At 74.8% G+C, this 170,016-nt stretch carries 132 protein-coding genes and 3 pseudogenes; 69 read left to right on the plus strand and 66 right to left on the minus strand.

Translation table 11 applies throughout. From position 1 onward, the window contains the following. The 8 genes and pseudogenes from ACIRS1_RS18455 to ACIRS1_RS18490 form a co-directional block, all read right to left on the minus strand. Nucleotides 1-1,783, minus strand: a pseudogene (locus ACIRS1_RS18455) (type I polyketide synthase); the annotation flags it as partial. A 147-nt stretch (nucleotides 1,784-1,930) separates the two neighbouring features. Beyond that, on the minus strand, nucleotides 1,931-3,016 hold the full coding sequence (locus tag ACIRS1_RS18460; RefSeq protein WP_360215632.1) for an alpha/beta hydrolase: 1,086 nt from the start codon (nucleotides 3,014-3,016) through the stop codon (nucleotides 1,931-1,933). Then, nucleotides 3,013-4,050: a 2-oxo acid dehydrogenase subunit E2 gene (locus tag ACIRS1_RS18465; RefSeq protein ID WP_402840801.1), complete on the minus strand. Its 1,038-nt coding sequence runs from the start codon at nucleotides 4,048-4,050 to the stop codon at nucleotides 3,013-3,015. Before ACIRS1_RS18465 ends, ACIRS1_RS18460 begins: the two co-directional genes overlap by 4 nt. Nucleotides 4,051-4,054: 4 nt before the next feature. Continuing rightward, on the minus strand, nucleotides 4,055-5,113 hold the full coding sequence (locus tag ACIRS1_RS18470; RefSeq protein ID WP_402840804.1) for a 3-oxoacyl-ACP synthase III family protein: 1,059 nt from the start codon (nucleotides 5,111-5,113) through the stop codon (nucleotides 4,055-4,057). Between the two features lie 378 nt (nucleotides 5,114-5,491). Beyond that, complete coding sequence (locus ACIRS1_RS18475; RefSeq protein ID WP_402840807.1) at nucleotides 5,492-7,261, minus strand: dipeptide ABC transporter ATP-binding protein; 1,770 nt, start codon at nucleotides 7,259-7,261, stop codon at nucleotides 5,492-5,494. Nucleotides 7,262-7,430: 169 nt separating this feature from the next. After that, nucleotides 7,431-8,333, minus strand: a complete 903-nt coding sequence (locus tag ACIRS1_RS18480) for an ABC transporter permease (RefSeq protein ID WP_402840809.1) — start codon at nucleotides 8,331-8,333, stop codon at nucleotides 7,431-7,433. Then, the gene (locus ACIRS1_RS18485; RefSeq protein WP_360215617.1) at nucleotides 8,330-9,295 is read right to left on the minus strand and encodes an ABC transporter permease; all 966 of its coding nucleotides are present in this window, start codon (nucleotides 9,293-9,295) and stop codon (nucleotides 8,330-8,332) included. Before ACIRS1_RS18485 ends, ACIRS1_RS18480 begins: the two co-directional genes overlap by 4 nt. After that, entirely contained in the window at nucleotides 9,292-11,013 is a 1,722-nt protein-coding gene (locus ACIRS1_RS18490; protein ID WP_402840814.1) for an ABC transporter substrate-binding protein, read from the minus strand. Before ACIRS1_RS18490 ends, ACIRS1_RS18485 begins: the two co-directional genes overlap by 4 nt. A gap of 301 nt (nucleotides 11,014-11,314) precedes the next feature. On the opposite strand from ACIRS1_RS18490, the gene ACIRS1_RS18495 reads away from it, so the two are divergent. After that, nucleotides 11,315-11,953 carry a nuclear transport factor 2 family protein gene (locus ACIRS1_RS18495; protein WP_402840817.1) on the plus strand — a complete coding sequence of 213 codons (639 nt, stop codon included), beginning with the start codon at nucleotides 11,315-11,317 and terminating at the stop codon, nucleotides 11,951-11,953. Nucleotides 11,954-11,992: 39 nt separating this feature from the next. On the opposite strand, the gene ACIRS1_RS18500 is transcribed toward ACIRS1_RS18495, so the two are convergent. Both ACIRS1_RS18500 and ACIRS1_RS18505 read right to left on the minus strand, forming a co-directional pair. Further along, nucleotides 11,993-13,069, minus strand: a complete 1,077-nt coding sequence (locus tag ACIRS1_RS18500; protein ID WP_402840820.1) for a response regulator transcription factor — start codon at nucleotides 13,067-13,069, stop codon at nucleotides 11,993-11,995. A 221-nt stretch (nucleotides 13,070-13,290) separates the two neighbouring features. Continuing rightward, nucleotides 13,291-16,242 (minus strand): hypothetical protein, encoded by a 2,952-nt coding sequence (locus tag ACIRS1_RS18505; RefSeq protein WP_402840823.1) that lies wholly within the window; start codon nucleotides 16,240-16,242, stop codon nucleotides 13,291-13,293. Between the two features lie 624 nt (nucleotides 16,243-16,866). On the opposite strand from ACIRS1_RS18505, the gene ACIRS1_RS18510 reads away from it, so the two are divergent. Both ACIRS1_RS18510 and ACIRS1_RS18515 read left to right on the plus strand, forming a co-directional pair. Beyond that, nucleotides 16,867-18,096: a family 2 encapsulin nanocompartment cargo protein terpene cyclase gene (locus ACIRS1_RS18510; RefSeq protein ID WP_402840826.1), complete on the plus strand. Its 1,230-nt coding sequence runs from the start codon at nucleotides 16,867-16,869 to the stop codon at nucleotides 18,094-18,096. Nucleotides 18,097-18,187: 91 nt separating this feature from the next. After that, nucleotides 18,188-19,066 carry a geranyl diphosphate 2-C-methyltransferase gene (locus tag ACIRS1_RS18515; protein ID WP_402840829.1) on the plus strand — a complete coding sequence of 293 codons (879 nt, stop codon included), beginning with the start codon at nucleotides 18,188-18,190 and terminating at the stop codon, nucleotides 19,064-19,066. 115 nt (nucleotides 19,067-19,181) lie between these two features. On the opposite strand, the gene ACIRS1_RS18520 is transcribed toward ACIRS1_RS18515, so the two are convergent. After that, nucleotides 19,182-19,826 (minus strand): dihydrofolate reductase family protein, encoded by a 645-nt coding sequence (locus ACIRS1_RS18520; RefSeq protein WP_387904754.1) that lies wholly within the window; start codon nucleotides 19,824-19,826, stop codon nucleotides 19,182-19,184. A gap of 299 nt (nucleotides 19,827-20,125) precedes the next feature. On the opposite strand from ACIRS1_RS18520, the gene ACIRS1_RS18525 reads away from it, so the two are divergent. Continuing rightward, entirely contained in the window at nucleotides 20,126-21,196 is a 1,071-nt protein-coding gene (locus ACIRS1_RS18525; RefSeq protein ID WP_402840833.1) for a phosphatidylinositol-specific phospholipase C domain-containing protein, read from the plus strand. Between the two features lie 62 nt (nucleotides 21,197-21,258). Here the strand turns inward: ACIRS1_RS18525 and ACIRS1_RS18530 are convergent, their stop codons facing one another. Continuing rightward, entirely contained in the window at nucleotides 21,259-22,521 is a 1,263-nt protein-coding gene (locus ACIRS1_RS18530; RefSeq protein ID WP_402840836.1) for a YncE family protein, read from the minus strand. A 150-nt stretch (nucleotides 22,522-22,671) separates the two neighbouring features. Between ACIRS1_RS18530 and ACIRS1_RS18535 the strand changes: the two genes are divergently transcribed. Both ACIRS1_RS18535 and ACIRS1_RS18540 read left to right on the plus strand, forming a co-directional pair. Then, nucleotides 22,672-23,349, plus strand: a complete 678-nt coding sequence (locus ACIRS1_RS18535; RefSeq protein ID WP_402840839.1) for a TetR/AcrR family transcriptional regulator — start codon at nucleotides 22,672-22,674, stop codon at nucleotides 23,347-23,349. 96 nt (nucleotides 23,350-23,445) lie between these two features. Then, a complete protein-coding gene (locus tag ACIRS1_RS18540) occupies nucleotides 23,446-23,838 on the plus strand; it encodes a ribonuclease domain-containing protein (RefSeq protein WP_402840842.1) in 393 nt (130 codons plus the stop codon). Nucleotides 23,839-23,924: 86 nt separating this feature from the next. Here the strand turns inward: ACIRS1_RS18540 and ACIRS1_RS18545 are convergent, their stop codons facing one another. Further along, nucleotides 23,925-24,842 carry a S41 family peptidase gene (locus tag ACIRS1_RS18545; RefSeq protein ID WP_402840843.1) on the minus strand — a complete coding sequence of 306 codons (918 nt, stop codon included), beginning with the start codon at nucleotides 24,840-24,842 and terminating at the stop codon, nucleotides 23,925-23,927. Between the two features lie 57 nt (nucleotides 24,843-24,899). Between ACIRS1_RS18545 and ACIRS1_RS18550 the strand changes: the two genes are divergently transcribed. The 5 genes from ACIRS1_RS18550 (at nucleotide 24,900) to ACIRS1_RS18570 (ending at nucleotide 30,263) form a co-directional block, all read left to right on the plus strand. Further along, the gene (locus ACIRS1_RS18550) at nucleotides 24,900-25,406 is read left to right on the plus strand and encodes an ArsR/SmtB family transcription factor (protein ID WP_402840845.1); all 507 of its coding nucleotides are present in this window, start codon (nucleotides 24,900-24,902) and stop codon (nucleotides 25,404-25,406) included. Between the two features lie 265 nt (nucleotides 25,407-25,671). Continuing rightward, nucleotides 25,672-28,176, plus strand: a complete 2,505-nt coding sequence (locus ACIRS1_RS18555) for an OmpL47-type beta-barrel domain-containing protein (RefSeq protein ID WP_402840848.1) — start codon at nucleotides 25,672-25,674, stop codon at nucleotides 28,174-28,176. A gap of 172 nt (nucleotides 28,177-28,348) precedes the next feature. Beyond that, complete coding sequence (locus tag ACIRS1_RS18560; RefSeq protein ID WP_402840850.1) at nucleotides 28,349-28,699, plus strand: PadR family transcriptional regulator; 351 nt, start codon at nucleotides 28,349-28,351, stop codon at nucleotides 28,697-28,699. A 62-nt stretch (nucleotides 28,700-28,761) separates the two neighbouring features. Continuing rightward, the gene (locus ACIRS1_RS18565) at nucleotides 28,762-29,682 is read left to right on the plus strand and encodes a hypothetical protein (protein ID WP_402840853.1); all 921 of its coding nucleotides are present in this window, start codon (nucleotides 28,762-28,764) and stop codon (nucleotides 29,680-29,682) included. A gap of 221 nt (nucleotides 29,683-29,903) precedes the next feature. After that, nucleotides 29,904-30,263 (plus strand): 5-carboxymethyl-2-hydroxymuconate Delta-isomerase, encoded by a 360-nt coding sequence (locus tag ACIRS1_RS18570; protein WP_402840856.1) that lies wholly within the window; start codon nucleotides 29,904-29,906, stop codon nucleotides 30,261-30,263. 170 nt (nucleotides 30,264-30,433) lie between these two features. On the opposite strand, the gene ACIRS1_RS18575 is transcribed toward ACIRS1_RS18570, so the two are convergent. Next, nucleotides 30,434-32,047 carry an alpha/beta hydrolase gene (locus ACIRS1_RS18575; protein WP_402840858.1) on the minus strand — a complete coding sequence of 538 codons (1,614 nt, stop codon included), beginning with the start codon at nucleotides 32,045-32,047 and terminating at the stop codon, nucleotides 30,434-30,436. A 149-nt stretch (nucleotides 32,048-32,196) separates the two neighbouring features. On the opposite strand from ACIRS1_RS18575, the gene ACIRS1_RS18580 reads away from it, so the two are divergent. Next, entirely contained in the window at nucleotides 32,197-33,585 is a 1,389-nt protein-coding gene (locus ACIRS1_RS18580; RefSeq protein ID WP_402840861.1) for an MFS transporter, read from the plus strand. A gap of 58 nt (nucleotides 33,586-33,643) precedes the next feature. Next, nucleotides 33,644-34,495 (plus strand): SAM-dependent methyltransferase, encoded by an 852-nt coding sequence (locus ACIRS1_RS18585; protein ID WP_360215553.1) that lies wholly within the window; start codon nucleotides 33,644-33,646, stop codon nucleotides 34,493-34,495. A 51-nt stretch (nucleotides 34,496-34,546) separates the two neighbouring features. Here ACIRS1_RS18585 and ACIRS1_RS18590 read toward each other — a convergent pair whose 3' ends face one another. Continuing rightward, the gene (locus ACIRS1_RS18590) at nucleotides 34,547-35,734 is read right to left on the minus strand and encodes a CapA family protein (RefSeq protein ID WP_402840863.1); all 1,188 of its coding nucleotides are present in this window, start codon (nucleotides 35,732-35,734) and stop codon (nucleotides 34,547-34,549) included. A 255-nt stretch (nucleotides 35,735-35,989) separates the two neighbouring features. Between ACIRS1_RS18590 and ACIRS1_RS18595 the strand changes: the two genes are divergently transcribed. After that, complete coding sequence (locus tag ACIRS1_RS18595) at nucleotides 35,990-36,628, plus strand: DUF4360 domain-containing protein (RefSeq protein ID WP_402840866.1); 639 nt, start codon at nucleotides 35,990-35,992, stop codon at nucleotides 36,626-36,628. Between the two features lie 134 nt (nucleotides 36,629-36,762). Here the strand turns inward: ACIRS1_RS18595 and ACIRS1_RS18600 are convergent, their stop codons facing one another. The 6 genes from ACIRS1_RS18600 to ACIRS1_RS18625 all read right to left on the minus strand — a co-directional run bounded on the left by ACIRS1_RS18600 (nucleotide 36,763) and on the right by ACIRS1_RS18625 (nucleotide 42,310). Beyond that, nucleotides 36,763-37,467 carry a TetR/AcrR family transcriptional regulator gene (locus tag ACIRS1_RS18600; RefSeq protein ID WP_402840868.1) on the minus strand — a complete coding sequence of 235 codons (705 nt, stop codon included), beginning with the start codon at nucleotides 37,465-37,467 and terminating at the stop codon, nucleotides 36,763-36,765. Between the two features lie 127 nt (nucleotides 37,468-37,594). Further along, on the minus strand, nucleotides 37,595-39,130 hold the full coding sequence (locus ACIRS1_RS18605) for a cytochrome P450 (protein ID WP_402840871.1): 1,536 nt from the start codon (nucleotides 39,128-39,130) through the stop codon (nucleotides 37,595-37,597). Nucleotides 39,131-39,173: 43 nt separating this feature from the next. Continuing rightward, the gene (locus tag ACIRS1_RS18610; RefSeq protein WP_402840874.1) at nucleotides 39,174-39,791 is read right to left on the minus strand and encodes a GTP-binding protein; all 618 of its coding nucleotides are present in this window, start codon (nucleotides 39,789-39,791) and stop codon (nucleotides 39,174-39,176) included. Further along, a complete protein-coding gene (locus ACIRS1_RS18615) occupies nucleotides 39,772-40,134 on the minus strand; it encodes a DUF742 domain-containing protein (RefSeq protein WP_360215532.1) in 363 nt (120 codons plus the stop codon). The genes ACIRS1_RS18610 and ACIRS1_RS18615 overlap by 20 nt, the downstream gene beginning before the upstream one ends. 122 nt (nucleotides 40,135-40,256) lie before the next feature. After that, a complete protein-coding gene (locus ACIRS1_RS18620) occupies nucleotides 40,257-40,643 on the minus strand; it encodes a roadblock/LC7 domain-containing protein (protein WP_360215529.1) in 387 nt (128 codons plus the stop codon). Nucleotides 40,644-40,660: 17 nt separating this feature from the next. Further along, complete coding sequence (locus ACIRS1_RS18625) at nucleotides 40,661-42,310, minus strand: sensor histidine kinase (RefSeq protein ID WP_402840879.1); 1,650 nt, start codon at nucleotides 42,308-42,310, stop codon at nucleotides 40,661-40,663. Between the two features lie 456 nt (nucleotides 42,311-42,766). Between ACIRS1_RS18625 and ACIRS1_RS18630 the strand changes: the two genes are divergently transcribed. Beyond that, nucleotides 42,767-43,702: a class I SAM-dependent methyltransferase gene (locus ACIRS1_RS18630; protein ID WP_402840882.1), complete on the plus strand. Its 936-nt coding sequence runs from the start codon at nucleotides 42,767-42,769 to the stop codon at nucleotides 43,700-43,702. A gap of 57 nt (nucleotides 43,703-43,759) precedes the next feature. Here ACIRS1_RS18630 and ACIRS1_RS18635 read toward each other — a convergent pair whose 3' ends face one another. Beyond that, nucleotides 43,760-44,434 (minus strand): signal protein, encoded by a 675-nt coding sequence (locus ACIRS1_RS18635; RefSeq protein ID WP_387904709.1) that lies wholly within the window; start codon nucleotides 44,432-44,434, stop codon nucleotides 43,760-43,762. Between the two features lie 259 nt (nucleotides 44,435-44,693). On the opposite strand from ACIRS1_RS18635, the gene ACIRS1_RS18640 reads away from it, so the two are divergent. Continuing rightward, nucleotides 44,694-46,664, plus strand: a complete 1,971-nt coding sequence (locus tag ACIRS1_RS18640) for a heavy metal translocating P-type ATPase (RefSeq protein ID WP_402840884.1) — start codon at nucleotides 44,694-44,696, stop codon at nucleotides 46,662-46,664. 300 nt (nucleotides 46,665-46,964) lie between these two features. Here the strand turns inward: ACIRS1_RS18640 and ACIRS1_RS18645 are convergent, their stop codons facing one another. Together ACIRS1_RS18645 and ACIRS1_RS18650 are read right to left on the minus strand one after the other, a co-directional pair. Next, nucleotides 46,965-47,774, minus strand: coding sequence for a hypothetical protein (locus ACIRS1_RS18645; RefSeq protein ID WP_402840887.1), 810 nt, complete (start codon nucleotides 47,772-47,774; stop codon nucleotides 46,965-46,967). A 210-nt stretch (nucleotides 47,775-47,984) separates the two neighbouring features. Further along, the gene (locus ACIRS1_RS18650; RefSeq protein ID WP_402840890.1) at nucleotides 47,985-50,354 is read right to left on the minus strand and encodes a lamin tail domain-containing protein; all 2,370 of its coding nucleotides are present in this window, start codon (nucleotides 50,352-50,354) and stop codon (nucleotides 47,985-47,987) included. 345 nt (nucleotides 50,355-50,699) lie between these two features. On the opposite strand from ACIRS1_RS18650, the gene ACIRS1_RS18655 reads away from it, so the two are divergent. Beyond that, nucleotides 50,700-52,151, plus strand: coding sequence for a WGR domain-containing protein (locus ACIRS1_RS18655; protein ID WP_402840893.1), 1,452 nt, complete (start codon nucleotides 50,700-50,702; stop codon nucleotides 52,149-52,151). Nucleotides 52,152-52,230: 79 nt separating this feature from the next. On the opposite strand, the gene ACIRS1_RS18660 is transcribed toward ACIRS1_RS18655, so the two are convergent. From ACIRS1_RS18660 to ACIRS1_RS18675, 4 genes are all read right to left on the minus strand, one after another. Next, nucleotides 52,231-53,238, minus strand: a complete 1,008-nt coding sequence (locus tag ACIRS1_RS18660) for an NADP-dependent oxidoreductase (RefSeq protein ID WP_402840896.1) — start codon at nucleotides 53,236-53,238, stop codon at nucleotides 52,231-52,233. A gap of 167 nt (nucleotides 53,239-53,405) precedes the next feature. Further along, nucleotides 53,406-54,464 (minus strand): LLM class flavin-dependent oxidoreductase, encoded by a 1,059-nt coding sequence (locus tag ACIRS1_RS18665; protein WP_402840899.1) that lies wholly within the window; start codon nucleotides 54,462-54,464, stop codon nucleotides 53,406-53,408. A 219-nt stretch (nucleotides 54,465-54,683) separates the two neighbouring features. Next, on the minus strand, nucleotides 54,684-55,073 hold the full coding sequence (locus tag ACIRS1_RS18670; RefSeq protein WP_387904692.1) for an SCO5389 family protein: 390 nt from the start codon (nucleotides 55,071-55,073) through the stop codon (nucleotides 54,684-54,686). 69 nt (nucleotides 55,074-55,142) lie between these two features. Further along, a complete protein-coding gene (locus tag ACIRS1_RS18675) occupies nucleotides 55,143-56,681 on the minus strand; it encodes an MFS transporter (protein ID WP_402840902.1) in 1,539 nt (512 codons plus the stop codon). A gap of 243 nt (nucleotides 56,682-56,924) precedes the next feature. Here ACIRS1_RS18675 and ACIRS1_RS18680 point away from each other — a divergent pair, with 243 nt between their 5' ends. Next, nucleotides 56,925-58,184: an APC family permease gene (locus ACIRS1_RS18680; protein ID WP_402840905.1), complete on the plus strand. Its 1,260-nt coding sequence runs from the start codon at nucleotides 56,925-56,927 to the stop codon at nucleotides 58,182-58,184. A gap of 24 nt (nucleotides 58,185-58,208) precedes the next feature. On the opposite strand, the gene ACIRS1_RS18685 is transcribed toward ACIRS1_RS18680, so the two are convergent. From ACIRS1_RS18685 to ACIRS1_RS18695, 3 genes are read right to left on the minus strand one after another with little or no spacing between them, the layout of a single operon-like run. Continuing rightward, nucleotides 58,209-58,454 carry a hypothetical protein gene (locus ACIRS1_RS18685; RefSeq protein WP_402840908.1) on the minus strand — a complete coding sequence of 82 codons (246 nt, stop codon included), beginning with the start codon at nucleotides 58,452-58,454 and terminating at the stop codon, nucleotides 58,209-58,211. Continuing rightward, nucleotides 58,451-59,605 carry an anion permease gene (locus ACIRS1_RS18690; protein WP_402840911.1) on the minus strand — a complete coding sequence of 385 codons (1,155 nt, stop codon included), beginning with the start codon at nucleotides 59,603-59,605 and terminating at the stop codon, nucleotides 58,451-58,453. Before ACIRS1_RS18690 ends, ACIRS1_RS18685 begins: the two co-directional genes overlap by 4 nt. Before the next feature lie 44 nt (nucleotides 59,606-59,649). Next, nucleotides 59,650-60,156 (minus strand): universal stress protein, encoded by a 507-nt coding sequence (locus ACIRS1_RS18695; RefSeq protein ID WP_402840914.1) that lies wholly within the window; start codon nucleotides 60,154-60,156, stop codon nucleotides 59,650-59,652. A gap of 209 nt (nucleotides 60,157-60,365) precedes the next feature. Here ACIRS1_RS18695 and ACIRS1_RS18700 point away from each other — a divergent pair, with 209 nt between their 5' ends. Continuing rightward, on the plus strand, nucleotides 60,366-60,998 hold the full coding sequence (locus tag ACIRS1_RS18700; protein WP_402840916.1) for an SRPBCC family protein: 633 nt from the start codon (nucleotides 60,366-60,368) through the stop codon (nucleotides 60,996-60,998). A 169-nt stretch (nucleotides 60,999-61,167) separates the two neighbouring features. After that, complete coding sequence (locus ACIRS1_RS18705; protein ID WP_402840919.1) at nucleotides 61,168-61,806, plus strand: TetR/AcrR family transcriptional regulator C-terminal ligand-binding domain-containing protein; 639 nt, start codon at nucleotides 61,168-61,170, stop codon at nucleotides 61,804-61,806. A 72-nt stretch (nucleotides 61,807-61,878) separates the two neighbouring features. Here the strand turns inward: ACIRS1_RS18705 and ACIRS1_RS18710 are convergent, their stop codons facing one another. The 3 genes from ACIRS1_RS18710 to ACIRS1_RS18720 all read right to left on the minus strand — a co-directional run bounded on the left by ACIRS1_RS18710 (nucleotide 61,879) and on the right by ACIRS1_RS18720 (nucleotide 65,850). Next, nucleotides 61,879-63,243, minus strand: a complete 1,365-nt coding sequence (locus ACIRS1_RS18710) for an FAD-dependent oxidoreductase (protein ID WP_402840922.1) — start codon at nucleotides 63,241-63,243, stop codon at nucleotides 61,879-61,881. 198 nt (nucleotides 63,244-63,441) lie between these two features. Beyond that, on the minus strand, nucleotides 63,442-64,239 hold the full coding sequence (locus ACIRS1_RS18715) for a slipin family protein (protein ID WP_402840925.1): 798 nt from the start codon (nucleotides 64,237-64,239) through the stop codon (nucleotides 63,442-63,444). 162 nt (nucleotides 64,240-64,401) lie between these two features. Then, a complete protein-coding gene (locus ACIRS1_RS18720) occupies nucleotides 64,402-65,850 on the minus strand; it encodes an MFS transporter (protein ID WP_402840928.1) in 1,449 nt (482 codons plus the stop codon). Nucleotides 65,851-66,041: 191 nt separating this feature from the next. On the opposite strand from ACIRS1_RS18720, the gene ACIRS1_RS18725 reads away from it, so the two are divergent. Further along, on the plus strand, nucleotides 66,042-66,965 hold the full coding sequence (locus tag ACIRS1_RS18725; RefSeq protein ID WP_402840931.1) for a LysR family transcriptional regulator: 924 nt from the start codon (nucleotides 66,042-66,044) through the stop codon (nucleotides 66,963-66,965). 72 nt (nucleotides 66,966-67,037) lie between these two features. On the opposite strand, the gene ACIRS1_RS18730 is transcribed toward ACIRS1_RS18725, so the two are convergent. After that, nucleotides 67,038-67,610: a TetR/AcrR family transcriptional regulator gene (locus tag ACIRS1_RS18730; protein ID WP_402840934.1), complete on the minus strand. Its 573-nt coding sequence runs from the start codon at nucleotides 67,608-67,610 to the stop codon at nucleotides 67,038-67,040. Nucleotides 67,611-67,799: 189 nt separating this feature from the next. On the opposite strand from ACIRS1_RS18730, the gene ACIRS1_RS18735 reads away from it, so the two are divergent. From ACIRS1_RS18735 to ACIRS1_RS18795, 13 genes are all read left to right on the plus strand, one after another. Next, nucleotides 67,800-68,537, plus strand: coding sequence for an SDR family oxidoreductase (locus tag ACIRS1_RS18735; RefSeq protein WP_402840937.1), 738 nt, complete (start codon nucleotides 67,800-67,802; stop codon nucleotides 68,535-68,537). 259 nt (nucleotides 68,538-68,796) lie between these two features. Beyond that, complete coding sequence (locus ACIRS1_RS18740) at nucleotides 68,797-69,495, plus strand: pyridoxamine 5'-phosphate oxidase family protein (protein WP_402840939.1); 699 nt, start codon at nucleotides 68,797-68,799, stop codon at nucleotides 69,493-69,495. A gap of 167 nt (nucleotides 69,496-69,662) precedes the next feature. Then, a complete protein-coding gene (locus ACIRS1_RS18745) occupies nucleotides 69,663-69,836 on the plus strand; it encodes a hypothetical protein (protein WP_402840942.1) in 174 nt (57 codons plus the stop codon). 39 nt (nucleotides 69,837-69,875) lie between these two features. Then, nucleotides 69,876-71,714: a lanthionine synthetase LanC family protein gene (locus ACIRS1_RS18750; protein WP_402840944.1), complete on the plus strand. Its 1,839-nt coding sequence runs from the start codon at nucleotides 69,876-69,878 to the stop codon at nucleotides 71,712-71,714. Nucleotides 71,715-71,965: 251 nt separating this feature from the next. Next, complete coding sequence (locus ACIRS1_RS18755; RefSeq protein WP_402840945.1) at nucleotides 71,966-73,204, plus strand: styrene monooxygenase/indole monooxygenase family protein; 1,239 nt, start codon at nucleotides 71,966-71,968, stop codon at nucleotides 73,202-73,204. A gap of 106 nt (nucleotides 73,205-73,310) precedes the next feature. Beyond that, on the plus strand, nucleotides 73,311-74,363 hold the full coding sequence (locus tag ACIRS1_RS18760; protein WP_402840948.1) for a polysaccharide deacetylase family protein: 1,053 nt from the start codon (nucleotides 73,311-73,313) through the stop codon (nucleotides 74,361-74,363). 420 nt (nucleotides 74,364-74,783) lie between these two features. After that, entirely contained in the window at nucleotides 74,784-74,969 is a 186-nt protein-coding gene (locus ACIRS1_RS18765; RefSeq protein ID WP_402840951.1) for a thiazolylpeptide-type bacteriocin, read from the plus strand. 104 nt (nucleotides 74,970-75,073) lie between these two features. Beyond that, complete coding sequence (locus tag ACIRS1_RS18770) at nucleotides 75,074-75,253, plus strand: thiazolylpeptide-type bacteriocin (RefSeq protein WP_402840953.1); 180 nt, start codon at nucleotides 75,074-75,076, stop codon at nucleotides 75,251-75,253. Nucleotides 75,254-75,416: 163 nt separating this feature from the next. Beyond that, nucleotides 75,417-78,164, plus strand: coding sequence for a lantibiotic dehydratase (locus ACIRS1_RS18775; protein ID WP_402840956.1), 2,748 nt, complete (start codon nucleotides 75,417-75,419; stop codon nucleotides 78,162-78,164). 94 nt (nucleotides 78,165-78,258) lie between these two features. Then, nucleotides 78,259-79,410, plus strand: coding sequence for a hypothetical protein (locus ACIRS1_RS18780; RefSeq protein ID WP_402840958.1), 1,152 nt, complete (start codon nucleotides 78,259-78,261; stop codon nucleotides 79,408-79,410). After that, nucleotides 79,407-81,089 (plus strand): hypothetical protein, encoded by a 1,683-nt coding sequence (locus tag ACIRS1_RS18785; protein ID WP_402840959.1) that lies wholly within the window; start codon nucleotides 79,407-79,409, stop codon nucleotides 81,087-81,089. Before ACIRS1_RS18780 ends, ACIRS1_RS18785 begins: the two co-directional genes overlap by 4 nt. Further along, complete coding sequence (locus ACIRS1_RS18790) at nucleotides 81,086-83,017, plus strand: TOMM precursor leader peptide-binding protein (RefSeq protein WP_402840962.1); 1,932 nt, start codon at nucleotides 81,086-81,088, stop codon at nucleotides 83,015-83,017. The genes ACIRS1_RS18785 and ACIRS1_RS18790 overlap by 4 nt, the downstream gene beginning before the upstream one ends. 64 nt (nucleotides 83,018-83,081) lie before the next feature. Beyond that, nucleotides 83,082-84,776: a thiopeptide-type bacteriocin biosynthesis protein gene (locus ACIRS1_RS18795; protein ID WP_402840964.1), complete on the plus strand. Its 1,695-nt coding sequence runs from the start codon at nucleotides 83,082-83,084 to the stop codon at nucleotides 84,774-84,776. Between the two features lie 70 nt (nucleotides 84,777-84,846). Here ACIRS1_RS18795 and ACIRS1_RS18800 read toward each other — a convergent pair whose 3' ends face one another. The 5 genes from ACIRS1_RS18800 to ACIRS1_RS18820 all read right to left on the minus strand — a co-directional run bounded on the left by ACIRS1_RS18800 (nucleotide 84,847) and on the right by ACIRS1_RS18820 (nucleotide 92,533). Further along, nucleotides 84,847-85,590: an SOS response-associated peptidase gene (locus ACIRS1_RS18800; RefSeq protein WP_402840967.1), complete on the minus strand. Its 744-nt coding sequence runs from the start codon at nucleotides 85,588-85,590 to the stop codon at nucleotides 84,847-84,849. Between the two features lie 316 nt (nucleotides 85,591-85,906). Next, nucleotides 85,907-87,973 carry an alpha-galactosidase gene (locus ACIRS1_RS18805; protein WP_402840970.1) on the minus strand — a complete coding sequence of 689 codons (2,067 nt, stop codon included), beginning with the start codon at nucleotides 87,971-87,973 and terminating at the stop codon, nucleotides 85,907-85,909. Nucleotides 87,974-88,145: 172 nt separating this feature from the next. Beyond that, complete coding sequence (locus ACIRS1_RS18810; protein ID WP_402840972.1) at nucleotides 88,146-90,551, minus strand: RICIN domain-containing protein; 2,406 nt, start codon at nucleotides 90,549-90,551, stop codon at nucleotides 88,146-88,148. A gap of 437 nt (nucleotides 90,552-90,988) precedes the next feature. Further along, nucleotides 90,989-91,555 carry a rhodanese-like domain-containing protein gene (locus ACIRS1_RS18815; RefSeq protein ID WP_402840975.1) on the minus strand — a complete coding sequence of 189 codons (567 nt, stop codon included), beginning with the start codon at nucleotides 91,553-91,555 and terminating at the stop codon, nucleotides 90,989-90,991. A 117-nt stretch (nucleotides 91,556-91,672) separates the two neighbouring features. Further along, nucleotides 91,673-92,533 (minus strand): sulfite exporter TauE/SafE family protein, encoded by an 861-nt coding sequence (locus ACIRS1_RS18820; RefSeq protein WP_402840978.1) that lies wholly within the window; start codon nucleotides 92,531-92,533, stop codon nucleotides 91,673-91,675. A gap of 445 nt (nucleotides 92,534-92,978) precedes the next feature. Between ACIRS1_RS18820 and ACIRS1_RS18825 the strand changes: the two genes are divergently transcribed. Both ACIRS1_RS18825 and ACIRS1_RS18830 read left to right on the plus strand, forming a co-directional pair. Next, nucleotides 92,979-94,364, plus strand: coding sequence for a rhodanese-like domain-containing protein (locus tag ACIRS1_RS18825; RefSeq protein ID WP_402840980.1), 1,386 nt, complete (start codon nucleotides 92,979-92,981; stop codon nucleotides 94,362-94,364). A 117-nt stretch (nucleotides 94,365-94,481) separates the two neighbouring features. Continuing rightward, complete coding sequence (locus ACIRS1_RS18830) at nucleotides 94,482-96,194, plus strand: GAF domain-containing sensor histidine kinase (RefSeq protein WP_360213363.1); 1,713 nt, start codon at nucleotides 94,482-94,484, stop codon at nucleotides 96,192-96,194. 106 nt (nucleotides 96,195-96,300) lie between these two features. Here the strand turns inward: ACIRS1_RS18830 and ACIRS1_RS18835 are convergent, their stop codons facing one another. Further along, nucleotides 96,301-97,002, minus strand: a complete 702-nt coding sequence (locus ACIRS1_RS18835; RefSeq protein ID WP_402840984.1) for a response regulator — start codon at nucleotides 97,000-97,002, stop codon at nucleotides 96,301-96,303. Between the two features lie 400 nt (nucleotides 97,003-97,402). Between ACIRS1_RS18835 and ACIRS1_RS18840 the strand changes: the two genes are divergently transcribed. The 5 genes from ACIRS1_RS18840 to pflA all read left to right on the plus strand — a co-directional run bounded on the left by ACIRS1_RS18840 (nucleotide 97,403) and on the right by pflA (nucleotide 105,560). Then, nucleotides 97,403-98,263: a universal stress protein gene (locus ACIRS1_RS18840; protein ID WP_402840986.1), complete on the plus strand. Its 861-nt coding sequence runs from the start codon at nucleotides 97,403-97,405 to the stop codon at nucleotides 98,261-98,263. Nucleotides 98,264-98,666: 403 nt separating this feature from the next. Then, nucleotides 98,667-99,341 (plus strand): CBS domain-containing protein, encoded by a 675-nt coding sequence (locus tag ACIRS1_RS18845; RefSeq protein ID WP_402840988.1) that lies wholly within the window; start codon nucleotides 98,667-98,669, stop codon nucleotides 99,339-99,341. Nucleotides 99,342-99,823: 482 nt separating this feature from the next. Next, nucleotides 99,824-102,469 (plus strand): bifunctional acetaldehyde-CoA/alcohol dehydrogenase, encoded by a 2,646-nt coding sequence (adhE, locus tag ACIRS1_RS18850; RefSeq protein ID WP_402840990.1) that lies wholly within the window; start codon nucleotides 99,824-99,826, stop codon nucleotides 102,467-102,469. A gap of 14 nt (nucleotides 102,470-102,483) precedes the next feature. Then, nucleotides 102,484-104,748: a formate C-acetyltransferase gene (gene pflB, locus ACIRS1_RS18855; RefSeq protein ID WP_402840992.1), complete on the plus strand. Its 2,265-nt coding sequence runs from the start codon at nucleotides 102,484-102,486 to the stop codon at nucleotides 104,746-104,748. A 77-nt stretch (nucleotides 104,749-104,825) separates the two neighbouring features. After that, entirely contained in the window at nucleotides 104,826-105,560 is a 735-nt protein-coding gene (gene pflA, locus ACIRS1_RS18860) for a pyruvate formate-lyase-activating protein (protein WP_402840994.1), read from the plus strand. Between the two features lie 108 nt (nucleotides 105,561-105,668). On the opposite strand, the gene ACIRS1_RS18865 is transcribed toward pflA, so the two are convergent. From ACIRS1_RS18865 to ACIRS1_RS18875, 3 genes are all read right to left on the minus strand, one after another. After that, entirely contained in the window at nucleotides 105,669-106,136 is a 468-nt protein-coding gene (locus ACIRS1_RS18865) for a universal stress protein (protein ID WP_402840997.1), read from the minus strand. Nucleotides 106,137-106,196: 60 nt separating this feature from the next. Beyond that, entirely contained in the window at nucleotides 106,197-107,213 is a 1,017-nt protein-coding gene (gene adhP, locus ACIRS1_RS18870) for an alcohol dehydrogenase AdhP (RefSeq protein WP_402840999.1), read from the minus strand. Between the two features lie 211 nt (nucleotides 107,214-107,424). Further along, complete coding sequence (locus ACIRS1_RS18875) at nucleotides 107,425-110,112, minus strand: glycosyl hydrolase (RefSeq protein ID WP_402841214.1); 2,688 nt, start codon at nucleotides 110,110-110,112, stop codon at nucleotides 107,425-107,427. A gap of 928 nt (nucleotides 110,113-111,040) precedes the next feature. Here ACIRS1_RS18875 and ACIRS1_RS18880 point away from each other — a divergent pair. Together ACIRS1_RS18880 and ACIRS1_RS18885 are read left to right on the plus strand one after the other, a co-directional pair. After that, on the plus strand, nucleotides 111,041-111,325 hold the full coding sequence (locus tag ACIRS1_RS18880) for a hypothetical protein (protein WP_402841002.1): 285 nt from the start codon (nucleotides 111,041-111,043) through the stop codon (nucleotides 111,323-111,325). 217 nt (nucleotides 111,326-111,542) lie between these two features. Continuing rightward, a pseudogene (locus tag ACIRS1_RS18885) lies at nucleotides 111,543-111,641 on the plus strand (transcriptional regulator); the annotation flags it as partial. Nucleotides 111,642-111,651: 10 nt separating this feature from the next. Here ACIRS1_RS18885 and ACIRS1_RS18890 read toward each other — a convergent pair. Both ACIRS1_RS18890 and ACIRS1_RS18895 read right to left on the minus strand, forming a co-directional pair. Beyond that, the gene (locus ACIRS1_RS18890; RefSeq protein ID WP_402841004.1) at nucleotides 111,652-112,047 is read right to left on the minus strand and encodes an MFS transporter; all 396 of its coding nucleotides are present in this window, start codon (nucleotides 112,045-112,047) and stop codon (nucleotides 111,652-111,654) included. Then, on the minus strand, nucleotides 112,044-112,607 hold the full coding sequence (locus ACIRS1_RS18895; protein WP_402841006.1) for a hypothetical protein: 564 nt from the start codon (nucleotides 112,605-112,607) through the stop codon (nucleotides 112,044-112,046). Before ACIRS1_RS18895 ends, ACIRS1_RS18890 begins: the two co-directional genes overlap by 4 nt. On the opposite strand from ACIRS1_RS18895, the gene ACIRS1_RS18900 reads away from it, so the two are divergent. Continuing rightward, the gene (locus tag ACIRS1_RS18900) at nucleotides 112,521-112,952 is read left to right on the plus strand and encodes an arsenate reductase ArsC (protein ID WP_402841009.1); all 432 of its coding nucleotides are present in this window, start codon (nucleotides 112,521-112,523) and stop codon (nucleotides 112,950-112,952) included. The genes ACIRS1_RS18895 and ACIRS1_RS18900 overlap by 87 nt on opposite strands. A 219-nt stretch (nucleotides 112,953-113,171) precedes the next feature. Here ACIRS1_RS18900 and ACIRS1_RS18905 read toward each other — a convergent pair whose 3' ends face one another. The 4 genes and pseudogenes from ACIRS1_RS18905 to ACIRS1_RS18920 all read right to left on the minus strand — a co-directional run bounded on the left by ACIRS1_RS18905 (nucleotide 113,172) and on the right by ACIRS1_RS18920 (nucleotide 115,158). Continuing rightward, the gene (locus ACIRS1_RS18905; protein WP_402841012.1) at nucleotides 113,172-113,825 is read right to left on the minus strand and encodes a DUF4389 domain-containing protein; all 654 of its coding nucleotides are present in this window, start codon (nucleotides 113,823-113,825) and stop codon (nucleotides 113,172-113,174) included. 118 nt (nucleotides 113,826-113,943) lie between these two features. Continuing rightward, entirely contained in the window at nucleotides 113,944-114,477 is a 534-nt protein-coding gene (locus ACIRS1_RS18910) for a flavodoxin family protein (protein ID WP_402841015.1), read from the minus strand. Between the two features lie 355 nt (nucleotides 114,478-114,832). Further along, nucleotides 114,833-114,904, minus strand: a pseudogene (locus ACIRS1_RS18915) (hypothetical protein); the annotation flags it as partial. Between the two features lie 14 nt (nucleotides 114,905-114,918). Then, nucleotides 114,919-115,158 (minus strand): DUF1918 domain-containing protein, encoded by a 240-nt coding sequence (locus ACIRS1_RS18920; protein ID WP_402841018.1) that lies wholly within the window; start codon nucleotides 115,156-115,158, stop codon nucleotides 114,919-114,921. Between the two features lie 400 nt (nucleotides 115,159-115,558). Here ACIRS1_RS18920 and ACIRS1_RS18925 point away from each other — a divergent pair, with 400 nt between their 5' ends. Continuing rightward, nucleotides 115,559-116,176, plus strand: a complete 618-nt coding sequence (locus tag ACIRS1_RS18925) for a hypothetical protein (RefSeq protein WP_402841021.1) — start codon at nucleotides 115,559-115,561, stop codon at nucleotides 116,174-116,176. A gap of 10 nt (nucleotides 116,177-116,186) precedes the next feature. On the opposite strand, the gene ACIRS1_RS18930 is transcribed toward ACIRS1_RS18925, so the two are convergent. Next, the gene (locus ACIRS1_RS18930; protein ID WP_402841023.1) at nucleotides 116,187-118,547 is read right to left on the minus strand and encodes a glycoside hydrolase family 65 protein; all 2,361 of its coding nucleotides are present in this window, start codon (nucleotides 118,545-118,547) and stop codon (nucleotides 116,187-116,189) included. Between the two features lie 257 nt (nucleotides 118,548-118,804). On the opposite strand from ACIRS1_RS18930, the gene ACIRS1_RS18935 reads away from it, so the two are divergent. Next, entirely contained in the window at nucleotides 118,805-121,528 is a 2,724-nt protein-coding gene (locus ACIRS1_RS18935; RefSeq protein ID WP_402841026.1) for a GNAT family N-acetyltransferase, read from the plus strand. A 96-nt stretch (nucleotides 121,529-121,624) separates the two neighbouring features. Here ACIRS1_RS18935 and ACIRS1_RS18940 read toward each other — a convergent pair whose 3' ends face one another. Then, complete coding sequence (locus tag ACIRS1_RS18940) at nucleotides 121,625-122,293, minus strand: MBL fold metallo-hydrolase RNA specificity domain-containing protein (protein ID WP_402841029.1); 669 nt, start codon at nucleotides 122,291-122,293, stop codon at nucleotides 121,625-121,627. Continuing rightward, on the minus strand, nucleotides 122,290-122,649 hold the full coding sequence (locus tag ACIRS1_RS18945; protein WP_402841031.1) for an MBL fold metallo-hydrolase: 360 nt from the start codon (nucleotides 122,647-122,649) through the stop codon (nucleotides 122,290-122,292). Before ACIRS1_RS18945 ends, ACIRS1_RS18940 begins: the two co-directional genes overlap by 4 nt. A gap of 157 nt (nucleotides 122,650-122,806) precedes the next feature. Here ACIRS1_RS18945 and ACIRS1_RS18950 point away from each other — a divergent pair, with 157 nt between their 5' ends. From ACIRS1_RS18950 to ACIRS1_RS18970, 5 genes are all read left to right on the plus strand, one after another. Then, on the plus strand, nucleotides 122,807-123,502 hold the full coding sequence (locus ACIRS1_RS18950) for a CBS domain-containing protein (protein WP_402841034.1): 696 nt from the start codon (nucleotides 122,807-122,809) through the stop codon (nucleotides 123,500-123,502). Nucleotides 123,503-123,511: 9 nt separating this feature from the next. Continuing rightward, nucleotides 123,512-124,114 carry a CBS domain-containing protein gene (locus tag ACIRS1_RS18955; RefSeq protein WP_402841037.1) on the plus strand — a complete coding sequence of 201 codons (603 nt, stop codon included), beginning with the start codon at nucleotides 123,512-123,514 and terminating at the stop codon, nucleotides 124,112-124,114. Nucleotides 124,115-124,220: 106 nt separating this feature from the next. After that, nucleotides 124,221-124,898 carry a response regulator gene (locus tag ACIRS1_RS18960; protein ID WP_402841040.1) on the plus strand — a complete coding sequence of 226 codons (678 nt, stop codon included), beginning with the start codon at nucleotides 124,221-124,223 and terminating at the stop codon, nucleotides 124,896-124,898. Nucleotides 124,899-125,020: 122 nt separating this feature from the next. Continuing rightward, nucleotides 125,021-125,317 carry an SHOCT domain-containing protein gene (locus tag ACIRS1_RS18965; protein WP_402841043.1) on the plus strand — a complete coding sequence of 99 codons (297 nt, stop codon included), beginning with the start codon at nucleotides 125,021-125,023 and terminating at the stop codon, nucleotides 125,315-125,317. A 25-nt stretch (nucleotides 125,318-125,342) separates the two neighbouring features. Continuing rightward, nucleotides 125,343-126,326 (plus strand): Acg family FMN-binding oxidoreductase, encoded by a 984-nt coding sequence (locus ACIRS1_RS18970; protein ID WP_402841046.1) that lies wholly within the window; start codon nucleotides 125,343-125,345, stop codon nucleotides 126,324-126,326. On the opposite strand, the gene ACIRS1_RS18975 is transcribed toward ACIRS1_RS18970, so the two are convergent. The 4 genes from ACIRS1_RS18975 to ACIRS1_RS18990 form a co-directional block, all read right to left on the minus strand. Then, nucleotides 126,323-128,038, minus strand: coding sequence for a GAF domain-containing protein (locus tag ACIRS1_RS18975; RefSeq protein ID WP_402841049.1), 1,716 nt, complete (start codon nucleotides 128,036-128,038; stop codon nucleotides 126,323-126,325). The two genes, ACIRS1_RS18970 and ACIRS1_RS18975, sit on opposite strands and share 4 nt — an antisense overlap. A gap of 188 nt (nucleotides 128,039-128,226) precedes the next feature. Beyond that, nucleotides 128,227-129,309 carry a methyltransferase gene (locus tag ACIRS1_RS18980; protein ID WP_402841052.1) on the minus strand — a complete coding sequence of 361 codons (1,083 nt, stop codon included), beginning with the start codon at nucleotides 129,307-129,309 and terminating at the stop codon, nucleotides 128,227-128,229. An 82-nt stretch (nucleotides 129,310-129,391) separates the two neighbouring features. Then, nucleotides 129,392-129,838, minus strand: a complete 447-nt coding sequence (locus tag ACIRS1_RS18985; RefSeq protein ID WP_360213289.1) for a nuclear transport factor 2 family protein — start codon at nucleotides 129,836-129,838, stop codon at nucleotides 129,392-129,394. A gap of 54 nt (nucleotides 129,839-129,892) precedes the next feature. Then, nucleotides 129,893-130,777, minus strand: a complete 885-nt coding sequence (locus ACIRS1_RS18990) for an SDR family NAD(P)-dependent oxidoreductase (RefSeq protein WP_402841055.1) — start codon at nucleotides 130,775-130,777, stop codon at nucleotides 129,893-129,895. Nucleotides 130,778-131,036: 259 nt separating this feature from the next. On the opposite strand from ACIRS1_RS18990, the gene ACIRS1_RS18995 reads away from it, so the two are divergent. From ACIRS1_RS18995 to ACIRS1_RS19015, 5 genes are all read left to right on the plus strand, one after another. Further along, on the plus strand, nucleotides 131,037-131,588 hold the full coding sequence (locus ACIRS1_RS18995; protein WP_402841057.1) for an EF-hand domain-containing protein: 552 nt from the start codon (nucleotides 131,037-131,039) through the stop codon (nucleotides 131,586-131,588). 336 nt (nucleotides 131,589-131,924) lie between these two features. Then, nucleotides 131,925-133,184 (plus strand): cytochrome P450, encoded by a 1,260-nt coding sequence (locus ACIRS1_RS19000; RefSeq protein WP_402841060.1) that lies wholly within the window; start codon nucleotides 131,925-131,927, stop codon nucleotides 133,182-133,184. Continuing rightward, entirely contained in the window at nucleotides 133,181-140,413 is a 7,233-nt protein-coding gene (locus ACIRS1_RS19005) for an amino acid adenylation domain-containing protein (RefSeq protein WP_402841216.1), read from the plus strand. Before ACIRS1_RS19000 ends, ACIRS1_RS19005 begins: the two co-directional genes overlap by 4 nt. Before the next feature lie 28 nt (nucleotides 140,414-140,441). Further along, entirely contained in the window at nucleotides 140,442-142,973 is a 2,532-nt protein-coding gene (locus ACIRS1_RS19010) for an FAD-dependent monooxygenase (protein WP_402841063.1), read from the plus strand. Nucleotides 142,974-143,103: 130 nt separating this feature from the next. Continuing rightward, nucleotides 143,104-143,937: a 50S ribosomal protein L11 methyltransferase gene (locus ACIRS1_RS19015; RefSeq protein WP_402841065.1), complete on the plus strand. Its 834-nt coding sequence runs from the start codon at nucleotides 143,104-143,106 to the stop codon at nucleotides 143,935-143,937. Nucleotides 143,938-143,970: 33 nt separating this feature from the next. Here the strand turns inward: ACIRS1_RS19015 and ACIRS1_RS19020 are convergent, their stop codons facing one another. Beyond that, nucleotides 143,971-144,894 carry an LLM class flavin-dependent oxidoreductase gene (locus ACIRS1_RS19020; RefSeq protein ID WP_402841075.1) on the minus strand — a complete coding sequence of 308 codons (924 nt, stop codon included), beginning with the start codon at nucleotides 144,892-144,894 and terminating at the stop codon, nucleotides 143,971-143,973. A 603-nt stretch (nucleotides 144,895-145,497) separates the two neighbouring features. Between ACIRS1_RS19020 and ACIRS1_RS19025 the strand changes: the two genes are divergently transcribed. The 4 genes from ACIRS1_RS19025 to ACIRS1_RS19040 are packed head-to-tail and all read left to right on the plus strand — an operon-like array spanning nucleotide 145,498 to nucleotide 150,288. Next, entirely contained in the window at nucleotides 145,498-146,964 is a 1,467-nt protein-coding gene (locus ACIRS1_RS19025) for an NAD(P)/FAD-dependent oxidoreductase (protein WP_402841078.1), read from the plus strand. Then, complete coding sequence (locus ACIRS1_RS19030) at nucleotides 146,961-148,379, plus strand: aspartate aminotransferase family protein (RefSeq protein ID WP_402841080.1); 1,419 nt, start codon at nucleotides 146,961-146,963, stop codon at nucleotides 148,377-148,379. Before ACIRS1_RS19025 ends, ACIRS1_RS19030 begins: the two co-directional genes overlap by 4 nt. Beyond that, nucleotides 148,376-148,813 (plus strand): hypothetical protein, encoded by a 438-nt coding sequence (locus tag ACIRS1_RS19035; protein WP_402841082.1) that lies wholly within the window; start codon nucleotides 148,376-148,378, stop codon nucleotides 148,811-148,813. The genes ACIRS1_RS19030 and ACIRS1_RS19035 overlap by 4 nt, the downstream gene beginning before the upstream one ends. Then, complete coding sequence (locus tag ACIRS1_RS19040; protein ID WP_402841085.1) at nucleotides 148,810-150,288, plus strand: GMC family oxidoreductase N-terminal domain-containing protein; 1,479 nt, start codon at nucleotides 148,810-148,812, stop codon at nucleotides 150,286-150,288. The genes ACIRS1_RS19035 and ACIRS1_RS19040 overlap by 4 nt, the downstream gene beginning before the upstream one ends. A gap of 204 nt (nucleotides 150,289-150,492) precedes the next feature. Here ACIRS1_RS19040 and ACIRS1_RS19045 read toward each other — a convergent pair whose 3' ends face one another. Next, on the minus strand, nucleotides 150,493-151,386 hold the full coding sequence (locus ACIRS1_RS19045; protein ID WP_402841088.1) for a LysR family transcriptional regulator: 894 nt from the start codon (nucleotides 151,384-151,386) through the stop codon (nucleotides 150,493-150,495). 102 nt (nucleotides 151,387-151,488) lie between these two features. Between ACIRS1_RS19045 and ACIRS1_RS19050 the strand changes: the two genes are divergently transcribed. Continuing rightward, a complete protein-coding gene (locus ACIRS1_RS19050) occupies nucleotides 151,489-152,577 on the plus strand; it encodes an alcohol dehydrogenase catalytic domain-containing protein (protein WP_402841091.1) in 1,089 nt (362 codons plus the stop codon). A gap of 182 nt (nucleotides 152,578-152,759) precedes the next feature. Continuing rightward, nucleotides 152,760-154,670: an APC family permease gene (locus ACIRS1_RS19055; protein WP_402841093.1), complete on the plus strand. Its 1,911-nt coding sequence runs from the start codon at nucleotides 152,760-152,762 to the stop codon at nucleotides 154,668-154,670. A 55-nt stretch (nucleotides 154,671-154,725) separates the two neighbouring features. Here ACIRS1_RS19055 and ACIRS1_RS19060 read toward each other — a convergent pair whose 3' ends face one another. Next, complete coding sequence (locus tag ACIRS1_RS19060; protein WP_402841096.1) at nucleotides 154,726-155,268, minus strand: CGNR zinc finger domain-containing protein; 543 nt, start codon at nucleotides 155,266-155,268, stop codon at nucleotides 154,726-154,728. Nucleotides 155,269-155,354: 86 nt separating this feature from the next. Here ACIRS1_RS19060 and ACIRS1_RS19065 point away from each other — a divergent pair, with 86 nt between their 5' ends. The 4 genes from ACIRS1_RS19065 to ACIRS1_RS19080 all read left to right on the plus strand — a co-directional run bounded on the left by ACIRS1_RS19065 (nucleotide 155,355) and on the right by ACIRS1_RS19080 (nucleotide 160,121). After that, nucleotides 155,355-156,947, plus strand: a complete 1,593-nt coding sequence (locus ACIRS1_RS19065; protein WP_402841098.1) for an FAD-dependent monooxygenase — start codon at nucleotides 155,355-155,357, stop codon at nucleotides 156,945-156,947. Nucleotides 156,948-157,044: 97 nt separating this feature from the next. Then, complete coding sequence (locus ACIRS1_RS19070) at nucleotides 157,045-157,986, plus strand: TIGR01777 family oxidoreductase (protein WP_402841100.1); 942 nt, start codon at nucleotides 157,045-157,047, stop codon at nucleotides 157,984-157,986. Nucleotides 157,987-158,174: 188 nt separating this feature from the next. Next, nucleotides 158,175-159,344, plus strand: a complete 1,170-nt coding sequence (locus tag ACIRS1_RS19075) for an ABC transporter substrate-binding protein (RefSeq protein WP_402841102.1) — start codon at nucleotides 158,175-158,177, stop codon at nucleotides 159,342-159,344. A 237-nt stretch (nucleotides 159,345-159,581) separates the two neighbouring features. After that, nucleotides 159,582-160,121 (plus strand): hypothetical protein, encoded by a 540-nt coding sequence (locus ACIRS1_RS19080; RefSeq protein WP_402841105.1) that lies wholly within the window; start codon nucleotides 159,582-159,584, stop codon nucleotides 160,119-160,121. A 40-nt stretch (nucleotides 160,122-160,161) separates the two neighbouring features. On the opposite strand, the gene ACIRS1_RS19085 is transcribed toward ACIRS1_RS19080, so the two are convergent. From ACIRS1_RS19085 to ACIRS1_RS19105, 5 genes are all read right to left on the minus strand, one after another. After that, on the minus strand, nucleotides 160,162-160,620 hold the full coding sequence (locus tag ACIRS1_RS19085) for an SRPBCC family protein (RefSeq protein WP_402841108.1): 459 nt from the start codon (nucleotides 160,618-160,620) through the stop codon (nucleotides 160,162-160,164). Between the two features lie 164 nt (nucleotides 160,621-160,784). Continuing rightward, nucleotides 160,785-163,124 carry a condensation domain-containing protein gene (locus ACIRS1_RS19090; protein ID WP_402841111.1) on the minus strand — a complete coding sequence of 780 codons (2,340 nt, stop codon included), beginning with the start codon at nucleotides 163,122-163,124 and terminating at the stop codon, nucleotides 160,785-160,787. A 62-nt stretch (nucleotides 163,125-163,186) separates the two neighbouring features. After that, complete coding sequence (locus ACIRS1_RS19095) at nucleotides 163,187-163,975, minus strand: SDR family NAD(P)-dependent oxidoreductase (protein ID WP_360213259.1); 789 nt, start codon at nucleotides 163,973-163,975, stop codon at nucleotides 163,187-163,189. Nucleotides 163,976-164,008: 33 nt separating this feature from the next. Then, the gene (locus ACIRS1_RS19100) at nucleotides 164,009-164,827 is read right to left on the minus strand and encodes an AfsR/SARP family transcriptional regulator (protein ID WP_360213257.1); all 819 of its coding nucleotides are present in this window, start codon (nucleotides 164,825-164,827) and stop codon (nucleotides 164,009-164,011) included. Between the two features lie 293 nt (nucleotides 164,828-165,120). Further along, nucleotides 165,121-166,836 (minus strand): protein kinase, encoded by a 1,716-nt coding sequence (locus ACIRS1_RS19105; RefSeq protein WP_402841116.1) that lies wholly within the window; start codon nucleotides 166,834-166,836, stop codon nucleotides 165,121-165,123. A 186-nt stretch (nucleotides 166,837-167,022) separates the two neighbouring features. Between ACIRS1_RS19105 and ACIRS1_RS19110 the strand changes: the two genes are divergently transcribed. After that, nucleotides 167,023-167,634, plus strand: a complete 612-nt coding sequence (locus tag ACIRS1_RS19110; RefSeq protein ID WP_402841118.1) for a SigE family RNA polymerase sigma factor — start codon at nucleotides 167,023-167,025, stop codon at nucleotides 167,632-167,634. Next, entirely contained in the window at nucleotides 167,624-168,853 is a 1,230-nt protein-coding gene (locus ACIRS1_RS19115; RefSeq protein WP_402841120.1) for a hypothetical protein, read from the plus strand. Before ACIRS1_RS19110 ends, ACIRS1_RS19115 begins: the two co-directional genes overlap by 11 nt. A 41-nt stretch (nucleotides 168,854-168,894) precedes the next feature. On the opposite strand, the gene ACIRS1_RS19120 is transcribed toward ACIRS1_RS19115, so the two are convergent. Beyond that, a complete protein-coding gene (locus ACIRS1_RS19120) occupies nucleotides 168,895-169,167 on the minus strand; it encodes a hypothetical protein (RefSeq protein WP_402841123.1) in 273 nt (90 codons plus the stop codon). Nucleotides 169,168-169,295: 128 nt separating this feature from the next. On the opposite strand from ACIRS1_RS19120, the gene ACIRS1_RS19125 reads away from it, so the two are divergent. Next, the gene (locus tag ACIRS1_RS19125) at nucleotides 169,296-169,823 is read left to right on the plus strand and encodes an NUDIX hydrolase family protein (RefSeq protein ID WP_360219997.1); all 528 of its coding nucleotides are present in this window, start codon (nucleotides 169,296-169,298) and stop codon (nucleotides 169,821-169,823) included. Nucleotides 169,824-170,016: the final 193 nt, after the last annotated feature.

Consider the following 170,016-nt stretch of genomic DNA (forward strand, 5'->3'; position numbering starts at 1 on the left):
TGGCTTGGGCGTAGGCGGGGAAGGTCTGGTAGAGGTGGCGTCCGGTGCCGGGGTGGTGGCTGCCTTGGCCGGGGTAGAGGTAGACGGGTCGGGTGGCGGTGGTGGTGGCGGTGCCGGTGACGAGGGCGGGGTGGGGGTGGCCTTCGGCGAGGGCGGTGAGTGCGGCGTGGGCTTCGGTGGGGGTGCGCAGGATGACGGCGGCGCGGTGGTCGAAGGTGGTGCGGGTGGTGGCCAGGGCGTGCGCGACCTCGGCGGGGTGAACGCCCCCGGCGTCCTTCGTGTCGTCGGTGTCGTGGAGGTGGTCGGCGAGGCGGCGGGCCTGTGCGCGTAGGGCGGTGTCGTCGCGGGCGGACAGCTGCCACACGTACGGCCCGGGCACCTCGACGGGCTCGACGGGCTCGTCGGCGGTGGGTTCCTCGAGGATCAGGTGGGCGTTGGTGCCGCTGATGCCGAAGGAGGAGACCGCTCCCCGGCGGGGCCGTCCGGTCGCCGGCCAGTCGCGGTGCTCGGTGAGGAGTTCGACCCGTCCGGCCGTCCAGTCCACGTGCGGGGACGGCGCGTCCAGGTGCAGGGTGCGCGCGAGTTCGCCGTGCCGGAAGGCCTCGATCAGCTTGATGATGCCGGCGACGCCGGCCGCGGCCTGGGTGTGCCCGATGTTCGACTTGACGGCGCCCAGGTAGAGCGGCGCCTCGCGGTCCTGCCCGTAGGTGGCGAGGATGGCCTGGGCCTCGATCGGGTCCCCGAGGGTGGTGCCCGTGCCGTGCGCCTCCACCACGTCGACGTCCGAGGTGGTCAGCCCGGCGCTGGCGAGCGCGGCCCGGATGACGCGCTGCTGGGAGGGCCCGTTGGGCGCGGTGAGCTGGCTGCTGGTGCCGTCCTGGTTGACGGCCGAGCCGCGCAGCACGGCGAGCACCGGGTGCCCGTTGCGCCGCGCGTCCGACAGGCGTTCCAGCACGACCAGCCCCGCGCCCTCCGCCCAGCCGGTGCCGTCGGCGGCGGCCGCGAAGGGCTTGCACCGCCCGTCCGCGGCCAGTCCGTGCTGACGGCTGAACTCGACGAAGGTGCCGGGGGTGGCCATCACGGTGACGCCGCCCGCCAGCGCCAGCGTGGACTCCCCCGAGCGCAGTGACTGGGCGGCGTAGTGGATCGCGACGAGCGAGGAGGAGCAGGCGGTGTCCACGGTGACGGCCGGGCCCTCCAGCCCGAGCGTGTAGGAGACCCGGCCGGTGGCGATGCTGCCCGCACTGCCGTTGCCGATCCAGCCTTCGAAGCCCTCGGGGGCCGGGTTGAGCCGGGCGCCGTAGTCCGAGTACATGACGCCCGCGAAGACGGCGGTCCGGCTGCCGCGCAGCGTGGTCGGGTCGATGCCGGCGCGCTCCAGCGCCTCCCAGGCGGTCTCCAGCAGCAGTCGCTGCTGCGGGTCGGTGGCCAGTGCCTCGCGCGGGCCGATACCGAAGAACTCCGGGTCGAAGTCGCCCGCGCCGTACAGGAATCCGCCCTCGCGCGCGTACGCGGTGCCGGGGTGGTCCGGGTCGGGGTGGTAGAGGTTCTCCAGGTCCCAGCCGCGGTCCGCCGGGAAGGGGCCGATCGCGTCCACGCCGTCGGCGACGAGGCGCCACAGCTCCTCCGGCGAGGTGACGCCGCCGGGGTAGCGGCAGCCGATGCCGACGACGGCGATCGGGTCGCGGCGGTCGGCCTCCAGGCTGGCCACCCGCTGGTTCGCCCGCTGCAGGTCGGCGGTGACCCGCTTGAGGTAGTCGCGGAGCTTCTCCTCGTTGGCCATGGGGTGGTTCCATCCTTCGGTCGGGGCGGTGGTCCGTCCGGTGGCGGTCCACCGGGCAGCGGAGGTGCGGTCGGGGCGGGCGGGGCGGAACGGCGGGAACAGCGGAGGGCAGGAGGAGCCCGGGCGGACCGGCAGGGGGCCGGGCGGTCAGTCCGACCGGCGGGCGCGCAGCCGGGCCAGGCGCCAGAGCGCGCCGAACAGCACCCGCCGCGGGTCGCGGACGCCGCGCATCCGCAGGATCGAGAGCACCGCCCAGAGCGGGGTCTCGGCGGCGTGCCGGGGGGAGCCGTGGACGTCGTCGTTGGTGAGCAGCGAGAGCCTCCGCACGCTCCGGCGCAGCAGGGCCACCTCCTCCGGCGGGATCACCTCGTCGCGGCCGCTGACCAGGTAGGCGAGCGGGATGTCGAGGGCGGCGAGGTCGTCGGCGCCGAGGGCCCAGTCGCGGATGTGCGGGCCGAGCCCGGCGGGTTCGACGCCGGACAGGTGGGCGAGGGTGTCGACGGTGATCCGGGGGAGGCGCAGCTGCCACGCGGTGTCGGTGAAGAAGTGCCGCAGCGGAGCGCCGGCGGTGACGACGCCGCGCAGCCGGCGGTCGTCCAGGGCGGCGCGCAGGGCGAGGTGGCCGCTGAAGCTGAACGCGATGGCGTGGGTGTCGGCGGTGCGGGCGCGCTCGCCGACGGCGTCCAGCAGGGCGGGGTAGATCCGGTGGCTGTCGGGGCCGTAGCGCAGGGTGTTGTCGCCGACGCCCGGGAGTTCGAGCACCAGGCCGGCCATGCCGAGGCGGGCGACCTGGAGCAGGACCGGCGCCCACTGCTCCTTGGTGCTGACGATGCCGCCGGAGAACAGCAGCAGCGGCTTGGGGTCGCGGGCGGAGAGTCCGGACGTCCAGGCGCGGACGGTGCCGGCGTCGGTCTCGACGGTCAGCGGCTCGATGACGGGGGCCTCGGCGGTGCGCCAGCGCTCGAACGCGGTGGCGGCGCGCTCGGCGGCCTCCCGGCGGGCGGGGCCGTCCACGTACGGGAAGCGGGCGGTGGTGAAGTGGCGTACGGCGTCCTGGTACCGGCCGGCCCGCTCCGCCTCCTCGCCGACCCGGGACCACTCGGCGGTCCACGAGCCGCCGCCGTCGCCGTCGTGGTGGATCCGGTCGAGGACGAGCCGGCGCTGGTCGTCCGGGATGCGCTGGGCCCGGGCGTGCACCTCGATGTACTGCTTGAGCTCGGTGACGTCGTTCATCGTGCGGTCACCGCCGGGCCGGTGGCGTCGGCTGCAGCGCTGTCGTCGGTCGCGGCGGGCCCGGTGGACCCGGCGGTCGCGGCAGTCGCACCGCCGCCCTCGGTGCCGCCGGTGCCGCCGTCCGCGGTGAGGCCCGCGGACGATGTGGCGCCCGGCGGCAGGTACACCGGGAACTCCTCCAGCGCCTGCTTGATGCCGCCGAGCACCTCGGCCGCCTCGGCGCCGTCGACGACCCGGTGGTCGAAGGTGAGGTTGAGCCGCAGGACGGGCGCCACCGCCGGGCGGCCGTCGCGGGCGACCACCCGGTCCACGACCCGCCCGACGCCGAGGGTGATCGTGGTGCCGCCGACGGAGTGGAAGCCGTCGACCGGCGCGTGCCCGAGCGAGCTCACGGCGAAGGTGCCGATCCGCCCGGCCCGGGCCCGCAGCGGGCGTACGGTGGCGCGGTAGGCGAGCAGGCCGAGTACGGGGTGCAGCCGGTGGAGCCTGCGCAACGGGGCCACCTCGGGCCGCGCGGAGGCGTCCTCGCCGCGGTGGTGGTCGATCTGCTGCTGCACGGTGTCGAGGTCGGCGCGATCGAGGTCGGGCACGACGGTGGCGAGGACGACGCGCCGGCCGTCCAGCCGGCGGTCCAGCACGAGCTTGCCGGCCACCGAGGGGTAACGCGCCACGCGCGGCCGCAGCCGGCCGCGGATCGCCGCGTTGGCCTCGGGGTGGCGGGCGAGCACCCGGCCGGCGGTGAGCAGCACGTACGAGACGAGCGAGTACCGGGTGCCGTCGGAGCGGGCGGCGGCCCGGTGGGCCAGGACGGCGGCCATGTCGACCTCGGTGTCGAGGTGGACGGGCGCGAAGGAGCGGATCTCGTCGAGGAAGTACAGGGTGTGCCGGCGCTGGCGGGCCGGCGGCACGACCTCGGCCGTTCCGGTCGCGGTGGCGGAGCCACCGGTGGCCGTATCGGCGGCGGTGGTGGTGGCTGTATCGGCGGCGGCGGTGGTGGTGGGTCGGGTGGGCCCGGCGGGCTGGGCGGAGGACATCGGGTCACGCTCCTTCGAGGGCGAAGCCGGCCTTGATCCACTTGCTGGACTCGACCGCGATGGCCAAGGCCCGCTCGCCGTGGGCGAGTCGGGGCAGCAACTGCTCCAACTGCAGGAAGGGAAGGCCGTTTCCGTTGTTGCCGGTGGTGGTCACGACGCTGATCTCGGCGGCGGACGGGTTGTCGAGCACCTCGCTGATCCGGGTGGTCATCCGGCCGGAGAGCTGGGGCGGGAGCAGGTAGCCGAGCTCGTCCGGCTTCCAGTCCAGACGGTGCAGCAGTTCGTGGTAGATCTCGGCGGACAGCGCGGGCACCCGGGCTTCGATCGCCTTGTAGTCCTCGCTGACGGCCGGGGTGCCGTCGGGCCGGTCGTTGGGGCCGAACCAGGCGAGGGTCTGTCCGGGGGCCTGCCCGAGGCCGACCAGCCGGGTGAACACCTCCCGGACCAGCGGGGCGCCGGGCACCGGGTCGACGGAGAGCACCACGGCGCCCGCGCCGTCGCCGAACAGCATCGCGTTGACCAGCTGCTCGGGCGGCAGCGCGGAGACGTCGGCGGAGAGGTCGAAGGCGCGCGAGCAGACGTCCCCGCCGATCACGAGGACGGTGCGGTGCTCCCCGGCCCGCAGCAACTGCCGGCCCAGGGCGATGGCCTGGAAGGCGCCGGTGCAGCCGGACTGCAGCTGGAAGGTGGGCACCTGGTCGAGGCCGAGCCGGTCGGCGACGATGTTGACGGTGCCGGGCATCAGCAGGTCGGGGGTGGCCGTGCCGAGCACCAGCGCGTCGAGGTCGCCGGCGGCGAGCCCGGCAGCGGCGAGGGCGCGCAGGCCGGCGCTGGTGGCCAGGTCGGCCAGGGTGTGGGTGCGGGTGCCCTGGTCGAGGTCCAGCGCGAGGTGGCGGGTCCGGGTACCGACGAAGAGGTCCACCCACTCGGCCCACTGCGGGCTCTGCCCGAACCTGCGGGCCAGCGCGAGGTTGTCCACGGGGGCGCCGGGCAGGGCGGTGCCGACGGAGAGCAGGCGGACGTCGCGGGTGTCGGCGGGTGCGGGGCGGTCGGGGTGTGCCACAACCGGGCCTCTCTGCTGCGGGGACGGGACGCGGCGTCCGGTCGGCGCTGCCGGCCCGCGGGCGGCGGTGGCCCGGGTGAACGGGGACGGAGCCGGGAGGCGGTGGCGCTGGCGACGGCCGGTCGGCCGGAGTGCCGGACACCCGTCCGGGGGCATGGTCGGGTGGTCCGGCGCTCCCAGCCTCGGGCGGCGGGCTAAACCTGCCCTAAGCCGCTGCGTAAGCCGCAATCAGCCGGAAACGAAGCGGGAAGGGAAGCGGGAATCGAACTCGGAAGCGAGGGCCGGGCAGGCCGGGCAGCACGACGGCGCCCGCCCACGGGGCGTGGGCGGGCGCTGCGGGAGGTGCGTGGGCGGGCGGGCCGCGGACGGAGCCCCGGCCTACCCCGGCAGGGCGGCCAGCAGCTGACGGGTGTACGGGTGCGCGGGCCGGGCGAACACCTCCTCGACCCCGCCCTCCTCCACCACCTCGCCGTCCTTCATCACCAGCACCCGGTCGCTGCTGTGCCGGATCACCCCGAGGTCGTGCGAGATGAACAACACCGAGACGCCGGTCCGCTCGCGCACCTCGGCGAGCAGGTCGAGCACCTGCGCCTGGACGGAGACGTCCAGGGCGGACACCGGTTCGTCGCAGACCAGCACCTCCGGTTCCGCCGCCAGCGCCCGGGCGATGGCGACCCGCTGGCGCTGGCCGCCGGACAGCTCGCGCGGGCGCCGTCCGAGCAGTTCCGGGCCGAGACCGACCAGCCGCAGCCGCCCGGCGATCTCCTCGCGCCGCCGCCGTGCGGCCCGTCGCCCGGCGGCGCCGAGCGCCTCGCCGACCAGCCGCTCGACGGTCCACCGCGGGTCGAAGGCGCTCAGCGTGTCCTGCTGGACGAGCTGCACCCGCCGCAGGTCCGCGCCCCTGGCCGGGCCCGGCCAGGGCTCTCCCAGCAGGGTGACGGTGCCCGCGTCGGGGCGCAGCCGCCCGATGGCCATCAGCGCGACGGTGCTCTTGCCCGAGCCCGACTCGCCGAGCACGCCGAGCACCTCGCCCGCCCGCAGCCGGAGCGAGACGCCGCGCACCGCCCGGTGCCTCGAACCGTCCGGCCGCCGGTAGGACTTGACCAGGCCCTCGGCGGCCAGCACCACGGTGCCCGTGCCCGTCGCGGACGGCCCCGTCGCGGGCGGCCCGGCGGCGGGCCGCGGTGCGGGCCAGGGCCGGTCGAGCCGGCGGCAGCGCGCCAACCGGCCCCCGGCGAGGCGGACGGGCTCCGGCGGCCGCGTCCGGCAGGCGTCCTCGGCGAGCGGGCAGTGCGGGGCGTAGCGGCAGCCCGCGTCGGCCGGTGCGGGGGTGCCGGGTGGCGGCAGCTCCGGGGAGCGGACGGACAGCCGGGTGCCCCGCGGGTGCCGCCCCGGGACGGCGGCCAGCAGCTCCCGGGTGTACGGGTGGGCCGGTGCGGCCAGCACCTGCGCGGCGGGGCCCTCCTCGACGAAGGCGCCGCCGAACATCACCGCGATCCGGTCGGCCAGCCGGGCCACCACCGAGAGGTCGTGACTGATCAGCAGGAGCGCGGTGCCGGCCGCCTTCCGCTCGGCGAGCAGGTCCAGGATCCGGGCCTGCACGGTGACGTCCAGCGCGGTGGTGGGCTCGTCGGCGACCAGGACGGCCGGATCGGCGGCCACCGCGGAGGCGATCAGCGCCCGCTGGCGCTGCCCGCCGGACAGCTCGTGCGGGTACTGCCGGGCCCGCACCTCCGGTTCGGGCACGCCCGCCTCGGCCAGCAGCTCGACGGCCCGGGCCGGGCGCCGGGCGGCGGGCACCAGGCGGTGGTTGGCGAGCACCTCGGTGACCTCGGTGCCGATCCGGCGCAGCGGGTCGAGGGAGACCAGCGCGTCCTGCAGCACCAGACCGACCCGGCGGCCGCGCAGGCCGCGCCAGCCGCGTTCGTCGAGCCCGGTGAGGTCGACGCCGTCCAGTTCCAGCCGGTCGGCGCGGACGGCCGCGCCAGGGCCGGTGAGGCCGAGCAGCGTCCGGGCGGTGACGGACTTGCCGCTGCCGGACTCGCCGACCACGGCCAGGCACTCGCCGGGGCGCAGCGTGAAGCCGACGCCGCGCACCACGTCCCCGCCGCGGGCGAAGCCGACCCGCAGGTTCTCGACGACCAGCACCGGCGGCGCCCCGGCCGGCCCGGGCTCCGACTCCGGCCCGGGCTCCGCGTCCGTGAACGATTCCGCGGGTGCACCCGCGAGCGGACCCCCGGTCGGACCCCCGGACGGATCTGCGGGCGACCCGGCGGTCGGATCCGCGGGCGACCCGGCGGCCGGCCGGGCGGCCTCCTCAGCGACGGCCATGTCCGTGCCTCCCCTCCAGACGGCGTTGCAGGTCCCGCCCCACCACGGTCAGTGCGGCGGCGGTGAGCAGCACGGCGACGCCGGGGCCCAGGGCGAGTGCCCAGGCGTCCTCGAACTGTCCGCGGCCCTCGGCGAGCATCGCGCCCCACTCCGGGTCCGGCGGCTGCGGCCCGAGCCCGAGGAAGCTCAGCGAGGCACCGGCGATGACCGCCCCGGCGATGCTCAGCGTGGCGAAGACGACCAGCGGCGGCAGCGCGTTGGGCACCACGTGCCGCAGTCGCGCGGTCCACCGCGGCTGGCCGAAGCCGACGGCGTGGTGCACGTAGTCGGCCCGGCCGACCAGGAGGGCCTGGGCCCGGGCGAGCCGGACGAAGCCGGGCAGCATGGACAGCCCGATGGCGAGGGTGGCGTGGCCGGTGCCGGGCCCGAGCAGGGCGATCACCAGCAGGGCGAGCAGCAGCCCGGGGAAGGCCAGCAGGATGTCGGTCAGCCGCATCAGGACCTCGTCGACGACGGCCCGCGCGGTCGCCGCCAGTACCCCGAGCAGAGCGCCGGCACCGAGGGCGAGGCTGGTGGCGCCGAGGCCGACGACCAGCGAGTCGCGCGTGCCGTGCACCAGCCGGCTGTACACGTCCCGCCCCAACTGGTCTGTTCCCAGGAGGTGTTCGGAGCCCGGCGGGGCGAGCGCGTTGACCGGGTCGACGGCGTTGGGCGGCTGCGGGGCGAGCAGGCCGGGCGTCAGCGCGGCGACGGCGAGCAGCACCAGCACGGCCCAGGCCAGCAGCGGCCCGAGCGGGATCCGCCGCAGGGCCGCGAGGGCCGCGACGGCCGGACGGGCTGTGCGGGACGTGCGGGGCGTGCGGGAGGGGACGAGGGTGGGGGCGCTCACCGCAGGGACTCCTTCAACCGGGGGTCGGCGATCGCGTACCCCACGTCGACCAGCAGGTTGACCACGGTGAACACCACCGCCGAGACCACCACCACGCCGGTCACCACCGGCAGGTCGCGGGCCGAGATCGCCGAGGCGGTGATCCGACCGATGCCCTGGCGGCTGAACACCGTCTCCACCACCACCGCGCCGCTCAGCAGCGAGCCGACGGTCCACCCGGACAGCGTGAGCAGCGGCACCAGGGTGTGCCGCAGCGAGTGCCGCAGTCGCAGGGCCGTCTCGCCGGAGCCGCGGGCCCGGGCGCTGAGCGCGTACGGCTCCTCCAGCGAGCGCTCCATCGACTCCCGCAGGACCTGGGCGAACACGCCGAGCATCGGCAGCGCCAGGGTGACGGCGGGCAGCACCAGGCCGTCCAGCCCGCCGCCGTCCACCGCGGGGAACAGCTGCCACCGGAACGAGAAGAGGGTCAGCAGCACGATCCCGGCCCAGAACGCCGGGGTCGAGCCGAGCACCAGTTCCACCGCGGAGGAGGCCCGCCGCAGCCACGGCCGGCGCCCGGCGGTGGCCACCGCCAGCAGCACCGCGCCCAGCAGCGCCAGCAGGAATCCGGCGAGGGCGAGTTCGACGGTCGCCGCGGCCTGGTCGCCGAGCACGTCCGCGACCGGGCGGGACGCCTGGTAGGAGTGCCCGAGGTCGCCGCTCAGCAGCCGCCCGAGGAAGCGCCCGTACTGGACGACCAGCGGCTCGTCCAGCCCGAGGTCGTCGCGGACCCGGGCCGCCACCTCCGGGGTGACCTCGTGGCTGCCGACGATCAGCTGCACCGGGTCGCCGGGGGCCAGCCACAGGCCCGCGAAGGCGGCGCTGGCGGCGCCCAGGACGACCACGACCGCCAGCGCCAGGCGGCGCACCACCCAGTGCCGCAGCAGCGCGAGCCCGCCCGCAGGGGGTGGGAGCCCCTTCATCGCGCGGCCAGCCAGGCGTCGTAGAACTGCGGGAAGGCCGCCGCGTCGAAGCCGACCCCGTGCACCCTGGCGCTCGCGCCGAGCGCGGTGACCGGGACGTACAGCGGGATCTCCAGGACGTGGTCCACGACGTACTTCTGCGCCTGCGCGTACGCCCGGCCGCGAACCGCCGGGTCGCTGCTGGAGGCGCCCTGGTCGAGCCAGCCGTCCAGCTGCGGGTCGGAGATCCGGAACAGGTTGGAGCCGCCCTTGTCCGCGGTGGAGGCGGAGCCGAAGTAGTGCCGCAGGATGTCGGCCTCGGGGCGGACGAAGCTGAAGCCGAGGACGTCCGCGGTGCCGCCGACGGCGGTCTTGGCGAAGGTGCCCGGGTCCTGGTTGAGGTACTGCAGCTCGATGCCGGCCTTCTTGGCGTCGGCCTGGACGCCCTGGGCGAGCAGGTCGCGGTTGTCCCGGGCGAGGTAGGCGGAGGTCGGCCAGACGACGGTCAGCCGCTTGCCGTCCTTGGTGCGGTAGCCGTCCGCGTCCCGGCCGGTCCAGCCGGCCTCGTCGAGCAGCTTGCCGGCGGCGGCCGGGTCGTACCCGATGACGCCCTCGACGGACTTGTCGTAGAAGACGGTGCCCGGGCCGAGCGGGCCCTGCGCGCGGTGCCGCGTGTCGTGGTAGACCGACTTGACGAGCGCGTCGAGCTGGAGCGAGCGGGCGAGCGCGGTGCGCACCCGCTCGTCGGCCAGCACCCCGGCGACGGGGTTGAGGAACAGCCCGTACACCTGACCGGGCGCCTCCTGCTGGAGCACCTGGAAGCCCTTGGTGCCCTTGAGGTCGGCGATCCTCGCCGGGGCGGCGTTCCCGGCGATCTCGATCTGCCCGCTGCGCAGCTGCCCCTGGCGGACCGACTCCTCGGGGACGATCTGGAACACCAGCTTCTCCAGGTGCGCCGCGCCGGTGTGCGCGGCGCCCTCCGGCGCCCAGGCGTAGCCCGGGTTGCGCTTGAGCGTGACGCTGGTGCTCTTCTCCCAGGAGACGAAGGAGAACGGGCCCGAGCCGACCGGCTTGCGGCACAGGTCGGCGGCGTTGTCGGCGAGCGACTTGGGGGACTGGATGCCCAGGTACGGGGTGCTGAGCGCCTGGAGCAGTGCGGCGCGCGGCTTGGTCAGCCGGATCACGGCGGTGGCCGGGTCGGGCGCGTCGGCCCCGGCGAAGCCCTCCAGCAGGCCGCCGGCGTAGAGGGACTTGGTGGCCGGGTCGACGGCGTGCTCCAGGGTGGCCTTCACCGCGGCCGCGTCGAGCTTGGTGCCGTCGTGGAACAGCACGTCGGTGCGCAGGTGGAAGGTGTAGGTCAGGCCGTCCGGCGAGACCTCCCAGGACGTGGCCAGCCAGGGGTGGAACGTCCCGGCGGAGTCGAGCCGCACCAGGGAGTCGAAGACGTTGCGGTCCACCACGCCGGTGACGTCGGCCGGGCTCACCGCCGGGTCCAGGCAGTCCGGTTCGACCTCGGCCGCGAAGCGCAGGGTGCCGCCGTCCACCGGTGCGCCGCCCCCCGCCGCGCCCGCGCCGTCGGCGGAGCCGGACCCGGACGAGCCGCACGCCGCGGTGGCGACCAGGACGGCGGTGGCCAGCGCCAGCGTGCCCAGGGCGCGCAGCCCGGGCCGGGTGCCGGTTCGGCGGGCTCTGGGCGGGCGGATGCCGTCGGAAGCCGGCTGCGGCGCGGTGATGGGCACGGGGAACTCCAGCGCGAGAGGAACGTGGTGGTGGCGACCGGCCCGCGGTGGCGGTGGGGAGCGCGCGGCCCCCGCGTCGGACGGTGGGGACGGCGGAGGGCCGGCAGGCCGGCGGGTCGAGGTCAACGGGAGTCTGGCCAGGCCGCCCAAACCGGCGCTAAATCGCGCACGTCCGGGGCGGTACGTAGTCCGGGTAGGTAATTCCCCGGATGTGGGGCGCCGGCCCGCCCTGGCACCATGACGCCGCGGCCCGTACGGATCTGACGGACCGTCATTCACCAGTTGCGAGGGAGACCGACCCATGCCACCCGAGACCGCCGCCGGCACCGCCCCGACCACGGCCGCCCCGACCACCGACGCCGCCGCGACCGTCGCCGCCGCACCGATCGCCGAGGACGTCACCGCGATCCGCCGGCTGCTCTCCCGCCAAGCCCATCTGCGGGACACCGACCAGCTCGACGAGTGGATCCAGGGCTACGTGGAGGACGCCGTCTTCACCGCGCACGGCACGGTGGCGCGCGGCCGGGCCGAGATCCGGGCGATCGCCGACGCCCAGCGCGAGGCCTTCTGGTCCGACTGGCGCGGCTCCCACTTCCTCAGTGAGCCGGGGATCGACGTCGACCCGGTCGCCGGCACCGCCACCGGCACCACCCACTACACCTTCCTCGGCCTCGGCCCGGACGGCGGTTACCAGGTCTACGTCGTGGGCCGCTACCACGACAGCTTCGTGCGGACCGCGGACGGCCGCTGGCTGCTCACCGCCCGTGAGGTGCGGACCGTCGGCGAGGAGGCCGAGCTGCTCCCGGCCGCGGGCCCGGCGTCCGACGCGACCCCCGGAGCGACCGGGACGACCGGTACGACCGGGACGGCGGAGCCCGGTGCGTCCGCCGCGTCCGACGCGGCCTCCGACGCGTCCGACGCGTCCGACGCCGGCGCCTGACGGGGCGGACTCCGGCGCGGTGCGGCCCCGCGGCTCCCGTCAGCAGCGGCCGCTGCCGAGCATGATCCGGGCCACCAGCTCCTGCCGGCTGCCCACCCCGGTCTTGGTGAACACGGACTTCAGGTGGTCCTGCACCGTGTACGGGGTCATCACGAGCAGCCGGGCCACGTCGCGGGTGTCGCTGCCGCGGACCAGCAGCAGCGCCACCTCCTGCTCGCGCGCGGTCAGCCCGTACGCGGCCAGGTGGAGCGGCATCACCTCGGCGGGGGAGGCCGGCGTCAGCACCACCGTCACCTCCTCCGCGGCGCCGCCGCGCAGCGCCGACCCGTGCAGCAGGTACCAGCGGTCGTCCCGGGTGCGCACCCGTACCGGCATCTGCCGGACGGGCAGTCCGTGGGCGGCCCGGCGGGCCTGTTCGGCGGCCATCGCCACCGAGGTCGGGACGGCCAGCGCGGTGGGCGTCGGGTCGGCCAGCCGGGCCAGCAGCTCCTCGGCCGGTCCGGAGACCGCGCGCAGCCGGTTGGCGCGGTCGAGCACCAGCACGGCCGGCGCCGGGTCCGCGGCGTCCGGTGCCGCCGCCGGGAGGTGGCAGGCCCGCAGGGCGTTGCCCAGGTGCCGGGCGGCGGCGTCGGCGAGTCGGCGCTGCCGCCCCAGGTAGGGTCCGCGGTCGGGCGCGCGCATGAACGCGGCGCACCCCCACATCCCGCCGGCCGAGTCGAACACCGCCCGCAGCTCGTCCCCGAACCCGGCCGGCGCGATCTGTTCCCGGTACCGCACGCTCTCCTGCGGGCGCCCCCCGGTCACCCGGCTGAGCGTCTCGGCCTGGACCCCGCTGTGCCGGATCTTCGGGAAGGTCGCCAGATCGTCCTCCCAGACCTCCAGCCGCACCGCGTGGTCGTAGGCGGCCAGACTCAGGTCCTCGCTCTGCACGGAGTTCACCAGACCGGTCGCCGGGTCCGCCGTGTGCCAGCAGACGGCGTCGAACTCCAGCACGGGGCGGAGCAGTTCGTCGGCGCGCCGGAACACCTGCGCCGCCGTCAGCTCCTCCCCGGCGAGCTCCCGCACCCCCTCGATCGCCGATCGCGCCGCCGCCCCACGAGCTCCAGGTGATCCCATGGCGGGGACGCTAGCACCGCGGTTCGTACTCCGACCACGGGCCGATCGGCGGGTTCGCCCTCCTCCTCGTGGCGCTCCTCCGCGGCCGCCACGCGGCGTGCTGATGCCTCGTCATGCCTCTCGCCGCCGGTCCGTCGCGTGACCGTGTGCCGCATGACCGTGTCACCCTCGCCGTCGCTGTCGCCCGCCCCGGCCGTGTGGCCGGACCGGCGCACCGTTCGTCAGTGCCGGTCCCCCGCCCGTAGCTCGGAGGTGATACCGCGCCGCCCGGAGACCAGTGCCTCGGCGAGCACACCGGCGGTGACCAGGGCCGTCAGACCGAGCACCTGGAGCAGGACCGGCACCAGCGCGGGCCGCAGCCCCGGCGGGACGTCGGTGCCGACCAGGGCGGAGAGGTCGAACGCCGGCCCGAGCAGGGCGGTCGCGGCCAGTGCCGCCACTCCGCCGCCGACGGCCGCGACGAGGGTCTGCGGCAGGGTCTCGACGAGGATCAGGGCCAGGCCCTGGCGCGGGCGCAGGCCCAGGGTGCGCAGCCGGGCGAGCAGCGCGGCGCGTTCGGGGGCGGTCCGGACCAGCGTCAGCAGGACGGCGAGCAGCGCGAATCCGGCGGTGCCGACCACTGCCGCCCAGAACAGCCGGGTGGCCGAGCGCTGCAGCGGGTCGGCGGCGAGCTCGGCGGCCAGGGCGGTGGCGGTGTGCACCCGGTAGCCGTTCGGCAGGCTGACGGCCCCGGCAGCCCCGGCGCTCCCGGACGGCCCGGAGGCGCCGTCGGCCGCGGCCCCGGTGCCCGCGCCCGCCCCGGGCGCGACGGCGGACGGTGCGACGGCGGACGGTGCGACGGCGGAGGGCGCGACGGCGGACGGCGACACGGCCCCGCTCGCCTCGGCGGAGAGGGCCTCACCGGGGTGCTCGCCGAGGGTGAGCCGCCAGGCCACCGGCGGCGCCGTCTCGCGCACCAGCCGGGTCAGCTCCTTCTCGTCGACGTCGCCCACGGCGAACCACAGGTTGGGCTGCCCGGGCTGGGGGAGCCGGGCGCTCGCGGGGCCGGCCGGCAGCACGACGAACCTGCGGTCGTCCCCGACCAGCGCGGGGGTGGTGGCGATCCGGCCGGCGTCGGCGGTGCCGAGCTCCCAGCCGTCGGGCCACCGCAACCGGTAGCCGCCACCGCTGAACCGGTCCCCCAGGGCGGTGCTGAAGAGGGCGGGTACCGGCGCGTCGGCTCCGCCGGCGCCGGTGAGGGCGGCCGGGTCGAACGCGCCGCGGCCGACGCTGCGGGAGAGTTCGGCGTAGGCCTGCGGGTCGACGACCAGGGCGCTGACCCTGGTCGGCCCGACGTCGCTGCCGAGCAGGTACACCTCGCTCTCCCACCAGACGCCGGTGGCGAGCCGGACTCCGGGCAGTGCGGCGGCCGCCTCGGTGAACCGGGACGGCAGTGAGGCGCCGGTCGGCGCACCGACGGCCGCGTCCCCGCCGACGACGGTCCGGGAGGCGCGCACCCGGGCACCTTCGACGGCGTCCAGCACGGTGGCCCCGAACCCGGCCGTGGTGACGGCGAGGGTCAGCGCGAGCATCGGCAGCAGGGAGGGGCGGCCCCGACCGCCGGGGCCGCGGGCCGCGCGGGCCAGGCCGAGGAAGCCGACCAGGCCGGGGAGCCGTCCGGCGCTTCGGGCGAGTGCCCCGACCGCGACGGGCTGGAGCCTGGCGAGCACGAGGCCACCGGTGACGGCGAGCAGCAGCGGTGCCGCGACCAGCAGCGGGTCAAGGCCCGCGCCGGTGGGCGCGAGGCCGCGGCGGCGGACCTCCAGGGCGGCCGCGGCGGTGACGGCCAGCACCAGGAGTTCGGCGACGAGGCGGCGGCCCCCGTTCCCCGGGCGCGGCGCGGACCGGAACAGGGCCGCGCGGGCGGGGAACGCCAGCAGGGCGATCAGGGTGGTGGCGGCGGCCGCCAGGGCGGCGTCCGTCCAGCGCGGGGTGGGCACCAGCAGGAGGGCCAGGGCGGTCGCGGCCGCGGCGGCGGGCAGTACGGTCACCGCGCCCTCGCCGAGCAGGCGCAGGAGGATTCCGCCGCGCGAGCCGCCGCGGGCCCGGAGCAGCCGCAGTTCGGCCGCGCGCCGTTCGGTGGTCAGGCCGGCGGTGAGGAGGAGAACCACGGCGGCGACCCCGGTCAGTCCGGCCGGGCCGATCGCGGCGAGCGGTGTCACGGCGCCCTGCCGGGCGATGGCCCGGTCGAAGGCGGCGGGCAGCTGTGAGGAGATCGTCAGGTCGTTGCGGCCGGTGGCGGTGGCCAGCCCGACGACGGTGGAGCCGCCGGTGTACCCGGCGATCTCCCGCCTGGTCTCGGGCAGTCGGCGCGCGTGCAGGGCTCCGGTGTCGACCGGCAGGCGCCAGAAGTCGGTCGTGTGGACGCCCCAGTCGGCGAGCCTGTCCAGGCCGTCCGCGGCGACGATCCCGTCGGCTGCGAGGAGGAGGTGGGGGTTCCCCCGCACGCAGGCGCGGTCGACGCAGCCGAGGTCGGCCCAGTACGGGTCGTGCGGGTCGTCGACGGTGTAGAGGCCGACCACCCGGGCCAGTTCCCGGTCCGGTCCCTCGCCGCCTTGGAGGACGTCGCCGAGGCCGATGCCGATGGTGGTGGCCGCGGCCTTGCTGAGCGCGATCGGCACCGGCCCGCGGCCGCCGTCGCCCGCCGGCCAGGTGCCCGCCACCACGGTGACCCGGGTGGTGATGCCCTGGAGGTAGACCAGGCCGACCTTGGGCCGGAGGCCGTCGGGGCGGGCGTAGCCGGGGTTGTCCAGCTCGCGGGGTTCGTCGCCGCGTGCCCCGTAGACCGGGCCGGACGCCGCGTAGCGGAAGGTCGTCCCGGGGCGGGAGCCGAGCGTCCGCGCGACCTCGTCGAGGTCGGCGGCGTCGGACCGGTGGTTGGCGGTGGCGAGCAGGATGTTCCAGGAGGGGCCGCGGTCCTTCAGGAAACCGTGCAACGCCTCGTCCGCGCCCCGGTCCAGGACGCGCGGGAGCGCGGCGGCGAGCAGCACGGTGCCGAACGCGAGCGCCGCCATGAGCAGGGCGGCCGTCCGGCCCGAGCGCAGCCGGGTGCGGACCCAGGGCGCGGGCCGGTGTCCGCCGGCCGGCCGGGCGGTGTCGGCGTCCGGGGCGCGGGTGTCGGCCGGAGCGGTCACCTCTCCTCCAGGTGCCGCAGCCCGGCGGCCGCCTGCCGCAGACCGCGTCCGACGGACCCGTCCATCCCGTTCCTCCCCCTGGTGGTTCGCGCCGGTGCCCGTGGGCCCGTCGAACCGGACCCGCGGCGAGGGTCCGCCCGGCCGAGTGCCCGTCGGGAGCCCCGGGCCGGTGCCCGCCCGCCCATGATCACCGGATAGCGGACGATGGTGTCAGATCCGTACTCGGAACGGAAGGGACGTGCGCGAGTCATGTGACCGGTGCGCACGTTCCGGCCGCCGGCCGGGCGTCGACGTCGGAGTCGTGCCTGCGGGGGCGCGCGGAGTGCCTGCCCGGAGCGCGGGTTTACCAATGCATGACGAAGGGGCGTTTCAAACGCCGTACGCCCATACGTTCACCTAATCGGGTGTAGAAGATCGTCCGTTGCGATTCCGGACGGCCCCGCACGCCTACGGTTGGGAAGCGAGCGAGACGGGGCCAGGCGCGAAGAACCCCTGCTCCGCGGACGAGGTGACAACCCGTCATATCTTGCGATCCTTCACCAGAGGAGGCTCCATGCCCCTGTGCACCAGATCGGACACACCACCCGGGCGACGGCCCGAGCGCGTCGCCCCGGCGGTGGGGTCATGAGCTCACCGGCGATCGAGCGGATCCTGCGCGGACCCAGCGGACTGGGCACCGCCGGGCTGCAGTTGACGCCGTTCGCCCCGTCTGCGGCCGAGCCCGTGCCGGCCGGGCCGGCGCCGACCCCCGCGATCCCGACCGCGCCCGTACCGGCTCCGTTCGGGGCGGCGACACCCACCGCGAGCGCCCCCAGTGCAGCCGACCCGAGCGCGCCCGCGGCGGCCGCACCGACGGGTGCCGGCAAGCCGCAGCCGGGGGACCCGATCCCGGGCCTCTACCACCACCCGATCGCCGAGCCCGACCCGGCGCGCGTGGAGGAGCTCAGCCTCAGGATCAAGGCCTGGGCGATCGACGAGATCCAGCTCTACCCGGTGGAGTGGGAGAAGGACTTCGACGGGTTCTCCACCGGGCGCTACATGGTGGCCTGCCACCCCGACGCGCCCAGCACCGACCACCTGATGCTCGCGGCCCGTCTGATGGTCGCCGAGAACGCGGTGGACGACTGCTACTGCGAGGACCTCGGCGGCTCGCCGGTCGGCCTGGGCGGCCGCCTGCTGCTCGCGCACACCGCGCTCGACCCGCTGCACACCACGGCGGAGTACCACCCCGCGTGGGAGGCCTCGCTCGCTGAGGACCCGCCCCGGCGGGCGTACCACTCGGCGATGCAGTACTTCACCCGCGCCTCCACGCCCTCGCAGGCGGACCGCTTCCGGCACGACATGGCGCGGCTGCACCTGGGGTACCTGGCCGAGGCCGCCTGGGACGAGACGGACCACGTCCCGGAGGTGTGGGAGTACCTGGCCATGCGCCAGTTCAACAACTTCCGGCCCTGCCCGACGATCACCGACACCGTCGGCGGCTACGAGCTGCCCGCCGAACTCCACGCGCTGCCGGCCATGCAGCGGGTGATCGCGCTGGCCGGGAACGCCACCACGATCGTCAACGACCTGTACTCCTACACCAAGGAGCTGTCCAGCCCCGGACTGCACCTGAACCTGCCGGTGGTGATCTCCCGGCGCGAGGGCGTCCCGCACAAGGAGGCCTACCTCAAGGCGGTCGAGGTCCACAACGAGCTGATGCACGCCTTCGAGGCCGAGGCGGCCGCTCTGGCCGCGGCCTGCCCGGTGCCGACCCTGGTGCGCTTCCTGCGCGGCGTGGCCGCCTGGCTGGACGGCAACCACCACTGGCACCAGACCAACTCCTACCGCTACACCCTGCCCGACTTCTGGTGACCGCCCCGGCGGCCCCGGCACGTCCGGCCACCAGCACCTCCCCGGCACGCCCGCGTGCCACCACCGATAACCACCCGCTAGGAGCTGACGCATGTCCCTGACCGATGACCTCACCATCCAGAACGCCGCGATCCCCGGCCCGGCGACTCCCTACCAGGGCGACATCGCGCGGTACTGGGACCACGAGGCCCGGCCGGTCAACCTCCGCCTCGGTGACGTGGACGGCCTGTACCACCACCACTACGGCATCGGCGACGTCGACCAGGCCGCCATCGGCGACCCGGCCGACAGCGAGCGGGAGAAGAAGGTGATCACCGAGCTGCACCGCCTGGAGTCCGCCCAGGCCGAGTTGCTCCTCGACCACCTGGGCCCGATCCGGCCCGGCGACACCCTGGTCGACGCCGGCTGCGGCCGCGGCGGGTCCATGGTGATGGCCCACCAGCGCTTCGGCTGCCGGGTCCGGGGCGTCACCCTCTCCGCGAAGCAGGCCGAGTTCGGCAACAACCGCGCCGACGAGCTGGGCATCGGGGACTTCGTCCGCTCCCAGGTCTGCAACATGCTCGACATGCCCTTCGAGACCGGCCAGATCGCGGGTTCCTGGAACAACGAGTCCAGCATGTACGTGGACCTGCACGACCTGTTCGCCGAGCACTCCCGGGTCCTCTCGGTGGGCGGCCGCTACGTGACCATCACCGGCTGCTGGAACCCGGCGTACGGGCAGCCCTCCAAGTGGGTCTCGCAGATCAACGCCCACTTCGAGTGCAACATCCACTCCCGCCGGGAGTACCTGCGGGCGATGGCCGACAACCGGCTCGTCCCGCAGGCCGTCATCGACCTCACCCCGGCGACCCTGCCCTACTGGGAGCTGCGCGCGACCTCCTCGCTGGTCACCGGCATCGAGGAGGCGTTCATCAACTCCTACAAGGACGGCTCGTTCCAGTACGTCCTGATCGCGGCCGACCGGGTCTGACCCGGACGGCACGGCCGACGGCCGGTGGCCTCCCCGCACCCGCGGGGAGGCCACCGGCCGTTCTCGCCCGTACGCCGGGCCCCGCCGGTACGCCCGGCCGGGCCGGCCCACCGGCCTACCTGCGGGTGAAGGTGACGTGGGTCACGCCGCTCGGGCTGCTCACCGCCTCGGTGCGGAAGCGCTCCTCGACGCCCTCCAGCCCGGCCCAGAGCGACTCCCCGCGGCCCAGCACGATCGGCACCACGACGACGTGCAGGTGGTCGATCAGGTCGGCCTCCAGGAAGGCGCGCACCGTACCGGGGCCGCCGCCGATCCGGACGTCCTGGCCGCCCGCCGCCTCCCGGGCGCGGCGCAGCGCCTCCTCCGGGGTGGCGTCGAGGAAGTGGAAGGTCGTCCCGCCCTCCATCTCCACGGTCGGGCGGGGGTGGTGGGTCAGCACGAACACCGGGGTGTGGAACGGGGGGTTGGCGCCCCACCAGCCCTTCCAGTCCTCGTCCTGCCACGGGCCGCGCTGCGGGCCGAACTTGTTGCGCCCCATGATCTCCGCGCCGATGCCGTCGGCCCAGGTGCGGGCCATCGCGTCGTCGACGCCGGTCTCGCCGCCCTCCAGGCCCTGCATCCGGCGGAACGTCCGGGTCCCGAAGAACCACTGGTGCAGCCGGGTGCCGGCGTGGCCGAACGGGGAGTCGAGGGTCTGCCCCTCGCCCGTCCCGTAGCCGTCGAGGGAGATCGAGAAGTTGTGGACACGGACCAGGGACACGGGAGTTCCTCCAGTGCTCGACGCTCCGGTGCGAAGGTGGCCGCACCGCGTGCGGGCACCCTAACCCGGGCCCCTGACAGCGCCGTGGTTCCCCGCCGCAGGGCGTGGCGCGGGGCGGGCCCCGACCGCCCGGGCCGGTGACCGGAGGCCGCTCGCAGCCGGTCGGGACCCGCCCGCTATTCTCGTCACGACATTGTCGTGTCTTCTTCACCCCGCGCACGCCCGGGTGGGCGATGCTTCGCGGGGCGGTCCGGGAGGGGCCGTCGGAAGGCACATCTCGACCCGGGGGGACAACACCCATGACCGCACGCCGTATCACGGCCGGTTTCCTGGCCGCCGGCCTGCTCGCAGCCTCGGCGGCCCTGATCTCGACGGCGTCGGCCGACGCGGCCGAGGGCGCCGCCGGCGACCTGCCGTTCGGCTCGGCCACCACCGTGGGCCTGCACAACACCTACGACCCGGCCGCCTACCCCTACCTCGCCCAGGGGCTGGACACCGGCACCGGCATGATCGAGCTGGACGTCTGGACCGACATCGTCACCAAGGAGTGGAAGGTCAGCCACTCCAACCCGCTCGGCAACTCCAACAACTGCACCGCCGCCACCACCCCGGCGCAGCTGTACGGCGGCGGCGCCAACAAGAACCTGGAGAACTGCCTCGACGACGTCCGGGTCTGGCTCGCGGCCCACCCGGCGGCCGGCCCGCTGGTCGTCAAGCTGGAGCTGAAGGCGGGCTTCTCCGCCAACCACGGGATGGGCCCCAAGGAGCTGGACGCGCTGATCGCCGCCCACCTCGGCCCGGCGGTGCTGCGCCCGGCCGACCTGCTGACCAAGCCCGGCGGCGGCGCGTACGCCAGCGTCGACGAGGCGGTGCGGGCCGGCAACTGGCCCAGCCGTTCGGCGCTCGCCGGCCGGGTCCTGCTCTACGCGATCCCGGGCACCGTCGAGGAGGGCAACCCCTTCGACACCCTGCACACCGACGTCGAGTACGGCCGCCACCTGCGCGACCTCGCGGCCGCCGGCCGGATCAAGGACGCCCAGCTGTTCCCGGCCGTGCACGGCGCCGCCGCCGGCGACCCGCGCAGCGCGTACACCGGCGCGGACGCCGGCATCCGGCCCTGGTTCGTGGTCTTCGACGGCGACGCGGCGACCTACGTCAACGGCATCGACACCGGATGGTACGACCGCTCGCACTACCTGCTGGTGATGACGGACGCCCACAACGTGGCGCCCGCCATCAGCGCCACCGACCCGACGGCCGACCAGGCCCGGGCGCGCACCCAGCAGCTGGCGGGGGCGCACGCCAGCATCGTCTCCAGCGACTGGCGCCGGCTCCCGGCGGTGCAGTCCCTGGTGCTGTCGCGCGGCTGATCCGCGGCTGATCGGCGGCCCCGGGGCCGGGCTGAGGCCCGGCCCCGGCGAGGCGCCGGGCCTCAGCCCGTGGCCGGTCCGGTCCAGCCGCTGGGAACGCGGCCGGGCCGGACCCGCTGGGGGTGGCGGCCGACGGAGACCGAGGCGGTCTTGCGCCCGGTCGCGAAGTCGATCGCGGTGACCTGGTCGGCGCCGCTCTCCGAGATCAGGCAGGACCGGCCGTCCCCGCTGACCGTCGCCCAGTAGGGCTTGGAGGCCGGGACGAGCGGGCCCTCCTGGAGCGTGGCGCGGTCGACGACGGTGGCGTAGTCGTCGACGGTGCCCGCGACGCAGAGCTTGTCGCCCGACGGGCTGATCGACAGGCCGTGGTGGCGGGAGTCGTTGGGCCAGGTGGTGCGGTCCCCGTCGGTGCCCGGGCTGCCCGGCAGCGTCTTCACCCGGGTGATCCGGTCCGCGGCGACGTCGTACTCCAGGAAGCCGTTGAAGAAGGACACCTGGAAGTAGAGCCGGGAGCCGTCGGGCGAGAAGACAGCGGGGCGGACGGCGTTGGAGAGCCCGCCGAGGCCGGCGTCGTCCAGCCGTCTGCGCATGTCGATGACCCTGATCGGGGCGAACGTGGCCGCGTCTACGACGGTGATGTGCCGGTCGCCCTTCGTCCAGTCCAGCCACGGTGCGTCGAGGGCGGTCTCGACGTTGCCGATGGACATGTTCCAGAGCTGTCGGCCGCCGTCGGTGAAGATGTTCTCGTGCGGCTTGTCGCCGGTGCGGAAGGAGCCGAGCTGGGCGCCGGTCCTGACGTCCAGGACGTGCACGGTGTTCGCGGTGGAGGCGGACACGGCGACCCGGGTGCCGTCGGGGGAGAGCGCCATGTGGTCGGCGCGGTAACCGGCCACGGGGAAGCGCCAGTTGATCCGCCCGGTGGCGAGGTCCAGGGACACCACGTCGGCGAAGCTGGGGCGCGAGACGACCAGGGCGGAGCCGTCCGGGGTGGTGTACATGTCGTCGACGAACTGGTCGTGGCCCTCGCCCGGGCCGAGCCGGATGCCGAGGAAGTAGCCGAGCCTGACCGGGTCGAGGTAGATCTCGGCGAGGCGCTGGTCCTTGTCGGGGATGACGTCGATCCGCCCGATCCTGGTGAGGGCGCCGGAGGGCTCGATGGCGTCGGCCGTGCCCTCCCAGTTGTTGCCGACGAACATCACCTCCCGGAGTGCCGCGGGCGTGGTGGCGTGGCCGGTGGCGGCGGCCGGCAGCAGCAGGCCGAGGGCGGCCGCCAGGGTGCAGAGGGATCGGACGCCTGGACGGCGTCGGGAACCTGACCGGGGCATCGTCGCTCCTTCGCGGTGTCACGAAGTCTGAAAAGACGGTTTGTCAGATTGCGCTACCCGACGGTAGGGAGGGGTGCGGCCGCCTGGCAAGACCCCGGTCACCGACAATCGTCCCGGGACGGTGTTCGGAGCGGAGAGGGGCGGGCGCGGATGGGCACGGCCACGGGCACGTACGGCGGCAGGTCCGCGCAGGAGCGGCGGGCGGAGCGCCGCGAGCGCTTCCTCGCGGCCGGGCTGGAACTGTTCGGCGCCGGCCCCGGCTACCGCGCCTCCTCGGTGACGGCGCTCTGCGAGGCCGCCGGGCTCTCCACGCGGCAGTTCTACGAGGAGTTCCGCAACCTGGAGGACGTCCTCGCCCGACTGCACCTGCGGGTCAACGACCTCACCGAGCAGGAGGTCGTCCGGGCCCTCGCCGACGCGGCGGCGGACGGCTTCGCGCAGCGCGTCACGGTCGTCCTGCGGGCCTACGTCACCGCCGTCACCCGCGATCCGCGCCGACTGCGGATCACCTTCGTGGAGATCGTCGGCGTGAGCGCGGCGCTGGAACGCCAGCGGCTCCTCCGGCGCGCCCGCTGGGTGGAGCTGATCCTCGCCGAGGCCGCGGCGGCCGCCGCCCGGGGCGAGATCGCCCCCCGGGACCACCGGATCGCCGCGACGGCCTTCATCGGCGCCGTCAACGGCCTGCTGCACGACTGGACGGCCGGCCAGTTCGAGGCCACGCTCGACCAGGTGGTCGACGAACTGGCCGGGCTGCTGCTCGGCGCCGTCCGCCTCCGGGAACGCCGAGCCGCCCCGGCCGCTCCGACAGCCTCCCCCAACGGCCGCTGACCAGGTCAAGGCCTGTGCCGGTACGCCGAGTTGACCCGAGGTGAAGAGTTGGATCAGGGCTTCCGGCCGGCTCCGGAGGTCGCCATGCTGGTTGTCATGACCCGCACTCTACGCGCGTGGACGACTCGCGCTGTCGCCGCCGCCGCCGTCACCCTGACCACCCTGGCCCCCGTCGCGGTCGCCACCGAGGCGCACGCCGCGGTGAGCGGCTCGGTCTGCCTGACCGCGCTGCCCTCGCAGGCCCGGACCACGCTCAACCTGATCGCCTCCGACGGGCCGTTCCCGTACAGCCAGGACGGCGTGGTGTTCCAGAACAAGGAGCGCGTGCTGCCGAACCAGTCGTACGGCTACTACCACGAGTACACCGTGGTCACGCCCGGCTCGCCGACCCGTGGCGCCCGCCGGATCGTCACCGGCAAGCGCTACCACGAGGACTACTACACCGGAGACCACTACGCGACCTTCAGATCGATCAGCTTCGGCTGCTGACCGGGCGTTCCCGCCGAAGGGTTAGCGACAACAGCTCGGGCCCGGGCCGGCGTGCGCTCCGGCCCGGGCCCGTCGTGCAGTGCGGGTCAGGCCAGGCGCGCCACCGTCCGGGCCAGCGCGCGGTCCAGCGCCGCCCCGGCGTCGCACGGGACGTCGGGGCGGACGCCGGTGCCCTCCCAGTTGGTGCCCGAGACCGGGTTGACCGCGCGGGCGACGGGCACGCTGAGCTCCAGGTGCGGGTGCACCGTCCAGCCCTCCCGCGGGTGCGCGCCGCCCCGGGTGGCCTCCCCGACGACCTCGGCGCGTCCGAGCTGCTGCAGGTCGTAGGCGAGCTCCTCGGCCGCGGAGAAGGTGTTCCCGCTCGTCAGGACGGAGAGCGGCTTGCTGCCGCCGAAGCGGGCGCCCGGGACGAACGGGGGAGTCCAGGACTGCTCGGCCAGCTCGCCCTGTCGCGAGAGCATGGTGTTGAGGTGGGTGCGGCCGTCGAGGAGGTAGCCGCAGACGAAGGCGACGGTGTCCGGATCGCCGCCGGTGTTGCGGCGCAGGTCCAGGATCAGGGCGCGGGCGGGGGCCACCAGGGAGAGCGCCGCGGCCAGCGGCTGCGCCGCCCAGTCCAGCGGGAACATCGTGGGCCCGATCTCCAGGACCGCGACGCCGCCGTCGAGGAGTTCCACCCGCGGGACACCGCACAGGGAGGCGTCGAACTCCCGGCGCATCTCGGCGAGTGCGGCCGCGCCGCGTTCGGGCGGCACCGGGGCGGCGTGGTGCTTGAGGGCCAGGTGCAGGTCGCCGTTGACGGACCGCAGGTCCGCGGTGACGGCTTCGGCCAACTCCTCCGCGGTCCCGGCCCGGTAGGAGCCCTCGGCGCCCCGGCGCCGCAGCAGGGCCGCCAACTGTCGGGCGACGTCGGGGAAGACGTAGTTCGCGCCGACCAGGTCGGCGATCGACTCGACGACGGCGGCGGTGTCCAGCTCGGGCAGCGAGGTGGTGGAGGTGGAGGTCATGGGAGGGAGTAGACCAGCGGCTTGCCAAAGCGTCAAACGTCCTTAACGCTTGATCGGGTGAGCAACCAACCGGACGAGGACGTCCAGCGGATCAGCACGTCCCGGCAGCACACCGCACTCGCCCACCCCCTGCGCCAGCGCCTGCTCTTCGCCCTCAGCGCCCGGCCGTCGACGATCAGTCGGCTCGCCGCACAGCTGGGGGTGAACAAGGGCAGGGTCTCCCACCACCTCGGGGTGCTGGGCGAGGCGGGACTGGTCCAGGACGCGGGAACGCGGACAGTGCGCGGCGGCACCGAGAAGTACTACCGGCGGAGCGCCGAACGGCTCCTCGTCGCCGAACCGCAGGCGGAGGGCACGGCCGCGCTGTTCGGTGCCGTCGCCCAGGAGCTGGACCGCTCGCCCACCGGCCACCTCCTGACGCTGCGCCACATCAGGCTCAGCCCGGCCAGGGCGGCGAAGCTCGCCAAGGCGCTGGCTGCGCTGGTCGACGAGGCCGAGGAGGATCCGGAGGGCGAGCCGGTGCACGGCCTCCTGGTGACGCTCTACCGGCAGGCCGGGACGTAGGGCGGGCGGACACCGAGTCGGCAGCGGGAGCTCCGTCTCCCGGGTCCCAGCCCGGTACGACTCCCACCCCGGTACGACCGGGCCCGCTGCCGTGATCTCACGGCCTCGACCTTCGGACGTCCGGGGCCCGTTCACTCGGGGAGGCCAGCCGGTCCGGCCGTTCGATCGTCTTCCCTCCCCGTTCGGGCTCCGCCTGGGTGCCCGGGGCCGGGGGCCGCCCCACGGTGTGAGCGTGGGGCGGATCCGATACGGAGAGTGAGGGCGGATGAGACACGAACGACGCGGCGGGCGGTGGCGCGGCCGGGCCGGGCGGGCCGTGGCGGTGCTCGGCCTGGCACTGCTGGGAGCCGGAACAGGGTTCGGTACGGCGCCGCCGCCGGCCCAGGCCTCCGTCCGGGCGGCCCGCAGCGCGACGGTGGTCCTCAACAACACCAGCGACCGGGCGCTCGTGCTGACCAGCGACAACCTCGACCACGGGTGCTGGACCCACGAGCCGCCCGCCCGGATCGAGGCCGGGGCGTCCGCCAGCTGGGAGTCGGAGTCCTGCGGCTTCATGACCGGCACCGAGGGGTCGGCCTTCTTCGCGATCGACGGCGAGAGCGGGCCCGACCTGCGGATCCACTGGGACAACCCGTTCTACGGCTCCAACAGCTACAGCGAGACGGTGCCGAGCGGCTACAAGATCAACCGCACCGGGGGCGACGGCAACGACGCCACCGCGACGTACGCGTTCGACTGCAACTCCAAGATGTGCGACGGCATCGCCGACGAGTGGAAGCAGCACGGCGTCTCCCTCGACCCGGGCGACGGCAGCGGAATGCAGTTCATCGACCTGCCCGCCATGGGCGCCGACGTCAACAAGCCGGACATCTTCATCCAGGTCGACTGGATGGAGGACACCAGCCCCGGCAACGCCCACAGCCACCAGTTCGACGCGGCGGCGGCCAAGCTGCTCGTCGACGCCTTCGCCAACGCGCCGGTCCAGCGCCGGGGTGCGCCCAGCTCCGGCGTCAACCTGCACATCGACGCCGGGCCCGGCAGCACCATGAACTTCGCCACCGGACAGACCTGGGGCGGGTACAGCCGCGCCCGGCAGCTGGCCGAGACCACCAGCCTCGGCACCTGCGACGGCGACGGCAGCTGCAACAACGACAGCCGGTACCAGTGGAACGCCTTCGACGCCATCAAGAAGGCCAAGGGAGGATTCGTCAGCTCCGGCCGCGCACCGGTGTTCCACTACGCGGTGGCCGCGCACCTGCTCGTCCCCGGCACCTCCTGGACGGGCATCTCCCCGGACGGCGGCAGCGACATCGTCCTCGCCCTCGGCAACCAGACCGGCCAGGTCGGCGACAAGAACGAGCAGGCCACCGACCTGATGCACGAACTCGGGCACAACCTGGGGCTGCAGCACGGCGGCTTCGAGGAACTCAACTTCAAGCCGCACTACTTCAGCGTGATGAACTACCTGTACTCCGGCGACGGCCTGCCGCACGGGGCCGACCGGTTCGTCGACTACTCCCGGACCGCCACCACCCTCGACGAGACCCACCTGGACGAGGCGTCCCCGCCGGCCACCGGCAGCGGCGTGCGCTACGACGTCAAGCGCAACTGCGGTGGTGCGTTCATCGCCGCGCGGGTCGACACGGCCGGCTACATGGACTGGAACTGCAACGGTTCGAAGGACCCGGGGACGGTCTCCTCCGACGTCAACAAGGACGGCGTGCAGAGCGTCAAGCTCGACGGGTACGACGACTGGGCGCACATCCGCCTCAAGGGCGGGGCGATCGGCGGCGCCACCGTGCCCGGCCTCCCGGCGCCGCAGAAGATCCACGAGCCCGACGCGCAGGTCTTCCAGCAGATCCAGCCGGTCGACATCGCCGCGCCGGTCACCACCGCCACCGCCGACCCGCCCCCGAACGGCGCCGGCTGGAACAACGGGGACGTCACCGTCACCCTGGGCGCCACCGACGACCTCAGCGGGGTCGCCCGGACCGAGTACGACCTGGACGGCGGCGGCTGGACGGGCTACACCGGCCCGGTGCCGGTCACCACCGCGGGCGTCCACACGCTGTCCTACCGCTCCGTCGACCGGGCGCAGAACACCGAGGACGCCAGGGCCCTCACGGTGCGGATCGACCGGACGCCGCCGGTCACCACGGCCGCGCTCGGCTCGACCACCAATCCGGCCGGCTGGATCACCGCCGACGGGCACGTCACCCTGACCGCGGTGGACGAACCGGGCGGCTCGGGCGTCGCGGGCGTCAGCTACCGGACGAGTGGCGCCCAGACCACCCCGGAGACCACCGTGCCCGCCGACACGGCCGCCCTGACGATCACCCAGGAGGGCGAGACCGTCGTCACCTTCCACGCCACCGACCGGGCGGGGAACGAGGAGACCGAGAAGGCGTACACCGTCCGGCTCGACCGGACCGCGCCGACGTCGGCCTTCACCACCGCGTCCGAGGCGATCTTCGTGGCCGTCCCGGCGGGCGGGCCGCACGACGACCAGTACGTCACCGGTACCGCCGGTGACAACGCCTCCGGCGTCGACCACGTGGACGTCGTGTTCACCTCGAAGGTGCCCGGCCCGACCCTGGTGCAACGCGCCGGGCTCAGCTGCTCGGACGGCACGCACCGGCACTGCACCTGGCGGGTGCGGCCGCCGTCCGGCCTCGGCATCTACCGGGTGACGTCCACCGCCACGGACGTGGCCGGCAACGTCGAGACGCCGCCGGGGCGGGGCATCGACGTGATCGTCGTCCGGACGTAGACGCGGGGATCACGCGGCGCGGGCCCCCGGCGACAGCGGTCGGGGGCCCGCGCCGGCCGGCCGTGCCCCCTCGGTGGACGTCCGGGTGAGCCGCCGTCACATGACGCCCGAGGAAACCCCGTTCGACCAGCGGGGTTGTGGATAGGCCGATGATCTACCTATCCTTCGGGTCATGACGCAGCGAGCACTGCAGGAACCGACCCTGCTCATGCTGACGGTGCTGGCCGACCGGCCGCGGCACGGGTACGCCATCGTCCAGGAAGTCCTCGCGATCTCCCGGGGGCGGGTGCGCCTGCGCACCGGCACGCTCTACAGCGCCCTGGAACGCCTGGTCCTGGAAAGCCTCATCGAGGTGCACGGCGAGGAGACCGTCGCGGGCAGGCTCCGCCGCAGCTACCGCCTGACCGGGCAGGGGCGGGCGGTGCTCGTCGAAGAGGCCGAGCGACTTCGCGCCGCCGCCGCGGAAGTCGAACGCCGCCTGGCCGACGCCGTCACGCCGACCTGGAAGGACTCCTTCGCGTGAACCCACACCACCCCGCCGTGCCCCCGGCCGTGCCCGGAGAGCCGGGACGACCGGGCCCGGCGGTGACCGGACCCTCCGAGCCGGCGCCGCCGGCCCCCCGCGGCCTGCTGCGCATCTACCCCGCCGGGTACTGGCAGCAGCACGGCGAGGAGATCGCGGCCCTGCACGGCGAGGCCCGGGCAGCGGCCGTCGGCCGGGTCGCGCGGGCGAGGGAGGACCTCGACCTGTTCGGGCACGCGGTCCGCATCCGGCTGGGGATCTCGTCCACCACCGCCGCGGGCCGGGCCCTGGCCGCCGCCGCACCGTACGCGCTGGTCGGCGTCGCGGCCTCGGCCGTGCTCGGCCTCGTCCCGACCATCTTCACCCCCGAGTCGCGCGCGCTGTGGCCCTACGGCCTCGTCCTCAACGCGCTGCCCGCGCTCGGCCTGCTCTGCGCCGTCGCCGGACGCTGGACCTGGGCGAGGCCGTTGGCGCTCGTCGGCAGCACGCTGTCCCTCCTGGTGACGACGATCGCCCTGGGCCCGTCGTTCGCACCGGCGGGGATCCCGTTCCTGGCGCTGGTCTCCCTCCTGCTGCTGAGCGCCCCGCCCGACCTGCCGCCGACCTCGCGCCGCAGTCAGTGGGCCATGCTGGCCACGGCGGCCGGGATCGTGCTGCCACCGGTGGCCTGGAGCCTGGGGGTGCCGGGGATCGTCCCCTCCGACCGCACGCCGTGGCCCGTCATCGTGATGGCCGTGGTGATCCTGGTCTCGCTGGCCCGGCTCCGGTCGGCGCCCGCGGCCGTCGCCGGCGCGTTCCTGGCCACGCTGCCCTGGTTCTCCAACGTCCTCGCCTACCACCCCTCGCCGCTGCTGCAGATCGAGATCGGCGCCTACGGCGGTCTGCTGCTGATCGCCGGCGGCCTGCGCCTGGCGCTCGGCGCCCGAGGGGCCGCGGCCGGGCCGCAGGTCGAGGCGCGGACCGGTGGTACCTCCGTCGGCTGACGTCGGGCGAGCCCCTGGTCCGCAGGGCCGGGGGCCGGTGCGGACACCCTCCGGACAGCCGTCGATGCCGTGTCACACCGCACCGTGAGCCCCGCCGTTCGGCCCGGCGGCGGTGCGCGGTAGCGTCACCGCGGCGCCCCGGACCGGTCCCGACCGGTCCGGGCGCCGCCGTACCCTCCGACCGAGCCCGTCGTGGGCTCCGCCCCCCCCGGGAGCCACCCGTGCCACAGATCCTGGTCGACCACTCGGCCGGTCTCGACCTCGACCGCGAGGCCTTCGCGCAGGAGGTCCACCGGCTGATCACCGAAGTGATCGACACCACCGTCGCCGACTGCAAGACCCTCTTCCGCCCGGCCGGGCTCACCTCCGTCGGCGACGGGACGGGCGGGCACGCGGTTGTGCTGGTGGAGATCAAGATCCTGGCCGGCCGCAGCGCCGCACAGCGCGCCGAACTGACGGCCCGGGTGCTCGCCGCCGTCCGGGCCCGCGTCACCGTCCCCGCCGCGATCGGCGTGGAGGTCACCGAACTCGACCGCGAGACCTACCGCTTCGTCCACCACCCGGGCAGCTCGGTGTGCTGACCCGGGGCGACACGCGGCAGCGGACGCTGTCGCTGCTCGAACCGGCGGTGGGGGACCGCGGGCGCTGAGTCGTCCGGGAGCCGGTGGGGCGCCCGGCGCGGTGGCGGAAGGCCCCGCGGCCCGGGCCCGGGGTTCCGGGGCGGGCGGCGGGGCCGGGGAGCCGTGCGGTGTCAGTCCGTCGCGCAGTGCGTCCCGGCGGCCGGGACGGTCCCGTCCACCAGGAAGGTGTCGACGGCGCCGCGGATGCAGGAGCTGGCGCCGTAGGCGGTGTGCCCCTCGCCGTCGCGGGTGAGCAGGACGGCGTTGCCGAGTTCGGAGGTCAGCTTCTCGGCCCAGGCGTACGGGGTGGCCGGGTCGCCGGTGGTGCCGACCACGACGATGGGCGCGGCGGCGGTGGACTTGATGACGTGCGGCTTCTCGGTCGCGCGGAACGGCCAGATCCGGCAGTCCGGGTCGAACAGCGCGGCCGTCGGGTCGTGCTTGCTGACCAGCGGGGCCTTGGCGGCGAGGTCGGTGAGCGCGGCCTGGAGCTGCTCGCCGGTGGGCGCGTCGGTGGCGCCGTCGGCGCAGTGGATGGCGGTGTAGGCGTCGGCGGAGGCGCCGAAGTGTCCGTCCTTGTCGCGGCCGTTGTAGCCGTCGGCGAGGTCGAGCAGGTAGTCGCCCTTGCCGCGCACCATGGCCCAGCCCAGGACGTTGCGCAGGTCGGCCCAGGCCTGCTCGCCGCCGTAGAGCCGGCTGATCACGCCGGTCCAGGCCGCGGTGGCGGTGACGGTGCGGCCCTTGGAGGTGGTGAGCGGCTTGTCCTTGAGGCCGTCGAGGAAGTCGGCGAGCTTCTGGGGGGCCTTGTCGGCGTTCTTGCCGAGCGGGCACGGGTCCTTGCCGGCGCAGTCGGCGGCGAAGGCCTTGAGGGCGCGTTCGAAGCCGGCCTGCTGCTCGATGTTGTGCTGCACCAGGGTGGCGGACGGGGAGGTGGCGCCGTCCAGGACGAGCCGGCCGACCCGGTCGGGGAACTCCTCGGCGTAGAGCGAGCCGAGGTAGGTGCCGTAGGACATGCCGAGGTAGTTGAGCTTCCGGTCGCCGACGGCGGCGCGCAGCACGTCCATGTCGCGGGCGGTGTCGCGGGTGCTGACGAAGGGCAGGACCTTCGCGTACTTGGCCTGGCAGGCGTCGGCGAGCTGCTTGCCGTGGTCGGCGCCCGGCTCGTCGGTGGTGACCCAGCCGTCCCTGGCCTGGTCGTCGAGGCACTTGAGCGGGTCGGTGCCGCCGACGCCGCGCGGGTCGAAGCCGATGACGTCGAACCGGTCGTGCAGGGGGCCGTCGAAGCCCTTGGGGTCGCCCTTGACCATCCGCACTCCGGAGCCGCCCGGGCCGCCGGGGTTGACCAGCAGGGAGCCGACCCGCTGGTCGGGCTTGGCGGCGGGGTTGCGGACGACGGCGACGTCGAGGGTGTCGGCGGCCGGGTGGCCGTAGTCGAGCGGGACCTTGAGGGTGGCGCACTGCTCGACGGACTCGTCGACCTTCTCGGTCGCCGGGTCGTCCGGGCACGGCGCCCAGGCGATCTGCTGGCCGTAGAACGGTTTGAGCGCCGGGTCGTCGGCGCCGGTCGGCTTGACCGTGGGCGTCGGGGCGGGCGCCGGGGTGGTGCTCTGGGCGGGGGTGGCGCCGGCCGTGGTGGCGGTGGGCGCCGCGGTGGTCGCGCCGCCGCCGCTGCAGCCGGCCAGCAGGGCGGCGGCGATGACGGCGGGCAGGGCGCGCCGGGATATCCCGGTGATCGTCGAATGCACCGCACACAGATATCACCGCACCGTCACACGCGTCACATCGGTACGTCGTGTCCGAAGCGCCGACGGCTCCGCGGGCCCGCCCGAACCGCCCCGCGCGGGGCGGGCCGGATCCGGCCCCACGGGAGCGGCGCGGCTGCCATGCTGGGGCCATGACAGATCGGACCGGAACCATCCCGTCGGGCGAGGGCCCCGAAACCGGGCGGCGGCGAAGGGAGTTGGCCGCGGCGACGGTCGGCTCGGTGGTCGAGTCCTTCGACTGGAACGTCTACGCCGTCCTCGCCCCGTACTTCGCGGCGGACCTCTTCGGCCACGGCAAGGGCGGACTCGGCGGGCTGCTCGGCGCCTACGCGGGCTTCGCGGTCGGGTTCGTCGCCCGGCCGGTCGGCTCGTACCTGATCGGGCGGCTCAGTGACACCCGGGGGCGGCGCTTCGCGCTCACCCTCGGGATGTCGGTGATCGCCGCGGCCAGTCTCGGCATCGCCCTGGTGCCGGACCAGCGGTCGATCGGCGCCTGGGCGGCCGTCCTGGCCGTCGCGGCCCGGGTGGTGCAGGGCCTGGCCTTCGGCGGGGAGGCGCCCAGCGTCGCCGCGTACGTGACCGAGACGGCCCCGCCCCGGCACCGCTTCGCCTTCAGCTCGGTGTCCTACGGCGGGATCATCCTGGGCTCGCTGCTCTCCTACGGCGTGCTCGCGCTGCTGCTGCACACCCTCGGCAAGGACGGTGTCACCCACGGCGGTTGGCGCTGGGCGTTCGTGGTCGCGGCGCTGCTCGGGCTGGCCGCGGTCTGGGTGCGGCGGGCGGCCCCGGAGAGCGCGGAGTTCCACCGGGCCCGCAGGGAGCGGGGAAAGGCCGACCGGGGCCGGGCCCGGGGGCCGGCCGGGCCCCCGCCGTTCGCGCGGGTGCTCCGCGACCACCGCCGGGCGGTGCTCACCGTCTTCCTCAACACCCTCGGCGGGACGGTCGGTTACTACTTCGCCCTGGTCTACCTGCCGCAGTACGCGGCCGCCTACGGGGTGGTCGACAAGGAGGAGGCGACCTCCTTCATGACGGTGGTGCTCGCGGTGGTGCTGGCCACCATGCTGCTCACCGGCGCGGCCGCCGACCGGATCGGCCTGCTGCCGGTCGCCCGGGTGGGCTTCGCCCTGCCGGTGCTGCTGGTGCCGCTGCTGCTCACCGCGCTGCGCCAGGGCTGGCTGCCGTTCCAGGCCGTCGCGGTGCTGCTGGGGATGCTGGTGGCCACCGTGCTGGGCACGCTCAACGTCTTCACCGGGCTGCTCTTCCCCACCGAGGTCAGGGCGCTCGGCCTCGGCGTGGTCAACGCGACCACGATCGCCGCGTTCGGCGGGACGTTCCCGCTGCTCGCCGAGTGGCTGCGCGACCACCACCACCTGGGTCTGATCCCCGGCTACGTGACCCTCTGCACGGCCGGCCCGGCGCTCGGTCTGGTCACCGCGCTGCGGGTGCCGTCCTTCGCTGCCGCCGTGGGGGAACCGGGTGTTCAGTCACTCGACGGTCAAGTGCCGTCCGAAAGCGGCTGACGTTCGATCATGTTCTGTGGTTGAGTGGGCAGCGGACGAAGTACTGGGAGGGCAGGGCATGGAGAGCAACGGACCGGACGACTGGCTGAGCGGGACCCGGTTCGAGGAGGCGCCGCCGCAGGTCGACCTGCACACCGACCGCGCCCACCCGGCCCGGGTCTACGACTACCTGCTGGGCGGGAAGACCAACTTCCCGGTGGACCGCGCGGTCGGCGACGGCATCCTCTCCGAGTGGCCGGGCTCGCGCGCCGCCACCGCCGCGGCCCGCGCCGTGATGCACCGGATGGTCCGCCGGCTGGCCGAGGTGCACGGCGTCCGCCAGTTCCTGGACGTCGGCACCGGCATCCCCATCGCGCCCAACCTGCACGAGGTCGTCCAGGCCGTCGACCCGTCCTGCCGGGTGGTCTACGTCGACAACGACCCGATCGTGCTGGCCCACTCGCGCGCGCTGCTCACCAGCAGCCCCGAGGGCCGTACCGCCTACGTCGAGGGGGACCTGCGCGAGCCCGGCAGGTTCCTCGGCGACCCGGCGGTGGCCGCCACCCTGGACTTCGACCAGCCGATCGCGCTGACGCTGATCAACATCGTGCACTTCCTCTCCGACGAGGCCGCGCACCCGCCCGTCCGCAAGCTGCTGGACGCGCTGCCCTCCGGCAGCTTCCTCGCGCTGACCGCCGGCACCGCCGACACGATGCCCGAGCGGGTGGGGGTGGGGTCGCGCCGCTACTCGGCGGCGGGGATAGAGAACCACCTGCGCCCGCGCGCCTCCGTGGAGCGCTTCTTCACCGGTCTGGAGCTGGACGAGCCCGGCGTCGCGCTGGTCAACCGCTGGCACCCGGAGCTCGGCGACGGCCCGGCGCTCGCCGACGACGAGGTCGCCTGCTACGCGGGGCTCGGCCGCAAGCCGTAGGACCGTCCTGGCCGGCCCGGCCGCGGAGCGGGTGCCGCCCGGGCGGGTCGCTCACTGAGCCATGGTGAGCCCCGCCGCGCCCGCTCCGCGGCTGAGCACCACCGAGCGGATGTGGTCCAGGGCCCGGGCCCAGTCGGCGCGTTCGGGGTGGCTGCGGACGGCCTCGCGGAGGTCGCGCACCCGGTAGGGCGGCCCGAGGTCGGTGATCTGCGGGACGAACTCGGCGCGGCCGACCGTCCAGCGCAGCCCCGGCCCGGCGGGCGGGGTGACGGTGAAGCGGGCCATGGAGCTCCAGTTGCCGCGCGGGTCCTCGGCGCCGTCGTAGGTGAACATGTGTCCGGCGAGCTGGTCGCCCATCCCGTAGACGGTCCAGGTGTCGCCGATCTTCTCGTAGGCCTGCGGGATGTGGGCGTGGGTGCCGAGGATCAGGTCGACGTCGGGCCGTCCGGGGCCCTGCCCGGCGGCCAGCTCCTTGGCGAGGGTGAGCTGTTGCTCGTTCGGGGCGTCCTGCCACTCGGTGCCCCAGTGGACGCTGACCACCACCAGGTCGGCGCCGGCGGCCCGGGCGGCCCGCGCGTCGGCGAGGATGCGGTCCCGGTCGATCAGGTTGACCGCCCAGGGCTCGCCCGCGGGCAGCGGGATGCCGTTGGTGCCGTAGGTGTAGGCGAGGTGGGCGACGGTGGCGCCGCCGGCGTGTAGCAGTGCGGGCCGGCCGGCCTCCTCGGCCGTCCGGGCGGAGCCGGTGTGGGCCAGGCCGACGGCGTCCATGGCGTCGAGGGTGCGCCGGATGCCGTTCGGCCCGTCGTCGAGCGTGTGGTTGGACGCGGTATCGCAGGCGGCGTAGCCGGCGTCCCGGAGCGCCCGGGCGATCTGCGGAGGGGTCTTGAAGGCGGGGTAACCGGTGAACGGCCCGCCGTCGGCGCCGTAGACCGTCTCCATGTGGCAGATCGCGAGGTCGGCGGCGCGGACGAGCGGTTCGACGCCCGCGAGCATGGCGGTGAAGTCGTAGCCGTTGCCGCCGGCGTCCTCCTTGGCCTGCTGGATGATCTCGGTGTGCGCCAGGACGTCGCCGGTGGCGAGCAGGGTGAACGGCCGTGGTCCGGCGGGAGTGGGGGAGGGCGCCGCCGCGGTGCCGGTGGCCGGGGCGGGTGGCGGGGCGGTGTCCGGTGCGCCGCACCCCGGGAGGGCGAGGAGCAGGGCGAGGGCCGCGGTGGCGGTCCGGCGGTGGGGCAGCGACATCCTCGGCTCATCTCACGATCGGACGATAGGACTGACGCTTCGACTATGCGAGCGATCGTGGACGCACCGCCGGACCCACGCCCGCAGGTCACCCGGGGGGAGCGCAGTCCCACGCCGCCGACGCCTTCCGCTACGCTGGGTCACCCCCTGTACACGGGCGGGCAGGTGTGCTGACATATGCATGTCAAATCCGGGGTCGCGCCCGGACCGGCACCGCGCCGGCCCCGGCCCCGTGGACGACCGAAGGGGAAGCCCATGCTGCTCCGTGCCCTGGCAACCACCGGAATCGTCGCAACACTCCTCACCTCACCGGCCTTCGGGGTCGACTCGCTGCCCACTCCTCCGGACCGCATCGTCATCGACGTCGCCACCGTCAACGGCTCCGGCTGCCCGGTCGGCACGACCGCCATCGCCGTATCGCCCGACAACACCGCCTTCACCGTGACCTACAGCAGCTACCTGGCCCAGGTCGGCGTCGGGTCCAAGCCCACCGACTTCCGGAAGAACTGTCAGCTCAACCTGCGCGTGCACGTGCCGCAGGGCTTCACCTACGCGATCGCCTCCGCCGACTACCGCGGCTTCGCCCACCTGGAGCCGGGCGCCACCGGCACCCAGCGCGCCAACTACTACTTCCAGGGGCAGGCCCAGACCACCTCCCAGAACCACTCCTTCCGGGGCCCGACGGACGACAGCTGGCAGGCCACCGACACCGTCGACGTCGCCGCCCTCGTCTACGCCCCCTGCGGCGAGCAGCGCAACTTCAACATCAACACCGAACTGCGGGTCGCCGCCGGCAGCTCGGACCCGACCCGCACCACCAGCTTCATGACCATGGACTCGACCGACGGCGACATCAACACCATCTACCACCTGGCCTGGAAGCACTGCCCCTGAGTCGCCTCCCCACCCGGCCCGTGACGGGCCGACCCCCCTGCGCCCGGCCCCGGCGGACCTCGCGTCCGCCGGGGCCGACGCACGCCCGGCGCGGTGCCGCCCGGCCGTCGCCGCCCCCCGGCCGGAGCCGCGGTTCAGGGGGCGGCCGGGAGGCGGAGGGCGGCGGCGTCGAGGAGGAGCTCGAGGGCGAACGGGTAGCCGCTGCGGTGCATGTCGGCGGTCAGCAGATCGGCGGTGGCGGCGATGTGCGGGTGGGTGGCGGCGTCGAGCCGGGCGTAGGAGGCCTGCCAGACCCGCAGGTCGGCGCTCTGGGCGGCGGGCGGCAGGGCCAGCGCGGCCGCGTCGAGGGCCGCGAAGCCCAGGCTCTGGTCGACGAAGGCGTGGTAGATCCGCACGGCCTCCGGGTCGGGGAAGCCGGCCCGGCGCAGCGTGCCGATGATGGCCTCGACGGCGGCGATCTCGTGGGCGCGGCCGGTGGTCCGGTGGGCGGCGAGCAGGGCGGCCTGCGGGTGCGCCTGGTAGGCGGCGTGGATGCGCAGACCGATGGCGCGCAGGTCGGCGCGCCAGTCGCCGGTGGCCTTCCAGCCCTGCTGGGCGCGGCCGATGAGTTCGTCGGCGAGTGCCAGCAGCAGGTCGTCGGTGCTGCGGAAGTAGCGGTAGACGGCGCTCGGGTCGGCGCCGAGGGCGGCCCCGAGCCGGCGGACGGTGAGCGCCTCGGCGCCGTGCTGGCCGACGAGCCGCAGTGCCGTCTCGACGATGAGCTCCCGGGAGAGGACCACGCCCTGCTTGGTGGGGCGGCGGCGCCGTCGCTGGGGCTCGGGGACTACGCGTTCGGTCATGGCGTGGAGCCTATGTCACCACCGTTGACACAGCCAGGGGTACGGACCGAGCCCCGGGCCGCACCCGCGACGAACGCGGGTGCGGCCCGGGACCACCCGAGGGCCGGGACCACCGCCGAGCCGGGGCTCAGCGCCGGAACACCCCGGTCAGCACGCTCCACCAGCTGCGCCGCTGCCGGGGAACCGACACCGCGGCAGGAGGAGCGGCCGCGGCGGGGGCCGCCCCCGGCCCGGAGGGCCCCGCCGCGGGAGACTCCGGCGAGGTGACCGCGGCGCCGGCCGCCGCCTTCGCGGCCCTCGCCGCCTGCGCCTCCACCCGGGCTGCCTGCGCCTCGGCCCGGGCCGCCTCCTCGGCGGCCGCCACCGACTCCGGGTCCGGCTCGATCTCGCGCGGGGTGAACTCCACCGGCAGCGCGGTCAGGTGGCGGGAGATCCAGGCCGAGCTCCAGGACAGCTCCGCCTCGTCGACGGCCAGCCGCAGGTCGGGCAGGAGGGTGAGCAGGATGTCGATCCCGACCTCGGCGACGTTGCGCCCGATGTCCTGACCGGGGCACTCGTGCGGCCCGGCACCGAAGGACAGGTGGGAGCGGTTGCCGTAGAGCGGGGTGGTCGGGTCGGGCCGGACCACCGGGTCGACGTTGCCGGCCGCCAGGCCGAGCAGCAGCATGTCCCCGGCCCGGATCCGCTGCCCGCCGAGCTCGGTGTCGGCCGTCGCCCAGCGCCCCGCCACCAGGGACATCGGAGGGGAGTCCCAGAGCACCTGGTCGAGCGCCTCGCCGAGGGTCATCTGGCCGCCGGAGAGGTGGGCGCGGAAGCGCGGGTCGGTGAGCACCATCTTCAGCGAGTCGGCGATCAGGTTGACGGTGGTCTCGTTGGCGGCGAGCAGCACCACCCGCAGGTGCTCCATCACCTCCTGCTCGGTCAGCCCGGCCGGGTGCTCCAGCAGGTAGCTGGTCAGGTCGGCGCCGGGCTCCGCGCGCTTGGCCTCGATCGTCCGCTGCAGGCTCGCCACCACGTAGTCGTTGCTGGCGATGGCCGTCTCGGTGCCCTTCATGAGGTCCCGGGCGGCGTCCACCAGCTGCGGACCGTACTCGTCGGGCATGCCGAGCAGCTTGGTCATCACGAGCATCGGCAGGTGCTCGGCGAACTGGGTGATCAGCTCGGCCCGGCCGGTCGGTCCGACGACCTGGACCAGGTCGGTGGTGAACCGCCGGACGTGCCGGCGCACCCCGCGCCGGTCGAAGCGGTTCAGGCCGTCCAGGACGGCACCGCGCAGCCGCCGGTGTTCCTCGCCGTCCGCGAAGACGCACAGGGGCTGCCAGGCGATCACCGGCATCAGCGGGGACGTCGGCGGGACCTCGCCGTCGCGGAAGCACGACCAGAGGCGGGAGTCCCGGGAGAACAGGGACGGCGAGCGCATCACGGTGATGTTCGCGCCGTGGCCCAGGATCAGCCAGGCCGGGAAGTCGCCGTGCAGCAGCACGGGGGCGACCTCGCCGTGCTCGGCGCGCAGCTTCTCGTACAGCCCCGCCGGGTCGGCCTCGGCCTCCGGCCCGTACAGGCGCCGCACGCCGCCGGGGCCGAGCGGTTCGACGGCGTGCGCGTGGGCGGGGCAGCCGGGCGGCGGGGTCGGGGCGGCGTCGTCGGGGAGCGGGGTGGTCACGGGGTCTCCGGGGTGGTTCGGGTCGGGAAGGGTGGTCACGGGCTCACCGGGCGCGCGGGGCGGCGAGTTCGTACAGGTGGCGCATCAGGGTCATCAGGGTGTCCCGGCCGGACTCCCGGCTGCGCGCGTCGCAGGCGATGATCGGCACCTCGGGCGGCAGGTCGAGGGCCCCCCGCAGTTCGTCGAGGGGGTACGAGGGGGCCTCCGGGAAGCCGTTGACGGCCACCACGAAGGGCACGCCGCGGTCCTCCAGGCGCCCGATCACCTCGAAGCTGACCTCGAGCCGGCGGGTGTCCACCAGCACCACGGCGCCCAGGGCGCCCTCGAACAGGCCGTTCCAGAGGAACCAGAACCGTTCCTGCCCGGGGGTGCCGAAGACGTAGAGGACGAGCTTGTCGCTGATGCTGATCCGGCCGAAGTCCATCGCCACGGTGGTGGAGTTCTTGCGCTCGACCCCGGTCGGGTCGTCCACGCCGACCCCGGCCTGGGTCATCGTCTCCTCGGTGGTCAGCGGGCGGATCTCGCTGACCGAGCCGACCAGCGTCGTCTTGCCGACGCCGAAGCCGCCCACGATCACCACCTTGACCGCCATCGTGACGGAGTCCGGCAGCAGGTCGGCCGTCGCCGGTCCGGCCACCGTCTCAGAGCCTCTGAAGTCCATGGATCACCGCCTCCAACAGGGCACGGTCGGGGAGTTCGGCCGCGGGCACGGCGGCGCGGGCCTCGATCCGCCCGTCGTCGAGCAGGTCGGCCAGCAGCACGGTGACCACGCTGGTGGGCAGCTCCAGGTAGGCGGAGACCTCCGCCACCGACAGCGGCGAGCGGCACAGCCGCAGGATGGCCGCGTGCTCCGGCTGCATGGTGGGCGTCGGCTCCGCGCGGGAGACGATCAGGGTGACCAGGTCGAAGACGCCCGGTCCGGACGGGCCGCTGCGCCCGCGGGTGATCACGTACAGGCGTTCGGGGTCGGGGCCGTCCCAGTCGCCCTGGTCGGCCGCCGTCATGTGCCCGCCTCACTGTGCTCGTTCATGTGCGCGTCCCGGGGTCGTCGTTCATGGGCCCGTCCGGGGGTGGTCGGGGGCCGGGCGGCGGCGGCCCGCCGGGCGCGGGCCGCGGTCCGGCCGCCTCACGCGACCGCCTCGGGGTTGCGCGGGGGAGCGGCCAGGTGCTCGCCGATCCGGGCCACCAGGTCGCGCATCTGCTGGCCGACCAGCCCGGCGTCGACGCCCTCGTCGGCGAGCACGGCGAGGTAGGCGCGGGAGGCGGCGGCCATCAGGTAGAAGAACCCGCCGTCCACCTCGATCACCACCAGCCGCATCGAGCCGTCGCCGTGCGGGAACTCCTGCCCCACCGCGCCGGCGAGGCTCTGCAGTCCGGCGCAGGCGGCGGCGAGGCGGTCGGCGGTGTCCGGGTCGGTGCCGTGCTGGGCGATCCGGAGGCCGTCGCCGGACAGCACGACGATGTGGCGGACGCACGGGACGCTGTGTGCCAGATCCCGGAGGATCCAGTCCATGTTGCTGCGGTGCGGAATCACTGCTCGCCTTTCGCTGCCGTCTGTTCGGTGGTCTGACCGGCCGGACCGGCGGACGGTCCGTTGCCGTTGATCCCCTCGGTGAACGCCTCCAGCCAGAGGCCGGGCTGCACCGGCTCCTTGACGGGGCGCGCTGCCGGGTGGGCGGGGCCCGCGGCCGGCCCCGCGGTCGGGCCGACGGGCTGCCCGGTGGTGCGGGCCGGGCCGGGGAAGGCCGCCCGGGTGGTGGGCGGCCGGCGCCGGCGCTGCGGCAGCCCGTTGGCGGTGCGCTCGGTCACCACGACCTCGTCGTCCCCGTGGCCGGACCCCGCGCCCGGTCCGGATCCGGGCCCGGCCGAGCCGCTCGGAGCCCACGGGTCGGCGGTGCCGAAGGACGGCCCGGGGGCGCCGGCCACCGTCGTCCGCGCTCCCCAGGGCCGTTCCGGGGCGGCCGGCCTGGGCGGGTTGGCGGGCAGCGGCCGGGGGCCGGAGAACGCGCCGATGCCGTGTGCGCGCCCGGTCGGCGGCGCGGTGGTGACCAGCTCCTGCGGCACCACCAAGACGATCCGCACGCCGCCGTAGGCCGAGCGGCGGAGCGAGATCTGGAAGCCGTACGCCTGGCAGAGCCGGCCGACCACCGCGAAGCCGAGCCGCGGGGACTCCGTCAGGTCGTCGAGGTCCTTGGAGACCTGGGCCTCGCGCAGGCTGCGTTCGGCGCGGAGCCTGGCCTCGTCGGTGAGGCCGAGGCCGCCGTCCTCGATCTCGATCGCTATGCCGCTCTGCACCTCGGCGGCGCTCAGGTGCACGTGGGTGTGCGGCGGGGAGTACCGGGTGGCGTTGTCGAGCAGTTCGGCGACGGCGTGGATCAGGGGCTCGACGGCCGGGCCGATCACCGACACCTGGGCCACCGGGTGCAGGTCGACCCGCTGGTACTCCAGGATGCGCGACATGCCGCCGCGCAGCACGCTGTACAGGGCGACGGGCCTGGTCCACTGGCGGCCGGGCCGGGCGCCGGAGAGCACGGCGATGCTGTCGGCGAGGCGGCCGGTGAGGGCGTTGCCGTGGTCCAGTCGCAGCAGGTCGTCGAAGACCGCCGGGTCGTTGCCGTGCCGGTCCTCCATCTCGCGCAGGTCCTTGGCCTGGCGGTGGATGATCGCCTGCACCCGGCGGGCGATGTTGACGAAGGCGCGCTCGGCGGAGTCGCGCCGGCTCACCTCGTCGTCGACGGCGGTGATGACGCCGCGGGCCACGGACTCCAGTGCGCCGCGGAACGTCGGGCCGATCGGGGAGTCCGGCTTCCGGTACGGCCGGAGCAGGGTGTCGCTGTCCGTGCCGTACCGCGCGCCGGCCACCAGCCGGGCCAGCCCCTCCCGCGCGAGCAGCACCGCCTCGGCCTCCTGGCCGGCCAGCCGCTGCTGCAACTCGCCGACCTGACGGGCGTGCTGCTCCCGGGCCGCGGCCAGTGCCCGCCCCCGACGGGCCGACTCGGCGGCCACCACCGCCACCAGCACGGTGCCGGTCGCCCCGCACCAGAGCACCGCGGCCCGGGCCCCGGCGGTCACCACCGCCTCGGCGATCCCCACGGCGGCCGCCATCACGGCGGTGGGGAGCAGCCAGCCGAGCAACGGCGCGGCGGGCCGTCTGGCGGGTGATGATCCAGCTCGAAGCATTCGGCATCCTCCAACGATCGGAACGGTGCGGGATACGGGGACGGGGCGGCGTCCGGCGCCGGTGACGTGGTGCTGCAGCATAGCCAAGTTCAGGACATTCCTGATCGAAACTCAGAAATACTGCTGTAGAGCTGACTTGTACCGCCGTGCCGGACATGCCGGATATCTCGCACACCAGTGGCAACAATCGTCGGCGCCGTCCCGGCACCAGGCTTCTCGCCTCGCCCCGTCGATACCGGGAACCCGCCCGGGATTCGCTCATGTGAAGGGATTCTCGGCCAAGTCCCGCCCCGGAAAGTCGAGTTCGTGCTAAGGCGGCCCCGCCTCGTCAACGCCGGCCGCAGCGATCACCCTCGCGGGGGGCGGTGCGGCGGCCGGCGTGTCAGAGCAACGTCTGTTGCCTGCATGGGCAATGAGTGTTGACGTGTCCGGCTCCCGGTGCGTACGGTGCCGGGCATGGCTACGGATGATCTCGGTCGTCACATCGCGGACGACGTGGTGGGGGACGGCGGACTGGACGGGTTGCGGCGGCTGTCGGAGGTGGTGGCGGCCCTGGAGGAACGGCGTACGGCGGTGGTGGCGGAGCTGCGCCGGGGGAGGTCCGCGACCTGGGAGGAGATCGGGCGGGCCTGCGGGATGACCCGGCAGGGGGCGACCCGGCGGTGGTCCGGCCGGCTGCGGGCGCGGTCCTTCGGCGCCGCCGCGGACGCCTACCAGCAGGGCAGGCCCGGCTACCCGCAGGCGCTGATCGGCTCGGCGGTGCCGCGCGAGGCCCGGCGGGTGCTCGATCTGGGCGCCGGGACGGGCAAGTTGACGCGGCTGCTGGTCGAGGCGGGGCTCGACGTGGTGGCGGTCGAGCCGGACGCGGCGATGCGCGAGCAGCTGGCCGCGGCCGTGCCGAGGGCGGCGGTGCGGGCCGGCTCCGCGGAGCACATCCCGCTGGCGGACGGCAGCGTGGACGCCGTGGTGGTGGCGCAGGCCTGGCACTGGTTCGACCCGGCGGTCGCGGTGCCGGAGATCGCCCGGGTGCTGGCGCCGGGCGGGACGCTGGCCCTGGTGTGGAACGTCCGGGACGAGTCCGAGCCGTGGGCGGCCGAACTCGGTGCGCTGATGCACCGTTCGGCGCGGCAGGAGATCGACACCCGGCCGCTGCTGCCCGCCCCGTTCGGCGCGCCCGAGCGGCTGGAGATCCGCTGGGAGCACGTCACCACGCGGGAGGGGATCGTCGCCATGGTGGCCTCGCGCAGCTACGTCATCGCCCTGCCGGAGGACGAGCGGGCGCGTCTGCTGGCCGACGTCGACCGGCTCCTCGCCACGCACCCCGACCTGGCGGGCCGGGAGGAGATCGCCCTGCCGTACGTGACCCGCTGCACCCGGGTGCGGCGGGACTGATCCGGTCGCGGGCGCCGAGCGCCGGCCCGGCGTGCGCCGCGCCGGGCCGGCGCTCGGTCAGGCCGCGTTGGTGGGGACGGGCCGGGCGACCTTGAGGTGGTAGTCGACCGAGGTGGTGAAGGCGCCGGACCGGCCGCGCAGGGTCAGTTCGTGGCTGCCGGGGTCGAGGGGATCCAGCCGGACCCAGAGTCCGCAGGAGTGGGTGTTGACACTGCCCTCCACGCTGGTGAACGGGTTGCCCTCCTGCGGGTACATCCGGATCGGCGTGGAGCCGAGCGCCTCGGCGGTCAGCTCGCGCCCGTCCAGGGTGGCGCTGCCCTGTGCGGAGTCCATGAACTCCAGGCAGTCGGACGACTCGCCGAACAGGTTCACCAGCGGGAACGCGATCGGGAGCCCGACCGGGACGTTGCAGCTGCGGGTCACGGCGCCGCCGGTGGTGCCGGCCAGGAACCAGACGTCGTCCCGCTGGCCCTGACCGCACAGGTGGCCGTCCTGGTCGGTGACCGGGTTGCGCTCCTCCGCCACCGAGGTGGCCCAGTCCCACCAGCGGGACTGCAGCTCGGCCGAGGTGAGGGCGTGTACGGCGAGCGGGGTGTGCGGCTCGGGCGACGGCTCGTCGGCGACGGGCGGGGTGCCGGAGGGCGCGGCCCGGTCGGGTGCCGGGGCGGCGGTGCAGGCCGCGGTGAGGGCGAGGGCGCCGACGAGCAGCCCGGCCAGTCGTCTTGCAAGCATGATCGTAAAGCTTAGGGGGTGCCGGGCGACCCCCGGAACGGATTTTCGAGGGTGCCCCGCGGACCGCACCGCAGTCCGTCCGGCGAGCCGCCCTCCCGCCGCCCGGCAGCTGCTCCGCGCCCGCCCCGGCCCCGGAGCGGCCCCGCATCCGGCCCGCTTCCGAGCCGCGTCGCGGCGGTCGATGAATGAAAGTGCGTTCATATGTACATGTATGGTTGATCGGTCGAGAGTCCCGCCCTGCCCGAAGGGTCCTGCTGCCATGCCCGCCACCCTGACCGAGCGCCCCGCACCCCCGCTCGCGCCCACGGCCCCCGCCGCACGGCGCCGCACCCGGGTGCTCTCGCTGCCCGAGGCCCGCTGGGCCGCCGCTGCGGCGGCGCTCTTCCTGGTCGCCCTGCCGCTCCACCTCGCCGGTGCCCCCGCCTGGTCCTGGGGCCCGCTGTACGCGCTCGCCTACGCCGCCGGCGGCTGGGAACCGGCCCGGGCCGGCCTCCTGGCGCTGCGCGAGCGGACCCTCGACGTCGACCTGCTGATGATCGTCGCCGCCCTCGGCGCCGCCGCCGTCGGCGAGGTCACGGACGGCGCCCTGCTGGTCGTCATCTTCGCCACCTCCGGCGCACTGGAGGCCCTGGCCACCGCCCGCACCGCCGACTCGGTGCGCGGACTGCTCGACCTCGCCCCGGCCACCGCCACCCGGCTGCTCCCCGACGGCCGGGAGGAGCTCGTCCCCACCGGGGTGCTCGCCGTCGGCGACACCGTGCTGGTCCGGCCCGGGGAGCGGATCGGCGCCGACGGCCGGGTCCTGGACGGCGCGAGCGAGGTCGACCAGGCCACCATCACCGGCGAGCCGCTGCCGGTGGCCAAGGAACCCGGCGACGACGTGTTCGCGGGCACCCTCAACGGCACCGGCGCCCTGCGGATCCGGGTCGGGCGCGACGCCGCCGACTCGGTGATCGCCCGGATCGTCGCCTTGGTCGAGGAGGCCTCCGCGACCAAGGCGCCCACCCAGCTGTTCATCGAGAAGGTCGAACAGCGCTACTCCCTCGGCATGGTGGCCGCCACCCTCGCCGTCTTCGCCGTCCCGCTGGCCGCCGGAACGGCGCTGACCGACGCGCTGCTGCGCGCGATGACCTTCATGATCGTCGCCTCGCCGTGCGCGGTGGTGCTGGCCACCATGCCCCCGCTGCTCTCCGCCATCGCCAACGCCGGCCGCCACGGTGTCCTGGTGAAGTCCGCCGTGGTGATGGAGCGCCTCGGCCAGGTGGACGCCGTCGCACTCGACAAGACCGGCACCCTGACCGAGGGCACCCCCAGGGTCACCGAGCTGCGCCCGCTGGCCGGCTCGGGCCTCGACGAGGACGCCCTGCTGGCGCTGGCCGCGGCCGTCGAGCACCCCAGCGAGCACCCGCTGGCCCGCGCGGTCGTGGCCGCCGCCCGCACCCGGGGTCTGGCGCTCGCGGACGCGGCGGACTTCAGCTCCGTCCCCGGCGTCGGCGTGAGCGCCACCGTCGACGGCCGGGTGGTCGGCGTCGGTGCCCCGGTCCGGCTGCTCGGCGGCCGCGCGGACGGCGCCGCCGGCGAGGCGGCCGCACTGGCCGCCGCCCTGGAGGAGGCCGGCCGCACGGCCGTCCTGGTGGAGGTCGCCGGCGTGCCGGTCGGCGTCCTCGGCACCGCCGACCGGCTGCGCCCGGACGCTGCCGCCACCGTCGCCGCCCTGGCGGGGCTGACCGACGGCACGCCGCTGCTGGTCACCGGGGACAACCCGCGGGCCGCGGCCCGGCTGGCCGCCGAGGCGGGCATCACCGAGGTCCGCGCCGGACTGCTGCCACAGGGGAAGGTCGCGGCCGTCCGGGAGCTGGAGGCCGCCGGCCGGCGGGTGCTGGTGATCGGCGACGGCGTCAACGACGCCCCGGCACTGGCGGCGGCGCACACCGGCGTCGCGATGGGCCGGGCCGGCTCCGACCTTGCCCTGGAGACGGCCGACGCGGTCGTGGTCCGGGACGAGCTCGCCACCGTCCCCGCGGTGATCGAGCTGTCCCGCCGGGCGCGCCGGCTGGTCGTCCAGAACCTCGTGCTCGCCGGCGGGTTCATCACCGCCCTGGTGCTCTGGGACCTGGTCGCGACCCTCCCGCTGCCGCTCGGCGTCCTCGGCCACGAGGGCTCCACCGTGCTGGTCGGGCTCAACGGACTGCGCCTGCTGCGCGAGGCGGCCTGGCGCGGCGACGCCTGAGCCCGGCCCGGCGACGCCCGCGGGAGTCGGCCCCGGGCCTGTCGGTGGGCCGTCCTATCGTGGGCCCCGGCAGCGGAACAGGGTGTACGAACCACCACGGGAGGACGGGCCGTGATCGTCGGGGACCACGGCGTCCGGACGACCCGCTGGCAGGACCTCGAGATCGTCGACCACTGGCGCCGATACCCGGAGCGCCCCGAGGCCTACCTGCGCCACCTCACCGGGCCCTGACCGGGCTCCGGGCGGCCCGCGGCCCCGGCCGGAGCGGCCCGCACCGGGACCGCCCGCGCCGCGCGGCCGTCAGCCGTTGCCCAGCTGCGCGGCGCGGGCGACGGACTCGGCCAGGCCCGGCACGTCCGCGCCGCTGTCGTAGTTGGTCCCGCTGTTGTTCCAGTTGTAGCGGTTCTGCGAGCGCGAGTCGGCGTAGTCGTAGATGCAGGGGACGACCCGGAAGTCCGCGTCGAGCAGGAAGACGATCGCCGCGCCGTGGGAGCCGCCGGCGACGTGGAAGTGGTAGCGGCGGTTGAGGACCGGCTCGACGTGCCCGGTGGAGGTGTTGACCCGGATCTGGTTGAGCCTGACCTGGTCCTCCAGGTTGCGGTCGGCGTTGCCGAGGCCCACGCCGTTGGCGTAGCGGACGGTGCCGACCATCTGCCAGGTGTCCCGGCGGTCGGCGGCGGTCGAGGCCCGGCGCTGTTCGACGACGGCCGCCGCGTCCTGCTGGGCCTGGGCCTGCGCGGCCCGGGCGGCCTCCCACTCGCCGCGCACGGAGGCCTTGAAGTCCTCCTCGTGCACCTGGGGCTTCGTGCTGATGTTCTTCGCGTCGAGGAAGGTGTAGTAGTCGACCTCGAAGACCTCGGTGCCGTGCTCGGCGAACCACTCCCGGCTCATGGCGAGGAACTTCGGCCCGGCGGCGGCCATCCGCTGGACGGTCTCCCCGGCCCGGGGCCGCCCGTCCTGACGCATCATCCGGGCCACGGCGGTGTTGCCGACGCTGCGCTGGAGGGCGAGCGCGGGCGGGGCGGCGGCCGTGCGGCGGGCCGGCGTACGGGCGGCCGCGGACTCGTCCGTCCTGGTGTCGGCGGTCCTGGCGGTGTCTCGGGCCTGCACGGTGGGCTCCTTCGCGGTGGCGGCTCCCCCCACTCATACCCGAAGGACGGGCGGGCCCGGCAGGTCCGCGCGGGCAGCACCCACTGCCCGAACAGGCACGGCGGCCCGCCGCACCGCGGCCCCGGCGGCCCCGCACGGTCGGGCGGGGCCGGAACGACGGCGGTGCCGGCCCCCGTGGCGGGAGCCGGCACCGCGTCGGCGGACGGGACGTCAGGGCAGCGGGATCCGCACGACCTGCGGGTCGTGGTCGCTCAGCTGGCCGCTGAACTCGCTGTTGATGTGCACGATGTCGTAGCTGTAGGCCTTCGCCGCGAGCGCGCCGGAGATGAGGATGTGGTCGAGCACCTGGGAGTTGCCCTCGTACACGTAGGTGTAGCGCTCCGGCAGCGGGAGGGTGCGCGGCAGGTCGGTGAGCGAGCCGCCGGCGGTGAGGATGTCGGCGGTCTGCGAGAACTCGAAGTCGTTGAGGTCGCCGAGCACGATGACCGAGGCGTTCGGGTCCACCGCGAGGATCTGGTCGGTGAAGCCCTTCACCACCGTCGCCTGGTTGTGGCGCTGGGCCTCGGACGGGTGCGCGGGCGGCTGGTAGCGGCCGAAGAGAGGCTGGTCCCCGCCCTTGGAGTTGAAGTGGTTGGCGATCACGAAGACCGGCTTGCCGTTCCACCGGAACTCCCCGGCGAGCGGCTTGCGGCTGGCGTTGAAGGCGGAGTTGGTCGGGTCGATCCGGCCGGGGGAGTAGGCCAGCTGCGGGGTGCCGCCGGCGTTGACCACCGAGTCGGCGGTAGTGGAGCCGGCGCCGGCGCGGTCGGTGAAGCTCAGGCCGCGGTCGGTGCGGAAGAGGAAGACCTGGCGGATGTTGCCGCCGGGCTGGCCGCCGTCCTGGCCGTCCACCGGGTTGATCTGGCGGTAGGAGTAGGCCGGGCCGCCGGCGGCCGTGATCGCGGCGGTGAGCTTGGCGACCGTCTGGTCGGCCGCGGTGACGCCGTCGTCGGTGGCGCCGCTGTTGTCCTGGATCTCCTCGAGGGCGACGAGGTCGGGCGAGCGCAGGTTGGTGACGATGCCCGCCGCCAGGCCGTCGAACTTGCTCTGCGGGTCGGAGGGGGCGAGGTTCTCCACGTTGAAGGTGGCGGCGGCGAGTTGGCCGGCCGTCGGTGCCGCGGTGACCTCGGGGGCGATGCCGCCGGAGGCGACCGTCGGGGTCGCGGTGACCTGCAGCTTGAAGTTGCCGAAGGAGTAGTCGAGGACGCCGACGGTGGCGCCGGTGAGGGTGTCGCCGACGTTGGCGGTGGGGGTGGGCGCCAGCGCGTTGCCGAGGGTGACCCGCTCCGGGTTGCCGTCGGCGGCCTGCAGCAGGATGCCGCCCCGGTTGGTGCGGGTGGTGCTGCCCTGCGGGACGACGGGCAGGTCGCCGTACGTGTTGCTGGGGCCGACGACGGCGGCGTTGTCGATCTCGACCCGCATGCCCTCCAGCGACGCCCAGAAGTCCAGGCCGTCGGTGGTGGGCCGGTAGCCGCCGGCGGTCTCGACGTCCCCGCTGGTGACGCCGGATATCACCGCGGACGGCGGTACCCGCCCACCGGCGCCGACCAGGGTGGCGGCGGGCAGCGGCGCGTTGTGGGCGACCACGCCGACGGTGGGCGCGGTCAGTTCGGTGATCGACAGGTTGGTGGTGCCACCGGTGCCGCCGGGGCGGTACTGGCTGACGGTGCCGCTCACCGTGACCGAGTCGCCGACGGCGACGGCGGGCGCGCCGGCCGTGTAGACGTAGATCCCCTCGCTGGTGCCCGGGTCGCCGTCGGGCTGCGGGTCCTGGTACCAGAAGCCGTTGGGGCCGACGGCGGTGACCACGCCGGGCACCGAGCTGACGGCGCTGCCGGTGAGCGGGGAGGTGCGGGCGGCGCCCTGGATGTCGTGGATGCGGGTGCCGCCGGTGCCGCCCCCGCCGGTGGAGGCCGCGTTGCGCGGCGCGGGCGAGCCGACGGCGAAGTCGGCCGCGTTGTTGTCGGTGTCGGTGGCGCCGCCGCCGGCGCGCAGGGCGGCCGTGCCGTTGGACAGGGTTCCGGTCGGCGAGCCCTCGGCGGAGCTGGCGCCGGACCCGTAGCCGACGAAGTCCCGCACGCCGGCCTGCGTCGCGCAGCCCGAGGAGCAGGTCAGCGCGGTGCCGTTGGTGACCAGCGCGATCTTGCCGGAGGTGGCGGACATCGCGATCGTCCCGGTGGCGTCGGGAGTCGGCAGCGCCGCGCCCGCGCCGGCCCCGGCGCCCTCCTGGACCAGGAAGTAGTGCCCGGGCGCGATCGTCCCGGAGAGCGTGGTCCTGGTCCACGAGGAGCCGCTCGCAGAGGCGTACTGGACCGTCCAGCCGGTGACGGAGACCGGCGCGGTGCCGCGGTTGTAGAGCTCGACGAAGTCGTTGGTGTACGGGGCGCCCGAGTTGCCGCCCCCGCCGAACACCTGGCTGATCACCACGTCCGGCGAGGCCGCCTGCGCGACGCCCCCCGGCAGTGCCAGCAGCGCCCCCACCACGGCCGCGGCGGCCGCCCCCGCCATCGCTCGGCGCCGAACTCGCTGGGTTCTCCGCATCGGGCTTCCTCCTGACGGCCGCACGGGCTCGTGACCCGGCGGCATGACCACGGACAAGAAAGGTCGGGCGCTGAGGTTCTAGCAACGCCACCCGATCCCTACCGTGCGCGGAGGGCGACGGCCAGATGTACGGAGGAAGAACGGTTCGCCGGGCGGCAAGTGGGAGGCGGCCCTCCGGTGGGCACCCGGCGTACGCGTTGTCAGTGCCGGGGCCTAGGTTGGGGGTCGTGGGTGAGCGGCGGGTGCAGGCCCGGGTCGCGTTCCCGGTGCCGTCCGGCTCCGGTGCGCCGTCTCCGCAGCCCCGCCCGTGTCCGTCATCTCCGTTGCCCGAAAGGGGAATTCGTCGTGTCCGTTGCCGTGGAAGAGCAGGTCACCTACCTCGAACTGTCCGAGGACGAGGGGGGTGCGCACAAGTTCTACGAGGTGCGGCTCGCCGGCACCGCGGTGACCGTCCGCTACGGGCGGATCGGCGACGCCGGGCAGAGCAAGACCACCGGCTACCCGAGCGCCGAGAAGGCGGCCGCCGCGGCGGCCAAGAAGATCGGCGAGAAGGTGCGCAAGGGGTACGCGCCCGCCGTCCAGGGCGTGCGCGAGCGGCGTGGGGTGACCCGCCGGCAGATCGTCAGCAGCCGCTCCACCGCGACCCAGGCGCCGCTGCTGTGGCGCTTCCGCTCCGGCTCGCCCGCCTTCGGCATCTTCGTGGGCGAGGAGCACGCCTGGGTGGGCAACGAGCGCGGCGACGTCTACACCCTTACCCACGACGGCGAGGTCACCGCCCGCTTCGGCCTGCCGGACGGCGTCAAGTGCATCGTCGCCGACGACTGGTGGATCTACGCGGGCTGCGACAACGGCAAGGTCTACGACCTGGGTGGCAAGGTGCCGCGGGTGGCGTACGAGATCGCCGAGGACGTGGACATCTTCTGGCTCGACATCCACGACGGCGTGCTCGGCGTCGCCGACGAGCGCGGCGGCCTCACCACGGTGGACCACGAGGACGAGTTCCAGTGGCGCCGAAACGCCGACGGGAACTCCGGCTGGATGGTGCGCTGCGACGCCGACGGCGTCTACCACGGGCACTCGCGCGGTGTCGCCCGTTACGCCTCCCGCGGCGGGGAGCAGCTCTGGCACACCGCCACCAAGGGCGAGGTGCTGTTCGGCTGGCAGGAGGCCGACTCGGTGTTCGCCGGGACGTCGCGCGGCTGGGTGCACCGGCTGCGCAAGTCCGACGGCGCCGAGACGGCGGCCTACCGCTGCGACGCGGCGGTGTTCTCCTGCGCGGCCTCCCCGGACGGCGAGTACGTCTTCGCCGGGGACAACCACTCCTCCGTCTACTGCTTCGCGGCCGACGGCACCCGGCTCTGGAAGCTCGCCACCGGCTGCGGCTCGGCGTACAGCATGCAGTACCGCGACGGCCGGCTGTACGTCGTCACCACCGACGGCTCGCTGGCCTGCCTGGACGCGAGCGAGCACGCCGTGCGGGCGGCCGAGGGCGGCACCCTGCCGGCCACGGCCGAGGTGCGGGACACGGGCTGGGAGCCGGTGCTGGCGGGCGCCGCCCTGGAGACGGTCACCGTCACGGCCGACGGGCCGGCCGGTGCCGGGGTCGAGGTGGAGTGCGTGCAGGACGGCAACCGGCTGCGGGTGCGGGTGGTGTCGGCGGGTTACGACCGGGCGCGCCGGGTGCAGTTCCCGAAGGACATCCGGGTCCCCGGGGCGCGGTACCTGGTCGCCGAGGTGCGGGAGTCCGCCTCGGGCGGCTTCTACCGGGCGCGCGGGGAGATCAAGCGCCTGCTCTGAGCGCACCCGGCACACGGGCGGCCGCCGGTCCTCCGGCGGCCGCCCGCGGTGCGCGCGCACCGCTGCCCGCGGCGGCGGATCAGGCCAGGCGCAGCACCAGCTTGCCGGTGTTCTCGCCGCGGAACAGCATCCCGAGGGCCGCCGGGAAGTCGTCCACGCCGCCGTCCAGCACGTGCTCCTTGACCTTGATCCGGCCCGCGCCGATCCAGCCGGCCAGCTCCTTCGCGGCCTCCGGGTACCGGCGGGCGTAGTCGAAGACCACGAAGCCCTCCATCCGGGCCCGGCGCACCAGCAGCGACAGGTAGTTGGACGGGCCCTGCACGGCGGTCTCGTTGTTGTACTGGCTGATCGCGCCGCAGACCACCACCCGGGCGTGCATCGCCAGGCGGGTCAGCGCGGCGTCCAGGATCTCGCCGCCGACGTTGTCGAAGTACACGTCGATGCCGTCCGGTGCGTGGGTGCGCAGCGCCTTGCGGACGTCCTCGGCGCGGTAGTCGATCGCCGCGTCGAAGCCCAGTTCCCCGGTGAGCAGCGCGCACTTGTCCGGGCCGCCCGCGATGCCGACGACGCGGCAGCCCTTCACCTTGGCGATCTGCCCGACCATGGTGCCGACGGCCCCGGCGGCACCGGAGACCACCACCGTCTCGCCCTCCTTGAGCGCCCCGACGTCGAGCAGGCCGAAGTAGGCGGTCATGCCGGGCATGCCGAGCGCGCCCAGGTAGGTGGACAGCGGCGCGAGCGCGGGGTCGACCTTCAGGGTGCCGCGGCCGTCCGAGAGCGCGTACTCCTGGACGCCGAAGGTGCCGACCACGTGGTCGCCGACCCGGTACTTCGGGTGCCGCGACTCGACGACCTCGACCACCGACCCGGCGCGCATCACCTCGCCGATCCCGACCGGCGGCAGGTAGGACGGCCGGTCGTCGAGCCAGCCGCGCATGGCCGGGTCGAGCGAGAGGTAGCGCGTGCGGCCGACGAACTCGCCCTCCCCGGCCGTCGGCACGGCCTCGGACCCGTGGGTCCAGTCCTCCGCCCGCACCTCCCCGACCGGCCGGCGGGCAAGGCGGATCTGGCGGTTGACTGCGGTCATGGCATCTCCTGGGCGCGCTCGCTGCTGCACTGGCCGCCCGATTCTAAGCAAGCGCTTATTCATCTGACCAGACCCGTCGTCCGCGCTGCCGCCCGTGCCGCTGCTCGGCCGCCGCTCCCGGCCGGTGCGGCCGGGCGCCGGTAGTCTGGCCCGCGGGCGGCCCCCGGTCAGCCGTTCGTGCCGGTGCCGGTGCCGGTGCCGGTCCCCGAGTCCGAGTCCGTACCGGCGTCCGCGGGCCGCCAGCCGAGGGCCGGGCCGAGGCGGGTGGCGATGTCGGTGAGGATCTGCCCGTAGTCGGCCCGGTCGAAGGTGAAGGGCAGCGCGAAGGCCACCTCGTCGACCTCCCGGTACCCGGCGTGCTCCTGCAGCCGCTCGGCGATCTCCGCCGACGTCCCGACCAGGTCCGGCGCGAACAGCATCCGGGCCGGCCCCTGCGGGGCGAGCGTGCGTGGGGTGCGGGCCTCGGCGTACGCCCGGTACTTGGCGCGCTGCTCGGGGGTGGCGCCGTCGGTGGGGATGACGACGAGGCCCTGGGAGACCCGGGCGCGATCGCCGTCGGGGTGCGCGGCGCGGAAGGCGCGGATCTGCGCGCGCTGGTTCTCGGCGAAGTCCTCGGACTCCTCGGCCTTCACGACGCTGCTGGTGAGCAGGTTGAGCCCGTGGTCGCCGGCCCAGCGGGCGGAGCGCAGGCTGCCGGCCCCGTACCAGATGCGGGCGGCCAGGCCCGGGGAGTGCGGCTGGACCCGGCGGGAGTAGACCTCGATGCCGTCGGTGCCGACGAAGTCCGAGGCGGGCTCGCCGCGGACCAGCTCCAGCAGCCGCTCGGCGCGGCGGTGCCCGAAGTCCTCGTGTTCGGCGGTGTCGGGGTAGAGCGCGGCCCGCACGTTCTCGAAGTGGGTGGGCGGGCCGATGCTGATCCCGGCGTTGAGGCGACCGCCGGAGAGGACGTCGACGGTGGCGAGGTCCTCGGCGAGGCGCAGCGGGTTCTCCCAGCCGAGCGGTGTGACGGCGGTGCCGAGTTCGATCCGGCGGGTGCGCTGGGAGGCCGCGGCGAGGACGGCCACGGGCGAGGAGATGCCGTACTGGAGGTGGCGGTGGCGGAGCCAGGCGTTGTCGAAGCCGAGCTGCTCGCCGAGGGTGATCAGGTCGAGGGTGTCCTCGTGGCCCCGGCGCGGGTCGGCCTCGTCGAACAGTCCGATGGTGAGGAAGCCGAGTTTCCGCAGCATGGTGGGTGCTCCGTGTGGTGTGGGGCGGCCCCGCAGGGCCGGGACGGCCGGTACGGGTCGAACGTACGCAGCCGATCGCGCCCCGACAAGATCGCCGGGCACGGTGTCACCCGCCCGCAACACGGTGCAACCCCGGTTCACCCTGACCGCCGTCACGGGCCGCGCGAGGGCTCGGCCCCCGCGCGGGGGCGCGGGGGCCGGCCGGCGGGCTGCCCGGCGTCAGCAGCTGCGCAGCTCGGGGCTCTGGTTGCGGATCTGGTTGTGCAGGGAGGTGAACTCGCGGTAGGCGTCGCCGTCCTCGGTGCCGGGGCGGAAGGCGCCGACGCGGTGGCAGTTGACGAACGCGAGCTTGACGGCGAAGTGCTCCTCCAGGCTGCCCCGGATGGCGTTGCTGGCCAGCGCGCGCAGCAGCTGGGCGCGCTCGTGGTCGCTGGGCGTGGTGTTGTCGGTGGTGAACTCGGCGTCGGTGGCGCTGAGTTCGGCGCTGAGCCCGGAGACGACCCGGTAGGCGTACGGGAGCGAGGTGCGGACGGTGTCGATGAAGTCGGACTGGTCGACGCTGCCCTGCGCGGCCTGGGCGAGCAGGGTGGGGGAGACGTCGAGGGACATGGGTGATACTCCTCTATCGGAGATGAAAACCATTTCTAACTCGACTGTCCCGGATCCCCTGAGGCCCTGTCAAGCACCCTCCCCCGAAGGACTGACGGGCGCCGGTGCCGGGCGGACCTTGATGACGAACACCGCGATCAGCACCGCGAGCGCCGCGAACACCAGCCCCATCTGGAAGGCGCTGGAGATGCCGTGCACGAGCACCTGCGAGGAGTACGGCGCCGGCAGCCGTCCGGTCGCCCGGAACTCGACGAGCTGCTGCGGGGTGGCCTGGTGGAGGAACGCGCCGAGCTGCTGCCGGGCCTCGTTGCGGCTGGCGGTGCCGTAGACCGTCACCAGGATCGACAGGCCCAGCGAGCCGCCCACCTGCTGGGTGGTGTTGAGCATGCCGGTGGCTGCGCCCGTCTCGTGCGGGGCGACGTGCGAGACGGCGGTCAGCATCACGGGGACGAAGATCGAGCCCATGCCGAGGCCGAACAGCAGGGTCGGGCCGAGGACGCCGCCGACGTACGTGGTGGTGATGCCGGTCTGGGCGGCCCAGACCACCCCGCCCAGCACCAGGAGCGAACCCGTGACGAGGAATGGTTTGGGGCCGTACCGCACCTGGTTGCGGGCCGCGAACTGGGCGGCGGCGATGATCGCCACGCTGATCGGCAGGAAGGCGAAGCCGGCCCGGAGCGGACTGAACCCGAGGATGTCCTGCACGAAGAGGGTCACGAAGAAGAAGATGCTGAACATCGCCGCGGCCACGCAGAGCATCAGCCCGTACGCGCCGGAGCGGTTGCGGTCGCGCAACAGGTGCAGCGGGGTGATCGGCTGCGGGGCCCGCCGCTCGTTGAGCACGAACGCGGCCAGCAGCACCACGGCGAGGCTGAACGACAGGAGCGTCACCGAGTCCGTCCAGCCGTGCTCGGCGGCCCGGATGAACCCGAACACCAGCGAGACCATGCCCACCGTGGCGGTGAAGGCGCCGACCAGGTCGAAGCGGCCGGGGTGCCGTTCGGACTCGTTGATGTAGAGCGGCGCCAGCAGGGCGATCGCGATGCCGATCGGCACGTTGACGAAGAACACCCAGCGCCAGGACAGCCAGGAGGTCAGCATGCCGCCGAGCAGCAGCCCGATGGCGCCGCCAGCGCCCGCGACGGCGGAGAAGACGCCGAAGGCGCGGTTGCGCTCCGGGCCCTCCCGGAAGTTGGTGGCGATCAGGGCCAGCGCGGTCGGCGAGGCGATCGCGCCGCCCAGCCCCTGCAGGGAGCGGGCGGCCAGCAGCCACGCGGAGGACTGTGCGACGCCGGCGAGCAGCGAGGCCAGGGCGAAGACCAGCACGCCGGCGATGAAGACCCGCCGGCGCCCGAGGATGTCTCCGGTCCGCCCGCCGAGCAGCAGCAGTCCGCCGAAGGTCAGGGTGTAGGCGTTGATGACCCAGGACAGGTCGGTGGTGTTGAAGTTCAGTGCCTGCTGGATGTGCGGCAGGGCGATGTTCACGATCGTGATGTCGAGCACGACCATGAGCTGGGTGGCCGCGATGACGGTGAGGGCTATCCCTGGGTGCTGGCCGCGGCGCGCGGGCGCGGGCGGAGCTTGGGCCAGGGCACGCGAGGTGGCCATGGCAGGTCTCCCGGTGGCTGGGGAGCGAACGGTGGCGGGAGGGTGGCGGAAGCGTCCACTACCACGACACTAGCTCCGGGATATAGGGAACACAACCGTTCATTACGGACAAGCGGCGGTTTCCGGACAGCCCGCCGGAGAGGGCGCCGGCGGGCCGGTCCGTCGCGCCGCGGGGCGGCCGTCCTCCCGTTCCCGGGCTGGGATACCGTGCACCGGCATCGGAGATCGACACAGGAGCCTGCCATGAACCGACCGGCCGGGAGTGCCCAGCCGCAACTGCGCCGTCAGCTGGGGTTGTTCGACGCCGTGGTGATCGGGCTGGGCTCGATGATCGGGGCCGGGATCTTCGCCGCACTGGCACCGGCGGCCGGCGCGGCCGGCTCCGGACTCCTGCCGGGGCTGGCCCTCGCGGCCGTGGTCGCCTACGCCAACGCGACCTCCTCGGCGCGACTGGCCGCCCGCTACCCGCAGTCCGGCGGGACCTACGTCTACGGACGGGAGCGGCTCGGCGAGTTCTGGGGCTACCTGGCCGGCTGGGCGTTCGTCGTCGGCAAGACCGCGTCCTGCGCCGCGATGGCGCTGACGGTGGGCGGCTACGTCTGGCCGGGGCAGGCGCACGCGGTGGCGGTGGCCGCGGTGGTCGCCCTGACGGCGGTGAACTACGTCGGCGTGCAGAAGTCCGCCTGGTTGACCAGGGGGATCGTCGTGGTCGTGCTGGCAGTGCTCGCCGCCGTCGTGGTGGCGGCGCTGGGCTCGGAGGGCGCGGACGCCGCCCGGCTGGAGATCGGCACCGACGCCTCCGCGCACGGCGTGCTGCAGGCGGCGGGCCTGCTGTTCTTCGCCTTCGCGGGCTACGCGCGGATCGCCACCCTGGGGGAGGAGGTCCGCGATCCGGCGCGCACCATTCCGAGGGCCGTCCCGCTGGCCCTGGGCCTCACCCTCGTCGTCTACGCCCTGGTCGCCGTGGCCGTCCTGGCGGTGCTCGGGCCCGAGCGGCTGGCCGCGGCCGCGGCGCCGCTGTCCGAGGCGGTGCGCGCGGCCGGTGCGGACGGGCTGGTCCCGGTGGTCCGGGCGGGGGCGGCGGTGGCCGCGCTCGGTTCGCTGCTGGCGCTGATCCTCGGAGTCTCCCGGACGGCCTTCGCGATGGCCCGCGACCGGCACCTGCCGCACGTGCTGGCCGCGGTCCACCCGCGCTACCGCGTGCCGCACCGGGCGGAGCTGGCGGTCGGCGCCGTGGTGGCGGTCGCGGCGGCGAGCGCCGACCTGCGCGGGGCGATCGGCTTCTCCTCCTTCGGGGTGCTGGCCTACTACGCCGTCGCGAACGCCTCGGCCTGGACGCTCACCCGGGCCGAGGGCCGCCCGCCGCGGGTCGTCCCCGCGCTCGGCCTGGCGGGCTGCCTGGCGCTGGCCGCCGCCCTGCCGCTCGCCTCGGTGCTCTCCGGCGCGGCCGTGCTGGCCGTCGGCGCGGCCGCCTACGGGTTGCGCCGGGCCGCCACGTCCTGAAGGCCGCCGCGCCGCCCGGGGTGCTCAGCTGTGGTTGACGATCACCGCGATGCCCCAGCCGATCGCGGCGAGCACCACGGCGAAGCAGAGTCCGGCGACGGCGTACCCGAGCACGCCGGCGGTCGGCCGGTCGGTGCCGGGCGCGTCCGGGCGGGACTGCGGGGCGAGCGCGAGCAGGCCGACCGCGAACAGCGCGGGGAGGCCGGCGCCGGCGAGCAGCCCGACCACGATGATCCGCCAGAGCGCGTCGAGGTTGATCCAGCTGTTCACGAGGCCACCTCGTCCTGCTCGGGTGCCGGGACGACCGATCCGGTCCAGGCGGCGTTGACGTTCTCCGGGGTCACGGCCGGGTGGCGGGAGGCCGCGAAGAAGGCGACCGAGGCCAGGATCAGCACGACGAAGATGGTCACCACGCCCGCCGTGCCGCCGATCCCGTTGGCGACCCAGTAGGCGAGGGCGCCCATCAGCCCCGCGGCGGGCAGGGTGAACAGCCAGGCCGTCACCATCCGGCGGGCGATGTGCCAGCGCACCTCCGCGTCCTTCTTGCCGACCCCGGAGCCCAGGATCGACCCGGTGGCCACGTGGGTGGTGGAGAGCGAGTAGCCGAAGTCCGTGGAGGAGAGGATGACGGCCGCCGAGGCCGACTCGCTGGCCATCCCCTGCGGCGCCTCGATCTCCACGAGCCCCTTGCCGAGCGCCCTGATGACCCGCCACCCGCCGATGTAGGTGCCGAGCGAGATCGCCACCGCGCAGGAGGTGATGACCCAGGGCGGGGAGGTCGCACCGGCGTGCAGGGTGCCGTTGGCGATCAGCGCCAGGGTGATGACGCCCATGGTCTTCTGCGCGTCGTTGGTGCCGTGGGCGAGCGAGACCATGCAGGCCGAGCCGACCTGGCCGATCCGGAACCCGTGGGAGCGCGGGCCCTCGGCCACCCGGCGGGTGATCCGGTAGACCAGGAAGGTCCCGAGGGCGGCGATGGCGCCCGCGATGAACGGGGACAGCGCCGCGGGCACGATCACCTTGGCGACCAGCCCCTGCCACTTGACGGCCGAGCCGCCCGCCGCCGCCATGGTCGCGCCCACCACGCCGCCGATCAGCGCGTGCGAGGAACTGGACGGGATCCCGAGGTACCAGGTGGCCAGGTTCCACAGGATGCTGCCGGTCAGGCCCGCCATGACCACGGTGAGGGTGACGTCGCCGCTGTCGACCAGGCCGCTGGCGATGGTCGCCGCCACCGCGGTCGAGAGGAACGCACCGACCAGGTTGAGCACCGCGGAGACGGCGACCGCCACCCGTGGGCGCAGCGCCCCGGTGACGATCGAGGTGGCCATGGCGTTCCCCGTGTCGTGGAACCCGTTGGTGAAGTCGAATCCCAGCGCGGTGGCAACCACCAGGGCCAGGACCAGGTCGTTGCCGGTCACGGGGTCGAACCCTAGCCGCCGGTGGCCGCCCGTCCGGGTCCGTACTACCCGGGCGCGCCGGGTGTCGCGGCGCGCCATCCGATCGGATGAGCCCCGCGGTGCGGGACGAGGGGTCGGTGCTCCGGCGTGCCGGGCCCGGTCCGGACCGGAAGGACCGGGCAGGGGGCGTGGTCGAGGACGTAGCGGGTGGCGCGGTCGGGGCCGTGCGGGCGGTCGCCGCCGCGGGCGAGGACGAGCAGGTCGGCGCCGACGGCGGCGGCGACGACCTCGCGCTCGACGCGGCCGACGCGCACCCGGGCCGTGCAGGGGCGGCCGAGGCGTCGTGCGGCGGCCCTGAGCAGGCCCTCGCCGGAGGCCGCCGCGAGTTCGTCGAGGCGGGCGTCGGGGTCGTACGGGGCCCGGCCGGTCCGGTCCGGGTGGGCCGGCGCTGCGTGCGAGGCGGGTTCGACGGCGTGGAGCAGGACGATCTCGGCCCCGGGCGGGGCGTGGCAGCGCGCCGCGTCGACGCAGGCGGGCCAGGTGCTCGGGGAGATCCAGACGACGACGCTCACGATGTCACGCTCCGGGGATCGAGGGGGGATCCGGAAAGGAGCCTCACTATGTCACCGCGGCGGGGTGGGGCGGGCCCGGATCGGACGGCGATGGCATCAAGGAATCGTTAGGGGTTGTCACGCGGGCATTGACCCTTCATCTGATCGTCCGTTATACCTTCTAGCGAACGCGTGAGTATCTATCTCCGAGTCGAACGAAGGGGACCACCGTGTCCGGCATCCGCAGCAACCGCATCCGCGCCGCCCTGATCACCGCCCCGCTCGTGGCCGCTCTGCTCGGCGCCGCCGCGCCGGCCGGGGCCGCCACCGCCCACCGCGCCGCGTCCCTGACCTGCCGCGGCGAGGGCGTCGACCCCGGCGCGCAGGTCCGCTACCGGACCGAGGCCGTGATCCACGCGCCGCTGCGCACCGTCTGGGAGGTGCAGACCGACGTGGCCGACTGGCCGTCCTGGCAGCCCCCGGTGGAGACCGCGCGGCGCCTCGACGACGGCCCGCTGCGAGCCGGCTCGGCGTTCCGCTGGACGACGCCGGTACCGCCGAACCCCGCGACCCCGGCCACCGAGCTGGTGATCACCTCGACCGTCGAGCAGCTCAGGCCCGGGTCCTGCATCCGCTGGACCGGCCCCGCGGTCGGGGAGGGGCTGCACATCGACGGCGTGCACGTCTGGACCTTCACCCGGGTCGAGGACGGTGTCCTGGTGCGCACCGAGGAGACCCACACCGGTCCTCAGGTCGACGCCGACGTCCCCGTCGCGACCGCGCTCCTGGGCCAGGGGCTGGAGGCCTGGCTGGCGAACCTGAAGGCCGCCGCAGAGGCCCGCGCCCAGCACGGGCCCTGCTGAACGCTGCAGTCGAACACCGGTGGACGGACGGTTGGGGCGGAACGGGTTCGTTCACTAACATCGACAGTGTTCCCGGGAGGCGGGAAACGGCTCCGCTCATGACGGGCCGCCCATCGGCGGCCGTGATGAGGGACGTGTCGAGAGGCGGGACCGAAGAAGGTGCGCAGCCATGCCCGCTGAAACCGACGTCGCGCGCCGGTCGGTGGCCGCCGCCCCGACCAGGTCGCCGGCCGCCCCGCTGCGGCGGCGCGGCGAGGCGCTGGAGAGCGCCATCTTCGAGGCCACGCTCCGGCTGCTCACCGCCGACGGCTACGCCCGGCTCACCATGGAGGGCGTGGCCGCCGCCGCGCAGACCGGCAAGGCCGCCCTCTACCGGCGCTGGCCATCCAAGGAGGAGCTGGTGAAGGACGCGCTGCGGGCCAGCCTGCCCCCGGCCGGCCCGGCGCCGGACACCGGGGGCCTGCGCGGGGACCTGATGGAGGTCGTGACCAGGCTGCGCGCGGCGATGTTCAGCGAACCGGGCGCGGCCGTGCGCGCGATCATGGGCGAGCTGGACCAGCAGCGGGCCCACGTCTTCCTGGCGATCGTGCTGGAGCGGGTGGTGCAGCCGACCACCGCACTGATCGGCGAGGTGCTGGCCCGGGGTGCGGCCCGGGGCGAGGTCCGCCCCGGGGCCGTCACCCCGCTGGTCACCGACGTGGTGCCGGCGCTGATGCTGTACCGGATCAAGACGTGCGGCGGAACGGCCGTTCGGCTCGATCCGGCGGCGATCGTGGACGAGGTGCTGCTGCCGATCGTCCGCCCCTGACCCGGGCCCCGACCCGCTGCCGGGCCGTCGGGTCCGGGTCCGTCGAGCCCGCGGGGTCCCGCCGGGGGCCGCTCAGGCCCCGCTGTTCCGGAGCATCTCCTCGCGCTCGACCACCTTGACCCGCTCGCGCCCCTCGGCCGCGCCCAGCGCGCGCTCCTGCGCGTCCAGCAGCTGCCAGCCCTCCCAGGTGGTGAACCGGACGCCCTGCCCGCGCAGGTGGGCGACCACGGCCTCGGGGTCCGGCTCGACGGCGCCGGGCAGGCGGCCGGCCGCGTGGTCGGCCAGCAGGCAGGCCACGGTCTCGTTGGCGTCGCCCTTGGTGTGGCCGATCAGGCCGACCGGGCCGCGCTTGATCCAGCCGGTGACGTAGGTGGCCGCGCGGTGCGAGCCGTCGCCGTCCAGGACCCGCCCCGCCTCGTGCGGGACGGTGCCGGACACCGGGTCGAAGGGCAGCTTGGGCAGCTCGTCGGAGTAGTAGCCGACAGCCCGGTAGACGGCCTGGACGTCCCAGTCCCGGAACCGGCCGGTGCCGCGGACGTTGCCGGTGCCGTCCAGTTCGGTGCGCTCGGTGCGCAGGCCGACGACCCGGCCGTCCTCGCCCAGGACCTCCACCGGCGACTCGAAGAAGTGCAGGTGGACGCGGTGCGGGCGGTCGCCGGCGTCGCGGATCGCCCAGTTCTCCAGCGTCGCCGCGACCAGGTCGACGTGCTTGACGGCCCGGCGTTCGGCGATCGAGCCGGCGTCGTACTCGATGTCCTCGGGGTCGACGATCACCTCGATCGTCGGCGAGTGGTCCAGTTCGCGCAGCTCCATCGGGCTGAACTTGGCCTGGGCCGGGCCGCGGCGGCCGAAGACGTGCACCTCGACGGCCCGGTTGCGGCGCAGCCCGGCGTGGACGTTCGGGGGTATCTCGGTCGGCAGCAGCTCGTCGGCGGTCTTGGCGAGGATCCGGGCGACGTCCAGGGCCACGTTGCCGACGCCGAGCACGGCGACCTTCTCGGCCTCCAGCGGCCAACTCCTCGGCACATCCGGGTGGCCGTCGTACCAGGAGACGAAGTCGGCGGCGCCGTACGAGCCCTCCAGCCCGATCCCGGGGAGGCCGAGCGCCCGGTCGGCCGTGGCGCCGGTGGCGAACACCACCGCGTCGTAGAACCGGTGCAGGTCGTCGAGGGCGAGGTCGTCCGGGTAGTCGACGTTGCCGAACAGGCGGACCTGCGGCTTGTCGAGCACCTGGTGCAGGGCGGTCACAATGCCCTTGATCCGGGGGTGGTCGGGGGCGACGCCGTAGCGGATCAGCCCGAACGGGGCGGGCATCCGCTCGAACAGGTCGATCGAGACCCCGGGGGCGTGGGCGGCGTCGGACTTCAGCAGGGCGTCGGCGGCGTAGACGCCGGCAGGGCCGGCGCCGACGATCGCGACCCTGATCGGGCGGGTCATGGTGGGTGGTACCTCCGGTCGGGCGCAGCGGGGAGGCGGACGGGGACGTCCCTGCAGCCAACCCGGCGGGCCCGCGGAGGTGTAGGCGGTGCTGGTCTATGGGGTCATAGAGACGACCTATGGCCGGCGGCCGGCCCGGAGTGCTCCGGGCCGGCCGCCGTCACCGTGCCGGTGCCCCGCCGGCCGGGGGAGCGTCGGTCAGTCGTCCTCGGAGCGGGCCTGGGCCGGGACGGCTGCGCCCTCCGCGACCCGGGCGGCCGAGGCCTCGAAGAAGCGCAGCAGTTCCACCGGGAACGGCAGGACCAGCGTCGAGTTCTTCTCCGCCGCGACCTCGACCACGGTCTGCAGGAGCCGCAGCTGCATCGCCGCCGGGGTCTCGGCCATCTTGGCGGCGGCCTCGGCGAGCTTGGCCGCGGCCTGGAACTCGCCGTCGGCGGTGATGATGCGGGCCCGGCGCTCGCGGTCCGCCTCCGCCTGGCGGGCCATCGAGCGCTTCATCGAGTCCGGCAGGCTGACGTCCTTGATCTCCACCCGGTCGATGTGCACGCCCCAGCCGGTGGCCGGGCTCTCCAGCATGACCTCCAGCCCCTGGTGGAGGTTCTCCCGGCCGGAGAGCAGGTCGTCCAGCTCGCTCTTGCCGATGATCGAGCGCAGCGAGGTCTGGGCGACCTGGAGCATCGCGAAGGCGTAGTTCTGCACGTCGACGGTGGCCTTGATGGGCTCGACGACGCGGAAGTACAGCACCGCGTCGACGCTGACCGAGACGTTGTCCTTGGTGATGCCCTCCTGGGCGGGCACCGGCATGGTGACGACCTGGACGTTGACCTTGCGCATCCGGTCGACGACCGGCACCAGCAGGGTGACGCCCGGTTCGCGGACCTTCCCGAGCACCCGGCCGAGCCGGAACACCACGCCCCGCTCGTACTGCTGGACCACCCGCACACCGGTGAGCAGCCACAGCAGCGCCAACACGGCGACGACCACGAGTATTGCCACGTTCGTCCGACCTTCCCCGTCGCGGCGCAGCCGGGCCGGGCCCGGAGTGGGCCCCGTCGCGCGGTGCGAGCCGCGTGGCACAGTATGCGCCCGCCCCGCGCGGCTCCGACAGGCGCGTGCGTCACCCTCCTGACGGGCCGTCTCCGCCGGCCCGGCGGGCCGTCAGCGACCGCCGACCCGGACCGGTTCGTTCGTGTCCGCCCCCGCCCCTGCCCGCGGGGCCTGGCCGCCGCGACCGGGGCCTGCGCCCACCAAGGCGTTGAGCACCGCGACGGCCAGGCCGAGACCGAGCGCGATCAGCCAGGCCCGCCGCTGGTCGAGCACCGGCCCCGCGGCCGTGGCGGCGAGCACCGCGACGCCCAGCGTGTTCCCCAGCTGCCGGGAGGTGGTGGCCAGGGCGGCGGCCACGCCGGACTGCTGCGGCGGGAGGCCGGTCACGGCGGTGTTGGTGATCGGCGGGTTGACCAGGCCGAAGCCCAGCCCGAGCGCCAGGTACCCCGCCGCGTACGGCAGGTAGCCGTCGCCGCCGGAGGCCAGCGCGAGCAGCCCCGCGCCCAGCGCCAGCAGCAGACCCGAGCCGACCAGCAGCCGGCGCGCCCCGACGACCGGGATCAGCCGCCCGCTCAGCGGCGACACCACGGCGATCGCCAGCGTCGCCGGGAGCAGCGCGAGCCCCGTCCCGAGCGCCGAGAGGTGCCGCTCCTGCTGCCAGTACACGCTGGAGACGAAGAGGAAGCCGGCCAGGATCGCGAACACGAGCACCGCCGTGACGGTGGCCGCCGTGAAGGTGCCGTGCCGGACCAGCGCGAGCGGGAACACCGGGTGGCGGCGCCGCCGTTCGACGGCGACGAACGCAGCGCCGCCGCCGAGCGCCATCGCCGCGCAGACCGGCGGGACGACGCCGCCGTACCCGTGGTGGGCACCGTGGACGAGCAGTTCGGTGAGGCCGAGCACGGCCACCGCGCCCAGCGCCAGCCCGGCCGGGTCGAGCGGGCGGCCCGTCCCGCCCCTGGTCTCCGGCACCCGCACCGAGGCGACCAGCGCGACGGCGACCACCGGCAGGTTCACCAGGAAGATCCACCGCCAGCCCACGGCGTCGACCAGCGACCCGCCGGCCAGCGGGCCCACCGCGGCGGCGAGCCCGAAGACCCCGGCCCAGACGCCGATCACCCGCGCCCGGCGCACCGGGTCGGTGATCGCGGACGTCAGCGTGGACAGGGCGTTCGGCCCCAGCAGCGCCGCGCCGCACCCCTGCAGGACGCGCACCGCGACGAGCCCACCGGGCCCGGTGGCGAGGGCGCAGCCGAGCGAGCCGAGGCCGAACACCAGCAGTCCGGCCCGGAACATGGCCCGCCGGCCGAGCCGGTCCCCGAGGGCTCCGGACAGCAGGAGCAGCACCGCGAGGGTGAGCGTGTAGGCGTCCACCACCCACGCCAACTGGTCGGGGGAGGCGTGCAGTTCACGCCGCAGTGCGGGCAGGGCGACGTTCACCGCCGTCGCGTCCAGGCTGGTGATGAACATCGACGCGCCGCAGACGGCGGTGAGGAGTGCGGGGCCGAGGGGGCGGACCCCGGGCCCGGGATCGTTCGTCGAGTCCAGGGCAGGCGGCATGGGGACCCCTTCCGGGTCGTGGTGGGAGAGGCGACGGACGGGCGCGTCATCGGCGGTGTGGTCCGGCCGGGGCCCGGGGCCCGGCCGGCGGATCCTGCCGGACACGCCCTCGCGCGGTCGCTCTGCCTTCGAACCTAGGCGTCGTCGTCGTTTGCGGCAATCGGCAAAACAGCAACTGATAGTTTCACCTGGTGCAACTGTCCTCGCTCGACCTCAACCTGCTGGTGGTCCTGGACGCGCTCCTGGAGGAGGGGTCGGTGACCCGGGCCGCGCAGCGGCTCAACCTCTCCGTGCCCGCGACCAGCCGCGCCCTCGGCCGGCTGCGCCGGGCGCTCCAGGACCCGCTGCTGGTCCGCTCCGGGCGCGGGCTGCGGCCCACCGCCGCCGCCGTCGACCTCCGGCCCCGGCTGCGCCTCTGGCTCGAACAGGCCGAGGAACTGCTCGACCGTCAGGCCCGGCCGCTGGAGCGCGGGCTGACCGTCCTCGCGCCGCAGGACCTGATCGTCACCAGGAGCGCGGACCTGCTGACCCGCCTCGCCGCCACCGCCCCCGCCGCCGAACTGCGGTTGCTGGCCACCGACGGCGGCCGCGACGGCGCGGAGGCCGTGCGGGACGGGACGGCCGACCTCGCGGTCGTCGTCAACGCGGCCAAGTACCCCGACCTGCGCTCGCTCGGGCTCGTGCGGGCCGGACTCACCGCCGCCGTCCGGGCCGGCCACCCCCTCACCCGGGGCGAGCTCACCCCGGAGCGCTTCGCCGCCGCCGGGCACGTGCTGGTCTCCCGCAGCGGCCGGCCCGACGACGCGGCCGACCGGGAACTGCGCGAGGCCGGCCACCCCCGCACCGTGCGCTGCGTGGTTCCCGGCTTCCTCGCCGCACTGCACCTGGTCGGCCGCACGGACCTGGTCACCGTCGCGCCGGACGCGCTGGTGCGGGAGCTCGCGGACACGGCCGGGGTGGTGCCCGTGCCCGCCCCGCTGCGGCTGCGCCCGCTGCGGGTCACCCTGCTCTGGCACCCGCGCCGCGACCAGGACCCGCTGCTGCGGCTGCTGCGCGACACCCTGACGGAGCTCGCCGCCACCCTGACCGGGCCCGGGGACGAGCCGCCGCACTGACCTGCGCCGGGTGTCCCTCTGCGCCGCGGCCCCGCGCCCGGGGCCGCGGGGCCGCGGGGCCGGGCGGGTGGCTCAGGGGCGGACGGCGAGGCCGTCCAGGGTGAGGCCGAGCAGCCGCTCGGCCTGCGGGCGGTGCCCGGCACCCGCGGAGGTGAGGGCGATGCCCTCGAGGGCGGCGGCGAGGTCGCCCGGCGTGATGTCGGTGCGGATCGCGCCGGCCGCCGTGCAGGCGGCCATCAGCTCGGTGACCGCGGCCAGGATCAGCTCCCGGCTCTCCCCGTAGGGGTTGCCCCCTGTCGCGGCGATCGCGCGCAGGGCGTCGATCATGCCGTACTTGGCGGTCACGTAGTCGAGGAACAGGAGGGTCCAGGCGCGCAGGGCCTCGGTCGGCGGGTGCTCGGCGAGCAGACCGGGGACGGCCTCGCAGAGCTGGGCCAGCTCGTTGCGGTAGACCGCCTCGACCAGGGCCTCCCGGGTGGGGAAGTTGCGGTACAGCGTCGCGCTGCCGACGCCCGCCTCCTGGGCGATCCGCTCCATCGGGGTGTCCAGCCCCTGCGTCGTGAACAGGTGCACGGCGGCGGCCAGGACCTTCTCCCGGTTGCGCCGCGCGTCGGCCCGCAGCGGTCGGTGCGTCGCGTCGTCCATGAATGCCCGTCACTTCCTCGAAGGTGCCCTGCGGTTTGCTAAGTGGGGGGTTCCCCACTTAATCTGCGGCAAGTGGGGGATTCCCCGCTTTCACTCTAGGGCCTGCCTTCGGACCCGCAGCCGCGGGTTCGAGGACAGGCCTCCACGTCAACGCGCTGACCGGTGCGTACCCACGAAAGGGAGCTGATCATGGCGGGCATCGAGGGCAAGGTCATCGCGATCACGGGCGCCAGCAGCGGCATCGGCGAAGCGACCGCGACGTACCTCGCCGAGCGCGGCGCCAGGCTCGTGCTCGGCGCGCGCCGGGAGGACCGGCTGAACGCCGTCGTCGACGCCATCACGGCCGGCGGCGGCACCGCCGTCGGCGTCGTCGTCGACGTCACGCGTCGCCAGGACCTCCAGCGGTTGACCGACACCGCCGTCGACCGGTTCGGCCGCCTCGACGTCCTCGTCTCCAACGCGGGCACGATGGCCGTCTCCCCCTTCGACGACCTGCGCCAGGACGACTGGGACGCGATGGTCGCCACCCACGTCACCGGGCTGCTCAACGGCATCGGGGCGGCTCTGCCCGTCTTCCGCCGCCAGCGCTCCGGACAGTTCGTCAACGTCGGCTCCACCGCGGCCTACGTCGTCAAGTCCCCCCAGGCCGTTTACGCGGCCACCAAGACGGCGGTCAAGGTGCTCACCGAGGGGCTGCGCCAGGAGTCCGGCCCCGACCTACGGGTCACCCTCGTCTCGCCCGGCTTCACCCACACCGAGGGCGTGGGCAAGGGCGCCAGCCCGGAGGCCGCGGCCGCGATGACCCGGCAGCGCGACGAGATCGCCATGCCCCCCTCCGCCGTCGCCTCCGCCATCGGCTACGCGATCGAGCAGCCCGACGGCGTCGACGTCAGCGAGATCGTCGTCCGGCCCACCGCGCAGGCCTGACGCCACCCCGGGGCCGCGCACCTCGCCGGCGTCCGTCCTCGTTCCCGGCGGGGCCGGCCGGGCGGGGGGCGCGGGCTCCCGGCCGGGCGCCGCCCGTCGACACGCACGGCCCCGCCGTTCCTCGACTTGTCGGGGGCCGGGCGCTTGGATGGGTCCGGCCTGGTCGCCGACCGGACGCGGCCCCGGACGCGATCCTCCCGAGGGACGGCCCCGGCCGCCGAGCCAGGACGACCCGCCGGCACGCCGAGGAGCCACCACCGTGAACGACACCCCCGACGCCGCCCACTCCGACGCCGTCCACCCCGAGGCGTTGCAGCGGGCCGACCCCGCCGCCGTGGCCCGCCGGGTCGCCGAACGGCGCGAACGGCTCGGGCTCAGCGAGGACGACCTCGCCCGGCAGGCGGCCATGGCCCCCCGCTACCTGCACCACCTGCTCGAAGCCGGGCCGGCCTTCGACCCCGGCGGCTTCCTGCGCATCGCCGCCGCCCTCGGCCTCAGCCGGAGCACCCTGCTGGAAGGCCGCGCCGACGCCCCGCCCGGGCAGGGCGGTCCCGGCCCTCGCCCCCGGCTGCTGGACCTCACCGAGCGGGAGTGCTGGGACCTGGTCGGTGCCCACGGCGTCGGCCGGGTCGCGCTGCCCGTCCAGCCCGGCCCGGTCGTCTACCCCGTCAACTACGTGGTCGACGACGGCACCTTCGCCTACCGGACCGGCGGACACTCCGCCGCCGGGCTGCCCGAGGGCGCCGCGCTGTCCTTCCAGATCGACCACATCGACGAGTACCTGGGCCGGGGCTGGAGCGTTCTCGCCCTCGGCACCGCCCACCACGTCGAGGACCCGGACGAGGTCCGCCGCCTCGCCGACCTCCCGGGCGCCAGCCCCTGGGCGGGCGGCGACCGGCCGCACTGGATCCGCATCCGGCCGGACAAGATCACCGGCCGCCGTCTGGTCAGCGGTTGAACGGTCGCGACGCGGCCGCCCGCACACCGCTAGCATCGCCGCGGGCGGGCGTCCGGCGGCACGTGCGGCGGTGGTCGCGGACGTGCGCCGTGACGCGGTCGGGGCCGGATCGTCGGACCGCCGTCGGCCCCAGGAGCGTCCACCGAGCCCGCAGGGAGGGAGCAGCCATGACCGCAGCGGTGCCCGGGATCCGCGCCGCCCGCCGGCTCGACCTCGACGCCGACCCCGACGTCTCCGAGGTCTCCGAGCCCGCCGGCGGGACCGGCGAGCCCGCCGCCCGCCCCGGCGACCGGTGGGCCACCGGCGACCGGACCCGCCCGGAGTCCACCGCGCACTGCTGATCCGGCCGCCGACCGGCGGACCCGGGGGAGGGACGGACCGTGAGCACACCAGCAGGCGGCACGATCAACCGCACCGCCGCCGACGGGCGGCCCGACACCGGCGCCCGCGCGCCCCGCGACCTGCGGCGGGACGTCCTCGCCGCCGGACCCTACCGGCTCGGCCCCCAGCCGGACGGGCGGGCCTGGTGGCCGCTGGCGTGCCGGCTGCTGAGCGCCCTGGACGCGGCGCACGGGCGCGGTGAGGTGCTGCTCGGGCTCGAACCCGGACAGGTGCGCCTCGCCGCGGACGGAGCCCTGGCCGGCATCGGCCCGGTCGACGGTGCCACCGCCGCGGAGGGTGCCACCGCCGCGGAGGGTGCCACCGCCGCGGACGGTGCCCGCGTGCGCGGCAGCTCGGGCGCCCGCGGGGAGGACCGCCCGCCGGGCTACGCGTTGCCCGGCGCCACCGGCGCGGACCCCACCGAGGACTACTACGCGCTCGGCACCACCCTCCACTTCGCGCTCACCGCCCTCGACCCGGTGGTCGTCGACCCGGACCCGGTGACCAACCGCGACCGCACCCTGGCCTGCCTGCACGCCGCCCTCCCCGCCGCCGGCCCCGAGGACCCGGCGCTGGCCCTGCTCACGGACCTGCTCAGCTTCGCCCCGGAGCGGCGCTCGGCGGCCGCCGCCCGGCTGCGCGGCGCCGCCCCCGACCGCTCCCCGGCGCCGTGGCACGCCTGTACGCCACCGCACCGGGCGCGGCTGGCCAGGATCCTCGACCACACCGTCGCCACCTGCGCGCGGATGGCGCACGACCTGATCGCCGCCGACGACCGCACCGCCGTACCCCGCGACCTGCTCTCGTTCTTCGACGGCGGCGCCGGCCTCGGGCTCGAACTGCTGCAGCACGCCGACCGCCCGGACGCCCGGGCCGCCGCCACCGCCCTGGCCCGCTGGACGGCCGGCCACCCGGGCCTCGACCGCCTCGACGGCTCGCTCTACCGGGGCCGGACGGGCGTCGACCTCTTCCTCGCGCAGGCCGCCGCCGTCCTGGGCCCGGACACGCTGGGAACGGACCCGCCCCCGTACCGCCACCAGGAGTCCGCCGGGACGGAGCAGCTGACCGGCGCCGCCGGGATCGGCACCGGCCACCTGCTGCTCGCCGCGCTCGGCACCGACACCGACCGGCACCTCGCGGCGGCGTCCGCCTTCGCCGAGCGGCTCACCACCAGCCCGCCCGAGAGCCCGCAGGACGTCCCGGGCCAGGCGCCCCGCCCCGGCTCGGTCGGCGAGCCGCCCCGCCCCGGCGCGGCCGCCCGCGCCGAGGGTTTCGCGCACGGCCGCGCGGGCGTCGCCCACTTCCTCCTCGCCATGCCCGACGAGGCCTCCCAACGCGCCGCCCGCCGCATCGTCGAGGACCTCGCCGCCCGGCTCCCCCGGACGGTGGCGGACGCGCTGCGCCCGGGCGCCGACCCGCACCGCCACCTCTCCTGGTGCCGCGGGCTGGCGGGCCTCGGCACCGTCCTGCTCCAGGCCGGCCGCCGGTACGGCGACGACGCCCTGATCGCCCTCGCCGCCGACGCGGCCGGGGCCTGCCGGGCCCTCGCCCCGCGCACCGCCCTGGTGTCCCGCTGCTGCGGGCTGGCCGGAGCCGGCGAGCTCCTGGTCGACCTCGCCGCCGTCACCGGCGACCCGCAGGACCGCTACCGGGCAGAGGAGCTCGCCACGCTGCTGCTCACCCGGGCCGGCGGACCGCCCGGCCGGCCGCTCTTCCCGGGCCGCAGCCTGACCGCGGAGTCCTCCGCCTGGGGCTACGGCACCCCCGGCATCCTGACCTTCCTCCGCCGCCTCTCCCGGCGCGGCGGCCCGGTGCCGGCCAGGCTGTCCCTGGGCTGACGGTCCTGGCCGACGGAACGTCAGCGCCCAGGCAGGGGAGGGGATCCGCACCTCCCACGCCCGGACGGCCGCGACCGCGGACGTCGCCGCGGTGGGCCCGGCGGCCCGGGCCGTGGACGCGGGGGCCCGATGACTGGTATTCAGACCAGTGGCGGCCGGTCGGGCGCCCCGTCCGCACCAGCGGGCCCACGGGCCCTGGGTGGCAGGGGTGTTGGGGCCGGCCGGGACGTACAACCAGGAAAGCGGAGACGATGCGCAGAATTCTGATCGTCGGTGCCGGGCAGGCCGGCCTCCAACTGGCGCTGGGGCTGCAGTCCCACGGCTACGACGTGACGGTGATGACCGACCGCGACGCGGACGCCGTCCGCGGTGGCCGGGTGCTGTCCACCCAGTGCATGTTCGACTCCGCGCTGCGGACCGAACGCGCGCTCGGCCTGGACCGGTGGTCCGGCGACACCCCGCAGATCGAGGGGATCGGGATGTCGGTCGCCGGGCCGGAGTCCGCGCGGGTGCTCGACTGGGTCGGGCGGCTGGACGCCCCCGCGCAGTCCGTGGACCAGCGGCTGAAGATGTCCGACTGGCTGGAGGCCTTCGCCGGGCGCGGTGGCCGGGTCGTGCTGAAGCAGGCCACCGTCGCCGACCTGGAACACCTCTCGCGCTCGTACGACCTGGTGCTGGTCGCCGCCGGGAAGGGCGAGCTGGCCGGGATGTTCGAGCGCGACCACGAGCACTCCCCGTTCGACCGGCCGCAGCGGGCACTGGCCGTCAGCTACGTGCACGGGCTCGGCCCGCGCCCCGAACACGCCTTCCCCGCGGTGCGGTGCAACGTCGTGCCCGGGGTGGGGGAGCTGTTCGTCATCCCGGCGCTGACCGGCGGCGGCCCGTGCGACATCCTGTTCTGGGAGGCCGTACCGGGCGGCCCCGCCGACGCGTTCGACGGTCTCCGGGACCAGGACGAACACCTCCGGGTGACCGTGGAGTTGATGAAGACCTTCACTCCCTGGGAGTACGACCGGACCAGGGGCGGCCTCGAACTCACCGACGCCGGGGCCACCCTCGCCGGGCGCTTCACCCCGGGCGTCCGCCACCCGGTCGGCGAACTGCCCGGCGGCGGCGCGGTGCTGGGCGTCGCGGACGTGGTCGTGGCCAACGACCCGATCACCGGGCAGGGCTCCAACAACGCCGCGAAGTGCGCCGCCGGGTACCTGGAGCGGATCCTCGCCCACGGGGACAAGCCCTTCGACCGCGACTTCATGCAGGACACCTTCGACCGCTACTGGCGCACCGCGCGCCCCACCACGGCCTGGACCAACGCGATGCTCGCGCCGCCGCCCGAGCACGTCCCCCAGCTGTTCGGCGCCGCGGGGCGACTCCCCGCGGTGGCCGACCGGTTCGCCAACGCCTTCGACGACCCGGCCGACCTGGAGCAGTGGTTCTTCGACCCGGCGAAGGCGGCGGCCTACCTGGCCTCGGTCACGCCGGGAGCCTGAGCCGCCCCTCGCGATCCGACCACCGCGATCCACCACCGCGATCGGGCGTCCGCAGCAGCAGCGGGCGCCCGATCCCCCTGCCCGGCACCGAGGGAACGGAACGACGATGAACACGGAGGACGGCAGAGCGGCCCGGTACGTCGGGGTCGCCTGGAGCGCGGACGGCTACCGGACGGCCCAGCTGGACCGGCACGGACGGGAGTGCGCCGCCCCCGCCCACTACGGCGCGGCCCGCACCGCCGACCTGGTCCGCGACCTGCTCGCCGACCACCACGGCGGCCCGCCGCTCAGCGTCGTCATCGACAGCACCAACGGCCTGCTGGACGCCACCCTCACCGCGGTCGGCCTCACCGTCCTGCGCGCCGACCCCTGGCACCTGCCGCCCCGGCCGCTGCTCGGCTCCGCCCCCGCCCACAGCCTCGCCCTCGCCGCCGTGCGCACCCCCGGCGGCCTCGACCGGCTCACCGTCGCCAGCGGCTCGCTGGCCGGGCGCGGGGAGGAGTACCAGCGCGGGCTGGCCCGCAGTGAACCGGCCGAGCGCGAGCTGCGCGCCGGCGGGCGGCTCGTCCCGCACGGCCCCCGGGGCGTCGACGCCGTCGCGCTCACCTTCGACGACGGCCCGGACCCGCGGCACACCCCGCGGATCCTCGCCCTGCTGGCCCGCTACGGCGCGCACGCCACCTTCTTCACCGTCGGCATGCACGCCCGCGCCCACCCCGACCTGGTCCGACGGCTGGTGGGCGAGGGCCACGGCGTCGGCGGCCACACCTGGTCGCACCCCTTCCTGCCCGACCTCACCGGGCCGCAGCTGACCGAGCAGCTCGACCGCACGGACGAGGCGCTGGGCCGCGCCGGCAGCCCCGCGGCCCGCTGGTTCCGGCCGCCCTACGGCTCCCGCACCCCGGCGGTGCTGCACCGGATAGGGGTCAGCGGCCGCACCACCGTGCTGTGGGACGTCGACTCCCGGGACTGGTCCCAGCCCGGCCCGGACCGGATAGCCGAGACGGTGCTGGCCGCCGCCCGTCCGGGCTCGGTGGTCCTGCTCCACGACGGGGCGGGGGACCGCTCCCAGACGGTGGCGGCGCTGCCCGCCATCCTGGAGGGGCTGCTGGCGCGGGGCCTGGCCCTGGTCGGGCTGGACACGCTGCTGCCCGCGTAGCCGGCCGTCCGGACGGAAGGCCGGCGGCCGTCCATCGGTGCCGGGCCGTTGCGGTCGATGCCAGTGCCCGTGCCGCTACCGGGGTGCCGCGGCCGGTGCCGGGATGCGGGGCGCGGTGCCTCGCCGAGCGCCCTCGGGGGCGTGGACCAGAGGGACCCGTCGCGGCTCGCTCAAGTGCGGCTGGGGCGGGCTACGGTCTTGCGCCCCGGGAGCGGGACAACCGGCCAATGCGCCCGGCGCCCGTCCCGAGAGCGGCTCCAGCGAACCTAGACTCGCCTGAGAGCGGCGCTGCACCGGTGTCGGGACGATCCGGGTGCGCCGCATTCATGGGGGACAGGCACCTCCGCCGTCCCCGTCCGGCAGGCGCGCCCGCGCCTCGCCCACCCCCATCCCAGGGAGTCCGCCATGTCCGAATCTGTCATGCCCACATCTGCTTCTGCCGCCCAGGGCCTCGAGCTGCAGGACCTGGACCTCGACGAGCTGACCGTCACCGCCCTGCGCGACACCGTCGCCCTGCCGGAGAACGGCGGGTCGTGGGGGTCCTGCTCCTGCCAGGGCTCGTCCTCCTGCGCGCAGCCCAACCTGCCCGGCATGGAATCCGCCTGACGCGCCGCCGGGTCGGTCCGTGACGCGGACCGACCCGCAGTGGCCCGCCCCGAAGCGGCCCGTCCCGCACCAGACCGAACCGTATCGAGCACCCGGGAGTCCCCATGTCCGACCACCCCGAGGACGTCCTCGCCCTCGACGACCTCGACCTCGGTGAGCTGACCGTCACCGCCCTGCGCGACACCGTCGCCCTGCCGGAGACGGGGGCCTCGGGCGGGCCCAGCTCCACCTCCTGCGGATCGTCCTCCTGCGCCGTTCCGCACCCGCCGGTCCATCCGTACTGAGCCCGGCACGGTCGCGCGGCCGGCCCGCCCGGGCCGACCGCGCACCACGGCCGGATGCGGCCGGGCAGGGCCGACCGTCCGTCCCGGCCCTGCCGCCCGCACAGCCGCACGCACGGCACCCGGACATCGTCCGCACCACCGGCCCGTCGGAGGGAGCCCCGCCATGCCGAACCACGCACCGTCGAACGGCGTCGCCCCGGGCCGCGCCCGGACCCACGCCATCCCGCCGCAGTACGCGCCGACGGCCCTACCAGCCCAGCCGGCCCAGCGGGCCGGGGCAGCCGGGGCACCGCCCGCCCGCACGGCTCCGTACACCCTGGTACGGGCCACCGTGCTCGCCCGTCCGGCCCAGTCCGCCCCGGCCGCCGCCGTCCGGGACCTGCTTGGCCGGCTCACCGCCCTCGAGGCCGCCGAGGCCGTCCTCCGGCCCGCGCTCTGCGACGACCTGCACGCCGAACGCGCCCGCCACGGCGAGGAGTTCCACCGCCGGGTCGCCCTCCCGCTCCGCCGTGACCTGCACAACGGCCGCCCGCCCCGCCCGGCACTCCTCGACCGGCTCGGCGACCTCCCCGACCGCCTGCCGCGGCTCGCCGCCTGGCTGGAGCTGCGCGCCCGCCGCGCCCGGTTGCTGGACGAGCTCGCCGCCGCCCTCCCGCCCGCGCTCGCCGCCGAACGCGCGGCCCTGGCCGGGTTGTGCGCCGAACCCGCCCTCGCCCGCGCCGTCGCCCTCACCAGCGCAGACCTGCTGCGCGCGGTCTCCACCGCCGCGCGCCGCGGCCTCCAGCCGGGGGAGCACGGCGGGCGGGCCCGCAAGGAGGAGGCGGCCGTCCTGCGCCACGCGCTGCGGGCCACCACCAAGACCAGTCCGCTCTCCTGGTTCACCGCCGTCGGCTGGGCGGACGCGGGTGCGGACGCGGGCGCGGGCGCGGGTGTGGGCGTGGGTGCGGGCGCGGGAGCGCCGAGCGCGGACGCGGGCGACGGCGCGCCCCCGCGGGCCGTCGTCAAGGAGAACCGCACCCTGGTCGGCGCCCTCGTCGAAGCCCTGCTCGACGACCCCCGCCGCAGCCGCACCCTGCCCCACCGGATGGCCGGCTCCACCCGGACCGGCGACGGCCTCGCGCGCTACGCCCGCAGCCAGGTGGTCTTCGCCGGAGGGCGGTACCTCGTCACCCGGGAGGAGCAGGTCCAGCTGGCCGACCGCCCCGAACTGGCCGTCCTCGCCCGGCTCGCCGACACCCCCGACACCCCGGGCCGGCTCGCCGCCCGCCTCGCCGCCGCCCTCGGCCGGCCCGACGGCGACCCCGCCGTCCACCGCTTCGTCGGCCAGCTCCTGGGCGCCCGGCTGCTCGCCCCGACCGACCCGGTCGACCCCCAGGCCGAGGCACCGTTGCGCCGCCTCGCGGACTGGCTCCGACAGTGGCCGGAGGACGCCGGTCTGGTCCGGATGATCGCCGAACTCGCCGACCGGACGGAGGACTTCGGTTCGGCTCCGGCCGACCGGCGCCCCGCGCTGCTGGCCGGACTCGCCGCCGACTGGCGCCGCGCGCTCGCCGAGGCCGGCCGGCCCGTTCCGGCCGAGGCCGCCCCACTGACGGTCCTCACCGAGGACGTCCACGCACCCGCTCCCGCCCGCCCCCGGCTGGACGACGCGGACCGCAGGGCGCTCGGCGAAGCCGCCGCGCTCGCCGAGCTGTTCGACCACGGCCACCTGATGCGCCGGGCGGCCCGGGACCGCTTCGTCGCCCGCTACGGCGTCGGCGGGGTCTGTACCGCCCCCTGGGAGTTCGGCGCCGACGCCGCCGAAGCCTGGGCCGACGCCGGAAGCTCCGCCGTCCCGGCCGAACTCGCCCACCTCCGGGCGGAGTTCGCCGCCACGCCCGAGCGGGGCGGGGAACAGCTGCTGTCCGTCGAGCAGCTGCGCGCCCTGGCCGAGCGCCTGCCCGACTGGACCGCCGCCCGGCCGCTCAGCTACTCCTGGTTCGTCCAGCGCGACCCCGCCGACGGACTGCTCTGCATCAACCACGTCTACGGCGGGTGGGGGCGGTTCACCAGCCGCTTCCTCGACGAGGCGGGGCCACGGGCGGCCGCGGCCGTCGCCGCGCAGATCCGCCGCGGCCTGGGACCCGGCGCCCGCGCCGCCCAGATCCGGCCCGTCGGCGGCTTCAACGCCAACCTCCACCCCCGGCTGCTGGCCGACGAGATCGGCCCCGACCGGCGCTGGACCGGTCTCGCCGAGGCGGACCTCGACCTCGTCCACGACCCCGCGAGCGACCAGCTGCGCTTCCGGCTGCGCACCACCGGTGAGCACCTCGACGTGCTCTACCTGGGCTTCCTCGCGCCGATCATGCTGCCCCAGCGGCTCGCCCCGCTGCTCGCCGACCACCCCAACGGCGTCGTCGACTTCCGCCCCCTGCTGCCGCGCACCGCACTGCCCGCCCCCGGCGGCACCGTCACCCGCACCCCGCGGCTGCGGTACCGCCACCTCGTGCTGGCCCGCCGCCGCTGGCACCTCCCGGCGGACGTCCTGGACGCCCTGCGCGCCGACCTCGCCGCCGACCCCGGCCCGGACGGCGTGCCCGCCACGACCGCCGCCCGCTGGCGCGCCCGGCTCGACCTCCCCGAACAGCTCTTCCTCCACCCCGTCCCGGACCAGGCCGCGGGGCCCGCCGCGGACGCCTTCGTCGCCCACCTGCGGGCGCCGAAGCCCCAGCCTGTCGACCTCGGCGACCCGCTCCACCTGCACCACCTCGGCAAGTGGCTCACCCGCCACCCCCGGGGCGTCGTCCTGGAGGAGGCCCTCCCGGCCGTCGGAGGTGCGGCGGAGCCGACCAGGGCCGTCGAACTGGTCGCGGAGACGTACCGCCCGGGGCGGACGGGACGGGCCCGCCGCCCCGCGGGTGAGCGGCCGTGACCGGCGCCCCGCCCGGCGGCGCCCGCAGACCGCCGCCGGGCGGCCGCCCCGATCGTCACGAAGGCCCATCCGAACAGCGTCGAGGAGGCGTACGATGACCGACCCTGAGGCCGCGACAGCCCGGGACGTGGTCCTCTACCACTACCAGCCCGGCAAGACCCGGGCGCTGCGCGAAGCCGTGCTGCCGCTGGCCCGGCAGGCCGAGGCCGACGGGTTGCGCGCGCACGTCGAGCGCCACTGGCGGTTCGGCCCGCACCTGCGCCTGCGGCTGGCCGGGCCCCCCGGGCAGGTGACCGACGCGGCCGAACACGCGGCCGGGCGGCTGCGGGCCTGGGCGGCGGCGCACCCCTCCACGGCGGACCGGACCGACGCACAGCTGCTGGCCGAGGCCGCGGTGGCCGGACGCGTCGAGCTGATCGCCCCGCCGTACGGCCCGCTGGTCCCGGACAACACCGTCCGGATCGAGCCCGTCGAGGCCGCCGCCACGACCGCGCTGAACGCCCTGCTCGGCGCCGACGCGGCCGCCCTGCGGGACGAGCTGCTCCGGCTCGGGCTGCCCGCCCTCGGCTCGGCCTGCGACTTCCTCGCGGCACACGGCGACCGGGCCGAGGCCCGGGTCCAGCTCGTGGTGGCGGCGCTCGCCGCGCACGCCACCGCCCACCCGGACGGCCTGGTCGGCGGCCACTACTCCTTCCTCTCCCACGTGGAGGACTTCCTCCTCCACGAGGACCCGGACGGCCGGCTGCGCGCCGCGTTCGAACGCCGCTGGGCGCAGGACGGCCGCGCCGTGACGGCGCTGGTCGGCCGGATCGTCGACGGCGGCGCGCGCGGCTGGGAACGCGACTGGGCGCACTGGTCGGCGACGGCCTGGCGCCGGGCCGAGGAGCGCCTGGCGGCCGGAGCCGACCTGGCCGGCGACCGGACGGAGTACCGGGACCGAGCGGCAGCCGTCGGCGACCGCGCCACCGCCGAACGCTGGAACCACGAACTGCGCACCCGCTACAGCGAGTTCCACCAGCTGCTGCACCGCTCTGACCCGACCGGCACGATGTGGAGCCGCCCGGACTACCTGATCTACCGCGCCTGCACCAACGGCCTCTACCGGCTGCTCGCGATCTGCGACGTCCGGCCGGTGGAGCGCTACCTCGCCGCCCACCTGGTGGTGCGCAGCGTCCCGGAGCTGACCGGGCACCGCTGGCGGGCCCGGATCGACGAGGTGATCACCGCGGTCGAGGGGGCGGCATGACCGCGCCGGAGCCCCGCCCCCGGCTGCGCCCGGGCGTGGCGGTCACCCCGCTGCGGGCGGGCCTGCACCTGCGCGGGCGGGGCACCAGCCTGACCCTGGAGGGCAGCCGGGCCCTCCCGGCCCTGTGGCGACTGCTGGCGGCCGGGCCGGCCACCGGACCGGGCGAGGGCCAGGAGCCGGCACCGGGCCCCGCCGACCCGCAGACCCCGCCGGCGGTCGCGGCGGCACTGGCCACCCTGACCGCCCGCCTGCGCGAGCACGACCTGCTGGTCGACGCCCCGGCCGGTGCCGGAGTCCCGCCCTGGCCCGGCTCGGCGGCCGCCCGGCCCCAGGAGGCGGCAGCGGCCCTCGCGGCCGCCCGCCCACTGGTCACGGCGGCCGACCCGGACGGGCCGCTGGCCCGCGCGGTGGTCCGCGCGCTCGCCCGGGGCGGGGCCGCGCCGACCGCCGTCCCCGACACGGCGCTGCCCGCCGGCCGGGTGCTGGTGGTCGCGGGTCAACCGGCGGTGGCCCTCGCCGTGCAGTGCGACGCCGACGGCGGGTTCGTCACCGCGCCGGCCGATCCGGCCCGCACCCGCGCCGACGCCGAGGCCCTCGCCGCCCGGCTGCGCGAGGGTGCCGACCCGGCGGCCTCCAGCGCGTCACCACCGCCGACGCTGCCCGCGCTCCTCGCCGCGGCCGCGGCCCACCGCCTGCTCTGCGCCGTCGCCGGCCTGACCGACCCGGGGGACCCGGCCGAGGACCCGCGGCTGCTCGCCACCCGGCCCGCCGTGCTGGTCGCCGACGCCCGCCCGCCGCGGGCCGAGCACCACCCGTGGGCGGCCGCCCCGGGCCCCCGGGCCGCGCCCCCGGCGGACCTGGCGGAGGCCCTGCGCCGGATCGCCGCCCTCGGCGACCCTCGGCTCGGTCTGCTGGAGCGGCCGACCCCCGGCGACCTGCCGCAACTGCCCGTCGCCCTGGTCTCCTGCCGCACCCCGGCCGGCCTGCTCGTGGCGGGCGCCGTCCGCACCGACCTGGCCCGGCTGGCCGCCGCCTGCCGGGCCGTCGAACTCCACCTGGCCGCCGTCGACCCGGCCGCCCCCGTCGTGGGCGCCGACCGGGGCGACGCGCTCGGCCGGGCCCTGCGCCGGGCCTGCCTGGCCGACCCCGTCGGCGGGCCCGCCGTCCCGGACGCCGCCTGGCGTCACCACCCCCAGGCAGCACACTGGTGCGCGGCGCTGACCAGGGCCCTCGGCCGCCCACTGGAGCTGACAGTCCGTCAACTCAAATACTCCGGAGCGTTCCTGGCCGAGATCGACGACCCGGCGGCAGCCGTCCCGGACCGGGCCGTCGAGGCCACCCCGGCCGACGCCGTCACGGTCGCCGCGCTCGCCGCCCTCACCCGCCGCTCCGCCGCCGGCCTGCGGCTCCCCGCCGCCCGGCACACCACCCTCACCGGCTCCGCGGCCGCCCTGGCCACCGCCGGTCCGGCACCGGCCCCCTGGACGGACGAGGGCTGGACGGACCGCTGGCTCACCGGACTCGCCACCCGCGAGGAACGGTTGCAGACGGACCTGCGGCAGCTGACCGACCTGCGCGCCGTCGAGTGGCGCCCCGCCACCCCCGCCGCGCAGCCCTGGGCCGACGCCCTGCACGGCTGCGGCCTCACCGCCCTCGTGACCACCGGAGGCCGCACATGACCGGGACGAGCCCGCCGGCCCCGACGGCCGCTCCCACCGCCGCAAGCGCCGAGCCCGCCCTCCTCGACCCCGACCAGGCCCTCGCGACCACCAGCGGCACCGCCCTGGTCCACCTCACCACCTGGACCCTCGGCCTGGCCGAACGCCTCAGCCGCCACGCCCTCGCCCACCCCGTCCGGCTGGTGCCGATCCGGGAGGACGGCGCCCACACGGTGATCGGACCGGTCCTTCGGCCGGGGGCGGCGGCCTGCCTGCACTGCACCGAGTACCAGCGACTGGCCACCGCGGGCGGCCGCGTCCCCTGGCAGAGCCCCACCCTCGCCCTCGCCGGCACCGGCACCCCGGCGTTCACCGAGGCGGCGGCCGCCCTCGCCGCCGACCTGCTCGCCGAACCCGCCGACGGCACCGCGCAGCACGCCACCGTGTACGTCCTCCACGGCGACCGCGCCACCTGGTCCACCCACCGCGTCCGCCCCGTCGGCGGCTGCCCGGTCTGCCACCCGCTGCCCGCCGACGGACCGGCCGCCGCCCGGCTGCCCTCAACCCCCCGCCCGCTGCCGGACCCGGCCGTACTGCGCGGCGCCAACGACCGCACCGGCGCCGACCGGCTGCGCGCCGAACTGCACGACGAGCGCTTCGGCCCCGTCCGGCGCCTCTTCCGCACCGAGGACTCGGCCTTCGCCCTCACCACCGCCTGGGTCACCGACGGCCGGCTGCTCGACGACGGCGGGTACGGCCGGGCCGCGGACTACCGCTCCAGCGAGCGGGTGGCCCTCTTCGAGGCCGTCGAGCGCCACGCCGGCATGCGCCCGCTCGGCCGCCGGACCGCCCTGCGGGCCTCCCACGCCGCCCTGGCGCGCGAGCTCGGCCCCGGCGCCGTCCTCGACCCCGTCCGCCTCGGCCTGCCGGACCCGGCGCACCACGGGCACCCGGCCGCCGCCACCGTCCCGCACACGCCCGACCTGGTGCTGGACTGGGTGCACGGCTGGTCCCTCACCCACCGCCGCCCGATCGCCGTCCCCGAACACGTCGCCTACTGGGACCTCCCCGACCGGGGCCGCCCCCGGGTGGTCTACGAGTCCTCCAACGGCTGCGGGCTCGGCAACAGCCCCCAGGAGGCCGCGCTCTACGGCCTGTTCGAGGTCGCCGAACGCGACGCCTTCCTGATGGCCTGGTACGCGCGGACCCCGCTGCCCGGCGTCGCCGTCCCCGTCGAGGACCGGGCCGTCGCCGACCTCGCCGACCGATCCCACCTGCTCGGCTACCGGCTCACCCTGCTCGACGCCACCAACGACCTCGGCATCCCCGCCGTGATCGCCCTCTGCCGCCACCGCGGCGGCCACCCGGACGCCCCGCGCACCTTCCTGGCCGCCGGCGCCCACCACGACCCGGCGGTCGCGATCCGCTCGGCCGTCGCCGAGGTGGTCACCAACGTGCAGGAGGCCGCGCACCGCTCCGCCGCCCCCGGCGGACCGCGCGACCCGGACCGGCTCCGGCCGATGCTGGAACGGCCCGAGCTGGTGGTCGGCCTCGACGACCACGTCGGCCTCAACACCCTGCCGGAGGCCCAGGCTCGCCTCGACTTCCTGTTCGCCGGTCCGCCCCCGGTGCCCTGGCGCCGGCGATGGCCCGGCGCCCCGGAACCGGTCACCGACCTGACCCGGCTGCTGGACCGGACGGTGGAACGCCTCGCCGCCGAGGGACTGGAGGTGGTCGTGGTCACCCAGGACGAACCGGGGGTGCGCGACCGGCTGGGCCTGCACTGCGTCAAGGTCGTCGTCCCCGGCACCCTCCCGATGACCTTCGGCCACGTCAACCGCCGCACCCGCGGCCTGCCCCGGCTGCTGAACGTCCCGCACCGCCTCGGCCGCACCCCCCGCCCGCTGCGGTACGAGGACCTGCCCCTCCACCCGCACCCGTTCCCCTAGCCACCCCGCCGCCGACAGTCGCAGAGCCGGGGCACCGAGCAGCCCGGGAAGGACCCGAGGACCCATGACCACCCACCCGCCGACCACCCACCCGCCGACCACCACCGACTGGCAGAGCCTCCACCTGGCCCTGCCCCTCCCCGCCCCGGACACCGACGCCTTCGTCACCGAGGACCTCGCCCCGCTCCTGGACGGCCTCACCACGGCGCACCCCGGCACCGACTGGTTCTTCATCCGCTACAACGAGGGCGGCCCCCACCTGCGGATCCGCCTCCGCGGCCCCGGCGCCCCCGGACAGGCCGACGGGCTCGCCGCCGCCCTCACCGGCCTCGCCACCCGCCGCACCCCGCCCGACGGCACCCGCGCCGCCCGCCACGGCGAGGTCACCGCCGTCCCCTACGCACCGGAGACCGAACGCTACGGCGGCCCCGCCCTGCTGCCGATCGCCGAGGAGGTCTTCGTCCACTCCTCCCGCACGGCCGTCCGCGCCCTGACCGCCGCCCCGGCGGCCGCCACCCGGTTGCCGGTGGCCCTCGACCTCGCGCACACCACCGCCCACGCGCTCGGGCTCGACGAGCTCGCCGCCGCCCGCTGGCTGCGCCGCCACGCCGCCTCCTGGCGGTGGGTCACCGAGTTCCGTCCGCTGCCCGGCGCCGCCGTCCACACCAGGGTCAACACGGTCTTCGCCCGGCAACGCCAGGCACTCGCCCGCCGCGCCCGGGCCCTGCGCGAGGCCCTCGACGCCGGCACCGCCGCGCCCTGGCTCACCGACTGGGCCGGGGAGGTCACGGCCGCCGCCGCACGCATGCGCGCCGCCGCCCCGCCCGAGGCCGCCGAACGCCTTTCCTGGGTCTGGGCCTCCCAGCTTCACATGCTGTTCAACCGGCTCGGAGTCGGCCCCGACGAGGAGCGCGCGGTCTGTCGGCTCGCCGCCCGCACCCTGCTGGAGACCGACGGCACGGCGGCCGCGTTCCCCTTCTTCCCCGCCGACCACCACGCCCCCGACTACCAGTACCTGGAGCGCAGCAAGTTCCAGATCGGCCGCGCCGAGGACACCGCCCTGCGCGACCTGGCGCCCCGCCAGGCACCGCAGGAGGCGACCGGTGACGTCCCGCTGCCCGCCGAGCCGCTCCCCGCCGTCCCGCTGGCCGAGGCCCTGCGCAGCCGCCGCTCCACCCGCGGCGCGCTCACCGGACCGCTCACCGCCGCCACCCTCGGCGCGGTCCTCTGGTCCGCGCTCGCACCGAGCCACACCACCCGCCAGCCCCTCGCGGACGGCACCGCCCGCACCCTCCGGCACCGGCCGCACCCCAGCGCGGGCGCCCTCCACTCCGTCCGGGTCCGGCTGCTCGCCCTCGCCGTCGACGGCCTGCCCGCCGGCACCTACCAGTGCCTCCCGGAACGCCGCGCCCTGCGCCCGATCGGTCCGGCACCCGCTCTCGACGACCTCAAGGCCCTCTCCTCCTACCTCTCCCGCCCGGCCGAGGACCCGGACGCCGTCGGCATCGACCACGCCCCCGCCGTCCTGGCCGTCCACCTCGACCTCGCCCTGCTGCGCCGCCGCTACGGGCTGCGAGCGCTGCGCCTCGGCCTGCTGGAGGCCGGCCACCTCACCCAGAACCTGCTGCTCACCGCCGCCGCCTGCGGCCTCGGCACGATCCCGCTCGGCGGCCTCCACGACGACCTCGCCCACGAACTCCTCGGTCTGGACGACCTCGACGAACCCGTCCAGTACCTCCTCCCGCTGGGGCGCGCCTGACCCCGGGCGACCTCTCCGGGCCGTCGGGCCGGCGGGGGCGGCGGGGTCGGCGGGGCCGGCCGACGTCCGGTCAGTCGGCCAGGCCGAGCGGGTCGGGGGCGGGGCCGAGGAGCTGTGGCCCGTTGTTGCGGACGCTGTTGACGGTGGTGGGGACGGCGCGGACGGTCAGGGCGCCGTCGGCGGGGCGGCGGAGCAGCTGGTGGAGCTCGTCGGAGTCGGTGTGGTCGGGAGCGAGCCAGGAGGCGAGGTCGTCGGGGGCGACGGTGAGCGGCATCCGGTCGTGGACGCGCCCGGCGCTGTCGCTCGCGTCGGTGGTGATGACGGCGGCGGTGGCCAGCCAGGCCGCAGGGTCGTCCTCGGGCCGGGTCGGGTCGCGCCAGAACTCGTACAGGCCGGCCATCAGCATCACCGAGCCGGTGCTCAGGAAGTAGGGCTGCTTGTACTTCTTCCGCCCGGCCTCGGCGGGGACCTCGCGCCACTCGAAGTAGCCGTCGGCGGGGACGACGCAGCGGCGGGTGGCGAAGGCCTTGCGGAAGGCGGGTTTGACGTGGACGGTCTCCGAGCGGGCGTTGATCATGCGGGCGCCGCCGGACGGGTCCTTGGACCAGGACGGTACCAGGCCCCAGCGCAACGGGCGCAGCTGGCGGAGCAGTTCACCGGTCTCCCGGTCGACGCGTTCCAGCACGGCCGGCACCGGGTCGGTGGGGGCGACGTTCCAGCTGGGGGCGAGGGCCTCGGCCGGATCCCAGCGCAGCTCTCCGAGCAGGCTGACGAGGTCCTGGGGCGTGGTGGTGGAGACGAATCGGCCGCACATGGCCCCCACCCTGCCACTCGGTGGCCCGTCGTGCCGGGCATTCCCCGGTCCGGCGCCGCGGTTCCGTCCCGTCCCGTCTTGTCCCGTCACGGAGCGGCCGGGCCGCCGCCCGCACCGCGGCGCGGTGGGCTCGGTGCTGGGCGGCGCGCCGGCGGAGCACCGGGGCCGGGTGGTGGCGGCCCGCCGGTCGTACCCGGTCGCGGCGGTCGCCGTCGCGGGCGTGCTGCTGGTGCCGGGCCCGGGCCTCTGCGCGTGCGTGGCGCTCGCCCCGGCCGCGTCCGCCCGCCGAGGCCCGGCGGACGCGGCGACGTCGGGGTCAGGACAGCAGGTTCCACCCCTGGCCGGCGGCGGCGCCGTCCGCCGCGTCCGTGGTCACGGTGGCGCCCGGCGCCCCGTGGCCGGTGAGCACCAGGCCGGTGGCGACGTTGGTGATGGTGAGGGCGCCGGTGGCGGAGTCCTGGACGACCCGCCACTCCTGCCAGGGGTTGCCCGGTGAAGGGTTCAGCAGGTAGGCGCTGTTCCCGGGCGCCGTCCCGGCCGAGAGCACGGTGTGCGCGTGGGTGGCGGTGCCGCAGTTGTCGCTGATCCGCACGGTGCCGTCCGGGTTGCCGGTGAAGGTCCACTGCTCGGAGGTTTGGGTGGGCCACCAGGTGTTGACGTCCGCGACGGAGCCGAGCGGGGAGCTGCAGGTGCCCGAGACCTCCAGGACCAGGCCGCCGCCCGCGGCGACGGCGTGGTACCGGCCGTCGTCGACCACAGCGGCCGGGGTGGTGGCCGCCCGCGCGGAGAGCCGGTAGAGCGCCGCGCCGTGCGGTGCCACGGTGGCGGTCAGGGTGTCGGTGACGGTCGATCCGGCGCCGCTCCAGAGCTCCTTGGCGGCGTAGCCGGGGCCGCTCAGGCCGAGGTCGCGCAGGCTGGTGCCGACGGTCCGGCTCGCGGCCGGGTCCTGGTTGACGAGCAGCACGGCGGTGTCCCCCTTCGCCAGTCGCCGCTTGAGGACGACCGGGGCGGTGGGGCTCGCGGGCCGGGCGCCGACCAGTGTCGCGGGCTGGGCCAGGGCGTCCTGGTCGATCGCGATGACGTCCCGGTTCTTCAGCGTGGCCAGGCTCGCCGCGTCGATCCCGGTGGACCAGCTGTGCCCGTCCTGGGTGTGCCGGGACTGCGCGGCGGTGCGCAGGTCGGCGCCGGAGATCAGCGGGGCGGCGAGCATCGCGAGGACCGAGGTCTCGGTGCGGGACTCGTCGCCGGTGAACGGCTTGTGGCAGGTGCAGGTGTCGGTGGTGCCCCAGAGGCCGTAGACGTCCTGCCAGCCGGTGAACATCATGTCGAGGTCGTTCCAGCTGCCCGGTCGGACGTTGCCGGGGTACTGGAGGGCGGTCTGCAACTGCCCGTTCCAGAGCACGCCGTCGAGTTCGCTGTCGCGGTCGCCGCCGATCCGGCAGAGGTTGGCGACCTGGCCGCACCAGACGCCGGTCGGCGCGTAGCCGGGCGCCTGGAAGGGCACCGGGTCGGCGGCCCGGACGACCGGGTCGGTGCGCGCCGGGTCGTCGGCGGCCTGCAGGTACGGGACGCCGGTGTGGACGGGCTGCGCGGAGACGCTGAGGGTGACCTTCGGCCGGCCGTGGGCGGCGGAGGCGGCGTCGAGCGCCCGCTGGAAGTCCTGGACGCGGGCGTAGACGGAGCGGGTGAGTTCCCGGCCCTCGCCCTGGGTGCCGTAGTCGTGGCCGTCCGGGCCGGTGATCCGCGGGCCGTACGGGCAGTCGTCGTACTTGACGAAGTCGACGCCCCAGGAGACGAAGTCGTCCGCGTCGGTGGCCTCGTGGCCGAGGCTGCCGGGGTGCATCTGGCAGGTGAGGTAGGTGTCGGTGGCGTAGAGGCCGAACTTCATGCCCTTGGCGTGCGCGTAGCGGGCGAGGTACTCGATGCCGTTGACGGTGCGTCCGTCGACGGTCTGCGCGGGGAAGTGGTCGGGGCGCGGGAGCAGGTGGCCGCTGGTGGGGTCGTGGCCGGTGCCGTCGGTGCCGCTGACGGGGTTCCCGGCGGCGTCGTAGAGCTGCAGCGAGCCGTCGGCGGTGCGCGCCGGGTCGGTGGTCTGGCCGTCGCGGTGCCAGAGCGACCAGCCGTCGTCGATGGTGACGGTGTCGTAGCCGGCGGCCACCAGGCCGTTGGCGGCCATGAAGTCGATGGTCTGGACGACCTGGTCCTGGGTGACCTCGGTGCCGAGGGAGTTCCAGGAGTTCCAGCCCATCGGCGGGGTGAGGGCGGTGCCGTTGCCCAGGGCGGCGGCCGGCGCGGCCGTGCCCAGGGCGAGGGTGCCGAGGCCGGTGGCGGCGAGGGCCAGCGCGAGCACGGGGGCCGCGAGGCGGTGGGGGACGAGGCGCATGGGGCGCTCCTGTGGGGGGGTGGGGGATCGGCGGTGCGCCGGGGGGGCGGACGGGGCGTCCGGGGGTGCGCGGCCGACCGGGGCGAGGGCCCGGCCGGCCGCGGTACCGGGGGGTGGGGGCGTGCGGGTGTGGGGTGTGCAGGCGGGGGCGGGCGATGGGCCCGCGGCGGGGTCAGCCGGTGACGGCGGCGGTCGCGGCCCGGCCGGGGGCGACGGTGACGGTGGCGTAGGTGTAGGTCACGCCGTCGACCGTCCTGGTGCGGACGGGCAGGCTCCGCCCGTCGACGGTCAGGCCGGTGTGCGCCCCGGTGAAGCGGGCCTCCCAGACGAGCGGGGAGCGGCCGGTGTTGGTCAGGGTGGTGCTGCGGTGGCCGTCCTGCCGGACGGTGGCGGACCCGGCGCCGACCGGGATGTCGGCGACCTGCAACCAGCCCATCGTGGAGGGCAGTTGGGAGGCCGTGGTGAGGGTGCCGGCGGCCGCGTCGGGCTGCACGCCGAGCAGGCCCTGGACGGTCTGGCTGAGCAGGGTGAACGGGACCTCGGGGTAGTCGCCGTTGAGCATGCGTCCGCTCGCGTGGAGCTGGTCGACGCCCTGGTGGATCTGCCGCATCCACTTCCACGCCGTGTCGCCGTCGTGGTTGGCGAAGAAGGCGTCCGGCAGGTAGGTGAGGGCCTCCAGGTTGGACGAGCGGTCCGGGCCGGAGTCGGCCGCGTCGACGGCGGCGAGGAAGGCGTCGCGGCGCGGGCCCGGGTCGAGCAGCCCCTTGACCGGCATCAGCACGTTCGCCTCGTACCCCCAGCCGGTGACCGGCCGGCCGGTGGTGTCGTAGCCGTGCACGACCTCGCCGGGCTGCGCCGGGTCCACGCTCCAGGTGGAGTTGACGTAGGTGCGCAGCGCGGTGGCGGCCCGCTGGTAGCCCGCCGCGGTCGCGGTGTCGCCCTGGGCGGAGGCCAGCGCGGCGGCCGCGAGGTACGCCTGGTACTGGGAGCCCAGCGCGTCGCCGGCCTCGGCGTAGGTGCTGGTGGCGTTCTCGGCGTAGCTGGCGGTGCCGGCGAAGATGCTGCTGCTGGTGGCTTGGGGGATGGGCAGGCCACCGTTGTCGACGGGGCCGGGGTGGCCGGCGATGAAGGGGCCGAGGGTGTTGCGGACGTACCCGGTGAGGGTGGGGTCGTCGACGTAGTCGCGGTCCCCGGTCCACTGGTAGGCCTCGCCCGCCTTCTGCACCAGCTCGAACGGCGCGGGCAGCTCGCGGACGAAGCGGTCGGGTCCGCGGTAGTCGATGCTGCCGTACGTCCTGGCGTCGAAGTTGAGCGCCCAGACCGGGTAGAGCCGGTTGACCTCGGTGGCCGAGGCGGCGAAGCCGCGCAGCATGGTCTTGTTCTCGGCGTCCAGGCCGAGCAGGTGGGCGCCGACCAGTTGGTGGGCGAAGTCGCGGCTGTAGAAGTCGGAACGGAACGGGTAGCCGGCCCAGTAGGTGGTGTCGTAGGTGGTGCTGCCGGTGCCGCCGGTGTGGTTCTCGTCCATGTTGAGCACACCGCTCGTGCCGGCCTGCTGCACCCAGCTGTTGGCCTTGGTCTTGGCCCAGTCGAACAGGGCGACGACCTCCGGGTCGGAGGAGCTGATCCGCGGGTCCCGGGGCGCGGCCGGGGCGACGGCGACGTCGTCGACGTTGACCCAGCCGGTGGGGGAGGAGCCGATGCCGACGGTGACGGTGTCGCCGGCCGCGACGCGGATCCGGGGAAGCGAGTACTTGGCGTAGGTGGGCTGTTCGGGCAGGCTCAGCGAGCCCGCCACGGCACCGTTGACGCGGACCTCGAAGGTGCCCCCGGCGCCGCCGGTCGCGATCCAGGCCGACAGGTCGTAGGCGCCCGCGGTGACGGCCGTGACCTGGCGGCTCACCCGGTAGCCGGTGCCGGCGTCCAGGTAGGCGAGGCGGCTGCCGGTGTGCGGGTTGTTGGTGGCGGTGCCGGTGTGCTCGGTGAGGGTCCAGCCGTCCGCGCCCTGTTCGAAGCCCGGGTTGGGCAGGACCAGCGGCTCGGTGCGGGTGAGCGTCCACCGGTGGGCGGGCCGGGTGTCGCAGTCCCGGCGCCGGGCCGCGGCCTCCCGGTCGTCCGCGTCCGCGGCGGTGAGACAGCCACCGCCCGCGGCCAGCGTGTAACGGCCGCCCGGCGCACGGGAGATGGTGAAGGCGGCGGTGCCGGGGGCGGTGCCGCAGTCCGCCGCGGTGGGGCGCTGCCCGGCCCCGCCGAGGGCGAGGCAGCGGCCGCTCGCGGCGTTGACGAGCTGGTAACCCCCGGCGGTGGTCCGGTGCAGCTGCCAGCGCTGGCTGAGCAGGCCCTGGCAGGCGGCGCCGACCACCGGCGTGCCGGGGGCGGTCTGCGCGTACTGCGGTCCGAGGCAACTGCCGTTCAGCGCGGAGGAGATGACGTAGGTGCCGCCGTCCGCCAGCGGCGCCGCCGCGCCGGCGGCCAGGGCGGGCCCTGCCCCGGCGGCCTGGACGGCGAGGACGGTGAGGGCCGTGAGGCCCGGGGGCAGGGCTCGGGCCGGTCCGCGGCGCAGGGCACGAGTGAGGGGCATGGCGGCTCTCCTGTCGGGCGGGTGGGGGTGCGTCAGGGGGCGGATGCGTGGACGGGCGGTCCGGCGGAGCGTCGTGGGTCGGGGCGGGTCGGTCGGCGGCGTGGGTTTGAACGTTCAAATCCCCGAAACGGCCTTGACGCATGTGACGGGTGACATGTGTTATTTCACAGCGTCGTCCGAGTCCCGTCAACGGGCGGCGCACAAGCGGCCCTGATCGTCCCGTTTCGCCGTCGTGCCTCGGCGGCTCCGGACGCCGTCCTGGCCGCTGTCGACCGGCGAAGGTCCCCGCCCCACGGGGGTGGGCGGGGACCTTCGCCTCCGGCTGCCGGCTCAGCGTGCGAGCGTCGCGAGCGGTTGCGGCTCAGCGCTTCTGCGGCTCAGCGCCCGAATGCCGTGAGCGCTTGCGACTCAGCCCGAGTGCCGCAAGCGCCCGCGGCTCAGCGCCCGAGCGCCGCCAGCGTCTCGTCCAGGCCCGGGGCGTCGGAGCGGGGGCGGTTGAACGGGAGCCTGCCGAGCGCCCGGCCCATGGCGCAGGTGTCGGTCAGGGAGGAGAACACCAGCCCGCCGCCGACCGCGGCCGCGAGTCGGCGGGTGCCCGGCAGGGCGCGGTCGGCGACCAGGCCGAGCAGGACCAGCGTTCCCGCGGCGAACCGGACCTGGCGGTCCATCGCCCAGACGGTCCGCGCACCGGCCGGTCGCTCCAGCGGGTGGCCGGCCGCAGCCCAGGCGTCGGTGCCGCCGGTCAGGACGCGGGCCGGGACGCCGGCGTCGGCGAGCTGCCGGCAGGCGGTGGCGGCCCGCCGGCCGGAGGCGCAGGCGATCGCCAGCTCGCCCCGTTCGGCGGTGGCGCGCAGCGCGGCGAGGGCCTGGTCGAGCCGGTCGAGCGGCACGTTCAGGGCGCCGGGGATGTGCCCGGAGGCGTACTCGCCGGGGGAGCGGACATCGATGAGGGCGAGCTCCCCGAGGCGGGGGTGGAGCTGCTCGACGGTCAGCGGCGTGGTCATGGGGGGTCCTTTCGGTGGGGGGTGGGGAGCCGGCGGCGGCCGCAGGGCCGGGCCGGAGCGAGGAGGCGGGGATTCGGTTGGTCGGGGCGGGGTTCCGGCAGCGCGTGGGCGTCGGCCTCAGGTCAGCGTGCTGACCAGCATCAATGCGGCGACGCCGAGCAGGGCGATGGCGAAGACCCGCTGCAGGGTGCGGCCGGCGAACCGGTCGGCGAGCCGCTTGCCGTCCCAGGCGCCGAGGATCGCGGCCCCGGTGAAGGGCGCTGCCACCGACCAGTCGACGGACCCGGCGGCGCCGATCCGGGGGAGCAGCGCGGCGAGGGAGTTGGCGGAGATGACCAGCAGGCTGGTGCCGACCGCCTCGGCCATCGTGAAGGCGAGTGCCGAGACCAGGGCCGGGACGGCGAGGAATCCGCCGCCGACGCCGAGCAGCCCGGTGACGGCGCCGAGCCCGGCGCCCGCCGCGGCCGCGCGGCCCGCTCCGGCGGTGGGCCGGGTCCGGGGCGCGACGGCGGGCGCCCCCGAGGCCGTTGCGGGTGTCGCCCGTGCCGCTGCGGCCACCGTCGGCGCCGCCGCCGGCCCGGGTGCGGTCCCCACCCGCGCCTCCGCGGTTGCCGTCGCCCTGGTCGATGCCAGCATCCGCCAGGCGGCGAGCCCGGCCAGGAGCGCGAAGGCGCCGGTCAGCAGCGCCCCGGGCAGGTACGCGGAGACCGCCCCGGCCGCCGCGGCGGCGGGCAGGCCGGCGGCGGCGAACAGGGCGCCGGTGCGCCAGCGCACCCGGCCCGCCCGGGCGTGGGCGAACAGGCCGGTCAGCGAGGTGGCGGCGACGATCGCCAGGCCCGCCGTGGTGGCGAGGGCCGGGCTGAATCCCAGCAGGTAGACGAGCGCCGGGACGGCCAGCATGCTGCCGCCCCCGCCCAGCCCGCCGAGGGCGAGGCCGACCACGGCTCCGGCCGCCAGGGCCAGCAGCAGTGCGGTCATATGGCGGCGCCGGTGTGGGTCGGATGGGGGTTCCGGGAGGGGGTGGACGGCAGCGGGGGCATGCGCTTCTCCGGTGGGTGGTGTGGCGTGGTGCGGGGCGCCCGGGACCGGGGGGGTGGGTCCGGGGCGTCGGTGGCGCACGCCGTCGGCGTGGGGGCGTCCGCCCGCGGCTCGGGGGCGCGGGGCGGTGCGACGGGCGCGCCCGGCTCGGTGGCCCGGCGTTGTGCGGGGGCCTCCGAGGGGCAGGTCCACGGCCGCGGCGCGTCGGTGGGACAGCGGCGGCCGGGTCCCGTCGTTCCTCACCATAGTACCCCCGGGGGTATTATCGAAAGCGTTCCGAGATACCCCCTCCCGTATCGGCAGTCCTGTCGTATGCTGGCACATATACCGAGGGGGGTATCGATCAGCGCGTTGCGACGCCCGGCGCCGCCCAGGAGGATTCCCCGTGTACTTCGCCCAGTTCTACCTCGACTGCCTCTCCCAGGCCTCGTACCTGATCGCGGACGAGCGCACCGGTCGCGCCGTCGTCGTCGACCCGCGGCGCGACGTCGACGAGTACGTCGCCGAGGCCGAGGCCCGCGGCCTCACCGTCGAGGCGGTGGTCAACACCCACTTCCACGCCGACTTCCTGGCCGGCCACCTCGAACTCGCAGCCCGCACGGGCGCCTGGATCGGGTACGGGCGGCGGGCGGAGACCGACTACCCCATCCGCAAGCTCGCCGACGGCGAGCGGATCGAGCTGGGCGACGTCACCCTCCAGATCCTCGAAACGCCCGGCCACACACCCGAGTCGATCAGCATCCTGGTCTTCGAGCAGCCCGACGACACCGTCCCCTACGGCGTGCTCACCGGCGACGCGCTGTTCATCGGCGATGTCGGCCGCCCCGACCTGCTCGCCTCCAGCGGTGTCACCGCCGAGGAACTCGGCGCCATGCTCTACGACAGCGTCCACCACAAGCTGATGGCCCTGCCCGACGAGACCCTGGTCTTCCCCGCCCACGGCGCCGGATCGGCCTGCGGCAAGAACCTCTCCACCGACCGCCGCTCCACCATCGGCCGCGAGCGCGCCACCAACTACGCCTGCGCGCCGATGGACCAGGACACCTTCGTCCGCATCGTCACCGCCGGCCAGTCCGCCGCCCCCGCCTACTTCGGCCACGACGCCGCCCTCAACCGGCAGGACCACCCGTTGCTCGACCGCGCCACCGCTGCCCGCCCCCTGTGCCCCGAAGGCTTCCGGGACGCCCGCGCCGCGGGCGCCGTCGTCCTCGACGCCCGCAACCCCCAGGACTTCGGCGCCGGACACCTGCGCGGCGCCGTCAACGTCCCCCTCGACGGCCGCTTCGCCGAACAGGCCGGCACCGTCCTCACCCCCGACAGCACCCTCGCGATCATCGCCCCGCAGGACCGCGAGGACGAGGTCATCACCCGCCTCGCCCGCATCGGCTTCGACCACATCGCCGGCTACCTGCGCAACCCCGCCAACGCCCTGCCCGCGCTCGCCGACGACCTCTCCCCCGCCACCCGCCTCACCGCCGACCAGCTCCGCACCGCCCTCGCCGGTGCGCAGCCGCCCACCGTCCTGGACGTCCGCACCTGCGGCGAACGCGAGGCCGGCTCCATCGACGGATCCCTCCACATCCCCCTGACCGAACTCCCGGGCCGCCTCACCGAACTCCCCACCGACCGCCCCCTGGTCGTCCACTGCGCCGGCGGCCACCGCTCCTCCATCGCCGCCAGCCTGCTGCGCCACCACGGCCACCCCGACACCGCCGACCTCCTCGGCGGCTACCACGCCTGGCACACCCTCACCCACCCCGCCGGTGCGTGAACCCAGCCCTGTGGCGCACCGCGCGCGTCGGCTCGGGTGGGGGCCGCTCGTCCGACTCGGTCGGTGGCGTCTTCTGCAAGAATCGACGCGCCGGCGGCAAGGGACGAGGAGGCTCGTATGGGCGGGGACGAGGTGCGGTCGCGGATCCCGCAGCTGCGGCTGGACGAGCTGTTGGAGGAGTTGCAGGCGCGGATCGACGCGGCCCGGGGCACTCGGGACCGGGTGCACAGTCTGCTGGAGGCGGTGCTGTCGGTAGGCCGCGAGCTGGAGCTGACGCAGGTGCTGCGGCGCATCGTGGAGGCGGCCGCTGTCCTGGTGGACGCCCGGTATGCGGCGCTCGGGGTGATCGGCCCCGACGGGGAGACGCTCTCCCAGTTCCTCACTGTGGGCATGTCGGACGAGCAGATCCAGCGGATCGGGCCGTATCCGACGGGTCGGGGCCTCCTGGGGGAGCTCATCCGCCACCCGGAGCCGCTGCGAATGATGGACCTCGCCGAGCACCCGTCGTCCGTGGGTTGCCCGGCGCAACACCCGGTGATGCGGGCGTTCCTCGGGGTGCCGGTACGGGTGCGCGAGGAGGTGTTCGGCAACCTGTACCTGACCGACAAGCGCTCCGGTGAGGAGTTCGACACCGACGACGAGTCGGTGATCTCGACCCTGGCGGTGGCGGCCGGGGTGGCGATCGACAACGCCCGGCTGTACGAGGAGGCGCAGCGCCAGCAGCGCTGGCTCGGCACGAGTGCGGAGATCACTCGTGGGCTGCTGTCGGGAGGTGACCGCTCCGAGGTGGTCGAGCTGATCGCGCGCCGGGCGCGGGAGATCACCTGCGCCGAACTGGCGGACGTCTCGGTGCCCGTTCCGGGTACCGGGACGGTGCGGGTCGAGCTGGCACTGGGCGGGGACACGGCCGGGAGGCAGGGCCTGGACGTGCCGCTGGAGGGCACGCTGGCGGGGGAGGCGTGCGCGCAGGGCTCGCCGGCGGCGACGGCGGACCTGGCGGGTGATCCGCGGTTCACGGAAGGGCCGCGACTCTACGACGGGCTGGGCCCGGCGGTGGCGGTTCCGCTGGGCCGCGCGGGTGGTCCGGTGGACGGCGTGCTGCTGCTGGCGCGGCGGACGGGGGAGGCGGCGTTCACGGACCGGGAGATCGGCCCGCTGCTGGGCTTCGCCGATCAGGCGGCGCTCGCCCTGGAACTCGCCGAACGCCGCCGGGACGCCGAGCAACTGGCGATGCTGGAGGACCGGGACCGGATCGCCCGGGACCTGCACGACCTGGCCATCCAGCGGTTGTTCGCGACCGGGATGACCCTGCAGAGCGCGGCCCGCTTCATCGAGCATCCCGGCGCCTCGGACCGGGTGCTGCGCGCGGTGGGGGACCTGGACGAGACCATCAAGATCATCAGGTCGACGATCTTCGGCCTGCGGGCGCGGGAGGAGAAGGGCGTCCAGGGCCTGCGGGCACGCGTGGTGCGGGTGGCCGAGGAGGCGCAGGCCGGGCTGGGCTTCCCGCCCAGGCTGAGCATGGAGGGCCTGCTCGACACGGACGTGCCCGCGGAGGTGGCCGACCACGTGGTGGCGGTTCTGGGGGAGGCGTTGAGCAACGCGGCCCGGCACGCGCGGGCCGGGCGGATCGAGGTGGTCCTGCAGGCGACCGGGTCCCGGGTGGTGCTCACGGTGCAGGACGACGGGGTGGGCATCCCGGAGCAGGGGCGGCGTAGCGGGCTGCGCAACCTCGCGGAGCGGGCCGAGACCCTGGGGGGTGTCTTCGAACTGGTCTCTCCGGAGGCCGGCGGCACCAGGTTGTCCTGGTCGGTGCCGCTGGAACACTGACCCGGCCTCACGGCGCCGTGTCCGTCGTGCCGGCCGCCGACCGAGAGGCCGGCGAGGGCGCCGGCCGGGCCTCGTCGGTGGGGGCTGGTGTCCCGAGGCGGTCGGTTCAGCGGCCGGGCCGATCGGTGGGCTGCCGGTTGGTTGCCAGGGTCTGGGTGGCGATCAGGGCGGCCTGGACGCGCCGTTCCACGCCGAGCTTGGCCAGCAGGCGGGAGATGTGGTTCTTGACGGTCTTCTCGGCGAGGTAGAGCCGTTGACCGATCTGGCGATTGGTCAGCCCCTCGCCGACCAGGGCGAGGACCTCCCGCTCCCGTTCGGTGAGCTGGGGCAGGTCGGAGCTCTGCTGGGTGGTGGCGTCGCCGCGCAGGCGGGCCATCAGACGGGTGGCAGCGCCGGGGTCGAGCATCGACTGGCCGGAGGCGACCGTGCGCACGGCGGAGACCAGGTCGGTTCCGCTGATCTGCTTGAGGACGTAGCCGGCGGCTCCGGCCATGATGGCGTCCAGGAGGGCATCCTCGTCGTCGAACGAGGTGAGGATCAGGCAGGCAAGTCCGGGCATGCTTGAGCGCAGTTCGCGGCAGACCGTCACGCCGTCGCCGTCCGGCAGCCGCATGTCGAGGATGGCGACGTCGGGGCGGAGGGCGGGGACCCGGGCGAGGGCCTGCTCGACCGTGGCGGCCTCGCCGATCACCTGGAGGCCCGGCTCGGCGTCCAGCAGGTCGTGCACGCCCCGACGGACCACCTCGTGGTCGTCCAGCAGGAACACCTTCACCGGGCCGCTCGTCCCAGCTGCCGGACTCTCCGTCATCACCGCTCCCACCCCCGTGTGCCCGCCCCGGTGGCAGGCTGCGTGAAACCTACGCGAAGTCTGGCGTGACCGGGGGTGGTTTCGGTAGGGCCGTCCGGCCCTACTCGGTCCGGGACACGGCTGTTGTGGAGCGTGGCGGCCAGGGGGTGCGACTCGATGACGGCCGGCGCCCGCGGTGAGGACCGCCTCACGGGGCTGCGCGCCGGGTCCGCTGTTCTGCAGTACGAGGCCGCACGGCGGCGGTGGTGCCGGACGCGCGATCCCCCGCGTGGCACCGGGACTTTGGGCCCGGACGCAGGGCTGCTCGTCCCCTGCCGCCGCCCTCGGCTACGGCGCGATGCTGTCCCGGACAGCGGGGACGCGGACGGCCGCGTCCCGTGGGACCGAGAGAGGACGCGACATGTCGCACTCCGTGGTGGTGGGGATCGACGGCTCGGAGCAGAGCACGGCGGCGGCCGCATGGGCGGCCGCCGAGGCCGACCGGAGCGGGCGGTCGCTCCGCATGATCCATGTCGGGGGGCCGGAGGACGGAAGGCCGCTGCGGCCGGAGGGGGTGGATGACGGTCTGCCGTCGGCGGTGCTCTCGGTCCGGGACCGAATCGCGGCCGTCCTGCCCGGCCTGGGGCTGTCGTGCGAGCGGATTCCGGGCAGCCCGGCCCACGCGCTCGCGGCGGCCGGCGCGCGGGAAGGACTGATCGTTCTCGGTTCGCGCGGGCTCGGAGGATTCACCGGCTTGCTGGTCGGTTCGGTGGGGCTCCGGGTGGCGGCCGACGCGCTCTGCCCGGTCGTGCTCGTCCGGGCGGACGCGGACGGCGAGGCCGCCGGGGCGGGTGACGTCGTCGTCGGCGTCCAGGGCGACCGGCCCTGCGCCGAGGTGCTCGCCTTCGCCTTCGAACAGGCGGCCCGCCGTGGCGTCAGCCTGCGCGTGCTGGAGTCCCGTTCGCTGCCGGCCGGCCCGTACGTGACGAAGGCCCCGGTCGACCAACCGGAGATCAGGGGCGCCCTGGCGGAGGCGGAACTGGTGCGCCTCCAGGACGCGCTGGCTCGTTGGCGGGACAAGTTCCCCCAGGTTCGGGTGGAGGCCGAGGTCACCTCCCGCCACGCGGGCGGCGCGCTCGTCGACGCCTCCCGAGGAGCCTCACTCGTCGTGCTGGGGCGGCGGACTCCCGGCCGTCAGGTGGGGGTGTCCCGGTTGGGGAGTGTGGCTCATGCCGTCCTGCACCATGCGCACAGCCCTGTCGCGGTCGTCCCACACGCCTGAACCGCCCGGTGGTGGCTGCGGCCCGGACCCGTCGAGGTCCGGGCCGCGGCCGTTCCGGGGTGCCGACCGGGTGCACTGGGCCGGTCGGTCCCGCGAGCGCCCCGCGCGGGGGGAGATCGGGCTGAAGGTCCCGGCACGGAGACCCCTTGGGCCCTTCGCCGGGACGCCCCGGAGGCGGATGGTTGAAGCACTCGGAATCGGCGAGAGGTACGAACCTCCCGGCACCCACGGAGAGTCGACTCGGCGGATCGGGCGCGACCGGTCAGGTCTGTCGGCCGACCGGAACGGTGCGCTGCACGCCCCGGTCGGCTCCGCTCACGGCCCCGAACGCCGAGCCGCCGTGCCGCACTCACCTGACCGGGCCCCACCGGCCCGACACACGTGCCCGAAAGGAAGTCCGACCATGCGACACCGGATCGTGGGAGAGCTGATGACCTCCGCCGTCGTGAACGTGCGGCCCGATACCGGCTTCAAGGAGATCGTCCGACTGCTCGCCGACCACGGCATCACCTCCGTGCCGGTCCTCGACGAACAGGACCGACCGCTCGGCCTGGTCTCCGAGGCCGACCTGCTGCTCAACGAGGTGTCCCAGGAGGACCCCGCCGGCCTGCTGCTCACCCCTCGGCTGTCGGCCCCCGACCGGGCCACGAGCCGCGCCACGACCGCCGAGGGCCTCATGACCAGCCCGGCCGTGTGCGCCCGCCCCGAGTGGACCGTGGTGGAGGCTGCCCGGGTGATGCAGCTCAAGGGTCTCAAGCGCCTCGTGGTGACCGACGAGGCCGGCCGCCTGGTCGGCATCGTCAGTCGCGCCGACCTGCTGCGCGTCTTCCTCCGCCACGACCGGGCGATCCGCGAGGAGATCCGCGGCGACATCCTCTCCCGCACCCTGGGCATCGCGCCGGACAGCCTCGACGTCCAGGTCCACGACGGACAGGTGACCCTGAGCGGCACCGTCGGGCACCGGAGCCTGCCGGCCGTCGTGGAGCGGCTGTGCCGGAGCGTGGACGGTGTGGTCTCGGTGACCAGCCGCCTCGACCACCGGGCAGGCGACACCGCCGCGCAACGCCCGGCAGGCTGATCCGGGCTCAGCGTAGAAGGTGCGGCCGGACCACAGGTCCGTCAGGACGCCGGCCCGGTCGCCCACGCCCTGCTCCACCACTCCGGCTGCCCCGTGGCGGTCGTGCCCGAGGGTTGAACGCCCGGCACCTGGCCCGGACCCTCGGGACCGGGCCGGGCCGACCGGCCCGCTGCGGTCGGAACCGGCCGACCGAGAACCTGCCGGACGTCAAGGGCCGCGCGCGAGGGCGTCGACCACAAGGAAGGAGGCAAGGGCGGTGGGGACCGCACGCCGGAGGCCGTGGGCGGACGCGCTGCCCACGGCCTCCAGCGTGCCCGTGCCCTTCGGCTCGTCAGGCGCCCGCGAAGGAGGGACCTTCGGCCCGACACGGTGCCCCTTTGGCCGCCTCCCTCGGCACCGCTGCCGGGAGAAGCTCTCGATGGAAGCGCGAGCAAGCCGCACGCGCCCGATTCCCGGACGATGAACCGAAAGGTGGTCCAGTCATGCCCCGCCACCCGCAGAACGAGGGCCCTTGTGACGAGGGCCCTCGTGACGAGGAGCCGACCGCCGTCGGCCGTCTGGTCGCCGACGCGCTGACGTCCCTCGAGGATTACGCCGACTTCACCCAGGAACAGGTCGACCGCATCGTCAAGAAGGCCTCGCTGGCGGCGCTGGCCGAGCACACCGGGCTCGCCGCGCTGGCCGTGGAGGAGACCGGCCGCGGGGTCTTCGAGGACAAGGCGGTGAAGAACGTCTTCGCCTGCGAGAACGTCACCCACGTGATGGCCCGGACCAGGACGGTCGGCGTGGTGCACCGTGACGAGATCGACGGCATCGTGGAGATCGCCGAGCCGGTGGGGGTGGTCGCCGGCATCACCCCGGTGACCAATCCGACCTCCACCACGATCTTCAAGTGCCTGCTGGCGCTCAAGACCCGCAACCCGATCGTGTTCGCCTTCCACCCGTCGGCCCAGCGCTGCTCGGCCGAGGCGGCCCGGATCGTCCGGGACGCGGCGGTGGCGGCCGGTGCCCCGGCGCACTGCATCCAGTGGATCGCGGAACCGTCGATGGAGGCCACCCGCGCCCTGATGAACCATCCGGACGTCGCCACCATCCTGGCCACCGGCGGCAACGCGATGGTGCGGGCCGCGTACTCCTGCGGCAAGCCGGCGCTGGGCGTCGGCGCGGGCAACGTCCCGGCGTACGTGGAGAGGAGCGCGGACGTGCGGCGGGCGGTGAACGACGTCGTGCTGTCGAAGTCCTTCGACAACGGCATGATCTGCGCCTCCGAGCAGGCCGTCGTCCTGGACGGGGAGATCCGGGAGGCGGCGCTCGCCGAGTTCCGGACGCTGAAGGCGCACCACGCGAGCGCGGAGGAGAAGGCGCTGCTGGAGCGGTACCTGTTCGGGGCGGGGGACGGTGCGACGTGCGCCGGCGGCCGGTTGAACGCCGAGGTGGTGGGCCGGTCGGCGGCGCAGGTCGCGCAGGCGGCGGGCTTCGAGGTGCCGACCGACACCTCGGTCATCCTCGCCGACTGCGAACGGGTCGGACCCTCGGAGCCGCTGACCCGGGAGAAGCTCTGCCCGGTACTCGCCGTCCTCACCGCCCGCTCCCGCGCCGAGGGCATCGAACTGGCTTCCGCGATGGTGGAGTTCGACGGTCTCGGGCACTCGGCGGCGGTGCACACCGAGGACGCGGCGTTCGTCGAGGAGTTCGGGCACGCGGTCAAGGCCTGCCGGATCATCTGGAACGCGCCCAGCTCGCAGGGCGGCATCGGCGACGTCTACAACGCGTTCACTCCTTCGTTGACCCTCGGATGCGGCAGCTACGGACACAACTCGGTCTCCGGGAACGTCTCGGCGCTGAACCTCGTCAACATCAAGCGGATCGGGCGGCGCAACACCAACATGCAGTGGTTCAAGGTCCCGCCGAAGATCTACTTCGAACGCAACTCGGTCAGGTACCTGGCGAGCATGCCGAACGCACACCGGATCGTCGTCGTCACGGACCGCACCATGGTGGAGATCGGCCACCTGGAGCGGATCCGGGGTGTGCTCGACCGCCGCCGCGACCCGGTCGAGGTGCGGGTCATCGACTCGGTCGAGCCCAACCCGAGCATCGACACCGTCCACAAGGGCGCAGCCCTGATGCGGGAGTTCGAGCCGGACACCATCGTCGCGCTGGGCGGCGGCTCGCCGATGGACGCCGCCAAGGTGATGTGGCTGATGTACGAGCACCCGGAGGTCGAGTTCGCGGACCTGAAGGAGAAGTTCTTCGACATCCGCAAGCGCGCGTTCACCTTCCCCGACCTCGGGGAGAAGGCGAAGCTGGTGTGCATCCCGACCACCTCGGGCACCGGGAGCGAGGTCACCCCCTTCGCGGTGATCACCGACACCGCCACCGGCCAGAAGTACCCGCTCGCGGACTACGCGCTCACCCCGAGCGTGGCCATCGTGGACCCGGCGCTGACCACCGGCCTGCCGAAGCACGTGACCGCGGACACCGGCTTCGACGCCCTCACCCACTGCTTCGAGACCTACGTCTCCGTCTACGCCAACGACTTCACGGACGGGCTCGCCCTCCAGGGCATCCGGCTGATCTTCGACAACCTGGAGCGCGCGGTGGTGAACGGACCGGACGACCCCTTCGCCCGGGAGAAGATGCACAACGCGGGCACGATCGCCGGCATGGCCTTCGGCTCGGCCTTCCTCGGCGCCGTGCACGCCATGGCCCACACCCTCGGCGCGACCTTCCACATCGCCCACGGCCGCACCAACGCCCTGCTGCTGCCGCACGTCATCCGCTGGAACGGCTCCGCCCCCGCGAAGGTCACCGGCTGGCCCAAGTACCGGAGCTACACCGCCCCCGAGCGCTACCAGGCGATCGCCCGGATGCTCGGTCTGCCGGCCGCCACCCCCGAACAGGGCGTCGAGTCCCTCGCCTCGGCGGTCGAGGAGCTGCGGGACAGGGTCGGCATCCCGCGGTCCTTCAAGGCGGCCGGCGTGGACGAGGCGGCGTTCCTGGCGGCCCTGCCGCAGCAGGCGATGAACGCCTACGAGGACCAGTGCGCCCCCGCCAACCCCCGGATGCCGATGCTCGCCGACATGCGGCGGCTGATGCGCCGGGCCTACTACGGCGACCAGGCCTGAGAGAGGACACCGTGATGACCACCTCGCAGCACGAGTCGACCACCACCGCCTGGAACGGCTTCCGGAACGGACCGTGGCGGGACACCATCGACGTCCGCGACTTCATCCAGCGCAACTACACCCCGTACGAGGGCGACGCCGCCTTCCTCACCGGCCCGACCGACCGCACCCTCGCCGTGTGGCGGCAGATCACCGACCGCTTCCCCGAGGAGCGGGCCAAGGGCGTGTACGACATCGCGTTCGACATCCCGTCGGGCATCACCGCCCACGCGCCCGGATACATCGACCGGGAGCGGGAGTTGATCGTCGGCCTGCAGACCGACGCCCCGCTGAAGCGCGCGATCATGCCCAACGGCGGCTGGCGGATGGTGGCGACCGCGCTGCGGACCTACGGCTACCCGGTCGACCCGGAGCTGGAGAAGGTCTTCACCCGGTACCGCAAGACCCACAACGACGGAGTGTTCGACGCCTACACGCCCGAGATCCTCGCGGCCCGCAAGGCCGGCGTCATCACCGGGCTCCCGGACGCCTACGGCCGCGGCCGGATCATCGGCGACTACCGCCGCGTCCCGCTCTACGGCGTGGACCGGCTGATCGCGGCCAAACGGGCCGAGAAGGCCGAGCTGGACGCGGGGCCCACCGATCCGGCGCGGCTGGAGGAGACCATCCGGCAGCGCGAGGAACTCGCCGAGCAGATCCGGGCGCTGGAGGAGCTCAAGGAGATGGCCTCGGCCTACGGGCAGGACATCTCGGGCCCGGCCGGCACCGCCCGCGAGGCCGTCCAGTGGCTCTACTTCGCCTACCTGGCCGCGGTCAAGGAGCAGAACGGCGCCGCGATGTCGCTCGGCCGCACCTCGACCTTCCTCGACGTCTACCTCCAACGTGACCTCGCGGCAGAGCTCCTGACCGAGCAGCAGGCCCAGGAGCTGGTGGACGACTTCGTCATCAAGCTGCGGATCGTCCGCTTCCTGCGCACCCCCGAGTACGACGAGCTGTTCTCCGGAGATCCGACCTGGGTCACCGAGTCGATCGGCGGCATCGGCACCGACGGCCGCCCCCTCGTCACCCGGACCTCCTTCCGCTACCTGCAGACCCTCTACAACCTGGGCCCGGCCCCCGAACCGAACATGACGGTCTTCTGGTCCCCGCGACTACCGCAGGGCTTCAAGGAGTTCTGCGCCCGCGTGTCCATCGACACCTCCTCGATCCAGTACGAGTCGGACGAGCTGATGCGCCCGCGCTTCGGCGACGACACCGCGATCGCCTGCTGCGTCTCCGCGATGGAGGTCGGCAAGCAGATGCAGTTCTTCGGCGCCCGGGTCAACCTCGCCAAGACCCTGCTCTACGCGATCAACGGCGGCCGGGACGAGAAGTCCGGCGTCCAGGTCGGCCCGGCCACAGCCCCTGCCGGCGGGGACGTGCTCGACTACGAGGAGGTGCTCGCCCGCTTCGACGAGCAGTTGGACTGGCTCGCCGGGACGTACGTCCACGCACTCGACGTCATCCACTACATGCACGACAAGTACGCCTACGAGCGCATCGAGATGGCCCTGCACGACCGGGACGTCCGGCGCACCATGGCCTGCGGCATCGCCGGCCTCGCGGTCGCCGCCGACTCGCTGTCGGCCATCAAGTACGCCGAGGTCACCCCGGTTCGGGACGAGACCGGCCTGGTCACCGACTACCTCGTCGAGGGCGACTACCCGGCGTACGGCAACAACGACGACCGGGCGGACGCCATCGCGGTCCGGCTCGTCGAGGAGTTCATGGCGAAGGTGCGCGAGCATCCCGCCTATCGGGGTGCCGAGCACACCCAGTCCGTGCTCACCATCACCTCCAACGTCGTCTACGGGAAGAAGACCGGCAACACCCCGGACGGACGGCGAGCGGGCGAGCCGTTCTCGCCCGGCGCCAACCCGATGAACGGGCGAGACGTCCACGGCTACGTGGCCGGGGCCCTGTCGGTCGCGAAGCTCCCGTACGAGCACGCCGAGGACGGCATCTCACTCACCGACACTGTCACCCCGGACGCGCTCGGCCGCACCCCCGAGGAGCGAGTGCGCAACCTCGTCGGTGTGCTGGACGGCTACACCACCTGCCGCGGCTTCCACATGAACGTCAACGTCCTCGACCGGGACACCCTCCTGGACGCGATGGACCACCCGGAGAGGTACCCGCAGCTGACCATCCGGGTCAGCGGCTACGCGGTCAACTTCGTCCGGCTCACCCGCGAACAGCAGCTCGACGTGATCGGCCGCACCTTCCACGACGCGCTGTAGCTCCCGCCACCCGCTCGCGGTGCCGGCGTCTCCCCGACCGAGGACGCCGGCACCGCGCCACACTCCGAGGACACCCGATGACCGCCACCGGCACGCTGCACTCCTGGGACCTGTCCACCGGAGTCGACGGCCCCGGCACCCGCTTCGTCACCTTCCTGGCCGGCTGCCCGCTGCGGTGCCTCTACTGCCACAACCCCGACACCTGGTCCATGCGCCACGGTCGGCCCCGCTCGGCCGAGGAGATCGTGCGCGAGGCCGCGAAGTACACCGACTTCATCCGCGCCTCCGGCGGCGGCGCCACCGTCAGCGGCGGCGAGCCGCTTCTCCAACCCGCCCTCACCGGCGAACTGCTGCACCGGTTCAAGCACGAGCTCGGCCTGCACACCGCCCTGGACACCTCCGGCTTCCTCGGCGCCCGCGCCTCCGACGCGCTGCTCGCCGACACCGACCTCGTGCTCCTCGACATCAAGTCCTGGGACCGGACCCTCTACCGGCATCTGACCGGCCGCGAGCTCGCCCCCACCCTGGCCTTCGCCCGCCGCCTGGCCGACCTCGGCACCGAGGTCTGGGTCCGCTTCGTCCTCGTCCCACACCTGACCGACCCCAGTGAGAACATCGAGGGCGTCGCCACCTTCGCCGCCTCGCTGGGCAACGTCACCCGCGTCGACGTCCTGCCCTTCCACAAGCTCGGCGCCGCCAAGTGGCGCACCCTGGAGCTGGACTTCCCCCTCGCCGACACGCCCGCCCCCACCCCGGACCGGACCGCCGAGGCCCGCGGCGTCTTCACCGCCCATGGCCTGTACGCCGTCTGATCCGCCAGGGTCGGACTGCGGACGCCCGACCGAGGACACCGCCAGGCAGGGCCCAGGAAACGCGTGCGCCGCGCCGATCACGTCGGCGCGGCGCACACGGTCCGGAGGTCACCGTCCGTCGCCGGGCTCCGCCTTCGCCCGCCCGGCCTCCCGGACGACGACGACCGGACAGGAGGCGTGCTGGACACAGTGCTGCGTGACTGAGCCGAGCACCGCCCCGGTGAAGCCCCCGTGCCCCCGGTTGCCGACGACGAGGAGCTCGGCGCCCTCGGCGACGGTCAGCAGGACCCGGGCCGCGTTGCCGGGGGCCACGCGCTCACGCACCTCCACCAGGCGGTCCAGGCCCCACTCCCGCGCGACCGTCTCGGCGAGGACCTTGCCGGCGAACGCCTCCGCGTCGCCGTCCACCGTCGCCGGGACCAGACCGTGGGAGGCCGGGTACTCCCAGGCGGTGACCGCCTCCACCGCGGCTCCGACCAGGGCGGCCTGCCGCAGAGCCCACCGGAGAGCGGCTCGGGAGGACTCCGAGCCGTCCACACCCACCACGATCCGCCGTCGTGCCGTCGTGCCGTTCATCCCGTACGCCGATCCCTTCCCTCGATGGTGGTCGCGTTTCCCCGATGACGGCCGCGCGGTTCAGCCGCGCAGGTCGAAGACCAGGCGGGCCGCGACCTTTCCTGCCAGGACCTCGTCGAAACAGGCGTTCACGTCGTCCAGGCGGCGCGTCTCGCGGATGACCCGGGTGCGGCCGAGGGCGTGCAGGCGGAACACCTCGGCGAGGTCCTCGCGGGTACCGACGATCGAACCGATCACCCTGGTGCCGTTCAACACGGTTTCGAAGACGGGGAGTTCGAGCTTGCCTCCGGCCGGAAGCGCGACCAGCACCAGCGTGCCGCCGCGCCGCAGCGCCCCGTAGGCGGCCTGGAAGGAGGCGTTGCTGACGGCGAGGGCGATGGCTGCGTGGGCGCCACCGAGGGCCTGGACCTCGGCGGCGACGTCCTGGGCACGGGCGTCCAGGACGTGGTCGGCGCCGAGGTCCCGGGCGAGTGCGAGCTTGTCGTCGGTGACGTCGACGGCGATGGTCTCGGCGCCGCAGATCCGGGCGTACTGCAGGGCCAGGTGGCCGAGTCCACCGATGCCGGACACCAGGACGCGCGTGCCCGGTCCGGCCCCGGAGACCTTGAGCGCCTTGTACGTGGTCACGCCCGCGCAGGACAGCGGTGCGGCGTCCAGCGGGTCGATGCCGTCGGGGACGGGCACGACGTAGTCGCCGTGCGCGAGCGCGTACTCGGCGTAGGCACCGTCCACCGAGTAGCCGCTGTTGTGCTGGCGGAGGCAGAGCGTCTCCCAGCCACTGACGCAGTGGTCGCAGCGCCCGCAGGCATCGGCCAGCCAGGGGATGGCGACCCGCTCGCCGACCCGCACGTGCCGCACCTGGGCGCCGGCCTCCTCGACGACGCCCACCCCTTCGTGTCCGGGCACGAACGGCGGGTTCGGTGTGACCGGCCAGTCGCCGTGGGCGGCGTGGATGTCGGTGTGGCAGAGGCCGGAGGCCTCGATCCTGACCCGCACCTGGTGCGGGGCCGGCCGGGGCACCGGGCGGTCCTCGATGACCAGCGGAGCGGTGAAGTCGTGGACGACGGCGGCCTTCATGGTGTTCCTGCCCTTCGCGCGGTGGGGGCGGCGCCATCCGCGGGTGGCGCGTCACATCCATCCCACACCCTCCGGCGGGGTCTCGCTCGGGCCGGAAGGTGCACCCTGCCCGGGCCCTTGGTCCCGCTGCTCCCGCCGCAGCCCCCGAGGCCGGTGTGCGGACCGGTCATCCGGCCGGTCCGCACACCGGCGGTGTCGCTCACCGAGGGGATCAGTCGTCGACCTCGTCGTAGCGGCCGTGGCCGAGGCGGCGCAGGTCGAAGGACCAGATGCCGCGGCCGAAGGTGGCGGCGTAGAGCTTGCCGTCGGGGCCGATCTTCAGCTGCTGCACCGAGGTGGTGGGCAGGCCCTTGCCGAGCACCCTGAAGTCGGTGGTGCCGGGCGCGCGGTAGAAGGCGGCGAGGTCGGTGCCGAGGGCCAGGCCGCCGTTGGGCAGCAGCTTGATCGAGGTGGCGGGGACGTCGGGCAGGTTGGCTGAGACGTCGGTCCAGGTGGTGCCGCCGTCGTGGGTCTCGAAGAGGTGTCCGATGCCGGCGCCGGGGCCCTCGGTCCAGCTGCGGGAGAAGCCGCTGAAGGAGACGAAGACGTGCTGGGCGTCCTTCTCGTCGACCGCGAAGGAGGAGACGTAGCGGTTGGGCAGGGTGCCGTCGACGGGCAGGTCGAGCTGGTGCCAGCCGGTGCCGTCGGTCTTGCCGACCGCGATTCCGCGGCTGAAGCCCTGGTTGTTGCAGGGGCCGCACCAGCCCGCGTACACGGTGCCGTTGACGGTGGCGACGGCGGTGGCGACGTGGCCCTCGCCGAGGTCGTAGGCGGAGGTCCACTCGCTGCCGCTGCGGATCGCGTAGCCCTTGTGCTGCACCCAGACGTGCCGGCCGCCGGCGATCCAGGTGTGGCCGTCCTTCGGGTCGCTGGTGATCGGGGCGATGAAGCGGGCGCCGGCGCCGCCGAGGTCCTTGTCGGGCGGGGCGACCTCGTAGGAGGTGGCCTTGCTCGGGTCCTTCGTCCAGCCGCCGTCGTTGACCGCGCAGTTCTGGGTGACCCACATGTCGAGGTAGACGTACTCCTCGGCGATGTTGCAGCCGTCGGCCGGGTCGACGAGGGTGTCGGCGCCGTCGCCGCCGAAGTTGGAGCCCATCACCTTGTCGTGGGCGCGCAGGATGGATTCGCCGTTGTCCTGGAGGCCGCCGCTGACGATCACGCCCTTGCCGGAGCGGTCCGCCGGGTCCTTGCCGACGCCGACGGAGTAGTACTGCAGGGTGTCGATCGTGCCGTCGTTGAGGGACTTCCAGTCCTTGGCGTGGCCGCCCGCATCCAGCTGACCGTTGACCGGACGGGTGTAGATGCCGCCGTCGTTGCCCACGTACACCGAGGCCCGGCCGTGGTCACCGCCGATGGCGACGGCGTGCTGGTCGGAGTGCGTGGTCGGCGAACAGTCGCCGGTCTGCTTGGCCGGGTCGATGCTCCAGCACGGGAACGGGTTGTTCCAGTACGGCGCGATGGTGGCCCACTTGGCGCCGCCGTCGGTGGTCTCGAAGACCTCCTCCAGACCCGCCCAGACGTGGTCCGGGTTGGCCGGGTCGACCTGGAGGAACTGGTTGTACCAGGACTGGATGCCGGGCTGGTACCCCTCGTCCTGGAGCGCGGAGCCGGAGCCCTTCAGCTTGTCCTTGTCCGCGACCAGCGTCCACGGGCCGGACGGGGAACCGGACTTGGAGGCGTAGACGCCCTTGAGGCCGGTGTCGGGGTTGTGCGCCATGACGTCCGGGGACTGGTCGATGGCGTAGTAGCGCGAGCCGTCCGCCGAGCGGGCGAAGGTCACGTTGCCGACGTTCGCGGCATCGGTCGGCAGATCGCCCAGCGAGGTGACGCGCTGCCAACTGCCGTCCGCGGCCTTGCCGTAGAAGCCGTTGTAGGTGTCGCCGCCGCGCCACCCCACCGCCAGGATCACCTTGGACGGGTCCTTGGGGTCGATCGCGACGTCGTTGGCGATGTTCTTGTACGGCGCGCTCGGGTCGCCCGCCTTCGAACCGCCCGGCAGGTAGTCGGGGTTGGGCGCGAACTCCAGCGTCCACGGGCCGGACAGCGTGGTGGTGGAGTGGCTCCACACGCCACGGTTGGTGGCCGCCCACACCGTGTCCCCGGCGAAGCGCAACTGGTGGATCGTGGTGGACTCGAGCTCGGCGCTGCCGATCCGGTTGCCGGGCTGGAACTCGCCGTGCTTGGGGTCGGAGAGCACGTACACGCCGGTGCCGACATAGGAGGTGGCCCCGGTGTTGGACTCGCCGGTGGCGTACCAGAGCCGGCCGCCGCCGTCGAGGTCCAGGGTGCCGGTGGACAGCGTGGGCAGCCTGTCGGCGATCGCCTCCCAGTGCCCGCCGCCGGTGCGGGAACGGAACACCCCGCCGTTGGCGCCGCCCGCGTAGACGTACCCGTCGTCGTCCGCGGCGAGGCCGGTGATCCGCCCGGTGACGAAGCCGGCACCGCCGCTGGAGTTGGAGTTGACGTCGCGGTAGCGCGGGTCGTCCCCGTTGTACGGCTTGTTCGTCACGTGGTCCCAGGAACCACCGGTGTGCGGCAGCGACTGCAGCTGCGCCCAGGCCGCGCCGTACGCGCCGGGGGCGACCACGCCGGGGGCGGTGCGGGCCTCGGTGTACTGCGCGGTGCCCTCGGCGGAGTTCTCCGCCTCGTCGCCCTCGTCCCCGCCGGACTCGGCCTTGGCGGAGAACGCCTTGGCGGAGGAGGCCTGGGCCGTGGTCGTGCCCCTGACCTTCTGGGCGTGCTTCTGGCCGATCTCGGTCAGGCGCTGGACCGGGACGGGCTGGGTCCCGGGCTGTGCGGCGGGTGCGGCGAGGGCCTGAGTGGTGGTCAGGCCGAGCGCGGTGAGCGTGACGGCGCTCATGAGCAGCCGTCGTCGTTGCCTGTTCGGCACGGGTGCTTCCTCCCCTGGGCGTCCGGGGTGCGCGGTCGCGCGCCCCGGCTGGAGCAGACCGAAGCCTGTCCGGTGCGGTGGCACGCCGGGAAGGGGAATCCGCGTAACGAATGATTAAAGCCAATTCTGTTAAATCAGTTCAGTAGAAAGAGAGTTCGGTTCGGCAGGAGGTGGTCAGGGCCTCGACGGCGAGGCAGAGTGGGGGCGCGCCGACGGAACCGAACGGGCGCGGCTGCCGTCTCATGACCGCACCTCCGCACGAACCGGGAGCTCCTACCGCATGGACCGACACAGAGCCGTGGGAACCGCCGTCCTCGTCCTCGCCGCGCTCGCAACCGCCTCGGCCTGCGGCGCGGACGAGCGCGGCGCCAACCGGCCTGCCGGCACGCCCGCGGCCCCCATCACCTCCGTCCCGGCAGCGCCTTCGGCAGCGTCACCACCGGCGCCGGGGACGCCACCGGCCACCACGACATCGACCTCACCGGCCTCGGGCACAGTGCGGCCCGCACCGCCCCGAACCGCCGCTCCACCCTCCGCGGACGCCTCCATGCCGCCCGCACCCGTTCCGTCCCTCGACATCGAAAACCCGACCGACCTGCTCCATGGCTCCGCCGCCACACCCACTCGCCCGGCGAGCTGACCCGGCGGTCGGCCGGTGGTCGAGGCGGGTACTGCTGTGCGACTGACGGGCGGGAGGACCACCCGCCGGACAGGTCCGTCGCGGCGCACCGCGGTCGCGACTGGGCATGACGGTGGACGCGCACGGTCTTACGGTGGATTCATGGGCACGATCCGGGCGCGGCCCGGGCAGAACCCGCCGGCCTCCATGTCATCAGGGCGGACAGGACGGATGAGACCCGGACATCGGAGAAGAGAGAACACGGAGGAGGCACCCGAGATGAGGACCCCAGGCTTCACCGCAGAGCAGTCCCTGGGAGATGCCGCGACCCCGTACCGGGCGTCGGCCCGCTGGGCGCACGGCCCGGGCAGCGTGTGGCCCGCCGGGCTGGACGTCCGCTGCCGGGTTCGGCGTCGTACCGGGTCCGTCCGCAGGGACTTCGCGGAAGCGACGACGGTGACCTGTGAACCGGGTTCGTCCTCGGTCTGCGAGGAGTACTGCGACCACGCGGGCGGCGGCATGTCCAGCAATCCTGACGGCTCCACCACCTGCACCGTCATGTAGCGGACACCCGGGCATTCAGCCCTCCGTCAACTCCTTCACGCGGCGCCCGGGATCACCTGCCGGCAACAGTGTTCCGCGGCCGGCCCCCGATCCGGCCGCGGCGTCGCCCGTCCCCGCAGGCGTGGTCAGCACCCGCCGCCGGTCTGGGAACAGGAGGATCCGGAGTCGGTGGCGCCGAGGGTGATCAGCTGCGGTGCGGCGGGCGCCGAGCAGCAGCTTGCCCACGTCCGAGCGGCGGGGCACCTGGGTCTACTACCGCGTCGCCCCCTCCGTGCTCGCGGGCATGGCCGGCCTGCTCGCCGCCGCCGGCCGCTGATCCGCCCGGCTCACCCGGCGACGGTGGAGGCCGCGAGGTTGCCGAGGGACTGGGCGGTGGCGAGCAGGCCGAAGGCGGAGCCGCACAGGTCCTTCGGGGCGAGTGCGGCGACGGCGGAGTGCTGGGCGGTTTCCACGGAGCCGATGCCCGCGCCCGCGAGGACGAACGGCACCGCCAGCATGGCGATCCCGGCGGTGTCGATGGTGAACGAACCGTAGGCGGCGGCGAGTGCGTCGACGCCCGCGGCCAGCACCAGGACCGGGCCACGCACACCGAGGCGGTCGGCGATCCGCCCTGCGGGAACGGAGGCCGGGGCCGGTCCGGCGCGCCGCAGGTGGTGACCGGCGGCGAGGCCTGCCCGGCCCGCGCCGACGACGAGGACCTGGACACGCCGGATCCCGCTCACTTCGACCCGGAGGTGCGGCGGTGGGTGAAGATCAGCGCCGCCAGGGCCAGGCCGACGGCGCCGCCGATCAGCTGCATGCCGATGAAGCCCGGCACCGAGCTCGGGGCGATGCCGGCGAAGGTGTCGGTGAACGCGCGGCCGACCGTCACGGCGGGATTGGCGAAGGAGGTGGAGGAGGTGAACCAGTAGGCGGCGCCGATGTAGGAGGCGACGGCGACCGGGGCGAAGCGCAGGTGCTCGGTCCTGGCCAGGCCGAAGATCAGCAGGACCAGTCCGGCGGTGGCGACGACCTCGCCGAGCAGCAGGTGCCCGGCCGAGCGGTCGTGCGTGGACCAGTTCACCAACTGCTCGCCGAACATCGCGTCCGCGAGGATCGCCCCGGCGATCGCACCCGCGATCTGTGCGGGAACGTACGCGGCGACCACCGGCCCGTCCCACTGCGGGCACCGCGCAACCGAAGGACACCCCCCACCATGACCACCCCGCCGACGGCCTCCGTGCTGTTCGTCTGCATCCACAACGCCGGCCGCTCCCAGATGGCCGCCGGCTTCCTCACCCACCTCGCCGGCGACCGCGTCGAGGTCCGCTCCGCCGGCTCCGCGCCCGGCGGCCAGGTCAACCCCTCCGCCGTCGCCGCGATGGCCGAGCTCGGCATCGACATCTCCGACCAGAAGCCGAAGATCCTCACCACCGAGGCCGTCCAGGCGTCCGACTACGTCATCACCATGGGCTGCGGCGACGCCTGCCCCTACTTCCCCGGCAAGAAGTACCTCGACTGGAAGCTGGACGACCCGGCCGGCCAGGGCGTCGAGGCCGTGCGCCCCATCCGCGACGAGATCAGGGGCCTCATCGAAGGCCTGATCGCCGAGATCGACGCCGAGGCAGCCGCCGGCCGGGAGAGCTGACCGCCACGGCCGGCACCGCTCGGACCGGGGCCCGGGTACGCGAGGGGATCATCGCGCCACTCCTGGCCCGCCCGGGGACTCATCACCCGGCTGCCCGGACGGGCGGTGGCCGCGCTGGTCACCACCGAGGTCGCGACGGCCTGTGGCACACCCGTCGTGGCGTTCCGCCGCCGGGTCGATCGTCGGCGCGCGTCCGGAGGGCGCAACCGCGGGGCTAGGTCACGCCGTGCCCCCGCCCGGTTCGTCGCCGCCCAGGTCGAGGCGGAAGGGCGGGTACTCGTCGGTCATCAGTGCCGCGTAGGCGGCGACCCGGAGCACCCAGCGGTCGAGGCCGATGACCAGGTCGAAGAGGTCGCGGGGGTAACTGCCGGTGAAGGCGAGGGCGACGGCGGAGATCAGCACAAGCAGTCCGACGAGCCCCGTCTCGGTCCAGCCGACGTGCCCGCCGCCGAGGAACACGCCGACCACCAGGTAGTGCGGGATCGCGAGCAGCCACCACTTCACCAGGACCAGGCCGCGGGACAGCCGTTCGGGGTAGGCCACGTCGAGGCGGGTCGGGTAGTCGGGTTCCTCGCGCAGGCTGAACGGTGGGTAGCGGTCGGTGCCCAGCGCGCCGTACGCGTAGTAGGAGACGCGCCAGCTCCAGCGCAGCACCCCGAGGTTGAAGTCGAACAGGGCGCGCGGGTAACGCTCGGTGAAGAGGATCGCGAAGAAGGCGACCACGCTCACCAGGACGAAGGCGATCCACAGGAAGAACAGCACGACGAAGTGCGGGATCACCAGGAGCCACTTCACCAGCCACAGCCAACGGGACAGCGGCAGGTCCGGAACCGCGGTGAGCCGGACCGGGCGGTAGGCGGCGGATGTGGACATGACGGCCACTCCTTCCTGGCCGGAACGCGGGGCCGAGCGCCGGGACCGAGGACCTCGGACGCGGTGGCGTCCGGGGCCGCGCCGGAAGTGTGAGGGCAGCAGCCCTCAGGTCCGGTCGTCAGACCAGGCTGGCGCCCCAGGCGCGGGCACGGTCGAGCTCGCCGGTGCGGACCGGCCCGTCGGCGCCCTCGACGATGAAGCCCTCGGGGTCGGCGACCACGTCGTAGTGGTGGCGGGAGAGCCGGTGGGCGATGCCCTCGGCGGCGCCCCCGCTGCCGGGTGTGGCGCCACGGGTGTCGAACGCGGCGGCGTGGGTACCGGGTTCGGTCTTGGGGAGGTCGTGGAACCAGTGGCGCAGGCCCGGGCCCTCCGCGGTCTCCCGGGCTTCGGCGGCGGCCTCCTCGCGGCCCTCCTTCTTCGACTCGGCGGCGACCGCCATCCGGCGGCTCAGCCCGGAGGACATGCCGCGCATGTGGGTCGGGCCGCCGACCACCAGCAGATCGGCGGAGCGGGCGAGGTCGCCGTCGGCCTCGGCCACCGGGAGACAGTCCACGGCAGCGGAGGGATCGGCCTCGTGGACGCCCTCGGCGATGGCCTCGGCGATCTCGCGGGTGTTGCCGTACATGCTCTCGTACACGATCACGGTGTGCATCGCTTCCACCTTTCCTCACCTCCAGGCTCGCACCGAGCGGACCGTCCGGACTCGGGCCGTTCGGCCCCAGCGCGCCGCCGGAGGGTCCGCTCCAGCGGCGCCGGAACACGGCGGCCGGGCAGCGGACCCGGTGGACCGCGGGGCGTGCCACCGGATCGGGGAGGGCGGGGCCGTGAGCCGGCGCGGACTCCCGCCCTGCCGCCGGTAGACCACCGCGTCGGGGCGGTCGCCGATGGCGAGCGTCAGCGCCACGGCCGCGAGCAGCACCGTGATCAGGGGGTCGCGCAGCTGGGCGGAGACCCGGGCCCACAAGCGGCACGCGGCGGTCGGCCGTGATCTCGTTCGGGCCGTGTTCGGCGAGTCGCCGTGCGGCCTCGGCAGTGGTCAGGCCGGAGACGGTGTCGGAGCCACGGGTGGAGAGGGGCACGGCGGAGGCGCCCGTCAGTCGGCGAAGAGGTGCAGGGCCGGCGGCGCGGGCGTGGAGGTGTCCTCGTGCTCGAAGTGGTGGATCCGGGCGTCCGGACCGGGGAAGTACTCGGTCACCCGGCCGTCGTCGGACCAGCGCACGTCGTACGGCGGGCTGCCGTCCGGGTGGTGCAGCCCGACGATCTCGCCGTCCCTGCGGGCCGCGCCCGGCCGGGTGCCCTGGACGATGATGCGGTCTCCCACGGCGGCTCTCATGCCGGCCTCCCTGGTTCGGTGCGGGGGCCGGGAGCGGCCCGGCCGTCCGTACCTCCAGGGGACCACCGCCTGCGGAGTGGGTCAGGGGCCGGATGGCCCCTGACCGGGACCGTTCGGCCCCGGCGGTCGGTCTGCGGAGGACTCCGACGTCGTCGCGGGGGAACTCGCCGGAGCGGCCGTAGCCGGGACGGGCTCGCGCCGCTCGCCCGGTCGTCCGTCCGGTTCCCCTGCTGCCCCGTGGTCGGCGGCGGTTCCCCGGCCGCCCGGCTGGGGACGGGTGAGCCCGCGGTGGGGGACCCTTCGGGCCCGGCACCAGGGCCGTCAGGCCCTCGGCCGACGAACGCGGGCCCGGAAGACTGATCCACGAGAGCCATGCCACCCCGGCCCGGAGGAGGCGGTCATGTCCGTCGCAGCCACCCCGCACAGGCAACCGGCCTCCCGCACGACCCTGCGGCAGCACGTCCGCCGGGCCGCCGGCCTGGACCGCAATCCGCTCTGCCGCCCGTTTGACCGGGCGTACAGCCGCCTGGTGACCGGGCTGGCCGTGACGGTCCTCGCCACGTTCGTCGTGGCGGCGGTCGCGGCGCTGGCGGTGTTCCGCGCGGAGGCGCACACCGCGGAGCAGACCGCCCGGCACCGGCACACCGTCACCGCCGTCACCACGGGGCCGGCGCTGTCGGACGGCCTGCGGGCGGGCAGCTCGCAGGCGCACGCCCCGGCCGGTTGGACGTACCCGGCCGGCCCCGGAACCGGGAGCATCGCGGTCCCGGTCGGTACCCCCGCCGGGGCGACGGTCCCGATCCGGCTCGACGACGCCGGAATGCCGGCCGGCGAGCCCAAGGGGACCGAGCGAATCCTGTCGGACAGCGTCGTGATCGGACTCGGCACGGTCGCCGTGCTCGGGTCGACGGTGGAGGGTGCCTTCGTGCTGCGGCGCCACCGGCTGGAGCGGCTGGCGGAGGCGGACTGGGAGTCGGCCTGGGAGCAGGTCGAACCGCGCTGGTCCGGGCGTCGGTGAAGGGGCGCGTTCACAGGTGGAAACGGCGGGTCTCGCCCGGCCGGATCACGGCCTGCGTGCCGCGCAGACGGATCGCCACCGGCTCCTGGCGGTCCTCGCGCAGGCTCACCGTGACCGACCGGCGGTCGACCGCGACCCCGAGACCCCAGTGGCCCCGGTAGCGCAGCTCCAGCTCCAGCCGGCCGAGCGCGGACGGCAGGTGCGGGTCGAGCCAGAGGGCGTCCTCGCGGACCTCCAGACCGGTGTAGCAGCGCTGCAGCAGGTCCACCGCGCCCGCCATGGCACCCAGGTGAACGCCCTCCGCCGTGGTGCCGCGTTGGCTGTCGCGCAGGTCGGCCACCAGGGAGTCGCGGAAGAACCGCCAGGAGGCCCGGCGGTCGGAGCGGGTGAGCACCCAGGCGTGCACCACCGAGCTGAGCGTCGAGCCGTGGACGGTGCGCCGCAGGTAGTAGTCGGTGGTGCGGCGGAGCAGCTCGTGCCCGGCGGGACGGCCGAGGCGGCGCAGCAGGTCGCGGACCTCACGGGCGGAGAACAGGAACCAGAGCATCAGCACGTCGGCCTGTTTGGACGCCTTGTACCGGTTGACCGTGTCGCCCTCGGCCTCCAGGATCCGGTCAAGGCGGCGCAGGTCGGGGTAGCGGCGCCCGTAGGCCGTCCAGTCGAGCTCGTCGAGCCGTTCGTAGCCGGCGAACTGGCTGAGGACGCCCTCGTGGACGGGGACGTACAGGTGCCGCCCGACCTCCCGCCAGCGGTCCAGCTCCAGGGCGTCGAGGGCGAGGCGCTCGCGCAGCTCGTCGCGGCGGTAGGCGGGCAGGACGTCCAGGGCGTCCTGGGCCCGCGCCAGCACCCAGGAGGCGAGCACGTTGGTGTACGCGTTGTCGTCCAGGCCCGGCCGGTCCTCCCAGGGGTAGGCGTCGTGGTACTCGTCGGGTCCGAGCACACCGCGGATCGACCAGCGTCCGAGGCTCCGGTCGTAGGTGGCGGCGGAGGACCAGAACCGGGCGATCTCCAGCAGCGTCTCGGCGCCGGCCGAAGCGAGGAAGTCCCGGTCGCCGGTGGCCTGGTAGTACTGCCAGACGTTGTAGGCGACCGCCGAGCCGACGTGGCGCTGGAGGTGGCTGTGGTCGGGCAGCCAACGGCCGGACAACGGGTTGAGGTGCAGCTGCTGGGACTCCTCCCGGCCGTCGCCGGCGCTCTGCCACGGGTACATCGCCCCGTGCAGCCCGACCTCGTGGGCCTCCCGGCGGGCGGCGTCCAGCCGGCGGTGGCGGTAGCGGAGCACGGCGCGGGCGAGTTCGGGGAAGCGGAGGTTGAGCAGCCGCAGGACGAACAACTCGTCCCAGAAGACGTGGCCGCGGTAGGCCTCCCCGTGCAGCCCGCGGGCCGGGATACCGACGTCGAGGTCGACGGAGTGCTCGGAGTACGTCTGGAGCAGGTGGAACAGGTTCAGGTGCAGCGGGGCGATGCCGTCGAAGTCGGCCTCGATCCGGCATCGGCTCCACAACTCCGACCAGCGCAGGGCGTGTTCGGACAGCAGCTCCTCGAAGGTCCCGGCCTCGGCGGCGAGCAGCCGGGCGGCGCGCAGCGGGGTCTCGATCGCCCGGTCGCGTGAGGTGTACAGCGCCACGGTCTTCTCGACCGTGATTGGCCGGCCGCACTCGGCGTCCACGGTGAGGAGGTGGGCCGTCCAGCCCTCGCGGCACTCGGTGGCCGCCTGCGCTCGGTCCGAACGCGTCCGGGCGGAAAGGGCGATCCGTAGCGGAGAGTTCGCCGCGCCGACCTCCATCCAGAGCAGCCCGTCCTCGTCCACCCCCTGCCCGACCGGGGTGAGGTGGTGCTCGGTGAGCCCTCGGTAACGGTGCACGCCGGTGTTGGCGACCCGGCCGTCCAGACCCGAGCGGACCTCCAGCCGGCCGGACCAGTTCTCCGGGGTGAACGTGCTTTCCAGGGCGAGGAGGTGCGGGCGGGACTGGCTGGCGAGGCGGCGCTGCACCAACCGGGTCCGCCGCCCCCGGCCGTCGACCACGAGCGCCGTTCGGGTCAGCACGCCCCGGCGCAGGTCCAGCTCCAGGGTCTGTTCGGCGGGCGGGCCGGCGAACCGGACGCCGTCGGACGGGCGGAAGGTCAGCGGCAGCCAGTTCGGGCAGTTGACCAGGTCCTCGTTGCTCACCACCCGCCCCGAGACCGTCGACTCCGCGCGGTCGTAGCAGCCGGCCAGGTACGTCCCCGGGTAGTGGACGCCGTCGGCGACCGACTCGGGTGCGGCGCCCCGGGTGACCACGTAGCCGTTGCCGACCGCGCACAGGGCCTCCCGCAGCCCCTCCTCGGCGGGGTCGAAGCCCCGGTAGCGGAGGGTCCACGGGTCCGGCATGACCGGATAGCCCTCTGTGGGGTGCGCTGCCACCTCACCACCTCCGTGCCGACCGGCCTGCCTCCCAGTCTGCGCACCGCGCCGCCGGGCCGCGCGTCGCCACGTCCGGCCCGCTGCCCGGTCGGTGTGTTTCCGGGGCCGTCGAGCGCGGCTGCCGCGGGACCGGAGCCCCCTGGCTGGGCCGGTCGGCCCTCCCGGAACGAAGGGTGGGAGCGGAAGCTGAAGGGGGAGAACGGCGACGGCCGAGGAGATCTGCCATGTCCACCGTGCAGCAGCCGCACAGCACCGCCGAGGCCCTGCTGGCCGACGGCACCACCGTCGAGATCCGTCCGCTCGGCCCCGACGATCACCGAGCGGTCCTCGGCCTGCACACGGCCGGGATGTCCGAGGAGAGCCGTCGGATGCGGTTCTTCGGGGTCAGCCGCAACGCACCCGAGCAGGCCGCCGACCGGTTGTGCGGGCCTCCGCGGTCCGGCCTGCTGGGGTTCGGGGCCTGGGCGGGGGAGGAACTGGTCGGCGAGGCGGACTGCGAGGTGCTGGACGAGCCCTCGGAGACGGCGGAGCTGGCACTCGTGGTGGCCGATCGCTGGCACGGCCGAGGCGCGGCCACTCTGCTGCTGGAGCACCTGGTGCACGCTGCCCGGCAGCGCGGGATCCGCTTCTTCGAGGCCGACACGCTGTTCGGCAACCGGGCCGTCCACCGGGTCTTCGCCGACCTGGGGCTGCCGGTCGAGCGCCGCTGCGCGCAGGGCGAGGTGAGGATCCGGGTGCCGCTGGACGAGCGTGACGAGCGGTACCGCTCGGCCGTGGACGAACGCGGCCGCCGTGCCGGTGTCGCGAGTCTGGCGGGGCTGCTGCGGCCGGCCTCCGTCGCGGTGGTGGGGGTGTCCCGGCGGTCGGGCTCGGTGGGGCGCACCGTCCTCGGGAGGATCCGGCGGGGTGGCTTCGCGGGCGAGGTGTGGGCGGTCAACCCGCGCGCCGGGGAGATCGACGGCCGGCCCGCATTCCCATCCGTCCGAGCGCTGCCCGCCGTACCGGACCTCGTCGTGCTGGCCGTACCCGCCGGCGCCGTCCCGGGGGTGGCCGAGGAGTGCGGCGCCGTCGGGGTGCGCGCGCTGGTGGTGCTCACCTCCGGGCTCGATGCGCACCAGGCCCGCGGGCTGATGAGGGCCTGCCGCCGGCACAGCATGCGCGTGGTCGGGCCGAACAGCCTGGGCACGGCCCAGACCGATCCGGCCGTCCGGCTGGACGCCGAGTTCGGGGGCGCGTTCCCCAGGCCCGGCAGCGCCGGGATCGCCGTGCAGAGCGGTGGCGTGGGGATCGCCCTGCTCCAGCGGCTGGCCTGGCTGGGCATCGGGGTGTCGAGCTTCGTCTCGCTCGGCGACAAGTACGACGTCAGCGGAAACGACCTGCTCCAGTGGTGGGAGGCCGACGACCGCACCGACCTCGCGCTGCTGCACCTGGAGTCCTTCGGCAGCCCGCGCGCCTTCGGCCGCACCGCCCGCCGGGTGACCCGGACGATCCCGGTGCTGACCGTGGACGCCGGACGCTCCACCGCCGGCCGCCGGGGCGCGGCCTCGCACACCGCGGCCGCCGCCACGCCGACCGTCACCCGGGAGGCGCTGTTCCGGCAGGCCGGCATCACGGCCACGCGAAGCATCGATGAACTCGTCGAGGCCGCCGCCCTGTTGCACGCCCAGCCGCTGCCCGCTCCGCGGGGTGCGGTCGCCGTGGTGTCGAACGCCGGCGGCATCGGCATCCTGGCCGCGGACGCCTGCGCCGATGCCGGGCTGCTCCTGCCGGAACTCCCGGTAGGCCTCGCTGACCTGCTGCCACCCGGTGCCTCCGTGCGCAACCCGGTGGACACCACGGCGGCGGTGACCCCGGTCGAACTCACCCACCTCCTCAGGGCATTGGAGCGTGAGCCGGGCATCGACGCGATCCTGGTGTGCCTGGTGCCGACGGCGCTCGGCGTCACACCCGACCGCGATCCGGTGTACGCCCTGCTCGAGGGGCCGGCCCGGCGCCGCATCCCGATCGCCGCCGTCCTGCTCGACCAGCAGGTGCCCGTGTGCTACCGGACGTGCGCCGACGGGGGCGTGCTGCCGGTCTACTCGGACAGCGTCGCTGCGGCACGTGCCCTCGGTCACGCCCGGGACCGCGCCCGGTGGCTCGCCGAACCGGCCTCCGCCGAGGCGGACCCGCCCGACTGCGACCGGCGCACTGCGGGCAGCCTGGTCGACCGCTACCTCGCCGTCCACCCCGAGGGCGGCTGGCTCGATCCGCTGTCGACCGCAGACCTGCTGGAGGCCTACGGGCTGCCGCTGACCACCTCGGTGTGGGCGCGCGACGAGCACGCGGCGGTCGCAGCCGCGAGGGGGCTGCGCCGGCTCGGGCACGAGGGGAGGGCGGCGCTGAAGGCGTACTGGCCCGGTCAGGTGCACAAGAGCGCGCTGGGCGCCGTCCGCACCGGTCTCGCCACCGATGCCGAAGTACGCTCCGTGTACCGGGAGTTCGCTCGGCGGTTCGGCCCGGAGTTGGCCGGAGTCGTGGTCCAGCCGATGGCCGCGCCCGGCATCGAGCTCCTCGCGGGCATCGTCCAGGACCAGGTCTTCGGTCCGCTCGTCGTGCTCGGGATGGGCGGCACCGCCGCGGATGTCCTGGCCGACCGGGCGGCCCGGCTCGCCCCGCTGAGCGAGCGCGACCTGACCACCATGGTCGCCGAGCTCTGTTGCGCGGCGCTGCTGTCGGGAACCGGCGGGGCACCGCCCGCGGACCTCGCCGCGGTCCGGTCCGTCCTCGCCCGGCTGTCCCGGCTCGCCGAGGACTTCCCGGAGGTCGTCGAGGCCGACCTCAACCCGGTCGTCGTCCGCCCGGACGGCGCCGTCGGCGTGGACGCCCGGGTCCGCCTGGAACGCCGGCCGTCCTTCGACCCCTACCTGCGGCGGCTACGGCGCCCGGCGGTCGCCGAGGGGGAGTGACCACCGCGAAGCAGGGCATCTTCGACGGCAGGCCGCGCGACACATTCCCGCCCTCCGGTCCTGCCCGACCGCCCGGCCTCCGTACGTCGGCTCGGGTCAGCGGACGAGCACCCGCTCGCCCGAGCGCGGCACCACGGCCGTCCAGCCGAGTTCGCGGTCGATCCGGTCCCGCAGCGCCTCCGAGCCCTCGGGCTCGCCGTGGACGAGGTAGACCGCGCTGGGCGGTGGTGCCGGGCGCAGCCATTCGACGATCTCGGCGGCGTCGGCGTGCGCGGAGAATGCGGGCACGTTCACGACCTCGGCACGCACCGGGACGTAGGTGCCGTACATCTTCAGGGCGCGGGAACCGTCGACCAGATCCCGGGCGCGGGTGCCGGCGGCGGCGTAGCCCACCACGACGACGGTGTTGCGGGCGTCCGGGAGCATGCGGGCGAGGTGGTGGACGACGCGGCCGCCGGTGGCCATGCCGGAGGCGGAGACGATGACGGCGGGTCCGTGCGCGTGCTGCAGGCCGAGTGATTCCTGGAGGGAGCGGATCAGGGTGAACGGCTGCGGGTCCAGGGCACTCGGGCCCTGGGCGACGATGCCGGGGCGCAGTTGGGCGGAGCCGTCGGCGAAGGCCTCCCGGTAGATCTGCAGGGTGGCCAGCGCCATCGGGCTGTCCACGTAGACGGGGACGTCGGCCGCCAGTCGGCCGTTGCGTCGAAGCTCGGTGAGCTGGTGCAGCACGACCTCGGTGCGGTCGACGGCGAAGGACGGGATCACGACGGTGCCGCCGCGAGCCAGGGTGCGTTCCAGCGCTTGGGCGAACCACTCGCGTGCGGCGGTCTCCTCGTGGTGCCGGTTTCGAGTCGGGGAAGGTACCCGCAGTGGTCCAGGTGGGCGTGGGTGAGTACGACGGCCTGGACGTCGGCGGGGTCCAGGGGGAGCGGGCGCCGGTTGCGGCGGCGCAGCTCGGCCAGGCCCTGGAACAGGCCGCAGTCGATCATCAGGCGAGCGCGGTCGGTCTCGACCAGGAACTTGCTGCCGGTGACGGTGCCCACGCCGCCGAGGAACGTCAGCAGGCCCGGCCGGGGCTTCGGTCGGGGTTCGTCGGTGGCCGTCGTGATGTCCGTCGCCATGGCCGCCTCCAGCGGGACTCGGGGTCCCATCGTCCCGCCGTTCGGCAGTGTTGTCCTGGGCCGAACCGTACCCGGCGGCATGGACCGTCCGGCCCTGTCCGGCGCCCTTCGACGAGCGGACATTGGAGGCGGGACCACCTCAGGAGGAGTGAGGACGATGCAGCACCGCAGCGTCAACGACGTGATGACCCACGAGGTCGTCACCGCCAGGCCCGACACGGCGTTCAAGGAGGTCGCGGCACTGTTCCACCGCAACGACATCACCGCGATCCCGGTGATCGACGATCAGGGCCGGCTGCTGGGCATGGTGTCCGAGGCCGACCTGCTCCGCAAGGAGGCCGTGCTGCCGGATCCGGAGGGTCGTTTCCCGGGCCGCTGGCTGGACGCGAAGGACCGTGCCCGCGCGGAGGCCGAGACCGCCGGCGGGCTGATGACCAGCCCCGCGGTCACCGCCCGCCCAGGCTGGTCGGTTCCCGAGGCCGCCCGGGCCATGGACAAGCACAAGGTCAAGCGTCTGCCCGTGGTGGACGAGGTGGGCCGTCTGGTCGGCATCGTCAGCCGCCGCGACCTGCTGGAGGTCTTCCTGCGCCACGACGCGGCCATCCGGGACGAGATCGCCCACGACGTGCTCGGCCAGACCCTCTGGCTCGCCCCGGGGGACGTCCAGGTGGCGGTCGACGACGGCGTGGTCACCCTGAGGGGGCGGCTGCCGCGCCGGAGCCTGATCCCGATCGCCGAGCAGCTCTGCCGCGGAGTGGACGGAGTGGTCGCGGTCCACCACACCCTCGACTGGACCGAGGACGACACCGCCCCGGCCGTGGAACACCCCCGCGCCTACCGCGCGGCGTCCTAGGAGGTCATCGTGATCAGCGCACCGAGCACCGTCGCCGACGTGATGACCCACGCGGTCGTGGCCGTGGGCCGCGACGCGGACTTCCGCGAGATCGCCGACACCCTGCAGCGCTGGCGGGTCAGCGCGGTCCCCGTGCTGACCGGCGACGGCCGGGTGGTCGGAGTGGTCTCCGAGGCCGACCTGCTCACCGCCCGGGACGGCGACGGCGAGCGGGCCGACGCCCTGACGGCCGGGCGGATGATGTCCGTCCCGGCGGTCACCGTGCACCCCGGCAGCCCGATCAACGAAGCGGCGCGGGCGATGGCCCACGGCCACCTCAAGCGGCTGCCGGTCGTGGACGACGAGGACTACCTGGTGGGCATCGTCAGTCGGGGCGACCTGCTGAAGGTCTACCTCGACGACGACCGCGAGCTCGCCGACCGGGTCCGCTTCGAGCTGGTCGCCACCCTCGGTCCGGCCGCCGTCGTGAATACCGACGTCCGCTCCGAGAACGGCCGGATCACCCTGTCCGGCGACCTGCCCGACGCCCTCTCCGCGCCGGTCCTGGCACGGCTGGTGCGTTCCGTCCCGGGCGTCGTGGGCGTCGAACTACGGCTCGCCGCGGCGGCCTGAGCAGACCGGTCGCCGCCGAACCGCGCGGCCGACCGCGGTGCGCGGGCAGGTCCGGGCGCGCAGAATCGGTGATGTCGCCGCCCGCGCACACCCAGGGAGCCAGGACATGGACACGCCCCAGCCCGTACGGGTGTTCCTGCTGGACGACCACGAGGTGGTCCGGCGCGGTGTCCGTGACCTGCTGGAGGCCGAGCCCGACATCGAGGTCGTCGGCGAGGCGGGCACCTGCGCGCAGGCCATCGCCCGGGTACCGGCGCTGCGTCCGGACGTCGCCGTCCTCGACGTCCGGCTGCCGGACGGCGACGGCGTCACCGTCTGCCGGGAACTCCGCGACCGGATGCCCGACCTGGTCTGCCTGATGCTGACCTCCTTCGACGACGACGACGCCCTCCTCGACGCGATCATGGCCGGCGCGGCCGGCTACGTGCTGAAGCAGGTCAAGGGCGCGGACCTGGTGAGCGCGGTACGGACGGTGGCCTCCGGCCAGTCGATGCTCGATCCGGCCACCACCCGCCAGCTGATGGAGAGCCTGCGCCGCCACGAGGAGAGCGAGTCGGACGCGGCCCTCGCCGGCCTCACACCGCGCGAACGGGAGATCCTCGCCCTCGTCGGTGAGGGAAAGACCAACCGGCAGATCGGCCGGGAGCTGTACCTCGCCGAGAAGACCGTGAAGAACCACGTCTCGCGCCTGCTCGCCAAGCTCGGCGTCGAACGCCGCCTCCAGGCCGCCGTCCTCGCCGCCCACGCGGAGCAGCCCGAACACCACCACCAGCGCCCGCAGTGAGCGTCGCGATCACGGCCGTCGGACCCCGGCGATCGGACCGATCGGCCCAAGCGCGGATCCGGGACCGGGCCGCACGGTGGAGGTGAGGCAGCAGCCTCACCCACCCGGCCGAGGAGCCCGTGATGATGTACTGGAACGATCATGGAATGAACGGCTGGGGCATCGGCCTGATGACCGTGAGCATGCTGCTCTTCTGGGCGCTCCTGGCCGTCGGTGTGGTCGCCCTGGTCAGGTACGTCGGCCGCACGACCCAGCACCACCCCACGGCCCCGCCGCCCACCGGCGCCACCGACCGGCCCACCCCGGACCGGCCCACCCCCGAGCAGGTCCTCGCCGAGCGGCTGGCCCGCGGCGAGATCGACCACGACGAGTACCGGCAGCGCCTGGGCGTCCTGCGCGGCGGGCCGGGCTCCGGCTGACCACGCCCCGTCCCCGGAGAGCGCCATGACCACCCTCACCCTCGACGCCGCCGCACTGGAGAAGCTCGTCTCCGCGGCGGTCGCCGCGCCCTCGATCCACAACAGCCAGCCCTGGCGGTTCAGACTCCAGCCCGACACCTCGACGCTGGAGGTCCGTGCCGCCCGTGAACGGGCGGTCCCGGCCGCCGACCCCCGGGGCCGGGCGATGCACATCTCCGTCGGAGCGGCCGTCCTCAACCTGCGGATCGCCGCCCGCCACCTCGGCTGGGCCCCCGACGTGCGGCTGCTCCCCGACCCGGCCGAGCCCGACCTGTTCGCCGCCGTCGGCCTCGACACCCCGGCTTCGGCGATGCCGCCCGGCACGGAGGAGCTCTACGAGGCGATCTGGCACCGCCACTCCGTCCGCACGCCCTTCACCGACGAACCCCTCGCGCCGGCGGTACTCGACCACCTCGTGGCGGTCGCCCGAACGGAAGACACCGCCCTCCGGCTGCCCGACCACGACGAGACGGCCCGGCTGCTCCACCTCACCGCCGAGGCCGAACGCCGCAACACCACCGACGAGGCCCAGCGGACGGAGAGTCGGACCTGGATCCGCAGCGGGAACGTGCCGCCCTACGGCGTCCCGGCCGGTGCGCTCGGCCCCCAGGACCGCATGGGTCAGCTGCCCATGCGGGACTTCGCCGCCATCCGCCCCGCCGAACACCGGACGCCCGCCACCTTCGAACACGAGCCGCGCATCGCCGTGCTCACGACGGAACGCGACACCCCGACGGACTGGCTGCGCGCCGGGATCGGCCTGGAACACGTCCTGCTCGCCGCCACCGTCCACGGCGTCCGCGCCTCCCTGCTCCACCAGGCGATGGAGTGGCCCCACCTGCGCTGGGAGACCCGCGATCCGCGCCGACCCCCCGGCTACGTCCAGATGCTGATCCGCCTCGGTTACGGTCCCGAGGGCGCCCCCACGCCCCGTCTGCCCGCCGGGGACGTCCTGGAGGGGGAGGCCTAGGGTTTCGGCAGCGGCACCCGCCACTCCAGTGCGGTGCCGCCCTCCGGGCGGCGGCGGGCGGTGAAGGTGCCGCCCAGAGCGGCGGCGCGGTCGGCCAGGTTGGCCAGGCCGCTGCGGCGGCCTTCTTCGGGAAGGCCGACGCCGTCGTCCGTGACGGCGACGACCAGCTCGGGTCCGGCGGTGACCGACACGCCGACCGCACCGGCCTGCGCGTGGCGGGCGGCGTTGGACAGGGCCTCCTCCAGGACGGCGACGGCGGCGTCGGCGATGTCGGCGGGGACGGTGACGTCGATCAGGCCGGTCATCCGCAGGGCCGGGGCGAAGCCGAGGGCGCGGGCGGCGCGTTCGGCCACCTCGACGAGCCGGGCCCGAAGGCCGGCCGCCGCCGGGCCCGACTCGCGCAGGCGCAGGCCGAAGATGGTGGCGCGGATGGTCTTGGCGGTCTCGTCCAGGTCGTCGATCGCCCGCAGGACCCGATCGGTGGCCTCGGGGTGCTCGATGAAGCGCGTGGCGCCCTGGAGGGTCATCCCGGTGGCGAAGAGGCGCTGGACCGCCAAGTCGTGCAGGTCACGGGCGATCCGGTCGCGTTCCCGCAGCAGGGCGATCTGTTCGGAGTCCCGGCGGTGCTCGGCAAGCTCCATCGCCACCGCCGCCTGGCCGGCGAAGCCCAGCAGCGGCCTGGACTCCCCTTCTTCGAACAGCGGCGCGCCCGCCGCCCGGGCCAGCATCAGCACACCGCGGATCCCGCGTTCGGAGGTGCCGATCGGTACCGCGACCGCGGGCCCCAGGCCCCGCCAGCGCGGTGGGCCGACGGTGATCCTGGGGTCCTTCCGGACGTCGGGACTCACCACGAGCCCGCCGGTGCGCGCGGCCGTGCCGACGAACGAGCCCTCCACCGGGAGCACCAGCCCGCGGTGCTGCTGCGCGCCGAGACCGACCGCGATCCGCACCTCCAGCTCACCGGTGTCCGCCAGCGGCAGAGCGACGACGGCGAGATCCGCGCCGGCGATATCGGTGGCCCGGGCGAGCAGCAGGTCCAGCACCTCCTGCTCCCCGCTTCCGGAGAGCAGGCTGCGGGTGATCTCGGCGTTCGCCTCCAGCCAGCGTTGCCGCTGCCGGGCCCGGGCGTAGAGCCGGGCGTTGTCGATCGCAACGCCGGCGGCGACGGCCAGGGTCGCGAGCACCGACTCGTCCTCGGCGTCGAACTCGGCGCCGCCGCGCTTCTCGGTGAGGTAGAGGTTGCCGAAGACCCTGTCCCGGATCCGGATCGGCACGCCCAGGAAGGTGCCCATCGGCGGGTGGTTGGCCGGGAAGCCGTAGGACGCGGGGTGCTCGGAGATCCGCGCGAGCCGCAGCGGCTCGGGGTGGCGGATCAGCTCACCCAGCACCCCGTGGCCGGACGGCAGCGAGCCGATCAGCCTGACCTCGCCGTCGGTGACGCCGACCGGGATGAACTGGGAGAGCCGCTGGTCCTCGCCGATCACGCCGAGCGCGCCGTACTCGGCGTCCACCAGGGTGACCGCCGCCTCCACGATGTGCCGCAGCACCTGGGCCAGCTCCAGATCACGGCCCACCGCGAGCACGGCCTCCAACAGGCTGTGCACCCGGTCGCGGGTACCCCGGGCCGCGTCCAACCGGCCCTGGAGCTCGTCCAGGAGCTCGTCCAGCCGCAGCTTCGGCACTGGGGCGGACTGCTCCGCATCGCTGCCCAAGGAATCCTCCGTGCCTCGCCCGACGCCACTGACCAGCCTAGGCGCGTACTGGTCGGCCTGCCGGGGGCCAGGGGCCCGTCGGCCCGGCAGGAGGACCCCACCGGGCCCCTGGCGGCCGCCACCGTCGCGCAGAAGGCCGGAGGAACGAGCGGAACCGCACACCCGGGGTCATCCCGGTGAGGTCGGGCTCAGCCGGACACCGGCTTGCGGGCGCGGAGGACGACGTCGAACCGCCCGGAGGTCTGGCGGTCCAGCGGCTCGAAACCCGCTTCGGTGTACCACTGCTCGAATTCCCGCGGGGTGTAGGTGCGGCCCTCGGGCGATGCGACGGTGTGGAGGTACGCCGACAGGAACGCGGCGTGCACGGGACCGGTCTCGTCGTCCTCCTGGGCGCAGGTGACGATCACCAGGTGACCGCCCGGTTCCAGCGCCCGGTAGGCCCGCTCGAAGAGGTCGCGGACCTGCTCCGGAGACCAGATCTCCAGGAAGCGGGAGAACAGGACGCAGTCGTGGGACGTGGGGAGTTCGTCCTGCAGAACGTCGGTTCCCACCGCGCGGATCCGCTCGGACAGGCCGACCTCGGCGATCCGGTCGTTCGCCGTCTTCGCCACGTTCGGCAGTTCGAGAATGGTTGCCCGGAGGTCGGGCCAGCGTCGGGCGAAGCCGATGGCATTGGTACCGGTGCCCCCGCCGACGTCCAGGACACGGCGATACGGCGAGAGGTCCAGGGCGTTGACCAGGTCCTCGACCGCCGAGCGGCTCTGGTGCTCCATCATGGCGGTGAACAGCTTCTCGAGGTTCTCGTCCTCGGCCAGGCGTTCGTAGAGCGTGGTTGCCGACGAGCCGGCGAGGAGTTCGCGGTGCAACCCCAGGTTGTCGTTGTGCACCAGCGATTCGTAGAGCCAGCCGATCGGCCGGTACAACATCTCGTGCGTGTAGCGGATGATGACCGGCATGAACTCGCCGGGATCGCCCGCCACCAGATCGGTCGCGGCGGTGTTGTAGTACGCCTGGCCGTCCTTGCGCACGAGATCGAACGCACAGCATCCCAGCAGCAACACGTGACCGGCACGCTTCTCCAGCCCCAGCGCGGCGACGATCTCGTCGAGAGTGCTGCCCGGCCGCTCTCTGAGCAGGGCGAACAATTCCAGGCGTAGTGCGGCGTGCAGGAACGGGAACCGGAAGCTGGTGTACACCAGCTTCCACAGCTCGTCCATGGCGGTCGCCGACTGTTCGGTCGTTGACGGTGCGGTCGTTGACGGTTCGGTCATGGTGATCCCCTTCGTGGCGGGGTCGTGGCTCACGTGCACTGGGCGCGGACATGCGCGGGGAGGGAGGGGGCGAACGGGGTCGTCAACCCCGGGCCATCGTCGGCAACAGCTGCTTCCAGGCGAGCTCGCCGCCGGCCGCCGCCATCACGGACCAGGGGTCCCAGAAGTCACGGTAGAGAGCGATCAGGCCCTGCTCGAAGCGGACCACCGACAGGTAGGTCTGGAGGTACTGGCCGCCGGTGGCGAGCAGCGTGCACTCGCCGGTGAAGCCCGCGATGACCAGGTCGTCCGCGTCGGCGGTGTAGAACTCGGGTTCGGAGAAGTCGACCTTCAGCTGCTCACGGAACATCGTCATCTGGGCGAGCAGTTCCTTCCGGCCCTGCATGCGGGAGGGCAGACCCCAGGCCGGGTAGGGGAATTCGAGGATTCCGTCCTCGGCGAAGAGGTCGATCCACTCCTCGATCCTCGCCTCCGACAGCAGGTCCAGGCTGTGGGTGAACAGGTCCTTCAGTTCCTGCGACGTGGTCATACCGACTTTCCTCTCGTGGTGTTGTGTGTGTGGGGGGATTCGCGCAGCTCGTCTTCAACGGGCGGATGTGACGATGCCGTTGAGGATCCGGTCGATCGCCCGGTCGGGCATCAGCCGGGCCAGCACGCGGCTGCCGACCGCGTCGCGGCCGACGCCGTAGCGGGTCCTGGGCCGCTTGGTGACCAGGGCGCGGAAGACCACCCGGGCGACGTCGTCGGGGGTCGTGCGGCTGGTCCTGGCCGAGGTCTCGTTGGCCTTCATGAACCGTGGGAACGTGCCGTTGTAGAGGTCCTGGACCGGTGCCGGGGCGCTCTCCAGCGCCCGGTTCCCCTCGTCGGACATCTTGCCCCAGAGCGGGGTGAGGACGGCGCCGGGCTGGACCACCACAACGGGGATCCGCTGCGGGGCGAGCTCCCGGCGCAGCGCGTCGCTGAGGGCCTCCTTGGCGAACTGGGCCGCGGCGTAGGCGCCGAGGTAGGGGATGGCGACGTTCCCGAGGCCCGAAGTGACGTTGACGATCCGTCCGACTCCTGCTCGCAGGAGGGGGAGGAAGCTCTGGATGGCCAGCAGTTGACCGATCACGTTGGTTTCGATCTGACGTCGCATCAGGTCGTGCGGTACGCACTCCAGCGGGGCCGTGACGGCGATGCCCGCGTTGTTGACCAGCCCGTACAGCCCCGCCGTACCGGCCGGCCCGGCGATCGCGCGCACGGCGTTCCGGACCGACTCCTCGTCCGTCACGTCGAGGACCACGGGGGTGAGTCGTCCGGTGGCGGCGGCGTGCAGCCGTTCCCCGTCCTCGGGGCGCCGGACTCCGGCGTAGACGTGGAAGCCCACCCGGGACAGCTGGAGCGCGCAGGCCTTCCCCAGGCCCGAGGAGGCTCCGGTGATGACAACGGCCCGGCCTGCGGGTGGCGTCGGGGCCGACGAATTCGACACGAACTTCCTCCTGGCGGCAGGACGTGGAGGGGGGCGGCCCCCACAGTAGGGGGAGCCGGCGATCAAATCCGGGATGAACACAGGGTTTTGGTGCGGCGCGGGCCGCGACGCGAGGGCTGTGTCAACGCTGGAGAGGTAACGCCGCTCGAAGGAGTGAAACGCGGGATCCGCCGCCCCGTCGCGTTGTGTTCCTCCGGCGGCCGGACCAATGATGATCGTGCACGATCGTGCACACCCCCCCAAAAAACGAGGACGTGACATGGCTACTGCCACGCAGGACGTCATCACCATCAAGCTCGAACGTACATTCGACAGCATGGATGCCGACAACGACGGCTACGTGGACTGGTCGGACTACCAGAAGCTCGCCGACCGCTACATCCAGGCCTACAAGCTCGGCAAGGACGACCGCCGCGCCAGGGCGCTCCACTCCTTCTTCCAGACGTACTGGCTGGAAATCCTGCGCCACGCCGGCGTTCAGCAGGACCGGCTGGCGAAGGACCAGTTCGTCCTGGCCAACCGCCTCGCCAGCATGGACACCAGCCGGATCAACCTGGCCGACGGTGCCGGGCACGTGGTCTTCGACGTCATCGACGTCAACGGTGACAACGAGATCAGCAAGGAGGAGTTCGCCCGGTTCCTGAAGGACGTGTGGCGCGTCGAGGCGCCTGACGCGATGGACACGTTCATGAAGCTGGACACCGACGGGGACGGCGCGATCTCGCGCCACGAGTTCATCCGTGCGGTGCGCGAGCACTTCCTCTCGGACAACCCGGACGCACCGGGCAGCCTGTTCTTCGGGCACGTCTGAGCGGAACGGGCTCCGGCCTGACCGAGCGCGTCCGTGACCGTGCGGTCAGGCTTCACCGATGAGGGCCCGAAGTGACCCCGCCCGCGCATCCCAACTCGCCTGGCGACAGCTCGACTCGACGCCCGATGGGCGAGCCGGGCACTCGGCGGAGGGCGGGGTCGCTTCGGGCCGTCGCACACCAACGGCGGCGGCCCCGGTTGGCGCCCTCGTGGTGGAGCCGCCTCGCCTCGCACCTGCGACCACGAGCGCTCGGCGAGGCCCACGAGCACGCACCACACCCCGGGCGGCCGCTCATCCACATCGTCCCGACGAACGAGGTCACCACCCTTGTCCTCCATGCCCCTCCCGAGCCGCTGTCCCTTCCCCCTGGACAGCGGTGCCGCGGACATCCACGGCGAGACCGCGGCGCTGCGTGTGCTGGGGCCCGCCGCCAGGGTCGTACTGCCGGGCGGTGTACCGGCGTGGTCGGTGACCGACCCGGGCCTCGTCCGGCGTCTGCTGGTCCACCCCCGGGTCTCCAAGGACGCCCGACTGCACTGGCCCGCCTATCTCGACGGCGACCTCCCCTCCGGATGGCCGCTGCAGATCTGGATCGAGATCCGCACCGTCCAGACGGCCTACGGCCCCGATCGCCGTCGGCTGCGCCGTCCACTGGTGCCCGCCTTCACCGCCCGCCGGGTACGCGACCTCGCGCCGCGGATCGAGGAGACCGTCTCCGAGCTGCTGGACCGCCTCGCCGAGGCCGCCAGAGCCGCCCCGGACGGGATCGTGGACCTGCGGGCACACTTCGCCGCCCGCTTGCCCTGGCTGACGGTCGCCGCGCTGGTGGGCCTGCCGGAGACCATGTACGACGGGTTCCAGGCCGTCAACGACAGCGTCTTCGAGACGAACCTGTCCGCGGCGCAGGCCGCCGCCATCACCGCCGAGGTGGCCCGGCTCTGCGACGACCTCATCGCCGTCAAGACCGAGCACCCCGGCGACGACCTCGCCACCACCCTGCTCGACACCCACCGTGAGGGCCTGCTGAGCGATCAGGAAGTGCCGGACAGCATCCTGATGCTGCTCGGCGCGGGCTACGGGACGACGGCCTGCATGCTCGACCACGCCGTGGTCAACCTCCTCACCCACCCGGACCAGTTGGAGCTGGCCGTGTCGGGCCGGGTCGGCTGGGAGCAGGTGGTGGAGGAGACCCTGCGCCACCAGGCCCCGGTCGCGAACTTCATCCTGCGCTTCCCCACCGAGGACCTGCACGACGAGACGACCGGGATGACCTTCGCACGTGGTGACGCCCTCGTCATCAACTACGCCGCGGCAGGCCGCGACCCCGCGGTGCACGGCGCTGACGCCGGTCGGTTCGACGTGACCCGCGCGACCACCCGTGACCACCTGGCCTTCGGCCACGGAGCCCACTACTGCCTGGGCGCCGAACTCGCCCGCCTCGAAGGGCGCATCGCCCTCCCGGCGCTCTTCTCCCGCTTCCCCGGGCTCGACCTCGCCGTCGCGCCCGACCGCCTCACCCCGCTGCCCTCCATCATCTTCAACGGGCACCGCGAGATCCCCGTCCGGCTCGAAGGGAACCCCGACACGTGGGCATGAACGACCAGGCCCCGCACCGGCTGTCTGCGTACCAGCGCGACCTCTGGTCCGCCGGCGCGCAGGCGCCGGAGTCACCGCAGTTCAACTGCGTGCTCCACGAGCGCCTGCACGGCGAGGTCGACCGTGACCGGCTCACGGCCGCGACCGCGCGCGCGTTGCGGAGCCACGAGACGTTCCGGTTGCGCTTCGAGGAGAGCGGCGGGATCCCGTCCCAGCGGGTGGCGCACGAGGGCGCCCCCGTCGCCGTGGTCGACCTGTCACGGGAAGCCGAGCCGGCGGCGGCCTGCGCCGCGTGGATGCGCCGCTCGATGACCGAAGCCCTGCCGCTCACGCAGGGCCCGCTGGTCGAAGCCACACTGCTGCTGGAGAGCCCGGACGTCACGCATCTGCACGTCAAGGCGCACCACATCGTGGCCGACGGCTGGACCCTCCACCGGCTGGGTCAGGAGATCCTCCTCGACTACGCCCGGGCGCGGCGTTGCGACCCGGAGCAGAGCGCCGGCGGGGCGCCCTCCTACCTGGCGTTCGTCGAGGAGGACGCCGCCCACCACGCCGGCGCGGACGGCGACCGTGACCGCGCCTTCTACCGGGACTACCTCGACGGCGTCGCACCCGCACTGTTCGAGCGCGCGACGGACAGGGGGCCGCGTGGACGCGGTCGCCACTCGTTCGTGATCGACGGTGCCCTCGTCGGCCGGGTCCGGGCCGCCGGATTCTCGCCGTTCGGCTATGTCGCGGCCGTGCTCGGTACGTACCTGACGCGCCTGCACCGAAGTGGGGAGGTGGTCCTCGGGGTTCCCTTCCTCAACCGTCCGACCGAGCGGCACAAGGTCGTCCTCGGGCAGTTCGCCAACACCTTGCCCCTGCGGGTCGCGGCACACGGCGGGCGGACCCTGCGGGACCTGCTCGCCGAGCTCCGGGACGCGACCGGTGCGCTCCGGCGTCACGAGCGGCTCTCGCTGGGCGAGGTCCTGCGGGCACGGTCCGGGCCGGCCCGGACCGCGGGGCAGCTCTTCGACGTGACGCTCTCCTACATGCACTGGCCCAGGCCGGACCGGGTCCCCGGATTCGAGCGGCGGACGGCGCTCATGGCGCCCTCGCACGACCAGGACGCGCTGGGCGTCGTGGTGTCCGCCTTCGACGACACGGCCGAGATCCGTGTCGACCTGGACTACGCCCGTGACGTCTTCGACGAGCACCTGCCCGTCGCGTCCGTGGCCGGTCACCTCACCACGCTCCTGGCGCGCGGTCTGGACCTGCTGGACCACCCGCTCCGCGAGATCCCCATGCTGACCACCGCCGAACACGGGGACCTCACCGTCGGGCGCGCCCGCGGCCCGCAGGTGCCCTTCGCGGACGAGGCGACCCTGCACGGTCTGTTCGAGGCACGGGCCGCCCGCCACCCGGACCGGACCGCGGTCACCGCCGCGGACGGGCAGACGCTGACGTACGCCGAACTCGACGCGCGGGCCAACCGCCTCGCGCGGGCCCTGCGCGCGGAGGGCGTCGGCCCGGACGACCGGGTCGCGGTGATGATGGAACGGGGGCCGCAGCTGCTGGTCGCGCTGCTCGGCGTCCTGAAGGCGGGCGGCGCCTACGTTCCGGTGGACCCCGGGCATCCGGCCGAGCGGGTGGGCTTCCTGCTGCGCGACAGCCGCGCCAAGGTGGTCATCGTCGACGACGACGCGCCCACCGCCCCGCCGGCGGGCGAGGCGGGCGTGCGACGCATCGGCGGCCTGCTGGTGGGCAGCGCAGCACCGGTCGAGCCGCTCGCCACCTCCCGCGACCTCGCCTACGTCATCTACACCTCCGGCTCGACCGGACAGCCCAAGGGCGTGATGGTCGAGCACCGGAGCGTGGTCAACCGCCTCGCCTGGATGCAGCGCCGCTACCCGCTCGGGAGCCGGGACGTCCTCCTGCAGAAGACGCCGGTCTCCTTCGACGTCTCCGTGTGGGAGCTGTTCTGGTGGGCCGTCGAGGGCGCGACCGTGGCGATGCTGCCACCCGGCGGCCAGCGGGACCCGCGCGAGGTCCTGCGGGCGATCCGCGAACACCGGGTCACGGCCGTGCACTTCGTCCCGTCGATGCTCGGTCCGTTCCTGGACCTCCTGGAGGAGTCCGCGGAGGCCCGCGAGGGCGTCCGGACCCTGCGGCACGTCTTCTGCAGCGGCGAGGCGCTGCCCGCGGCCGGGCTCGAGCAGTTCGACCGGGTGGCCGCGCAGTGCGGCCGCGAGCCCGGCGCCGAGCACCCGGTGCGGCTGGTGAACCTGTACGGCCCGACCGAGGCCACGGTCGACGTCTCGTCCTACGACTGCCCGGGCGGCTCCGCCCGCGGCGTCGCGCGGGTGCCCATCGGCCGGCCGATCGACAACACCAGGCTGTACGTGCTGGGTGCCGACGACCTGCCGCAGCCCGTCGGGGTCGCGGGCGAGTTGTGCATCGGCGGCGTCGGTGTCGCCCGGGGGTACCTCGGCCGCCCGGAGCTGACCGCCGAGAGGTTCGGCGCCGACCCCTTCGTGGCGGGCGGCCGCCTCTACCGCAGCGGGGACCTGGCCCGCTGGCTCGCGGACGGCACCCTGGAGTACCTCGGACGCCTCGACGACCAGGTCAAGATCCGGGGTCACCGCGTCGAGCCCGCCGAGGTGGCCGCCGTCCTGCGCACCGTCCCCGGCGTACGGGACGCCGTCGTGGTGGGCCGCCCCGCCCCCGACGACCGGGGGACCGTGCTGGCGGGCTACTACGTCGCCGAGACCCGGATCGGGACGGCGCTGTTGCGCGAACGGCTCGGGCGGACGCTGCCGGTGCACATGGTCCCGGCGTCGTTCACCCGGATCGACGGGATCCCGCTCACTCCCAACGGCAAGACCGACCACGCCGCGCTGCCGTCGCCGGACGACACCCCCGGGGGCGCCCCGGGCGGCCGGCCGCGCAATCCCACCGAGGCCGTCCTGGCCGCGGTCTGGGCCCGCGTGCTCGGCCATGAGGCCGTGGGGATCCACGACGACTACTCCACCCTCGGTGGCGACTCCATCCTGGCGCTCAGGGTGCGTGCCGAGGCGGAGGCCCGGGGCCTGCGCTTCTCGCTCACCGACCTCCTGCGGAACCCGACGGTGGCCGGCCTCGCCGCTCGCACCGCCGAGTACGACCCGAGCGGGACAGAAGCCCCCCCGGCTCCGTTCGCCCTCGTGGCCGACGTGGACCGCGCACGCCTCCGGGACGCCGAGGACGCCTACCCGCTGACCAGGCTCCAGCTCGGCCTGCTCTTCCACAGCCGCAGGCACGAATCCTCCGCCAGGTACCGGGACGTGTTCCGGTACACCCTCGACATGCCCTGGAACGACGAGGAGTTCCGCCGCGCCCTCGACCGGCTGACGGCGCGGCACCCGGCCCTTCGAACCGCCTTCGACCTGTCCGGCCCCGAACCGCTCCAAGTCGTCCACCCCCGCGTGCACGGCGCCCTGGAGACCGTCGACCTGCGTCCGCTCGGCGACGCCGCGGCCGACGCCGAGGTGCGCGCGCACGTCGAGGAACGCCGCCACCACCCGTACGCGTTCGACCGGGCGCCGCTCTACCTGTTCCGCGCCCACATCCGGCCCTCCACCGTCGACCTGGTCCTCAGCTTCCACCACGCGCTCCTGGACGGCGGCAGCGTCGCCACCCTGCTCCGGGAACTGCTCCAGGACTACGCCCACGGCCTCGGCCTGGACATCGGCCCGGTCGACGACACCCCGCCTCCCTCGGTGGCGACCCACGTGCGCCAGGAGCAGACCGCCCTGCGCTCGGAGGAGACCCGACGCTACTGGCGGGACAAGCTGACCGGCTGCGAGCCCCTGCCGATCGAGGCGTTCGCACCGCACAGGCCCGGTGACACCGCCCGGCCCGCCTCGCGGCGGGTCGACCTTCCCGGCGACCTCGTCGAGCAGGTGCGGCACTTCGCGGCCGAACACGCCCTGCCCGTGAAGTCCGTGCTGTTCGCGGCGCACGGCCTGACGCTCGCCGCGCTGGCCGGCACCCGTGAGGTGACCACCGGCCTGATCACCCACGGCCGGCCCGAGCTGGCCGGGGCGGAGCGCATCGCCGGGCTGTTCCTGAACACCGTGCCGATGCGGCTGGGCACCGGAGGGCGGAGCTGGCTGGAGGTGGCCCGCGAAGGCCTCCACCAGGAACAGGACGGTCACCCCCACCGCCACTACCCGCTGAGCGCCATCCAGGAGGACCACGGCGGGCCCGTCGTGGACACCGCTTTCAACCACGTCCACTTCCATCAGCTCGCCGACGTCATCCGCCTGCCCGGCCTGCGGCTGACGGCGTTCGACACCTGGGAGCAGAACGACCTCCGGCTCCTGGTGAACGCGGTCACCGAACCGGACGGCAGCGGGATGTGGCTGCGGATCGACTGCGACGGCGCGACGTTCTCCGCCGAACAGGGAGACCTCTTCGCGGCCGCCTACCTGGGCATCCTGCGTCGGATGCTCGAACAGCCGCACGGTGAAACGGACTTCGCCTTCCTCACCCCCCGGCCGAGGCTCGCCCGGGCCGGTGAGCACCCCACGGTCGTGGCGCGCATCGCCGACCGGGCCGCACGGACCCCGGACGCGACCGCCCTGGTCATGGGTGAGGAACGGTGGACCTACGCGCGCCTCGCCGAGGCCTCCGGGCACGTCGCCGCGCGGCTCTGCGCGCTGGGAGCCCCGGCGAACGCCCGGATCGGGATCGCCATGGAGCGCTCCCCGCGCACCATCGCCGTGCTCCTGGGCGTCCTGCGGGCCGGATGCGCCGTCGTCCCGATGGACGTCGGCTACCCCGCCGCCCGGCTGGCCACGATGGTGGAGCAGGCCCGGCCCTTCCGCGTCGTGGCCGGGTCCGCGCACGCCCACCTCGCCGGCGACCCGGCACTGCTGCTGCCCGCCGAGACGGCGACCACACCGGTGCCCGCGGGCGAGGACCGAGCCGGTGGCCACACCGTCACGGTGGCCGAGCGGCAGGCCGGGGTCGCCCCCGAGAGCACCGCGTACGTCCTGTTCACCTCGGGCTCCACCGGCACCCCCAAGGGCGTCGCCATGCCGCACCGGACCCTGGCCGGCCTGGTCGCCTGGCAGAACGGGCCGGCGCCCAGCGCCGTCCCGGGCGGCGTCACCCTGCAGTTCGCACCACTGAGCTTCGACATCTCCTTCCAGGAGATCTTCTCCACCCTGTGCTCCGGCGGCACGCTGTGCCTGGCCGGCGACGCCGATCGGCGCGACATGCCCGCACTGCTGCGCCTGCTCGACCGCGAGCGCGTCGAGCAGGCCTTCCTCCCGCCGGTGGCCCTCCAACAACTGGCCGAAGCAGTGGCCACGTCCGGATTCACCCCGCGGGCCCTGCGGGTGCTGATCCTCTGCGGCGAGCAGCTGCGCGTCACCCCGGAGGTCCGCGCGCTGTGCGCCCGACTGCCGGGGGTGGTGCTGGAGAACCAGTACGGCCCGACCGAGACGCACGTCGTCACCGCGTTCACCATGACCGGGGACCCGGCGGCCTTCCCGCTGCTGCCACCGATCGGCAAGGCCATCGACGGAGCCGAGGTGCACGTCCTGGACGAGCGGATGCGTCCGGTCCCGGCCGGGGCCCGCGGCGAGATCCACCTGGGCGGCGCGTGCCTGGCCGACGGCTACGAGGGCCGGCCGGACCTGACCAAGGAGCGCTTCCTCCCGCAGCCCTTCGCCGACGCCGACCGCCTGCTGTACTACACGGGCGACCTCGGGATGCTGCTCCCCGGCGGCGACGTCGTCTTCCTCGGCCGTGCCGACACCCAGGTCAAGGTGCGCGGCTTCCGCGTGGAGCCGGCGGAGGTGGAACTGGCCGCCACCGCCCTGGCACCGGGGCACCCCGGGCTGCGCGACGCCGCAGTCGTGGCCCGCCGGCGCGAGGACGGCGAGGTCTTCCTCGCCGCCTTCCTCCTCGGCGAGGGCACGGACGAGGACCTGGCCGCCATCCGTGAGCACCTCCGTGCGACCCTGCCCGACCACATGGTCCCCTCCCACCTGCAGTGGGTCACCCGGTACCCGCTGACCCCCAGCGGCAAGCGGGACGACGCGGCACTGCGGCGCGCGCCGCTGACCGTCCCGGTCCGCACCCTCGACGCCGGGCCGCGCGACGCGTACGAGCAGGCCCTGACCGAGATGCTGGCGGACGCGCTGTCCCTGGACGCGGTGGGGGTGCACGACAACCTCTTCGAGCTCGGCGGCACCTCCCTGACCGCGATGCGGCTGGTCAGCCGGATCGAACAGCGCTACCGGGTGCACGTCCCCCTGGCGCAGCTGATCGCGACACCCACCTGTGCGGGGCTCGCGGAGCGGCTGCGCGACGGCGGGGCGAGAGCCTCGTACGACCCGCTGGTGCCGGTCCGTCCGCAGGGCACCCGTCCGCCGGTGTTCATGGTCCACCCGATGGGCGGCAACGTCCTCTGCTACGTCCGCCTCGCCCGGCACCTCCCGGACGACCAGCCGCTCTACGCGCTCCAGGCCGCCGGCGCCGACCCGGGCACCACACCGCTGTGCAGCGTCGAGGAGCTGGCGGACAGCTACCTCACCGCCCTGCGGAGGGTTCAGCCGCAGGGCCCCTACACGATCGGGGGGTGGTCCTTCGGCGGGTTCGTCGCCTTCGAGATCGCCCGCCGGCTGCGGGCGGCGGGCGAAGAGGTGACCCGCCTGCTGGTGCTGGACACCACCGCACTGGCCCGGGGGCCGCGCGTTCCGCACAGCGCGGAGGCCGTGCTGGAGTGGTTCTTCCACGAGCTGCTCTGGCTGCGGGACGGCAGCGACTCGCCCGCGCGGGCCATTCCCGACGGACTCCGTTCGCCGGAGGAGAAGTTCGCCTTCATCGCCCGCGTCGCGAGCGAGCGCGGGGTCCTGCCGGCCGGCAGCTCCCCGGCCCTGATCCGCCGGCTGTTCCGCGTCTACCGGGCCAACTGGCAGGCAGCGCTGGCCTACCGGCCCCCGCTGGAGGACCACGACCTCACGCTGATCCGCGCCACGGAGCCGCTGCCCGCCGTCCTCGACGCCATGCACCGCGCCGCCCGCAGCCGCCACCAGGACCCCTGCAACGGCTGGAGCGGCATGACCGGCGGGCGGATCCACGTCGTCGGCGTCCCCGGCGACCACTTGACGATCATGGAGGAACCGCACGTGGCACACGTCGCCCGAAGCGTCGCGGACCTCCTGCGAACCGACGCCGTCCCCACCGCACGGTAAGGCAGGAAGAGTGTCACCCAAGCCCCCCGTGAAAGCCCTGATCATCGGCGCCGGCATCGGCGGTCTGACCTGCGCGGTCGCCCTGAGGCGCGTCGGCATCGACGTCGAGGTGTACGAGCGCGCCACCGGGCTGCGCGCCGCCGGCTCCGGCATGTCGGTCATGAGCAACGCCGTCACCGCCCTGGCCACCCTCGGGATCGACCTCGGCCTGGACAAGCGCGGCCAGACCGTGGAGTCGTTCACGATCACCGACCCGCGCGGCCGGCGCATCAGGGACCTGCCGTTCAAGGAGGCCTGCGGGCGAGTGGGCGCGCCCAGTGTCTGCCTCAGCCGTACGGACCTCCAGGAGGCCCTGCTGGCGGAGGCCGCGGACTGCCCGGTCCACCTGGGGGCGGTCGCCACCGGTTTCGAGGCCGACGACGCCGGTGTCACCGTCCGCTTCGCGGACGGGCGTACGGCGAGCGGCCGCATCCTGGTCGGAGCCGACGGCTTCGACTCGGCCGTGCGGCGCCACCTCGCTGGCCCCGAAGCGCCGCGGGACAGCGGCTACTTCTACCGGCTGGGCATCGCCTCCTTCCGACACCCGCGCGTCACCACCGGCAGCGTGCGCCACTACTGGGGCAGGGGCCGGCGGTTCGGCCTGATCGACATCGGCCACGGCCGCTGCTACTGGTGGGCGGCGCTGCCCACGGTCGGGGATCCGGCCGGCGGGGACGGCGCCGACCGCGTCAAGGACGCCCTCGGGAGGTCCTTCGCCGGCTGGGCCGACGAGGTGCGCGCGGTGATCGAGGCCACGCCGCCGGAGGACGTCCTCACCGTGCCCTCCCACGACCGGACCTTCCTGGAACGGTGGGGAGACGGCCCCGTCACGCTCCTCGGGGACGCGGCACACCCCATGCTGGCGACCCTCGGACAGGGGGCGGCCATGGCCATCGAGGACGCCGTCGTCCTGGCCCGCACCCTCACCGAGCCCGCGACGGCCGACGACCCGGTGTCGGCCCTGCGCGTCTACGAAGGGCGGCGGCGCGACCGCACCAGGGCGATGGTGGCCGCGTCCCACGCCGCGAGCGACGTCGCCCAGGAGGACCGCCGCGGCCGGCGGCTGGCCCGGGACGCCTACTTCCGGTCGGTGCCCCGCGGCGTCCTCGTCCGGCAGACCGTGCAGGCCCTCACGTTCCCCGGAATCCCGGCCGCCGAACCGATCGAGGTCCGGCGCGAGCTCAGCCCCCTGGAGCGCTGGTACTGGATCGCCGACCGGACCTCGCCCCTCAACGTCATCGCCCGGGTCCGTGTGCACGGACACCTGCCGCCGTCGCTGCTGCGCCGCGCGCTGGACGTCCTCCAGGTCCGGCACCCCCTGCTGCGCGTCGCGATCGCCGACCGCGGCACCGGGGCGGACCCCGTGTTCGTGCCGGTGGACGGGCGGCGGATCCCGCTCCGGCACGTCGACGTACCGGCGGACGATCCCGCCGCCGACGCGCAGTGGGAGCGCGAGGTCAACGACCACGAGCTCGCGCAGAGCGTCGACTGGCGTACCGGGCCACTGCTGCGCGCAGTGGTGATCACCTCGGGACGGAACGGCGCGGACGGTGAGAGGGACGTCCACGACCTGGTGCTGACGGCCTCGCACTGCATCGCCGACGGAAGGACGTGCCTGTCCCTGCTGCGGCAGTGGATCGAGCTCGCCGCGCAACCCGATGCCGGTACGCCGCCGCACGCCGCCTCGTGGCGGGCGCTGCCCGCGACGGAGGACCTCCTCCCGCGCCGCCACCGCGGCCCGGCGGGGGCCGCGGGGCTGGGGTTGATGATGCTGCGGGACCGGCAGGCGGCCCGGCGGGATCCCGCCCAGCGCGTCGTCCCCAGCCGCCCGGTCCCCTTCGGGACACGGCGCACGCGGATGGTGCACCGGCTCCTGACCGCCGAGCAGCTGGAACAACTGGTGCTGGCGGCCAGGCGGCACGGCACCACGGTCCACGGGGCCCTGGCCGCCGCGATGGTCACGGCCGTCGCGCGGGACGCGGGAGCCCCGCCGAGCACGTGGTTCTCCATCGGCTCGCCGGTCGACTTCCGCGGGGACCTCGATCCGGCCGTCGCCCCCGACGAGGTCGGCACCTTCGTGGCCACGGTGCCCACCCGCGTCCGCTACGAGCCGGACGGGTCCCTGTGGCCCGCGGCCCGGGCGATCAGCCAGGACCTGGTGCGACGGCGAAGGCGCCGGGAGCACCTGTCCATGCTCAGCCTGCCGCGCTGGGCGGGGCCGAAGTCGACGGCGGACAGCGAGGCGTTCATGCGGTTCATGGAGGAGAAGGGGCCGATCAACCTCTGTCTGTCCAATGTCGGACGCCACGTGTTCCCCGAACAGGTCGGCTCGTGGCGCGTCTCCGACGCACAGTTCGTCACGGGCATCTCGGTGGTGGGCGCCGTCGTGGCGACCGCCACCACCAGTCACGGCCGGCTCGCCTGGAACTTCGGCTACGTCGTAGGCCTGATCCCGGAGCCTCGCGGCCGGCGGATCGCCGACGACGCCGTCCGCACCGTGCTGTCCGCCCTCGCCGACTGACCGGCCCGACGGGCCGGGCGTCACGACATCCCGAGAAGCGCCGACCGGTCCCCGATCCGCCGGAGTCCCGGACGCCTGCGCTCCTCGGACCCCGCCAGCCGCTTCCCCAACCCGAAAGGTCCTCACCGCGATGACCCACGCTCCGACCCGGACGCTGCCGCGGCGCCGCACCCTGCCCGCCGGCCAGAGCGGTTCGCTGTGGCAGTCCCGTCCCTCGTGCGGGATCTTCGAGTTCCGCGGCATGCGTCTGCAACTGGCGGTGGAGGACCCCGCCGAGGTCCTCTTCCCCACCGATTGCGGGCTGAGCCTCATCGCCGCCCTCAACGGTGACGACGCTCCCGACCTGAACGGCGTCAACGCCCTGGACATCGGGGCCGGTTCGGGCCTCTACAGCGTCGCCCTGCTCGCAGCCGGCGCCAAGCGGGTGACCGCCCTCGACATCAACCCGGCCTCCGCGGCCCAGACCGTGGCGAACGTGCTGACCAACGGTCTCGACGCCACCCGGTTGACCTGTGTCACCTCGCCGGTGGAGGACTACGCACCGCACGGCACGTTCGACCTGGTGATCACGAATCCGCCGCACCTGCCGCACGACCCCGGCTACGCGAGGGGAGACGGCCTGGAAACCGCTCTCGTCGCGAAGGAGGGAGGCCGCGCGATGTACGACGCCGTGGTCGAGCGGATGGACACGCTCCTCGCACCGGGCGGCATCCTGCTCATGGCGCACTCCTCGCTCGCCGACATCCCCCGGACCGTCGCGCAGCTCACCGGGCGCGGCTATGAGACGCACACGCTCGAGATCGTCGAGATGGACATCCCGCTCCTGACGTACGCGGAGCACAAGGACACCATGCTGGGCCTGTTGAAGGAACGGCGGGCGGCCGGCCGGGCGGACTTCGACGGATCCCGCTTCACGGTGCACGCCCTGATGTTCCGGCGCCCCCTTGCCTCCGCCGGTCGCTGACGCCGACGGTGGTGGGCATGGCCGACGACGGCCTCACGGACGGCCGGCCGGGGAAGCGGGTCCGAGGGGATCGGCTCCCGGACCGGAGGGAACAGGGGGTCCGGATCCGATCCGAGCGCGGACGAGTTCGACCGGGCCCCGGAACCAGCCCAGTTTCTCCACCCACCAGGTGAGGCCGGCCGCCCGGTACGGGGCGACGACCGCGGCGTCGGCGTCCCGCCGTAGGCCGGACGTCTGACCCTCCATCACCACGTCGAACGGTCCCTCCTGGACGGTCCGGTGGGCGCGGACGTAGGAGACCACGGCCTCCAGGTCGGCGGGAGGCATCATCTGGGTGTGGCCCACGCCCGCCCGGGTGGGGAAGACACCGTCCCAGTGCGCCGCCCGCCGCATGGGCCGTCGTGAGGGCCAGGTGCCGGCGATCCACACGGGGATGCGAGGACGCTGCGGGCTCACCGGTTGGAAGTCGAGGTCCGTGACGGTGAACCAGCGGCCGTGGAAGGTGAAGGGCCGGCCCGCCCACAGCCCATCGAGTACGTGGAGGGCTTCGTCCAGCTTCTCCGCCCGCACCCGTGGGTCCGGGTCGTGGCCCAGTGCCCGGAACTCGGCGGCGGAGGACCCCAGGCCGGCGCCGAAGACCAGCCGTCCGCCGGTGAGGAGGTCCAACGCGACGGTTGCACGGGCGACTTCGGCAGGGCGCTTGAGGGCGAGCACGCTGACCATGACGCCGAGTCGCAGGCGCTCCGTGTCGGCGGCGACGGCGGCCAGGGTGGTCCACGAGTCGGTGACGTGCTCGTCCGGGTGCTCCGCGACCTGGCCGTCCCAGAGGAAGAAGCCGTCCCAGCCGGACCGCTCCGCGAGCGCTCCCAGTTCGCGGAGCAGGCGGGGATCCGCGTACTCGCGCCTGTTGGGCAGTCCGACGGCGTATCGCAGCGGCTGCTGTGGCGTGGCGTCCATGGCGTGTCACCTTCCTGGTCGCCGAGCTGATCGCCTTCGCGATCGGACGCGACGTCGCGACATCGCTGACGCGACGTGGTCCAGCCTCGATGATGTCGGCCGCGCGACGACCGGGGCAACCGGAGCGGCGTCGCTCCGGTCACCCGGCGGGGTCACCGGGGACGAGCGGGCGCAGGCCCGTCCGACGCCGCGGCCGTCGGCTGCCCCGTCGTCGGGCGGGCTCCGCCCGGGCCGTCGCACGTGTGCGAATCGCGGCAGGTCAGCGGCGCCTCCGCAGGCCGGGAGTCAGGCGCGGTGCTAGGGTCCTCTGGGAGCCTGAATCGCCCGGCGGTGATTCCGAAGGCCTCCCCGTGAGGCGGTGCCTCCCCCGTCGGGACGGCACGCCACCCTCCCCTGACACCAGTGATCGACCGGAGCCTCCGGCCGCTGCGGGTCGCGGCGGGGCGGAGGCGCCTCCGAAGCCGGCGAGGCCGTGCCTGCGCCGCCCAGACCTTCCACACCTCCCCGTTCACCACCTCCGGACGGAACAGCGCCGGAGGATTCGAAGGGAGCAGCGATGTCCGAGAACAGCGCGGCCTCGGCGGCGGCCTCGTGAGCGGCCCGGTGGCGGGTCCGGCAGCGCGGGACGGCCGGGCGGCGGCCGGGGCGCCCGGCGACGAGGTCCTGGTGATCGGCGGCGGGTTCACCGGCCTTGCCGCCGCCCACGAGCTCGCCCTGGCCGGGGTGGCCTGCCGGGTGCTGGAGCGTGAGCCGTTCGTCGGCGGCCTGGCAGGGTCGTTCGAGGTCGGGGGAGCCCGGCTCGAACGCTTCTACCACCACTGGTTCTCCTCCGACCTGGAGGTCCGGGGGCTGTGCGCGGAGCTCGGCTGCTCCCACCTGCTCCAGCCGCACCGGACCCGGACCGGCGTCTACTACGCGAACTCGGTGTACCGGTTGTCGAGCCCGTGGGACGTGCTGCGGTTCGCCCCCCTCCCGCTGCCCGACCGGGTCCGGCTGGGCTGGTCCGCGGTGCGCGCCCACCGGGTGCGGCACTGGCGGGACCTGGAGGACCTCACGGCCCGGGAGTGGCTGGTGGGGCTGAGCGGGCAGCAGGTCTACGAGACCGTCTGGCGTCCGCTGCTGGAAGGCAAGTTCGGCCAGTACGCGACCGAGGTCGGCGCCACCTGGATGTGGACCAAGCTCCACCTGCGCGGCGGCAGCCGGTCACACAGCGGCCGCGAGGTCCTCTACTACCTGCGGGGTGGCTGCGCGGCCCTGCTGGACGCGTGGGTCTCGCGCCTCTCCGAACTGGGAGTCCGGATCTGCACCGACACCCCGGTACGGCAGGTGGTGACCGACGCCCACGGGGTGTGCGGGGTCCGCACCGGGAACGGCGTACTGCCCGCACGGCGGGTCCTGGCCACCACGGCGCCGGACCTGCTCGCCGGCTTCCTCGCCCCCGCCGCCGCCGGACCACCGCCCCATCCGAACGTGCCGGCCGTCCGGCGGCGATTGTCCGACATCCCCTACCTCGCCAATCTGTGCCTGGTGCTGCAGAACGACCGGTCGCTGTCGGACACCTACTGGCTCAACGTCACCGACCCCTCCTTCCCGTTCGTCGGCGTCATCGAGCACACCAACCTGGAGGAATCCGACGCCTACGCCGGGCGCCACCTGGTCTACCTGTCCGCCTACCTCCCGACCAGTGCCGAGCTGTACCGGATGGACGACGACGCGGTGTTCCACGCCAGCCTTCCGCACCTGAGCCGCATGTTCCCGCAGTTCCACCGCGACTGGGTCCGGCGCTACCACGTCTGGCGCGCCGACCACGCCCAGCCGGTCATCACCCCGCACTACTCCGACCGCATCCCGGCGATGGAGACCGACGTCCCGGGGCTCTACCTGGCCAGCATGGCCCAGGTCTACCCCCAGGACCGGGGCACCAACTACGCCATGCGGCAGGGGCGGCACGCCGGCCGCCTGATCGCCGACCGGATGCGGACCGCGCGCCGTACGGCCCCCGATCCACGACTTCCCGGCGCCGGGCACGGCACCGGTCCGCAGTCCGGCCCCGAGGAGGGGACGCCATGAACTCCCTGATCAGCACCGAGGACTGCGAGCGGATGCCGATCGCGCGGGTGCACGAGCTCTACCGCCGCCATGTCAGCCGGGGCCAGGTGACGCTGCTCTCCGCCTTCGGCTTCGGCCGCGACGTCGTGGACAGCGCCGCGGGCTGCTGGATCACCCTGCGCGACGGTCGGCGCGTCCTGGACTTCACCGGCGGGATCGGCGTCCTGAACCACGGCCACAACCACCCCCGCATCCTGGCCGCCCGCCGGCGCTTCCAGGATCTGCAGCGCATGGAGGTCCACAAGAACTACTTCTCACCGTACGTCGCCGCCCTCGGGCACAACCTGGCTCAGCTGCTGCCCGCGGACCTCGACGTCAGCTACTTCCCCAACTCGGGCGCCGAGGCTGTCGAGGGCGCCCTGAAGATGGCCTACAAGTACCACCGCGGCCACCGCGGCACCGTCCTGCACAGCGACATCGCCTTCCACGGCAAGCTGCTCGGCGCCGGGAGCCTGACCGCCTCGCCGGAGGTGCACTTCAGCTTCCCGCGGATCCCCGGCACCGACGGTTTCGCCTTCGACGACCTTGCCTCCCTCGAACTGGCCCTGGAGCGCCACACTACGCCCGAGGGCGGGAGCGACGTCTACGCGTTGGTCCTGGAGCCCTTCAGCGCCTCCAGCCTCCGCGAGTGCTCGGAGGAGTTCCTGCGCGAGGCACGCCGGCTGTGCACCGAGCAGGACATCGTCCTGATCTTCGACGAGGTCTACACCTCCTGGGGAAGGACCGGCTCCCTCTTCCACTTCATGCGCCACCCCGGCCTGGTCCCGGACGTGGTGACGACCTCCAAGTCCTTCGGCGGCGGCAAGTCGTCCATCTCCGGCTACGTCGCCAGGGAGCCCGTCTTCCGCAGGGCCTACGACTCGCTTCCGGACGCCACCCTGCACAGCACCACCTACTACGGCTTCGGAGAGGAGACGGCCACCGCACTGGAGGCCGTGGCGATCGCGGTCGAGGACGACTACCCGGCCAGAGCCCGCCGCCTCGGCGAACGGCTGCGCCGCGGCCTCACCGCCGTCGCCGCCGACCATCCGCACCTGATCGCGGAGGTGCGCGGCACCGGCGCCCTCCAGGGCGTCGTCCTGCGCCACGGTCCGGCCGCCCTCGACCACGCGCTGCGGCTGCTGCCCTCCTCCTTCGCGCGCGACCCGCAGGCCGGGGCGAAGCTGGCCACCGCCGCCGTCGTCGCCGCCCTCTACCGTGACCACGGTGTGCTCACCTACTACGGCTCCAATCACGACCTCCCCCTGATCGTCGCGCCTCCCCTGGTGGCCGAGGACTCCGACCTCGACCTCTTCCTGGAGGCCCTGGACGCGGTACTGGCCAAGGGGATGCCCCGTCTCCTGGCAGGCCTGGTCAGGGAGAAGGTCGGCGCATGAGCTCCCCGGCGGCCCGTCCCGCACCGCCCGCCGAAGGGTTCCGCACCGCGCGGGAGCACCGTCGCCTGCGGGCCTGGGAACGGCGCGTACGCTCCGCCGGGCTCCCGCCGCTCTGGGCGGGCCGCTGCACGGCCCTGTCCGAACCGTCCCGCCAGGCCGCCGCCGTCCGGCACACGGCCGCCACCCTCGCCGTCCTCCCGAAGCCGTACCGCCTGGCGTTCGCCCTGCTGATGCGGGTGTTCCCGGTCGCCGTCGTCCTCGCGGACCCGACCGGCCCGCTCCGGGGCACCTCGGACCGGGCCCGTCCGCAACGGGTCGCCGACCGGCTCTCCACGGTGCCCGGCTGCGCCGAACTCCTCAGGGTGAGCCTTGCGCTGGCCCTGCACGGCGCTCTGGACGGGGCCTCCACCACACCACCGCAGGAGCCCGGATGACCAGGACCGTCCGTACCGTCCGTTGCGACGCCCTGGTGATCGGCTCGGGAGCCGGCGGCAGCACCGCGGCCCTGGAGCTCGCCGCCGCGGGCCGGGAGGTCCGCGTCCTCGAGGAGGGCCCGCTCGTCCCGCAGGCGAGGATCACCCGGGCGTCCCCGGCGGAGAACCTGCGTCTGCTCTACCGCCAGGGCGGTCTGGTGCCCATCCACGGCGCACCCACCATCCCCTTCGGGGAGGGGCGTTGCGTCGGGGGGACCACCGTCGTCAACGGAGGTCTGCTCTGGCGTCCTCCGGAACACCTGCTGGAGTGCTGGGCGTCCGCCGGCGTCGACGGCTTCCGGGCCCACCACCTCGCTCCGCACCTGGCCGAGGCGGAGCGGCGCCTCGGTGTCATCGACCAGCCGCCCGGGCGGGGAAACCGCGACTCGGTGCTGCTCGCCCAGGCGGCCGACCGGCTCGGCTGGCGCTGGGCACCGGCCCGCCGGGCGGTCCAGGGCTGCCGGCACGCCAACCGGTGCGTCACCGGCTGCCCCAGCGGGGCCAAGCAGAGCATGCTGGTGAGTTACCTGCCCGCCGCCGAACGGCTCGCAGCGGTCATCGAGCCCGACACCCGGGTCGTCTGGCTCGAACACGACGGCACCCGGGTCACCGTCGTGCACGCCCTGCGCGGCGGCCGACGGCTGCGCTACCTCCCGCGGACGGTGTTCCTGGCCGCAGGCCCGATCGGCAGCGCGCTGCTGCTGCGGCGCAGTGGCATCGGCGGACGCGGCCCGGGCCGGGCCATCGCGTTCCACGTCAACTTCCGCACGGTGGCGCGCTTCGGCGAATCCGTCCGCGCAGCCGAGGGCACCATCTTCACCGCGCAACTGCAGGAGTTCGCCGACCGGGGCGTGCGGGTGATGCCCGGGAACCTCACCCCGGGGTCGCTCGCCGCGGCGCTGGCCGCCCACCCCGCCGGGACGGTGGACCGGATGCTGGCCCAGCTGGACCGGATCGCGGTCTACACGACGCAGGTGAGCGTCCAGGGCACCGCACGGCTGCTGGTGGTACCCGGCCTCGGCGCGGTCCTGCGGCACCGCCTGACCGGCAGCGACCGGGACCTCCTCCGCTCCGCGTTCCGGCGCACCGCCGAGCTCCTCCTGGAGGCGGGCGCGGTCGAACTGCTGCCGCCCGCACCCGCCGGCCTGACCACGGCCGCGCAGGCGGCCGACTTCGCGGTGCACGGCCGGCCCGAGAGCTGGGACCTGATCTCCGTTCACGCCATGGCGTCCTGCCGGATGGGTCCGCCCACCCTGGGCGGAGTGTGCGACGCCCAGGGACGCCCGCACGGCTTCACCAATCTGCGGCTGTGTGACGCGAGCGTCCTGCCGGGCGCCACCGGTGTCAGCCCGCAGGAGACCATCATGGGCTTCTCCCACCTGATGACGGCCCGGTACCTGGAGCGGCCCACCGACCGCCGGCCCGGGGGCACCTGAGCAGCCGTGGTCGGGGCGTGCGGCGCTCCGCCGTGGTGCCCGGCGTTCGGACGGGTCGCCCGGTGTCCTTGACACGACTCTGATGCCGCCCTGACGCGAGGAGCCGGCGCCCTGCCGGCCTCCTCGTCGAGGGCAGCGCCGAGGTCTCCCTCCGGATCCGACGCCGGCGCCGAGGCCTCCCTCCGGATCCGACGGCGCCACGTGTCAGACGGTCGAGACGATCGCGCGGGTGACGGCCGTGACCGCCGGGGCCGGGCGGCCGGGGAGACGCGCCACGAGGACCCGGCGGATTTCGGGTGGTGCGCCTTCGACGTGCAGCAGGCTCACCCCGGGCGGGAGCATCGGCGCGAGCCGGGAGGGAACCGTCGTCACCCCGAAGCCGCCGGCGACCAGGTGGAGCTTCGTCAGCCAGTCGCGCGCGGAGTGGACGATGCGCGGCCGGCCGGGCAGTCCGGGCCAGGCGCCGAGCAGCGGTTCGGAGGCCGACGCCGGGGCGGCGATCCAGGGGGCGTCGACCAGGTCGTCGACGTGCACCGTGGTGCGGCCGGCGAACGCTCCGGTGGACGGCGCCGCCACGAGCAGTTCGGTGTCCGCGACGGTCTCGACGTGCAGGCGCGGTGACTCGCCGTCCGGGGGCCGGTGGGGCGGGCGGGACGTCAGCACGGCGAGGTCGATCGAGCCCGCGCGCAGGGCCCGGACCAGGGCGGGCGTGGTGCCCTCGGCCGTGGTGACCGTGATCTGCGGGTCGGTCGCCGCGAGGCGGGCGAGCGAGGGAGGCAGGAGGGCCGCGCCCGCGCTCAGGAACAGTCCGAGGCGCACCAGTTCGGTCCGCGGGGCGGTGCCGGTGAGGTCGTGCTCGGCCGCAGTCAGGCAGTCCAGGATCGTGCGGGCGTGGCGCAGCAGGGCCAGACCCGCGGGGGTGAGCCGCACGCCGTCGGGGCGGCGTTCGAACAGGGTGGTGCCCGCGCTCCGTTCGAGGGAGGCGGCCTGGCGTGAGACCGCCGACTGGGTGTAGCCGAGCCGGGTGGCGGCCGCGGTGAAGCTGCCGGACTCGGCGATCTGCCGCAGGACCCGCAGGCCTGTGCTGGCGACGTCCATGCGGCATACGCATACCACAGATGCTCGATCGTCGCTTCCCGCATGCTCGCCGGGCTCCTAGTGTCGATCGCGACGAACACGGACGAACACGGAGGTCATCACGTGCGAGCAGCAGTTCTGACGCGGTTCGGCGCCCCGCTCACGGTGCGGGAGGTGCCCGACCCCGAGGCCGGTGGCGGCGAGGTGGTGGTCGAGGTGCTCGCCACCTGCGTGGCCCCGTACGCGGCCGAGGTCTTCAGCGGCGAGCGGAACTACCCGCTCGTGCCTCCCGTCGTGCCCGGCATCGGCGGCGTGGGGCGGGTGGTCCACGTGGGCCCGGACGCCACCCGGCTGCGTCCCGGCGATCTGGTGTGGTGCGACTGCACGGTGCGTTCGCGGGACGACGCCCTGACGCCCGACATCACGCTCCAGGGCTGGAGCGCCCGCGGCGAGGGCGGCGCGCGGCTGGCCCGGTACCTGCACGACGGATCGTTCGCCGAGCTCATGCGCGTCCCTACGGAGAACGTGTTCCGGTTGCCCGCGGCGGCGGGGGAGGACCCGGCCCGCTGGGCCGCGCTCGGCGTGCACGTCATCCCCTACGGCGGGCTGCTGGCCGGGGGACTCGCAGCCGGTGAGACGCTGCTGGTGAGCGGGGCCACCGGCAACCTCGGCAGCAGTGCGGTCGCGCTCGCGCTCGCCATGGGGGCGGGCCGTGTGGTCGCCCCGGGCCGCAACCGGGCCGCGCTCGACCTCCTCGCCGACCGGTTCGGCCCGCGCGTGTGCCCGGTCCCGCTCACGGGGGACGAGGCCGGCGACCGTGCGGCGATGTCCGCGGCGGGCGACGGCCCGATCGACATGGTGATCGACCTGTTCCCGCCGGGCGCGCCCAGCCCGGTGGCACGCACGGCGGCCATGACGGTGCGGGAGTACGGCCGCGTCGTCCTCATGGGCGGCGTCGGCATGCTCGGCGGCGCGGACCTCGCGCTTCCCTACCCGTGGATCATGCGCAACTCGATCACCGTGCGCGGTCAGTGGATGTATCCGCGGACGGCGAACGTCGGCATCGTCCGGCTCCTCGCCTCGGGCGCCCTGGACCTCGCCCCCGAACGGGTCCGGTCGTTCGGCCTCGACGCCGTCAACGAGGCCGTCGCGTACGCCGCCGCACACGGCGGCCCGTTCGACCGCACCGTCCTCGTCCCGCCGGCCCGCTGAGAGAACCGGCCGATCTCTCCACGGACTGCGGCGGACGAACGGCTTCTGCGGGCCGCGGCACGCCCGGTGTCGTCAAGGTGTCGTCAAGACCGCAGGTGCCGCCATCAAGGGAGCGCAGTGATCCGCCGCCGCGGTTCCGGACGGCCTCACGATCATGGGATCCCCGACCGATGGAGAGACGGATGTCCCAGAGAACCACCCCGGCCCCCGCCGCCGGAGCGCAGCCGCCGGACGCCGCTGCCGGGAAAGCCGGCGCTGACCGGAAGGCCGGCGCCGCCGGGACGGCCACCGCGGCAGGGGCGGCAGGGGCGGCCGACCCGGGCGGTGACGACCGGCACCGGCTGAGCGTGCTCGGCGGCCTGGCGGCGCTCTCGCTGGACGCGATGGCCTCGGTGGCCTACGGCCCGGAGTCGATCGTGCTGGTGCTGGCCGCGGCCGGTGCCTACGGTCTGGGGTTCACGCTGCCGGTGACGGTGGCGATCGCGGTGCTGCTGGCGGTGCTGGTGGCGTCGTACCGGCAGGTGATCGCGGCGTTCCCGGACGGCGGCGGTTCCTACGCGGTGGCCAAGGAGCACCTGGGGCGCCGGACGGCGCTGACCGCCGCGGCCTCGCTGGTGATCGACTACGTGCTGAACGTCGCGGTATCGGTGACGGCCGGGGTGGCGGCGCTGACCTCGGCGGTGCCGGGGCTGTACGGGGACCGGGTGTGGCTGTGCCTGGGCGTGCTGGCGCTGGTGACGGCGGTGAACCTGCGCGGGATCGCGGAGTCGGCCCGCTGGTTCATGGCGCCGACGGCGGTGTTCGTGCTGTCGATCCTGACGATCATCGTGGTGGGCCTGTTCCGGGACGCGCCGGCGAGCACGGCCGCGGCGGCCGGGCACGCCTCGGTGCTGACGGAGAACGCCACGGCGGTGGGTGCGCTGTTGCTGCTGAAGGCCTTTGCGGCCGGCTGTTCCGCGCTGACCGGCGTGGAGGCGGTGGCGAACGCCGTGCCGTCCTTCCGCACGCCGGGCGTGAAGCGCGCGCAGCGCACGGAGGTCGCGCTCGGCGCGCTGCTCGGGGTGATGCTGATCGGGCTGGCCGTCCTGATCGGCCGCTTCCACCTGCAACCGGTCGAGGGCGTCACCGTCCTCGCCCAGCTGGCGGACGCCTCCCTCGGCCACGGCGCCGGCTTCTACCTGGTGCAGTTCGCGACCGTGGTCCTGCTGGGCCTGGCGGCGAACACCTCCTTCGGCGGGCTGCCGGTCCTGATGCACCTGCTGGCCCGGGACAACCACCTGCCGCACGTCTTCGCGCTGCGCGCCGACCGTCAGGTGCACCGCCACGGCGTCCTCTTCCTCGCGGCGGTCTCCGCCCTCCTGCTGGTCGGCTCCGGCGGTGACGTCAACAGCCTCGTCCCGCTGTTCGCGATCGGGGTGTTCGTCGGCTTCACGATCTGCCAGGTCGGCATGGTCCGCCACTGGGCCCTGCACCGGCCCGCCCGCTGGCGGGCGAAGGCGGCGCTGAACGGCTTCGGCGCGCTGCTCACGGGCACCGCGACCCTGGTCGTCACCGGGACGAAGTTCACCGAGGGCGCCTGGGGCATCTGCCTGGCGCTGCCGCTGCTGGTCCTGCTCTTCGAGGCGGTGCACCGCAGCTACGCGCGGATCGGCGCGCGTCTGGAACTCGGCCGCGTCCCGGGGCCGCTCACCCCGCAGCGCAGCCTGGTCGTCGTCCCGGTCACCGCGATCACCCGGCTCACCCGTGACGGCCTGTCCGCGGCCCTGTCCCTGGGCGACGAGGTGATGGCCGTCACCGTCGTCCACGATCCGGTGGAGACCGAGACCCTGCGCCGGGACTGGGAGCTGTGGCAGCCGGGCGTCCCGCTGGTGGAGATCCCGGACGAGCACCGCCGCCTGGGCCGGCCGATCGCCGACTTCGTCAACGGCCTCGCCACCGAGCACGCCTACGACCGCCTCACCGTTCTGATCCCCGAGGTCGAACCGGTCCGCCCCTGGCAGCGCGCGCTGCAGAACCGCCGGGGCGCGGTCATCGACCGGGCCCTGCGCCGGCACACCGACGCGGTGGTGTGCCGGCTCCGGATGCGGATGTGAGGACCCGCCCGCCCGGCCCCCGGGACGGCGCCGCTGTCCGGGGGCGGGCGGCCCGTCAGTCGGCGGTGCGCTGGGCCCGGTGGGCGGCGACGCGGACGCGGGTGGCGCAGCGCGGGGTGCAGTACCGCTGTGGCGTGCGGCGGCCGGTGTCGATGAAGAAGCGCTCGCAGTCCGGTGCCGCGCAGCGGCCCCAGGCGCAGCGGCCGCGGTCGCCGAGCCAGAGGCCGAGGGCCAGGGCGCAGGTGGAGAGCAGCCAGTGGGTCAGGCCGGCGGAGGGCGGGGCCTGGGTGTGCAGCGACCAGGGGCGGCCGGGGAGGCGGACGAGCCGGGGCCGGGGCGGGTAGGCGTCCAGCAGGGCGTTGACGGCCTCGGCCGCCTCGTCCACGTCGTCGAGGGTGAGGACGTGGACGAGGCGGGCGGCGGCCGTGCGCAGCTCGCGGGCGTCGGCCTCGGTGAGCCGGAACGGCGGGCCGCCGTGGTGTTCCAGCAGCGCCTGGAGCTCGGCCGCGCCGGGCGCCGGGTCGGTGCGGACGGCGTTGGCGAGGTCGGCGAGGAAGTGGAGGCCGCGCGGGTTGCCGTCGTCGAGGTCCTGGGTCATCGTCCGTCCGTTCTGGTCCGACCGTCTGCCGTACACGCCCATGGTAACGTCGAAATCAATCATTAGGCGTTACGAAGGAGCGGTGCATGCGATTCCCGGCAGAGACGTCCGTCCTGGTCGTCGGTGGGGGCCCGGTCGGGCTGACCCTCTCCCTCCTGCTCTCCGGCCACGGCGTGCCGCACCTGCTCGTCGAGGCCCACCCCGGCACCTCCCACCACCCCAAGGCCCGTGGCGTGTCGGCGCGTTCGATGGAGATCCTGCGCCGCCTCGGCCTGGAGCAGGCCGTCCGCGAGGCCGGACTCCCCGCCTCCCACGTCTTCTTCTACCGCGGCCGCACCCTCTCCGACCCGGACTTCGTCCGCACCGGCCTGGTCGGCGCACCCGACGGCGGCGCGGAACGCACCCCCGCACCGGGCCTGATCTGCCCGCAGGACGCCCTCGAAGCGCTCCTGCTGCGCCGCGCCCGCGAACTCGCCCCGGACGGCATCCGGTTCGGCACCCGACTGGTCTCCTTCACCGAGTCGACCGAGTCGACCGAGTCCGCCGGGGGCGTCCACGCGCTGCTGGAGGACCGCACCACCGGCGAGCGCCACACCGTCCGCGCGGACTGGCTGGTCGGCTGCGACGGCGCGGCGAGCACCGTGCGCGCCGGTGCCGGGATCGCCCTGGAGGGGCCGACCGGCCTCGGACACTTCCTCAGCATCCGCTTCGAGGCGCCGCTCGGCGCGGTCGTCGCCGACCGGGCCAGCGCCTCGTACTTCCTCACCGAACCCGGCCGCGGCGGCTTCCTCGCCGTCGACAACGACCGGCACTGGATCTACCAGCACCCCTACGACCCCGTGCACGTAGACGTGGCCGAGCTGCAGGCGGACCACCCGCGCCTCGCCGCCCTGGTCCGGGAGGCCGCCGGGCTGCCGGACCTCGACGTCGCCGTCCGCGACACCCAGACCTGGCGCCTGGACGCCCGGCTCGCCGACGCCTACCGCCGCTCCCGGGTGCTGATCGCGGGCGACGCCGCCCACGTCACGCCCCCGACCGGCGGGCACGGCATGAACACCGGCATCGGTGACGCCGACAACCTCGCCTGGAAGCTCGCGGCCGTCGTCCACGGGCCCGCCGGCCACGCGCTGCTCGACACCTACCAGGCCGAACGCCGCCCCGTCGCCCGGCAGGTCATCGACCTCTCGCTCGCCAACTCCCGGGCCCGCACCAGCTACCGGATCGACGACGAGCTGCTGCTCACCGCGCACTACCGCTCCACCGCCGTGCTCGCCGACGACCCGGACGCCGACGCCGCCCCCGACTCCGCCGCCCCCGACCGGCCCGCGCTCGACCCGGCCGGAGAGCACCCGGACGGTGGCCCCGGAAGCCGGCTGCCGCACCGACGCCTCGCCGGGCCGCCCGGTGCCGCCGCCTCCACCCTCGACCTGGTCGGGCCCGGGTTCACGCTGCTCACCTCCGCGTCCGGTCCCGACTGGCAGCGGCAGGCCGACACGGCCGCCGCGGCCGGACTGCCCGTCACGCTCCACCGGCTGCCCGCCGGAACCCTCGGCGTCCCCGCCGACGACGCCGTCCTGGTCCGTCCGGACGGTCACATCGCCTGGCGGAGCCCGCATCCGCCCACCGCCGACGGTGCCCTGCGCGACTCCCTGCGGCGGATCCTCTCCGTCGAGCGGTAGGTCCCAGCTGCTCAGAGGCCTGCGCCGCACCACTTTGAACGCGTTCAAGTTCCTGCGCTACCCTCGAGTCCGGACATGAGGACACGAGGGGGAACTCATGAAGATCGTCATACCCGGCGGGAGCGGTGCCCTCGGCACCCTGCTCGACCGCACCCTGACCGCCGCCGGCCACCAGGTCGTCGTGCTCACCCGCCGGCCCCGCCGCGCCAACGAGGTCGGCTGGGACGGCCGGACCCTCGGCCGCTGGACGGCCGAGGTGGACGGCAGCGACGCCGTCGTCAACCTCGCCGGGCGCAGCGTCAACTGCCGCTACACCGAGGAGAACCGGCGGGCCATGTGGGACTCCCGGATCGACTCCACCCAGATCCTCGGCGCGGCCGTCGCCGGCGCCCGGCGCCCGCCCGCCGTCTGGCTGCAGATGAGCACCGCCACCGTCTACGCCCACCGCCACGACGCCCCCAACGACGAACAGGACGGCCTGCTCGGCGGCCAGGAGCCCGACGCCCCGGCCTCCTGGCGGTACAGCGTCGACCTCGCCCGGGCCTGGGAGGACACCCAGGCCCGGGCCGACACCCCGGACACCCGCAAGGTCGCGCTGCGCACCGCGGTCGTCCTCGGCCCCGAACGCGGCGGCGCCTTCGACGCGCTCTCCTGGCTGGCCCGCCTCGGCGTCGGCGGCCCGATCGCGGGCGGCACCCAGTACGTGTCCTGGATCCACGCCCATGACTTCGCCCGCGCCGTGGAGTTCCTGATCGCCCGCGAGGACCTCACCGGCCCGGTGAACCTCGCCTCACCCGACCCGTTGCCGCAGCGCGCGTTCATGCACGCCCTGCGCGCCGCCTGGGGCATGCCCGTCGCCCTGCCCGCCACCCGCTGGATGGCCGAACTGGGGGCCTTCACCCTCCGCTCCGAGAGCGAACTGCTGCTCAAGAGCCGCCGCGTCACCCCCACCCGGCTGCTCGACGCCGGCTTCGTCTTCGACCACCCGTCCTGGGCCGGGGCGGCCCGCACCCTCGTCCGCCAGCTGCGCGGCCACTGACGGCGGGGGCGGGGCCGCCCGGCGGGGTCGGCTCGTCCCGTCCCGGTGCGGGTCGAGCCCGGCGCCGGTGCGTGCCGTCCGCCGCACGTCGACTCCGGGGCGGCCGCGACCGTGACCGCGCACCGCGGCGGAGGGCCCTGCGCGACCCTGGCGAACCGCGACCGGGGCGACGCTGGGAGACTCGACGGATGACCACGCCACCGAGCACGCCGTCATCGAGCACGCCGTCATCGCACACGTTGTCACCGAGCGCGCCGCCGGCGCCACTCGTGTCCAAGCCGGCCGGCGGGCCGTCCGTACGGATCGGCGCGCTCGCCCCGCTGACCCGGCCCGGCTGGGCCGAGGCGGGTCGCCACCTGCTCGCCGGGATCGAATTGGCCGTCCAGGAGGTCAACGGCGCAGGCGGGATCGCCGGAAGACCCCTGGAACTGCTGGTCCGGGACACCGCGGCCGATCCCGAGCGGGCCGCGGCCGCCGTCGACGAGCTGGCCGGCCTGGGTGTGGCCGCCGTGGCGGGGGAGTACCACAGCGTCGTCGCCCGCGCCGTCGCCGCCCGGGCCGACGCCCTCGGCCTGCCGTACCTCTGCTCCTCGGCGGTGCTGGACGCGCTCACCGACACGCCGACGCCGTGGGTGGCCCGCCTCTGCCCGGCGCAGTCCCACGGCTGGCGTACCTACGCCGACTTCCTGCTCGGCGCGGGCCACCGCCGGATCGCCCTGGCCGCCCAGCCCACCGTCTACTGGGCGTCCGGGGCCCGCATCCTGCGGGACCACCTCGCCCCGCGCGGCGGCACCGTCGTCGAGCTCGACCCGAGCGGGCTCACGCCCGCGGAGGTGTGCGACGAACTGGTCCGCCACCGCGTGACGGCCCTCCTGCTGCTGGCCGGCGACCCGGAGCCGTCGGTGCCGCTGGTCGAGGCCGTGCGCCGCGACCCGCGGCTCACCGAGGTCGTGATCGGCGCCCCGGCGGGGCAGCCGGAGTTCACCGACTGGGCCGAGCTGCTGGGCGGCGACGGCGCGGCGGTCCCGTTCCTGCGCTACCTGCCGGAGCGGCTCGGCCCGCTCGGCACCCGCGTGGCCGCGGCGCTGTGCGAGCGGCTGGGGGCGGCGCCGTCCTTCGTCGCCTTCGAGGGGTACGACACGATTGCCGTGCTGGCCGAGGTGCTGCGCTCGCACGGCACGGCCCGGGCGCTCGTCGCGGAGGCCTGGCCGCACGTCGCGGTCGAGGGCACCCGAGGGAGGATCCGCTTCTCCCGGGAGCCAGGCGTCAGCGTCTGGCAGTGGGCCTGGCCGCCGGTGCAGGTCGTCGACCGGGACCCGGCCGCCCCGGAACGCTTCCGGATCCTGCACACCGGCTGACCGGCCGAGCGCGCACCACGGCCGGCGGGGCGGCGTGAGGGGGCGTCACCGGACGCGAGGGCGTGCTCCCGGGGGCGCGCCCCCTTCGTCACGGGCCCGTCACAGCCGGGCGCCCGCGCTTGCCCGCGGCCGGGGCCGTTCGGGATCGTGGCGCGGGGGACGCCGCCGGAGCCGGTGGCGGGAGGAGCTCCGGGGACTCGCTCCGGGGACTCGCGGACGAGCTTCGGGGGGCGCGCGATGGTGACGACGGTGCGGCTGGGCGGTATCCGCCCACGGGCGGACGTGATCGGCTGCGGCTGCCTGCTGGCGATGCTCGCGGCGATCGTCCTCAGCACCACCGGTGCCGTGAGCACCGGCCCGTGCCTGCTGATCGCGGCCGGGATCGTGGCGGCCGTGGCCGTCGGCGTGCCACGGACCTCGCTGCTCCGCGCGGACGAACAGGGCCTCGCCCTGGTCCTGCTGGCCGTTCCCCGGCGCTACGCCTGGCAGGACGTCCGGGGGCTGGCCGTGGAGGTCGGCGAGGAGCCGGAGACCGGCGCCCACCGGGCCGTGGTCCGGCTGCGGCTGGCCGACCGGCCGGCGGGCCGGGGCGGGCGGCACCGCGGCCCGCTCCTCGCCGTGCTGGGGCTCACCGAGGACGACCGGACGCGCGGCATCGAGCGCCGAGAACTAGCCGAGCTGTTCGCCCTGTTCGGCGGTCGCGGCCTCCCGGTCGACCGGCCCGACCTGGCGAACGCCGTCCTCGCCGCGCACGGTCTGCCCGCGCTGCCCGCCTGAGGCCTGTCGCCCCGGAGCGGTCCGATCCGCAGGAGCGGCCCTACACCCGCCGCGAGGTCGGCCCGAGCAGCATGCCCAGCACCCGCCCGAAGACCAGCCGCCCACCGAGGGCGACCAGCGGGTCGAGGAACCTCGGCAGGATCGTGACCTCGATCTCCTCCTCCCAGACCACCTCCGAGCCGCCGCCCGGCCCGTCCAGAGCCCGGACACGCAGTTCGGCCCAGCCGCGCACCGGACGGCCGAGCTTCTCGAGCCGGCAGAGCCCGTCCCGCCCGGGGGCGGGGGCGGTGAAAGCGGCGATCTCCATCGGGTCGTCGACGAGGAAGCCCGCGATCCTGGTCCGGGCCTGGATGACGTCGCCCGGCCGGCGGCCGGTGCCACGGACGACGGTGACCCGGGTGAACGGCACCCGGTCGCCGTGTGCGCGCCAGGCGGTGACGCGCCCCCAGCAGGCGTCCGGCGACAGCGGTGAGCGGCGGGTCAGCACGAAATGGGCCATGCCTCACCCTACGGCGCGTCCGACCGTTCCCACGGGGCGTGCGGCGTCGGAAGACACGGCCCGGCCTGCGGACGGGCGGGCACCCCTTCTCCGCGCTGCGGTGTCGGCCGCCCCGAGGCCGTCCGCGGATCCGACGCGCAGGGTCGGAAACGCCCTGACGGGCCCTACGGCGCAGCGCCGGGCGGTCGCGCGAAGCCGCCGGCCAGCAGTGGCGCCAGCGCCGCCAGGTCGGCGGGGCCGGCCGGGTCGGGGAGCAGCACCACCAGCGGCGCCGAGCCGGGCGGGCCGAGCCGGGCGAGTTCGCAGGCGATGAGGCCGCTGCCCGGGGCGGCGACCAGGGCGACCGGGGCGGCGGACTCCAGCAGCGGGGCGAGCACCGGCCGATAGGCCCGTGGCGGCGGCGGCGCCGCGGCGGCCGGGCGGAGCACACCGAGGGCCTGCGGGCCGGGCCAGCCGCGCGCGGCGGCGGGGTAGCGGGTGTGCGGGGCGTCGGGCGGGGGCAGCAGCAGGACCCAGCCGGCGTCCGGGTGCCCGGCCCGGCGCAGTACCTCCAGCCGGACGGCGGGGCCGTCCTCCCCGGGGTCGGCGCCGGGCGCCCGCACCCCCGGGCCCGCCTCGGGCCGCACCCCCGCGCCCGGGCGTGGCGTGGGGTGCCCGGCGAGCGTGGAGCGCAGCACCTCGGTGGTGCCGATGCCGCTCGGCAGGTCGGGGAAGGTGCGCAGCAACAGGGCGCTCTGGCTGAGGAGTTCGGCGGCGTCCTGGTCGGCGAGCAGGGCGCGGTCGTGGGTGGTGGTGAGGACGAGCCCGCCGGCCGGGTCGTAGTGGGCGGCGAGCGTGATCGGGTAGGAGGTGAAGGTGCCGGACGGCACCGGGCTCTCCACGTGGATGCCGTGCGCGGCGAGGTCGGTCTCCAGCCGCAGGTGGTGCGGGGCGGTCGGCTGGTGCTCCAGCACGACCAGGCTGTGCGGGCGCTGTCCGCGCGGGGTGGCGCTCCAGTGGTGGGCCTGGCCGGGGGAGACCCACTCGTAGCCGGCGAGGTCGAACACCCCGTCGCGCAGGGCGGCGAGCAGCTGCGGGACGGTGGTGCTCGGGTGCACCCGGACGGAGATGGGCAGCGGGTTGCGCAGGGCGCCGGGCAGCCGGTCGACGCCGTCCAGCGGGATGCCCCGGCCGGAGACGGTCACCGCGAAGCCGACCCGCACCGCCCGGGCCGGCCGGCGCGGGGTGCGGGACTGCGCGGCCCGGTAGAGCAGCAGGGCCCAGGCGGCCTGCAGGGCGCTGCTCTCGCCGGCTCCCCAGGTGGCCGCCCAGCCGCGCAGCCGGATCGCCTCGTACGGGGTGAGCCGGCGCCGGGCGCGTCCGCTGCCGCGCCGGTCGGGGTCGGGGGCGAGCGGCAGGACGGCGGTGGCGGCGGGCCGGCCGGCCCAGAACTGCCGGGCCGGCTCGGTGCCCTGGGCGCCGAGCCAGCGGGCGTGGTCGCGGACGTCGGGCCGGCGTTCGCCGCCGGGCAGCACGCCGCCGGTGAGGTAGGCGCGGTAGAAGGACTGCAGCAGCAGCCGCACGCTCCAGCCGTCCAGCATGGCGTGGTGGTAGGTGAGCAGGACCCGGGTGACGGGCCCCTCGCCGTCGCCGGCGGGGCCTGCGTCGAGCAGGGTGGCGCGCAGGAGGGCGGGCCGGCGCAGGTCGAAGCCGCGGCGCCGGTCCGCTTCGAGCAGGTCGTCCCAGTCGACCGCGTCGTGCGGATGCCGGACGACGTCGGGGACGGCCCGTTCGTGCAGCACCATCCAGGGATCGGCGGGGTCGTCCCAGTCGAACGCGGCCCGCAGCACGGTCTCGTGGTCGAACACGGACTGCCAGGCGGCGGTGAAGCGCGCGGTGTCCAGCGGCCCGTGCCAGTTCCAGGAGAGCTGCTCGACGTGCCGGCCGTCCTGGTCGGACCGCCCGGCGACCTGCCGCAGCATCTCCCGCTGCAGCGCGCTGGTCGGTACGGTCACGGGCTCCGGCGGGTGCGCCAGGGCCTCCCGCAGCTCGTCCAGCAGGTCGGCGGCGCGGCCGGGCGGTCCGGCGGCGATGCCGAGGAACAGGCGCCGGGGGCCGCCGCGGCGGTCCCCGACCAGGACGGCGCGCAGCCGCGGCCCGGTGTCCAGGTCGTGCCCGAGGTCGGTGAGCAGCCGGTCGAGCCCGTCGGGCCCGTCCGGACCGTCGACCATCCGTTCCCAGAGCAGGTCCTCGCCGGCCTCGGGGGCGACGGCCCGCAGCGCCGCGCGCAGCGCGTCGCCCTCGTAGACCCGGTTCAGCTCGACCAGCAGGTACTCCGGGAGTCGGCCTGCCCCGCGCGGCCCGGGCGGCTGCCACGCGCGGGTCGCGGTGCGGGCGAGCGCGGCGGTCACGGCCCCCGCGTCGAGCCGTCCGGGCGGCCGGCCGGCGGGCAGGCAGGGCGCGGGCGAGGCGGCGCCGGCCACCAGCAGGGTGACGGGCGCGCTGGAGAAGTGGCGGTTCGTCATCGCTGATCAGCGGGCACCGGAGCCCGGTTCCTTCCCGTGGGCCGGCGGGGTTGGCGCCGGGGCTACTGGGTGGCGAGGCCGCCGCAGACGTTCAGCGCCTGCGCGGTGATGCTGGCGGCGGTCGGGGTGGTGAGGTAGCCGGCCAGCGAGGCGACCTCCTCGGGGGTGGTGTAGCGGCCGAGCGGGATGTGCGTCTGGAAGTGCTGGTGGATGGTCTCGGGCGTGGTGTTGTAGGCGGTGGCGTACTCGTGGTGGATCCGCGTGGTGTGCGGGGTGTGCACGTAGCCGGGGCAGATGGCGTTGACGGTGGTGCCGGTCGGCGCCAGCTCCTTGGCCAGGGCCCGGGTGAAGCCGATCACGGCGTGCTTGCTGGCGGTGTACGGGGCGCCGAAGGTGACGGCCTGCTTCCCGGCGGTGGACGCGATGTTGATGATCCGGGGGTGTGCGGTGCCGGTGAGGTGGCCGTGCCTGAGGGTCTCCCGGGTGACCAGGAAGACGGCGTTGAGGTTGGTGTCGATGACGTCGTACCAGAGGTCGTCCGTGGTGGTGGCGGTCGGCCCGCCGCCGGTGCGTCCGGCGTTGTTGACCAGCACGGTGATCGGGCCGTGCTCGGCCACCGTGTGCTGGATCAGCGCGGTGACCTGGGCCGGGTCCCGGACGTCGCAGGTGGTGCCGTCGGCCTGGTGGCCCTCGCTGCGCAGGGTGGCCAGGGCCTGGGTGATGTGGTGACCGGTGCGGGCGCAGATGAACAGGCGGTGGCCGCGGTTGCCGAGCTCTCGGGCGATGGCGAGGCCGATTCCGCGGGTGCCGCCGGTGATCAGGGCGAGGGGTTTCTCGGGTGCGGTGGTCATGGCGGGTCCTGGGGGTGAGGGCGGGACGGGAGCTCAGGCCGAGTACAGGTTGTAGGTGGTCGGGTGGGCCGTGGTCGGCGTGTTGAGGGTGGGGTCGAGGGTGAGGATCGCGTGCTGCAGGTGCTGCAGGTGCGGGGAGGGCTGGATGCCGAGCTCGGTGGTGAGGCGGTGGCGCAGGTGGTGGTAGGTGGTGAGGGCGCTGGTCTGCCGGCCGGCGCGGTAGAGCGCGACCATGGCCTGGGCGTGCAGGCCCTCGTGGTGCGGGTGCTGGTGGGTGAGGTGGGTGAGTTCGGGGATGAGCTCGTTGTGCCGGCCGAGCCGCAGGTCGGTGTCGATGCGCCGTTCCAGGGTGATCAGGCGGCTCTCCTCCAGGCGCATGATCTCGATGGCGAGGATCGGTCCGGGCCGCACGTCGACCAGGGCCGGGCCGTGCCAGAGCGCGAGAGCCTGCCGGAAGTGCGTGGCGGCCTGGTGGTCGTGCCCGTTGTTGAAGGCGTGCTGTCCCTGCGTGGTGAGCAGGTTGTAGGTGTGGACGTCCAGGTTGTCCGGGTGGGTGGTGAGCTGGTAGCCGCCGTGCCGGGTGGTGAGGACGTCCTTGGCGGTGATGTGCGGGGTCGCGCCGAGGCCCTGGGTGATCCGGCGGCGCAGTTGCAGGATGTACGTCTGCATGGTGGTGAGCGCCTGTCTGGGCGGGTTGTCGCCCCAGATCTCCTCGATCAGCGTGGTGGTGGGCAGGATGCGGTTCGGGTAGAGGGCGAGGAGGGCGAGGATCTGGCGTTGTTTGGCGGCGGTGGGGACGACGGAGATGCCGTTGAGGTCGGCGGTGAGGGGGCCGAGGACCTTGAGGTGCATGACGGTTCTCCTCTCGTATGCGGGCGGCTGCTCGGGTGGGCGGCGTTCGCCGCGGCGTCGGGGTGTGCGGGCCCCGGTGCGTCCCGGCACGGTCCCGGTGTCGGCCGTCGGCTGCTTGTTCGGGTGCGCGGGATGGTGGGGTGGATGCGTCGCACCTTAGTTGCGCCGGGGGGTGGGGGCCGGATTCCTCGAGCGCCCGTCGAGCACGGTTCCGGGCGCTCTGGTGGGAGCTTCCGGGCAGGCCGCCGCGGCGGGGCGGCGCCGTGCACCGGCCGCCCCGCCGCGAGGGGGTGTCACTTCTTCAGCAGCTCGCCCGAGAATCCGCCGACGATCAGGTGCAGGCTGCCGTCCGCGTTGCGGGTGTACACCTGGTCGTGCGGGTCGGCGGCGCAGCCGCTGAGGGCGTTCATCGGGGCCGTACGGAGCACCACGCGCTCGGGCGTGGCCGAGATCAGGTCGGCCACGGCGTCGCAGTAGGGGGTGCCGGCACCGGTGTTGTTGTGGATCCGGGCGATCGGGTCGGCGGGGCGGCCCTGGGTGATGGTGATCGTGAAGTCGGGCTTCAGCGCCACCGCCGGGCTGCCGAGCTGTCCCTGCCAGGTGCCGAGGAAGCCCTCCGGGACGGAGCCGGCGGGCGTGGCGACGGACGTCGGGTCGGAGGCCGTGGTGGGTGTGGGGGCGGCGGTCGAGGGCTGCGTGGCCGCGGTGGTGGGCGCCGGTCCGGTGCCGGCCGTGTGGTCCGGGCGGGTGACCAGGAGGACGGCGGTGCCCGCCGTCGCGGCCGCCAGCACCACCGAGACCACGAGCGCGCCGCGCCCCGGCCCGCGGCGGGCGGGCCGGGAGGGAGTCGGGGCGGGCGGCGGGTACGGCAGGGCGGGTGTCGCCGGGTGGGCGCCCGGCGGCGGGCCGGGCACGGCGGTGCCCGGCGCCGGTGCCGGGATCCCGGCCGGCGGGGGCTGCGGGACGGACGCCGACGGGACCGGAGGCCCGGACGTCGGGAAGGGGCGTGGCGTGGACGTCGGGGCGGGCCGCGGGCCCGGCCCCTCCCACGGCTGCGCCGGGCCGAACCGCCCGGTCGGAGCCGCCGGCCGGGCCGCCGACTCCCCGTCCAGGTCGAGCAGTTCGACCGCCAGCCCGGCCAGCGAGCCGGCCACCGCGGGCGGCAGCCAGTCCCGCCGCTCCAGGCGCTCCGGCGCGGCCGCGTCGCCGGCCGTCAGCCGTTCGCGCAGCTGCGCCGGGGTCGGTCGCCGGTCCGGGTCCCGGGCGAGGCAGTCGGCCAGGACCGCACGCAACCCGGTGTCCTCCAGCGGGATGTCCGGATCCTCGTGGAGCACCCGGTAGATCAGCACCGGCGCGCTGACCGCCGAGCCGAACGGCGCCGCGCCGGTGGCCGCGAAGGCGAGCACGGCGCCCAGCGAGAAGACGTCCGAGGCGGGCCCGGCCCGCAGCCCGCCGGCCTGCTCGGGGGAGAGGTAGCCGGGCGAGCCGACCAGGAAGCCGGACTGGGTCAGCACGGTCGCCGCGTCCAGGGCCCGGGCGATCCCGAAGTCGATCAGCCGGGGCCCGTCCAGGGCCAGCAGCACGTTCGACGGCTTGACGTCGCGGTGTACCAGCCCGCGCCCGTGCACGGCCGTCAGCGCCTCCGCCAGCCCCACCCCGAGCGAGCGCACCGCCGCCCCGGGCAGGGGGCCGAAGTCCCGGACCGCCGCGGCCAGCGAGGGGCCGGCCACGTACCCGGTGGCCACCCAGGGCTGCGGCCCCTCGGTATCCGCGTCCAGCACCGGGGCCGTCCACCGGCCGCCGACCTCCCGGGCGGCCGCCACCTCGTTGCGGAACCGCCGCCGGAACTCCTGGTCGGCGGCATACCGGGCGTGCACCGTCTTGACGGCCACCGTCCGCCCGCCCGCCGTCCGGCCCAGGTAGACCTGGCCCATCCCGCCCGCACCGAGCCGGCGCAGCAGGCGGTACTCGCCCAGCTGCCGCGGATCCCCGCCGTCCAGCTCCTCCACGCCGTCTCCCCTCGTCGCGCCCGCCCGCCCGTCCACGCCAGACGGTACCGCCGCCTCCCAGGGTTCCCGTCACCCCCTGCGCACCCCCGCCAGAAGGACCGGCCGCGCCCGGGCCGTTCGCACACCGGTCGCCACGAACCCGAACGCGGTTGTCACACGAACACCCACCCACCGCGTTACCAAGACATGGATCAATCACCGAGTCCGGACGCGTCGGCCGGAGACCACTGGCCGGAGTTCCCGGACTTCGTCGCCTCCCGCGGCCGCCACCTGTTGCGGACCGCCTTCCTGCTCACGGGCGGTGACGCCCACCTCGCCGAGGACCTCGTGCAGGAGGCGCTCGGCCGGATCTTCGTGAAGTGGCGGAGGATATCCCGGCTGGAGAACCCCAGCGGCTACGCGCAGACCGTCCTGGTCAACACCTTCCTGTCCTACCGCCGCAAGCGCAGCGCCTCCGAGCGGGTCACCGACGAGTTCCCCGAGGTCGGCGTGGACGACCCGGACCCGGCGCTGCGGCTCACCCTGCTGCGCGCGCTGGCCGAACTCCCGGCGAAGGACCGCGCCGTGCTGGTGCTCAGGTTCTGGGAGGACCGCAGCGTGGAGGAGACCTCGACCGCCCTGCGCCTGACGTCGAGCGTCGTCCGCTCGCGCACCCGGCGGGCGCTGGCCCGGATGCGCGACCTGCTGGGCGACGACATCGAGGCGGCGGTGCGCCGCCCCATCGACCCGCCGGGAGCGCCCGGTGCGGGCGGACCGAACCCCTCCTCCGAGAAAGCGGTGCTGCGCCATGCCCACTGACGACGAGTTCGCGGACGTCTTCGCCCGCGCCCTGCGCGGCGCGGCCGAGCTCGCGCCCGAGCCGGTCCGGCACGCCGCCCTGGCCCCCCTCGCCGAGCAGCGCGGACGCCGGTGGCGTCGCCGCCGGCGCACCGCTCTCGGCGGCGCGCTGGCGGCCGTGGTGCTGGCCGGGGCCGGCGGCTTCGCCGTCGTCGGCCGCGGGCCCTTCGCCGGGGGCCCGGCCGGCCCGCCGGAGCCGGTCCTGCCGAGGATGACGACCGAGGAGGTGCTCGGCACGATCACCGGCATGCTCCCGCACGGCGGGGTGCGGGTGGTCACCTCCGGTGGCGCCGGAGATCCGGGCCAGCACCGGACGGGCGCCACGATCCTGTTCGACGACGGGGCGGGGGAGAGCATCCTCACCATCACGGCGGAGCGGACGGACCGCCCGCCCGCGGAGACCGCGAACTGTATGGACGGCTTCGTCGTGCCACAGGACTCCTGCGACCGGGTGGTGCGGCCCGACGGATCGGTCCTGACCATCGACAAGCTGCGGGACCGCACGGAGGCGGACAAGCGCGAGTGGCGGGCCACCTGGGCCGCGCCGGACGGCCGCCGGGTGGAGGTCACCGAGTTCAACGGGCAGCCCGCCGCGGCGAGCCGGCCGAACCCGCCGCTGTCGGCGGAGCAGCTGACGGCCCTGGTCACCGGTGAGGGCTGGGAGCGCGTCTTCGCCTCGCTCGCGCCCGCGCCCGGCGGGCCGCCGTCCGCCGCCTCCCCGGCGCCCACCGCGGCGCAGGGCCCGTCCGGCGAGGAGCTGCTCGGTCGGCTCGTCCCGCTGCTGCCGTCCGGCGCGGCGGTCTCGGGCCGGGACGCCGGGCGGGGCGTTCTGACCGCGACCGTCGACGGCCGCACCAGCATGCTGATGGTCGCCGTCGACCCGCCGTCCCAGCGCGGCCGGGAGGACCTCCGGGGTGCGGAGCGCAGCCCGGCCACACCGCTGGAGGTCCGCGACAAGCGGCGGGACGGCACCCTGGTCGTCACCAACCGCTTCGGCAACGGCAAGGGCGCGACGGACCCGGTCCTGCACTGGACGGCCACCGTGTACTACCCGGACGGCCGTCAGGTGCGGATCTCGGAGTGGAACGGCGAGAACGGCTACACCTTCCGCCCCGGTGATCCGGCGCTCGAGGTGGACGCCCTGAAGGCCATCGCCACCGACCCGGTCTGGCGTTCCTGACCACGGCCCCCGGCGCCGCCGGACCCTACGCCCACCGGGGCTTACGGGCCCGGCCGCTCCCGGGCGCGGGCCGCCTCCCGGGCGTCGAACTCGGCCCTGGTCATGACCGCCGGAGGCTCCGGCTCACGCACGCCCCGGGTCAGCGGCCAGGGCACGGCGGACGTCCAGCCGACCAGCGGCAGGGCGGCGTCCAGGTAGCCGACCAGTGCCGCCTCGTCCGGCTCGCCGGCTGCCCGGACGGCGTCGTGCACCGACCCGTTCGGAGCGCCGGCGCGCCCCTCCAGCTCGTCGTGGAAGCCGAGCAGTCCCAGCATGACGTGTCCTTCCCCTGCCGCCGGGGATCATCCTGGCAGCGGGTGCCCGCCGAACCGCCGCCGGTTCGGGTGGGCGGGGCGCCCGGCGCACCGGGGGCCGGGGATCGTACGATCGGCGAATGGCTGACATGACGGAAACCACGCCGGGCTGGCTTGCCCCCGAGGAACTCGAGACCACCCGGGCCAAGATGCCGATCCTGTACGTCGAGGCCGTGCCGGTGCGCGTCGACGACGCGGGCGAGGTCACCGAGATCGGTCTCCTGCTGCGGATCGGCCCGGACGGGACGGTCAGCCGCACCCTGGTCTCCGGCCGGGTGCTGCACCACGAGCGGATCCGGGACGCGCTGCTGCGGCACCTGGAGAAGGACCTCGGCCCGGTGGCGCTGCCCCGGATCCCGGCGTCCCTGCAGCCGTTCACCGTCGCCGAGTACTTCCCCACACTGGGCGTCACCGAGTTCCACGACCCGCGGCAGCACGCGGTGTCGCTGGCGTACGTGGTGCCGGTGTCCGGGGACTGCCGGCCGCGGCAGGACGCGCTGGACCTGGTCTGGTTCAGCCCGGAGGAGGCGTCCTCGCCGCTGGTGCTGCAGGACATGCCCGGCGGGCAGGGTGCGCTGCTGAAGCGGGCGCTTGCGCACGTCGGCCACCTGAGCTGACCGCGGGCACCGGCCCGAAGGCCCCACCCGCCGGACCGTCACACCGCCGACCGCCCGACCACGGCCGGGGCCGCCCCCCGCCCCCGGGGGGGGGCCGGCCGCCCGGCCCCCCCCCCCCCGGGCCGCCCCAGCGCGGCCGCGGCGCGCCCCACGGGCGGGCGACCACCCGGGGGGCGCCGCACCCGGGGCGGGG

Source organism: Kitasatospora sp. NPDC101176 (assembly GCF_044768035.1).
In the GTDB taxonomy this organism is placed as follows: domain Bacteria; phylum Actinomycetota; class Actinomycetes; order Streptomycetales; family Streptomycetaceae; genus Kitasatospora.

What these genes read in the sequence shown, in the direction of transcription:
- ACIRS1_RS18760 (WP_402840948.1), top strand. Translation starts at nt 73,311, where the DNA reads ATGAACACGGAGGACGGCAGAGCGGCCCGGTACGTCGGGGTCGCCTGG.
- ACIRS1_RS18585 (WP_360215553.1), top strand. Translation starts at nt 33,644, where the DNA reads ATGGAGAGCAACGGACCGGACGACTGGCTGAGCGGGACCCGGTTCGAG.
- ACIRS1_RS18615 (WP_360215532.1), bottom strand. Translation starts at nt 40,134, where the DNA reads ATGACGGCGGCCGACCAGGGCGACTGGGACGGCCCCGACCCCGAACGC.
- ACIRS1_RS18965 (WP_402841043.1), top strand. Translation starts at nt 125,021, where the DNA reads ATGATGTACTGGAACGATCATGGAATGAACGGCTGGGGCATCGGCCTG.
- ACIRS1_RS18745 (WP_402840942.1), top strand. Translation starts at nt 69,663, where the DNA reads ATGACCGCAGCGGTGCCCGGGATCCGCGCCGCCCGCCGGCTCGACCTC.
- ACIRS1_RS18485 (WP_360215617.1), bottom strand. Translation starts at nt 9,295, where the DNA reads ATGAAGGGGCTCCCACCCCCTGCGGGCGGGCTCGCGCTGCTGCGGCAC.
- ACIRS1_RS18770 (WP_402840953.1), top strand. Translation starts at nt 75,074, where the DNA reads ATGTCCGACCACCCCGAGGACGTCCTCGCCCTCGACGACCTCGACCTC.
- ACIRS1_RS18980 (WP_402841052.1), bottom strand. Translation starts at nt 129,309, where the DNA reads ATGACCGAACCGTCAACGACCGCACCGTCAACGACCGAACAGTCGGCG.
- ACIRS1_RS18865 (WP_402840997.1), bottom strand. Translation starts at nt 106,136, where the DNA reads ATGAACGGCACGACGGCACGACGGCGGATCGTGGTGGGTGTGGACGGC.
- ACIRS1_RS18720 (WP_402840928.1), bottom strand. Translation starts at nt 65,850, where the DNA reads ATGCCGCCTGCCCTGGACTCGACGAACGATCCCGGGCCCGGGGTCCGC.
- ACIRS1_RS19080 (WP_402841105.1), top strand. Translation starts at nt 159,582, where the DNA reads ATGGTGACGACGGTGCGGCTGGGCGGTATCCGCCCACGGGCGGACGTG.
- ACIRS1_RS18790 (WP_402840962.1), top strand. Translation starts at nt 81,086, where the DNA reads ATGACCGGGACGAGCCCGCCGGCCCCGACGGCCGCTCCCACCGCCGCA.
- ACIRS1_RS19040 (WP_402841085.1), top strand. Translation starts at nt 148,810, where the DNA reads ATGACCAGGACCGTCCGTACCGTCCGTTGCGACGCCCTGGTGATCGGC.
- ACIRS1_RS19090 (WP_402841111.1), bottom strand. Translation starts at nt 163,124, where the DNA reads ATGACGAACCGCCACTTCTCCAGCGCGCCCGTCACCCTGCTGGTGGCC.
- ACIRS1_RS19065 (WP_402841098.1), top strand. Translation starts at nt 155,355, where the DNA reads ATGCGATTCCCGGCAGAGACGTCCGTCCTGGTCGTCGGTGGGGGCCCG.
- ACIRS1_RS19035 (WP_402841082.1), top strand. Translation starts at nt 148,376, where the DNA reads ATGAGCTCCCCGGCGGCCCGTCCCGCACCGCCCGCCGAAGGGTTCCGC.
- ACIRS1_RS18900 (WP_402841009.1), top strand. Translation starts at nt 112,521, where the DNA reads ATGACCACCCCGCCGACGGCCTCCGTGCTGTTCGTCTGCATCCACAAC.
- ACIRS1_RS18810 (WP_402840972.1), bottom strand. Translation starts at nt 90,551, where the DNA reads ATGCCCCTCACTCGTGCCCTGCGCCGCGGACCGGCCCGAGCCCTGCCC.
- ACIRS1_RS18610 (WP_402840874.1), bottom strand. Translation starts at nt 39,791, where the DNA reads ATGGACTTCAGAGGCTCTGAGACGGTGGCCGGACCGGCGACGGCCGAC.
- ACIRS1_RS18970 (WP_402841046.1), top strand. Translation starts at nt 125,343, where the DNA reads ATGACCACCCTCACCCTCGACGCCGCCGCACTGGAGAAGCTCGTCTCC.
- ACIRS1_RS18630 (WP_402840882.1), top strand. Translation starts at nt 42,767, where the DNA reads ATGGCTACGGATGATCTCGGTCGTCACATCGCGGACGACGTGGTGGGG.
- ACIRS1_RS18675 (WP_402840902.1), bottom strand. Translation starts at nt 56,681, where the DNA reads ATGGCCACCTCGCGTGCCCTGGCCCAAGCTCCGCCCGCGCCCGCGCGC.
- ACIRS1_RS18710 (WP_402840922.1), bottom strand. Translation starts at nt 63,243, where the DNA reads ATGACCCGCCCGATCAGGGTCGCGATCGTCGGCGCCGGCCCTGCCGGC.
- ACIRS1_RS18775 (WP_402840956.1), top strand. Translation starts at nt 75,417, where the DNA reads ATGCCGAACCACGCACCGTCGAACGGCGTCGCCCCGGGCCGCGCCCGG.
- ACIRS1_RS18560 (WP_402840850.1), top strand. Translation starts at nt 28,349, where the DNA reads ATGACGCAGCGAGCACTGCAGGAACCGACCCTGCTCATGCTGACGGTG.
- ACIRS1_RS19045 (WP_402841088.1), bottom strand. Translation starts at nt 151,386, where the DNA reads ATGGACGTCGCCAGCACAGGCCTGCGGGTCCTGCGGCAGATCGCCGAG.
- ACIRS1_RS18880 (WP_402841002.1), top strand. Translation starts at nt 111,041, where the DNA reads ATGAGGACCCCAGGCTTCACCGCAGAGCAGTCCCTGGGAGATGCCGCG.
- ACIRS1_RS18950 (WP_402841034.1), top strand. Translation starts at nt 122,807, where the DNA reads ATGCAGCACCGCAGCGTCAACGACGTGATGACCCACGAGGTCGTCACC.
- ACIRS1_RS18835 (WP_402840984.1), bottom strand. Translation starts at nt 97,002, where the DNA reads ATGACGGAGAGTCCGGCAGCTGGGACGAGCGGCCCGGTGAAGGTGTTC.
- ACIRS1_RS18930 (WP_402841023.1), bottom strand. Translation starts at nt 118,547, where the DNA reads ATGCCGGACCCGTGGACCCTCCGCTACCGGGGCTTCGACCCCGCCGAG.
- ACIRS1_RS18985 (WP_360213289.1), bottom strand. Translation starts at nt 129,838, where the DNA reads ATGACCACGTCGCAGGAACTGAAGGACCTGTTCACCCACAGCCTGGAC.
- ACIRS1_RS19095 (WP_360213259.1), bottom strand. Translation starts at nt 163,975, where the DNA reads ATGACCACCGCACCCGAGAAACCCCTCGCCCTGATCACCGGCGGCACC.
- ACIRS1_RS18620 (WP_360215529.1), bottom strand. Translation starts at nt 40,643, where the DNA reads ATGGACTGGATCCTCCGGGATCTGGCACACAGCGTCCCGTGCGTCCGC.
- ACIRS1_RS18555 (WP_402840848.1), top strand. Translation starts at nt 25,672, where the DNA reads ATGAGACACGAACGACGCGGCGGGCGGTGGCGCGGCCGGGCCGGGCGG.
- ACIRS1_RS18820 (WP_402840978.1), bottom strand. Translation starts at nt 92,533, where the DNA reads ATGACCGCACTGCTGCTGGCCCTGGCGGCCGGAGCCGTGGTCGGCCTC.
- ACIRS1_RS18830 (WP_360213363.1), top strand. Translation starts at nt 94,482, where the DNA reads ATGGGCGGGGACGAGGTGCGGTCGCGGATCCCGCAGCTGCGGCTGGAC.
- ACIRS1_RS19030 (WP_402841080.1), top strand. Translation starts at nt 146,961, where the DNA reads ATGAACTCCCTGATCAGCACCGAGGACTGCGAGCGGATGCCGATCGCG.
- ACIRS1_RS18935 (WP_402841026.1), top strand. Translation starts at nt 118,805, where the DNA reads ATGTCCACCGTGCAGCAGCCGCACAGCACCGCCGAGGCCCTGCTGGCC.
- pflB (WP_402840992.1), top strand. Translation starts at nt 102,484, where the DNA reads ATGACCACCTCGCAGCACGAGTCGACCACCACCGCCTGGAACGGCTTC.
- ACIRS1_RS19060 (WP_402841096.1), bottom strand. Translation starts at nt 155,268, where the DNA reads ATGACCCAGGACCTCGACGACGGCAACCCGCGCGGCCTCCACTTCCTC.
- ACIRS1_RS18635 (WP_387904709.1), bottom strand. Translation starts at nt 44,434, where the DNA reads ATGCTTGCAAGACGACTGGCCGGGCTGCTCGTCGGCGCCCTCGCCCTC.
- ACIRS1_RS19070 (WP_402841100.1), top strand. Translation starts at nt 157,045, where the DNA reads ATGAAGATCGTCATACCCGGCGGGAGCGGTGCCCTCGGCACCCTGCTC.
- ACIRS1_RS19100 (WP_360213257.1), bottom strand. Translation starts at nt 164,827, where the DNA reads ATGCACCTCAAGGTCCTCGGCCCCCTCACCGCCGACCTCAACGGCATC.
- ACIRS1_RS18580 (WP_402840861.1), top strand. Translation starts at nt 32,197, where the DNA reads ATGACAGATCGGACCGGAACCATCCCGTCGGGCGAGGGCCCCGAAACC.
- ACIRS1_RS18735 (WP_402840937.1), top strand. Translation starts at nt 67,800, where the DNA reads ATGGCGGGCATCGAGGGCAAGGTCATCGCGATCACGGGCGCCAGCAGC.
- ACIRS1_RS18665 (WP_402840899.1), bottom strand. Translation starts at nt 54,464, where the DNA reads ATGCTGCGGAAACTCGGCTTCCTCACCATCGGACTGTTCGACGAGGCC.
- ACIRS1_RS19075 (WP_402841102.1), top strand. Translation starts at nt 158,175, where the DNA reads ATGACCACGCCACCGAGCACGCCGTCATCGAGCACGCCGTCATCGCAC.
- ACIRS1_RS18730 (WP_402840934.1), bottom strand. Translation starts at nt 67,610, where the DNA reads ATGGACGACGCGACGCACCGACCGCTGCGGGCCGACGCGCGGCGCAAC.
- ACIRS1_RS18995 (WP_402841057.1), top strand. Translation starts at nt 131,037, where the DNA reads ATGGCTACTGCCACGCAGGACGTCATCACCATCAAGCTCGAACGTACA.
- ACIRS1_RS19085 (WP_402841108.1), bottom strand. Translation starts at nt 160,620, where the DNA reads ATGGCCCATTTCGTGCTGACCCGCCGCTCACCGCTGTCGCCGGACGCC.
- ACIRS1_RS18625 (WP_402840879.1), bottom strand. Translation starts at nt 42,310, where the DNA reads ATGCTTCGAGCTGGATCATCACCCGCCAGACGGCCCGCCGCGCCGTTG.
- ACIRS1_RS18920 (WP_402841018.1), bottom strand. Translation starts at nt 115,158, where the DNA reads ATGAGAGCCGCCGTGGGAGACCGCATCATCGTCCAGGGCACCCGGCCG.
- ACIRS1_RS18595 (WP_402840866.1), top strand. Translation starts at nt 35,990, where the DNA reads ATGCTGCTCCGTGCCCTGGCAACCACCGGAATCGTCGCAACACTCCTC.
- ACIRS1_RS19020 (WP_402841075.1), bottom strand. Translation starts at nt 144,894, where the DNA reads ATGGACGCCACGCCACAGCAGCCGCTGCGATACGCCGTCGGACTGCCC.
- ACIRS1_RS18785 (WP_402840959.1), top strand. Translation starts at nt 79,407, where the DNA reads ATGACCGCGCCGGAGCCCCGCCCCCGGCTGCGCCCGGGCGTGGCGGTC.
- ACIRS1_RS18805 (WP_402840970.1), bottom strand. Translation starts at nt 87,973, where the DNA reads ATGCGCCTCGTCCCCCACCGCCTCGCGGCCCCCGTGCTCGCGCTGGCC.
- ACIRS1_RS18960 (WP_402841040.1), top strand. Translation starts at nt 124,221, where the DNA reads ATGGACACGCCCCAGCCCGTACGGGTGTTCCTGCTGGACGACCACGAG.
- ACIRS1_RS18515 (WP_402840829.1), top strand. Translation starts at nt 18,188, where the DNA reads ATGTCCCTGACCGATGACCTCACCATCCAGAACGCCGCGATCCCCGGC.
- ACIRS1_RS18495 (WP_402840817.1), top strand. Translation starts at nt 11,315, where the DNA reads ATGCCACCCGAGACCGCCGCCGGCACCGCCCCGACCACGGCCGCCCCG.
- ACIRS1_RS18525 (WP_402840833.1), top strand. Translation starts at nt 20,126, where the DNA reads ATGACCGCACGCCGTATCACGGCCGGTTTCCTGGCCGCCGGCCTGCTC.
- ACIRS1_RS18510 (WP_402840826.1), top strand. Translation starts at nt 16,867, where the DNA reads ATGAGCTCACCGGCGATCGAGCGGATCCTGCGCGGACCCAGCGGACTG.
- adhE (WP_402840990.1), top strand. Translation starts at nt 99,824, where the DNA reads ATGCCCCGCCACCCGCAGAACGAGGGCCCTTGTGACGAGGGCCCTCGT.
- ACIRS1_RS18670 (WP_387904692.1), bottom strand. Translation starts at nt 55,073, where the DNA reads ATGTCCCTCGACGTCTCCCCCACCCTGCTCGCCCAGGCCGCGCAGGGC.
- ACIRS1_RS18705 (WP_402840919.1), top strand. Translation starts at nt 61,168, where the DNA reads ATGCCCGCTGAAACCGACGTCGCGCGCCGGTCGGTGGCCGCCGCCCCG.
- ACIRS1_RS18780 (WP_402840958.1), top strand. Translation starts at nt 78,259, where the DNA reads ATGACCGACCCTGAGGCCGCGACAGCCCGGGACGTGGTCCTCTACCAC.
- ACIRS1_RS19005 (WP_402841216.1), top strand. Translation starts at nt 133,181, where the DNA reads ATGAACGACCAGGCCCCGCACCGGCTGTCTGCGTACCAGCGCGACCTC.
- ACIRS1_RS18925 (WP_402841021.1), top strand. Translation starts at nt 115,559, where the DNA reads ATGTCCGTCGCAGCCACCCCGCACAGGCAACCGGCCTCCCGCACGACC.
- ACIRS1_RS18540 (WP_402840842.1), top strand. Translation starts at nt 23,446, where the DNA reads ATGACCCGCACTCTACGCGCGTGGACGACTCGCGCTGTCGCCGCCGCC.
- ACIRS1_RS18650 (WP_402840890.1), bottom strand. Translation starts at nt 50,354, where the DNA reads ATGCGGAGAACCCAGCGAGTTCGGCGCCGAGCGATGGCGGGGGCGGCC.
- ACIRS1_RS18535 (WP_402840839.1), top strand. Translation starts at nt 22,672, where the DNA reads ATGGGCACGGCCACGGGCACGTACGGCGGCAGGTCCGCGCAGGAGCGG.
- ACIRS1_RS18500 (WP_402840820.1), bottom strand. Translation starts at nt 13,069, where the DNA reads ATGGGATCACCTGGAGCTCGTGGGGCGGCGGCGCGATCGGCGATCGAG.
- ACIRS1_RS19110 (WP_402841118.1), top strand. Translation starts at nt 167,023, where the DNA reads ATGGATCAATCACCGAGTCCGGACGCGTCGGCCGGAGACCACTGGCCG.
- ACIRS1_RS19125 (WP_360219997.1), top strand. Translation starts at nt 169,296, where the DNA reads ATGACGGAAACCACGCCGGGCTGGCTTGCCCCCGAGGAACTCGAGACC.
- ACIRS1_RS18460 (WP_360215632.1), bottom strand. Translation starts at nt 3,016, where the DNA reads ATGAACGACGTCACCGAGCTCAAGCAGTACATCGAGGTGCACGCCCGG.
- ACIRS1_RS18600 (WP_402840868.1), bottom strand. Translation starts at nt 37,467, where the DNA reads ATGACCGAACGCGTAGTCCCCGAGCCCCAGCGACGGCGCCGCCGCCCC.
- ACIRS1_RS18640 (WP_402840884.1), top strand. Translation starts at nt 44,694, where the DNA reads ATGCCCGCCACCCTGACCGAGCGCCCCGCACCCCCGCTCGCGCCCACG.
- ACIRS1_RS18875 (WP_402841214.1), bottom strand. Translation starts at nt 110,112, where the DNA reads ATGAGCGCCGTCACGCTCACCGCGCTCGGCCTGACCACCACTCAGGCC.
- ACIRS1_RS19115 (WP_402841120.1), top strand. Translation starts at nt 167,624, where the DNA reads ATGCCCACTGACGACGAGTTCGCGGACGTCTTCGCCCGCGCCCTGCGC.
- ACIRS1_RS18545 (WP_402840843.1), bottom strand. Translation starts at nt 24,842, where the DNA reads ATGACCTCCACCTCCACCACCTCGCTGCCCGAGCTGGACACCGCCGCC.
- ACIRS1_RS19015 (WP_402841065.1), top strand. Translation starts at nt 143,104, where the DNA reads ATGACCCACGCTCCGACCCGGACGCTGCCGCGGCGCCGCACCCTGCCC.
- ACIRS1_RS18590 (WP_402840863.1), bottom strand. Translation starts at nt 35,734, where the DNA reads ATGTCGCTGCCCCACCGCCGGACCGCCACCGCGGCCCTCGCCCTGCTC.
- ACIRS1_RS19000 (WP_402841060.1), top strand. Translation starts at nt 131,925, where the DNA reads ATGCCCCTCCCGAGCCGCTGTCCCTTCCCCCTGGACAGCGGTGCCGCG.
- ACIRS1_RS18905 (WP_402841012.1), bottom strand. Translation starts at nt 113,825, where the DNA reads ATGTCCACATCCGCCGCCTACCGCCCGGTCCGGCTCACCGCGGTTCCG.
- ACIRS1_RS18945 (WP_402841031.1), bottom strand. Translation starts at nt 122,649, where the DNA reads ATGGCGACGGACATCACGACGGCCACCGACGAACCCCGACCGAAGCCC.
- ACIRS1_RS18800 (WP_402840967.1), bottom strand. Translation starts at nt 85,590, where the DNA reads ATGTGCGGCCGATTCGTCTCCACCACCACGCCCCAGGACCTCGTCAGC.
- ACIRS1_RS18765 (WP_402840951.1), top strand. Translation starts at nt 74,784, where the DNA reads ATGCCCACATCTGCTTCTGCCGCCCAGGGCCTCGAGCTGCAGGACCTG.
- ACIRS1_RS19055 (WP_402841093.1), top strand. Translation starts at nt 152,760, where the DNA reads ATGTCCCAGAGAACCACCCCGGCCCCCGCCGCCGGAGCGCAGCCGCCG.
- adhP (WP_402840999.1), bottom strand. Translation starts at nt 107,213, where the DNA reads ATGAAGGCCGCCGTCGTCCACGACTTCACCGCTCCGCTGGTCATCGAG.
- ACIRS1_RS18840 (WP_402840986.1), top strand. Translation starts at nt 97,403, where the DNA reads ATGTCGCACTCCGTGGTGGTGGGGATCGACGGCTCGGAGCAGAGCACG.
- ACIRS1_RS19120 (WP_402841123.1), bottom strand. Translation starts at nt 169,167, where the DNA reads ATGCTGGGACTGCTCGGCTTCCACGACGAGCTGGAGGGGCGCGCCGGC.
- ACIRS1_RS18660 (WP_402840896.1), bottom strand. Translation starts at nt 53,238, where the DNA reads ATGACCGCAGTCAACCGCCAGATCCGCCTTGCCCGCCGGCCGGTCGGG.
- ACIRS1_RS18680 (WP_402840905.1), top strand. Translation starts at nt 56,925, where the DNA reads ATGAACCGACCGGCCGGGAGTGCCCAGCCGCAACTGCGCCGTCAGCTG.
- ACIRS1_RS18530 (WP_402840836.1), bottom strand. Translation starts at nt 22,521, where the DNA reads ATGCCCCGGTCAGGTTCCCGACGCCGTCCAGGCGTCCGATCCCTCTGC.
- ACIRS1_RS18795 (WP_402840964.1), top strand. Translation starts at nt 83,082, where the DNA reads ATGACCACCCACCCGCCGACCACCCACCCGCCGACCACCACCGACTGG.
- ACIRS1_RS18815 (WP_402840975.1), bottom strand. Translation starts at nt 91,555, where the DNA reads ATGACCACGCCGCTGACCGTCGAGCAGCTCCACCCCCGCCTCGGGGAG.
- ACIRS1_RS18910 (WP_402841015.1), bottom strand. Translation starts at nt 114,477, where the DNA reads ATGCACACCGTGATCGTGTACGAGAGCATGTACGGCAACACCCGCGAG.
- pflA (WP_402840994.1), top strand. Translation starts at nt 104,826, where the DNA reads ATGACCGCCACCGGCACGCTGCACTCCTGGGACCTGTCCACCGGAGTC.
- ACIRS1_RS18465 (WP_402840801.1), bottom strand. Translation starts at nt 4,050, where the DNA reads ATGTCCTCCGCCCAGCCCGCCGGGCCCACCCGACCCACCACCACCGCC.
- ACIRS1_RS18845 (WP_402840988.1), top strand. Translation starts at nt 98,667, where the DNA reads ATGCGACACCGGATCGTGGGAGAGCTGATGACCTCCGCCGTCGTGAAC.
- ACIRS1_RS18755 (WP_402840945.1), top strand. Translation starts at nt 71,966, where the DNA reads ATGCGCAGAATTCTGATCGTCGGTGCCGGGCAGGCCGGCCTCCAACTG.